At 66.2% G+C, this 225,535-nt stretch carries 209 protein-coding genes, 1 tRNA gene and 1 other RNA gene (2 of these 211 only partly in view); 104 read left to right on the top strand and 107 right to left on the bottom strand.

Annotated elements, in window-relative coordinates; genetic code table 11:
* Positions 1–208, top strand: partial view of a multidrug transporter subunit MdtD gene (gene mdtD / locus MJ122_RS16305; RefSeq protein WP_239744813.1) — the 3' portion only. Its footprint begins 1,229 nt before the window's first position; 208 of the gene's 1,437 nt are visible here — the last part of the coding sequence; its start codon lies off the left edge, out of view; the stop codon is at positions 206–208.
* Here the strand turns inward: mdtD and MJ122_RS16300 are convergent, their stop codons facing one another.
* A complete protein-coding gene (locus MJ122_RS16300; RefSeq protein ID WP_239744812.1) occupies positions 209–721 on the bottom strand; it encodes an ATP-dependent zinc protease in 513 nt (170 codons plus the stop codon).
* Between the two features lie 94 nt (positions 722–815).
* Positions 816–1,025: a cold-shock protein gene (locus MJ122_RS16295; protein WP_017520182.1), complete on the bottom strand. Its 210-nt coding sequence runs from the start codon at positions 1,023–1,025 to the stop codon at positions 816–818.
* Between the two features lie 322 nt (positions 1,026–1,347).
* On the opposite strand from MJ122_RS16295, the gene dbpA reads away from it, so the two are divergent.
* Both dbpA and yccS read left to right on the top strand, forming a co-directional pair.
* Positions 1,348–2,724: an ATP-dependent RNA helicase DbpA gene (gene dbpA, locus MJ122_RS16290; protein WP_088415995.1), complete on the top strand. Its 1,377-nt coding sequence runs from the start codon at positions 1,348–1,350 to the stop codon at positions 2,722–2,724.
* A 141-nt stretch (positions 2,725–2,865) separates the two neighbouring features.
* Complete coding sequence (gene yccS / locus MJ122_RS16285; RefSeq protein WP_239744811.1) at positions 2,866–5,061, top strand: YccS family putative transporter; 2,196 nt, start codon at positions 2,866–2,868, stop codon at positions 5,059–5,061.
* 39 nt (positions 5,062–5,100) lie between these two features.
* Here yccS and MJ122_RS16280 read toward each other — a convergent pair whose 3' ends face one another.
* The 6 genes from MJ122_RS16280 to rpmE form a co-directional block, all read right to left on the bottom strand.
* Positions 5,101–5,835, bottom strand: coding sequence for a transporter substrate-binding domain-containing protein (locus MJ122_RS16280; RefSeq protein WP_088415993.1), 735 nt, complete (start codon positions 5,833–5,835; stop codon positions 5,101–5,103).
* Between the two features lie 61 nt (positions 5,836–5,896).
* Positions 5,897–6,670, bottom strand: a complete 774-nt coding sequence (locus MJ122_RS16275) for a phosphatase PAP2 family protein (protein WP_239744810.1) — start codon at positions 6,668–6,670, stop codon at positions 5,897–5,899.
* A 179-nt stretch (positions 6,671–6,849) separates the two neighbouring features.
* The gene (locus MJ122_RS16270) at positions 6,850–8,118 is read right to left on the bottom strand and encodes a malic enzyme-like NAD(P)-binding protein (protein ID WP_088415991.1); all 1,269 of its coding nucleotides are present in this window, start codon (positions 8,116–8,118) and stop codon (positions 6,850–6,852) included.
* Between the two features lie 103 nt (positions 8,119–8,221).
* Entirely contained in the window at positions 8,222–9,667 is a 1,446-nt protein-coding gene (locus tag MJ122_RS16265; RefSeq protein ID WP_172419163.1) for a M48 family metalloprotease, read from the bottom strand.
* 2 nt (positions 9,668–9,669) lie between these two features.
* On the bottom strand, positions 9,670–10,422 hold the full coding sequence (locus tag MJ122_RS16260; RefSeq protein ID WP_239744809.1) for a thermonuclease family protein: 753 nt from the start codon (positions 10,420–10,422) through the stop codon (positions 9,670–9,672).
* A 76-nt stretch (positions 10,423–10,498) separates the two neighbouring features.
* Complete coding sequence (rpmE, locus tag MJ122_RS16255) at positions 10,499–10,714, bottom strand: 50S ribosomal protein L31 (RefSeq protein WP_017520174.1); 216 nt, start codon at positions 10,712–10,714, stop codon at positions 10,499–10,501.
* Between the two features lie 174 nt (positions 10,715–10,888).
* Between rpmE and MJ122_RS16250 the strand changes: the two genes are divergently transcribed.
* The 10 genes from MJ122_RS16250 (at position 10,889) to MJ122_RS16205 (ending at position 24,702) form a co-directional block, all read left to right on the top strand.
* On the top strand, positions 10,889–13,150 hold the full coding sequence (locus MJ122_RS16250) for a primosomal protein N' (protein WP_239744808.1): 2,262 nt from the start codon (positions 10,889–10,891) through the stop codon (positions 13,148–13,150).
* Between the two features lie 203 nt (positions 13,151–13,353).
* Complete coding sequence (argS, locus tag MJ122_RS16245; protein WP_088415987.1) at positions 13,354–15,117, top strand: arginine--tRNA ligase; 1,764 nt, start codon at positions 13,354–13,356, stop codon at positions 15,115–15,117.
* 6 nt (positions 15,118–15,123) lie between these two features.
* A complete protein-coding gene (locus tag MJ122_RS16240; protein WP_239744807.1) occupies positions 15,124–15,936 on the top strand; it encodes an SPOR domain-containing protein in 813 nt (270 codons plus the stop codon).
* Positions 15,937–16,080: 144 nt separating this feature from the next.
* Positions 16,081–16,617, top strand: coding sequence for an ATP-dependent protease subunit HslV (hslV, locus tag MJ122_RS16235; RefSeq protein ID WP_017520170.1), 537 nt, complete (start codon positions 16,081–16,083; stop codon positions 16,615–16,617).
* A 28-nt stretch (positions 16,618–16,645) separates the two neighbouring features.
* Complete coding sequence (gene hslU / locus MJ122_RS16230; protein WP_017520169.1) at positions 16,646–17,986, top strand: ATP-dependent protease ATPase subunit HslU; 1,341 nt, start codon at positions 16,646–16,648, stop codon at positions 17,984–17,986.
* A gap of 92 nt (positions 17,987–18,078) precedes the next feature.
* Positions 18,079–18,450, top strand: a complete 372-nt coding sequence (locus MJ122_RS16225; RefSeq protein WP_017520168.1) for a DUF971 domain-containing protein — start codon at positions 18,079–18,081, stop codon at positions 18,448–18,450.
* Between the two features lie 684 nt (positions 18,451–19,134).
* Positions 19,135–20,814 (top strand): class II poly(R)-hydroxyalkanoic acid synthase, encoded by a 1,680-nt coding sequence (gene phaC / locus MJ122_RS16220; RefSeq protein WP_017520167.1) that lies wholly within the window; start codon positions 19,135–19,137, stop codon positions 20,812–20,814.
* A complete protein-coding gene (gene phaZ / locus MJ122_RS16215) occupies positions 20,811–21,815 on the top strand; it encodes a poly(3-hydroxyalkanoate) depolymerase (protein ID WP_239744806.1) in 1,005 nt (334 codons plus the stop codon). Before phaC (MJ122_RS16220) ends, phaZ begins: the two co-directional genes overlap by 4 nt.
* Positions 21,816–22,146: 331 nt before the next feature.
* The gene (gene phaC, locus MJ122_RS16210; protein WP_239744805.1) at positions 22,147–23,829 is read left to right on the top strand and encodes a class II poly(R)-hydroxyalkanoic acid synthase; all 1,683 of its coding nucleotides are present in this window, start codon (positions 22,147–22,149) and stop codon (positions 23,827–23,829) included.
* A gap of 258 nt (positions 23,830–24,087) precedes the next feature.
* Positions 24,088–24,702, top strand: a complete 615-nt coding sequence (locus MJ122_RS16205; protein ID WP_239744804.1) for a TetR/AcrR family transcriptional regulator — start codon at positions 24,088–24,090, stop codon at positions 24,700–24,702.
* A 78-nt stretch (positions 24,703–24,780) separates the two neighbouring features.
* Here MJ122_RS16205 and MJ122_RS16200 read toward each other — a convergent pair whose 3' ends face one another.
* The 3 genes from MJ122_RS16200 to MJ122_RS16190 all read right to left on the bottom strand — a co-directional run bounded on the left by MJ122_RS16200 (position 24,781) and on the right by MJ122_RS16190 (position 26,566).
* On the bottom strand, positions 24,781–25,701 hold the full coding sequence (locus MJ122_RS16200; RefSeq protein ID WP_239744803.1) for a phasin family protein: 921 nt from the start codon (positions 25,699–25,701) through the stop codon (positions 24,781–24,783).
* A gap of 10 nt (positions 25,702–25,711) precedes the next feature.
* Positions 25,712–26,122, bottom strand: coding sequence for a phasin family protein (locus MJ122_RS16195; RefSeq protein WP_017520162.1), 411 nt, complete (start codon positions 26,120–26,122; stop codon positions 25,712–25,714).
* A gap of 168 nt (positions 26,123–26,290) precedes the next feature.
* The gene (locus tag MJ122_RS16190; protein WP_017520161.1) at positions 26,291–26,566 is read right to left on the bottom strand and encodes a polyhydroxyalkanoic acid system family protein; all 276 of its coding nucleotides are present in this window, start codon (positions 26,564–26,566) and stop codon (positions 26,291–26,293) included.
* A gap of 141 nt (positions 26,567–26,707) precedes the next feature.
* On the opposite strand from MJ122_RS16190, the gene ubiE reads away from it, so the two are divergent.
* The 12 genes from ubiE to MJ122_RS16130 all read left to right on the top strand — a co-directional run bounded on the left by ubiE (position 26,708) and on the right by MJ122_RS16130 (position 37,782).
* Positions 26,708–27,490: a bifunctional demethylmenaquinone methyltransferase/2-methoxy-6-polyprenyl-1,4-benzoquinol methylase UbiE gene (gene ubiE, locus MJ122_RS16185; RefSeq protein ID WP_017520160.1), complete on the top strand. Its 783-nt coding sequence runs from the start codon at positions 26,708–26,710 to the stop codon at positions 27,488–27,490.
* Positions 27,487–28,113: an SCP2 sterol-binding domain-containing protein gene (locus MJ122_RS16180; protein ID WP_239744867.1), complete on the top strand. Its 627-nt coding sequence runs from the start codon at positions 27,487–27,489 to the stop codon at positions 28,111–28,113. Before ubiE ends, MJ122_RS16180 begins: the two co-directional genes overlap by 4 nt.
* The gene (gene ubiB / locus MJ122_RS16175; RefSeq protein ID WP_239744802.1) at positions 28,110–29,720 is read left to right on the top strand and encodes a ubiquinone biosynthesis regulatory protein kinase UbiB; all 1,611 of its coding nucleotides are present in this window, start codon (positions 28,110–28,112) and stop codon (positions 29,718–29,720) included. Before MJ122_RS16180 ends, ubiB begins: the two co-directional genes overlap by 4 nt.
* A 95-nt stretch (positions 29,721–29,815) precedes the next feature.
* Positions 29,816–30,229: a phosphoribosyl-AMP cyclohydrolase gene (gene hisI, locus MJ122_RS16170; RefSeq protein ID WP_017520157.1), complete on the top strand. Its 414-nt coding sequence runs from the start codon at positions 29,816–29,818 to the stop codon at positions 30,227–30,229.
* The gene (locus MJ122_RS16165) at positions 30,219–30,557 is read left to right on the top strand and encodes a phosphoribosyl-ATP diphosphatase (RefSeq protein ID WP_065086256.1); all 339 of its coding nucleotides are present in this window, start codon (positions 30,219–30,221) and stop codon (positions 30,555–30,557) included. Before hisI ends, MJ122_RS16165 begins: the two co-directional genes overlap by 11 nt.
* Before the next feature lie 27 nt (positions 30,558–30,584).
* Positions 30,585–30,833, top strand: coding sequence for a twin-arginine translocase TatA/TatE family subunit (locus tag MJ122_RS16160; protein ID WP_017520155.1), 249 nt, complete (start codon positions 30,585–30,587; stop codon positions 30,831–30,833).
* Positions 30,834–30,836: 3 nt separating this feature from the next.
* Positions 30,837–31,349: a Sec-independent protein translocase protein TatB gene (tatB, locus tag MJ122_RS16155; protein ID WP_239744801.1), complete on the top strand. Its 513-nt coding sequence runs from the start codon at positions 30,837–30,839 to the stop codon at positions 31,347–31,349.
* Positions 31,346–32,140: a twin-arginine translocase subunit TatC gene (gene tatC / locus MJ122_RS16150; RefSeq protein ID WP_239744800.1), complete on the top strand. Its 795-nt coding sequence runs from the start codon at positions 31,346–31,348 to the stop codon at positions 32,138–32,140. The genes tatB and tatC overlap by 4 nt, the downstream gene beginning before the upstream one ends.
* Positions 32,137–32,844 carry a 16S rRNA (uracil(1498)-N(3))-methyltransferase gene (locus MJ122_RS16145; protein ID WP_239744799.1) on the top strand — a complete coding sequence of 236 codons (708 nt, stop codon included), beginning with the start codon at positions 32,137–32,139 and terminating at the stop codon, positions 32,842–32,844. Before tatC ends, MJ122_RS16145 begins: the two co-directional genes overlap by 4 nt.
* Before the next feature lie 181 nt (positions 32,845–33,025).
* The gene (locus tag MJ122_RS16140; RefSeq protein WP_239744798.1) at positions 33,026–34,939 is read left to right on the top strand and encodes a methyl-accepting chemotaxis protein; all 1,914 of its coding nucleotides are present in this window, start codon (positions 33,026–33,028) and stop codon (positions 34,937–34,939) included.
* Positions 34,940–35,306: 367 nt separating this feature from the next.
* Entirely contained in the window at positions 35,307–37,253 is a 1,947-nt protein-coding gene (locus tag MJ122_RS16135; RefSeq protein ID WP_239744797.1) for a methyl-accepting chemotaxis protein, read from the top strand.
* Between the two features lie 100 nt (positions 37,254–37,353).
* Positions 37,354–37,782, top strand: coding sequence for a UPF0158 family protein (locus tag MJ122_RS16130; protein WP_088415974.1), 429 nt, complete (start codon positions 37,354–37,356; stop codon positions 37,780–37,782).
* Positions 37,783–38,029: 247 nt separating this feature from the next.
* On the opposite strand, the gene MJ122_RS16125 is transcribed toward MJ122_RS16130, so the two are convergent.
* Genes MJ122_RS16125 through mexA form a run of 3 tightly spaced genes read right to left on the bottom strand, consistent with a single transcriptional unit; the run spans position 38,030 to position 43,814 of the window.
* The gene (locus tag MJ122_RS16125; protein WP_088415973.1) at positions 38,030–39,499 is read right to left on the bottom strand and encodes an AdeC/AdeK/OprM family multidrug efflux complex outer membrane factor; all 1,470 of its coding nucleotides are present in this window, start codon (positions 39,497–39,499) and stop codon (positions 38,030–38,032) included.
* A gap of 1 nt (position 39,500) precedes the next feature.
* Positions 39,501–42,641 (bottom strand): efflux RND transporter permease subunit, encoded by a 3,141-nt coding sequence (locus MJ122_RS16120; RefSeq protein ID WP_088415972.1) that lies wholly within the window; start codon positions 42,639–42,641, stop codon positions 39,501–39,503.
* A gap of 15 nt (positions 42,642–42,656) precedes the next feature.
* Complete coding sequence (gene mexA / locus MJ122_RS16115) at positions 42,657–43,814, bottom strand: multidrug efflux RND transporter periplasmic adaptor subunit MexA (RefSeq protein WP_239744796.1); 1,158 nt, start codon at positions 43,812–43,814, stop codon at positions 42,657–42,659.
* 270 nt (positions 43,815–44,084) lie between these two features.
* Here mexA and MJ122_RS16110 point away from each other — a divergent pair, with 270 nt between their 5' ends.
* Positions 44,085–44,519: a MarR family transcriptional regulator gene (locus MJ122_RS16110; RefSeq protein WP_141099311.1), complete on the top strand. Its 435-nt coding sequence runs from the start codon at positions 44,085–44,087 to the stop codon at positions 44,517–44,519.
* Between the two features lie 51 nt (positions 44,520–44,570).
* Here MJ122_RS16110 and MJ122_RS16105 read toward each other — a convergent pair whose 3' ends face one another.
* From MJ122_RS16105 to MJ122_RS16095, 3 genes are all read right to left on the bottom strand, one after another.
* A complete protein-coding gene (locus tag MJ122_RS16105; protein ID WP_017520144.1) occupies positions 44,571–45,146 on the bottom strand; it encodes a YceI family protein in 576 nt (191 codons plus the stop codon).
* Positions 45,147–45,174: 28 nt separating this feature from the next.
* On the bottom strand, positions 45,175–45,729 hold the full coding sequence (locus MJ122_RS16100) for a cytochrome b (RefSeq protein ID WP_088415970.1): 555 nt from the start codon (positions 45,727–45,729) through the stop codon (positions 45,175–45,177).
* 176 nt (positions 45,730–45,905) lie between these two features.
* Entirely contained in the window at positions 45,906–47,393 is a 1,488-nt protein-coding gene (locus MJ122_RS16095; protein ID WP_088415969.1) for a flavin monoamine oxidase family protein, read from the bottom strand.
* A gap of 180 nt (positions 47,394–47,573) precedes the next feature.
* Between MJ122_RS16095 and MJ122_RS16090 the strand changes: the two genes are divergently transcribed.
* Both MJ122_RS16090 and MJ122_RS16085 read left to right on the top strand, forming a co-directional pair.
* Positions 47,574–48,977 (top strand): adenosylmethionine--8-amino-7-oxononanoate transaminase, encoded by a 1,404-nt coding sequence (locus tag MJ122_RS16090; protein ID WP_239744795.1) that lies wholly within the window; start codon positions 47,574–47,576, stop codon positions 48,975–48,977.
* A gap of 65 nt (positions 48,978–49,042) precedes the next feature.
* Complete coding sequence (locus tag MJ122_RS16085) at positions 49,043–49,762, top strand: 16S rRNA (uracil(1498)-N(3))-methyltransferase (protein WP_239744794.1); 720 nt, start codon at positions 49,043–49,045, stop codon at positions 49,760–49,762.
* A 13-nt stretch (positions 49,763–49,775) separates the two neighbouring features.
* Here MJ122_RS16085 and MJ122_RS16080 read toward each other — a convergent pair whose 3' ends face one another.
* The 10 genes from MJ122_RS16080 to pilG form a co-directional block, all read right to left on the bottom strand.
* Positions 49,776–50,390 carry a LysE family translocator gene (locus MJ122_RS16080; RefSeq protein ID WP_239744793.1) on the bottom strand — a complete coding sequence of 205 codons (615 nt, stop codon included), beginning with the start codon at positions 50,388–50,390 and terminating at the stop codon, positions 49,776–49,778.
* A gap of 79 nt (positions 50,391–50,469) precedes the next feature.
* Complete coding sequence (locus MJ122_RS16075) at positions 50,470–51,270, bottom strand: AraC family transcriptional regulator (protein WP_239744792.1); 801 nt, start codon at positions 51,268–51,270, stop codon at positions 50,470–50,472.
* A 7-nt stretch (positions 51,271–51,277) separates the two neighbouring features.
* Complete coding sequence (locus MJ122_RS16070) at positions 51,278–51,778, bottom strand: chemotaxis protein CheW (RefSeq protein ID WP_239744791.1); 501 nt, start codon at positions 51,776–51,778, stop codon at positions 51,278–51,280.
* Between the two features lie 11 nt (positions 51,779–51,789).
* Positions 51,790–52,824 (bottom strand): chemotaxis protein CheB, encoded by a 1,035-nt coding sequence (locus MJ122_RS16065; RefSeq protein WP_239744790.1) that lies wholly within the window; start codon positions 52,822–52,824, stop codon positions 51,790–51,792.
* Positions 52,817–61,168 (bottom strand): Hpt domain-containing protein, encoded by an 8,352-nt coding sequence (locus MJ122_RS16060; protein WP_239744789.1) that lies wholly within the window; start codon positions 61,166–61,168, stop codon positions 52,817–52,819. Before MJ122_RS16060 ends, MJ122_RS16065 begins: the two co-directional genes overlap by 8 nt.
* A 24-nt stretch (positions 61,169–61,192) precedes the next feature.
* Positions 61,193–62,056, bottom strand: a complete 864-nt coding sequence (locus MJ122_RS16055; protein ID WP_239744788.1) for a protein-glutamate O-methyltransferase — start codon at positions 62,054–62,056, stop codon at positions 61,193–61,195.
* A 62-nt stretch (positions 62,057–62,118) separates the two neighbouring features.
* The gene (locus MJ122_RS16050) at positions 62,119–64,167 is read right to left on the bottom strand and encodes a methyl-accepting chemotaxis protein (protein WP_088415960.1); all 2,049 of its coding nucleotides are present in this window, start codon (positions 64,165–64,167) and stop codon (positions 62,119–62,121) included.
* A gap of 83 nt (positions 64,168–64,250) precedes the next feature.
* Complete coding sequence (locus tag MJ122_RS16045; RefSeq protein ID WP_017520132.1) at positions 64,251–64,787, bottom strand: chemotaxis protein CheW; 537 nt, start codon at positions 64,785–64,787, stop codon at positions 64,251–64,253.
* Positions 64,788–64,840: 53 nt separating this feature from the next.
* Entirely contained in the window at positions 64,841–65,206 is a 366-nt protein-coding gene (pilH, locus tag MJ122_RS16040) for a twitching motility response regulator PilH (protein ID WP_024766237.1), read from the bottom strand.
* Between the two features lie 46 nt (positions 65,207–65,252).
* Complete coding sequence (pilG, locus tag MJ122_RS16035; RefSeq protein ID WP_015475142.1) at positions 65,253–65,660, bottom strand: twitching motility response regulator PilG; 408 nt, start codon at positions 65,658–65,660, stop codon at positions 65,253–65,255.
* Between the two features lie 280 nt (positions 65,661–65,940).
* On the opposite strand from pilG, the gene gshB reads away from it, so the two are divergent.
* The 7 genes from gshB (at position 65,941) to MJ122_RS16000 (ending at position 71,928) form a co-directional block, all read left to right on the top strand.
* Positions 65,941–66,903, top strand: coding sequence for a glutathione synthase (gshB, locus tag MJ122_RS16030; protein ID WP_239744787.1), 963 nt, complete (start codon positions 65,941–65,943; stop codon positions 66,901–66,903).
* Positions 66,904–66,959: 56 nt separating this feature from the next.
* Positions 66,960–67,853 carry an energy transducer TonB gene (locus MJ122_RS16025; protein ID WP_239744786.1) on the top strand — a complete coding sequence of 298 codons (894 nt, stop codon included), beginning with the start codon at positions 66,960–66,962 and terminating at the stop codon, positions 67,851–67,853.
* An 84-nt stretch (positions 67,854–67,937) separates the two neighbouring features.
* Entirely contained in the window at positions 67,938–68,507 is a 570-nt protein-coding gene (locus MJ122_RS16020) for a YqgE/AlgH family protein (RefSeq protein WP_017520127.1), read from the top strand.
* Positions 68,504–68,941, top strand: a complete 438-nt coding sequence (gene ruvX / locus MJ122_RS16015; RefSeq protein WP_026079176.1) for a Holliday junction resolvase RuvX — start codon at positions 68,504–68,506, stop codon at positions 68,939–68,941. Before MJ122_RS16020 ends, ruvX begins: the two co-directional genes overlap by 4 nt.
* Positions 68,942–69,097: 156 nt before the next feature.
* Positions 69,098–69,610 carry a bifunctional pyr operon transcriptional regulator/uracil phosphoribosyltransferase PyrR gene (pyrR, locus tag MJ122_RS16010; RefSeq protein ID WP_088415958.1) on the top strand — a complete coding sequence of 171 codons (513 nt, stop codon included), beginning with the start codon at positions 69,098–69,100 and terminating at the stop codon, positions 69,608–69,610.
* A gap of 45 nt (positions 69,611–69,655) precedes the next feature.
* Positions 69,656–70,660: an aspartate carbamoyltransferase catalytic subunit gene (locus tag MJ122_RS16005; RefSeq protein ID WP_088415957.1), complete on the top strand. Its 1,005-nt coding sequence runs from the start codon at positions 69,656–69,658 to the stop codon at positions 70,658–70,660.
* Positions 70,657–71,928, top strand: a complete 1,272-nt coding sequence (locus MJ122_RS16000) for a dihydroorotase (protein ID WP_239744785.1) — start codon at positions 70,657–70,659, stop codon at positions 71,926–71,928. The genes MJ122_RS16005 and MJ122_RS16000 overlap by 4 nt, the downstream gene beginning before the upstream one ends.
* Before the next feature lie 165 nt (positions 71,929–72,093).
* On the opposite strand, the gene MJ122_RS15995 is transcribed toward MJ122_RS16000, so the two are convergent.
* The 5 genes from MJ122_RS15995 to pilT form a co-directional block, all read right to left on the bottom strand.
* Positions 72,094–73,263 carry a PLP-dependent aspartate aminotransferase family protein gene (locus tag MJ122_RS15995; protein ID WP_239744784.1) on the bottom strand — a complete coding sequence of 390 codons (1,170 nt, stop codon included), beginning with the start codon at positions 73,261–73,263 and terminating at the stop codon, positions 72,094–72,096.
* Positions 73,260–74,633: a cystathionine beta-synthase gene (locus MJ122_RS15990; RefSeq protein ID WP_239744783.1), complete on the bottom strand. Its 1,374-nt coding sequence runs from the start codon at positions 74,631–74,633 to the stop codon at positions 73,260–73,262. The genes MJ122_RS15995 and MJ122_RS15990 overlap by 4 nt, the downstream gene beginning before the upstream one ends.
* 209 nt (positions 74,634–74,842) lie before the next feature.
* A complete protein-coding gene (locus tag MJ122_RS15985) occupies positions 74,843–75,247 on the bottom strand; it encodes a TM2 domain-containing protein (RefSeq protein WP_017520120.1) in 405 nt (134 codons plus the stop codon).
* 92 nt (positions 75,248–75,339) lie between these two features.
* Positions 75,340–76,485 carry a type IV pilus ATPase PilU gene (gene pilU, locus MJ122_RS15980; RefSeq protein ID WP_017520119.1) on the bottom strand — a complete coding sequence of 382 codons (1,146 nt, stop codon included), beginning with the start codon at positions 76,483–76,485 and terminating at the stop codon, positions 75,340–75,342.
* Positions 76,486–76,588: 103 nt separating this feature from the next.
* The gene (gene pilT / locus MJ122_RS15975) at positions 76,589–77,623 is read right to left on the bottom strand and encodes a type IV pilus twitching motility protein PilT (RefSeq protein WP_017520118.1); all 1,035 of its coding nucleotides are present in this window, start codon (positions 77,621–77,623) and stop codon (positions 76,589–76,591) included.
* Between the two features lie 73 nt (positions 77,624–77,696).
* Here pilT and MJ122_RS15970 point away from each other — a divergent pair, with 73 nt between their 5' ends.
* The 13 genes from MJ122_RS15970 (at position 77,697) to MJ122_RS15910 (ending at position 88,367) form a co-directional block, all read left to right on the top strand.
* Positions 77,697–78,386 (top strand): YggS family pyridoxal phosphate-dependent enzyme, encoded by a 690-nt coding sequence (locus tag MJ122_RS15970; protein WP_239744782.1) that lies wholly within the window; start codon positions 77,697–77,699, stop codon positions 78,384–78,386.
* 16 nt (positions 78,387–78,402) lie between these two features.
* Positions 78,403–79,236 carry a pyrroline-5-carboxylate reductase gene (gene proC / locus MJ122_RS15965; protein WP_088415952.1) on the top strand — a complete coding sequence of 278 codons (834 nt, stop codon included), beginning with the start codon at positions 78,403–78,405 and terminating at the stop codon, positions 79,234–79,236.
* 5 nt (positions 79,237–79,241) lie between these two features.
* Positions 79,242–80,456, top strand: a complete 1,215-nt coding sequence (locus tag MJ122_RS15960) for a hypothetical protein (RefSeq protein ID WP_239744781.1) — start codon at positions 79,242–79,244, stop codon at positions 80,454–80,456.
* Between the two features lie 142 nt (positions 80,457–80,598).
* Entirely contained in the window at positions 80,599–81,192 is a 594-nt protein-coding gene (locus MJ122_RS15955; protein ID WP_088415950.1) for a YggT family protein, read from the top strand.
* 6 nt (positions 81,193–81,198) lie between these two features.
* The gene (locus MJ122_RS15950; protein WP_017520113.1) at positions 81,199–81,489 is read left to right on the top strand and encodes a DUF167 domain-containing protein; all 291 of its coding nucleotides are present in this window, start codon (positions 81,199–81,201) and stop codon (positions 81,487–81,489) included.
* Positions 81,490–81,607: 118 nt separating this feature from the next.
* Entirely contained in the window at positions 81,608–83,575 is a 1,968-nt protein-coding gene (locus tag MJ122_RS15945) for a dynamin-like GTPase family protein (RefSeq protein ID WP_088415949.1), read from the top strand.
* A 98-nt stretch (positions 83,576–83,673) separates the two neighbouring features.
* Positions 83,674–84,813, top strand: coding sequence for a homoserine O-acetyltransferase (locus MJ122_RS15940; protein ID WP_017520111.1), 1,140 nt, complete (start codon positions 83,674–83,676; stop codon positions 84,811–84,813).
* Positions 84,814–84,821: 8 nt separating this feature from the next.
* Entirely contained in the window at positions 84,822–85,442 is a 621-nt protein-coding gene (gene metW / locus MJ122_RS15935) for a methionine biosynthesis protein MetW (protein ID WP_017520110.1), read from the top strand.
* A 34-nt stretch (positions 85,443–85,476) separates the two neighbouring features.
* Entirely contained in the window at positions 85,477–85,899 is a 423-nt protein-coding gene (locus MJ122_RS15930) for a DUF4426 domain-containing protein (protein WP_017520109.1), read from the top strand.
* Positions 85,896–86,489, top strand: a complete 594-nt coding sequence (rdgB, locus tag MJ122_RS15925) for an RdgB/HAM1 family non-canonical purine NTP pyrophosphatase (protein ID WP_088415948.1) — start codon at positions 85,896–85,898, stop codon at positions 86,487–86,489. The genes MJ122_RS15930 and rdgB overlap by 4 nt, the downstream gene beginning before the upstream one ends.
* Entirely contained in the window at positions 86,486–87,673 is a 1,188-nt protein-coding gene (gene hemW, locus MJ122_RS15920; RefSeq protein WP_239744780.1) for a radical SAM family heme chaperone HemW, read from the top strand. Before rdgB ends, hemW begins: the two co-directional genes overlap by 4 nt.
* Before the next feature lie 71 nt (positions 87,674–87,744).
* A complete protein-coding gene (locus tag MJ122_RS15915; RefSeq protein WP_017520106.1) occupies positions 87,745–88,068 on the top strand; it encodes a DUF3392 domain-containing protein in 324 nt (107 codons plus the stop codon).
* Between the two features lie 44 nt (positions 88,069–88,112).
* A complete protein-coding gene (locus MJ122_RS15910) occupies positions 88,113–88,367 on the top strand; it encodes a hypothetical protein (RefSeq protein ID WP_088415946.1) in 255 nt (84 codons plus the stop codon).
* A gap of 258 nt (positions 88,368–88,625) precedes the next feature.
* On the opposite strand, the gene MJ122_RS15905 is transcribed toward MJ122_RS15910, so the two are convergent.
* The 5 genes from MJ122_RS15905 to MJ122_RS15885 form a co-directional block, all read right to left on the bottom strand.
* Positions 88,626–89,972, bottom strand: a complete 1,347-nt coding sequence (locus MJ122_RS15905) for a DUF1329 domain-containing protein (RefSeq protein WP_239744779.1) — start codon at positions 89,970–89,972, stop codon at positions 88,626–88,628.
* 170 nt (positions 89,973–90,142) lie between these two features.
* Positions 90,143–90,814 (bottom strand): tRNA (guanosine(46)-N7)-methyltransferase TrmB, encoded by a 672-nt coding sequence (gene trmB / locus MJ122_RS15900; protein WP_239744866.1) that lies wholly within the window; start codon positions 90,812–90,814, stop codon positions 90,143–90,145.
* Positions 90,815–90,949: 135 nt separating this feature from the next.
* Positions 90,950–91,756 (bottom strand): thiazole synthase, encoded by an 807-nt coding sequence (locus MJ122_RS15895; RefSeq protein ID WP_017520102.1) that lies wholly within the window; start codon positions 91,754–91,756, stop codon positions 90,950–90,952.
* 54 nt (positions 91,757–91,810) lie between these two features.
* Positions 91,811–92,011: a sulfur carrier protein ThiS gene (gene thiS, locus MJ122_RS15890; RefSeq protein ID WP_017520101.1), complete on the bottom strand. Its 201-nt coding sequence runs from the start codon at positions 92,009–92,011 to the stop codon at positions 91,811–91,813.
* Positions 92,012–92,111: 100 nt separating this feature from the next.
* Entirely contained in the window at positions 92,112–92,480 is a 369-nt protein-coding gene (locus MJ122_RS15885) for a DUF423 domain-containing protein (RefSeq protein ID WP_239744778.1), read from the bottom strand.
* A gap of 32 nt (positions 92,481–92,512) precedes the next feature.
* On the opposite strand from MJ122_RS15885, the gene mtgA reads away from it, so the two are divergent.
* Positions 92,513–93,232: a monofunctional biosynthetic peptidoglycan transglycosylase gene (gene mtgA, locus MJ122_RS15880; protein WP_088415942.1), complete on the top strand. Its 720-nt coding sequence runs from the start codon at positions 92,513–92,515 to the stop codon at positions 93,230–93,232.
* Between the two features lie 91 nt (positions 93,233–93,323).
* On the opposite strand, the gene MJ122_RS15875 is transcribed toward mtgA, so the two are convergent.
* From MJ122_RS15875 to ftsY, 5 genes are all read right to left on the bottom strand, one after another.
* Positions 93,324–93,938: a hypothetical protein gene (locus MJ122_RS15875; RefSeq protein ID WP_239744777.1), complete on the bottom strand. Its 615-nt coding sequence runs from the start codon at positions 93,936–93,938 to the stop codon at positions 93,324–93,326.
* Positions 93,939–94,020: 82 nt separating this feature from the next.
* The gene (gene rpoH, locus MJ122_RS15870) at positions 94,021–94,875 is read right to left on the bottom strand and encodes an RNA polymerase sigma factor RpoH (protein WP_017520097.1); all 855 of its coding nucleotides are present in this window, start codon (positions 94,873–94,875) and stop codon (positions 94,021–94,023) included.
* Positions 94,876–94,986: 111 nt separating this feature from the next.
* Positions 94,987–95,997 carry a permease-like cell division protein FtsX gene (gene ftsX, locus MJ122_RS15865; protein WP_017520096.1) on the bottom strand — a complete coding sequence of 337 codons (1,011 nt, stop codon included), beginning with the start codon at positions 95,995–95,997 and terminating at the stop codon, positions 94,987–94,989.
* Complete coding sequence (gene ftsE, locus MJ122_RS15860; protein WP_017520095.1) at positions 95,997–96,668, bottom strand: cell division ATP-binding protein FtsE; 672 nt, start codon at positions 96,666–96,668, stop codon at positions 95,997–95,999. The genes ftsX and ftsE overlap by 1 nt, the downstream gene beginning before the upstream one ends.
* The gene (gene ftsY, locus MJ122_RS15855; RefSeq protein WP_239744776.1) at positions 96,665–98,104 is read right to left on the bottom strand and encodes a signal recognition particle-docking protein FtsY; all 1,440 of its coding nucleotides are present in this window, start codon (positions 98,102–98,104) and stop codon (positions 96,665–96,667) included. Before ftsY ends, ftsE begins: the two co-directional genes overlap by 4 nt.
* A gap of 206 nt (positions 98,105–98,310) precedes the next feature.
* On the opposite strand from ftsY, the gene MJ122_RS15850 reads away from it, so the two are divergent.
* Genes MJ122_RS15850 through MJ122_RS15835 form a run of 4 tightly spaced genes read left to right on the top strand, consistent with a single transcriptional unit; the run spans position 98,311 to position 102,351 of the window.
* Entirely contained in the window at positions 98,311–99,681 is a 1,371-nt protein-coding gene (locus MJ122_RS15850) for a pitrilysin family protein (RefSeq protein ID WP_239744775.1), read from the top strand.
* Positions 99,674–101,185: a pitrilysin family protein gene (locus MJ122_RS15845; RefSeq protein WP_239744774.1), complete on the top strand. Its 1,512-nt coding sequence runs from the start codon at positions 99,674–99,676 to the stop codon at positions 101,183–101,185. Before MJ122_RS15850 ends, MJ122_RS15845 begins: the two co-directional genes overlap by 8 nt.
* Positions 101,185–101,793: a 16S rRNA (guanine(966)-N(2))-methyltransferase RsmD gene (gene rsmD, locus MJ122_RS15840; RefSeq protein ID WP_239744773.1), complete on the top strand. Its 609-nt coding sequence runs from the start codon at positions 101,185–101,187 to the stop codon at positions 101,791–101,793. The genes MJ122_RS15845 and rsmD overlap by 1 nt, the downstream gene beginning before the upstream one ends.
* 3 nt (positions 101,794–101,796) lie before the next feature.
* The gene (locus MJ122_RS15835) at positions 101,797–102,351 is read left to right on the top strand and encodes a hypothetical protein (RefSeq protein ID WP_239744772.1); all 555 of its coding nucleotides are present in this window, start codon (positions 101,797–101,799) and stop codon (positions 102,349–102,351) included.
* A gap of 6 nt (positions 102,352–102,357) precedes the next feature.
* Here MJ122_RS15835 and MJ122_RS15830 read toward each other — a convergent pair whose 3' ends face one another.
* Positions 102,358–103,341 carry a tetratricopeptide repeat protein gene (locus MJ122_RS15830; RefSeq protein ID WP_088415935.1) on the bottom strand — a complete coding sequence of 328 codons (984 nt, stop codon included), beginning with the start codon at positions 103,339–103,341 and terminating at the stop codon, positions 102,358–102,360.
* Positions 103,342–103,410: 69 nt separating this feature from the next.
* Entirely contained in the window at positions 103,411–103,764 is a 354-nt protein-coding gene (locus tag MJ122_RS15825; RefSeq protein ID WP_088415934.1) for a hypothetical protein, read from the bottom strand.
* Between the two features lie 107 nt (positions 103,765–103,871).
* On the opposite strand from MJ122_RS15825, the gene MJ122_RS15820 reads away from it, so the two are divergent.
* Together MJ122_RS15820 and MJ122_RS15815 are read left to right on the top strand one after the other, a co-directional pair.
* The gene (locus tag MJ122_RS15820; RefSeq protein WP_239744771.1) at positions 103,872–104,867 is read left to right on the top strand and encodes a hydrolase; all 996 of its coding nucleotides are present in this window, start codon (positions 103,872–103,874) and stop codon (positions 104,865–104,867) included.
* An 81-nt stretch (positions 104,868–104,948) separates the two neighbouring features.
* On the top strand, positions 104,949–105,365 hold the full coding sequence (locus MJ122_RS15815; protein WP_088415933.1) for a GNAT family N-acetyltransferase: 417 nt from the start codon (positions 104,949–104,951) through the stop codon (positions 105,363–105,365).
* Between the two features lie 92 nt (positions 105,366–105,457).
* Here the strand turns inward: MJ122_RS15815 and MJ122_RS15810 are convergent, their stop codons facing one another.
* Entirely contained in the window at positions 105,458–106,111 is a 654-nt protein-coding gene (locus tag MJ122_RS15810; RefSeq protein ID WP_017520085.1) for a TetR/AcrR family transcriptional regulator, read from the bottom strand.
* A gap of 245 nt (positions 106,112–106,356) precedes the next feature.
* On the opposite strand from MJ122_RS15810, the gene MJ122_RS15805 reads away from it, so the two are divergent.
* The 6 genes from MJ122_RS15805 (at position 106,357) to ggt (ending at position 112,893) form a co-directional block, all read left to right on the top strand.
* On the top strand, positions 106,357–107,787 hold the full coding sequence (locus MJ122_RS15805; RefSeq protein ID WP_239744770.1) for a coniferyl aldehyde dehydrogenase: 1,431 nt from the start codon (positions 106,357–106,359) through the stop codon (positions 107,785–107,787).
* A gap of 33 nt (positions 107,788–107,820) precedes the next feature.
* Entirely contained in the window at positions 107,821–108,366 is a 546-nt protein-coding gene (locus MJ122_RS15800) for a twin-arginine translocation pathway signal protein (protein WP_239744769.1), read from the top strand.
* A gap of 41 nt (positions 108,367–108,407) precedes the next feature.
* On the top strand, positions 108,408–110,003 hold the full coding sequence (locus MJ122_RS15795; protein WP_239744768.1) for a GMC family oxidoreductase: 1,596 nt from the start codon (positions 108,408–108,410) through the stop codon (positions 110,001–110,003).
* 199 nt (positions 110,004–110,202) lie between these two features.
* The gene (coaD, locus tag MJ122_RS15790; RefSeq protein WP_024767001.1) at positions 110,203–110,682 is read left to right on the top strand and encodes a pantetheine-phosphate adenylyltransferase; all 480 of its coding nucleotides are present in this window, start codon (positions 110,203–110,205) and stop codon (positions 110,680–110,682) included.
* 132 nt (positions 110,683–110,814) lie between these two features.
* The gene (locus tag MJ122_RS15785) at positions 110,815–111,066 is read left to right on the top strand and encodes a YfhL family 4Fe-4S dicluster ferredoxin (RefSeq protein ID WP_017521427.1); all 252 of its coding nucleotides are present in this window, start codon (positions 110,815–110,817) and stop codon (positions 111,064–111,066) included.
* Positions 111,067–111,189: 123 nt separating this feature from the next.
* Positions 111,190–112,893, top strand: a complete 1,704-nt coding sequence (gene ggt, locus MJ122_RS15780) for a gamma-glutamyltransferase (RefSeq protein ID WP_239744767.1) — start codon at positions 111,190–111,192, stop codon at positions 112,891–112,893.
* On the opposite strand, the gene MJ122_RS15775 is transcribed toward ggt, so the two are convergent.
* The 6 genes from MJ122_RS15775 to nudE all read right to left on the bottom strand — a co-directional run bounded on the left by MJ122_RS15775 (position 112,894) and on the right by nudE (position 118,209).
* Positions 112,894–114,741, bottom strand: coding sequence for a Na/Pi symporter (locus MJ122_RS15775; protein ID WP_239744766.1), 1,848 nt, complete (start codon positions 114,739–114,741; stop codon positions 112,894–112,896).
* A 73-nt stretch (positions 114,742–114,814) separates the two neighbouring features.
* Complete coding sequence (locus MJ122_RS15770; protein ID WP_017521424.1) at positions 114,815–115,153, bottom strand: hypothetical protein; 339 nt, start codon at positions 115,151–115,153, stop codon at positions 114,815–114,817.
* An 83-nt stretch (positions 115,154–115,236) separates the two neighbouring features.
* Positions 115,237–115,815 carry a lysophospholipid acyltransferase family protein gene (locus MJ122_RS15765; protein ID WP_017521423.1) on the bottom strand — a complete coding sequence of 193 codons (579 nt, stop codon included), beginning with the start codon at positions 115,813–115,815 and terminating at the stop codon, positions 115,237–115,239.
* A gap of 93 nt (positions 115,816–115,908) precedes the next feature.
* Entirely contained in the window at positions 115,909–116,721 is an 813-nt protein-coding gene (mutM, locus tag MJ122_RS15760; protein WP_088415926.1) for a bifunctional DNA-formamidopyrimidine glycosylase/DNA-(apurinic or apyrimidinic site) lyase, read from the bottom strand.
* 103 nt (positions 116,722–116,824) lie between these two features.
* Complete coding sequence (gene cysQ, locus MJ122_RS15755; protein WP_239744765.1) at positions 116,825–117,643, bottom strand: 3'(2'),5'-bisphosphate nucleotidase CysQ; 819 nt, start codon at positions 117,641–117,643, stop codon at positions 116,825–116,827.
* Positions 117,643–118,209, bottom strand: coding sequence for an ADP compounds hydrolase NudE (nudE, locus tag MJ122_RS15750; RefSeq protein ID WP_088415924.1), 567 nt, complete (start codon positions 118,207–118,209; stop codon positions 117,643–117,645). The genes cysQ and nudE overlap by 1 nt, the downstream gene beginning before the upstream one ends.
* 126 nt (positions 118,210–118,335) lie before the next feature.
* Between nudE and yrfG the strand changes: the two genes are divergently transcribed.
* Positions 118,336–118,998, top strand: coding sequence for a GMP/IMP nucleotidase (gene yrfG / locus MJ122_RS15745; RefSeq protein ID WP_239744764.1), 663 nt, complete (start codon positions 118,336–118,338; stop codon positions 118,996–118,998).
* 51 nt (positions 118,999–119,049) lie between these two features.
* Here yrfG and lysM read toward each other — a convergent pair whose 3' ends face one another.
* The gene (lysM, locus tag MJ122_RS15740) at positions 119,050–119,496 is read right to left on the bottom strand and encodes a peptidoglycan-binding protein LysM (protein ID WP_017521418.1); all 447 of its coding nucleotides are present in this window, start codon (positions 119,494–119,496) and stop codon (positions 119,050–119,052) included.
* Positions 119,497–119,644: 148 nt separating this feature from the next.
* On the opposite strand from lysM, the gene MJ122_RS15735 reads away from it, so the two are divergent.
* From MJ122_RS15735 to MJ122_RS15715, 5 genes are all read left to right on the top strand, one after another.
* The gene (locus MJ122_RS15735) at positions 119,645–120,541 is read left to right on the top strand and encodes a LysR family transcriptional regulator (protein ID WP_239744763.1); all 897 of its coding nucleotides are present in this window, start codon (positions 119,645–119,647) and stop codon (positions 120,539–120,541) included.
* Positions 120,542–120,637: 96 nt separating this feature from the next.
* Positions 120,638–121,474, top strand: a complete 837-nt coding sequence (gene fdhD, locus MJ122_RS15730) for a formate dehydrogenase accessory sulfurtransferase FdhD (protein WP_239744762.1) — start codon at positions 120,638–120,640, stop codon at positions 121,472–121,474.
* 27 nt (positions 121,475–121,501) lie between these two features.
* Positions 121,502–123,823 carry an FdhF/YdeP family oxidoreductase gene (locus MJ122_RS15725; RefSeq protein ID WP_088415920.1) on the top strand — a complete coding sequence of 774 codons (2,322 nt, stop codon included), beginning with the start codon at positions 121,502–121,504 and terminating at the stop codon, positions 123,821–123,823.
* 379 nt (positions 123,824–124,202) lie between these two features.
* Complete coding sequence (locus MJ122_RS15720) at positions 124,203–124,700, top strand: glycine zipper domain-containing protein (protein ID WP_088415919.1); 498 nt, start codon at positions 124,203–124,205, stop codon at positions 124,698–124,700.
* Between the two features lie 121 nt (positions 124,701–124,821).
* Positions 124,822–125,259 carry a glycine zipper domain-containing protein gene (locus MJ122_RS15715; protein ID WP_088415918.1) on the top strand — a complete coding sequence of 146 codons (438 nt, stop codon included), beginning with the start codon at positions 124,822–124,824 and terminating at the stop codon, positions 125,257–125,259.
* Between the two features lie 46 nt (positions 125,260–125,305).
* Here MJ122_RS15715 and MJ122_RS15710 read toward each other — a convergent pair whose 3' ends face one another.
* Entirely contained in the window at positions 125,306–125,857 is a 552-nt protein-coding gene (locus MJ122_RS15710; RefSeq protein WP_172419148.1) for a DUF2087 domain-containing protein, read from the bottom strand.
* 273 nt (positions 125,858–126,130) lie between these two features.
* Between MJ122_RS15710 and MJ122_RS15705 the strand changes: the two genes are divergently transcribed.
* The gene (locus MJ122_RS15705; RefSeq protein WP_239744761.1) at positions 126,131–126,496 is read left to right on the top strand and encodes a hypothetical protein; all 366 of its coding nucleotides are present in this window, start codon (positions 126,131–126,133) and stop codon (positions 126,494–126,496) included.
* A gap of 16 nt (positions 126,497–126,512) precedes the next feature.
* Here MJ122_RS15705 and MJ122_RS15700 read toward each other — a convergent pair whose 3' ends face one another.
* The 3 genes from MJ122_RS15700 to MJ122_RS15690 form a co-directional block, all read right to left on the bottom strand.
* Positions 126,513–126,947 (bottom strand): thioesterase family protein, encoded by a 435-nt coding sequence (locus MJ122_RS15700; RefSeq protein WP_088415916.1) that lies wholly within the window; start codon positions 126,945–126,947, stop codon positions 126,513–126,515.
* A gap of 7 nt (positions 126,948–126,954) precedes the next feature.
* Positions 126,955–128,112: an iron-containing alcohol dehydrogenase gene (locus MJ122_RS15695; protein WP_239744760.1), complete on the bottom strand. Its 1,158-nt coding sequence runs from the start codon at positions 128,110–128,112 to the stop codon at positions 126,955–126,957.
* Between the two features lie 272 nt (positions 128,113–128,384).
* The gene (locus MJ122_RS15690) at positions 128,385–129,179 is read right to left on the bottom strand and encodes a thymidylate synthase (RefSeq protein ID WP_239744759.1); all 795 of its coding nucleotides are present in this window, start codon (positions 129,177–129,179) and stop codon (positions 128,385–128,387) included.
* Between the two features lie 237 nt (positions 129,180–129,416).
* Between MJ122_RS15690 and MJ122_RS15685 the strand changes: the two genes are divergently transcribed.
* The 6 genes from MJ122_RS15685 to MJ122_RS15660 all read left to right on the top strand — a co-directional run bounded on the left by MJ122_RS15685 (position 129,417) and on the right by MJ122_RS15660 (position 136,118).
* Positions 129,417–129,923 (top strand): sugar dehydrogenase complex small subunit, encoded by a 507-nt coding sequence (locus tag MJ122_RS15685; protein WP_088415913.1) that lies wholly within the window; start codon positions 129,417–129,419, stop codon positions 129,921–129,923.
* Between the two features lie 2 nt (positions 129,924–129,925).
* Complete coding sequence (locus tag MJ122_RS15680) at positions 129,926–131,515, top strand: GMC family oxidoreductase (RefSeq protein WP_239744758.1); 1,590 nt, start codon at positions 129,926–129,928, stop codon at positions 131,513–131,515.
* Positions 131,512–132,792, top strand: a complete 1,281-nt coding sequence (locus tag MJ122_RS15675; protein ID WP_239744757.1) for a cytochrome c — start codon at positions 131,512–131,514, stop codon at positions 132,790–132,792. Before MJ122_RS15680 ends, MJ122_RS15675 begins: the two co-directional genes overlap by 4 nt.
* A 114-nt stretch (positions 132,793–132,906) precedes the next feature.
* Positions 132,907–135,288: a tetratricopeptide repeat protein gene (locus MJ122_RS15670; RefSeq protein ID WP_345772978.1), complete on the top strand. Its 2,382-nt coding sequence runs from the start codon at positions 132,907–132,909 to the stop codon at positions 135,286–135,288.
* A 74-nt stretch (positions 135,289–135,362) separates the two neighbouring features.
* Positions 135,363–135,680, top strand: a complete 318-nt coding sequence (locus MJ122_RS15665) for a DUF2388 domain-containing protein (RefSeq protein ID WP_088415910.1) — start codon at positions 135,363–135,365, stop codon at positions 135,678–135,680.
* Between the two features lie 111 nt (positions 135,681–135,791).
* Positions 135,792–136,118 carry a DUF2388 domain-containing protein gene (locus tag MJ122_RS15660; protein WP_017521402.1) on the top strand — a complete coding sequence of 109 codons (327 nt, stop codon included), beginning with the start codon at positions 135,792–135,794 and terminating at the stop codon, positions 136,116–136,118.
* Positions 136,119–136,584: 466 nt separating this feature from the next.
* Here MJ122_RS15660 and gcvP read toward each other — a convergent pair whose 3' ends face one another.
* From gcvP to MJ122_RS15640, 4 genes are all read right to left on the bottom strand, one after another.
* Complete coding sequence (gcvP, locus tag MJ122_RS15655; RefSeq protein ID WP_239744755.1) at positions 136,585–139,461, bottom strand: aminomethyl-transferring glycine dehydrogenase; 2,877 nt, start codon at positions 139,459–139,461, stop codon at positions 136,585–136,587.
* Between the two features lie 86 nt (positions 139,462–139,547).
* A complete protein-coding gene (gene gcvH, locus MJ122_RS15650) occupies positions 139,548–139,937 on the bottom strand; it encodes a glycine cleavage system protein GcvH (RefSeq protein ID WP_017521399.1) in 390 nt (129 codons plus the stop codon).
* A gap of 67 nt (positions 139,938–140,004) precedes the next feature.
* A complete protein-coding gene (gene gcvT / locus MJ122_RS15645; protein ID WP_017521398.1) occupies positions 140,005–141,087 on the bottom strand; it encodes a glycine cleavage system aminomethyltransferase GcvT in 1,083 nt (360 codons plus the stop codon).
* 112 nt (positions 141,088–141,199) lie between these two features.
* Entirely contained in the window at positions 141,200–142,819 is a 1,620-nt protein-coding gene (locus MJ122_RS15640; protein ID WP_239744754.1) for an iron ABC transporter permease, read from the bottom strand.
* Between the two features lie 174 nt (positions 142,820–142,993).
* Between MJ122_RS15640 and MJ122_RS15635 the strand changes: the two genes are divergently transcribed.
* Positions 142,994–143,332: a hypothetical protein gene (locus tag MJ122_RS15635; protein WP_088415906.1), complete on the top strand. Its 339-nt coding sequence runs from the start codon at positions 142,994–142,996 to the stop codon at positions 143,330–143,332.
* A gap of 16 nt (positions 143,333–143,348) precedes the next feature.
* Here the strand turns inward: MJ122_RS15635 and MJ122_RS15630 are convergent, their stop codons facing one another.
* The 5 genes from MJ122_RS15630 to MJ122_RS15610 form a co-directional block, all read right to left on the bottom strand.
* Positions 143,349–144,350: an extracellular solute-binding protein gene (locus MJ122_RS15630; RefSeq protein WP_239744753.1), complete on the bottom strand. Its 1,002-nt coding sequence runs from the start codon at positions 144,348–144,350 to the stop codon at positions 143,349–143,351.
* Positions 144,351–144,544: 194 nt separating this feature from the next.
* Positions 144,545–145,762, bottom strand: a complete 1,218-nt coding sequence (locus MJ122_RS15625; protein WP_239744752.1) for a 2-octaprenyl-3-methyl-6-methoxy-1,4-benzoquinol hydroxylase — start codon at positions 145,760–145,762, stop codon at positions 144,545–144,547.
* 25 nt (positions 145,763–145,787) lie between these two features.
* A complete protein-coding gene (gene ubiH, locus MJ122_RS15620; protein WP_239744751.1) occupies positions 145,788–146,972 on the bottom strand; it encodes a 2-octaprenyl-6-methoxyphenyl hydroxylase in 1,185 nt (394 codons plus the stop codon).
* 1 nt (position 146,973) lies between these two features.
* The gene (gene pepP / locus MJ122_RS15615) at positions 146,974–148,308 is read right to left on the bottom strand and encodes a Xaa-Pro aminopeptidase (protein WP_088415902.1); all 1,335 of its coding nucleotides are present in this window, start codon (positions 148,306–148,308) and stop codon (positions 146,974–146,976) included.
* 8 nt (positions 148,309–148,316) lie between these two features.
* Positions 148,317–148,871 carry a UPF0149 family protein gene (locus tag MJ122_RS15610; protein ID WP_088415901.1) on the bottom strand — a complete coding sequence of 185 codons (555 nt, stop codon included), beginning with the start codon at positions 148,869–148,871 and terminating at the stop codon, positions 148,317–148,319.
* Positions 148,872–149,053: 182 nt separating this feature from the next.
* Here MJ122_RS15610 and MJ122_RS15605 point away from each other — a divergent pair, with 182 nt between their 5' ends.
* The 4 genes from MJ122_RS15605 to MJ122_RS15590 all read left to right on the top strand — a co-directional run bounded on the left by MJ122_RS15605 (position 149,054) and on the right by MJ122_RS15590 (position 150,439).
* Positions 149,054–149,263, top strand: coding sequence for a TIGR02449 family protein (locus MJ122_RS15605; protein WP_017521390.1), 210 nt, complete (start codon positions 149,054–149,056; stop codon positions 149,261–149,263).
* A complete protein-coding gene (locus tag MJ122_RS15600) occupies positions 149,260–149,589 on the top strand; it encodes a cell division protein ZapA (RefSeq protein ID WP_017521389.1) in 330 nt (109 codons plus the stop codon). The genes MJ122_RS15605 and MJ122_RS15600 overlap by 4 nt, the downstream gene beginning before the upstream one ends.
* A 32-nt stretch (positions 149,590–149,621) precedes the next feature.
* Positions 149,622–149,800, top strand: a non-coding RNA gene (gene ssrS / locus MJ122_RS15595) — 6S RNA.
* A gap of 9 nt (positions 149,801–149,809) precedes the next feature.
* Positions 149,810–150,439: a 5-formyltetrahydrofolate cyclo-ligase gene (locus MJ122_RS15590; protein ID WP_088415900.1), complete on the top strand. Its 630-nt coding sequence runs from the start codon at positions 149,810–149,812 to the stop codon at positions 150,437–150,439.
* Positions 150,440–150,476: 37 nt separating this feature from the next.
* Here MJ122_RS15590 and MJ122_RS30050 read toward each other — a convergent pair whose 3' ends face one another.
* A complete protein-coding gene (locus tag MJ122_RS30050) occupies positions 150,477–150,611 on the bottom strand; it encodes a hypothetical protein (RefSeq protein ID WP_017521387.1) in 135 nt (44 codons plus the stop codon).
* Between the two features lie 311 nt (positions 150,612–150,922).
* On the opposite strand from MJ122_RS30050, the gene MJ122_RS15585 reads away from it, so the two are divergent.
* Both MJ122_RS15585 and MJ122_RS15580 read left to right on the top strand, forming a co-directional pair.
* A complete protein-coding gene (locus MJ122_RS15585) occupies positions 150,923–151,384 on the top strand; it encodes an EVE domain-containing protein (protein ID WP_088415899.1) in 462 nt (153 codons plus the stop codon).
* A 44-nt stretch (positions 151,385–151,428) separates the two neighbouring features.
* Complete coding sequence (locus MJ122_RS15580; protein ID WP_239744750.1) at positions 151,429–153,288, top strand: diguanylate cyclase; 1,860 nt, start codon at positions 151,429–151,431, stop codon at positions 153,286–153,288.
* A gap of 175 nt (positions 153,289–153,463) precedes the next feature.
* Here MJ122_RS15580 and MJ122_RS15575 read toward each other — a convergent pair whose 3' ends face one another.
* The 4 genes from MJ122_RS15575 to MJ122_RS15560 form a co-directional block, all read right to left on the bottom strand.
* Positions 153,464–154,588 carry an ABC transporter permease gene (locus MJ122_RS15575; protein ID WP_088415897.1) on the bottom strand — a complete coding sequence of 375 codons (1,125 nt, stop codon included), beginning with the start codon at positions 154,586–154,588 and terminating at the stop codon, positions 153,464–153,466.
* Position 154,589: 1 nt separating this feature from the next.
* The gene (gene rbbA, locus MJ122_RS15570; protein WP_239744749.1) at positions 154,590–157,325 is read right to left on the bottom strand and encodes a ribosome-associated ATPase/putative transporter RbbA; all 2,736 of its coding nucleotides are present in this window, start codon (positions 157,323–157,325) and stop codon (positions 154,590–154,592) included.
* Positions 157,322–158,395 carry an HlyD family efflux transporter periplasmic adaptor subunit gene (locus MJ122_RS15565; RefSeq protein WP_239744748.1) on the bottom strand — a complete coding sequence of 358 codons (1,074 nt, stop codon included), beginning with the start codon at positions 158,393–158,395 and terminating at the stop codon, positions 157,322–157,324. Before MJ122_RS15565 ends, rbbA begins: the two co-directional genes overlap by 4 nt.
* A 218-nt stretch (positions 158,396–158,613) precedes the next feature.
* A complete protein-coding gene (locus MJ122_RS15560) occupies positions 158,614–158,976 on the bottom strand; it encodes a flagellar basal body-associated protein FliL (protein WP_239744865.1) in 363 nt (120 codons plus the stop codon).
* 198 nt (positions 158,977–159,174) lie between these two features.
* Between MJ122_RS15560 and MJ122_RS15555 the strand changes: the two genes are divergently transcribed.
* Positions 159,175–160,152: an NADPH:quinone oxidoreductase family protein gene (locus tag MJ122_RS15555; RefSeq protein ID WP_239744747.1), complete on the top strand. Its 978-nt coding sequence runs from the start codon at positions 159,175–159,177 to the stop codon at positions 160,150–160,152.
* A 581-nt stretch (positions 160,153–160,733) separates the two neighbouring features.
* Here the strand turns inward: MJ122_RS15555 and MJ122_RS15550 are convergent.
* The 7 genes from MJ122_RS15550 to MJ122_RS15520 form a co-directional block, all read right to left on the bottom strand.
* Complete coding sequence (locus MJ122_RS15550; RefSeq protein WP_239744746.1) at positions 160,734–162,257, bottom strand: malonyl-CoA synthase; 1,524 nt, start codon at positions 162,255–162,257, stop codon at positions 160,734–160,736.
* Between the two features lie 9 nt (positions 162,258–162,266).
* On the bottom strand, positions 162,267–163,586 hold the full coding sequence (locus MJ122_RS15545) for a malonyl-CoA decarboxylase (protein ID WP_239744745.1): 1,320 nt from the start codon (positions 163,584–163,586) through the stop codon (positions 162,267–162,269).
* Between the two features lie 29 nt (positions 163,587–163,615).
* On the bottom strand, positions 163,616–165,073 hold the full coding sequence (locus MJ122_RS15540; RefSeq protein ID WP_088415890.1) for an amidase: 1,458 nt from the start codon (positions 165,071–165,073) through the stop codon (positions 163,616–163,618).
* Between the two features lie 169 nt (positions 165,074–165,242).
* The gene (locus tag MJ122_RS15535; protein WP_239744744.1) at positions 165,243–166,277 is read right to left on the bottom strand and encodes an extracellular solute-binding protein; all 1,035 of its coding nucleotides are present in this window, start codon (positions 166,275–166,277) and stop codon (positions 165,243–165,245) included.
* 21 nt (positions 166,278–166,298) lie between these two features.
* Positions 166,299–167,105 (bottom strand): ABC transporter permease, encoded by an 807-nt coding sequence (locus MJ122_RS15530; RefSeq protein WP_172419161.1) that lies wholly within the window; start codon positions 167,103–167,105, stop codon positions 166,299–166,301.
* Positions 167,105–168,031 carry an ABC transporter permease gene (locus MJ122_RS15525; RefSeq protein WP_239744743.1) on the bottom strand — a complete coding sequence of 309 codons (927 nt, stop codon included), beginning with the start codon at positions 168,029–168,031 and terminating at the stop codon, positions 167,105–167,107. The genes MJ122_RS15530 and MJ122_RS15525 overlap by 1 nt, the downstream gene beginning before the upstream one ends.
* Positions 168,032–168,043: 12 nt before the next feature.
* Positions 168,044–169,162, bottom strand: a complete 1,119-nt coding sequence (locus MJ122_RS15520) for an ABC transporter ATP-binding protein (protein ID WP_088415886.1) — start codon at positions 169,160–169,162, stop codon at positions 168,044–168,046.
* A gap of 250 nt (positions 169,163–169,412) precedes the next feature.
* On the opposite strand from MJ122_RS15520, the gene MJ122_RS15515 reads away from it, so the two are divergent.
* The gene (locus MJ122_RS15515; protein ID WP_239744742.1) at positions 169,413–170,315 is read left to right on the top strand and encodes a LysR substrate-binding domain-containing protein; all 903 of its coding nucleotides are present in this window, start codon (positions 169,413–169,415) and stop codon (positions 170,313–170,315) included.
* 128 nt (positions 170,316–170,443) lie between these two features.
* On the opposite strand, the gene MJ122_RS15510 is transcribed toward MJ122_RS15515, so the two are convergent.
* From MJ122_RS15510 to trxA, 4 genes are all read right to left on the bottom strand, one after another.
* Positions 170,444–171,412 (bottom strand): CDP-6-deoxy-delta-3,4-glucoseen reductase, encoded by a 969-nt coding sequence (locus tag MJ122_RS15510; protein ID WP_239744741.1) that lies wholly within the window; start codon positions 171,410–171,412, stop codon positions 170,444–170,446.
* 67 nt (positions 171,413–171,479) lie between these two features.
* Positions 171,480–172,946 carry a 4-hydroxy-3-polyprenylbenzoate decarboxylase gene (gene ubiD, locus MJ122_RS15505; protein WP_088415883.1) on the bottom strand — a complete coding sequence of 489 codons (1,467 nt, stop codon included), beginning with the start codon at positions 172,944–172,946 and terminating at the stop codon, positions 171,480–171,482.
* A gap of 105 nt (positions 172,947–173,051) precedes the next feature.
* Positions 173,052–174,314 (bottom strand): transcription termination factor Rho, encoded by a 1,263-nt coding sequence (rho, locus tag MJ122_RS15500; RefSeq protein ID WP_015475046.1) that lies wholly within the window; start codon positions 174,312–174,314, stop codon positions 173,052–173,054.
* A gap of 238 nt (positions 174,315–174,552) precedes the next feature.
* Positions 174,553–174,879 carry a thioredoxin TrxA gene (gene trxA / locus MJ122_RS15495; RefSeq protein ID WP_015475045.1) on the bottom strand — a complete coding sequence of 109 codons (327 nt, stop codon included), beginning with the start codon at positions 174,877–174,879 and terminating at the stop codon, positions 174,553–174,555.
* Between the two features lie 190 nt (positions 174,880–175,069).
* Here trxA and ppx point away from each other — a divergent pair, with 190 nt between their 5' ends.
* On the top strand, positions 175,070–176,572 hold the full coding sequence (gene ppx, locus MJ122_RS15490; protein ID WP_088415882.1) for an exopolyphosphatase: 1,503 nt from the start codon (positions 175,070–175,072) through the stop codon (positions 176,570–176,572).
* A gap of 231 nt (positions 176,573–176,803) precedes the next feature.
* Here the strand turns inward: ppx and ppk1 are convergent, their stop codons facing one another.
* Both ppk1 and hemB read right to left on the bottom strand, forming a co-directional pair.
* Positions 176,804–179,008, bottom strand: a complete 2,205-nt coding sequence (gene ppk1 / locus MJ122_RS15485; RefSeq protein WP_239744740.1) for a polyphosphate kinase 1 — start codon at positions 179,006–179,008, stop codon at positions 176,804–176,806.
* Positions 179,009–179,042: 34 nt separating this feature from the next.
* Entirely contained in the window at positions 179,043–180,053 is a 1,011-nt protein-coding gene (hemB, locus tag MJ122_RS15480; protein ID WP_088415880.1) for a porphobilinogen synthase, read from the bottom strand.
* Positions 180,054–180,286: 233 nt separating this feature from the next.
* Between hemB and MJ122_RS15475 the strand changes: the two genes are divergently transcribed.
* Complete coding sequence (locus MJ122_RS15475) at positions 180,287–180,847, top strand: DedA family protein (protein WP_239744864.1); 561 nt, start codon at positions 180,287–180,289, stop codon at positions 180,845–180,847.
* A gap of 13 nt (positions 180,848–180,860) precedes the next feature.
* Here MJ122_RS15475 and MJ122_RS15470 read toward each other — a convergent pair whose 3' ends face one another.
* Positions 180,861–182,096 carry a sterol desaturase family protein gene (locus MJ122_RS15470; RefSeq protein WP_239744739.1) on the bottom strand — a complete coding sequence of 412 codons (1,236 nt, stop codon included), beginning with the start codon at positions 182,094–182,096 and terminating at the stop codon, positions 180,861–180,863.
* Between the two features lie 128 nt (positions 182,097–182,224).
* On the opposite strand from MJ122_RS15470, the gene elbB reads away from it, so the two are divergent.
* Positions 182,225–182,875 carry an isoprenoid biosynthesis glyoxalase ElbB gene (elbB, locus tag MJ122_RS15465; protein WP_088415878.1) on the top strand — a complete coding sequence of 217 codons (651 nt, stop codon included), beginning with the start codon at positions 182,225–182,227 and terminating at the stop codon, positions 182,873–182,875.
* A gap of 131 nt (positions 182,876–183,006) precedes the next feature.
* Here elbB and MJ122_RS15460 read toward each other — a convergent pair whose 3' ends face one another.
* From MJ122_RS15460 to MJ122_RS15435, 6 genes are all read right to left on the bottom strand, one after another.
* Entirely contained in the window at positions 183,007–183,477 is a 471-nt protein-coding gene (locus MJ122_RS15460) for a YaiI/YqxD family protein (protein WP_239744738.1), read from the bottom strand.
* 62 nt (positions 183,478–183,539) lie between these two features.
* Positions 183,540–185,441, bottom strand: a complete 1,902-nt coding sequence (locus MJ122_RS15455) for a cytochrome c/FTR1 family iron permease (protein ID WP_239744737.1) — start codon at positions 185,439–185,441, stop codon at positions 183,540–183,542.
* Positions 185,442–185,570: 129 nt separating this feature from the next.
* Positions 185,571–186,200, bottom strand: a complete 630-nt coding sequence (locus MJ122_RS15450) for a LysE family transporter (protein ID WP_239744736.1) — start codon at positions 186,198–186,200, stop codon at positions 185,571–185,573.
* A gap of 216 nt (positions 186,201–186,416) precedes the next feature.
* A complete protein-coding gene (locus MJ122_RS15445) occupies positions 186,417–187,175 on the bottom strand; it encodes a TerC family protein (protein ID WP_088415875.1) in 759 nt (252 codons plus the stop codon).
* Between the two features lie 15 nt (positions 187,176–187,190).
* A complete protein-coding gene (locus MJ122_RS15440) occupies positions 187,191–187,754 on the bottom strand; it encodes a mechanosensitive ion channel family protein (RefSeq protein WP_088415874.1) in 564 nt (187 codons plus the stop codon).
* Entirely contained in the window at positions 187,754–189,664 is a 1,911-nt protein-coding gene (locus MJ122_RS15435; protein WP_239744735.1) for an ATP-binding cassette domain-containing protein, read from the bottom strand. Before MJ122_RS15435 ends, MJ122_RS15440 begins: the two co-directional genes overlap by 1 nt.
* 47 nt (positions 189,665–189,711) lie before the next feature.
* Here MJ122_RS15435 and MJ122_RS15430 point away from each other — a divergent pair, with 47 nt between their 5' ends.
* Positions 189,712–190,176: a TIGR02444 family protein gene (locus MJ122_RS15430; protein ID WP_239744734.1), complete on the top strand. Its 465-nt coding sequence runs from the start codon at positions 189,712–189,714 to the stop codon at positions 190,174–190,176.
* 3 nt (positions 190,177–190,179) lie between these two features.
* Here the strand turns inward: MJ122_RS15430 and MJ122_RS15425 are convergent, their stop codons facing one another.
* The 3 genes from MJ122_RS15425 to MJ122_RS15415 all read right to left on the bottom strand — a co-directional run bounded on the left by MJ122_RS15425 (position 190,180) and on the right by MJ122_RS15415 (position 193,245).
* Positions 190,180–191,367 (bottom strand): AlgP family protein, encoded by a 1,188-nt coding sequence (locus MJ122_RS15425; protein WP_239744733.1) that lies wholly within the window; start codon positions 191,365–191,367, stop codon positions 190,180–190,182.
* Positions 191,368–192,034: 667 nt separating this feature from the next.
* Positions 192,035–192,502, bottom strand: a complete 468-nt coding sequence (locus tag MJ122_RS15420; RefSeq protein ID WP_017521354.1) for an Rsd/AlgQ family anti-sigma factor — start codon at positions 192,500–192,502, stop codon at positions 192,035–192,037.
* Positions 192,503–192,759: 257 nt separating this feature from the next.
* Positions 192,760–193,245: a disulfide bond formation protein B gene (locus MJ122_RS15415; RefSeq protein ID WP_017521353.1), complete on the bottom strand. Its 486-nt coding sequence runs from the start codon at positions 193,243–193,245 to the stop codon at positions 192,760–192,762.
* Positions 193,246–193,361: 116 nt separating this feature from the next.
* On the opposite strand from MJ122_RS15415, the gene MJ122_RS15410 reads away from it, so the two are divergent.
* Positions 193,362–194,447 carry a PQQ-dependent sugar dehydrogenase gene (locus MJ122_RS15410; RefSeq protein ID WP_239744732.1) on the top strand — a complete coding sequence of 362 codons (1,086 nt, stop codon included), beginning with the start codon at positions 193,362–193,364 and terminating at the stop codon, positions 194,445–194,447.
* Positions 194,448–194,494: 47 nt separating this feature from the next.
* Here the strand turns inward: MJ122_RS15410 and MJ122_RS15405 are convergent, their stop codons facing one another.
* The 6 genes from MJ122_RS15405 to MJ122_RS15380 form a co-directional block, all read right to left on the bottom strand.
* Positions 194,495–195,727, bottom strand: coding sequence for a heme biosynthesis HemY N-terminal domain-containing protein (locus tag MJ122_RS15405; RefSeq protein WP_088415869.1), 1,233 nt, complete (start codon positions 195,725–195,727; stop codon positions 194,495–194,497).
* Positions 195,724–196,836, bottom strand: a complete 1,113-nt coding sequence (locus MJ122_RS15400; RefSeq protein ID WP_088415868.1) for a uroporphyrinogen-III C-methyltransferase — start codon at positions 196,834–196,836, stop codon at positions 195,724–195,726. The genes MJ122_RS15405 and MJ122_RS15400 overlap by 4 nt, the downstream gene beginning before the upstream one ends.
* 27 nt (positions 196,837–196,863) lie before the next feature.
* Complete coding sequence (locus MJ122_RS15395; protein WP_239744731.1) at positions 196,864–197,622, bottom strand: uroporphyrinogen-III synthase; 759 nt, start codon at positions 197,620–197,622, stop codon at positions 196,864–196,866.
* A complete protein-coding gene (gene hemC / locus MJ122_RS15390; RefSeq protein ID WP_088415866.1) occupies positions 197,619–198,557 on the bottom strand; it encodes a hydroxymethylbilane synthase in 939 nt (312 codons plus the stop codon). The genes MJ122_RS15395 and hemC overlap by 4 nt, the downstream gene beginning before the upstream one ends.
* A gap of 113 nt (positions 198,558–198,670) precedes the next feature.
* Positions 198,671–199,417, bottom strand: a complete 747-nt coding sequence (algR, locus tag MJ122_RS15385; protein WP_017521347.1) for an alginate biosynthesis regulator AlgR — start codon at positions 199,415–199,417, stop codon at positions 198,671–198,673.
* A gap of 4 nt (positions 199,418–199,421) precedes the next feature.
* Positions 199,422–200,492, bottom strand: coding sequence for a sensor histidine kinase (locus tag MJ122_RS15380; protein ID WP_088415865.1), 1,071 nt, complete (start codon positions 200,490–200,492; stop codon positions 199,422–199,424).
* 233 nt (positions 200,493–200,725) lie between these two features.
* Here MJ122_RS15380 and argH point away from each other — a divergent pair, with 233 nt between their 5' ends.
* Positions 200,726–202,120: an argininosuccinate lyase gene (gene argH, locus MJ122_RS15375; RefSeq protein ID WP_239744730.1), complete on the top strand. Its 1,395-nt coding sequence runs from the start codon at positions 200,726–200,728 to the stop codon at positions 202,118–202,120.
* A 12-nt stretch (positions 202,121–202,132) separates the two neighbouring features.
* On the top strand, positions 202,133–202,843 hold the full coding sequence (locus tag MJ122_RS15370) for a hypothetical protein (RefSeq protein WP_239744729.1): 711 nt from the start codon (positions 202,133–202,135) through the stop codon (positions 202,841–202,843).
* A 4-nt stretch (positions 202,844–202,847) separates the two neighbouring features.
* Here MJ122_RS15370 and MJ122_RS15365 read toward each other — a convergent pair whose 3' ends face one another.
* From MJ122_RS15365 to gabD, 3 genes are all read right to left on the bottom strand, one after another.
* Complete coding sequence (locus MJ122_RS15365; protein ID WP_239744728.1) at positions 202,848–204,044, bottom strand: HDOD domain-containing protein; 1,197 nt, start codon at positions 204,042–204,044, stop codon at positions 202,848–202,850.
* Positions 204,045–204,307: 263 nt separating this feature from the next.
* Positions 204,308–205,588: a 4-aminobutyrate--2-oxoglutarate transaminase gene (gene gabT / locus MJ122_RS15360; RefSeq protein WP_017521342.1), complete on the bottom strand. Its 1,281-nt coding sequence runs from the start codon at positions 205,586–205,588 to the stop codon at positions 204,308–204,310.
* Positions 205,589–205,789: 201 nt separating this feature from the next.
* A complete protein-coding gene (gabD, locus tag MJ122_RS15355) occupies positions 205,790–207,241 on the bottom strand; it encodes an NADP-dependent succinate-semialdehyde dehydrogenase (RefSeq protein WP_088415861.1) in 1,452 nt (483 codons plus the stop codon).
* A gap of 658 nt (positions 207,242–207,899) precedes the next feature.
* On the opposite strand from gabD, the gene MJ122_RS15350 reads away from it, so the two are divergent.
* Positions 207,900–207,976, top strand: a tRNA-Arg gene (locus MJ122_RS15350).
* A 213-nt stretch (positions 207,977–208,189) separates the two neighbouring features.
* Positions 208,190–208,783 carry a hypothetical protein gene (locus tag MJ122_RS15345; protein ID WP_239744727.1) on the top strand — a complete coding sequence of 198 codons (594 nt, stop codon included), beginning with the start codon at positions 208,190–208,192 and terminating at the stop codon, positions 208,781–208,783.
* Positions 208,784–208,818: 35 nt separating this feature from the next.
* Here MJ122_RS15345 and MJ122_RS15340 read toward each other — a convergent pair whose 3' ends face one another.
* Both MJ122_RS15340 and MJ122_RS15335 read right to left on the bottom strand, forming a co-directional pair.
* Positions 208,819–209,544 carry a hypothetical protein gene (locus MJ122_RS15340; RefSeq protein WP_239744726.1) on the bottom strand — a complete coding sequence of 242 codons (726 nt, stop codon included), beginning with the start codon at positions 209,542–209,544 and terminating at the stop codon, positions 208,819–208,821.
* 69 nt (positions 209,545–209,613) lie between these two features.
* Positions 209,614–209,796, bottom strand: a complete 183-nt coding sequence (locus MJ122_RS15335; protein ID WP_239744725.1) for a hypothetical protein — start codon at positions 209,794–209,796, stop codon at positions 209,614–209,616.
* Positions 209,797–209,971: 175 nt separating this feature from the next.
* Here MJ122_RS15335 and MJ122_RS15330 point away from each other — a divergent pair, with 175 nt between their 5' ends.
* Positions 209,972–210,406: a CBS domain-containing protein gene (locus MJ122_RS15330; protein WP_081518744.1), complete on the top strand. Its 435-nt coding sequence runs from the start codon at positions 209,972–209,974 to the stop codon at positions 210,404–210,406.
* Between the two features lie 16 nt (positions 210,407–210,422).
* On the opposite strand, the gene MJ122_RS15325 is transcribed toward MJ122_RS15330, so the two are convergent.
* Both MJ122_RS15325 and MJ122_RS15320 read right to left on the bottom strand, forming a co-directional pair.
* Complete coding sequence (locus MJ122_RS15325; protein WP_239744724.1) at positions 210,423–211,160, bottom strand: metallophosphoesterase; 738 nt, start codon at positions 211,158–211,160, stop codon at positions 210,423–210,425.
* A 59-nt stretch (positions 211,161–211,219) separates the two neighbouring features.
* Positions 211,220–212,125, bottom strand: a complete 906-nt coding sequence (locus MJ122_RS15320) for a LysR family transcriptional regulator (protein WP_239744723.1) — start codon at positions 212,123–212,125, stop codon at positions 211,220–211,222.
* 118 nt (positions 212,126–212,243) lie between these two features.
* Between MJ122_RS15320 and MJ122_RS15315 the strand changes: the two genes are divergently transcribed.
* From MJ122_RS15315 to MJ122_RS15300, 4 genes are all read left to right on the top strand, one after another.
* Positions 212,244–212,777, top strand: coding sequence for an ester cyclase (locus tag MJ122_RS15315; protein ID WP_088415856.1), 534 nt, complete (start codon positions 212,244–212,246; stop codon positions 212,775–212,777).
* 11 nt (positions 212,778–212,788) lie between these two features.
* On the top strand, positions 212,789–213,790 hold the full coding sequence (locus tag MJ122_RS15310) for a polysaccharide deacetylase family protein (protein ID WP_239744722.1): 1,002 nt from the start codon (positions 212,789–212,791) through the stop codon (positions 213,788–213,790).
* A 307-nt stretch (positions 213,791–214,097) separates the two neighbouring features.
* On the top strand, positions 214,098–216,323 hold the full coding sequence (locus tag MJ122_RS15305; RefSeq protein WP_239744721.1) for a TonB-dependent receptor: 2,226 nt from the start codon (positions 214,098–214,100) through the stop codon (positions 216,321–216,323).
* A gap of 14 nt (positions 216,324–216,337) precedes the next feature.
* Positions 216,338–217,414, top strand: coding sequence for an ABC transporter substrate-binding protein (locus tag MJ122_RS15300; RefSeq protein ID WP_239744720.1), 1,077 nt, complete (start codon positions 216,338–216,340; stop codon positions 217,412–217,414).
* Between the two features lie 490 nt (positions 217,415–217,904).
* Here MJ122_RS15300 and MJ122_RS15295 read toward each other — a convergent pair whose 3' ends face one another.
* Positions 217,905–218,636 carry a class II aldolase/adducin family protein gene (locus MJ122_RS15295; protein ID WP_239744719.1) on the bottom strand — a complete coding sequence of 244 codons (732 nt, stop codon included), beginning with the start codon at positions 218,634–218,636 and terminating at the stop codon, positions 217,905–217,907.
* Between the two features lie 339 nt (positions 218,637–218,975).
* Here MJ122_RS15295 and MJ122_RS15290 point away from each other — a divergent pair, with 339 nt between their 5' ends.
* The 7 genes from MJ122_RS15290 to MJ122_RS15260 form a co-directional block, all read left to right on the top strand.
* On the top strand, positions 218,976–220,130 hold the full coding sequence (locus tag MJ122_RS15290; RefSeq protein WP_045213251.1) for an LLM class flavin-dependent oxidoreductase: 1,155 nt from the start codon (positions 218,976–218,978) through the stop codon (positions 220,128–220,130).
* A gap of 17 nt (positions 220,131–220,147) precedes the next feature.
* Positions 220,148–221,203 (top strand): ABC transporter substrate-binding protein, encoded by a 1,056-nt coding sequence (locus MJ122_RS15285; protein ID WP_239744718.1) that lies wholly within the window; start codon positions 220,148–220,150, stop codon positions 221,201–221,203.
* Positions 221,204–221,294: 91 nt separating this feature from the next.
* A complete protein-coding gene (locus MJ122_RS15280; RefSeq protein WP_239744717.1) occupies positions 221,295–222,350 on the top strand; it encodes an ABC transporter substrate-binding protein in 1,056 nt (351 codons plus the stop codon).
* Positions 222,337–223,548 carry an MFS transporter gene (locus MJ122_RS15275; RefSeq protein WP_239744716.1) on the top strand — a complete coding sequence of 404 codons (1,212 nt, stop codon included), beginning with the start codon at positions 222,337–222,339 and terminating at the stop codon, positions 223,546–223,548. Before MJ122_RS15280 ends, MJ122_RS15275 begins: the two co-directional genes overlap by 14 nt.
* Positions 223,549–224,310 carry an ABC transporter permease gene (locus MJ122_RS15270; protein ID WP_239744715.1) on the top strand — a complete coding sequence of 254 codons (762 nt, stop codon included), beginning with the start codon at positions 223,549–223,551 and terminating at the stop codon, positions 224,308–224,310.
* Positions 224,307–225,068: an ABC transporter permease gene (locus MJ122_RS15265; RefSeq protein ID WP_239744714.1), complete on the top strand. Its 762-nt coding sequence runs from the start codon at positions 224,307–224,309 to the stop codon at positions 225,066–225,068. The genes MJ122_RS15270 and MJ122_RS15265 overlap by 4 nt, the downstream gene beginning before the upstream one ends.
* Before the next feature lie 40 nt (positions 225,069–225,108).
* On the top strand, positions 225,109–225,535 hold the 5' portion of the coding sequence (locus tag MJ122_RS15260) for an ABC transporter ATP-binding protein (RefSeq protein WP_239744863.1). Its footprint extends 368 nt past the window's final position; the window shows 427 of its 795 coding nt (coding positions 1–427); the start codon lies at positions 225,109–225,111; its stop codon lies off the right edge, out of view.

The raw sequence follows: 225,535 nt of genomic DNA, 5'->3' as shown, positions 1-225,535 counted from the left end.
TATCGCCTGCGCGGCGGCGCTGCTGGGCGGTTTCAACGGCGATCAGGAAAGCGCCCAGGGCGACGTGCTGTCGGCCTTCCACGCGACCTACTTCAGTGTCGGCATCCTCTCCATGCTGGCGGCGGCGATCTTCTTCCAGCTCAACTCCGACGATGGCCGCACCACGCCACGCCGGGTCGATCCGGAGCATGGTGTGGACGAGCACTGATCAGGGCTTGCAGGTGGGCACGACGGTCTGGGTCTTCGACGCGTCCACCGCGCCCAGGTGTTCCAGGGTGCGGCGGCCGAGCAGCACCGGGTAGTCCAGGGTCTGGCGGTCACGCAGGGTGAACTGTTCCCGGTAGACCTTTCCGCCCAGGCACACGTCCATCAGCACTACCGGGCTGCGCTCGACGCCGCCGTCAGTCTTGAACTTGAGCACACGCTCGACGCGCCGCTCGAAGGGCAGGCGCTCTTCCTTGCCGGTGGCCGGGTCGGTGAGCATCACGTCGTACTGCACCCAGCGCTCGCCGTTCTTCTTGATCCGGACGATGTTGCGCGCGTCCATCACCGAAGTCTGCGCACCGGTATCCAGCTTCGCCTTGAGCGGCGCCTGTTCGGGCATCAGCGTGAGCGTTTCCACCCAGCCCCAGGTGGTGGGCTGCGCAGGCGCGTCGGCGGCGAGGGCGCTGCCCGAGGCGAGCAGGCCGGCGAACAGCAGGCGGATGGCGGGCGATGGCATGGATGGCGGCTCCGGTTGTCATAGGCGGCACTGTAGGCAATAAAAAACCCCGGATGTTTCCACCCGGGGCTCTTTTGGCTGACGCCAGGGGATCTTAGATCACCTGTACGCGCTCGGCCTGCATGCCTTTCTGGCCCTGCACGACTTCGAAGCTGACTTTCTGGCCTTCGGCCAGGGTCTTGAAGCCGTTACCTTCGATGGCGCGGAAGTGTACGAACACGTCCGGGCCGCTTTCCGGGGTAATGAAGCCGTAGCCTTTGGTCTCGTTGAACCACTTGACGGTGCCGTTCTGACGATTCGACATGGTGTTCTCCTTGGAACGTACTTTTTGAAATTAGCCACGAATGGCCAGGAACTGAGTTGCAAGGAGTTACAAGGAGTCGAGCAGGACGGGGTGGAATAACCGACCGCATCAGGTCACGATCGACGGCGACCCATGCAAACACAGTCCGGAAACTCTACGACAAAAATCTGCGGAAAGCGAATCTCTTGGAAAAACCGTTTATCGCGGCCTCGGCAAATTCGGACGAGTGGCCTCAAACCCTTGCCATATCGGCTTCTCAGCCCTGCTGAGGGTGCTCTCCTGCTACACTGCGCGGCCATATGGATTCACCCGGGCTCCCTTCGTGACCACCTCCGCATTTTCCAGCCTCGCGCTGTCGGCCGACCTGCTGGCCAACCTCGACTCTCTCGGCTATCGCGAGATGACGCCGATCCAGGCCGCCGCCCTGCCGGCGATCCTCAAGGGCCGCGATCTGATCGCCCAGGCCAAGACCGGCAGCGGCAAGACCGCCGCCTTCGGCATCGGCCTGCTGAGCCCGCTGAATCCGCGCTACTTCGGCTGCCAGGCACTGGTGTTGTGCCCGACCCGCGAGCTGGCCGACCAGGTGGCCAAGGAGATCCGCCGCCTGGCCCGCGCGGCCGATAACATCAAGGTGCTGACCCTGTGCGGCGGCACGCCCTTCGGCCCGCAGATCGGCTCGCTGGAGCATGGCGCCCACGTCGTGGTCGGCACGCCGGGACGTATCCAGGAACACCTGCGCCGCGGCACCCTCAAGCTCGACGGCCTCAACACCCTGGTGCTCGACGAGGCCGATCGCATGCTCGACATGGGCTTCTACGACAGCATCGCCGACATCATCGGCCAGGCACCGGCGCGCCGTCAGACCCTGCTGTTCTCCGCCACCTATCCCGACGGCATCGGCCAACTGGCGGCGAAATTCCTGAAGAACCCCGAGCGCGTGGAAGTGGAAGCGCTGCACGACGACAGCCAGATCGAACAGCACTTCTACGAGATCGATCCGAAGCAGCGCCTCGATGCCGTCGTGCGTCTGCTGCAGCATTTCCGCCCGCAGTCCTGCGTCGCCTTCTGCCATACCCGCCAGCAGTGCATGGAAGTGGTGGAGCAGCTCAACGCCCGCAAGATTTCCGCGCTGGCCCTGCATGGCGACCTGGAACAGCGCGAGCGCGACCAGGTGCTGACCCTGTTCGCCAACCGCAGCTGCAGCGTGCTGGTAGCTACCGACGTGGCCGCGCGCGGGTTGGATATCGCCGCGCTGGAAGCGGTGATCAACGTCGAGCTGTCGCGCGATGCGCAGGTCCACGTGCACCGCATCGGCCGCAGCGGCCGCGCCGGCGAGAAGGGCCTGGCGTTGTCGCTGGTGACTCCCGCCGAGGCCAGCCGTGCCCAGGCCATCGAAGACCTGCAGGGCGCGCCGCTGAACTGGGAGCGCATCGATTTCCTCAAGGCCAACGACACCCCGCTGCTCCCGCCCATGACCACCCTGGCGATTGCCGGCGGGCGCAAGGACAAGCTGCGTCCCGGCGACATCCTCGGCGCGCTGACCGGCGACGCCGGTCTCAAGGGCACCCAGGTCGGCAAGATCGCGATCTTCGACTTCCAGGCCTTCGTCGCGGTAGAGCGCGATGCGGCCAAGCAGGCGCTGAAGCATTTCAACGAAGGCAAGATCAAGGGCCGCTCCTTCAAGGCGCGGATTCTCTGATCGCTGCGTTCCACGCGATGCGCGCAGGAGCGGACTCCGTCCGCCCTGCGCTGGCGACATCCAACCTGTCGCGCTCGCGATAGCAGCGCGGCAGACGTTCCGCTAGTCTGAGCGGCAGACATCCGGAAGTCCCGCACGCGCATGCTCTCCTCCCCACTGCTCCAGTCTCTGCGGCGCCTCTGGGCGCTGGACAAGTTCGCCTACAGCCTGCGGGTGTTCGTCGCCCTCAGCGGGGTCATGCTCGCGTGCTGGTTGCAGGGCCGCCCGGAGCTGGTGATCCCATTGTTCCTCGGCGTCATCGCCAGCGCCCTGGCGGAAACCGACGACCACTGGCTGGGTCGCCTGCAGGCGCTGCTGGTGACCCTGGCCTGCTTCACCATTGCCTCGCTGGCGGTGGAGTTGCTGTTCCCCTATCCGCTCATCTTCGTCACCGGCCTTGCGCTCTCGACCTTCGCCATGACCCTGCTCGGCGCCCTGGGCGAACGCTATGCGGCGATTGCCTCGGCCACACTGATCCTGTCGATCTACACCATGATCGGTGTCGACCAGCGCGGCGGCACGCCCACCGACTTCTGGCGCGAACCGCTGCTCCTGGTGGCCGGCGCGGCTTGGTACGGATTGCTCTCGGTGCTGTGGAACGCGCTGTTCGCCAACCAGCCGGTGCAGCAGAGCCTGGCGAAGCTGTTCCTCGAACTGGGCGAGTACCTGAAGATCAAGTCGACGCTGCTGGAGCCGCTGCGCCAGCTCGACGTCGAGGCCCAGCGCCTGGCGCTGGCGCGGCAGAACGGGCGGGTCGTGGTGGCGCTCAACCAGGCCAAGGAAACCATCCTCGCGCGCTTGTCCCAAGGCAGGGCGAGTCCGAAGATCAGCCGCTACCTGAAGCTCTATTTCATCGCCCAGGACGTCCATGAACGCGCCAGCTCCTCGCACTATCCTTACAACCAGCTGGCCGAAGCCTTCTTCCACAGCGACGTGCTGTTCCGCTGCCAGCGCCTGCTGAACCAGCAAGGCAAGGCGTGCAAGGCTTTGGCGAAAGCGATCCAGCTGCGCCATTCGTTCGACTACAACGATAGCGAGCTGGCCCTGGCCGACCTCAACGCCTCGCTGGACTACCTGCGCCAGCAGGGCAACCCGGCCTGGCGCGGCCTGCTGCGCTCACTCGGCGCGCTGGCGGCCAACCTCACCACCCTGGATCGCAAGCTCAGCGGCGCGAGCAACCCCGACGCACTGGACGACGAGCAGGACAGCACCCTGCTGGACCGTTCCCCGCGCTCGTTCAAGGACGCCCTGGAGCGCATCCGCCAGCAGGTCTCGCCGAATTCGCTGCTGTTCCGCCACGCCCTGCGCCTGTCGCTGGCGCTGGCCGCCGGCTACGGCATGCTCCACCTGATCCACCCGACCCAGGGCTACTGGATCATGCTCACCACGGTGTTCGTCTGCCAGCCGAACTACGGCGCCACGCGCATCCGCATGGTGCAGCGGATCCTCGGCACACTGGTCGGCCTGGTGGCCGGCTGGGCGCTGATCGACCTGTTCCCCAATCCGCTGATCCAGTCGCTGCTGGCGGTGGTCGCCGGGGTCGCCTTCTTCGCCACGCGGAGCACGCGCTACACCCTGGCGACGGCGGCCATCACCCTGCTGGTGCTGTTCTGCTTCAACCAGGTGGGCGACGGCTACGGGCTGATCCTGCCGCGGCTGTTCGATACCCTGCTCGGCGCGCTGATTGCCGGCATCGCGGTGTTCCTGATACTGCCCGACTGGCACGGGCGCAGCCTGCACCGCCTGGTCGGCGGCACCCTGGCGTGCAACAGTCGCTACCTGCGGGAAATCATGCAGCAGTACGCCAACGGCAAGCGCGACGACCTCGCCTACCGCACCGCCCGGCGCAACGCACACAACGCTGATGCGACGCTCTCGACCACCCTGTCGAACATGCTGCTGGAGCCCGGCCACTTCCGTAAGGACGCGGAGATCGGCTTCCGCTTCCTGGTGCTGTCGCACACCTTGCTCAGCTACCTTTCCGCCCTCGGCGCGCACCGTAACCAGCTGCCGCCGGACGTCAACGACGACCTTATCGCCGAGGCTGCCGAGCAACTGACCAGCAGCCTCGACGACATCGCCACGCGCCTCAACGAACGACGCCCGGTGGCTATCTACAGCGACGAGGAGGACGCACTGGCCAAGCGCCTGGAAGAGCTCCCGGAGGAACAGGACGATGCCCACCGTCTGGTGCAGACCCAGCTGGCACTCATTTGCCGGCAGCTCACCCCGCTGCGCACCCTGGCGGCGCACCTGCTGAAGAAGGACATCGGCGCGGAGCAGGCCGACACCGCCTGATGCCGAAACGTCCAACTGCGTGGGAGAGACAGAAAAGCCCTACAGCCCATGCTCGCGCATCAGCTCGTCGTAACTGCCGTCCTCGCGCATCTCGCGAATGGCCTTGTTGAACGCCGCGACTATTTCAGCGTGGTTGCGCACATGCCGGCCGACCAGGATGTGCAGGCCATTCTCGGTCAGCGGCAGCGGCAGGAATTCCAGCTGACCCTTGAGTTCGGCCAGATCGCCATTGAAGTGCATGCGCGCGGTGATCTCGTCTTCCAGCGTCAGGTCCACGCGGCCGGCCTGCAGCATGAGCGCCGCGTTGACGAAGCTGAACACCGGCACCCGCTGCAGCTTCGGGTCGTTGTTGAAGGCCTCGGAATAGGCGTAGCCACGCACCATGGCGATGCGGTACGGGTAGAGATCGGCCAGCTTGCCGAAGGTGATGGGTGAGCCCTGGCGCTTGATCAGGCGCACGCGGTTGACCAGGTAGGGCTCGGAATACACAGCGAAGGCTTCCCGCTCCGGCGAATACCAGGCGTCCGCCACCAGGTCATATTCGCCGTTTGCCACGCCATGCAGCACGCGAGGCCAGGGCACTTCGATGTATTCGCTGGCATAGCCGGCGCGCTTGAGCGCTGTCTGCACCAGGTGCACCGCCACGCCGTTGCCGGGCAACTGGCGGTCCGCATAGGGCGGCCAGCGGTCAGCTGCAATGCGCAGCACTTCCCCGGCCCGCGCCGCGCTGGCAGCGCACAGGAACAAGAGGATCAGCAGCAGGCGCAGCGGCATCGGGGATGTCGTCCAGGGAGAAGCTTTCAAGACTAGACGCTCCCCTCGGCGCCGCGCCAACTCAGAACAGCATCGCCGCGCGCAAACTCATGCCACCGCCGGTTTCCGGCACCACGGCGACGTTGTAGCGCTGGCTCGGCGGACCTTCGAGGAACAGGTTGTAGGTGAAGTTGGCGAAGAAGTTGCCCACCGCCATCCCCACCAGTACGTCGGTGGGGTAGTGCTTGTCCCCTTCCACGCGCGACAGTGCGGTCAGCCCGTCGAGGGTATAGAGCCCGGCCTTGGCCGTGTAGCGCCAGGTCGGGTCCATGTCGATGTAGTCCAGGTTGCGGCGGGTGAAGCTGGTGTGCACGGCCGTTACGGCGGTGTGCTTGGACGGGAAGGAGTCATCGGGAATCCCGTCCGGCCGTTCGCGCCCGGACCATTCCTTGGCTTCTTCGACGAAGCCGGTCACCGCGTAGCGGTCCGCCGCCAGCAGCGTCAGGTTGCGCCCGCGCCAGCTCCACTTCTCCTCGCTGCTCACGTCCTTGGGCGAGGCCACCAGCGCGGTGACGACGCTCAAGCCGGTGGCGAGGTTGAGCATGCGGTCGGCGGCCTGGTTGGCGTCGCCGCCGAAGAACCAGTCATGGTTGCTCGCCGACTTCTGCCACTTGTGGTCCCAGTTGCCCGCCGCGATCACCGCAGCGCCGGCCACCGGCCCCCAGACGTCGGCGCTGGTGACGGCGCGCTGCGCCGAATCCCCCACCCGGTCCCAACTCATTTGCGGTGCTCCTGCGCAACCGCCGAGCGTGGCGCCGGCCGCCAGGGTGGCGGCTGCCAGCAAAGTCCGATTCATGATGTTCCCCCATGCGCCCGGCCCGCTCCAGGGCAGCGGACGCGTCAATGCATGAGCGGGGAAGGATAGTCCGGTGCGCTCTGAAGGCTCGTGCCTTCAGTCATTAATCGGTAACTCTTCGTTTCGTACATCGAAAAAAGAAAAACCCCGCCGAGGCGGGGTTTTCAGGTCAGACGGAATCAGCCCTTGAAGACGTCTTCGACCGACTGCAGCGGATAGTGCTTCGGATACGGCAGGGTCGCCACGCCGGTCTCGATGGCGGCCTTGGCCACGGCGTCGGAAACGACGGTGATCAGGCGCTTGTCCATCGGCTTCGGAATGATGTATTCGCGGCCGAACTCGATGGCGCTCACGCCGTAGGCGTCGCACACGTCCTTGGGTACCGGCAGCTTGGCCAGGTCGCGCAGGGCCAGCGCGGCGGCGATCTTCATCTCTTCGTTGATGCGGGTGGCGCGCACGTCCAGGGCACCGCGGAAGATGAAGGGGAAGCCCAGCACGTTGTTGACCTGGTTCGGGTAGTCCGAACGGCCGGTGGCCATGATCACGTCATCGCGGGTGGCGTGGGCCAGTTCCGGTTTGATTTCCGGGTCCGGGTTGGAGCAGGCGAAGACGATCGGGTTCGGCGCCATGCGCTTGAGGTCGTCGGCGCTCAGCAGGTTGGCGCCGGACAGGCCGACGAATACGTCGGCGCCTTCCAGGGCGTCAGCCAGGGTGCGCTTGTCGGTCTCGGTGGCGAACACGGCCTTGTACTGGTTCAGGTCGTTGCGGCCGGCGTGAATCACGCCCTGGCGGTCGATCATGTAGATGTTCTCGACCTTGGCACCCATGCTCACCAGCAGCTTCATGCAGGAGATGGCGGCGGCTCCAGCGCCCAGGCAGACGATCTTCGCGGTCTCCAGCTTCTTGCCGGCGATTTCCAGCGCGTTGAGCATGCCGGCAGCGGTCACGATGGCGGTGCCGTGCTGGTCATCGTGGAAGACCGGGATGTCGCACTGCTCGATCAGCGCGCGCTCGATCTCGAAGCACTCGGGTGCCTTGATGTCTTCCAGGTTGATGCCGCCGAAGGTGATGGAGATGCGCTTGACGGTGTCGATGAAGGCCTGCGGGCTCTCGGCGTCGACTTCGATGTCGAACACGTCGACACCGGCGAAGCGCTTGAACAGCACGCCCTTGCCTTCCATGACCGGCTTGGAGGCCAGCGGGCCGAGGTTGCCCAGGCCGAGGATGGCGGTGCCGTCGGAAATGACCGCGACCAGGTTGCCCTTGCCGGTGTACTTGAAGGCCAGTTCCGGATCACGCGCGATTTCGCGTACCGGCTCGGCGACGCCGGGGCTGTACGCCAGCGACAGGTCGCGGGCGGTGGCGGTCGGCTTGGTCAGCTCGACGCTCAGTTTACCGGGGCGGGGTTGGGCGTGATATTCGAGGGCAGCGGTCTTGAGATCAGACATTTGGGCACTTCCGCTTTTGTTGCTTGTTGGACAGACGGGGGTCCGAGCATACGCACAAACCCCGCACCTGCCAAGGTAGCCCAAGCCCCTGCTGTCAAGACCTCTAGCGTACGACTTTCAGCCAGCCGCCAGGTTTTGGCTGACCAGTTGGATACAAGTCATTCAATAAACGTATACGATTTATCGAGTCAGATTCCGGACCGGATTCGGCCTTCGCGAACTGCTCGACAGTCTGCCCGGATTGAACCTGAACAACGGCGATCCGGCGCGGTTGTGCGTATTTCTGTTCGTCAGCACGCATGGGTCGGAAGCTGCGGATGACCTGCATGAATTCGTCGTCCACGCTCTCCAGGGAGGCGCGGCCTTTGACCGCACCCACGAAGAGATAGGCGCGGTCCTTCTGGTAGACCACCGCCACTCGCCGCGCGGGCGAGCCGGGCACCACGCCGGTGGCCACCTGCAGACCGGCCTGCTGGAAGCTTTCTTCGTTCGATAGCCGGCCACCGGTGCCCTTGCGCAGGTATTCCGCCGGGGTCAGCTGGCCTTCGCGCTGCACCAGCTTCATGCCGATATAGGCCTGCTGGTCGGCGGTGAAGCCCACCAGCGCACTTGGCTGGTTGAGGATGCCCCAGCCCGACGGGTAGGTCAGGGTGAAGTCCAGTTCGGAATGGTAGAAGCTCTGCCCGCGGCGCACGCCGCTGGAGGCGGAGTCGCCGAAGGGCATGCCATCGATGGCCTTGAGGTAGCGCTCGGCGCCGATCTCGTGCTGGCTGTTGGCGGCCAGGGTCTGGGCGGGGCCGATCACCTGCTTGAGGCGCTGGTCGTTGTCCGGGTGGGTATCGAACAGCCCGTGGTAGCCCACCGGCTGGGCGGCCTGCCCCTTGCGCGCGGCTTCGTCGCGGGCGAAGTCTTCCTGATTCTTCAGCACCCGCACCACCTGGATCATGGCGGTCGGGTCGTAGCCGGCGCGGGCCAGGTACTTGGCGCCCAGGCCGTCGGCCTCCAGCTCCATGTCGCGGCCATAGCCGCGCACGAAGGCGGTGCCGAGCACGTTGGTGAGGTCGGCGGCAGCGCCAACGCCGGTGCCGATGGCCACGGCCTGGCCGAGGATGTTCCAGGCGCTGGACTGGCTCTGCTGGCGCACGCTGTGGCGCGCGGTGACATGGCCGACCTCGTGGCCGAGCACGGCGGCGAGTTCCGCTTCGGAGCCCAGGTACGCCATCAGCCCGCGGTGGATATAGATGTAGCCGCCGGGCAGGGCGAAGGCGTTGATGTCAGGCGTGTCGATGACCGTGAAGTGATATTGCAGGCTGGGCCGGTCGCTGGCTCGGGCAACCCGCTCGCCGACCTGCTGGACGTAGGCCTGCAGCTTGCCGTCTTCATAGCGCGGATACTGCTGGGCGATCTGCTGGCTGTACTTCTGCCCCATTTCCAGCTCGCTCTGCTCGCTCATCATCACGAAGTCAGTCTTGCCGGTGGCCGGGTTGGTAGCGCAGCCGCCAAGGACACTCAGCAGCGCCAGCAGGGTCAGGATTCCGAACGAGCGCATGCTCATGGCAATACCTCCATCATCGCCGGATCGGTCACAGGCAGCATCCAGCGCGCCTGTCCGGGTTTCACGCCACCACGCTCGGCGCGGTCGATGACCCAGCCGCGCGCCTCCACCTGTCGACCCTTGAGATCGCGCAGGGTTGCATCGTCGAAGCGCTTCACGAGTTTCGCCTCGATCCGCAGCACCAGCGGGCCGTCGAGATCGATCCACAGGCCACCGCGATTGCGTTGTACCTGCTTGACCCGCCCGTGCACCACTGCGAACCCGCTTTCGTGAAGTTGTTCCGCCGTCTGTACCGGCGCGCGCTTCCACAGACCGAGTCCAGCACTGCGCGCTTGCCGCTCGGCAACCTGCTGGCAGGCGGTGAGGTCGGTATTCGGTGCGATAGCTACAAGGTAGCCCAGGCCTTCGGCGAGCAGGCGGGATTCGAGGTTGTTGCCGTGGGCGTCATAGGCATGGGCCAGGGTACGGCCGTACTTGTCCTTGCCCTGCTGGCCGGCAACCAGGCCGACCTCGCCGTCATTGGCCGCCACCAGCTCCTGCAGGCGACGCTGGGCGGCCACCGCGAAGGCTTCTTCGGAACGGCCGTGATGGGCCAGCTCCGGGGCGTTGACGCCGATCAGGCGGACGCTGCGGCCATCGGCCAGCCTGAGCGTGTCGCCATCCACCACCCGTGCCACGCGCACCGTTTCGGGCGACGAAGGTTTCGGGCAGGCAGCCGCGCCGGCTTCCAGGGAAAAAAGGACGGCCATAAAAAAGGCGCCCACAAGGGACGCCTTTTTCGAATTACCGTGAAAAACCATCGTCGGCCTTTCCCGGAAATCGATCTTACTTCTTGCCGCCGAACATGGCGAAGCGCTGGTTGAAGCGATCGATACGGCCGCCGGTGTCCAGGACTTTCTGCTTGCCGGTGTAGAACGGGTGGCATTCGGAGCAGACGTCCAGGTGGATAGCCTTGCACAGGGTCGAACGGGTCTTGATCACGTTGCCGCAGCTGCAGGTGGCTTCGATTTCTTCGTACGCGGGATGGATTTCCGGTTTCATGCTCTTTTCCTCTCGGTGGTGTGCCGCCACCCAGTCTCTGGCAGAAGCCGAGCCACGGCCATCAAGGACCGCGGGCGGGATCTTTTACCGGGCACCGCACGAAATTAAGGGCGTGGATCATACCAGAGATCGCTTTCAACGCAAGATCGGGCATGACCGACCGTCGCGTCGCCCATGCTACCATCCGACGCTCCTCGCCGCCCCGGAATCCGTCGCGTGCCGTCACCTGCCATCCTGCGTCTCGCCCTGCCCTCGCCGCTGCGCCGTCTGTTCGATTACCTGCCTCCGCGCGGGGTCGACGTGGCACGCCTGCAGCCGGGCGTACGCCTGCGCGTGCCGTTCGGCCGCCGCGAAATGGTCGGCGTGCTGGTGGACAAGGTGGAGACCTCCGACGTGCCGGCGGACAAGCTGCGCCCGGCGCTGGCCGTGCTCGACCGCGAACCGCCGATGCCGGCGCACCTGCTGGAGCTGTGCCGCTGGACGGCGCAGTACTACCAGCACAGCCTGGGCGACACCTTTTCCTGGGCGCTGCCCAACCTGCTGCGCCAGGGCGACCCGGCCGAGGCGCGCCAGCAGCGCTTCTGGCACGCCGAACCCGGCGCCCGCGAGGAGGACCCACGCCTGGCCCGAGCACCGCGCCAGCGCGAGACGCTGAGAATACTCAAGCAACACCCGCACGGCGTCGCTCACGACCTGCTGAGCCAGTTGCAGATCAACAAGGACAGCCTCGACCTGCTGCAGGAAAAGGGACTGGTCACCCTGGAGGTGCGCGAACACCGTGTGCCGCCGCACCATGGCCCGTGGCTGGCCCAGGCGGAACTGCCGCTCAATGCCGAGCAACGGGCCGCCTTCGAGGCCGTGCGCGCCGGCTTTGGCAGTTTCCACAGCTTCCTCCTGGCTGGCGTCACCGGCAGCGGCAAGACCGAGGTCTACCTGCAACTGATCCGCGAGACCCTGGAAGCCGGCAAGCAGGCGCTGGTGCTGATCCCCGAGATCAACCTGGGCCCGCAAACCCTTTCCCGCTTCGAGCGCCGTTTCAACGCACGTATCGCCCTGCTGCACTCCGCGCTGACCGACCGCGAGCGCCTCGACGCCTGGTTGGCTGCCCGCGATGGCGAGGCGGATATCGTCATCGGCACCCGCTCGGCGCTGTTCACCCCATTGAAGAATCCGGGGCTGATCATCATCGACGAGGAACACGACGCTTCCTATAAACAGCAGGAAGGCCTGCGCTACCACGCCCGCGACCTGGCCATGGTGCGCGCGCGCCTGGAAAACGTGCCGATCCTGCTGGGATCGGCCACCCCCGCGCTGGAAAGCCTGCACAACGCCCAGAGCGGCCGCTATGGCCTGCTGCGCCTCACCCAGCGCGCTGGCGGCGCGCACCAGCCGAAGTTCCAGCGCCTGGACGTGAAGAGCCTGCCGCTGGATTCGGGCATCTCCATGCCATTGCAGCGCTCGATCAAGGAAACCCTGGCCGCCGGCCAGCAGGTGCTGGTCTACCTGAACCGCCGCGGCTTCGCGCCGACCCTGCTGTGCCACGACTGCGGCTGGATCAGCCAGTGCCCGCGCTGCGACGCGCGGATGACGGTGCACCAGGGCAGCGGCGAGCTGCGCTGCCACCACTGCGACCACCGCGAGCGGCCACCGCGCAACTGCCCGAAATGCGGCACGGTGGACCTGCGCCCGGTGGGCGCCGGCACCGAGCGCGCCGAGGAGCGCCTGCGCATCCTCTTCCCGGATTACCCGGTGCTGCGCATCGACCGCGACAGCACCTCGCGCAAGCACGCCATGCGCGACCTGTTCGCCACCATCAATAAAGGCGAGCCGTGCATCCTGGTGGGCACCCAGATGCTCGCCAAGGGACATCACTTCCCGCGCGTCACCCTGGTGGCCATCCTCGATGCCGACGGCGGGCTGTTCTCCGCAGACTTCCGCGCCAGCGAGCGCATGGCCCAGCAGATCGTCCAGGTCGCCGGCCGCGCCGGACGCGCCGAAGAGCCGGGCCGCGTGTTGATCCAGACCCACCTGGCCGACCACCCGCTGCTGGTACAACTCACCGAACAAGGCTACTTCGCCTTCGCCGACCAGGCCCTCACCGAGCGCCGCTCCGCCGGCCTGCCGCCCTTCTCGCACCTCGCCCTGCTGCGTGCCGAAGCGCACAACCCGGGGCAGGCCGAAGGTTTCCTCGACGAAGCCTGCGCCGAGGCCGAGCGCTTGCAGGCCACGCTCGGCCACGAAGTGGAACTCCTCGGCCCGGTACCGGCCCCCATGGAGCGCCGCGCCGGCCGCTACCGCGCCCAGCTGCTATTGATGAGTGCCGCCCGCGCGCCGTTGCACCGCCTGCTGACGCCCTGGCTGCAGACGCTTGAAGGCATGCCCGGCGGGCGCCAGGTGCGCTGGTCGCTGGACGTGGACCCGATCGACCTCTTCTGACAGAGCCCCCGTACAGATAAAACCGTCCGTGCTTGCGCATCCGTCCTACATTGACTTCCATCAGCCGCGACGGATGGCACAGCGGCGAGACTGAACTTGGAGCGCTCCGCGGTTGGCAAGCCATGCCCGGCCACGGATAATGCGCGGTTCTGAGCCCGATAACCGGTCGCGCGCGCCGGATGCACGCGAGCACGGAGAAAACCATGAAAGACACCATTCGCCACCTGATCCAGCAAGCCCTTGTCCGCCTCACCGAAGACGGCACCCTGCCGGCCGGCCTGACGCCCGACATCCAGGTGGAGAACACCAAGGACCGAACCCACGGTGACTTCGCCAGCAACATCGCCATGATGCTGGCCAAGCCGGCCGGGATGAAGCCGCGCGACCTGGCGACCCAGCTGGTCGCGGCGCTGCCGCAGAGCCCGGAAGTGGCCAAGGTCGAGATCGCCGGTCCCGGCTTCCTGAACTTCTTCCAGGACCAGACCTGGCTCGCCGCCAGCCTCGACAAGGCCCTGGCCGACAGCCACATCGGCGTGCGCAAGGCCGGCCCCGCGCAGCGCGTGGTGGTGGACCTGTCCTCGCCGAACCTGGCGAAAGAGATGCACGTCGGCCACCTGCGCTCGACCATCATCGGCGACGGCGTCAGCCGCGTGCTGGAATTCCTCGGCGACACGGTGATTCGCCAGAACCACGTGGGCGACTGGGGCACCCAGTTCGGCATGCTGCTGGCCTACCTGGAAGAACAACCGGTGGACGCCCAGGCCGAGCTGCACGACCTGGAAGTCTTCTACCGCGCCGCCAAGAAGCGCTTCGACGAATCCCCCGAGTTCGCCGACCGCGCCCGTGAGCTGGTGGTCAAGCTGCAGGCCAACGATCCCAAGTGCATCGCCCTGTGGACCCGCTTCAACGACATCTCCCTGTCGCACTGCCAGAAGGTCTACGACCTGCTGGGCGTGAAGCTGACCATGGCCGACGTGAAGGGCGAGAGCGCCTACAACGACGACCTCGCACAGGTGGTGGCCGACCTCACCGCCAAGGGCCTGCTGGTCGAGAGCGACGGCGCCCTGTGCGTGTTCCTCGACGAATTCAAGAACGCCGAGGGCGAACCGCTGCCGGTGATCGTGCAGAAGGCCGGCGGCGGCTACCTCTACGCCACCACCGACCTGGCCGCCATGCGCTACCGCCACAAGGTGCTGCACGCCGACCGCGTGCTGTACTTCGTCGACCAGCGCCAGGCCCTGCACTTCCAGCAGGTGTTCGAAGTCGCCCGCCGCGCCGGTTTCGTCCCGGCCAGCATGGACCTGGAGCACATGGGCTTCGGCACCATGAACGGCGCCGACGGCAAGCCGTTCAAGACCCGCGACGGCGGCACCGTGAAGCTGATCGACCTGCTGATCGAAGCCGAGGAGCGCGCCTACACCCTGGTCAAAGGCCTCAACGAGAAGCGCATCGAGAAAGGCGAAACGCCCTTCGACGAGGAAGAACTGCGCCGCATCGGCCACGTGGTGGGCATCGACTCGGTCAAGTACGCCGACCTGTCCAAGCACCGCACCAGTGACTACAGCTTCAACTTCGAGCTGATGCTGAGCTTCGAGGGCAACACCGCCCCCTACCTGCTCTATGCCTACACCCGTGTGGCCGGCGTATTCCGCAAGCTGGGCAAGGGTTACGACGAGGTGGGCGGCAAGATCGTCCTGCAGCAGCCCCAGGAAATGGCCCTGGCCGCGCAGTTGGCGCAGTTCGCCGATGTGCTCAACAACGTCGCCGTGAAGGGTGTCCCGCACATCCTCTGCGCCTACCTGTACGAGCTGGCCGGCCTGTTCTCCAGCTTCTACGAGCACTGCCCGATCCTCACCGCCGAAGACCCGGCGCAACAGGAAAGCCGCCTGCGCCTCGCCGCGCTGACCGGCCGCACCCTCAAGCAGGGCCTGGAGCTGCTGGGCCTGGAAACCCTGGAGCGCATGTAAGCACCCATGGCGAAGAAGAAACCCGCTCCCAAGCGCGGCGCCAGCCGCTACCAGGCCCCGGCCAAGAAGAGTTCGGTCCCCGGCTGGGTCTGGCTGGTCGCCGGCCTGGCCATCGGCGGCTTCATCATGTTCCTGATGAAGCTGGAGCCGGGTCGCAACGACGTCAAACGCGAGAAGCCGGACGCGCCCAAGACCGTGGTCGGCTCCAACAAGCCCTCCGGCACCGTGCAGCCGCAACAACCGGCCGCGCCGACCGGGGTGAAGCCCAAGTACGACTTCTACACCCTGCTGCCCGGCTCGGAAGTCGCCGTGCCGCCGGAAGCCGTGCCGCCGCCGGCCAAGCCGCAGCAGCCGGCGACCGTGGTCGCGACCAAGGAAGAAGCCGAGAAGATCGACACCCAGCGCGCCCTGGCCGCGTTGAGCGGGCAGAATCCGCCGCCGCCCGCGGTGGTCAAGCCGGCGACGCCCGCCACGCCGCCCGCGACCCAGGTTGCCAGCGCGCAGAAGCAGGCGCTGCCGCAGGCTCCGACCAGCGACACCGCACCGGCCAAGCCGACGCCGCCACCAGCCGTGGCCGCCACGCAGTACTACCTGCAGGCCGGCTCGTTCCGCAAGCAGACCGACGCCGACCACCTGCGCGCGCAGATCATCATGATGGGCCAGAACGCCCGCGTGGAATCCGGCACCGTGCGTGACGAAACCTGGTACCGCGTCATGGTCGGCCCCTACGGCGACCGCGCCAAGGCCTCAGCCGCGCAGAAACAACTGGCCGGCAACGGTTTCAGCAACCTGCTGTTACAGCAGCGCCAGACCCGCTGAAACCCGGCCACGCCAGGGCCTGCGCCGACGGGCGGCGCGCGAAATGCGCGCTACTCGTCCGGCGCAGGACTTGAACCCCGCCTTCCTAGTCCCCATCTGACTCTGCATTCGGGCACATCGCCCCGCTAGTGTGGAGTAAGACCCTTGACCACCATCGTATCTGTCCGCCGCAATGGCAAAGTCGTCATGGGCGGCGACGGCCAGGTTTCCCTGGGCAACACCGTGATGAAAGGCAACGCGAAGAAAGTCCGTCGCCTGTACCACGGTGAAGTGCTGGCCGGCTTCGCCGGCGCCACCGCCGATGCCTTCACCCTCTTCGAACGCTTCGAACAGCAGCTGGAAAAACACCAGGGCCACCTGGTGCGCGCCGCTGTCGAGCTGGCCAAGGACTGGCGTACCGACCGTTCCCTGAGCCGCCTGGAAGCCATGCTGGCCGTGGCCAACAAGGACGCCTCGCTGATCATCACCGGCAACGGTGACGTGGTCGAACCCGAGCACGGCCTCATCGCCATGGGCTCGGGCGGCGGCTTCGCCCAGGCAGCAGCCCTGGCCCTGCTGCAGAAAGGCAGCGACGACATGAGCGCCCGCGAGATCGCCGAGACCGCGCTGAACATCGCCGGCTCCATCTGCGTGTTCACCAACCAGAACCTGACCCTTGAGGAGCTCGACAGCGCCGTCTGAGCGCTGTCGTTCCGGAGTAGCCCGTCCAATGTCCATGACTCCCCGCGAGATCGTCCACGAACTCAACCGCCACATCATCGGCCAGGACGACGCCAAGCGCGCCGTCGCCATCGCCCTGCGCAACCGCTGGCGGCGCATGCAGCTGCCGGCCGAGCTGCGCGCCGAGGTAACGCCGAAGAACATCCTGATGATCGGCCCGACCGGCGTCGGCAAGACCGAGATTGCCCGGCGCCTGGCCAAGCTGGCCAACGCCCCCTTCATCAAGGTGGAAGCGACCAAGTTCACCGAAGTCGGCTACGTCGGCCGTGACGTCGAGTCGATCATCCGCGACCTCGCCGACGCCGCGATCAAGATGCTCCGCGAGCAGGAAGTGCAGAAGGTGAAGTACCGCGCCGAAGACGCCGCCGAAGAGCGCATTCTCGATGCACTGCTGCCGCCGGCGCGCACCACCGGCTTCGGTGACGAGCCGCCGCGCGAGGATTCCAACACCCGCCAGCTGTTCCGCAAGCGCCTTCGCGAAGGCCAGCTGGACGACAAGGAAATCGACATCGAGGTCGCCGACATCCCCTCGGGCGTGGAAATCATGGCCCCGCCCGGCATGGAAGAGATGACCAACCAGTTGCAGAACCTGTTCTCCAACATGGGCAAGGGCAAGCGCAAGAGCCGCAAGCTGAAGGTCGCCGAGGCCATGAAGCTGATCCGCGACGAGGAAGCGCAGCGCCTGGTCAACGAAGAGGATCTCAAGGCCCGCGCCCTGGAAGCGGTCGAGCAGAACGGCATCGTCTTCATCGACGAGATCGACAAGATCGCCAAGCGTGGCAACGTCGGCGGCGCCGATGTCTCCCGCGAGGGTGTGCAGCGTGACCTGCTGCCGCTGATCGAGGGTTGCACGGTGAACACCAAGCTCGGCATGGTGAAGACCGACCACATCCTGTTCATCGCCTCGGGCGCGTTCCACCTGTCCAAGCCCAGCGATCTGGTACCCGAACTGCAGGGTCGCCTGCCGATCCGCGTCGAGCTCAAGGCCCTGAGCCCGAGCGATTTCGAGCGCATCCTGAGCGAACCGCACGCCTCGCTGACCGAGCAGTACACCGCGCTGCTGAAGACCGAAGGCCTGGACATCGAGTTCGCCGCCGACGGCATCAAGCGCCTCGCGGAGATCGCCTTCCAGGTCAACGAAAAGACCGAGAACATCGGTGCCCGTCGCCTGCACACCCTGCTCGAGCGCCTGCTCGAAGAAGTGTCCTTCGACGCCGCCGACCTCGCCAGCGAGCACAGCGACAAGGCCATCGTGATCGACGCGGCCTACGTCAACGGTCACCTGGGCGAACTGGCCCAGGACGAAGACCTGTCGCGCTACATCCTCTGAGCGATCCACATCGCTGCGACGGGGCGCCTCAGGGCGCCCCGCTGTTTTTCTGCCGGCGCTACAATGCCGGAATCGCCGTTCAGGAGCCGTCCATGCGCATTCCTTCCGCCATCAAGCTGCACAAGGCCTCGAAGAAGCTTTCGCTGACTTATGGAGAGCAATCCTACGAGCTGTCCGCTGAGTTCCTGCGTGTGCATTCGCCATCGGCGGAAGTCCAGGGCCACGGTAACCCGGTGCTGCAGGTGGGCAAGCTGAACGTCGGCCTGAACAACCTGGAGCCGGCCGGGCAGTATGCGCTCAAGCTGACCTTCGACGACGGCCACGACAGCGGCCTGTTCACCTGGGATTACCTGTACGAACTCTGCGTGCGCCACGACGAAATGTGGGCCGACTACCTGGCGCAGCTGGAGAAGGCCGGCAAGTCGCGCGACCCGTCGGAATCCGTGGTCAAGCTGATGCTCTAGCGGTACACCACACTTCCCGACTGCGTAGGAGCGGACTCCGACCGCGATCGGCCCCAGGGCACGCTCAACCATCGAGGAGGAATCCGCTCCTACCTGAAATATCGCGCCGGGGCGACCTCTCCTCGCCCTCTCCCTGAAGGGAGAGGGAGTCAACGGCACGGACTTTCAGAGAAAGACTGTTGCTCCTATCGGCGCTCCAAAACCCCAATTCTGCATTCCCGGACAGGAACGCCCCAGGGACGCGATTGCGGCATGGCCCGCGCCTCCAACTCGTTCGATCTTTCCTCCCCGCCTCCGCCTCCGCACCAACCTTCGTCGGGCACTCGCTCCAGGGCACGCCATTTGCAACATTCCCGATGCAGACTGCTGCCTGCGTGTTCGCCGTCAGGGAATTGGCGAGATGCCCCCGCTCTAGGGCGCGTTTTCTAACTTTTCCCGACATACTCCTAGGAGAAGGCCCACGCTGCACCAGCTTGCGCGGCGAAGGAAACTCGGGTAACCAAGGCAGTGCAATGTACGGAGTTACAGTGCACCGAGCGTGGTCACCTGAAGTTCCAGTGATGCCGCCAAGTAGATGAATCGCGTGGAGCTGTCTCCACGTTCCGCAACCCCGAGCAGTACTTGGCCTTACGTCACCCAGGTGAGCCCCGCCAGTATGCGTCTCAGGACAATGGAGCGTCGCCGATGACCCAGAAGAACAACAGCGATCTACCCCAGCAAGCCGCGGAAAATACCCTCGCCCTGAACCCGGTGATCGGAATTCGCGGCAAGGACCTGCTCACCTCTGCCCGGATGGTGCTGCTGCAAGCGATCAAGCAGCCCTTCCACAGCGCCAAGCACGTGACCCACTTCGGCCTGGAGCTGAAGAATGTCCTGCTCGGCAAATCCGAATTGAAGCCCTCGGACGACGACCGCCGCTTCAACGATCCGGCCTGGAGCCAGAACCCGCTCTACCGCCGCTACCTGCAGACGTACCTGGCCTGGCGCAAGGAGTTGCACGCGTGGATCGGCGACAGCGACCTGTCCGCCCAGGACATCAGCCGCGGACAGTTCGTCATCAACCTGATGACCGAGGCCATGGCGCCGACCAACACGCTGTCCAACCCGGCGGCGGTCAAACGCTTCTTCGAGACCGGCGGCAAGAGCCTGCTCGACGGCCTCACCCATCTGGCCAAGGACCTGGTGAACAACGGCGGCATGCCCAGCCAGGTCAACATGGATGCCTTCGAGGTCGGCAAGAACCTCGCCCTGACCGAAGGAGCGGTGGTGTTCCGCAACGATGTGCTGGAACTGATCCAGTACAAGCCGATCACCGAGAGCGTGCATGAGCGCCCCCTGCTGGTGGTGCCGCCGCAGATCAACAAGTTCTATGTCTTCGACCTGTCGCCGGAAAAGAGCCTGGCGCGCTTCTGCCTGCGCAATCAGGTGCAGACCTTCATCGTCAGCTGGCGCAACCCGACCAAGGCGCAGCGCGAGTGGGGCCTGACCACTTACATCGAGGCGCTCAAGGAAGCCATCGATGTGGTCCTGGCCATCACCGGCGCCAAGGACCTGAACATGCTCGGCGCATGCTCCGGCGGCATCACGACCGTCACCCTGCTGGGCCACTACGCGGCCCTGGGCGAGCACAAGGTCAATGCTTTCACCCAGATGGTCAGCGTGCTGGACTTCGAACTGGATACCCAGATCGCCCTGTTCGCCGACGAGAAGACCCTGGAAGCCGCCAAGCGCCGCTCGTACCAGTCCGGCGTGCTCGAAGGCAAGGACATGGCCAAGGTGTTCGCCTGGATGCGGCCCAACGACCTGATCTGGAACTACTGGGTCAACAACTACCTGCTGGGCAACGAGCCGCCGGCCTTCGACATCCTGTTCTGGAACAACGACACCACGCGCCTGCCGGCCGCCCTGCACGGCGAGCTGGTGGAGATGTTCAAGACCAACCCGCTGGGTCGCCCCGGCGCGCTGGAAGTCGGCGGCACGCCGATCGACCTCAAGCAGGTCACCTGCGATTTCTACTGCGTGGCCGGCCTCTCCGACCACATCACGCCCTGGGAGGCCTGCTACCGCTCCGCGCGCCTGCTGGGCGGCAAGTGTGAGTTCATCCTGTCCAACAGCGGTCACATCCAGAGCATCCTCAACCCGCCAGGCAACCCCAAGGCACGCTTCATGACCGGCCCGGAACTCTCGGCCGATCCGAAGACCTGGCAGGAAAACGCCAGCAAGCACGCCGACTCCTGGTGGCTGCACTGGCAGAACTGGCTGGCCGAGCGCTCGGGCAAGACGCGCAAGGCGCCGACCGTGCTGGGCAGCAAGGCCCATCCGGCTGGTGAAGCCGCTCCCGGAACCTACGTGCACGAACGATGAAAACAGAACTCCTCCCGCAAGCCGGCGCCGTGGACGACGCCAACCCTCCTGAATCGTCGCAGGCCTTGGAAGTGGCCGCGCCGCCGAGCCGGCGCGCGCGCAGCAAACGCAGCGCAGAGGAGATCCTGCCGAGCAAGGCGCCGGCGGCGCAGCCCTTCGAGTTCCGCACCATCGAACTCGACGGGCAGACCATCCGCACCGCCGTGCGTCCGGGCAAGAAGCACATGACGCCGCTGCTGATCTTCAACGGCATCGGCGCCAACCTGGAACTGGTTTTCCCCTTCGTCGCCGCGCTGGACCCGGATCTGGAGGTGATCGCCTTCGACGTTCCCGGCGTCGGCGGCTCGTCCACGCCCAGCACGCCGTACCGTTTCCCCGGCCTGGCCAAGCTGGCCGCGCGGATGCTCGACTACCTGGACTACGGCCAGGTGACGGCCATCGGCGTGTCCTGGGGCGGCGCGCTGGCGCAGCAGTTCGCCCATGACTACCCCGAGCGCTGCAAGAAGCTGATCCTCGCCGCCACCGCCGCCGGCGCGGTGATGGTGCCGGGCAAGCCCAGGGTGCTCTGGCGCATGGCCAGTCCACGGCGCTACATCCAGCCGTCCTATGGCGTGCACATCGCCCCGGACATCTACGGCGGCGCCTTCCGCCGCGACCCGAAGCTGGCCATGGCCTTCGCCAGCAAGGTTCGCTCGTCCGGCAAGATGGGCTACTACTGGCAGCTGTTCGCCGGACTTGGCTGGACCAGCATCCACTGGCTGCACAAGATCCGTCAGCCGACGCTGATCCTGGCCGGCGACGACGACCCGATCATCCCGCTGATCAACATGCGCATGATCGCCTGGCGCATCCCCAACTCCGAGCTGCACGTGATCGACGACGGCCACCTGTTCCTGGTGACCCGCGCGGAAACCGTGGCACCGATCATCATGAAGTTCCTCCAGGAAGAACGGCAGCGCGCGGTCATTCACCCACGGCCTTTCGCCCCGAAGGCCAGCTGAAGCATCACAGCTTCGTCACAGTCGGCGGGCATCCTGCCTTGACCGATCGCTGCGCAGGCACTTTTTTATACAGAGCCGAACAACAAACAGGCGTGTCCACGGGTATCGATACGTAGCGCCTGATTCGGGACCGCCGCGGCCACCTTTGCAGGTGACCGCAGGGCAACCCGGCTGCTGATCCACTGCCCTGTTTTCGTGCAGTAGCCCTCTCGCGTCGATACCCGTGCACACCCTCGAACCGGCGACAAGCGTCTGGACCGGGCTCCTCCCCACTCCGGTACAGCCCTTGCTTCCGCCTTTGGCAGGTCGGACCCTTTACGGAGTGCTGTTCATGCGAGAGAAAGCTGAACCGGGTAGCGTCCCCGTCCCCACCCAATACATGAATGCGCAGAGCGCGATGGTCGGCCTGCGCGGCAAGGACATGCTGTCCACCCTGCGCATGCTGGCGCTGCAGGGCGTACGCCATCCGGTCCATTCGGCCAGGCACCTGGCAGCCTTCGGCAAGCAGGTGGGCAAGGTGCTGATCGGCGATTCACCGCTGCAGCCCAACCCGCAGGATGCGCGCTTCCAGGACCCGTCCTGGCACCTGAATCCCTTTTACCGGCGCACCGTGCAGGCCTACCTGGCCTGGCAGAAGCAGTTGCTGGCCTGGGTCGACGAGAGCGACCTGAACAGCGACGACCGCGCCCGCGCGCGCTTCCTGCTGTCGATCCTCTCCGACGCCGCCTCGCCATCGAACACCCTGCTCAACCCGCTGGCGGTGAAGGAGCTGTTCAACACCGGCGGACAGAGCCTGCTCAAAGGCGCGCAGCACCTGCTCGACGACCTCATGCACAACGGCGGCATGCCCAGCCAGGTCAACCGCAGCGCCTTCGAGATCGGCCAGAACCTGGCCACCACGCCCGGCGCGGTAGTGTTCCGCAACGAGGTACTGGAACTGATCCAGTACAAGCCGATGGGCGAGCACCTGCATGCCAGGCCGCTGCTGATCGTGCCGCCGCAGATCAACAAGTTCTACATCTTCGACCTGACGGCCGAAAAGAGCTTCGTCCAGTACGCCCTGAAAAATAACCTGCAGTTGTTCATGGTGAGCTGGCGCAACCCCGACGCGCGCCATCGGGAGTGGGGCCTGTCGACTTATGTCACCGCGCTGGACGAGGCCATCGACGTGTGCCGCTCCATCAGCGGCAGCCGCAGCGTCAACCTGCTGGGCGCCTGCTCCGGCGGCCTGACCATTGCCGCGCTGCAAGGCCACCTGCAAGCGCGCCGGCAGTTGCGCAAGATTGCCAGCGCCACCTACCTGGTAAGCCTGCTGGACAGCCAGGTGGAAACTCCCGCCGCGCTGTTCGCCGACGAGCAGACCCTGGAAACCAGCAAGCGCCGCTCCTACCAGCACGGCGTGCTGGATGGACGCGACATGGCGAAGATATTCGCCTGGATGCGCCCCAACGACCTGATCTGGAACTACTGGGTCAACAACTACCTGCTGGGCAAGCAACCCCCGGCCTTCGACATCCTCTACTGGAACAACGACAACACGCGCCTGCCTGCCGCGCTGCATGGCGACTTCCTCGACTTCTTCAAGCACAACCCACTGGCCCGCCCCGGCGCCATGGAAATCAACGGCACGGCCATCGACCTGAAGAAGGTGGCAGTGGACAACTTCCACGTGGCCGGCATCACCGACCACATCACGCCATGGGACGCGGTGTACCGCTCGGCCCAACTGCTGGGCGGCGATACCCGCTTCGTGCTGTCCAACAGCGGCCACATCCAGAGCATCCTCAACCCGCCAGGCAACCCCAAGGCATGCTACTTCGAGAACGGCAAGATCAGCTCCGACCCGCGCGCCTGGTACTACGACACCAAGCGCCAGGAGGGCAGCTGGTGGCCGCTGTGGCTGGAATGGATCCAGGAACGATCGGGCGAACGCCGCCCGGTGCACTTCGAGCTGGGCAACGCCGAATACCCGGTCAAGGAAGCCGCGCCGGGTACCTACGTGCACGTACGCTGAGTGTGCCACCCCATCGCGGGTTGTTCAGGCACCGTGGAAGGCTCTTGTAGGATGGGTGGAGCGCAGCGATACCCCTGCCATCGGCGCGTCGAATTGATGGGTATCGCTGCGCTCCACGCCATCCTGCGAAAAGTTCTCCCGGCGTCCGTTGGAGCGGAGCGCAAAGAGCGCTCCATGCAGAAGTTTGCCGCGAGACCATTGGCATCCACCCTTGCCCGCGGCTATCGTCGGCCCACTGCGGCTGGAACCTGAACACGGATGAAAACGCGCGACCGGATTCTCGAATGCGCCCTGCAGCTGTTCAACGAACAGGGCGAGCCCAACGTTTCAACCCTGGAGATCGCCACCGAACTGGGCATCAGCCCCGGCAATCTCTACTACCACTTCCACGGCAAGGAGCCTCTGGTACTCGCGCTGTTCGAGCGCTTCCAGGACGAGCTGGCGCCGCTGCTCGACCCGCCGGAAGACGTTCGCCTGGACGCCGAGGATTATTGGCTGTTCCTGCACCTGATCGTCGAGCGCCTGGCGCACTACCGCTTCCTCTTCCAGGACCTCTCCAACCTCGCCGGGCGCCTGCCCAGGCTGGCCCGCGGCGTGCGCGCCTGGCTCAACCAGCTCAAGCGCACACTGGCCACCCTGCTGGCGCAGCTCAAGGCGCAGGGCGAATTGCTCAGCGACACCGAAGCCCTCGGTCAACTGGTGGAACAGATCACCCTGACCCTGCTGTTCTCCCTCGACTACCAGCGCATCCTCGGCCACGCCGGCGACGTCCGCCAGGTGGTGTTCCAGGTGATGATGCTGGTGGCGCCGCACCTGCGACCGGACTCGCAGCTGATCGCCGAGCGGCTCGCCAAGCGCTACCTCACGCCCTGACGCCCCCGCGAAAGCTTTTTCCCAGGGAGAATGAAAACGCCCGGCGCAAGGCCGGGCGCGGGTATTGCAGCAGACCGATCAGGCCTGGGACGGCGGCGGCGTTGCCGGAGCAGCGGCGGACGGCGTCACGGCCGGCGCGGCGGCGGGAGCCGACGGTACCGGGGTGGCGGCCGGAGCGGCTGCCGGTTTCGCAGCAGCCGGCTTGGCAGCGGCCTTGGGTGCAGCGGGTTTCTTCACGGCAGGCTTCTTCGCCGCGGCCGGCTTGGCTGCAGGTTTCGCAGCGGCAGGCTTGGCGGCAGCAGCCGGTTTTGCAGCGGGCTTGGCGGCAGGCTTCGCAGCAGCTTTCGCAGCAGCGGGCTTGGCCGCCGGTTTCGCGGCAGGCTTGGTCGCAGCCTTGGCAACCGGCTTCGCGGCAGCCTTGGCAGCCGGTTTGGCGGCGGCTTTAGCGGCAGGCTTGGCGGCCGGTTTGGCAGCGGGCTTGGCGGCGGCTTTGGCAGCCGGTTTGGACGCCGCAGTCTTCACAGCGGGTTTCGCAGCCGGTTTGGCGGCGGCTTTCGCTGCGGGCTTGGCGGCCGGTTTGGCAGCGGTCTTGACGCTGACGCCGGTGAGTTTCTCGATCTGCTTGGTGAGGCTGTCGACCTTGCTGTGCAGGTCTTTCACTTCACGGCTGCTCGGTACCCCCAGGCGCGAGATCGCGCTGTTCAGGCGCTTGTCGAAAGCTTCCTCCAGCTCGCCCCACTTGCCGATCGCGGCGCCCTTGACGGCATCGACGCGCGCCTTCGCGGAACGGGTGGAGGTTTTCACCGCACCCTCGACTTCGGTCTTGGCCAGTTTCTCGGCCTTCTCGCCGTCCTTGACCAGGGTCTCGAACACCTTGCTGCCGTCCTTGCTGACCTTCGAGTAGGCCCCCAAGCCAGCCAGCCAGATCTGCCGCGAGTATTTCTCGATCTCGCCGATCCAACTGGACTCTTTTTTATCGGTAGTTTTTTTGCCAGCCATCCTGCTCTCCTTATTGGGTTCTCGCGACACGCTCGAGCACTGCGCTCAGCTCATCCAGCTTAGCAGAGAGCGCCTCCACATCACGCCTGGAGGGAATTCCGATTCGGTTGAGGGCAGAGGCGACACGCGCATCGAACACCGCTTCGATCTTCTCGAAGTTCAGCTTGGCCTTCACGCTGTGCAGGCGACCCTTGACGCTGTCGTTGGCGGCGTCGATCTGGGTGCTCACCAGGTCGCGTCCCTTCTTCTCCACGGACTCGCCGGACTTGACCAGTTCCTTGAAGTATTCGCTGCCTTCGGCGCCCACGCGGGCATAGGTTCCCAGGCCTGCCAGCCAGATCTGCCGCGCATAGTGCTTGGCATCGGAATAGAGAGAGGATTCGAGTTCTACGACTTTCTTCTTGCTGACGGCCTTGGCCATGGTGGCACCTCACAGGGTTCAGATTCGATGATGTCGAACGCTGCCCGCATCAGGCGGGACTGTGAGCCAAGGTATCGGGGAAAATTAGAAAACACATACCAGGCTTTGTAGGAAAGCCGGCGCCGCTTGAAAACGGCATGGCCCCGCGGGGAGCGGGGCCGCAGGGAATCAGGCGAGGGCCTTGTCCAGCGCGCGTTCGATCTCGCCCTTGAGCAGGCCGCCCATGGCCGAGAGCATCAGGCCCAGCTTCACGTCCACCGCGACCTTGTCCGCGCCCACCTCGATGCGCCCGTCGACGCCACTGCGCTTGAACAGCAGGGTGTCGCCCTGCCACTCGCTGTTCACACCGTGCTCGCGGGTGAGCTTGTCGGCGAGTTTCTGCGCCTTGGCGCGGGCGGCTTCCAGGCCCAGCGAGTGATGACGTTCGACGTGGATACGGGACATTCTTGAACTCCGCGAGTGACTGACTTGCCAAATGATACGCGCCGCGCCGTATCGCCGCACCCCGGCGGCGCCCTGACCAAGGCGGCGTTTTCTCTGCTTCCTGTTAGAATGCCCGCCACTGACTTCCAGGGTAGAAATGCCATGAGCGAACCGCGCAAGCCCCAAGCCGGCCAGGACAGCGCCGATCCCACCACGCACTTCGGCTACAAGACCGTGCGTGAGAGCGAGAAGGCCGAGAAGGTCGCCGAGGTATTCCACTCGGTCGCCGCCAAGTACGACCTGATGAACGACCTGATGTCCGGCGGCATCCACCGTCTGTGGAAGCGCTTCACCATCGAGCTGTCCGGCGTGCGCGCCGGCAACCGGGTGCTGGACATCGCCGGCGGCACCGGCGACCTGACCCGCCAGTTCTCCCGCCTGGTCGGCCCGACCGGCGAAGTGGTGCTGGCCGACATCAACGCCTCGATGCTCAAGGTCGGTCGCGACAAGCTGCTCGACAGCGGCGTCGCCGGCAACGTCAGTTTCGTCCAGGCCGACGCCGAGAAGCTGCCGTTCCCCGACAACCACTTCGACGCGGTGACCATCGCCTTCGGCCTGCGCAACGTCACCCACAAGGACGAAGCCATCCGCTCCATGCTGCGGGTGCTCAAGCCCGGCGGCCGCCTGCTCGTGCTGGAATTCTCCAAGCCCACCAGCAGCCTGCTGTCCAAGGCCTACGACGCCTACTCCTTCACCCTGCTGCCGCTGATGGGCAAGCTGGTGACCAACGATTCCGAAAGCTATCGCTACCTCGCCGAATCGATCCGCATGCACCCCGACCAGGAAACGCTGAAGTCGATGATGGTGGAGGCCGGCTTCGACCGCGTCACCTACCACAACATGACCGGCGGCGTGGTCGCCCTGCACCGCGGCATCAAGCCCTGATGACCCTGCTCCTGCAGGCCGCCCTGGCCGGCGCCGAGGCAACCGTCAATCGCGTACTGCGGCTCGACGGCGTGGCGCTGAAACGCCTGGGCCGGCTTGCCGGCAAGGTGCTGGAGGTGGACTGCCAGGCGCCCGCGCTCAGGCTGTTCATCCTGCCCGACGCCGACGGCCTGCACCTGGCCGCGCACCACGAGGCGCAAGTCGACTGCACCCTCGTCGCGCCCGCCGGCAACCTGCTGCAACTGGCGCTGGCCAAGGACAAGACCCGCGTCCTTCACAGCCCCGAAGTGACCATGGGCGGCGACAGCGCGATGCTGCTGGAGCTGGCTGACATCCTCCAGGGCCTGGAGCTGGACTGGGAGTACGAAGTCTCCCGCTGGCTCGGCCCGGTGCCTGCGCACCTGCTCGGCGCGCGCCTGCGCGGCGGCATGGCCTGGGCCGGCGACAGCCTGGAAAGCCTGCGCCTGAGCCTCGCCGACTACCTCGCCGAGGAAAGCCGCAGCCTGGTCGGCCAGCAAGAAGCCGAAGCCCGCTTCGCCGAGCTGGACCAGTTGAAAATTTCCCTCGACCGCCTCGACGCGCGGATCAACCGCCTGACCCAGAAGATCAAGCCCGACGCATGAAGCTGCTCGCCATCCGCCGCCTGCTGCGCATCCAGCGCATAGCCATCCGCTACCGACTGGACGACATGGTCCTCGACCTGCCCTTCCTGCCCTGGTGGCTGCGCCTGGCCGGTGGCCTGCTGCCGTGGCGCTGGTTGCCGCGCAAGCCGCTGGCGCTCAGCCGTGGCGCACGCCTGCGCCTGGCGCTGGAGGACCTGGGACCGATCTTCATCAAGTTCGGCCAGATCCTTTCCACCCGCCGCGACCTGCTGCCCGACGACATCGCCCTGGAGCTGGCCTTCCTGCAGGACAAGGTGCCACCCTTCCCGCCGGAGCTGGCCGTCGCGCTCATCGAGCAGCAGCTGGGGGCGAAGATCGAGCAGGTGTTCGCCCGCTTCGAGCGCGAGCCGCTGGCCTCTGCCTCCGTGGCGCAGGTGCACACCGCGCAGCTCAAGACCGGCGAGGAAGTGGTGGTGAAAGTCATCCGCCCGAACCTGGAACCGGTGATCCGCTCCGACATCGCCTGGCTGCACATCCTTGCGCGCACCGCCGAGCGAATTTCCGCCGATGCCCGCCGCCTGCATCCGGCCGAAGTCGTCAGCGACTACGAGAAGACCATCTACGACGAGCTGGACCTGCTGCGCGAAGCCGCCAACTCCTCGCAGCTGCGGCGCAACTTCGAAGGCTCGCCGCTGCTCTACGTGCCCCAGGTCTACTGGGACTGGTGCCGCCCCAAGGTACTGGTGATGGAGCGCATCTACGGCATCCCGGTCACCGACCTGGAGACCCTGCGCGACCAACGCACCGACTTCAAGGCGCTGGCCGAGCGCGGCGTGGAGATCTTCTTCACCCAGGTGTTCCGCGACAGCTTCTTCCACGCCGACATGCACCCCGGCAACATCTTCGTCAGCACCCGCACGCCCTGGAGCCCGCAGTACATCGCGGTGGACTGCGGCATTGTCGGCAGCCTCACCGACGAGGACCAGGACTACCTGGCGCGCAACCTGATCGCCTTCTTCAAGCGCGACTACCGCAAGGTCGCCCAACTGCACATCGACTCGGGCTGGGTGCCGGCGGAAACCAAGGTCAACGACTTCGAAGCGGCGATCCGCACCGTTTGCGAACCGATCTTCGAGAAGCCGCTCAAGGACATCTCCTTCGGCCAGGTGCTGCTGCGCCTGTTCCAGACCGCGCGGCGCTTCAACATGGAAGTGCAGCCGCAACTGGTGTTGCTGCAGAAGACCCTGCTGAACATCGAAGGCCTGGGCCGCCAGCTCTATCCCGAACTGGATCTGTGGACCACGGCGCAGCCCTACCTCGAGCGCTGGATGCGCGAGCGCGTCAGCCCGGGCACCCTGCTGCGCAATGCCCAGCAGCACCTGGAGCAGATTCCCCACCTGGCGCAGATGACCCGCGAGACGCTGGAACGCCTGTCGCGCGATCCGGACCCGGACAAGCGCCTGATCATCGAGAGCCACGACTCCGGCGCAAGCGCCTGGCCGGCGCGACTGATCGGCGCAGTGCTGGTGGCCGGCGCCGCCGAAACCGGCCTCGCCACCCACAGCCTCGCCGCCTGGCCGGCGTGGGCAATGCTGGCCGGTGGTCTGTATCTGATTCTGCGCCGATAGCCAGTCGCCGCACTGGCTGGCACACTTAACCGCTGGACCAAGTGGCTTGCAAAGTGGCTCTGGGCGCTGTGTGCGCCCGCTGTACGGAACCCGAGATGAAAGACTGGCTGGACGAAATCAACTGGAATGCCGATGGACTGGTGCCGGCGATCGCCCAGGACCATCGCACCGGCCGCGTGCTGATGATGGCCTGGATGAACCGCGAGGCCCTGACCCTCACCGCCGCCGAAAACCGCGCCATCTACTGGTCGCGCTCGCGCGGCAAGCTCTGGCGCAAGGGCGAGGAGTCCGGCCACGTGCAGAAGCTGCACGAGCTGCGCCTGGACTGCGACGCCGACGTGGTGATCCTGATGGTCGAGCAACTGGGCGGTATCGCCTGCCACACCGGCCGCGAAAGCTGCTTCTACCGGGTGTTCGAGAACGGCGCCTGGCAGACCGTCGACCCGGTGCTGAAGGACCCGGATGCCATCTACTCCCACGTAGGTACAGGAAAACCCCATGAGCACTGATACCCTCGCCCGTCTGGCGGAAGTCCTCGAAGCGCGCAAGAATGCCGCACCGGACAGTTCCTACGTGGCCAGCCTGTATCACAAGGGCCTGAACAAGATTCTGGAGAAAGTCGGCGAGGAATCGGTGGAAACCATCCTGGCCGCGAAAGACGCCGCCACCAGCGGTGACTGCACGGACCTGATCTACGAAACGGCTGACCTCTGGTTCCATTCCCTGGTGATGCTCGCCGCTCTCGGCCAGCACCCGCAGGCGGTACTGGACGAGCTGGACCGCCGCTTCGGCCTTTCCGGGCATGACGAGAAAGCCGCGCGCCAGCCGTCAGCCTGAACCCGACAACTTTGCGAGGAATACAAGATGGGCATCTTTGACTGGAAACACTGGGTCGTCATCCTGATCGTCGTGGTACTGGTCTTCGGCACCAAGCGCCTGAAGAACCTCGGCTCGGACGTCGGCGAAGCCATCAAGGGCTTCAAGAAGGCGATGAACACGGAGGAAGACGAGAAGAAAGACCCGAATGCCGCTGCCGGCAACCCGCCGCTGAACCAGCCGCACACCATCGACGCCCAGGCGCAGAAGGTCGAAGAGCCGGCGCGCAAGGACTGATTCATGTTCGGTATCAGCTTCAGCGAACTGCTGCTGGTGGGTCTCGTCGCCCTGCTGGTGCTCGGCCCCGACCGCCTGCCGGGTGCCGCGCGCACCGCCGGGCTGTGGATCGGCCGGCTCAAGCGCAGCTTCAACGCCATCAAGACGGAAGTGGAGCGTGAGCTCGGCGCGGATGAAATCCGTCGCCAGCTGCACAACGAACACATCCTGCAGATGGAACAGGAAGCCAAGAAGCTGATGGCGCCGCTGACCGACCTGCAAGACCAGGCTCGGGAAGCCTTCAATCCGCTGCAGCCTTCGGCCCAGCCGGAAGGCCAGGCCACTTCTACCGAGTCGCCCGCAGCGCCGGTCATCGCACCCAATAGCCGGCTGAACAGCCTGCCGGGGGCGGGCCTCGCGCCTGCCACTGTGGAGGCTCCTGCCGCTGCACCGCAGGCGCCGGAAGCCGGCCAGCCAAGCCAAACGACCGCCGCGAGCCAGCCGCCCGCTTCGTCCGAGACGCCGCGTACCCCATGAGCGCCGAAAAGCCTGACCAGCCCGAACATGACCAGGAAATGCCCCTGGTCTCGCACCTGACCGAACTGCGCAACCGCCTGCTGCGCTGCGTGATCGCGATCTTCGTGATCTTCATCGGCCTGCTGTACTTCTCGCAGAAGATCTACGCGCTGGCTTCCGAGCCGCTGCGCCGCTTCCTGCCCGAAGGCGCGACCATGATCGCCATCGACCCGGCTTCGGCCTTCCTCGCACCGCTGAAGCTGACCATGATCGTCGCCGTGCTGTTCGCCATGCCGGTGATCCTCAGCCAGGTCTGGGGCTTCATCGCGCCGGGGCTGTACAAGCACGAGAAACGCGTCGCCCTGCCGCTGCTGGCCTCCAGCATCGTACTGTTCTACGCCGGCATGGCCTTCGCCTACTTCATGGTGTTTCCGTTGATGTTCCACTTCTTCCTCGGCTCGGCCCCGGAAGGCGTGACACCGATGACCGACATCAACAGCTACCTGGACTTCCTTACCCTGCTGTTCGCCTTCGGCGTGGCCTTCGAGATTCCCGTCGCCACCGTGCTGCTGGTGTGGATCGGGGTGGTCGACGTGGCTTACCTGAAGAAGATCCGTCCCTATGTGATCATCGGCTGCTTCGTGGTCGGCATGATCCTCACACCGCCGGACCCGCTGTCGCAGACCCTGCTCGCCGTGCCGATGTGGTTGCTGTTCGAGGCCGGCGTGCTGTTCAGCCACCTGATCCGCAAGCGCGGCCCGGAAGAGGAAGAAGCGTCCAAGGGCGACCAGCCGCCGGCCACCCGCCCGTGAACCTGTTGCTGCTCGACGACGCCGACTTCGTGGCGGCGGACCGCGTGATCCTGCGTGACCGCCGCCTGACCCACCTGCAGGAAGTCCACCGCGCCGAAAGCGGCGACCGGATGCGCGTCGGCCGCCTCGGCGGACAGATGGGCGAAGGCCGCCTGCTGCGCCTGGACGCCAGCGAAGCCGAGCTGCAGGTCAGCTTCGACCAGGCCCCGCCGGCCAAGCTGCCGCTCACCCTGCTGCTCGCCCTGCCCCGCCCGAAGATGCTCCGCCGCGTACTGCAGACCGTCGCCGCCATGGGCGTGCCGCGCCTGGTGCTGCTCAACAGCTACCGGGTGGAGAAGAGCTTCTGGCAGACCCCCTTCCTCGAACCCGAAGCTGTGCGCGAGCAACTGATCCTGGGCCTGGAACAGGCCCGAGATACCGTGCTGCCCGAGGTGATCATCGAGAAGCGCTTCAAGCCCTTCGTCGAGGATCGCCTGCCCGCGCTGGCCGCCGGCAGTCTCGGCCTGATCGGCCATCCCGGCCCCTGGCCCGAGTGCCCGCGTGCACTGAGCGAGCCGGTGACCCTGGCCATCGGCCCAGAGGGCGGCTGGATTCCCTATGAGGTCGACAAGCTGTGCGAGGCCGGCCTGAACCCTGTTCAGCTGGGCGAGCGCATCCTGCGCGTCGAGACCGCCGTGACCGCGCTTTTGGCACGCCTGTACTAACGAAAAATGGCTAGAGGCCAGTAACCACGGGGCCTCCAGCGTGAACCACCAGTCAGAAAAATAACCCGAAACGCTTCAGTTCCCGCCAGCGAAGCCGATATCTGGGCTACCGGTCGTCCCCACTCTGCGCACTTCCTGCTCAGCCCTGCGTACCGGCCCTGTTCAACGCTGGAGCGCCCTCATGTTTCGCTGGTTCAACAACCTGACTGTCAAACTCAAACTCGCCTCGGGCTTCGGCCTGGTGCTGCTGCTTACCCTGCTGATCGCCCTCACCGGCTGGATCAACCTGAGCAACGTCATCAGCCGTGGCGACAAGCTCGGCGAGATTTCCGAGCTGATCGCGATTGCCAAGGACCTGCGCATCGCCCGCCTGAAGTTCCAGTCCACGCGCGCACCGGAAGACGCCAAGCTGGTGCTCGATACCCTGGACAAGCTGGACCAGCGTCACCGTGTACTGAATGAACAGTTCACCGAAGCCGAGGACCGCCGCGTCATCGATCAACAGCATGAGCTGAGCATCGAGTACCGCAAGCTGTACACCCAGCTGCTGAAGTCCTTCGAAGAACGCGACGCCGCCAAGCAGCTATTGATCCAGGCTGCCAGCGCTGTCAGCGAAGGCATGCAGAAGGCCGAACAGAAGCTGGTGGACAGCGCCAGCACGGAAAGCCTGCAGCACCTGCAGGACCTCGCCGGCCTCGGCCGCTCCGTCATGCAGGCGCGCCTGCAGGTCATGGCCTACACCAGTACCGACGCGCAGAACCTCGAACAGCCCGCCTTCGCCGGCCTGCAGAAGCTGATCGACGGCGTGAAGAGCGACATGAGCACCTCGCCGGCCGAGCTCGCCGGCGAATTCCGCGCCACCCTCGATGCGCTGGAGACCTACCGCAACGCGCTGACCAACTACCGCAACGAGGTCAACGACAGCCAGGCCGCCCGCGACCGCATGCGCGACGCCGGCCAGCAGATCGAGAAGCTCAGCGCCGAGCTGACCACCACCCAGACCGCCAAGCGTGACGCCGGTGTCGCCCAGGCCAAGACCCTGCTGGGCCTGGCCGCGGCGATCGCCCTGGTGCTGGGCAGCATCGCCGCCTGGATCATCACCGGGCAGATCGTCAATCCGCTGCGCGAGGTGCTGGGCCATGCCGAGCGCATCGCCGACGGTGACCTCAGCCGTGACATCCCCACCAACCGGCACGACGAACTGGGCCAACTGCAGAAGAGCATGCAACGCATGAACCTGTCCCTGCGCGAACTGATCGGCCGTATCCACGACGGCGTGACGCAGATTGCCAGTGCCGCCGAGGAACTGTCCGCGGTGACAGAGCAGACCAGCGCCGGGGTGAACAACCAGAAGACCGAGACCGACCAGGTCGCCACCGCCATGAACGAAATGGCGGCCACCGTACAGGAAGTCGCACGCAACGCCGAGGAAGCCTCCGAGGCCGCCTCCGCCGCCGACCGTCAGGCCCGCGATGGTGAAGGTGCGGTGAATGAGGCCGTGACCCAAATGGACCGCCTGGCCGGCGAAGTCGGCCGCACCAACGAGTCGGTGCTCAAGCTCAAGCGCGAAAGCGAGAAGATCGGCAGCGTGCTGGACGTGATCAAGGCCGTGGCCGAGCAGACCAACCTGTTGGCGCTCAACGCCGCCATCGAGGCCGCCCGCGCCGGCGATGCGGGCCGGGGCTTCGCCGTGGTGGCCGACGAGGTGCGCGGCCTGGCGCAGCGCACCCAGTCCTCCACCGAGGAAATCGAAGAGCTGATCGCAGGCCTGCAGAGCGGCACCCAGCAGGCCGTGCAGATGATGGAAACCAGCCGCGACCTGACCGTCAGCACCGTCGACCTGACCCGCCGTGCCGGCGAGCGCCTGGGCGCGATCACCCGCACCGTATCGACCATCCAGTCGATGAACCAGCAGATCGCCGCCGCTTCCGAGCAACAGAGCGCCGTGGCCGAGGAGATCAACCGCAGCGTGATGAACGTGCGCGACATCTCCGAGCAGACTGCCGCCGCCAGCGAGGAAACCGCTGCCTCCAGTGTCGAACTGGCGCGCCTGGGCAACGAGCTGCAGGTACTGGTCAGCCGCTTCCGCGTCTGATTCCTCCGCAACGAAAAAGGCCCGCGCAATGCGGGCCTTTTCCATGGACAGCCCTTACAGCTGCGTCTGCCAGCCCCTTGCGCAGGACCCAACTGTCGGATGGGTGGAGCTTGCGATACCCATCATCCCATCGGCGCGGCCTGCGACAGGTATCGCTGCGCTCCACGCCGTCCTACGAAAGCTCGCCCGCGGCGCCTACGCGTCCGATATGCCGCGACGAATTCCCGCCTTCAGTTTCTCAATCTGCCGCCGATAGCCTCTGACGCACGAAGATGCGTCCCGACAATTCCACCTCGCCTCTGCACCTTTCGCTCTTGCCAGCCACGGGCCGTCGATCCCGCGGCGACGCCTGCCTGGAGTTTGCGACATGTACGATTGGCTAGTAGTACAGCTGGGACGCCTGAACGTCAGCCTGAAGCTGGTAGTGGGCTTCGGCATCCTTCTCTTCCTCACCCTGCTGGTGCTGCTAGGCGGCCTGCACAGCCTGGACAACCAGGCCGAACGCGGCAAGCAGATGGCGACCATCACCGAGCTCAACGACCTCAGCCAGCAGGCCAATCTCGCGCGCCTGCAATTCGAGCTGGGCGGTGATCGCAGCCAGGCCGAGCGCGTCGAACAGCACAGCACGAAGATGCTGGAGCTGATCGAACAACGCCTGAAGGGAAGCGACATCGACGCCCGCCAGCTGGAAGCCGCGCGCCAGGCAGTCAGTCAATACCGCGAAGCTTTCAGCGCCCTCACCCGTGCGGTGGACCAACGCACTCAGGCCCGCAGCACTCTGGTCGGCAGCGCGCAGAGCGCCCTGCAGGCTTTCGAAGCGCTGGACAAGCAGCTCTTCGAGCTGCTCGCCGAGCAGCCCGGCGATGCACAACTCCTGCAAGGCGCCCAGGCTGCCGGCCAGCTGCACCAGCAGTTGCTGGTGGTGCGCTACCAGGTACGCGGCTATGTATTCGAACAATCGGCCAGCGCCGAACAGGCTGCCTTCGCCGCCTTCGACAAGCTACGCGATACTGGCACCGCCTTGCAGAGCCAGTTGCCGGCCATCGCCGCCGACGGCCTGGGCGCTGCGCTCAAGGACCTGCAGAACTACCGCAGCGGCATCGAGCACTTCCGCGATGGCGTGAACGCCACCCTGCAAGCGCGCAAGGGCCTGAACGGCGCCAGCGAAGCGCTGCTCACCGCCGCCACCCGCCTGTACGACGACACCCTGGCGCGCAACGACGCCGAAACCGCCGCCGCCAAGACCCGGCAGATTATCCTCGCCATCCTGGCGCTGGCTTTCGGCATGCTGTCAGGCTGGGCGATCAACCGCCAGATCGTCCGTCCCCTGCACGAAGCCCTGGAACTGGCCGAGCGCATCGCCCAGTGCGATCTGTCCCAGGGACTGTCCCGCGATCTCAACCTCCAACGCAGCGACGAGCTGGGCCAGCTGCAGCGGGTAATGCTGCGCATGCGCGAGAGCCTGTCGCAGCTGCTCGGCCACATCGGCGGCAGCGTCAGCCAGCTGGCCACCGCTGCCGACGAACTCTCCGCCGTCACCGAGCAGACCCGCGCCGGAGTGAACAGCCAGCGCGTGGAAACCGAGCAGGTCGCCAGCGCCATCCATGAAATGGCTGCCACCGTGCAGGAGGTCGCGCGCAACGCCGAGCAGGCTTCCGCCGCCGCCCAGCAGGCCGACCGGCAGGCCCGCCAGGGCGATCAGGTGGTGCAGGACGCAGTGAACCAGATCGACCGCCTGGCCATCGAGGTGGATCGCTCCGCCGAGGCCATGGAACTGCTGCGCAAGGAAAGCGAGAAGATCGGCAGCGTGCTGGACGTGATCAAGTCGGTGGCCGAGCAGACCAACCTGCTGGCGCTCAACGCCGCCATCGAAGCCGCCCGTGCCGGCGAGGCCGGGCGCGGTTTCGCCGTGGTCGCCGATGAGGTGCGCGGCCTGGCCCAGCGTACGCAGTCTTCTACCGCCGAAATCGAGGGCCTGATCGCCGGCCTGCAGCGCGGCGCCCAGGATGCAGTGACGCGCATGGACGACAGCCGCCGCCTGACCGGCAGTTCGGTGGAGCTGACCCGCCGCGCTGGCGAGGCGCTGGGCGAGATCGCCCGCACCGTGGCCGACATCCAGGGCATGAACCTGCAGATCGCCTCGGCCGCCGAGGAGCAGAGCAGCGTTGCCGAGGAGATCAACCGCAGCGTGGTGCAGGTCCGCGAGATCGCCGACCAGTCCGCCGCCGCCAGCGAGCAGACCGCCAGCTCCAGCACCGAACTGGCGCGCCTGGGCAACGAGCTGCAACTGCAGGTGGGACGTTTCCGCCTGTGACGCGCCTGTCGGTCGGTACGCCCGCTCCGGCCGATAACGGCAGGACAGTTGTCATGCGCATGGCGTAGGATCGGACACTCGCCATGAAGGGAGAGTGACCATGCGCCCGCTGACCATCGATATCGACGAACTGGCCTTCGCGCTTGATACCCAGGGTATCGATCACTACCTCGACCTGTTCAGTGGCCAGGTGCTGCTGATACCGGAGGACGACCCCGACCCGGAGCTCGCCGAACTGCTGCACCGCGAGCCGGAGCGCCTGCTGCCCATCGAGCCGCTGAGCAGCGGTCAGTCGCTGGAGCTGATGCGCGACTTCCTGCGCGAAGTACCCGAACCCCACGCCTATTCCGCGCTGGCCAACGCCATCGAGGGACGCAAGCCGTTCAAGGCGTTCCGCCACGTGCTGATGGGTTATCCGGAGCTGCTGCAGGCCTGGTACGTCTACCAGGGCGAGCGCCTGCGCGAATGTGCGCTGGACTGGCTGGCCGACAACCAGATCCAGCCGGCCACGCGCAGCGCGATGTGGTAGTCCGGATGCTCGCGCGCCGAGCGCCACCGTAGGGCGGATAACGCCTGTGGCGTTATCCGCCATCGGGGCGGGCAACCCACTCAGGGTATTCGCCCTACGTACCAATCGATGGGTATCGCTTCGCTCCACGCCATCCTACGAGAGCAGTAGCGGCGGATTACCCGTCCCGGGTTATCCGACCGACGTGTTGCCATCGCCTGTCCCCAAACAAAAACGCCGCCCCGAAGGGCGGCGTTGCTGTTTGCGATCAGAACAATCGGCCTTCCGGCGCCTCGTTGGAGATCGGCTTGGCTTGAGCGGCCGTGGCCTGCCATCCGCCGCCGAGGGCCTTGTACAGGTTGACCTCGCTGGTCAGCTGGTTGAGGCGGTCGGTGATCAGCTGCTGCTGGGCACTGAACAGCGAGCGCTGCGCGTCGAGCACGGTGAGGTAGTTATCCACACCGGTACGGTAGCGCTTGTCGGCCAGGCGGTAGTACTCGCTGCTGGCGTCCACCAGCGAGCGCTGCGCCTGCAGTTGCTCGTTGAAGGTGCCGCGCGCGGCGAGGCCGTCGGCGACCTCGGAGAAGGCCGTCTGGATGGCTTTCTCGTACTGCGCGACGTTGATGTCCTTCTGCACCCGGGCCAGGTCCAGGCTCGCCCGCAGGCTGCCGGCGTTGAAGATCGGCAAGGTGATCGAAGGCTGGAACAGCCAGGTGCCGGAGCCGCCGTCGAACAGGCCGGACAGGTCCGGGCTGAGGCTGCCGGCGTTGGCGGTCAGGCTGATGTTCGGGAAGAACGCCGCACGCGCCGCGCCGATGTTGGCGTTGGCCGCCTTGAGCTGGTGCTCCGCCTGGAGGATGTCCGGGCGGCGCTGCAGCAGGTCGGAGGGCAGGCCCGCCGGCACGGTGGCCAGCAGCTCGTCGGACAGCTGGCGGCCCTGGGGCAGGTCCGCTGGCAGACCGGAGCCAAGCAGCAAGACCAGAGCGTTCTGGTCCTGCGCCACCAGGCGGGTGTATTGCGCCAGGGTGGCCCGCGCGCTTTCCACCTGGGTCTGCGACTGACGCAGGTCCAGCGCCGAGGCGACACCGACCTCGTAGCTGCGCTTGGTCAGGTCGTAGCTCTTCTGGTAGGTGCCCAGGGTATTGCGGGTCAGCTCCAGCTGGGCCTGGTCGGCGCGCAGCGTCAGGTAAGCGTTGGCGACGTTGGCCACCAGGCTGGTCTGGGTGCTGCGACGGGCCTCTTCGCTGGCGAAGTAGGTTTCCAGCGCCTGGTCACGCAGGGCGCGCAGACGGCCGAACAGGTCGAGCTCCCAGGCGGTCACGCCCAGGGTCGCGCCGTACTGGCTGCTAATCATCGAGCTGCCGGTCTGCGACAGGTCGGCTGGCAGGCGCTGGCGCGAGCCGGAGACGCTGGCATCCACCGCCGGGAACAGGTCGGCCCGCTGGATGCGGTACTGCGCCCGGTAGGCTTCGATGTTCAGCGCGGCAACGCGCAGGTCGCGGTTGTTCTCCAGCGACACTTCGATCAGCCGCTGCAGTTGCGGGTCCTTGAAGAACTCGCGCCAGCCGATATCGGCAGAGGCGTTGGCCGGCTGCGCCGCACCGTAGGCATCGCCCTGGGGATAGGCCGCGGCCACGGGCGCCTCGGGGCGCTCGTAGTCGGGGATCAGGGAGCAGCCGGACAATACGACGGCGGCAACGGCCCACGACAAGGAGGGCAACAAAAAGGACTTTCTCATATCAATGCCCCTTCTCGGCGGCTTGCTGTTCCTTGGACGCCGGGTCCTTGAACAGCGTACTGACCACCACATAGAACAACGGCACCCAGAAGATCGCGAGGATGGTCGCAGTGACCATGCCGCCGATCACGCCGGTACCGATCGCATGCTGGCTGCCCGAGCCCGCGCCGGTGGAGATCGCCAGCGGCAGCACACCGAGGACGAAGGCCAGGGAGGTCATGACGATCGGGCGCAGACGCATCCGGCACGCCTCGATGGCCGCTTCGACTATGCCCTTGCCCTGCTCGTGCAGTTCCTTGGCGAACTCGACGATGAGGATCGCGTTCTTCGCCGACAGGCCGATGGTCGTCAACAGGCCCACCTGGAAGAACACGTCGTTGGACAACCCGCGCATGGACGTCGCCAGCAGCGCACCAATGACGCCCAGCGGCACCACCAGCATCACCGAGAACGGGATCGACCAGCTCTCGTACAGCGCCGCCAGGCAGAGGAACACCACGATCAGCGACAGGGCGTAGAGCGCGGGGGCCTGCGAACCGGACAGGCGTTCCTCGTAGGAAAGGCCGGTCCAGGCATAGCCGACACCCTTGGGCAACTGCTTGACGATGTCTTCCACTGCCGCCATTGCCTCACCGGTAGAACGGCCCGGGGCCGGTTCACCGAGGACTTCCATGGCCGGTACGCCGTTGTAGCGCGCCAGCTTCGGCGAGCCATAGCTCCACTCGCCGGTGGCGAAGGCACTGAATGGCACCATCTCGCCGGCGCTGTTGCGCACGTACCACTTGTCCAGGTCTTCCGGGCTCATCCGTGCGTTCGGGCGGCCTTGCAGGTAGACCTTCTTCACCCGACCACGGTCGATGAAGTCGTTGACGTAGTTCGAGCCCCAGGCGATGGACAGGGTGCTGTTGATATCCGCCAGCGAGATGCCCAGGGCACTGGCCTTCTCGTCGTCGATCAGCAGTTTGTACTGCGGTTCGTCGTTCAGGCCGTTGGGACGCACGCGTTGCAGCATCGGGTTCTGCGCGGCGAGGCCGAGGAACTGGTTGCGCGCCTGCATCAGCACTTCGTGGCCGACGCCCGCCTGGTCCTGGAGGAAGATGTCGAAGCCCACGGCGTTACCCAGTTCGAGTACCGCCGGCGGGGCGAAGGCGAACACCATCGCATCCTTGAAGCTGAAGAAGTGCTGCTGCGCACGCTGGGCCAGGGCGAACACGCTGTTCTCCGCGCCCGGACGCTCTTCCCAGGGCTTGAGCATGATGAACGCCATGCCCGAACTCTGGCCGCGGCCGGCGAAGTTGAAGCCGGTCACGGTGAACACCGAGGCCACCGAGCTGCTTTCCTTCTCCAGCAGGTACTCGCGCATGGAGTCCACCACCACCTGGGTGCGCTCGGCGGAGGAACCGGCCGGGGTCTGCACCTGGGCGAACAGCACGCCCTGGTCCTCGTCGGGGAGGAACGCTGTGGGGATGCGGGTGAACAGGTAGACCATGCCGGCCAGGATGATCACATACATCAGCAGGTACGGCGTGCGGTGCTTGAGGATGGAGGTGACGCCGCGCTCGTAGCCATGGGTGGTGGCGAGGAACTTGCGGTTGAACCAGCCGAAGAAGCCGCGCTTGTGCTCGCCATGGTCGCCCTTCTCGATGGGCTTGAGCATGGTGGCGCAGAGCGCCGGGGTCAGCACCAGGGCCACCAGCACCGACAGGGCCATGGCCGAGACGATGGTGATGGAGAACTGGCGGTAGATCACCCCGGTCGAGCCGCCGAAGAACGCCATCGGCAGGAACACCGCCGAGAGCACCAGGGCAATACCCACCAGCGCGCCCTGGATTTGGTCCATCGACTTGCGCGCCGCCTCGCGGGGTGACAAGCCATCCTCGGCCATCACCCGCTCGACGTTCTCCACCACCACGATGGCGTCGTCCACCAACAGGCCGATCGCCAGCACCATGCCGAACATGGTCAGGGTGTTGATCGAGAAGCCGAAGGCGGCGAGTACGCCGAAGGTGCCCAGCAGGACCACCGGCACGGCGATCGTCGGGATCAGCGTGGCGCGGAAGTTCTGCAGGAACAGGTACATCACCAGGAACACCAGCAGGATCGCCTCGCCCAGGGTCTTCACCACCTCATGGATGGAGGCGGAGACCACCGGGGTGGTGTCGTACGGGTAGACGATCTTCATGCCCTGCGGGAAGAACGGCTCCAGGGTGCTCAGGGTTGCGCGGATCGACTTGGCGGTGTCCAGCGCGTTGGCGCCGGTAGCCAGCTTGATCGCGATACCCGAGGCCGGTTTGCCGTTGAACTGGGCGTTGATGCTGTAGTCCTGGCCACCCAGGGCGACGTCGGCGACGTCTTTGAGGCGAACCTGGGAACCGTCGGCGTTGACCCTGAGCAGGATGTTCTTGAACTGCTCGGCGCTCTGCAGGCGGGTCTTGCCGATGATGGTGGCGTTGAGCTGCTGGCCCTTGACCGCGGGCAGGCCGCCCAGCTGGCCGGAGGAGATCTGCACGTTCTGCGCCTGGATCGCCGTCTTCACGTCGCCCGGAGTCATCTGGAAGCTGTTGAGCTTGGCCGGGTCGAGCCAGATGCGCATGGCGTACTGCGAACCGAACACCTGGAAGTCACCCACACCGGCGGTCCGCGACAGCGGGTCCTGGATGTTGGAGACGATGTAGTTCGACAGGTCTTCCTTGGTCATGCTGCCGTCGGTGGAGACGACGCCGACCACCATCAGGAAGTTCTTCACCGCCTTGGTCACGCGGATGCCCTGCTGTTGCACTTCCTGCGGCAGGAGCGGCGTGGCCAGCTGCAGCTTGTTCTGCACCTGTACCTGGGCGATGTCAGGGCTGGTGCCCTGGTCGAAGGTCACGGTGATGGTCATGCTGCCGTCGGAGTTGGACTCCGAGGAGATGTAGCGCAGATGGTCCAGACCGTTCATCTGCTGCTCGATGACCTGCACCACGGTGTCCTGCACCGTCTCGGCGGAGGCACCCGGGTAGCTCACCTGGATGGCGATGGCCGGCGGTGCAATGGCCGGGTACTGGTTCACCGGCAACTTGAGGATCGACAGACCGCCCGCCAGCATGATCACCAGGGCGATCACCCAGGCAAAAATGGGCCGGTCAATGAAAAACTTCGACATGACGAATCCCCTTGATTAACCCTGCTTGGCCGGCTCGGCGGCGGCGGGCTTGTCGGCGGCACCAGCGGTGGGCGCCACGTTCTTCGCGGGTACGGCCCTGGCCTGGGCGCCCGGCTGGACGTACTGCAGGCCTTCGGTGATCAGGCGGTCGCCCGGCTTCAGGCCATCGCTGACCAGCCAGTAGGCGCCGACGGTACGGTCGGCCTTGATGGTGCGCAGCTCGACCTTGTCCTCGGCGTTGAGCACCAGCGCGGTCGCCATGCCACGGAAGTCACGGGTCACGCCCTGTTGCGGCGCCAGGATGGCCTGCTTCTTGATGCCTTCCTGCAGCTGCGCATGGACGAACATGCCCGGCAGCAATTCCTTGTTCGGGTTGGGGAAGATGGCGCGCACGGTCACCGAGCCGGTGCCCTGGTCAACCGAGACCTCGGAGAACTCCAGCTTGCCCTCGACCGGGTATTCGGAGCCGTCTTCCAGGTACAGCTTGACCTTGGCAGCGTTGTCGCCGGCCTTCTCCAGCTGCCCGGCGGCCAGCTCGCGGCGCAGGCGGATCAGCGACGTGGAGGACTGGGTGACGTCGACATAGATCGGGTCCAGCTGCTGCACGGTGGCCAGCGCGGTGCTCTGGCCGTTCTGCACCAGGGCGCCCTCGGTCACGCTGGAGCGGCCGATGCGGCCGGAGATGGGCGAATAGACCTTGGTGTAGCGCACGTTGATCCTGGCGTTGTCCACCGTGGCCTTGGCCTGCAGGTAGGCCGCCTGGGCGTCGGCGTATTGCTGCTTGCTCACCGCCTCGTCCTTGACCAGTTCCTTGTAGCGCTCCGCCTGCTGCTGGGTGGAGACCAGGTTGGCCTGGGCGCTCTGCAGCGTCGCTTCATAGGTGGCCGGGTCGATCTGGTACAGCTGCTGGCCTTCCTTGACGTCGCTGCCTTCCTTGAACAGGCGCTTGAGGATGATGCCGTTCACCTGCGGGCGAACCTCGGCGATGCGATACGCGGTGGTGCGACCCGGCAGCTCGGTGCTCAGGGTCACTTCCTGCGGTTGCAGGGTCACCACACCGACCTCGGGGATCTGCTTCTGCTGCGGGGCCTCGGTCTTGTCGCAGCCGGCAAGAGTGGCCATGGCGACGAGCAGGGCCGGAACCAGGGCGCGCATGGCTGGCTTTCGTTGCATATCGTTGTCCTCGTGAGCAAAGCATCCGGTTTGGCTGTGGGCTTGCCGGTCCGGAAAAGCTGGCAAAAATACTTACATTCAGCTGTGTTTGTAAACGTCCGAAAGCCCTGAGGGAAAACTACTGAAACGTTTTAGCCAATGGCCGTTATCACAGTAGGTTTCCCACAAGGCAGTCGCAGCGGCGAACAAAGTTGATAACATCAACTAAAATACGAAAAAATGGTTGAGCCGATCAACCTGATTTACACAAGGTTTACCGTGACCGAGCCGATGACCCACAGCGTGAATCCCGACCTGCCACAGACCTTGATGAAGGTTCTCGACCATTTGCGCGAGCGCCTTCAGGACCAACTGTGCGCGGAGGGAATCGACCTCACTCCGCCGGACATCCGCCTCCTCGAGCTGATCGGCGCCGATGCCGGCCAGAGCCTGCAGAGCCTGGGTCGCAAGATGTGCCGCGACAAGGCGCTGGTGACCCGCAAGATCCGCGAGATGGAAACCCTCGGCCTGGTTCGCCGTGAACGCAACCCGATCGATCAGCGCAGCTTCCAGCTGTTCCTCACCGAGGCCGGGTGCCGCATCGACGAGCGCACCCAGGCCATCCTCGCACGGACCCATGACAGTCTGTTCGCGCCGCTGAACGACGAGGAGCAACGCACCCTCACCCAGCTCCTGCGGCAGTGCCTGCAAGGCCGCGCGGACTGACCGCACAAACGAAAACGCCGGCATTCGCCGGCGTTTTCGCTTCGCTGCGTCTTACTGACGCACCCCTTCTACCGACAGGGTCAGCTCGACTTCCTGGGAAGCCGGGCCGAGGTCGCGCTGGATGTTGAAGTCCTTCAGCTTGAGGGTGGTGGTGCCGAGGAAGCCGGCACGGTAGCCGCCCCACGGGTCATCGCCCTGGCCGATCAGTTCGGCCTTGATGGTGACCGGCTTGGTCACGCCGTTCAGGGTCAGGTTGCCGGTGATCTCGGCATTCTTGCCGTCGGCCTTCACGGCGGTCGACTCGAAGGTCGCGGTCGGATTCTTCGAGACGTTCAGGAAGTCCGGGCTGCGCAGGTGCTTGTCACGCTCGGCGTGGTTGGAGTTCACGCTGTTGGTGTTGATGGTCACCTTGACCTTGTCGGCGGACGGGTTCTTCTCGTCGAAGGTGAAGGCACCGTCGAAATCGTCGAAGCGGCCGTACAGCCAGCTGTAACCCAGGTGCTTGATGCGGAACTCGATGAAGGCGTGCTGGCCTTCCTTGTCGATCTTGTAGTCGGCGGCCATGGCCTGGCCAGCGGAGAACAGGGCGGTACCCAGCGCCAGAGCGGCGAACGTCTTCTTCAGCATTGAAGCAATCTCCCTTTGAGGTGAGGTGTTATTTCGCGGCACGACCGAGCATGCGCACGAGCGTCGCGTCTCGATCGAGGAAATGGTGTTTGAACGCCGCCAGGGCATGCAGCACGGCCAGCACCACCAGGGTCCAGGCCAGGTACAGGTGGATGGCGCCGGCAATGTCGGCCTGGTCGGTGAGGCCGCTCAGGGTGGCGGGCACGTCGAACCAGCCGAACACGCTGATGGGTTTGCCTTCGGCGGTGGAAATCAGGTAACCGGCGATGATCACGGCGAACAGCAACGCGTAGAGCGCCAGGTGGCCGAGTTTGGAGGCCAGGCGGGTCATCTGGCCGTGGTTGGCCGGTGCCGGCGGCGCCGGGCTGAGGAAGCGCCAGAGCACGCGCACCATCAGCGCGATAGCCAGGAGAATGCCGATGCTTTTGTGGATTTCCGGGGCGCGGTGGTACCAGGTGTCGTAGTAGTCCAGCTCGCGCATCCACAGGCCCAGGCCGAACAGGCCGAACACCACCAGCGCACTGCCCCAGTGCAGGAACAGGCTGACCAGTCCGTAGCGAGCGGGGGAATTACGCCATTGCATCGATCGACATCCTTGAAAACGGGGAATTCAAGCCTAGCGGCAAATCCATCGAATAAAAGCAGAAAATCCTGCTTTGAAACATCGACTGACAAGATAAGTCCGCTCCGAAACGCCCGTCCCAGAGCCAGAAACGACAATGCCGGCTTTCGCCGGCATTGTGGATAGAACGGGTTCGATCAGAACGGCAGCCAGGACATGATGCCCTTCTTCTCGCCCTTCTCGGCCGGCTTGTCGCTGGCAGCCGGCTTGTTGTCAGCGATCATCGCCTTGCCTTCGAGCACCGGCGTCTTGCCGGCCTGCAGGTCGCGGACCTGGCTGGCAGCGCGCTTGCCGCTGCGCAGGGCGCCCTCGATGGTGCCCGGATACAGCGCGTCGGTGTGCTCGCCGGCGAAGGCCACGCGGGACACCGGAGTCTCCCACACGCGCCAGAAGCGGCTGATCTGCCCCGGACCGTAGGCCAGGTAGGAACCGCCGGTGCCGACATCGGTGCTGTAGCGACGCATTTCATAGCCGTCATAGGCGCCGCGCATCTTCGGGTAGTACTTGTTCATGCGGATCAGCACCTGCTCGGAGAGCTGGCGGTCACCAAAGGCCTGCATCACGCGGGCATTGTCGCCGGACAGGTTGATCAGCACGTTGGCGCCGCCCTTGGTCGCGGGCTCGACCCAGATCATGCCCAGGCCCTGGTCGCTGTAGATCTCGCCGGACAGGCGCGACTTGTCGTCCCATACCGGGCGCTTGAACTTCATCAGGATCTGGTCGCGCCAGCCGTAGTTGGTACCCTTGAGGGCTGCCAGCTGCTTCTCGTTCAGGCCCGGAGTCAGGGTGATGTTGCCCAGGGCGCGCAGCGGTACGGCCAGTACCAGGTAATCGGCGGTGTAGCCGGTGGGGCCGACCTTGACGGTCACGCCGTCCTTGTCCTGGCTGATCGAGGTGACCTTGGCGTTGGTCTTGATGGTCTTGATCTGCTTGACGAAGGCCTGGGCCAGCACCTGGCTGCCACCGGGCAGACGCGCCGCGCGCAGGTCACGGTCGTCGACGCCCCGGTACACCCGGCCCTGCTGGGCGAGGTAGAGCAGCGACAGGCGCGACGGCTCGTCGTAGTGCGAGCGGATGCGCTGGTTGACCAGCAGGCGCGCGGTCGGCGACAGGTTCAGCTTGTCCAGCCAGCGCGCGGCGGTGAGCTGGTCCAGGGCGAACAGGGTCTTGTTCGCCAGCGGGTTGAGCGGGTCGTCGATGGAGGCGGACAGCTCGTTCAGCGACTTCTCGAAGCGCTCCAGGTCCGCGGCGACGGCGGGCATTTTCGCCTTCAGGTCGGCGCTGGTGTAGTAGACGCCGTCGATCAGGTAGCTCGGGGTGCGGACGAAATCCGGCGCCGGCACCGAATTCACCTTCAGGGTGCTCAGGTAGCCGTTGAGGGTCGGCTGGACCTTGTTGTTGCCGATCCACTCGCTGGTGGCCAGGCCCGAACGGCCGCCCACCTGCGGCTTGGCTTCGAGCACGGTGACCTGCCAGCCCGCCTGCTGCAGCTCGTAGGCTGCGGAAAGACCGGCGAGGCCGCCGCCGACCACGATGGCGGTCGGTTGTTTGTCCTTGCCCAGCGCCACCGCGCTGAACACCCCCAGAGCAAGCAGCGCGGCAGCGCGCAGCCATCCCATTTTCATCGCCGGAATTCCCCGAATTGGTGCAAAGGCGCGAAGCATACGTGAGCGCCTGAAAGCCGAATAGCCATGTTGGTCGGCTACCTGCGGCATGTGTCGTAGGACGTGTCCTTGTTCATCTCAGGTGCATTGAATAGGCTTGCCGACCAGAGCGAGCCGACAGTGACGAAGAGGAGTACCGCCATGGGCCTGAACGCCGAGTGGATGCAGCGCGATCTCGAGGTGCTGTGGCACCCCTGCACCCAGATGAAAGACCACGAGCGCCTGCCGGTGATCCCGATCCGCCGCGGCGAAGGCATCTGGCTGGAGGACTTCGAAGGCAAGCGCTACATGGACGCAGTCAGCTCCTGGTGGGTCAACGTCTTCGGCCACGCCAACCCGCGTATCAACCAGCGCATCAAGGACCAGGTGGACCAGCTTGAGCACGTGATCCTCGCCGGTTTCAGCCACCAGCCGGTGATCGAGCTCTCCGAACGCCTGCTGCGCCTGGCGCCGGCGGGTTTCTCCCGGGTGTTCTACGCCGACAGCGGCTCGGCCGGCATCGAAGTGGCGCTGAAGATGAGCTACCACTACTGGCACAACCTCGGCCAGCGGGAGAAGAAGCGCTTCATCACCCTGACCAACAGCTACCACGGCGAGACCGTCGCCGCGATGTCGGTGGGTGACGTGGCGCTGTTCACCGAGACCTACAAGTCGTTGCTGATGGCCACCATCAAGGTGCCGACCCCGGACTGCTACCTGCGCCCCGAAGGCGTGAGCTGGGAAGAACATTCGCGGACGATGTTCGCCGCCATGGAACAGGCGCTGGAGCAGCACCATCAAGAGGTCGCGGCGGTGATCGTCGAACCGCTGGTGCAAGGCGCCGGCGGCATGCGCATGTACCACCCGGTCTACCTCAAGCTGCTGCGCGAGGCCTGCGACCGCTACGGCGTGCACCTGATCCACGACGAGATCGCCGTCGGCTTCGGCCGCACCGGCACGATGTTCGCCTGCGAACAGGCCGGCATCACCCCGGACTTCCTGGTGCTGTCCAAGGCGCTGACCGGCGGCTATCTGGCGATGAGCGCGGTGCTCACCACCGACAAGGTCTACCAGGCCTTCTATGACGACTACGCCACCCTGCGCGCCTTCCTCCATTCGCACACCTACACCGGCAACCCGCTGGCCTGCGCCGCCGCCCTGGCGACCCTGGACATCTTCGAGCAGGACAACGTGATCGAGGCCAACAAGGCCCTGGCGGCGAAGATGGCCAGCGCCACCGCGCACCTGGCCGACCACCCGCACGTCTCGGAAATCCGCCAGACCGGCATGATCCTCGCCATCGAGATGGTTCAGGACAAGGCCAGCAAAACCGCCTACCCCTGGCAGGAACGCCGCGGCCTGAAGGTCTTCCAGCACGGTCTGGAACGCGGTGCGCTGCTGCGCCCGCTGGGCAGCGTGGTGTACTTCCTGCCGCCGTACATCATCACCCCCGAGCAGATCGACTTCCTCGCCGAGGTCGCCAGCGAAGGTATCGACATCGCCACCCGCGACAGCGTGAGCGTAGCGGTCAGCGAACGCTTCCCCGAGCATCGCGATCCGGGCTGATCGGCTACAAGCGGCAGGCCGAAAGCTTTAAGCTTGCCGCTTTCCCCCATCAGTTCGACATCGCCATGCGCCTCTCCCGCTTCTTCATCGACGCCCCGCTCTCCCTCGGCCAGCACGAGCTGCCCGAAGCCCAGGCCCACTACATCGGCCGCGTACTGCGCCACAGCGCCGGTGACGCGGTGCAGTTGTTCGACGGCTCGGGCCGCGAATTCCTGGGCGAACTGATCGAGGTGGGCAAGAAGAACGTCCGCGTGGACCTGCGCGAAGCCTTCGACGGCCAGGCCGAATCACCGCTGCGCGTGCACCTGGGCCAGGGCCTGTCCCGTGGCGAACGCATGGACTGGGCGATCCAGAAGGCCACCGAACTGGGCGCCAGCGAAATCACCCCGATCGTCAGCGAGCGCTGCGAAGTACGCCTGAAGGACGAACGCGCCGACAAGCGCATGGCCCACTGGCGCCAGGTGGCGATCAGCGCCTGCGAACAATGCGGCCGCTCGGTACTGCCGCTGCTCAACGCCCCCATCACCCTCGCCGAATGGCTGCAAAGCTGCGAGGCACAACTCAAGCTGGTGCTGCACCCGGTGGCCGAGCCGTTGACCAGCCATGACAAGCCGGCAAGCCTGGCCTTCCTGATCGGCCCGGAAGGCGGTTTGAGTGATGCGGAAGTGGCGCAGGCCCAGTCGGCCGGATTCCATGCCGCGCGACTGGGCCCGCGCGTGTTGCGCACCGAGACCGCGCCGGTGGTGGCGTTGAGTGTGGCGCAGCAGCTGTGGGGGGATTTCTGAGCGCTTCGGCGATTCAGATTCCCCGCAGCGCCAACCCCGCCAGCACCAGTAGTACCAACCCGCACAGCGCATGGCTGACCCGGTGCCAGCGCGGCGAGGCGTTGCGCCGCAGCCAGTCCACCAGTGCCGCGCAGAGGAAGCAGCAGAGCACCGAGGCGGTCATGAAGCCGGCGAAGAACACCAGTGAATCCGCCAGCGACGGCACGCCGTCCACCAGCCCGGCCATGGCGCCGCCCAGCGCGCCCCAGTAGACGATGTTCTTCGGGTTCGACAGCGACAGCATCGCCCCGGAAGCAAACGCCCCGGCGTTGTGCTTACCGGGCTCGCCCTCCTCGACCACGCCGACCTCACGCGCATCGCGCAGGCTCTGCACGCCCAGCCAGGCCAGGTAGGCGGCGCTGGCCAGGGTCAGCGGCAGGCGAAAGGTTTCATGGCCGAACAACAGCGCCAGGCCGGTCAGGCCGATCAGCGCCCAGACGGCATCGCCGATCAGCGAGCCGAATTGCACCAGCAACGCCGGGCGGAAACCGCCCTTGAGGCCTCGGCGCAAGGTTTCGGCGAGCACGGCGCCGGGGGACAGGCAGAAGACGGCGCCGAACAGCAGCGCGGCGAAGAACAGGGTCAGCATGGATCGACTCTCGAGCGGGATGGCGATGGAGGCAGTCTGCCTGACCGCTCCCCCGGCGACTTGAACCGGATTGCGCCCTTCAGCGCAGGGCGCGCTGGAAACTGCCCGGCGATACGCCATAGGCGGCGCGGAAGTGCCGGTTCAGGTGGCTCTGGTCGGCAAAGCCGAGCTCATGAGCCACTTCCGTGGCTGGCAGGCCCGCGCGCAGCATGGCCTGGGCGCGGCGGGTGCGCAGTTGCATGGCCCACTGTCGCGGGCTGAGGCCCACCCGCTTCTGGAAGCTGCGCAGCAGGTGAAAGCGCGACAGGCCGAGGTAGGCCGCCATCTCGTCGAGGCTGGGTTGCCGCGCGAGGTCGGCGGCCAGCCAGTCCTGTAAATCGGAAATCCGGCCACCGGTCTCCAGACGTTCCTGTGGCAGCCGCACGCCCATGGCTCGGGCGATCTCGGCCAGCAGCAGGGTCAGGCGCTCCTCGCCGCGCTGGCGAACGAAGGCGTCATCGCCCAGCACGCGCTCGACAGCGTCGGCCATGGCAGCTGCCAGGGCGGGCAGGCAGTGGGTGGGGCGCTCGAACTCCAGGCGCAGCAGGCCGAGCATCCGGGCCAACTGTTCGGGCGCGACGTAGAGGCTGACGAACTGCCAGGGCTGGCCTTCGGCAACGCCGCCGCCCTGGATCTGCCCCGGGTTGTATGCGGTGATCGCGCCGGGGCCGGCATCGAAGGTTCGGCCGTCCAGCCAGACGCTTTCCTCGCCGCACAGGTTGGCGCTGATGACGAATTCATCGTGGCTGTGGCGTTCGAAACGGTGGCCGCCGAGGGTGGCGCCGGCGACCTCGAAGCCGGGCTGGTCCCCCAGCTGGGCAAGGCGCAGGCCAGCGCTCATGGCTGGCTCAGATCAGGCCGGAGTCGGCCAGTTTCTGCTCCAGCGCGGCCAGGTCGGGGATGCGTGCGTGGGCGTCACCCAGGTCCACCGCGTCCAGCTCCAGGGGCGCCAGCGGCACGTCCAGGCGCTTGAGGTCGTCGCCGACCTTCAGCGAGCGTGGGATACCCTGCACCAGCAGGGCGAAGAACTTCACGTTGGGCCTTCCGCCCAGGGCGTTGACCACGATCACCCGCGCGCCGGGGCTGACTTCGGCCCGGCCGTCGGAAGCCGCCTCGAAGGACAGCAGCGGCAGGCGCAGGTCGCGCCAGGCCACCTGGCCCAGGTACCAGGACGGCAGGCCGTCCACCGGGTGCGGGGCACGGTAGGTGATCAGCTCGGCCACCGCCACGTTGGGCAGCAGCAGGTTGCGGTCGGCCAGCGGCACCAGCAGGCCGGTCAGGCTGCCGGGGGCGGCGTTGGCCACGGCGGCATTGGCGGCGCTGGCATTGGCGACGGGGAGATCACTCATCGGGCCTTATCTCACTGCGTGACGACGCCGATGCATTGCTCGGCGAGGTGATTGACCAGCGCCGCCGCGAGTTCTCGCGGGTCGCCGGAAAGGGTGCTGTAGCCGCCTTCGCGCAGGCTGTCGGGCATGCTGGAGCAGGCGCAGCTGTCGGCGCGCTGGGTCCAGATCGGCGCGCCCTGGCGGCGCACGTAGGCCGCGGCGGCGCTGCCGTCGCTGCACATGCCGCTGAACACGATCACGCCGCAGCGATCGCCGTACTGCTGGGCGAGGTTGAGCATCATCTGGTCGATGGACGGGCTGTAGGGCTCCGGCCAGCTGCGTTCTTCCACGCGCATGCGCGCCGAGCCGTCGAAACCCAGTTCGCGGGCGATCGGCACCACCACGACTTCGCCGCAGCGCACCGGGTCGCCGTCGCGCACGGTGTTGACGTGCCACTGGCTATGCCGGCCCACCGCTTGCGGCAGATTGGCCTCGAAGGAAGCGTCGATGTGCTGGGCATACAGGAAGCCCACCGGCAGGCCGCCGGGCAGCGCATCGAGGAAAGTCTTCACCGCCGCCGGGCCACCCAGCGAGGCGGCCAGCAGCCAGACCTGCGCCGCCGGTTCGCCGGCCTTGAGCGGGGATGCCGCAAGGTCATCGGGCAGCGCCACGCGTGTCGGGCGCTGGGCTTCGTCGAGCAGCGCCGCCAGGCTGCGGCCGACGCCGGCGCTGGGGTCGCCCACCAGCTTGCGCAGCTTGGACACCAGCCGCCGCTCCCAGCGCGGGTAATGTTCGGAATGCCGCTCCGGCGCATGGCCTTCGCCGAACAGCACGGGCACCCGCGATTGTTCCAGCAGGTTGTCGACCAGCGGCGAATCCTCCTGCTGCGCCAGGTCCACCAGCCACAGGTCGGTCTCGCAGGCGTCCAGTTGCTCGCTCTCAAGGCGCGCCGGGTCGGCGTTGAGCACCACCTGGTAGCCATGGCCGGCCAGGGCCTGCGCCAGCACGTGGCGCTGCAGCGAGGTGTCGGCGATCACCGCAATGCGCGGCGTGCTCTGTTCAGACATGGGTCTTCACCAGCTTGTGGATGTTCTCCAGCAGCTCGGATTCCTGGTACGGCTTGCCCAGGTACTGGTTGACGCCGATGGCCAGGGCACGGTCGCGGTGCTTCTCGCCGGTACGGGAGGTAATCATGATGATCGGCAGGTCCTTCAGCTGTTCATCGTGGCGCACCAGGGTGGCCACCTCGAAGCCGTCCATGCGCGGCATCTCGATGTCCAGCAGCATGATATCGGGCTTGTGTTCCTGCAGCTGGGCGATGGCGTCCACCCCGTCCTTGGCGGTGAGTACGTTCATGCCGTTGCGTTCGAGCAGGCGGCTGGTGACCTTGCGCACGGTGACCGAGTCGTCCACCACCATGACCAGGGTCGGGCGCTGGTGCTCGATTTCCGCGGCAGCCGGGCCGGCCAACTGGCGGCGCGGCGCGTGCTGGACGTGCTGCGCATGGAGCACGCGGATGGTCGCCAGCAAATCGAGAATCACCACCACGCGGCCGTCACCGAGGATGGTCGCGCCGGAAATGCCGCTGACGCCGGCGAACTGCGCACCGAGGCTCTTCACCACGATCTCGCGCGAGCCTGCCAGAGCATCCACCTGCACCGCCACGGCGTGGTCCGCCGAGCGCACGAGGATCACCGGCAACGGCAGCGACTGCCCGACCAGCTTGGGATGCTGGCCGTTGTTGAGCAGGTCGCCCAGGTATTTCAGTTCATAGCTCTGGCCGGCGTATTCGAAGCTCGGCGCGGCGCCGGCCTCGTCGGCGGCAGCCTGCTCGTAGAGGGCTTCCAGTTCATACGGGGAGACCCGCACGATGCCTTCGATGGTGTTCAGCGGCAGGGCGTAGAGGTCTTCGCCGGAGAGCACCATGAGCGCGCGGTTCACCGACACGGTGAACGGCAGGCGGATGTCGAAGCGGGTGCCTTCGCCAACACTGGAATGGATGCTCATGGAGCCGCCGAGCTGTTTCACCTCGGAGTTCACCACGTCCATGCCCACGCCACGGCCGGAAATCTGCGTGACCTTCTCGGCGGTACTGAAGCCGGCCTCGAGGATGAACTGCAGCACCTCGTGATCGTTCAGCTCGCTGTCGTCGGTCATCAGGCCGCGTTCGATGGCCTTGCGGCGCACCGCTTCCAGGCGAATGCCGGCGCCATCGTCGGCCAGGGTCAGGAGGATGTCGCCGCCCTCGCGGCCCAGGGTCAGGCGGATGGTGCCCTGCTCCGGCTTGCCGGCGATGCGGCGCGCCTCGCCGGACTCGATGCCGTGGTCGACCGCGTTGCGCAGCATGTGCTCCAGCGGCGCGACGATGCGTTCGAGCACGGTGCGGTCCATCTCGCCTTCGGCGTTGCTGACCACGAACTCGACCTGCTTGCCCAGCTCGCTCGCCACCTGGCGAACGATCCGGCGCAGGCGCGGCACCAGGCGGTCGAAAGGCACCATGCGCGTGCGCATCAGGCCTTCCTGCAGCTCGGTGTTGACCCGCGCCTGTTGCAGCAGCAGGGTCTCGGCGTCGCGGTTCTTGGCGGCCAGGGTTTCCTTGAGGTCGAACAGGTCGGACGCGGACTCGAACAGCGCACGCGATAGCTGCTGCAGCTGGGAGTAACGGTCCATTTCCAGCGGGTCGAAGTCCTCGTAGCCGGCGCGCTCGGCGTCGGCCTGGTGGCGCGAGAGGATCTGCGCCTGGGTCTCGGTATCGAGGCGGCGCAGCTGATCGCGAACCCGCTCGATGGTGGCGTCCATCTCGCCCAGGGTCGAACCGACGTCGCTCACCTGCTGCTCGACGCGGCCACGGAAGATCGAGGTCTCACCGGCAAGGTTGACCAGGCCTTCGAGCAGTTGCGCGGGCACCTTCACCAGTTCCTGCGGCGCGCGGCGCGCAGCGGCTTCCTGGGCGGCTTCCTGGGCACGACGGACGAAGGGCAGCACCACGGGCGCGTCGACGCGTTGCGGCACGGCCGCGGCCATGATGGCTTCGGGCAATGCCGGCAGGCTCACCGGGGCCGGCTGTTCGGCGATCGGCGCCTCGGCGAGGTCTTCGTGCAGGCTATCGGCAGTCTCGACTTCACCCAGGTGCAGGCGCAGCTGGTCGACTTCGGCCTGCAGGCCTTCGAAGCCGGACTGCGCGTCCATCAGCAGGCTTTCCGGCCAGGGCGCGCCCTGCTGCTGGGCTTCGCTCAGGTGCTGTTCGAGGTCATGGGCCAGGTCGCCCAGGCTGGTCTGGCCAGCCAGGCGCGCACCGCCCTTGAGGGTATGGAGAATGCGCAGCAGCTCGTCGAGCGCACCGTTCTCACGCTCGGCGTCCCAGCGGCCCAGGGCCTGTTCCATGCTTTCAAGCAGGTCGTCCGCCTCTTCCAGGAAGATATCCAGGATGTCGGCTTCCGGGCCTTCCGGCGCGGCAGGGGTGGAGCTGATCGCGTGCAGGCTGACGCTGCTGGGGATGCTCAGTTGTTCTTCGGGGTTGGCACGAAATCGGTGAATCGCGTCAATCAGCGATTCACCTCCCGGAATCCGGCGATGCTGCTGGACCGCTTCGAGCATCTCGGCGAGACGGTCATGGCAGCGCTGCAGCAACTCGAAGAGTGTCGGGCTGGCGCGCAGGCGCCCGCCGCTGAGGCCCTCGTAGAGGAATTCCAGTTCGTGGGCAAAATCGCCGATGGGGCGGATCTCGGCCATCCGCGCGCCGCCCTTGAGGGTGTGCAGGTCGCGTTGCAGCGCTTCCAGCTCCACGCTGTTGTCGGGGTTTTCCATCCAGCGATGCAGGGCACCGGAGGAGCTTTCCAGAATGTCGAAACCTTCCTCGAGGAAGATTTCCACCAGTTCCTGATCGCGGTCTTCGTCCAGCTCGTACTCGCTGTCCTGCACGCCCACGACTTCCGCGCCAGCGACCGGTGCAGCGGGCTCGATGACCTCCGGCCGAGCCTGCGACGACTCGCCGATTTCAGCTTCGGCCTGGTCGAGGACGGCCTGCAGGTCGAGGTCATCCGAGGCGGCTTGCTGCTGCGGCTCGACCGCGGCATCGGGAACGACGCTCTCCAGGTCAACGCTGTCGGGTTCGAGAGCTTCCGGGATGAAAGCTTCGGCAGCTCGCGGCGTTGCCTCGGCGGGCAGCTCCAGCTCGATCTCGGTTTCGCTGACTGGCGGCAGCTCGAAGGTTTCTTCCTGCTCAGCCACGGCTTCCTGCTGCGCAGCCAGGGCCTGCGGCAGGTTCAGGCCGGCAGCTGGATTCTGGCGGAAGGTACGGATGGTCTGCACCAGATCAGCCGGGTCGGTCAGCGCCTGGCCGGCCTGCAACTGGTCGAGCTGGGTCGCCAGGCGGTCGTGACAGGTGCGCAGCAGGTCGCCCAGCGGCGGGCTGTGCTGGAAACGATGGTCCAGCAGGCCTTCGTAGAGCGATTCGAGTTCGTGGGACAGGTCGCCGATCTCGCGGATTTCCGCCATGCGCGCGCCACCCTTGAGGGTGTGCAGGTCGCGTTGCAGGGTCGAAAGTGCGGCAAGACCTTCGGGCGAGCCCAGCCACTGGTCCAGCGCCTGGCCGGCGTTGTCCAGGATGTCGACCGCCTCTTCGAGGAAAATCGCCACCATTTCCTCATCCAGCGCCCGCGGCTGCTGCGGGGCGGGGTGGGCATGCGGCGTCTCCGCGGTGATGACGTCATCGTCGTCATCGTCGGCGGCGCCGCGCGGGGCGCCATCGTTGTCATTGCGCGGCGACCAGCTCAGGCCGTCGGGCAGGTTGTCGTCGTCCACCGGACGGCTGTCGAGCAGGAACTCCTCGTCTTCGGCCGGGAAGTCGTCGGCCGTCAGGCTTTCCAGGTCGACGAACTCGGTGTCCGAGGCGTCCTGCAGATCGGCCCCAGGTTCATCCGGTGCGGCGACCGGAGCGTCCAGCAGGCGGTGCAGCGCCTCAACCTGTTCGGGGCGGGCGCTGACCTGCAGGGCGGCAGCCACCTGGTCCATCATGCCGATCAGCGCCTCGTGGGCCGTCTCGGCAGCGGAGAAGAAGGCATCGCCGGTTTCCAGGCGCCCCTGGCGCACGGCGCCGTAGACGGCCAGCAGGGCGTCGGCGAGCTCTGCCATCTGCGGCAGCTCGGCCATCTGCGCGCCACGGCTCAAGGTTTCCAGCTCGTCGTACAGGGCACCCAGCTCCTGGCGCTCCTGCGGGTGCTCGCGCCAGCGGCGCAGCAGGTCCTCGGCGTCGAGCAGGATGTCCATGCCCTCGGCGAGGAACATGCCGATCAGGTGCGGATCATTGCCGCTGCCCTCGCCACTTTCACCACGACGCTTGGCCTCGGCGGCCTCCAGGCGCTCCTGGTGGATCTGCGCGATGCGCGCCAGCAATTCCTCGCTGCCCTCGATGGGCGCCAGTGGGCGGCCTTCGACGAGCTGGTCGAGACCGATGCGGAACAGGCCTTCGGCGGCGTGCAGCAGCTCGGCCTCGCGCAGGTCGACCTGCAACAGGTTGGTCTTGAACTCCTTCACCAGCCGCTCCAGCGGCGTGGCGATCTCGGCGATCGGCAGGATGCCGGCCATGTGCGCGCTGCCCTTGAGCGTGTGCAGGGCGCGCTGCAGGTCGTCGGTCACCGGCTGCGGCAGCTGCTGCGCGCAATCGGCGAGGAAGCCGACCAGGGTTTCCAGATGGGCTTCGGCCTCGTTGCGGAAGATCTCCAGCAACTGCGGATCGAGGCTCTCGTCGAGACCCTCCTTGGCGGCCTGCGCGGCGATTTCCTCGACATCGGCCAGCTCGGGAGTGATGTCCTCGACCGGCGGCGCCGACTCAGGCAGACCACCATCGGGCGGAGGCACCGGCTGCCCCTTGGCCAGCGCGTGGGCGGTGGCGGCCAGGCGGTCGACATCGTCACGCTGGCGCTGGGCGCTGGCAGCATACTCGTCGACCAGCTCGGGCATCAGCCCGACCACGTCCCGGACCACCTGCAACACGGCAGGCGAGGCGGCGATGCTGCGGTCGAGTACGCGGTTGAGCAGGTTCTCGATGGACCAGGCCAGCTCGCCGATTACCAGCGCGCGAACCATCCGGCCACTGCCCTTGAGGGTGTGGAAGGCGCGGCGGATCTCGGTCAGCGAATCGCGGTCATCGGTGTTGGCCAGCCAGGTCGGCAGGTGCTCGCCGATGGTTTCCAGCACTTCGCCGGCTTCTTCGATGAAGACTTCGCGCAGCTCGTCGTCGATCGGTTCTTCGTCGGCGGGCGGTGGCAGCAGGCTGGGCGGCACATCCTGGGCAGGCGGGTTGATCGCCTGGACCGGGGCAGCCATGACTTCGGCCAGGGACAGCGGCTTGGCCGGTGCCTCGGCGACCGGCTCGGGCTCGGCCGGCGGGCTGGGCAGCTCGACTTCCGGCAGGTCCAGGTCGGCGATGTTCTCGTCGCTCCAGGCTTCGGCCTGGAAAGCGGGGGGTTCGGCTTCGGCCAGCGGCTCCAGCGGCTCCAGTGGCTCCAGCTGCAGCGGCGCGTCGAGGCTGAAGTCGACGCCTGCATCCAGCGCGTGCGGTTCGCTCAGTTCGCCCAGGGTCCAGTTGTCGTCGCTGACCAGCGAGGCTTCCGGCTCGCGCTGCTCGACGGTCACTGCCGGGGCGTCGAAAGTCAGGTCGTCCAGAGACTCCAGCGTCACCAGCGGGGCGGGTTCGAGGGCTTCCAGGCTGGCGAAGTTTTCGTCCAGCTCCAGGGACGGCGCGGGCGATTCGGCGGCCGGCTGGCTCAGGTCGACGCTGAACCAGTCTTCCTCGGCAGGCGTCTCGCCGGCCGGGGTGAGCGATTCCATGTCCCAGCTCAGCTCGTCCACCGAAGCCGGGGCGGCCTCCAGCGACGGCAGGCTGGCGAAGTCTTCGGGCAGTTCCGCGGTTGCCGGGGCTTCGCTCGGCGCGACGGTCAGGTCCAGGGCTTCCCAGGACTGCCCGGCAACGGCGGGCTGCGCCTGAGCCGGCTCCTCGAAGCGCGGTGCCTCGGCCAGCGGAGCAGCGTCGTCCAGGCTCCAGCTCAGTCCATCGGCCAGTGGTTGCGCGGGGGTTTCTTCCAGCGTTTCGAGGCTGAACTCGATGCTGTCGGCCTTGTGGCTGTCGTCCAGCGACCAGCCCTCGTCGGCCAGGGTGGTATCGGTGATCGGTGCAGCCGGTTCCAGTTCGATATCCCAGCTGAGGCTGTCCGGTTCCAGGGTGGCAGTCGGCGCACTCGATTCGGTAGTGGCGGCCAGCGGCTCGACCTCATCCAGGGTCCAGGCCCCCAGTTCGGCGGTGGGCTCGGCGGCAGGCAGGCCGGAGTCCAGCTCCAGCGGCTCGAAGGTAAAGCTCGCTCCGGCTTCGCCGGCGGGCTGGGCCTCGGATTCGGCGGAAAGCTCGAAGTCGGCCAGGTCCAGGAGCGGTTCTTCGACCAGTTGCGCCTCTTCGACGGGAGCCAGTTCTTCCAGAGGAGCCCGTTGGGAAGGCTGCTCGACCGACGGCTCTTCGAGCGCGGCGACCTCGAAGCCGGACGGCCCGAAGCTGTCGGCGATTTCCACCGGCGCGCCCCGTTCCGGGACTTCGTCCACCGGTGCCGCTTCGGTCGGCTCGGCCAGCGGCTGGGCGGCCAGCACGTCGATTTCGTCGAGCGGATTATCCAGAGGTGCAGGCAGAGGCGCCGGCGCACGGGTTTCCGGCGCGGCGTCGAGGATCGACGGACGCGGCTTGAGCGAGTAGCCCAGGCTGTCCAGGCTCTCCTCGGCCACGTCGAGGATCAGGTCGCCCTGGGTGTTGTGGTCTTCCGACAGGCGCTCGAGGTAATACTCAACGCTGGTGATGGCGTCGGCGAGCGTGTCCAGGCTGTGCCAGTCCGGCACGGCCTGGCGCACCAGCAGTTGTTCCTGAATGTAGCGATTGCAGTTTTCCAGCAGTTTCGCCGCACGTTCCTGGGAGATCATCGCCAGGCCGCCGCGAACCTGCGTCAGCAGTTCCGGCACGCGGGCCAGGTGCTCGTGGTTCCACTGCGAGGCGATGAACTCGATGATCGCGTCCTTGGCCAGTTCCAGGCCGTTGCGCGCTTCCTTGATCACCACCTGGTGGATCTGCTCGACGTCGGTGGTCGGCAGCACATTCTCTTCGCGGCCCGGCTCCTCGCTCGGACCGACCATGCCGGCCAAAGTGGCTTCGACATACAGCAGCGCACCGGCGACATCCATCAGGGTCGCGTCGTTGGGCTGGCGCTGGCCGTGGGCGAGCCCGCTGACCACCTCGATCTGGTCGAGGATGACCTTGCGCGGCTGGCCGAAACCCAGCACGGCGAGGGTGTCGGCGATCTGCTTGAGCGGCGCCAGCAGGCTGCCCAGCTCGTTGACGCCGCTGCGGTCGCTGCGCACGAAGAGGTCGAGGCTGTCCTTGACCCGCACCAGCTCCTCGCACAGCGCGCCGACGACCGAGCGCATGGCGTCGCGGTCGGGGCCGGCAAGGCGGGCGCGTTCCTCGTCCACCAGGGCCGCGCCCGGCAGGGCGTCGTCCAGCCGGTACTCGTCCTTCACCGCGCGCACGCGTGGCGACTGGTCGGAGGCCTTGGCCACGTAGAACAGCAGGTTCTTGATCAGCTCGTCGGGCGCCGGCTGGTTCATGGCGTCGGCGCCCTGGTCGACCAGGCGCTTGAACTCGCGGTCGACCTGGCGCAGCAGGTTACGCACCGAGGTGCCGTTGGCGATGCTGCCGTTGGCCAGGCCTTCGATCATCGCCGAGGCGATCACCCAAAGGCGCCCCAGCGGGGCATCCTTGCACAGGGATTCGAGACGGGCGAAGACGCGCGCCAGATAGCCCAGGTTGGTCGGCAGGTCCTGGTTGCGGATGACGCCGACCAGGGCGACCTGCAGCATCTGCCGCAGCTTGCGCAGCAGTGCCGGCAGTTCGGCGGTACGCAGGCGCGCCAGGGCGTCCACCGGCAGCACCGGCGATTCCTGGGACAGGTCGGGGGCGAACAGGCTGGTTTCCGACAGCAGCTTCTCGCCACGGGCGGTGCGCAGGTCGTTGAGCAGCGGCAGCACCACCAGCGGCAGGTCGCGCCGGGCGCTCTGGATGCGTTCGAGGTACGCCGGCAGTTGCAGGATGGCCTGCATCAGCACTTCCAGCGCTTCGCTCTGGCTGGAGGCCTTGCCGTCGATCAGGGCCTGGGTCAGGTACTCCATTTCCTCGGCGAGCAGGGCCGCGCCGTAGAACTCCACCATCTGCAGCGTGCCGCGCACCTGGTGGATATAGGCCAGGCAAAAGCCCATCCGCGTCGGGTCCTGGGGATTTTCGACGTAGGATTCGAGGGCTTGCCGCGCCTGCTTGAGCGTTTCGGCAATCTCGCCTTTTACCCATTCCAGGGCGACATAATCGTGCCGATCACCCATAGCCACTCCACTCATGTGTCTGTGTCATCCCTTCCGGGTAAAGGCCAGAACGCGCTCATCGGCGACCGGTTCGAGCAGCGGGTGGTGCCAATCGGCGACCTCGCCCACTCCGATCACCAGCAATCCTCCGGGCGCCAGGCGCTCGGCCAGGCGATTGAGGATTTCCCGCCGCCGCCAGCGGCGGAAATAGATCAGCAGGTTCTGGCAAAAAATCACGTCCATGCCGGACATTGGCGCCTTGGCCAGTTCCAGCACATTCAGCCGCGCACAACAGACGCGCCCGGCGAGATCGGGTATCACACGGTATCGACCGTCATCCTGCACGCTGAAATAACGCGTGGCCAGTTCCGGGTCGATATCCTCCAGCTTGCGTGCCGCATAGATCGCCTCGCGCGCCCGGTTCAGGGCATTGAGGCTGATGTCGGTGCCGGTCACGCCGAACAGCGGCGCCAGACCTGCGTCCTCGAGAACCTTGGCGGCCACCATGGCGAGGGAGTAAGGCTCCTCGCCGCTGGAACAGCCGACGCTCCACAGCGCCAGCGGCCGGCTCGGGCCGACCTGTTCGAGGCGCTGGAGCAGGTAGCGCTCGAGCACTTCGAAGGAAGCCTTGTGGCGAAAGAAACGGGTTTCCTGAACGGTGAGGCGATCCAGCAGGTTCGACCACTCGACGGCGCCACGCGGGCCATCGGTGACCTGCCGGTAGTAGGTGCCGTAGTCGGCAATGCCCAGCTCGCGCATCCGCGCGCCCAGGCTGGTCTGCAGGAAGGCGCGGCGCTGTTCGTTGACGACGACGCCGGTACGGTCTTCCAACAGTGCCTGCCAGTCGCGGAAGTCCGCGGCCGACATGTCGGCCAACGGCTGCAACGACCAGACGCCACTTGCCTGCATGTCGCGCCCCTCGCTCAAGATTGTCGTGCGCTACCCGGCCAGGAGCAGCGCACCTCCTCTGCTCAGGCCTGTTCGGCGGTGTCCGGCAGTTTGAAGCCGGATACGGAGTGGCGCATCTCGCCGGCCATCTTGGCCAGGTTACCAATGCTGCGCGCGGTGGCGGTGGTACCGGCGGAGGTCTGCGAGGTGATCTCCTGGATCACGTTCATGGTGTTGGAAATATGGCCGGCGGAAGAGGCCTGCTGACGGGCGGCGTTGGAAATGTTCTGGATCAACGCGGCCAGGGTCTTGGATACCTTCTCGATCTCTTCCAGCGACACACCGGCGTCCTGCGCCAGACGGGCACCGCGTACCACCTCGGAGGTGGTCTGTTCCATCGAGATCACCGCTTCGTTGGTGTCGGTCTGAATGGTCTTAACCAGCGCCTCGATCTGTTTGGTCGCCGCGGAGGAACGTTCCGCCAGGCGCTGTACTTCGTCCGCTACCACGGCGAAGCCGCGGCCCGCGTCGCCCGCCATGGACGCCTGGATCGCGGCGTTCAGGGCGAGGATGTTGGTCTGGTCGGCAATGTCGTTAATGAGGCTGACGATGTCACCGATCTCCTGGGACGATTCACCCAGGCGCTTGATCCGCTTCGAGGTGTCCTGGATCTGCTCACGGATGTTGTCCATGCCGGTGATGGTGTTGTGCACCACTTCGTTGCCCTTGTTGGCGATGGCTACGGAACGTTCCGCTACCGCCGAGGACTCGGAGGCGTTCGCCGATACCTGGTCAATGGACACGGCCATTTCGTTGATCGCGGCGGAGGCGCCGGCGATTTCCTGGGCCTGGTGCTCGGAAGCCTCGGCCAGGTGCATGGCGGTGGCCTGGGTTTCCTGGGCGGCGGCGGCCACCTGCACGGCGGTCAGGTTGATGGTTTCCACCAGCTCTCGGAGCTGGTCGATGGAGTAGTTGATGGAGTCCGCGATCGCACCGGTGAAGTCCTCGGTTACCGTCGCGGCCACCGTCAGGTCACCGTCGGCGAGGTCGGCGATTTCGTCGAGCAGTCGCAGAATCGCCGCCTGGTTGCGTTCGTTCTTCTCGGCGGTCTCGGCCAGCCGGCGGTTGGTCTCACGCACCATCACCAGGCCGATGAGGATGATCGCGCCCAGGGCGATGATACCCAGCGCGGCGCTGGCGACCTGGTTGAACACACGGCCTTCGGCCAGGTTCTCGAAGCCGGCGGCGAGGCTGGAAGCCTTGTCCAGCAGGGTCTGCGAGCCACCGAAGATGGTGTTGGCGGCTTCACGGACCTGGAACAGTTCCGGGGAGGTCTCGAGGATCTCGTCCACCGAGCCGGACACGAATTCGAAGAGCTCGGCGATCTCGTTGAGGCGATCCACCGCTTCGGCGTTGGTCACCTTGGAGATGCTCATCGCCGCGTTGCCTTCCTTCATGCCCTTGAGTACGCGGCCGAAGAGGCTGGCGTCACGGCCGAAGCTGTCGGCGGCCTGCACCGAGTTCTCGTCACCGGCCAGCACCTTGTTCACCGAGCCGAGGATACGTTCGGCCAGCAGCGACTGGCGCTGGGCTACCGCGACCTGGTCGGCCGGGGCGCCGTTTTCCAGCAGGATATCGACGACCTCTTCGTACTCCACCTGCAGCTGCGGGATGGTTTCGGCGAGGGTCGCGGCCACCTGGTGCAGGGACAGTACGGTCTGTTCGCTGGCGAGGATGGAGTCGGCGTTCTTGCGCAGGGTGTCCCAGTCCTTCTGCACATCCGCCATCTGCGGTTGTACCGAATCCGGGCTCGGCGGCAGGCCGGTGCTCTCGTCACCCTTGGTCAGGATGTTCCAGCGCTTCTCGAAGTCGTTGCGCGCTTCTTTCAGCAGCTTGAACGCCTCCGCCTTGCCCGCCGCGGCTTCCGTGGCGTTCTTGGCGATACGCTGGGACAGCACGCGCAGCTCGCCGGCATGGCCGATGTACTGCTTGTCGTGGTTCGCCTGGGTGTTGAGGTAAGCGAAGTTGGCGAACAGCAAGACGATCGCCACGATCAGGACCACGAAGAGTCCGAGGATCAGCGAACTGCTGCGCGCACCCGAAAAAAGACTGCCTGCCTTTATATTTTTCATATTCGGCCCCCGCCTGGACCCACCACGATTACGAATTCCATGTCACAACAAGGGCCGGCAACGCCGGCCCAACCGGTCAAACGCTAGCTGGCGACATCCAGGAACCCCGGGTGCTGAGCCAGCGCATGCGGGCTGAACACGAGCCAGGGTTGCTCCCGATGGAAGACGCCATGGATAAAGGGCTGCAGGACCGCTTCCAGCGGTGGCAACTGCTCGGAGAAGGTGTCCACCGGGAAGTGCTGCATGCCGAACACCTCATCGACGATGAGGCCGGCGAAGACTTCCTGGTGCTCCACGACGAGCACGCGCCGCTGTTTGCGCAGAGGCGAAAGCTCCGCGCCGAGGAAGCCGCACAGGTCCATGATCGGCAACAGGCGGCCGCGCACGTTGGCGACCCCCTTCACCCAGTCACGGACACCGGGCAGCAGTGTGTAGCGCGGTTCGTGAAGAACCTCGCCGACCTCCCCCATGGGCGCCACGAACAGGCGCCCAGCCATGCGAAAGCCGATGCCGTTCCAGCTCTGCACCACTTCGCGCTGGGCGGGCAGCCCCGCGGCCAGCTGACGACAGCGCTGATCGATCTGGACGAGAACCTCGAAAGGACTCTGGACTTCCGCCATGCCGGCCCTGGCCTTCTCTAATAATTATGTTCGGGTGTGCAGCAACGGCTGGATCAGCCGGCCAGCACCGAATTGATGGTCTTGAGCAGTGTTTCTTCGTCAACCGGCTTGGTCAGGTAGTCGCGAGCGCCCTGGCGCTTGCCCCAGACCTTGTCGGTCTCCTGGTCCTTGGTGGTGACGATGATCACCGGAATCGCGCTGGTTTCCGGGTCCTTGGACAGCTGACGGGTCGCCTGGAAGCCGTTCAGGCCGGGCATGACGATGTCCATCAGGACGACGTCGGGCTTTTCCTGGCGAGCCAGGGCCACGCCATCGGCGCCATTTTCGGCCTTGAGTACCTGGTGCGAGTGCTTTTCCAGCATCGCGGTCAGCTTGTACATCTCGGTCGGCGAGTCATCAACAATCAGAATTCGAGCCATTGTGGTCCCCATACGGAATAGGCGTCACCGGCGCTCGCGCCGGACTTCAGGAAGCGTGCTCCACCGGGGTGAAGTCGGGCACATGGGTCTTGATCGCGCCGAGCAGTTCTTCCTTGCTGAAGGGCTTGGTGAGGTACTGATCGGAACCGACGATGCGACCCTTGGCCTTGTCGAACAGGCCGTCCTTGGAGGACAGCATGATCACCGGCGTGGATTTGAATGCACTGTTGTTCTTGATCAGGGCGCAGGTCTGATAGCCATCCAGGCGCGGCATCATGATGTCGACGAAGATGATGCTGGGATGGGTATCGGCGATCTTGGCCAGCGCGTCGAAGCCGTCGATGGCCGTAATGACATCGCAGCCGACTTTCTTCAGCAGGGTTTCAGCCGTGCGACGAATCGTCTTGGAATCGTCGATCACCATTACTTTCAAACCGTCGGAATGCTGTTCCATGTTCGCCCTTACCATCTCGGTGAGTCGTTTTTCCGCTTTTTATTTCAGTGCGCACGCGCCCTGCCACCGTCGGGCTGCGACCCAATCGTGGGAACCTTTTACCACAATCGTCAGAATCTTTACCACGCCCAGCAAATTCAGGCCATAAGACCCGGAACACGCAGGCTTTTTCCTTGACCGAGCGCACATCCAGCGCCACCCTGAGCGTCCATTTTCAGCCTTTGCGGCGCGGCCTGATGCCGCAGCCCCACGCCGACGATTTCCCCCAGGAGGACATCCCATGAGCGTACGCCTCGGGATCGTGATGGACCCCATCGCGCAGATCAGCTTCAAGAAGGACAGCTCGCTGGCCATGTTGCTCGCCGCCCAGGCCCGCGGCTGGCAGCTCTTCTATATGGAACAGCAGGACCTTTACCAGAAAGAGAACGTCGCCCGCGGTCGCATGCGCCCGCTCAAGGTGTTCTACGACCCGGCCCACTGGTTCGAGCTGGAAGAGGAAGTCGACCAGCCGCTGTCGGACCTGGACGTGATCCTGATGCGCAAGGACCCGCCCTTCGACAACGAATTCGTCTACTCCACCTACCTGCTGGAACAGGCTGAAACCGCCGGCACGCTCATCGTCAACAAGCCGCAGAGCCTGCGCGACTGCAACGAGAAGTACTTCGCCACGCTGTTCCCGCAATGCGCGCCGCCGACTGTGGTGAGCCGCCGGTCCGACATTCTCCGCGATTTCGCCGCGGAGCATCGTGACATCATTCTCAAACCCCTGGATGGCATGGGCGGCTCGATGATCTTCCGCCACCGCGAAGGCGACCCGAACCTCTCGGTGATCCTCGAGACCCTGACCCGCCACGGCCAGGAACAGGTCATGGCGCAACGCTACCTGCCGGCCATCAAGGACGGCGACAAGCGCATCCTGATGATCGACGGCGAACCGGTGGAGTACTGCCTGGCGCGCATCCCCGCCCAGGGCGAGACCCGCGGCAACCTCGCCGCCGGCGGCCGGGGCGTGGCCCAGCCGCTGACCGAGCGCGACCGCTGGATCGCCGCGCAGGTCGGCCCGGAACTGCGCAAGCGCGGCCTGCTGTTCGTCGGCCTGGACGTGATCGGCGAGAACCTCACCGAGATCAACGTCACCAGCCCGACCTGCATCCGCGAGATCGATGCGGCCTACGACACGCGCATCGGTGAGAGACTGATGGCAGTCATCGACGAAAAGCTCAAGGCGCGTAGTGCGTCATAGACTTTTATAAGCCTCGTCGGCAGACTTCCGCCCCACCCTGGCCCGTGCGATCCGCAATGAACGCTGCAACCCACCAAGACTTCCCCGCGTCCTCCGGCGTACGTCCGGCGGACCGTCTGGGTTTCACCCTGTTCGTTGCGGCCATCCTGCACGTGGCCATGCTGCTGGGGGTGGGCTTCACCATGCCCAGCCCCAGCCAGCTGAGCAAGACGCTGGAAATCACCCTCGCCAGCTTCAAGAGCGACAAGGCGCCGGAGAAGGCGGACTACCTCGCGCAGATGAACCAGCAGGGCAGCGGCACCCTGGAACACAAGGCGATCCCCAAGACCACCGAGCAGGCGCCGTTCCAGGACACCGAGGTCAAGAAAGTCTCCCCGCCGGCCACGCCGCGCCAGGCCAAGAGCCCGGAAGCGCCCAAGGCCGCCGTCGCCACCCGCACCCCGCGCCCGGACAAGGTGCAGACCAAGCAGCAGACGCCCAAGGCCGAGACCGTCGCCAAGCCAGCGCCGCAGTTCGATTCAAGCCAGCTTTCGGCGGAGATCTCCAGCCTGGAGGCCGACCTCGCCCGCGAACAGCAGGCCTACGCCAAGCGCCCGCGCATCCACCGCCTGAGCGCCGCCTCGACCATGCGCGACAAGGGCGCCTGGTATAAAGAGGAATGGCGCAAGAAGATCGAGCGCATCGGCAACCTCAACTACCCCGACGAAGCCCGCCGCCAGCGCATCTACGGCAGCCTGCGACTGCTGGTGTCGATCAACCGCGACGGTTCGCTCTACGAAGTGCAGGTACTGGAATCCTCCGGCCAACCCCTGCTCGACCAGGCCGCCCAACGCATCGTGCGACTGGCCGCCCCCTTCGCGCCCTTCTCGGGCGACCTGAACGACATCGACCGTCTGGAAATCATCCGCACCTGGCGCTTCGAGCGCGGCGACCGACTGTCCAGCAACTGACCCGACTCGCCCGACAGCGCCCGTGGTGCGCCGTTGCGCTTTCAAGTCTTGTCCCTTTGACCCGCAGGCCTGAAACTAGGCGGCATGAAAAGCACAGCCGCCAGCTACCTCAAGCACCATTTCCTCATCGCCATGCCGCACATGGCGGACGCCAACTTTGCCCAGACCGTCACCTACATCGTCGAACACAACGAGCAGGGTGCCATGGGCCTGATCATCAACCGCCCCAGCGGCCTGAGCCTGGCCGACGTGCTCGAACAGTTGCGCCCGGACGAACTTCCGCCGGTGCGCTGCCAGGGCATGACCATCTACAGCGGCGGCCCGGTGCAGACCGACCGCGGCTTCGTCCTGCACCCTGCCGGGCGCAGCTACCAGGCCACCCTGGAAATGGGCGAGCTGTCTCTGTCCACCTCCCAGGACGTGCTGTTCGCCATCGCCGACGGCAGCGGCCCGGCACAGCACCTGATCACCCTCGGCTACGCGGGCTGGGAAGCCGGCCAGCTGGAAGCGGAACTGACCGACAACGCCTGGCTGACCTGCCCCGCCGACCCGGCGGTGCTCTTCGAGGTACCGGCCGAGCAGCGCCTGTCGGCGGCCGCCGAGCGTCTGGGAGTCAACCTCAGCCTGCTCACCGCCCAGGCCGGGCACGCCTGATGAGCAGCAAACCCCTGCGCCTGCTCCTGGGGTTCGACTACGGCACCAAGCAGATCGGCGTCGCCGTCGGCCAGGCCATCACCGGCCAGGCCCGAGAGCTCTGCGTGCTCAAGGCGCAGAACGGCGTGCCGGACTGGAGCCGCGTCGAAGCCCTGATCAAGGAATGGCAGCCCGACGCCATCGTCGTCGGCCTGCCGCTGAACATGGACGGCACCCCCAGCGACATGAGCGAGCGCGCCGAGAAATTCGCCCGCCGCCTGCATGGCCGCTACAACCTGCCGGTACACACCCACGACGAACGCCTGACCACCTACGCTGCCAAGGGCGAGCGCCTGGCCCAGGGCCAGCGCGACGGCTACCGCGAGCGCCCGGTGGACGCCCTGGCCGCCGCCCTGCTGCTGGAGGGCTGGCTGGCGGAAAACGCCCCTGCCTGATCCCAGGCCCCTGTCTGCCATGGCCGCGGTGTCCTTGACCTGAGGCAGCGCCAGCGCAGCGAAAGCCACTAAGCTTGCCGGACCACTCCTTCCCGGAACGGTCCGCCCCGATGGCCGCCCGCGCCGGGTGGCCTCGCCAACCGAACCGGAGACGTCATGACCCTGCCCAGCCCCGCCGAACTCATCCCCCGCATGGCCACCGACCTGCGCAACTACCTGGCGCAGCGCGGCATCGACTCGCCGCGCTTCGTCGGCATCCACACCGGCGGCATCTGGGTCGCCCAGGAACTGCTCAAGGAACTGGGCAGCGACGAGATCCTCGGCATCCTCGACGTCTCCTTCTACCGCGACGATTTCAGCCGCAGCGGCCTGCACCCGCAGGTCCGTCCGTCGGAACTGCCCTTCGAGATCGACGGCCAGCACCTGGTGCTGGTAGACGACGTGCTGATGAGCGGCCGGACCATTCGCGCCGCGCTCAACGAGCTGTTCGACTACGGTCGGCCGGCCAGCGTGACCCTGGTCAGCCTGGTAGACCTGAACAAGCGGGAGCTGCCGATTCGCCCGGATATCGTCGGCGAAACCCTGTCCCTGGCACCCAACGAGCGGGTAAAATTGCGCGGTCCCGCACCACTTGTCCTCGAGCGCACGCTTCTCAGCACCGCGCTGTGACCCCGCGCGCCCGGACCTCCACTCCCAACTTTCAGGGCCTGCCACATGCCGACCGACGCCAAGCGCCCGCTGCAGCTCAACGACCTGGGCCAGCTGCGCCACTTCCTCTCGCTCGACGGGTTGTCCCGCGAACTGCTGACTGAAATCCTCGATACCGCCGACTCCTTCCTCGAAGTCGGCGCCCGCGCGGTGAAGAAAGTCCCGCTGCTGCGCGGCAAGACCGTTTGCAACGTGTTCTTCGAGAACTCCACGCGCACCCGCACCACCTTCGAACTGGCGGCCCAGCGCCTGTCCGCCGACGTCATCTCGCTGAACGTGTCGACCTCCTCGACCAGCAAGGGCGAGACGCTCACCGACACCCTGCGCAACCTGGAGGCCATGGCCGCCGACATGTTCGTCGTGCGCCACAGCGACTCGGGCGCCGCGCACTTCATCGCCGAGCACGTCAGCCCCAATGTCGCCGTGATCAACGGCGGCGACGGCCGCCACGGCCACCCGACCCAGGGCATGCTCGACATGCTCACCATCCGCCGCCACAAGGGCAGCTTCGAGAACCTCTCGGTGGCCATCGTCGGCGACATCCTGCACTCGCGCGTAGCCCGCTCGGACATGCTGGCGCTCAAGACCCTGGGCTGCCCGGACATCCGCGTCATCGCCCCGCGCACCCTGCTGCCGGTGGGCCTGGAAGAGCAGTACGGCGTGAAGGTCTTCACCGACGCCAACGAAGGCCTGAAGGACGTCGACGTGGTGATCATGCTGCGCCTGCAGCGCGAGCGCATGGCCGGCGGCCTGCTGCCCAGCGAGGGCGAGTTCTTCAAGCTCTATGGCCTGACCGGCAAGCGTCTGCAGCTGGCCAAGCCCGACGCCATTGTCATGCACCCCGGCCCGATCAACCGCGGCGTGGAGATCGATTCCGCCGTGGCCGACGGTGAACAGTCGGTGATCCTCAACCAGGTCACCTACGGCATCGCCATCCGCATGGCCGTGCTGTCCATGGCCATGAGCGGCCAGAACGCCCAACGCCAGCTGGAACAGGAGGACGCGCAATGACCGTCAGTATTCGTGGCGCCCACCTGATCGACCCGGCCAGCGGCCTGGACAAGGTCTGCGACCTGCACATCGAGGCCGGCCGCATTGTCGCCATCGGCGACGCCCCCGCAGACTTCCACGCCGCCCAGGAAATCGACGCCGCCGGCCTGATCGCCGCGCCCGGCCTGGTGGACCTGAGCGTCGCCCTGCGCGAGCCGGGCTACAGCCGCAAGGGCAGCATCGAAAGCGAAACCCGCGCCGCCGCAGCCGGCGGCGTCACCAGCCTGTGCTTCCCGCCGCAGACCAAGCCGGTGCTGGACACCTCGGCGGTCGCCGAGCTGATCCTCGACCGCGCCCGCGAGGCCGGCAACGCCAAGGTCTTCCCCATCGGCGCGCTGACCAGGGGCCTGGCCGGCGAGCAGCTGTCCGAGCTGGTCGCCCTGCGCGACGCAGGCTGCGTGGCCTTCACCAACGGCCTGGCGCCGATGGCGAGCAACCGCGTGCTGCTGCGCTCGCTGGAATACGCGGCGACCTTCGACCTCACCGTGATCTTCACTTCCCAGGACCATGACCTGGCCGAAGGCGGCCTCGCCCACGAAGGCCCGACCGCCAGCTTCCGCGGCCTCGCCGGCATCCCGGAAACCGCCGAGACCGTTGCCCTGGCGCGCAACCTGCTGCTGGTGGAGCAGTCCGGCGTGCGCGCGCACTTCAGCCAGCTGACCAGCGCCCGTGGCGTCGAGCTGATCGCCCAGGCCCAGGCCCGTGGCCTGCCGGTCACCGCCGACGTGGCGCTGTACCAGCTGATCCTCACCGACGAGGCGCTGGCGGACTTCTCCAGCCTGTACCACGTGCAGCCGCCGCTGCGCTCGCGCAAGGACCGCGACGCCCTGCGCGAAGCGGTGAAGAGCGGCGTGATCCAGGCCATCGCCAGCCACCACCAGCCCCACGAGCAGGACGCGAAGAACGCCCCGTTCGCCGCGACCGACCCGGGCATCAGCAGCGTCGAGCTGCTGCTGCCGCTGGCCATGACCCTGGTGCAGGACGGCCTGCTCGACCTGCCGACCCTGCTCGCACGCCTCTCCAGCGGCCCGGCCGCCGCCCTGCGCCTGCCGGCCGGCAAGCTGGCCGTGGGTGCCGCGGCGGACGTGGTGCTGTTCGAAGCCGACGGCCAGACCCTGGCGGGCGAGACCTGGCACTCCCGTGGCCAGAACTGCCCGTTCCTCGGCCACTGCCTGCCGGGCGTAGTGCGCTGCACCCTGGTGGACGGGCATATCGTCCACGCGGTGTAACGCCTCATCGCTCCATGAAAAAAGCCCGCCGATTGGCGGGCTTTTTTATTGGCGCATCTGCAGGAAGCCCGGGCGCAGGATGGGTGGAGCGCAGCGATACCCATGCTGCCGGTGCCGCGAGCGACGCGTATCGCTTCGCTCCATCCTACAAATGCGTCTCGTGCTTCAGATCATCGCCAGCGCCTTGGCCAGATCGGTACGCAGGTCCTCCACGTCTTCCACCCCCACCGACAGGCGAATCAGCGAATCGCCGATCCCCAGCGCCGCGCGGTTTTCCGGCGGGATGCTGGCGTGGGTCATGATCGCCGGGTGTTCGATCAGGCTTTCCACGCCGCCCAGGCTCTCCGCCAGGGCGAACAGCTGGACGTTCTCCAGGAAGCGCCGCGAGCCGGCGAGATCGGTGCCCAGGTCCAGCGAGATCATCCCGCCGAAGCCCTTCATCTGCGTGCGCGCCAGCTCGTGCTGCGGGTGTGACGGCAGGCCGGGGTAGTAGACGCGCTTGACCTGCGGCTGCTGCTCCAGCCATTTCGCCAGGTCGAGGGCATTGGCGCAGTGCCGCTCCATGCGCAGCGCCAGGGTCTTCACCCCGCGCAGGGTGAGGAAGGCATCGAACGGGCCGGCGATGGCGCCCACCGAGTTCTGCAGGAAGCCCAGGCGCTCGGCGAGGTCGGGGTTGTCGCCGACGATGGCGATGCCGCCGATGACGTCGGAGTGACCATTCAGGTACTTGGTGGTGGAGTGCACGACGATGTCGAAGCCCAGGTCCAGCGGGCGCTGCACATAAGGGCTGGCGAAGGTGTTGTCGGCCACGCAGAGGATGCCGCGCTCGCGGCAGGTGCGGGCGATGGCGGCAAGGTCGGTCAGGCGCAGCAGCGGGTTGCTCGGGGTTTCCACCCAGACCATGCGGGTCTTGTCGGTAAGCGCTGCTTCCAGCGCGCCGGGCTGGGCCAGGTCGGCGAAGTGGAAGTCATGCCCGGCGCTGCGCCGACGCACTCGCTCGAACAGGCGGAAGGTGCCGCCGTAGAGGTCGTTGCCGGAAACGATGTGCGAGCCGGCGTCGAGCAACTCCAGCACCGCCGAAATCGCCGCCAGCCCCGAGGCGAAGGCGAACGCCTTGCTGCCGCCCTCCAGGTCCGCCACGCAGCGCTCCAGCGCCCAGCGCGTGGGGTTGTGCGAGCGGCCGTAGTCCAGGCCCTTGTGCACGCCGGGGCTGTCCTGGCGGTAGGTGGAGTTGGCGTAGATCGGCGGCATGATCGCCCCGGTGGAGGGGTCCGGCTGCTGCCCGGCGTGGATCACGCGGGTGGCGAAACCGAGGCGGTCGTCGTGCTGGCTCATGCGAGGGTCCTCCGTAGATGGTTGAGCAGGTCGAAGCGGGTGATCAGGCCGTGGAAGCCCGAGGCGTCGGCGATGATCGCCACCAGGCCGCGCGCCAGCACGGCTTCCAGTTCGCCCAGGCTGGCGCCGGGGGCGAGGGTTTCCGGGGTGTCGCTCATGGCGCTGGCGACCTCGCGACGGTAGTGCGCCGGGTCGTCATGCACGCCCATGAGGATGTCGGATTCGTCGATCACGCCGACCAGCCGAGGGCCATCCAGCACGGGCAGTTGCGAGACATCCGCCAGGCGCATGCGCTGGAAGGCGGTCAGCAGGGTGTCGCCGGGGCCGACGCTGACCACGCGCCCTTCCTCGAAACGCCGCGCGATGATGTCGCGCAGGTCGCCGTAGCGCTTGCGTTGCAGCAGGCCCTGGTCGGTCATCCACTGGTCGTTGTAGATCTTCGACAGGTAGCGCGTGCCGGTGTCGCAGACCAGGCTGACCACGCGCTTGGGTGCTTTCTGCTCGCGGCAGAAGCGCAGCGCGGCAGCCAGCAGCGTGCCGGTGGACGAACCGGCAGCGATGCCTTCGTTGCGCAGCAGTTCGCGGGCCGTGGCGAAGCTCTCCTCGTCACTGATCGAGTAGGCATGGCGCACGCTGGAGAGGTCGGCAATCGACGGCACGAAGTCTTCGCCGATGCCCTCCACCGCCCAGGAACCGGGCGTGCCGATGGCGCCGGAGCGCGAGTATTCGGCCATGATCGAGCCCACCGGGTCGGCCAGGACCATTTCCAGCCCGGGCTGGACCTTCTGGAAGAAGCGCGTGAGGCCGGTGAGCGTGCCGGCGGAACCGACGCCGACCACCACGGCATCGAGGTCATGGCCGGTCTGTGCCCAGATTTCCGGGCCGGTGCCGGTCTCGTGGGCCAGCGGGTTGGCGGGGTTGTTGAACTGGTCGGCGAAGAAGGCGTTCGGCAGGTCTTTCGCCAGCCGCGCAGCGACGTCCTGGTAGTACTCCGGGTGCCCCTTGCCGACATCGGAGCGAGTGATGTGCACCTCGGCGCCCATGGCGCGCAGGTGCAGGACCTTCTCGGTGGACATCTTGTCCGGCACCACCAGCACCACCCGGTAGCCCTTGGCGCGCCCCACCAGCGCCAGGCCCAGGCCGGTATTGCCGGCAGTGGCTTCGACGATGACGCCGCCGGGCTTGAGTCGGCCGTCCCGCTCGGCCGCCTCGATCATGGCGACGCCGATGCGGTCCTTGATGGAGCCGCCGGGGTTCTGCGATTCGAGCTTGAGGAACAGGGTGCAGGGTCCGGTATCGAAGCGCGTGACGCGGACCATGGGGGTATTGCCGATCAGGTCGAGCACGGCAGGGCGGGATTCGTTGCTCATGGCAGCCACTCCTTCTGGGCGAGCCGGGGATCGCCCGGCGGCACCTGCTTCTGTCCTCCTGACCTTAGGCGCGGGGCACAGCTCGCGCCAGGCGGCGCGACGAAAGACGGCGGGTTTTGCATTTCGCAGGAACGGACGGCGTCCGCGATGATTTCCGTCTCGCCGTGGACCAATCGCGGACGCAGGCCGCTCCTACGGGGTACGAAGGCTCAGATCCGCTGCGGCCCGTTGCGCTCGGATATCTGGCTGTTCAGCGTCCAGAAGTCATACAGCACGCCGATGAAGAACAGCCCGCCGGTGAACAGGTAGAGGATGCCGGTGAGCCACTTGCCCATGTACATGCGGTGCACGCCGAACACGCCCAGGAAGGTCAGCAGGATCCAGGCGACGTTGTAGTCCACGCCGCCGGAGCGGTAGCGCTGGTCCGCCGCGTCGTCCATGGAGGGGATGAGGAACAGGTCGATGATCCAGCCGATGAAGAACAGGCCGAGGGTGAAGAACCAGATGGTGCCGGTGATCGGCCGGCCGTAGTAGAAGCGGTGCGAGCCGGTGAAGCCGAAGATCCACAGCAGGTAGCCGATGACCTTGCTGTGGGTATCAGGGTTGGCGGACATGCCTTTCTCCCGTTGCGTGACAAGGCCCTGAGCATAAACGAAAAGCCCGCACGGAGCGGGCTTCTCGGGCGCTATCTGTTCGCAGGACGGGCTTAGCGGAAACGCCGATTGGGATCGTCGTCGCTCATCTCCAGGGTCAGGCCCTGGGTCATGGTGCTCAGGTGATCGGCATCGGTCTCCGAGCCCAGCTTGATCATCAGGCGCAGGTCGTTCGCCGAGTCGGCGTAGGCCAGTGCATCCTCGTAGGTGATTTCGCCCTGGGTGTAGAGCTGGTACAGCGCCTGGTCGAAGGTCTGCATGCCCTGCTCGGTGGAGCGCTTCATCAATGGCTTGAGCTCGTGGACCTCGCCCTTGCGGATCAGGTCGGCGGCCAGCGGGGTGTTCAGCAGCACCTCGATCACCGCGCGGCGGCCCTTGCCGTCCGGGGTCGGCACCAGTTGTTGGGCAACGATGGCCTTGAGGTTCAGCGAAAGGTCCATCCACACCTGCCCATGCCGGTCGGCCGGGAAGAAGTGGATGATCCGCTCCAGCGCCTGGTTGGCGTTGTTGGCGTGGAGGGTCGCCAGGCACAGGTGGCCGGTTTCGGCGAAGGCCACGGCGTGGTCCATGGTCTCGCGCGAGCGCACCTCGCCGATCATGATCACGTCCGGCGCCTGGCGCAGGGTGTTCTTCAGGGCCACCTCGAAGGTGTCGGTGTCCAGGCCCACCTCGCGCTGGGTGACGATGCAGCCCTGGTGCTGGTGGATGTACTCGATGGGGTCTTCGATGGAGATGATGTGGCCGGTGGAGTTCTTGTTGCGGTAGCCGATCATCGCCGCCAGGGAGGTGGACTTACCGGTACCGGTGGCACCGACGAAGATCACCAGGCCGCGCTTGGTCATCGCCAGCTTCTTGAGGATTTCCGGCAGCTTCAGGTCATCGATGGTCGGGATGTTGGTCTCGATGCGGCGCAGCACCATGCCCACCAGGTTGCGCTGATAGAAGGCGCTGACACGGAAGCGACCGACGCCACGGGCGCTGATGGCGAAGTTGCACTCGTGGTTCTCGGCGAAGTCGCGGCGCTGCTGCTCGTTCATCACCGAGAGCACGGTCTCGCGGGTCTGCTCCGGCGACAGCGCGGTCTTGGTCACCGGCAGTACCTTGCCGTTGACCTTCATCGAAGGCGGCACGCCTGCCGTGATGAACAGGTCGGAGGCACCCTTTTCCACCATCAGGCGCAACAGCTTCTCGAATTCCATGATCTTTCTCGCCAGGTTCACGCTGACTACGACGGGGCTGTCGGATCACGAAGCGAGTGCGTGTGGCGCGCTCCGTGCGCCGGGCCACGAGGGCCCGGTGGGGTTAGAAGTTTTCCGGGATCTTGGCTTTTTCTTTCGCCGCGTCGCGGGTGACCAGTCCCTTGGCGACCAGGCCCTTGAGGCACATGTCGAGGGTCTGCATGCCGATCGCGCCGCCGGTCTGGATCGCGGAGTACATCTGCGCAACCTTGTCCTCGCGGATCAGGTTACGGATTGCAGGGGTGCCGATCATGATCTCGTGGGCCGCGACCCGGCCGCCGCCGATCTTCTTCAGCAGGGTCTGGGATATCACCGCCTGCAGGGATTCGGAGAGCATGGAACGAACCATGGATTTCTCTTCGGCGGGGAACACGTCGACGATACGGTCGATGGTCTTGGCTGCGGAGGTGGTGTGCAGGGTGCCGAAGACCAGGTGGCCGGTTTCCGCGGCGGTCAGCGCCAGGCGGATGGTTTCCAGGTCGCGCATCTCACCCACCAGGATGATGTCCGGGTCTTCACGCAGGGCCGAGCGCAGGGCCTCATTGAAGCCGAGGGTGTCACGGTGCACCTCGCGCTGGTTGACCAGGCACTTCTTCGACTCGTGGACGAATTCGATCGGGTCTTCGACGGTGAGGATGTGGCTGTACTTGGTGTTGTTCAGGTAGTCGAGCATCGCCGCCAGCGAGGTGGACTTGCCCGAACCGGTCGGGCCGGTCACCAGCACCAGGCCGCGCGGCACGTCGGAGACGCGCTTGAACACCTCGCCCATCCCCAGGTCCTCCATGGTCAGGACCTTGGAGGGAATGGTCCGGAACACGGCGCCGGCGCCGCGGTTCTGGTTGAAGGCGTTGACCCGGAAGCGGGCGACGCCCGGCACTTCGAAGGAGAAGTCGGTTTCCAGGAACTCTTCGTAATCCTTGCGCTGCTTGTCGTTCATGATGTCGTAGATCAGCGCGTGAACCTGCTTGTGCTCCAGCGGCGGCAGGTTGATGCGGCGAACGTCGCCGTCAACGCGGATCATAGGCGGCAGGCCGGCCGAGAGGTGCAGGTCCGAAGCGCCCTGCTTGGCGCTGAAGGCGAGCAGCTCGGTAATATCCATGGGACTCCCCAATCAAGAGCAAGCAGGTAGAATGCCGCAGAACACGCAGCAGCCGGGCGGAAAAGCGACGGTAATGTCCACGATAGCAGAGAATATTGCAAAGGTTCGCGTACGAATCCGTGAGGCGGAACAAGCGAAAAATCGCACGCCTGGCTCGGTGCAGTTGCTGGCCGTGAGCAAGACCAAACCCGCCGCCGCCATCCGCGAGGCGTATGCCGAAGGCCTGGCCGATTTCGGCGAGAACTACCTGCAGGAAGCCCTGGCCAAGCAGGCCGAGCTGGCCGATCTGCCGCTGACCTGGCATTTCATCGGCCCCATCCAGTCGAACAAGACCCGGCCCATCGCCGAGCACTTCGACTGGGTCCACTCGGTGGACCGCCTGAAGGTCGCCCAGCGCCTCTCCGAACAGCGCCCGGCGAACCTGCCGCCGCTGAACGTGCTGCTGCAGGTGAACGTCAGCGGCGAGGACAGCAAGTCCGGCTGCTCCCCGGCCGAACTGCCCACCCTTGCCCAGGCGGTGGCGCAACTGCCGCAGCTGAAACTGCGCGGCCTGATGGCCATCCCCGAGCCCACCGAAGACGTTGCGGCGCAGCACGCTGCATTCGCCCGCCTGCGCGAACTGATGCAAGCCCTCAATCTCGGCCTGGACACCCTGTCCATGGGCATGAGCCACGACCTCGAAGCCGCCATCGGCGAAGGCGCCACCTGGGTGCGGATCGGTACCGCCCTGTTCGGCGCCCGCGACTACGGCGCCTCGCATTAATAAAGGAAGAGACTCCATGAGCAGCACCCGCATTGCCTTCATCGGCGCCGGCAATATGGCCGCCAGTCTCATCGGTGGCCTGCGCGCCAAGGGCGTTGCCGCCGGCGACATCCGCGCCAGCGATCCGGGCGCCGAGCAGCGCGCGAAGATCGCCGCCGAGCACGGCATCGAAGTGGTCGGCGACAACGCCAGCGCCGTGGCCGATGCCGACGTGGTGGTGCTGGCCGTCAAGCCGCAGGTCATGAAGGACGTCTGCCTGGCGCTGGCGCCGGCGCTGACCGAGAACGCGCTGATCGTCTCCATCGCCGCCGGCATCCCTTGCGCCAGCCTCGAGCGCTGGCTGGGCACGGTGAACGGCCAGCCGCGCGCCATCGTCCGCTGCATGCCCAACACCCCGGCGCTGGTCGGCCTGGGCGCCAGCGGCCTGTACCCCAACGCCAGCGTCAGCGCTGCCCAGCGCGGGCAGGCGCAGCAACTGCTGAGCGCCGTGGGCATTGCGCTGTGGCTCGACGACGAGCGCCAGATCGACGCGGTTACCGCCGTCTCCGGCAGCGGCCCGGCCTACTTCTTCCTGCTGATGGAAGCCATGACCGCCGCTGGCGAGAAGCTCGGCCTGTCCCGCGAAGTCGCCGGCCAACTGGCCCGCCAGACCGCCCTGGGCGCCGCGCAGATGGCGACCACCAGCGATGTCGACCCGGCCGAGCTGCGCCGCCGCGTGACCTCGCCCAAGGGCACCACCGAAGCGGCTATCACCACCTTCCAGGCCAACGGCTTCGAGGCGCTGGTGGAGAAGGCGGTCAACGCCGCCGATCATCGTTCCGCCGAACTGGCCGAGCAGCTGGGCCGCTGATTGCGATGACCCACGCCACCCGGCGACCACGGAAGGTCGCACCGCCCCTCGCCGCCTGCCTCCTGCTGGCCAGCGCCGTCGCCCAGGCGGCGCAATGCCCGGTTGCCCCGTCCATCGACGAGGCGGCGCTGACGGCCTATCAGCTCATGCAGCAGGCGATGGCCAGCGGTTTCAACGACGATGCGGACAACACCGTCACACCCGCGCTCAGCCAAGCCATCGAGCACTATAAAAAGACGCTGGCCGACGCCTTCGACGCCCATCTCGCCTGCGCCCAGGCCACGCCGGACCTCGATGCCCTGCAGGCCGAGCTGCGCCAGCGCCTGCTGCCCGCGCCAAAGCCTGTCAGCGACAGCGCAGTTTCCTTGCCCGACCAGAACGAAATCCTCGTCAGCCTGAGCGACAGCCCCACCGCGCTGCTGCTGGTCAGCGGCGGCTTCGCCATTCCCTGCGGCACCGACAACGTCTTGCGCGGTTACCGTCGCGAAGGTGACGCCTGGGTGCGCGCGCTGGACTGGCAGAGCGGCCCTTACACGGACATCTCCGGCGCCTACGGCGACCTGTTCATGCTCAGCCGCCTCGCCAGCGGTGACGTGGCGCTGATGCACGGCACGCCCTGGTGCACCTCGCGCTGGAGCCACCTGGCACTGGAAGTGGTACGCCCGGCGACGGCGGACCAGGCCCAGCGAACCCTGCTGCATACCGAGCACGATTACGTTCGCGATGAACAGGAAGTCCAGCTCAAGGCCCGCCCCGACGGCTTCGAGTGGCGCGCCGAGGTCGGCAGCCTGGACGGTGACCTGCTGACCCGCCCGGGTATCTTTCGCTACCGCCAGGACGGTGAAGCCTTCCAGCGCATCCAGCCGGCCGCGTCCAATGGCCGCGGCTTCGTCGATGAATGGTTGCGGATAGACGCCGGCCTCGCCCGCGCCTGGGCGGAACCGGCCGGCGCCGACGCGGCTCTGATGGCACGCGATGAACTCATCGGTCTGAACAAGCGCGCCGGCGTCACTTTGACCTACACCGCCGTGCGCGCCTGCAAGCAAGACCCCACGCGCTTCCAGGTGGACATCGAGTTGGACAGCCCGCAGCCCCTGGCCGAGGGCAACCAGCGCTATGTCAGCATCCGCCAGGAATCCAACGGCTTCACCCTGCTGGGCCTGGACCGGAGCGCCGACCCGGCCTGCAACAGCCCGGATCTGATGGCCAAGCGGGGTTGAATTTGCACGTGACGAAACACACTTACACGCGACCGGCGACGATGAATTCCCTACAGTATGGCGTTACAGCGCCGTCGTTGACCGACCGCCCGATTCGCCCGGCCCTATGCGCCGGCGCCCAACGTTCACCAAGGACCGCCCCATGACCGGACTTTCCACAGCCGCCATCTATGTGATCCAGACACTTGGCAGCCTGTACCTGCTGATCGTGCTGCTGCGCTTCATCCTGCAACTGGTCCGCGCCGACTTCTACAACCCGCTCAGCCAGTTCATCGTGCGCGCCACCAAGCCGCTGCTGAACCCGCTGCGCCGCGTCATCCCCGGCTTCGGCGGCATCGACTTCGCCTCGCTGGTGCTGGCCATCCTGATCCAGCTGGTGCTGATGGTCATCACCCTGACCCTGATGGGCTACGGCGTCGGCGGCTACATCCTGCAGCTGCTGGTGTGGTCGATCATCGCGGTGACCTCGCTGTTCCTGAAGATCTTCTTCTTCGCCCTGATCATCAGCGTGATCCTCTCCTGGGTGGCTCCGGGCAGCTACAACCCCGGCGCCCAGTTGGTGAACCAGATCTGCGAGCCTTTCCTGGCGCCTTTCCGCAAGCTGCTGCCGAACCTGGGCGGGCTGGACATCTCGCCGATCTTCGCGTTCATCGCGCTGAAGCTGATCGACATGCTGGTGATCGGCAATCTGGCGGCGATGACCGGAATGCCGCAGATCCTCTCGCCCTTCATGTAATCCGGCATGCCGTTCTATCACTGGGACGGCGAGGACCTGATCCTCGACTGCCACCTGCAGCCCAAGGCGAGCCGCGACGAGTTCGCCGGGCTGCACGGTGAGCGCCTGAAGATCCGCCTCACCGCGCCACCGGTGGAAGGCAAGGCCAACGCCCACCTGCTGGCCTTTCTCGGCAAGGCCTTCGGCGTGCCGAAAAGCGCGGTGAAGCTGGAAAGCGGCGAGCTCAATCGCCAGAAGCGCGTGCGCATTCCCCGGCCGGCGAAACTTCCGGCAGAACTTGGGATAGCCGCTCGGTAGCCTTGGCCGACCTTACGTGTAGGAATGTGCTGTAGGCCAATTGCTATTCCTACACTCGGCCGCATAATCCACGCCATCCATTTCCCGCGCAGGACGCGCCAGCCCAAGGACCGCCCGGATGAGCATGGAACGTCTCAGTCAGCAGATCGATGCCTACGTCACCTGGAAGCGCGAGCTGGTCCGTGAGATCACCCGCTATCGCAGTTGGCTGGAGCGCGCGCGGCTGAATACCCCGGAAATCGAGAACCGTCTTGAGCGCACCCTGCGCCTGTTGCGCGTCGACCACATCACCCTGGCCTTCGTCGGCGAGTACTCGCGCGGCAAGACCGAGCTGATCAACAGCCTGTTCTTTTCCGGCTACGGCCGGCGCATGCTGCCGTCCCAGGCCGGGCGCACCACCATGTGTCCCACCGAGCTGTTCTTCGACCCGCGCTCCGAGCGCCCCTATATCCGCCTGCTGCCCATCGAGACCCGCGTCGCCGATGCCAGCGTGGCGCAGTTCAAGCGCATCCCGCGGCACTGGGTGAACATCCCCCTGGATACCTCTGACCCGGCGAACATGGCCGAGGCCTTCGCCCAGGTTGCCAAGACCAAGCCGCTGCCGGTGGAACAGGCGATCCAGCTGGGCTTCCACCCGGACATGCTCGAAGCCACCGACAAGCCCGGCCTCGTGCTGGTGCCGGCGTGGCGTCACGCACTGGTCAACTTCGACCATCCGCTGCTGCGCCAGGGCCTGCGCATCCTCGACACCCCCGGCCTGAATGCCCTGGGCAGCGAGCCGGAACTGACCCTGTCGATGCTGCCCAGCGCGCAGTCGATCCTCTTCCTGCTGGCCGCCGACACCGGCGTCACCGCCTCCGACATGGCGATCTGGCAGGACCACGTGCGCCAGCTCGGCGAAGACGGCCACACCACCCTCTACGCGGTGCTGAACAAGATCGATGTGCTCTGGGACGACCTGGCCGGCGAAGCCTTCGTGCAGAACGCCATCCGCCACATCCAGGACACCACCGCGCGCCAATTGGGCATTGCCCGCGAGGACGTGCTGCCGCTGTCGGCCAAGCAGGCACTGCTGGCCAAGGTGCGCGGCGATCGCGAACTGCTCGCGCGCAGCCAGATGGAGTCCCTCGAAGAGCTGCTCTGCGAGCGCATCGTCGCGCAGAAGGAACGTCTGCTGGAGACTGCGGTGGTCGGCCAGGTGCTGGCGCTGGTCAACAACAGCCAGCACAGTCTGCGCGTGCGCCTGGACAAGGTGAAGGAGCAGCAGGCGCTGCTCAACGACCAGCAACAGGACAGCGGCCAGTTGCTGTTCGAGCTGACCGCGCGGACCAAGGATGACCACACCCTGCACCACAAGCGCCTGCTCAGCCTGAAGACCAACCAGCGCCTGCTGCGCCACCAGGGCGAGCAGTTGCGCGAGGCGGTGCGCGCCGAGCGCCTGGAACAGCACCTGAAGAAGGTCCACGACAAGCTGCGCGGCAGTTGGACCACGGTTGGCATCAACCAGGCCATCCTGCAATTCTTCCGCACCGTGGAAGGCGACCTGGTCGCCATGGAGCATGAAGCGGAAACCGCCAACCGCATGGTCGCGGCCATCTACCAGCGGCACAACGAGGAGAACCCGCTCAACGCCCTGGATGCTCCGCAGTTCCGCGTGCAGCGCTACCTGCGCGACCTGGCCAAGCTGCAGGAGAAGGCCGATCGCTTCCGCCTGCACCTGAAGACCCTGCTCACCGAGCAACGCCTGCTGACCCGGCGCTTCTTCGCCACCGTCGCCCAGGAAGTCATCGGCCTGCACCAGCGCCTGCGCGAGGAAGCCGAGCAGTGGGCAGCCGACGCCCTGATGCCGCTGATGCAGTACAGCCTGGAGCACAAGCAGATGCTGGAAACCCACATGCTGCGCCTCAAGGCCCTGGCCCAGGAAACCCAGCAGGCACGGCAGCGCTCGCTGCTGCTGGGACGCTATACCGCGGAGCTGGAACAGCAGCTCACCGAGGCCACCGACATCCTCCGCCAGCTACGCCGCCCGGCGCCGCTGCAGCGCCAGGCCAAGGTCGTCACCCTGCCCACCTCCCAGCGCGCCTGAAAGCCGCGCCACGCCCGCCCCGCCGCTTCCAAGTACGCTTGCCGCAGGGGGCGGCGCTCTTTAGACTGGCCGTCCTTTTTTATTCATGAGCTGGGTCGATGCCAACAGTCTTCCCCGAAGATTCCGTCGGTCTGGTCACCCCCCAGACGCTGCAGTTCAACGAACCGCTGCCCCTGGCCTGCGGCAAGACGCTGCCCGAATACCAGCTGGTGATCGAGACCTACGGCGAGCTGAACGCCACGGCGAGCAATGCCGTGCTGATCTGCCATGCCCTCTCCGGCCATCACCATGCCGCCGGTTACCACAGCGAAGATGAACGCAAGCCGGGCTGGTGGGACAGCTGCATCGGTCCGGGCAAGCCCATCGACACCCGCAAGTTCTTCGTCGTTGCGCTGAACAACCTGGGCGGCTGCAACGGCTCGACCGGGCCGACCAGCCCCAACCCCGCCACCGGCAAGGCCTACGGCGCGGATTTCCCCGTCGTCACCGTGGAAGACTGGGTGCACAGCCAGGCGCGCCTGGCCGACCGCCTCGGTATCCAGAGCTGGGCCGCCATCGTCGGCGGCAGCCTGGGCGGCATGCAGGCGCTGCAGTGGACGATCAGCTACCCGGAGCGCGTGCGCCACTGCCTATGCATTGCCAGCGCACCCAAGCTGTCGGCGCAGAACATCGCCTTCAACGAAGTGGCGCGCCAGGCGATCCTCTCGGACCCGGAGTTCTGCGGCGGCCATTTCCAGGAACACGACGTGATCCCTCGACGCGGCCTGCGCCTGGCGCGGATGGTCGGGCACATCACCTACCTCTCCGATGACGCCATGGGCGCCAAGTTCGGCCGCGACATGAAGTCGGAGAAGCTCAACTACGACCTGCACAGCGTCGAGTTCCAGGTGGAAAGCTACCTGCGCTACCAGGGCGAAGAGTTCTCGACCCGTTTCGACGCCAACACCTACCTGCTGATGACCAAGGCGCTGGACTACTTCGACCCGGCCGCCGCCCACGGCGACGACCTGGCGCGCACCCTGTCCGGGGTGAAGGCGGACTTCTGCGTGATGTCCTTCACCACCGACTGGCGCTTCTCCCCGGCGCGCTCGCGGGAGATCGTCGACGCGCTGCTGGCGGCGAAGAAGAACGTCAGCTACCTCGAAATCGACGCACCACAGGGCCACGACGCCTTCCTGATGCCGATTCCGCGCTACCTGCAAGCCTTTGGCGGTTACATGAACCGCATCATCGTATAAGGATCACCATGCGCGCCGACCTGGAAATCATCCAAGACTGGATCCCCGCCGGCAGCCGCGTGCTCGACCTGGGCTGCGGCGACGGCGAACTGCTCGCCTGGCTGCGCGACCACAAGCAGGTTGGCGGCTACGGCCTGGAGATCGATGCCGACAAGATCGCCAAATGCATCGAACGTGGCGTCAACGTCATTGAACAGGACCTGGACAAGGGCCTGGGCAACTTCGCCGGCAACAGCTTCGACGTGGTGGTGATGACCCAGTCGCTGCAGGCCCTGCGCTACCCGGACAAGGTGCTGGCGGAGATGCTGCGCGTCGGCAAGACCTGCATCATCACCTTCCCCAACTTCGGCCACTGGCGCTGCCGCTGGTACCTCGCGCGCAATGGCCGCATGCCGGTCTCGGATTTCCTTCCGTACACTTGGTACAACACGCCGAACATCCACTTCTGCACCTTCCGCGACTTCGAGGCGCTCTGCCACGAGCAGCACGCGAAGGTGCTGGACCGCCTGGCGGTAGACCACGAGCACCAGCATGGCTGGGCCTCGCGAATCTGGCCTAATCTGTTGGGTGAGATCGGCATCTACCGGATCAGCGGCGCTGGCGTGCAAGACCACCGCATCGCCGTCTGATCGCGGCTATCTGATAGAGCCCGGGAGAAACATCATGCGCCGCCTGCTTACCTTCTTCGCCTGCCTGGTCCTCGCCCTGCCCGCCTTCGCCGAACAGGTGAAGCGCCTGGGTGACCTGCAGGTTCACTACAGCGTGTTCAACTCCAGCTTCCTCCAGCCCAATGTCGCGCAAGCGGTGGGCGTGGTGCGCAGCAAGGCCCAGGGCGTGGTCAACATCGTGCCGCTGGACGCCAGCGGCAAGCCGGCCAACGCCACCGTCGCCGGCTCCGCCAAGAACCTGATGGGCCAGACCATTCCTTTGACTTTCAAGCGCGTGGTCGAGGAAGGCGCCGTCTACAACCTGGCGCAATTCCCCATCGAAGGCCGCGAAACCCTGACCTTCTCCATCCAGGTCCAGTCCGGAAGCGAAGCCCCGCAAAGCTTCGACTTCATGCAGGAAATCTTCCCAGACGAATGATCAAGCTCGAACAACTGGTGCTGGCCAGTCACAACGCCGGCAAGCTCAAGGAACTCCAGGCCATGCTCGGAGCCCACGTGAAGGTGCGCTCCATCGGCGAGTTCAGCGATGTGGAACCGGAAGAGACCGGCCTGTCCTTCGTCGAGAACGCCATCCTCAAGGCCCGCAACGCCGCGCGCATCTCCGGCCTGCCGGCGCTGGCCGACGACTCCGGCCTGGCAGTGGACTTCCTCGGCGGCGCGCCGGGCATCTATTCCGCGCGCTACGCTGACGGCAAGGGCGACGCGGCGAACAACGCCAAGCTGCTGGACGCCCTCAAGGACGTGCCGGACGAGGCGCGCGGCGCCCAGTTCGTCAGCGTGCTGGCCCTGGTCCGCCACGCCGACGACCCGCTGCCGATCCTCTGCGAAGGCCTCTGGCACGGCAGCATCCTGCGCGAAGCCCGCGGCGAACACGGCTTCGGTTACGACCCGCTGTTCTGGGTGCCGGAAGCCGAGTGCTCCAGCGCCGAACTGCCGCCCGAGCGCAAGAACCAGATCAGCCACCGCGCCCGCGCGATGGCCCTGCTGAAGCAGCGGCTGGGTCTATGAGCCAGGCAGGAAGCCACGGGCTCGACGCCGGGCCGGTGGTTTCCGGCTTCCGCCTGCCACCGCTGTCGGCCTACGTGCACATCCCCTGGTGCGTACGCAAATGCCCCTATTGTGACTTCAACTCCCACGCGGCCGGCCCGGAGCTGCCCGAGGACGCCTATGTCGAGGCGCTGCTGGCGGACCTGGCGGCAGATCGCGGCTACGTGCACGGCCGCAAGCTGACCTCGATCTTCTTCGGCGGCGGCACGCCCAGCCTGTTCTCGGCCAACGCCCTGGCCCGCATCCTGGATGGCCTGGAGCGGCAGGTCGGGTTCCAGAGCGATATCGAGATCACCCTGGAAGCCAACCCGGGCACCTTCGAGCAGGCCAAGTTCGCCGACTACCGAAAGCTCGGCATCAACCGGCTGTCCATCGGCATCCAGAGCTTCCAGGCCGAGAAGCTCAAGGCGCTGGGTCGCATCCACGATGGCGACGAAGCGGTACGCGCCGCCGAAATGGCCCGCCGCGCCGGCTTCGACAACTTCAACCTGGACCTGATGCACGGCCTGCCGGAGCAGAGCGTCGCCGACGCCCTGGCTGACCTGCGGCAGGCCATCGCCCTGGCGCCGACGCACCTGTCCTGGTACCAGCTGACCATGGAGCCGAACACGGTATTCTGGAGCCAGCCGCCGGAGCTGCCCGAGGACGACCAGCTGTGGGAAATCCAGGAAGCCGGCCAGGCGCTGCTCGCCGAGGCAGGCTACGTCCAGTACGAAACCTCCGCCTATGCCCGCGACGGCAAGCGCGCACGGCACAACCTGAACTACTGGACCTTCGGCGACTTCCTCGGCATCGGCGCCGGCGCCCACGCCAAGCTGAGCACGCCGCAAGGCCGCATCCTGCGCTCCTGGAAGACCCGCCTGCCGAAGGACTACCTGAACCCGGAGAAGCCCTTCCAGGCCGGTGAACGTGACCTTGAGCCGGACGACCTGCCCTTCGAGTTCATGATGAACGCCCTGCGCCTCACGGATGGCGTGCCGGCGGCGACCTTCGCCGAGCGCACCGGCCTGCCGCTGGTCGCCATCGACGAAGCCTGTCGCCAGGCCTGCAAGGACGGCCTGCTGGTCAACGACCCGCAGCGCCTGGCCCCGACCGAGCGCGGCCAGCTGTTCCTCAACGACCTGCTGCAGCGCTTCCTGCCCTGAGAACCGGCGGGCGACTCTGCCGGCGTCGCCCGTGTACACTCCCCGGCGACTCTCGATCCCAAGGAGCCCCAATGGACTTCGCGCTCGACCTGATTGCCAACGTCTCCCGCTGGTGCCGCGGCCACCTGTCCGACATCGCCCTGGCGATCATGGCCACCGTGCTGGTGCTGTTCGGCCCGGCGATCAACGCCTGGGTACAGCAGCGCATCGGCAGCCTGAACTTCGTCTTCCGCACCCTGCTGTTCGTGCTGATCTGTGCCGTGGGCTACGGCCTGGCCATGGTCTTCGTCACCCCCTGGCTGGCCAAAGGCCTGGGTTACTTCAACAACTACACCCTGGCGCCCGTCCTGCTGCTAGTGTTCTTCGTGATTGGCATGATCGCCGACCGCAGTTGACCTGCGTTCCTCCGGCGGTTGGCCACCCACCCGCCGGAGGACACATGAAGCCGATCAAGCATCTCTACCTGCACTTCTCCGATGGCCAGCGCCTGGCGCTGCGCTTCCCGCAACAGAGCGACGACCCCGCCGAAGTGGCCCGCGGCATCCGCAAGCAGATGGAATCGCCAGTCATCAGCATCGAGGTGGACGGCGACCTGCTGATCATCCCGCGCTCCAGCATCAAGTACCTGCAGATCAGCCCGGCGCCGATGCGCATGCCGGAGACTACGGTGCTGGGGGCAGAACTGATCGAGTGATGTCCCATTGCGCTTCGTAGGAGCAACTGTCTTCTTCTGGAAGTACTGCGCCAGGCATTGCCCTCTCCCCAGCTCTCTCCCTGAAGGGAGAGGAAGCCGTCCGTGCCGGCTGACGCGTCGGTTTCAGCCGGCACCGATCCAGTCCCCTCTCCCGCTTGCGGGAGAGGGGCTCTTGATCTTGCAGGAACGGGCCAGCTCGCTCCCCCGCCTGTATCACGAAGATGCACAAAGGCCGCCAATAGGCGGCCTCTGCGGGACTCAGTTACCTTCGCGGCGCAACGCCTGCGGGGTGAAGTCGCGCGGTCCCAGCGGGACCTTGAAGTCGTACATCGGCTCGTTGTTGTCCAGGCCGTCGACGAAGTAGCGCTTGCCCTCGAAGTCGTACAGCGCTTCCAGGGTGCTGAGCACCATGGGCACGTCGTAGTAGTTGATCGGGTGCACTTCCTGGGCGCGGATCAGCTTGCCGTCGGCGTTGTAGATGTCCGAGGCAAGGATCTGCCAGCTGTCTTCATCCAGGTAGAAGCGGCGCTTGGCGAACGGATGGCCCATGCCCTTGCGCAGTGTCGCCTCGACCACCCAGACCCGGTGCGGCTCATAGCGCAGCAGCTCGGGATTGAGGGTCTTGGTCTTGAGGATGTCCGCGTAGGGAATACCCTTCTGGTGCACGGCATAGCTGTTGTACGGCACCAGCATCTCGCGCTTGCCCAGCAGTTGCCACTCGTAGTGGTCCGGCGCGCCGTTGTAGACGTCCACGGTGTCGGCGGTGGCCAGGCCGTTGGTGTCCGGCTGCAGCGTGTCGTAGGCCAGGCTCGGCAGGCGGCGCACACGGCGCTCACCGCTGTTGAAGCGCCAGGCCTTGCGGATCGACAGCACCTGGTCGATGGTCTCCTGCACCACCAGCGCGGAGCCGGCGAGCTTGGCCGGGGCGACGATGTTGTACTTGTAGTAGAACAGCGTGTTGTTCAGGTCCTGCGGGGTCATGCCCTCGCGGCCGTAGTTGAAGTACACGTAGCGGTCGAGCTTGAGCAGGTTGTAGCTGCCGCTGGTGAGCACGGCGGCCTGATTGGTCACCATGTGAATCTGCTCGCCACGGTAGCGCATGATGTGGTTCCAGATGGCTTCCAGACCGGTCTTCGGCATCGGGAACGGCACGCCGGCGGCGGCGCCCTGCACGCCGTTACCATCGGCGATCAGCTCGGCATTCTCGGCGTTGAAACGGGTGGCGTCATAGATGCGCTGGGGCAGGGATGCGCTGCGGCGGCTGGGGAAGACGCGCAGGTAGTAGTCGGGGTTTTCCTGCAGCAGCGCCTGGGTGCCGGGAGTGAGCAGCGCCTGGTATTGCGCCAGGTTCTTGCTGTCGATCCTGTACTGCACGGCATCGGCGGCGTACGGATCGAGGTGGTGGGTGCCGGGCTGGTAGCCCGCCGGGGCGCTGGTGATACCGCCGGTCCACGCGGGGATGGTGCCACTGGCGTTGCCGGCCATTTCCGCCCCCATCGGCGTCAGGTCGCGGCCCAGTCGAGCGGCCTCGGCGGCATCGACCTTCGCCTGCGCCGGCAGGGTCCATACGCCCGCCATCAGCAGTACAGCAAGTTTCTTCAACACAGCAGACTCCTTTGCGACGGACTCCTGTCCATCACTCTTATTTTCGTCCGCGGCGGATGCCGCTTTTTATTCAGGAGGTGAGGGTGGCCTTGGCGGCCTGCCGGGTGGTCCCGGTCTGTAGGATGTTCCTGCGTGAAAAAGGCCCGCATGGCAGGCCTTTTTCCGGTGAATCAGTCGACGCGTTCGAACTTCAGGTCCCAGACGCCATGCCCGAGCCGCTCCCCGCGACGCTCGAACTTGGTGACTGGGCGCTCTTGCGGGCGTGGCACATAGGTATTGTCCGCCGAAAGGTTGCGATAGCCGGGTGCGGCATTCATCACTTCCAGCATGTGCTCGGCGTATTGCTCCCAGTCGGTGGCCATGTGCAGCACGCCGCCGACCTTCAGCTTCTGCCGCACCAGCTCGGCCCAGGCCGGCTGCACGATGCGACGTTTGTGGTGACGCGACTTGTGCCAGGGGTCCGGGAAGAACAGCAGCAGGCGGTCGAGGCTGGCATCGGCGACGCAGTCGCGCAGCACCTCGATGGCGTCGCAGCTGTAGACACGGATGTTGGTGAGGTTCTGCGTCAGCATGCCGTTGAGCAGTGCGCCGACGCCGGGCCGGTGCACTTCCACGCCGATGAAGTCCTGTTCCGGCGCAGCGGCGGCCATCTCCAGGGTGGCGTGGCCCATGCCGAAGCCGATCTCGAAGGTACGCGGCGCCTGGCGCCCGAATACCTGGTCGAAGTCCCGCGCGCCGTCCGCCAGTTCCAGGCCGTACTTCGGCCAGCCCTGATCGAGGCCGCGCTGCTGGCCTTCGGTCATGCGCCCGGCGCGCATCACGAAACTCTTGATGGCGCGCATCGGCCGGTTGTCGGCATCGGGCTGGTTCTCGGGCTGATTCTCGGGAATGTCACTCATGACTCGGACCTTGCGGGTAAATGCACACGCGGGCCGGCTGCCTTCGGCAAACCGGCCCGCGCGTCGGGATGGAAATACTTAGTTGATCAGACCGGTCATCGGCGACGACGCGCTGGCGTACAGCTTGCGCGGCATGCGACCAGCCAGGTAAGCCAGGCGGCCGGCGACGATTGCGTGCTTCATGGCCTCGGCCATCATCACCGGGTTCTGCGCGTGGGCGATGGCGGTATTCATCAGCACGGCCTCGCAGCCCAGCTCCATGGCGATGGTGGCGTCGGAGGCGGTGCCCACGCCAGCGTCCACCAGCACCGGAACGGTGGCTTCTTCGAGGATGATGCGCAGGTTGTACGGGTTGCAGATACCCAGGCCCGAGCCGATCAGGCCGGCCAGCGGCATCACCGCGATGCAGCCGATCTCGGCCAGCTGGCGCGCGATGATCGGGTCGTCACTGGTGTACACCATGACGTCGAAGCCATCCTTGACCAGCACTTCGGCGGCCTTGAGGGTTTCGACGACGTTGGGGAAAAGGGTCTTCTGGTCGGCCAGGACTTCCAGCTTGACCAGGTTGTGGCCATCCAGCAGCTCGCGGGCCAGGCGGCAGGTGCGTACTGCCTCGACGGCGTCGTAGCAGCCAGCGGTGTTCGGCAGGATGGTGTAGCGATCCGGCGGGATCACATCCAGCAGGTTCGGCTCGCCCGGGTTCTGGCCGATGTTGGTGCGGCGCACGGCAACAGTGACGATCTCGGCGCCCGAGGCCTCGATGGCGACGCGGGTCTCCTCGAGGTCCTTGTACTTGCCGGTGCCGACCAGCAGCCGCGAATTGTAGGTACGGCCAGCCAGGGTGAAGGGCTTGTCGACCGGCAGGTTGGAGTTGGGTTGGCTCATCGGATCACTCCTGAAAGGAAGGCGGGCGGGGCCTGAAAGTCTGGGAGGCGGCTGCTAGCCGCCGCCGATGGCATGCACCACTTCCACCTGGTCGCCTTCGCTCAAGGCGGTGGCGGCGTGCTGGCTGCGCGGCACGATGTCCTGGTTGAGCTCGACCGCGACACGCTTGCCGGTGAGGTCGAGACGCTCGAGCAGATTGGCGACGCTGTGGCCGTCGGGCAGCTCGAAGGGTTCGCCGTTCAACTGAATACGCATGGGCGGGACGGTCGTTGCTGGAGGGGGTCGCATTCTAGCCCGATCGCGCCGGATGACCAAGTTACCGGAGCGTCGCACTCGGGCTTTTCTGACGTCCGGGTCAACCCAGGCGGAAGGCCGCCACCAGCAGCAGCGCCCAGCCGATCAGGAAGAACAGACCGCCGATCGGGGTGATGATGCCCACGCCCAGGCCGGCCAGGGTCAGCAGGTAGAGGCTGCCGGAGAACAGCAGGATGCCGACGGTGAAGGCCCAGCCGGCCAGGCTGACCAGGGTGCCGCCGATATGCGGCGAGAGCAGCGCCACGCCGAACAGCGCCAGGGCGTGCAGCATCTGGTAGTGCACGCCAGTCTGGAACACCGCCAGGTACTCGGGCGTGAGCTTGCTCTTCAGGCCATGGGCGGCAAAGGCGCCGAGGGCGACCCCGGTGAAACCGAAGACGGCGGCGAGCATCAGGAAAGTGCGCAGCATCGGGAAACTCCAGACAGGTGAGTGCCGCTATAATGGCCCGCTCATCCGCCCAGTCAAAGCCTCGCATGCGCAACGTCCTCCGCCGCCTGTTCAAGATCGCGCTCTGGTTCGTCGCCATCAGCGTGGCGCTGGTCGTCATCCTGCGCTGGGTGCCGCCGCCGGGCACCATGGTCATGGTCGAGCGCAAGGTCGAGTCCTGGTTCAACGGCAAGCCCATCGACCTGCAGCGCAGCTGGCGCTCCTGGGACGAACTGCCGGACAGCCTCAAGCTCGCCGTGATCGCCAGCGAGGACCAGAAGTTCGCCGAACACCACGGCTTCGATGTGCCGGCGATCCAGAAGGCCCTGGCGCACAACGAGCAGGGCGGCAAGGTTCGCGGCGGCAGCACCATCAGCCAGCAGGTGGCGAAGAACGTCTTCCTCTGGACCGGGCGCAGCTGGGTGCGCAAGGGCTTCGAGGCCTGGTTCACCCTGCTGATCGAGACCTTCTGGTCCAAGCAGCGGATTCTAGAGGTCTACCTCAACAGCGTGGAATGGGACGCCGGCGTATTCGGCGCCCAGGCCGCCGCGCAGCATCACTTCGGCGTCGACGCCAAGCGCCTGTCGCAGCAGCAGGCCAGCCTGCTGGCCGCCGTGCTGCCCAACCCGCGCAAGTGGAGCGCCGGCAAACCCGGCCCGTATGTGCGCCAGCGCGCCTCGTGGATTCGCCAGCAGATGTGGCAGTTGGGCAATGAATATTTGCAGCGGCTGTGAGGGAGCGGCTGTGGCGGGGAGAGATTGGCGCTGGGCGCTTCCCTCTCCCTGAAGGGAGAGGGGATCTTCCTGGCCTGGCCAGCAGAAGGAGTCAGGGCGCCTCGCCAGCCTTGAACGTACTGCGCGGCACCACCCGCACCCATTGCAGCGTGCCGTCGCGGTGCAGCACGGTCATGCCCTTCTCCGGGTAGACCCAGGCCTCGCCGCCATCCACCTGCAGGCGCAGGCGCGGGTCGCCCAGGCTCACCGCCAGACGCCCGACCGCCAGGTCCTCCTGCGGCGCAAGCGCCAGCTCCGAGACCGGCTTGTTGCCCAATTGGCCCATCAGCTCGGCGCTCAGCGGCTGGTCCTTGCTGCTCGGCTGCATGCCGGTGGCCTTGGCCAGGCTGGCATGCTCGGCCTCGCTCAGGGCCAACTCCGCCTCGACGTGCCACGGCCCCTCTTCCGTCACCAGTCTGCCGCGGTAATGCAGTTGCGGACCGTCCTGGCTGGCGGTCAGCCACAGCTCGCCGGGTTGCTGGTCCTGCAGGTCATTCAGCGTGAGCCTGTCGTCGGCCAGCGGCTCGAAGACCTTTTCCTTCCAGTCGCTGAACCATTGCGGTGGCTTGGGCGGTGCCGAAGTGCGGGCGACCCAGGAGCCGAGCCCGAAGGCCAGCAGGGCGATGACCAGGAAGAACATCCCGTGGACGGGACGCAGGCGCGGCATGGGACTCTCCAGACGCTGAGTGCGGGCAGAAAAAAACCGCACCAGGGTGCGGTTCGCGACTCGCAGGGCGCGTCGAAGCCGGTCAGGCTTCGATGCGACCCTTGAGCTTGTTCATCGCGTTCTTTTCCAGCTGACGGATCCGCTCGGCGGACACGTTGTACTTGGCCGCCAGGTCGTGCAGCGTCGCCTTCTCCTCGGCCAGCCAACGCTGGTAAAGGATGTCGCGGCTGCGCTCGTCCAGGCCTTCCAGCGCCTCGTGCAGGCTGGCGGTGGAGCTGTCGCTCCAGTCCGCTTCCTCCAGCTGGCGCGCCGGGTCGTAGCGATGGTCTTCCAGATAATGCGCCGGGGACTGGTAGGCGCTCTCGTCGTCGGCATCCGCCGCCGGGTCGAAGGCCATGTCCTGTCCGGTGAGACGGCTTTCCATCTCGCGGACTTCGCGGGCCTCGACGCCGAGGGTTTCCGCGACGCGGTGCACTTCGTCGTTGCTCAGCCAGGCCAGTTTCTTCTTCTGGCTGCGCAGGTTGAAGAACAGCTTGCGCTGCGCCTTGGTGGTCGCGACTTTCACGATCCGCCAGTTGCGCAGGATGAACTCATGGATCTCGGCCTTGATCCAGTGGACGGCGAACGACACCAGGCGCACACCCATTTCCGGGTTGAAGCGCTTCACAGCCTTCATCAGGCCGACGTTGCCTTCCTGGATCAGATCGCCTTGGGACAGGCCATACCCGGAATAACTCCGGGCGATATGCACGACGAAGCGCAGGTGCGCCAGAACCATTTGCCGTGCCGCTTCCAGATCTTGCTGGTAGAAGAGGCGTTCGGCCAGTTCGCGCTCCTGCTCCGGCGTCAGCAGCGGAATGCTGTTCACCGAGTGCACGTAGGCTTCCAGGTTCGCACCAGGAGCCAGGGCATAGACAGGTTGCAGAGAAGTGGTCATGCGAATCCTCCGATTCACGAAACTCGCGCAGTGTAGCACTGCGAAATCTGACTGCAAGCGGGTGTAAAAGTTCCTTTACACCCGCCTAACCCCTAGGAAAATCAGGGGGTTTCAGCGCGGCGCCAGCTCACGCAGGTGACGCGCCACGGCCAGCCAGGCGCCGATCCAGCCCAGCAGCACAGCGCCTACGGTGAGCGACAGGCCGTCGTCGACCGGTACGCCCGCCAGGCCGAAATCACTGCCGTACAGCCCGGCCAGGTTGACCACCGAGCTGTTCAGCCAATCCAGGCCGAAGGCCAGCAGGGCCCAGGAGAGGATGCCCGCGCCCAGGCCGTAGAGTGCGCCCATGTAGAGGAAGGGGCGACGCACGTAACCGTCCGTCCCGCCGACCAGCTTGATGACTTCGATTTCGTTACGGCGGTTTTCGATGTGCAGGCGGATGGTGTTGCCGATCACCAGCAGGAGGGTCAGCACCAGCAGGAGGGTCAGGCCGAAGACGAAGCGGTCGCCCAGCTTGAGGATCGCCGACAGCCGCTCGACCCAGACCAGGTCCAGCTGCGCCTGTTGTACACCCGGCAGCTCCGACAGCCTTTGACGCAAGGCATCCAGCTGGGCCTTGTCGATCTGCTTGGGCGTCACCGAGATGACCGCCGGCAGCGGGTTATCCGGCAATTCCTTCAATGCTTCACCAAGTCCGGACTGCTCCTGCAGCTCTTTCAGCGCATCGTCGCGACTGATCAGCTGCGCCTCGATCACATCGGGCATTTTCTCGATCTGTTCGCGCAGGTCCTGGCCCTGGGCCTCGCTGGCCTTCAGATCGAGGAACAGGGAAATCTGTGCGGCGCGCTGCCAGGAGCCACCGAGGCGCTCGACGTTGTTCAACAACAGCGACAGCCCCATGGGCAGGCTCAGGGTGATGCCCATCACCAGGCAGGTGAAGAAGCTGCCGAAGGGATGGCTGACCAGGCGGTGCAGGCTGTCCATCAGGCTCGCGCGGTGGTTCTCCACGTAAGCCGAGAGGGAGGCGCTGTGGTCCTGGTGTTCGTTGTCGTCCGGGCGCTCCCGCGTGTTACGCGTCGGGGTACCCTCTTCCTGGCCGCGGGGCAGGTCATTGGCACTCATCAGGCGTTCTCCTCGCGGTCGGCGATGATGCGGCCGCGCTGCAGGGTGATCATCCGGTGGCGCATGCGCGCGATCAGCGCCAGGTCGTGGCTGGCGATCAGTACGGTGGTGCCCAGGCGGTTGATGTCTTCGAACACGGACATGATTTCCGAGGCCAGGCGCGGATCGAGGTTGCCGGTCGGTTCGTCGGCGAGCAGCAGGGCGGGACGGTGCACCACCGCGCGGGCGATACCGACGCGCTGCTGCTGGCCGGTGGAGAGGTCGGAGGGCCGGTCTTCGGCTTTCTCCTTCAGGTTCACCCGGTCCAGCGCCGCTTCCACGCGGTAGGCGATGTCCGCCTTGGGCAGGCCGAGTATCTGCATCGGCAGGGCAACGTTCTCGAACACGCTGCGATCATCGAGCAACTGGTGGTTCTGGAACACCACGCCGATCTGCCGGCGCAGGAAGGGAATCTGCGCGGTGGAGATGCGCGAGACGTCCTGACCGCCCAGCAACAACTTGCCGGAGGTCGGCCGCTCCATCGCCAGGATCAGGCGCAGCAGGGTGCTCTTGCCCGCGCCGGAGTGGCCAGTGACGAACATGATCTCGCCGCGCGGCACGCGGAACGAGATCTCGTGCAGGCCGACGTGGCCGTTGGGGTAGCGCTTACCAACCTGCTCGAAACGGATCATGCGATTTCCCGGGTCTCGAAGAGTGCACGGACGAAGGCATCGGCCTCGAAGGTTCGAAGATCGTCGATCCCTTCGCCGACACCGATGTAGCGGATCGGCAGCCCGAACTGCTTGGCCAGGGCGAAGATCACCCCGCCCTTGGCAGTGCCGTCCAGTTTGGTCAGGGCCAGGCCGGTGAGTTCCACGGCATTGTTGAACTGCTTGGCCTGGTTGATGGCGTTCTGCCCGGTGCCGGCATCCAGCACCAGCAGGACTTCGTGGGGAGCCGTCTCGTCCAGCTTGCCGATCACGCGGCGCACCTTCTTCAGCTCTTCCATCAGGTTGTCCTTGGTGTGCAGGCGACCGGCGGTGTCGGCGATCAGCACATCCACGCCACGGGCCTTGGCGGCCTGCACGGCGTCGAAGATCACCGAGGCGGAGTCCGCGCCGGTGTGCTGGGCGATCACGGCGATGTTGTTGCGCTCGCCCCAGACCTGCAGCTGCTCGACGGCGGCGGCGCGGAAGGTGTCGCCGGCGGCCAGCATGACTTTCTTGCCATCGAGCTGCAGCTTCTTCGCCAGCTTGCCGATGGTGGTGGTCTTGCCGACGCCGTTCACGCCGACCACGAGGATCACGTAGGGCTGCTTGTCGCGGGTGATGGCCAGCGGTTGCTCGACAGGGCGCAGCAGGCTGGCGAGTTCTTCCTGCAGGGCCTTGTACAGCGCTTCGCTGTCGGCCAGTTCCTTGCGGGCAACACGCTTGGTCAGGTTCTGCACGATGGTGGTGGTCGCCTCGACGCCGACGTCGGCGGTCAGCAGGCGAGTCTCGATCTCGTCGAGCAGGTCGTCGTCGATGGCCTTCTTGCCCAGGAACAGGCTGGCCATGCCTTCGCCGAGACTGGCGCTGGTCTTCGACAGGCCCTGTTTCAGGCGGGCAAAGAAGCCGAGCTTGCCCGGCTCGCTGGCGGCGGGCCTGGCTTGCGGCTCGGGCTCGGGCAGCGGAGCAGCCTCGGGCTCTGGCTGGGCGACCACGTCGCGCGCTTGGGCAACAGGTCCTGGCTGAACGGGCGCCGCCACAGACGCCTGCTCGACCGGTCGGACCGCCTGCGGCGCCTCGGCAACGACTGGCTGCGCAGCGGGTGGCAGCTCAGGTTGCGGAGCGGGCTGCGCCTGAGGTGGCGGCACCGGTTGCGCCAACGGCTCGACCGGCACGCTGGCCGGCACTACATCGATCACCGGCTCGGGGGTCGGCTCGGCGCGCGGCGCCACCGGCTCGGCCTGGGCGGCGGGAGCCTGCTCGGAGACCGGAGCCGCTTCGGCGGCGGCAGGCTGTTCATCCTGCGGCTCGGTTTCGGCTACGGGTTGCTCCTCGGCCTGGGGCTTCTTGCGCCACCAGCCGAACAGACCCTTCTTCTCCCCCGCTGGCGGGGCCTTCTTGTCGTCGTTGGAACCAAACATGTAGGGATCGAATCTCTAGGGGGCGCCACACAGGCAGGCAACAAAGAGCCAGGCGGCAAAAAAGCCTCGAAACAGCTTTGCGAAGCCCTGAACGTGGCCGCCCGGAAAACGGATGGGTATCCTAGCATCTCCTCGCCCGCCGGGGTTAAGAGGCTGGCCGCCAGCCTGCATAGACCCCGCGGACAGCCCGAAAGGTTCAGTCCACGATGAAAACCCTTGCACGCCGCCATGCCGGCCTGCTGCTTGGCTCCCTGTTGCTGCCGCTGATGGCGAGCGCCGCGGAACCACAGCCCACCCACGAATACACCCTGGACAACGGCCTGAAGGTCGTCGTCCGCGAGGACCACCGCGCCCCCGTGGTGGTCTCCCAGCTCTGGTACAAGGTGGGCTCCAGCTACGAGACACCCGGCCTCACCGGGCTCTCCCACGCCCTGGAGCACATGATGTTCAAGGGCAGCCGCAAGCTCGGTCCCGGCCAGGCGTCGCTGGTACTGCGCGACCTCGGCGCGGAAGAGAACGCCTTCACCACCGACGACTACACCGCCTATTACCAGGTGCTGGCCCGCGACCGCCTGCCGGTGGCTCTGGAGCTGGAAGCCGACCGCATGGCGCACCTCGCCCTGCCGGCCGACCAGTTCAAGAGCGAAATCGAGGTGATCAAGGAAGAACGCCGCCTGCGCACCGAGGACAAGCCCAGCGCGCTGGCCTTCGAGCGCTTCAAGGCCGCCGCCTACCCCGCCAGCGGCTACCGCACGCCGACCATCGGCTGGATGGCCGACCTGCAGCGCATGACCATCGATGACCTGCGCCACTGGTACCAGGCCTGGTATGCGCCCAACAACGCCACCCTGGTGGTGGTCGGCGACGTGACTGGCGACGAGGTGAAGGCGCTGGCGCAGAAGTACTTCGGCGAGATTCCCAGACACGACCTGCCCGCCGCGCGCAAGCCGCTGGAGCTGGCCGAGCCGGGTGAGCGCCGCCTGAAGCTGCATGTGCGCACCCAGCTACCCAGCCTGATCATGGGCTTCAACGTGCCGACTCTGGGCAGCAGCAACGACGCCAGGTCGATCAACGCCCTGCGCCTGATCTCGGCGATCCTCGACGGCGGCTACAGCGCCCGCCTGTCCGCGCGCCTGGAACGCGGCGAGGAAATCGTCGCCGGGGCCTCGGCCTCCTACGATGCGTTCTCCCGCGGCGACGGCCTGTTCTTCCTCTCGGCCACGCCCAACGTGCAGACCGGCAAGACCCTCGACCAGGTCGAGGCCGCCCTGTGGAAGCAACTGGAGGACCTCAAGCAGAACCCACCGAGCCAGGAAGAGCTGGAGCGCGTGCGCGCCCAGGTCATCGCCGGGCTGGTCTACGAGCGAGATTCCATCGCCGGACAGGCCAGCACCATTGGCGAACTGGAAAGCGTCGGCCTCGGCTGGCGCCTGGCGGACAAGGACCTGGAAGCCATACAGGCGGTCACCGCCGAGGATATCCAGCAAGCCGCCCGTACCTATTTCACCCGCTCCCGCCTGACCCTCGCCCAGGTCCTGCCGGAAGTCGCCACCGACAAGGAGCCCAGCCATGAGTGAACGCAATGGCCTGCGCTACGGCCTGGTCGGGCTGATCGTCATCGCGCTGATCGCCGGACTGGTGTTGTTCGTTTCCCGTCCAGCCGCCGAGACAGCGGCAGCCGCGCCCGCACCTGCGCAACCGGCCGCCACCGGGGCCGCCGCGCCCACCGGCCTGCAATCGCTGGCCGAGGCCGCCGGCAAGGCGCCCAGCCACCGCAAGCTGAACATCCAGCAATGGCAGACCGCCGAAGGCGCCCGCGTGCTCTTCGTCGAAGCCCATGAACTGCCGATGTTCGACCTGCGCCTGACCTTCGCCGCCGGCAGCAGCCAGGACGGCGACAGCTACGGCCTGGCCATGCTGACCAACGCCATGCTCAACGAAGGCGTGCCGGGCAAGGACACCAGCGCCATCGCCGCCGGCTTCGACGACCTGGGCGCCAACTTCGGCAACGGCTCCTACCGCGACATGGCGGTGGCCAGCCTGCGCAGCCTGAGCGAGCCGAGCAAGCGCGAGGCCGCGCTGGCGCTGTTCGACCAGGTGATAGGCCAGCCGACCTTCCCCGAGGACGCCCTGGCGCGCATCAAGAACCAGGTCATGGCCGGCTTCGAGTACCAGAAGCAGAACCCCGGCAAGCTGGCGGGCCTGGAGTTGTTCAAGCGGCTCTACGGTGACCACCCCTACGCACACTCCAGCGACGGCAACGAAAAGTCGGTGCCGAAGATCAGCGTCGCCCAGCTGCGCGCCTTCCACCAGAAGGCCTACGCCGCCGGCAACGTGGTCATCGCACTGGTCGGCGACCTGACCCGCGAGCAGGCCGAAGCCATCGCCGGCAGCGTCTCCAAGTCCCTGCCCAAGGGCCCTGCCTTGCCCGCTCCGGGCGAACCGCAGACGCCCAAGGCCGGCGTCACCCACATCGAGTTCCCCTCCAAGCAGACCCAGCTGATGCTGGCGCAACTGGGCATCACCCGTAACGACCCGGACTACGCCGCGCTCTACCTGGGCAACCAGATCCTCGGCGGCGGCGGCTTCGGCACCCGCCTGATGGACCAGGTGCGCGAGAAGCGCGGCCTTACCTACGGCGTCTACTCCGGCTTTACCGGCATGCAGTCGCGCGGACCGTTCACCATCGGCCTGCAGACCCGTGCCGAAATGAGCGAAGGCACCCTCAAGCTGGTCCAGGACATCGTCCGCGACTACCTCGACAAGGGCCCGACGCAGAAGGAACTGGACGACGCCAAGCGCGAGCTCGCCGGCAGCTTCCCGCTGTCCACCGCGAGCAACGCCGATATCGTCGGCCAGCTGGGCGCCATCGGCTTCTACAACCTGCCGCTGGACTATCTGGAGACCTTCCTCAACCAGGTCCAGGGCCTGAGCGTGGAACAGGTGAAGGCCGCGATGCGCCGCCACCTCGACCCGGACGCCTTCGTCATCGTCACCGCCGGCCCCACCGTGCCGCAGCAACCGCTGCCGCCGCCCACCGACAAGCCCGCCGCGCAACCCGCCGGCGTACCGGAGCACTGATGAGCAAACGACCCGCCGGCGCCGCGCGCGCCGCACAGAAGCCCCACGGCGGCCAGGGCCAGCTGCGCATCATCGGCGGCGAATGGCGCAGCCGGCGCTTCGCCTTCCCCGATGGCCCCGGTCTGCGCCCGACACCGGACCGGGTGCGCGAGACCCTGTTCAACTGGCTCGCCGCCTACGTCCCTGGTGCGCGCGTGCTCGACCCCTTCGCCGGCAGCGGCGCGCTGTTCCTCGAGGCACTGTCCCGTGGCGCCAGCGCCGGTCTTGCGCTGGACACCAACGGCGAAGCCGTGGCCGCCCTGCGCGGCACCCTCGATACGCTCAAGTGCGGCAACGGCCAGTTGTTGATGACCGACTCACTGCGCTATCTCGACGCTCCGGCCTCCCAGGCCTTCGACCTGGTCTTCCTCGACCCGCCCTTCCACCAGGACCTGCTGCAGAACATCTGTCGCCTGCTGGAAGAACGCGGCTGGCTGGCCAAGGACGCGTGGATCTACACCGAAAGCGAAACCGTACCCTCCAGCCTCGGCCTGCCGGGCAACTGGCGGCTGCACCGGGAGAAAACGGCGGGCTCGGTGCATTACGCGCTGTGGCAGCGGGAAAGCTGACGGATGTCGGACGCCCTGCGCGAACAACTGCTGGCGCTGGACGAACACTGTTTCGAACAGCCCGCCAGCGACTGGGCCGGCGACATCGCCCTGCCGGCAGAACTGGCGCGCTTCTACCGCGAAGTCGGTCCGTGCGACTGCACCCTGGACACCGCTGGCAATCCGTTCTTCATTCCCTCGCTGGCGAAGCTGTGGAAGCAGCAGGCCGGCTACCGCTGGCACGGGCTGACCGGCGAGCGGCTGGCGGGTTGGAGTGATGATTGGATAGTCGTGGCGGACCAGGGCGCCGATCCCTTCATCTTCGAGTGCTCTAGCGGCCGCATCCTCTTCGACCAGCATGGGGGCCCCTGGGACCCCGCACCGATGTTCGATGATCTCTGGCAGATGACCGCCTGCCTCGCCACCTTCGCGCGGGTGTGGCGCAGCGCAGGCGAGGACATCTTCGCGGAGGACTACAGCGTCAACCCGGTCTACCGCCGCCAGCTGATCGACGAGCTGGCAAAGCTGCTGGGCGACACCCGCCGTGCGGAAGATCTGGCCGACGAGTTCGGCTGGTAGCGAGCCTTACTGGCTCGCTGGCTCAGCCGCATCCACTGCCTCTGCAGCGTCAACCGCGCTGGCCTCCACGGCCTCCGGTTCAGGCGAAGTATTCTCCGCACTGCGATCGGCGTGCCGGCGATCCGGTGCACCGGAGCAATCGGCGGTGCCGGACAGCTCACCGTCCAGGGCGGCGTAGGTCCAGTTCTCCAGTCGGGTGTACCAGGCCGATTCCTCGGTGCTCTTCAGCCAGGCGATGGCCTCCGCGTCCTGTTGCTGCGCGGCCTTCTCCAGCCACAAGCGCGCCTGCAACTTGTTCATGCCCGCGCCGGAGCCGTTCCAGTAGGCTTCGCCGACCTTGAACTGGGCGCGAGCACTGCCCTGACTCGCGGCCTTGCAGAACCACTGGAAGGCCTTTTCGCGGCTGGCGGCGTAGCGGTCCAGCAGGGCGGCTTCTTCGTCACTGGCGGCGTCGTACACACCCTGCGAATCGTCCAGGTAGAACCATCCCAGGTTGGTCTGGGCGTCTTCGCTGCCGGCCTCGGCCGCGCGTTCGAACCAGGTGCCGGCCTTGACCCGGTCCTTGTCGACGCCTTCGCCGCTCCAGTAGAGGACACCCATCTCGTTCTGCGCACCGGCATCGCCCTGCTCTGCGGCCTTGCGGAACCACCGAGCCGCTGCGGCCTTGTCCTCGGGGCCGCCGTCACCGTCGCGATAGAGCATGGCCAGCTGGATCTGTGCACGCGCCATCCCCGCTTCGGCCGCCTTGCCCCACCATTTGCGCGCGCTCGCGTAGTTCTGCTGCTGGTAGAAGTACACGCCGAAATCGAACAGGGCCTGCGGTGCGCCCGTCTCGGCGGCCTGCTGAAGGCGGGTGAATTCGGCGAACAGTTGCTCGCCCTGCTCGGTGCCGGACGGCGCATCACTGAGGTCGGACGAAGCACCCTCGGCCCAGGCCAATGCGGGCAGTGCAAGAGAAAGTGCGGACAGGAAAAACCAGCGGCTGAACATTCGTGACAATCCTCATGTCGGTTGAAGCGGTCGGCGATCCCGGCTCGACCTTGTGGCGGTGATGGCAGCTCAGATCGACTTGCCGACAGCGACGGTACTGGTGCGCACCAGTTCCACGTCGTCGACCACCATTTTCCATTGGTTGCCGTCCTGGTAGGGCGGCCTGGAGACCTTGAAGTGCGTGTCGAACGGGCCGAAGCCCACGGTGAAGCCGTCGGCCTGGTAGCTCTTGATGGGTGCCTCGATGGACTTCGACGTGCTGCCCGACACCCGCTTATAGGCGACACGACCGTCCGCTGTGACCAGCAGGCTCATCTGCGGCGCGGTCCATAGGCCAACATAGGACTTGTGCTCCTGCGGCACCGGTTCGCCGCACGCGGCGAGCCACAGCAGCAGGCTCAACGCCGCGATGTTCTTCCACATTCCATCCCCTCCTTTGCGTGGGTTTTCCTGACAGCGGATGCATGGGCATCCATCGTACGGCCGACTTGGCGTTACTATCACAACTCGTCGGCCCCATTCGATCCATGATGACTATACCCTCCCCATTCAAACCCGCCTGGTGGCTACCCGGCCCGCACCTGCAGACACTGTATGGCTCGCTCGCACGCAAGGCGCCCAGCCTCGAGCGCACCCGCGAGCGCCTGTGGCTGGAAGATGGCGACTTCATCGACCTCGACTGGCACGGCCCGCATGAAGCGGACGCACCGCTGGTGCTGGCGCTGCACGGGCTGACCGGCTCGTCCTCCTCGCACTACATCCTGGGCCTTCAGCAACAGCTGGCGGCGCAGGGCTGGGCCAGCGTCGCGTTGAACTGGCGCGGCTGCTCGGGCGAATCGAACCTGCTGCCGCGCGGCTATCATTCGGGCGTCAGCGAGGACCTCGCCTCGGTGGTCGCCCATGTCCGCGCCAAGCGGCCGATGGCGCCGCTGCATGCGGTGGGTTACTCGCTGGGTGGCAACGTGCTGCTCAAGTACCTGGGCGAAGCCTCGGACAGCTGCCCGCTGCAGGGCGCGGTGGCAGTGTCGGTACCCTTCCGCCTGGACCAGTGCGCCGATCGCATCGGCATTGGTTTCTCCAGGGTCTACCAGGCGCATTTCATGCGCGAGCTTACGGCCTATGTGCAGACCAAGCGCCAGGCATTCGCCGCTGGCGGCCACGCGGAAAACCTCGCCGCGCTGGAGCGCCTCGGGCCGCTGGACGGCATGCGCACCTTCTGGGACTTCGACGACCGGGTGACCGCGCCGCTGCACGGTTTCGCCGATGTGCACGATTACTACCGGCGCGCCTCCAGCCGCTATTACCTGGGCGGTATCCGCGTGCCGACGTTGATCATCCAGTCCAGCGACGATCCATTCATCCATGCCCACAGCGTGCCGCAGCTGGACGAGCTGTCCGCATCGACGCAGATGGAGCTGCTGCCCCATGGCGGCCATGTCGGCTTCATCGGCGGCTCGCTCGGCCGCCCGGATTACTACCTGGAGCGCCGCATCCCGCAGTGGCTGCGCGAGCGGCGGGAGTCCTGACTGCGCTGGGTCAGCCGGCGGGCGTGGGAATGAGGCAGACTGGAGCTGCGCCGGAAGCAAACGCCAGGAAGGAGCGCCGCCATGCACGACACGCCGCTGACGATTCTGCACAACCCACCCCTGAGCGATGCCCATTGCGCGGGCATTGCCGCGCTGTATCGCGCCGTGGGCTGGGGCTCGCCCGGTACCCGGGCGGAACTGCGCGATCTCTACGAGTTTTCCAGCTACTTCCTGCTGGCCGTGGACGGCGAGCAGGTGCGCGGCCTGCTGCGCGCGGAAAGCGAGACGGCGCAGACCACATGGCTGGCCGAAATTGCCGTGTTGCCGGGCTTCCAGTCACGCGGGATCGGCCTTGCGCTGATGGCACGCTTTCTCGCCGATCACCCGAACCGCACGCTCTACACCGATGCCACCGAGGGCGTGGAGGACTTCTTCCTGCGACATGGCATCGCCCTGCGCCGGCCGCGGGTACCGGGGCCGCGCCAGGTGGATGCTTAACCTCGCCGGGCAGAGCAGTCGGCGGACAGCGCTGGCGCGTTATGCGCCCTGCGTAACGGCATGGCGGATACCGTTCGCGGCCCGCCTGAAGGTCAACCTTCCAGCGGCACGTACAACCGATCGAACACCGCCGCCACCGCCTCGCGAAAGGCCGGGGCGATGTGCCCGCTTTCCAGCGCCAGTACCTGGTAGATGCCACGCCGCATCAGCGCTTCGCTGAGGTCGCCGGCCACTTCGCGGGTGGTGCACAGGTAACGCACCCAGGAAGTGAGGATGATCCAGGCGTTGAGGGTCAGGGCTTCGAGCTGGGGCTCGTCCATCTGCAGGATGCCGGCGTCGACGAAGCCCCGGTAGATCGCCTTGGCGTTGTCCATCGCGCGGCGGGCGAAGGCTCGGTAGGCCGCGGCCAGCTCCGCGTCCGAATCCAGCAGGTGTTCCAGGTCGCGGTGCAGGAAGCGGTAGTGCCACATCGCGGCGAGCAGGGCTTCGAGGTAGAAGGTCTTGTCCTCCACCGTCAGCGTGCGGCCCTCGGGCAGATGCAGGAACTGGTCGACGTGGCTTTCATACTCGGCGAACAGCTGGGCGATGATCACCTGCTTGTTGCGGTAGTGGTAGTACAGGTTGCCCGGCGAGATGCCCAGGTGCGCGGCGATGTGGTTGGTGGTGACGCTGCGTTCCCCCTGGGCGTTGAACAACTCCAGGCTGGCCTGGGCGATACGGTCACGGGTGTTGATGCGTGGTGCCATTGCCAAAACTCATCGAAGCGGATTGCGCGGACGCAAAGGTACACCGATTGCTACCGCCTGACACAACTGTCGGGCTCGCCCAACTTTTCGTTGGCTGGGCCCGGCGGCGCGGACACGGCATGCTGATTGACACTCTAGAGCATTTGCTCTAAAAAACCAGCGACAGCATAAAAACGCGAAGCATCCGGGCTCCTTGCGTGAATCACCGGAGAGCTTCCTCATCCGCTTCCGCCCAGGAGCCCGTCATGGTTGCCGATATCGCCTACCTGCAGCAGACCCAGCAGCAGATCAGCCAGCTGGAAACCCTTCTCGAACGCCAGCGCCAGGCGTATCGCGCCAATCCGCTGCCCGACGCCGGCCAGCGCATCCAGTGGCTGAAAAGCCTCGCCAACCTGCTGGTCACCGAGCAGAAGGCAATCATCGACGCGATCAACGCCGACTTCAGCAACCGCTCCGCCGACGAGACCCTGCTGGCAGAAGTACTGCCCAGCCTGCACGGCGTGCACTACGCCACCAGGCGCGTGAAGAAGTGGATGAAGCCGTCGCGCCGCTCGGTGGGCATGCAGTTCATGCCGGCTTCGGCCAAGGTCATCTACCAGCCGCTGGGCGTGGTCGGCGTGATCGTGCCGTGGAACTACCCGCTGTTCCTCGCCATCGGCCCGCTGACCGGTGCGCTGGCTGCCGGCAACCGGGTGATGATCAAGATGAGCGAATCCACCCCGGAAACCGCCCGCGTGCTGAAAGAGCTGCTGGGCAAGGTGTTCCCTGAGGATCTGGTCGCCGTGGTGCAGGGTGAGGTCGACGTTGGCGTGGCCTTCTCCAAGCTGCCCTTCGACCACCTGCTGTTCACCGGCGCCACCAGCGTCGGCAAGCATGTGATGCGCGCCGCCGCCGAGAACCTCACCCCGGTCACCCTGGAGCTGGGCGGCAAGTCGCCGGCCATCATCTCCGCCAGCGTGCCGATGAAGGACGCCGCCGAGCGCATCGCCTTCGGCAAGTCGCTCAACGCCGGCCAGACCTGCGTCGCGCCGGACTACGTGCTGGTGCCGCAGAACCGTGTCGACGAGTTCGTCGAGAGCTATCGCCAGGTGGTCCAGGGCTTCTTCCCGAAACTGGAGAACAATCCCGATTACACCGCGATCATCAACGAGCGCCAGCTCGCGCGCCTGAACAGCTACCTCGCCGACGCCCAGGCACGCGGCGCCACTGTCGTGCCGTTGTTCCCGCAGGCCCAGGGCCGCCGCCTGCCGCAGGCACTGGTGCTGAACGTGAGCGACGAGATGAAGATCATGCAGGAGGAGATCTTCGGCCCGCTGCTGCCGGTAATCCCCTACCAGAGCCTCGACCAGGCGCTCAGCTACATCAACGAGCGCGACCGCCCGCTGGCGCTGTACTACTTCGGCTACGACAAGCGCGAGCAGGACCATGTACTGGCCCAGACCCATTCGGGCGGGGTGTGCCTGAACGACACCCTGCTGCACGTTGCCCAGGACGACATGCCCTTCGGTGGCGTAGGCCCGTCCGGCATGGGCCACTACCACGGCCACGAGGGCTTCCTGACCTTCTCCAAGGCCAAGGGCGTGTTCAGCAAGCCGCGCTTCAACGCCGCGCGGGTGATCTATCCGCCCTACGGCAAGTCGCTGCAGAAACTCGTCTACAAGCTGTTCATCCGCTGACCGCCCCCATCAATAACAGGTGACAGAACAAGAATGACAGACACCACCCTCACCGCGCCGGGCCTCTCCCGGCGCGGCGTGCTCAAGATCGGCCTGCTGGGCGGGGCCTTCCTCGCCACCGCGGGCGTCACCGCCAGCCTGAGCGGCTGTTCGGCCAGTACTCCGGCCAACGGTTTCGCCGTGCTGCGCGACTCCGACATGCCCTTCCTGCGCGCGCTGATCCCGGTAATGCTGGCCGGCGCCGTGCCCGCAGAGCGCATGGCCGACGCCGTCAAGGGCACCATCGAGAGCCTGGACAACAGCCTCAACCATCTCTCCCCGGAGATGCTCAAGCTCACCGTGCAGCTGTTCGACGTGCTCGCGCTGCCGATCACCCGCGGCCCGCTCACCGGCGTCTGGGGCAGCTGGGATAACGCCAGCGCCGAAGACGTGAAGCACTTCCTCAACCGCTGGCAGAACAGCTCCCTTTCGCTGCTGAAGATGGGCCACAGCTCGCTGCTGCAACTGGTGCTGATGGCCTGGTACGGCCGCACGGAATCCTGGGGCCGCTGCGGCTACCCCGGCCCGCCGAAAATCTGATTTCGCCAGAACAACAAGAACTCGCCGAAAGAGACATCCCGATGCCTGTACCCGATCTGTTCGCCGAGGGCCTGGCCCGCGGCTGGAAAGTCCACAACGGCTCGCGCCTGGACAAGGACCTGACCCTGGAGGCCGACGTGGTCATCGTCGGCACCGGCGCCGGTGGCGGCACCACCGCCGAAGCCCTGAGCGCTGCCGGCTACAAGGTGCTGCTGGTGGAAGAAGGCCCGCTCAAGACCAGCACCGACTTCAAGATGCAGGAGTCCGACGCCTACCCAAGCCTTTACCAGGAAGGCATCGGCCGCATGAGCAAGGATGGCGCCATCACCATCCTCCAGGGCCGCGCCGTGGGCGGCACCACCCTGGTCAACTGGACCTCGAGCTTCCGCACCCCCGAGCCGACCCTGGAACACTGGGCCAAGGAACACGGCGTGAAGGGCCACAGCGTCGCCGAGATGGCGCCCTGGTTCGAGAAGATGGAGCAACGCCTGGGCGTCACGCCCTGGATCATGCCGCCCAACGCCAACAACGACGTGATCCGCAACGGCTGCGAGAAGCTCGGCCTGCACTGGAAGGTCATTCCGCGCAATGTCCGCGGCTGCTGGAACCTCGGTTACTGCGGCATGGGCTGCCCGACCAACGCCAAGCAGTCGATGCTGGTGACCACCCTCCCGGCGACCCTGGAAAAGGGCGGCGAGCTGCTGTACCTCGCTCGCGCCGACCGCCTGCTGCATGACGGCAGCAAGGTCAGCGGCCTGGAATGCTCGGCCATGGACGAGCGCTGCGTCGCTCCCACCGGCCGCAAGATCACCATCAAGGCCCGCCATTACGTGCTCTCCGGCGGCGGCATCAACACCCCGGCGATCCTCCTGCGTTCCAAGGCGCCGGACCCGAACGGCCGCGTCGGCCAGCGAACCTTCCTGCATGTGGTGAACTTCAGCGCGGCAACCTTCGACGAGGTGATCAACCCCTTCTACGGCGCGCCGCAGTCGATCTATTCCGACCACTTCCAGTGGGACGACGGCGCCACCGGGCGCATGTCCTACAAGCTCGAAGTTCCGCCGCTGCAGCCGGCGCTCAGCGCCACCCTGCTCGGCCGCTTCGGCGAGGACAACGCGCTGCGCATGGAGCAGCTGCCGCACACCAACGTGATCCTGGCGCTGATGCGTGACGGCTTCCATCCGGACAGCGCGTCGGGTTCGGTCAGCCTGCGCGGCGACGACACCCCGGTGCTCGACTACCAGATGACCGACTACACCTGGGATGGCATCCGCCGCGCCTTCCACACCATGGCCGACATCCAGTTCGCCGCCGGCGCCAAGGCTGTGCTGCCGCTGCATGCCGATGCCGGCTACGTGAAAAGCGCCAAGGAGGCACACGAACTCATCGATGGCCTGAGCCTGGAGCTTTATCGCACCCGCCTGGGCAGCGCCCACGTGATGGGCGGCTGCGCCATGGGCGAAGACGCGAAGCAGTCGGTGTGCGACAGCCTCGGCCGCCACCACCAGCTGGAGAACCTGTCGATCCACGACGGCTCGCTGTTCCCCACCAGCATCGGCGCCAACCCGCAGCTCTCGGTCTACGGCCTCACCGCGCAACTGGCTGATGCCCTGGCCAGGCGCCTGGGCAAGGCCTGATTCGCCGCAGAATCGGGCAAAACCACACGCGCAGGCTCTGGCACGGGGCCTGCGCGTGACTCACCGGTCTCTCGCCGGCTATCTCAGGTAGTCCGTTCACAGAAGCACTACCAAGGTCGCTTGGCCCCACGGACATGCTGCGTTACCATCCGCCCGCTATTGCACCAGCCTGCCAACAAGAGCCGACCAGGACGCCGCGATGAATCGAGTGTTGTACCCGGGTACCTTCGACCCCATCACCAAAGGCCATGCCGATCTGGTGGAACGCGCCTCGCGACTGTTCGACCAGGTGATCATTGCCGTCGCCGCCAGCCCCAAGAAGAACCCCCTGTTCCCGCTGGAACAGCGCGTAGAGCTGGCCCGCCAGGTCACCTCGCACCTGCCCAACGTGGAGGTCGTCGGCTTCTCGACGCTGCTCGCCCATTTCGCCAAGGAACAGAACGCCAACATCCTGCTGCGCGGCCTGCGCGCGGTGTCGGACTTCGAATACGAGTTCCAGCTGGCCAACATGAACCGCCAGCTCGCACCTGATCTGGAAAGCATGTTCCTCACGCCGTCGGAGAAGTACTCCTTCATCTCCTCGACCCTGGTGCGCGAGATCGCGGCGCTGGGCGGCGACATCACCAAGTTCGTCCATCCCGCGGTGGCCAGCGCCCTGGCCGAGCGCTTCAAGCGCTGATCGCCGAGCCGCCAGGGAAGGCGGTTTCCGTCCACTGACTCCCCCTTCGCGTGCACTAAACGCGCCGATGCGGCACAATTTCACCATTGTGCTACCGATCGCCATGGCTGCCGCCCTGGTTGGAGTTGTTCGATGTCCCTGAAAATCACTGACGATTGCATCAACTGCGACGTCTGCGAACCCGAGTGCCCCAACGCCGCGATCTCCCAGGGCGAGGAGATCTACGTCATCGACCCGAACCTGTGCACCGAGTGCGTCGGTCATTACGACGAACCGCAGTGCCAGCAGGTCTGCCCGGTCGACTGCATCCCCCTCGACGAAAGCAACGTCGAGAGCAAGGATCAGCTGATGGAAAAGTACAAGAAACTCACCGGCAAAGCCTGACTTCGCGCGTTTCGACACTTTTTCATTGAGTTCTCACAAACCCCGGGCGTTGTGGATTGTCTATCCTCCACCTTCGCCCCATTCGGTTTTCCAGCCGGCCCAGCCGGCGGTTCGTGAGATGCCATGTCCCTGTTGAACTCCCGCTCCCGCGCTTCCCTGCTCGGCTTCTGCAGCTTCCTCCTGCTGAGCTTCGCCCTGCACGCCGCGGAACATCCGGCCCAGGCCAGCGTCGCCACGGCGCATCCATCGGCCACCGTGGCCGGCCTGGAGACCCTCGCCGACGGCGGCAATGCCTTTGACGCGGCGGTGGCCATCGCCGCCGCGCTCGCGGTAGCCGAACCCTATGGCTCGGGCCTGGGCGGGGGTGGCTTCTTCCTGCTGCGCAAGGCCGGCAGCCCACCGACCTACCACTTCATCGACGCCCGCGAGCGTGCCCCGCTGGCGGCGCACGCGCGGATGTACGAGCGCAACGGCAAGGTTGACCCGCAGCTCTCGCTCAACGGCCCGCTGGCCGCCGGCATTCCCGGCCTGCCCGCTGCCCTGGCGGACATCACCAGCCGCTACGGCCGCAAGACCCTGGCGAGCAACCTCGTGCCGGCGATCCGCCTGGCCACCGATGGCGTGTCCATCGACCGCGTCTATATCGACCGCGCCTCCTGGCGTCTCGACGCAATGCGCAAGGACAACGAGACCGCCCGCATCTTCCTCGACCAGGGCAACCTGCCCGAGGAATACAGCCTGATGCGCCAGCCGCAACTGGCCAATACCCTGGAGAAGCTGGCGCGCTACGGCCGCATCGGCTTCTACGAAGGCGAGACCGCGCAGAAACTGGTGGAAGGCGTGCGCGCCGCCGGCGGCGTGTGGAGCCTGGAAGACCTCGCCAGCTACCGCACCGTTGAACGCCAGGCGCTGCGCTACCCGCTGGCAGACGGCCGCGAACTGATCTCTGCCCCACCGCCCTCCGCCGGCGGCGTGGCACTGGCGCAAAGCCTGGGGATCTTGCAGCAACTGCCTTGGCAGAAGGCCGAGCCGGTGCAGCGCGCGCATTACGTGGTGGAAGCCCTGCGCCGCGCCTACCGCGACCGCGGTCTGCTGGGCGACCCGGACCGCGTCGCCAATCCGGTCAACCAGTTGCTCGCGCCGGACTACCTGAAGCGTCTGGCCACCGGCATCGACCCGCAGCGCGCCACGCCCAGCTCCGCCCTGCCGCCGGCCCCCGCCTGGCGCGAGGGCGACCACACCACCCACTTCGTGGTGATGGACGCCGACGGCAACGCCGTGGCGGCCACCCTGTCGGTCAACCTGCCGTTCGGTGCGGCTTTCACCGTGCCCGGCACCGGCGTGCTGCTCAATGACGAAATGGACGACTTCGCCACCGATGTCAGTGGCGCCAACGCCTACCAGTTGGCCGGCAGCCAGGCCAACGCAGTGGCCGCTGGCAAGCGCCCGCTGTCGAGCATGAGCCCGAGCTTCATCGAAAGCCCCACCGAACTGGCCGCCTTCGGCACGCCGGGCGGCAGCCGGATTCCCAGCATGGTGCTGCTGGCGATGCTGGACTACCTGGACGGCAAGCCGGTGCAGCGCTGGGTTTCCTCGCCGCGCTACCATCATCAGTTCCTGCCCGACGTGATCGAGCACGAACCGCGCGCCTTCAGCGCCGCCGAAATGGCCGACCTGCAGCGCCGTGGCTACACGCTCAAGGACGTGGGCCGCGCCTATGGCAACCAGCAGGTGCTGCTGTGGAACAAGAAGTCCGGCGAAGTGCAGTCTGCCAGCGACCCGCGCGGCATCGGCCTGGCCACCGAACTGGCCGCGCCGCTGCGCTGATCAGGGCAGGATAAGCGCCGGCTCGTCTGCTTCGCGGGTATCGAACAGGCCGTGTTCGGTGCCCAGTTGTAGCACGTTGCGCAGGCTCTGGATGATCCGGCTGACATAGCCCAGGTCATTCATCAGCGAACTCATCTGCAGGCCGTCCAGCTCCTGCCGGCGCACCGCGGCGAACAGGCGCTGGCGGAACGCCGTGTCGAACTCGGCAGCGCTCTCGTCGAGCAATTGCAGGCGCGCCACCAAAGCCTCTTCCGGCAGCTCGCCACCGAGCAGCGAGCCCAGCGCACGAACTTCGCGCAGCATGCCGATCAGGTGCCGACGCAGTTCGACATAGGTGTCGCGTAGCGCCGAAGGCTCGCCGTGCAGGGCGTGGCCGAGATTCTTCTGCAGGTGCTTGGCGTCCTTCACCGCGTCCACCAGTTGCAACGCCACCACCTGGCAGGACAGCCAGAAGCGCTGGTGCTCCTCGTCCAGCGGCACCTCCAGGCGGCTCATGAAGCTCAGCAAATCGCCGTACACACCCTTGATATGGCGCTGGTAAAGCACTTCCGCGGCCAGTGCATGGCGATCCGGCGCAGCCTGCAACTGGCTTTCGTCCACCCGCGGCTGGTTGAGCATCTCCACCGGCAGGTAAAGCGCGTGGCAGATCACCTCGATGCTCAGGCGGCCCAGGTGCCGCAGCTCCTGCAGCACCGCGCTGGCGGCGGCGTCGGCGGAATCCAGCGCGCGTTCGTTCAGGTAGCGCGCATGGGTGCGCTCGATGGTCGGCATGGCGGGCGCCATGTCGGTGATCAGCACCGCCGGCTCCTCGACTTCCGGCAGCCAGCGCACCAGAGCATTGGCCAGTGCGCCCTGGATCGGCCAGAACAGCACTACGCCCATGCCGTTGAACAGGGTGTGGAACAGCGCCAGCTGTATCATCGGGTTGTCCGCCAGCCCCAGCGGCGTCACCAGCCAGTGCACCAGCCAGGTCAGCGGCGCGAGCAGGAGGAATGCCAGCACCCCGGTCACCACGTTGAACAGCACATGCGCCAGCGCCAGTCGCTGCCCGCTGCGGTTGCCGCCCAGGGAGCCGACGAAAGCCGTGGTGACGCTGCTGCCGACGTTGGAGCCGATGGCAATCGCCAGACTCTGGCCCAGCTCCAGCTGACCGCCGGCCAGGGCGGCGAGCGTCAGCATCAGGGTTGCGTGGCTGGACTGCAGCACCACGGTGACAAGGATGCCGAAGGTGATGAACAGCAGCGCGCCGAGCATGCCTTCCGAGCGCAGCTCGCTCATGTCCATGGCGTCGCCGAAACTGCCGAAGCCGTCCTTGATCTGGTCGATGCCCAGGAAGATGAAGGCGATGCCCAGCAGGATGCGCCCGGCGGCCTTGCTCTTGGCGCCGTTGAAGCCCATCAGCACGCCGAACACCAGCAAGGGCAGCGCCAGGGGGCTCAGGCTGAGGTTCTGCCCGGCCAGCGCCAGCAGCCAGATGCCGCTGGTGGCGCCCAGGTTGGCGCCGAAGAGGATCGCGATGCCGCCAGCGAGCTGGATCAGCCCAGTGCTGATGAAGGCGATGGTGAGCAGGGAAACCAGGGTCGAGGATTGCAGCAGGAAGGTGCCGAACAGGCCGAACAGCAGGCTCTTGCCGCGGGTCGCGGTGCTTTTTTCCAGCCAGCGCTCCAGCTGGCTGCCGGCGAGGTCGCGCAGGCCTTCTTCCAGGCACTGCATGCCGAACAGGAACAGCGCCAGGCCCGCCCCCAACTGCAGCAGACCGGCGCTGGACCAGAAGGTGTAGCCCAGGGTGACCGCGACCAGCAGCAGAAGCAGCGGACGCAGGTGCTTCTTCAGGCCGCTCAGGTTCATGGGCTACCCACAGGACTTACCCGGCAAGCCGGGCTGGCGGGGCGACCACGCCGCCCCGGAAAGGGACGATGGATCAGTCCTTCTTGTAGCCGCTGGTGGTGCAGCCCAGGCAGCGCACGAAGGCAGCCTTGCCCGGCTCGACGACCAGGGCCTTGCCCGCTTCGCCGATGTTGCCGCCGGCGGCGCTGAACGGCAGGGTCACCACGAAGGCCGCGGCGCCCACCACGGTGGCAGCGATCAGCAACGGGCGGGCGAAGATCAGGTCGCCCATCATCGCGTAGGCCGGCGGGGCCTCGACGGTGTAGGTCGGGTCACCGCTGACGTTGCTCACCGCGTCCTGGGCAACAGCCGGCAGCACCGAGAATGCACAGACCAGTGCCATTGCAGTGGCGGTGGTGCGGAACAGGGTCATGGAAGGAAGTCCTTTTTTGTTTAGTTGGGCAGGCAGACTGCCATAACTATAACAGCGCTCCATGACTTGTCGCGTGACAGCCTTCAATCGCCGAAGAAAGCGTACTGAGGCTTTTTCGGTACAAAAGGCCGGTAGAAATCCAGCATGCGTCGCAGGTCGGCAGCCTCGTCGCCAGTGGGCCAGAATGGCTCGCCGATGACGATGCGCCGGCCCGGGTAGTCCAGCGCCGCCAGGACGATGGGCACGCCCGCGCCACGGGCGATGTGGTAGAAGCCCATTTTCCAGCGCTCGACCTTCCTGCGCGTGCCCTCCGGGGAGAGGATCAGCATCATCTCGCGGTTATCGCGGAAGGCCTGTATCGCCTGGTCCACGGTGTTGAGCTTGAGATGGCGCTGGATCGGGATGCCGCCCCAGCGGCGCAGCAGGCCGCCGAAAGGTGCGCGGAAAATGGTGTGTTTGCCGAACCAGCGGGCATTCAGGCGCAGCACGAACTTGGCCGCCAGAAAGAGGACGAAATCCCAGTTGGACGTGTGGTGCGCGCCGATCACCACGAACTTGTCGAGCTTGGGCAGGGCGCCCTCGATACGCCAGCCGGCGATGCGCAGCATGCTGTGACCGAGCGCCTCGGCGAACGGGTTGCGGGGCAGATAGTTGCCGGACATGAATCACCTGGAGGCCCCTCTTCGGGGGCCGTTGTTGTTATGGCAGAAGGTGGAACAGGCAGATCGCGGCAGCTTAGCGGCCGCCGCGCGCCTTCAGCGTTGGCAGCGCGGACAGTAGACGCTGGCGCGCTGGCCGAGGCGCACGTCGCGCAGGGTCGTGCCACAGACCTTGCACGGCTCGCCGCCGCGTCCGTAGGCGAAGAGTTCCTGCTGGAAGTAGCCGGGTTGGCCATCGCCACCGACGAAGTCGCGTAGCGTGGTGCCGCCACGTTCGATGGCGGTGGCGAGGATACGCTTGATCTCCTGGGCGAGTTTCACGTAGCGCGCCCGAGAGAGGGTCCCGGCCTCGCGGCGGGGGTCGATGCCGGCCGCGAACAACGCCTCGGTGGCGTAGATGTTGCCCACCCCGACCACCACCGCGTTGTCCATGATGAACGGCTTCACCGCCATGCTGCGGTTACGCGACAGCTGGAACAGGCGCTCACCTTCGAAGGCGTCGGTCAGCGGCTCCGGGCCGAGGTGGCGCAGCAGTTCGTGCTCCAGCGGTGTCAGGCTCCAGAGCAGCGCGCCGAAGCGTCGCGGATCGGTATAGCGCAGCGCCATGCCCGACTCCAGCTCGATATCCACATGCTCGTGGCGCGCGGCCGGCGTGCCGCTTTCCACCAGGCGCAGGCTGCCGGACATGCCCAGGTGGCTGATCAGCGTGCCCACCTCGGCATTGAGCAGCAGGTACTTGGCGCGCCGCTCCACCTGCACGATGCGCTGCCCGGACAGACGCACATCCAGATCCTCGGGGATCGGCCAGCGCAACCGGCGCTCACGGACAACCACGCGGCTGACGCGCTGGCCCTCGAGGTGGGGCGCAATGCCCCGGCGGGTGGTTTCGACTTCAGGTAATTCAGGCATGGATCACAACTGCATGGGAGCTTTCTGTAGGAGCGAGCTTGCTCGCGAACGAATTGACCGGCAACCCCTGCATCAAGCGCGCTCCGACAATGGGAAGAAGCCCTCAGTCCAGGGCACGGGCCAGCTGGATCAGGTCCTCACGCCAGGGCGCCGCCTTGGGCAGCGCAAGGAAAGACGTGTTGAGGAAGCCTTCGCGCGCTTCGTAGGTGAAGGGCTCGCCGCGCACGTTCAGCACTTCGCCACCAGCGCCTTCCAGCACGCCCTGGGCGGCCGCCGTGTCCCACTGGCTGGTCGGTGCCAGGCGCGGATAGCAGTCCGCCGAGCCTTCGGCGAGCAGGCAGAACTTCAGCGAGCTGCCGATGTTGGCCAGGTCCAGGTTGCCAAAGCGCTGGGCGAGGCCGGACAGCAGGCTTTCCTGCTGAGCGCTGGAGTGGCGCTTGCTGGCCACCACGGTGAAGACGTCGTCCGGCTCGGTGCGCACCTCGATGGCCTCGGGCTCGCCGCCGCGCTCCTCGCGCCAGGCACCCAGGCCGGTGCCGCCGTAGTAGCAGCGACCGCTGGCAGGAATGCCGACCACGCCGAAGACCACGCGGCCATGCTCGATGAGCGCCACGTTGACCGTGAATTCGTCACTGCCGGAAATGAATTCCTTGGTGCCGTCCAGCGGGTCCACCAGCCACCAGCGGCTCCACTGCGCACGCTGCTCCAGCGGGATGTCGCAATCCTCCTCGGACAGCACCGGAACCTCCGGCGCCAGCGTGCGCAGGCCGTCGGCCAGGACGCGATGGGCGGCAAGGTCAGCCGCGGTCAGCGGCGACTCGTCGGATTTGCTCTGGACATCCAGGTCGGCCTGCCAGAACGGCAGGATCACATCGCCCGCCTTGTGCACCAGGTCGATCACGGCCGGCAGAAAAGCATTCATCACGGTTGGAATTCCCCTCGTTGGGTCAGCAGGTCGCGCACCAGGTAGAGCGCCGCCAGGGCCCTTCCTTCACTGAACTGGGCATTCTGCGCAAGGCTGGAAAGCTCGCGCAGGCTGATCTTGTCCACGCCCATCGGCTCCGGCTCGTCACCGGGCAACGACTCCTCGTAGAGGTCGCGGGCGAGCACCACCTGGATTCGCTGGCTCATGTAGCCGGGCGACAGCGACAGCTCGGTGATGTACTCGAGCTGACGGGCGCCATAGCCGGCCTCCTCCTTGAGCTCGCGGTTGGCGGCGTCGAGGATGTCCTCGCCCGGCTCCACCAGGCCCTTGGGCAGCGACAGCTGGTACTCGTCGACCCCGGCGCAGTATTCCTCGACCAGCACGGCGTGTTCGGCATCGAGCATGGCGATCACCATCACCGCGCCGTAGCCCTGCCCCTTGCCCACCAGGCGTTCGTAGGTACGCTCGACGCCATTGGAGAAGCGCAGCTGCAGCTCCTCGACGGCAAAAAGCCGGCTTCTGGCAACGATCTCTCGGGCGAGGACCGTGGGTTTCTGACGCATGGGGCGACTCCTGGGGGTGGCCGGGTCGGCTATGATAACCCGCCTTTTCCGATTCTCCGTGTCAGATATCGCGCCGATTCCGTCCGCCGGCGGCGCAATTGCGACACTCTTTTGCGAAAGCCCAGCATGCCAAGCCTGCCCTGGAACCAGATCGACACCGTCCTGCTGGACATGGACGGCACCCTGCTCGATCTGCATTTCGACAACCATTTCTGGCTCGAACACCTGCCGCAACGCTATGCCGAGCACCACGGAATCAGCCGTGCCCAGGCGGACGCCGAGCTGCTGCCGCTGTTCCGCGACAACGCAGGCCTGCTCAACTGGTACTGCCTGGACTTCTGGAGTCGCGAGCTGAAGCTGTCGATGCTGGACCTCAAGCACGAAGTCGCCGACCTCATCGCCCTGCGCCAGGACGCCGACCTGTTCCTCGCCGAACTGCGCCGCCACGGCAAGCGCGCTGTGCTGATCACCAATGCGCACCGCGATTCGCTGTCGCTGAAGATGCAGCGGGTGGAGCTGTCGCCCTGGTTCGACCGCCTGATCAGCTCCCACGACTACGGCTTCCCCAAGGAAGACCAGCAGTTCTGGCAGGCGCTGCATGCGGACGTCGGCTTCGACCCGGCGCGCAGCCTGTTCATTGACGACAGCCTGCCGATCCTGCGTGCTGCGCGGACCTTCGGCGTCGCGCACCTGCTGGCGGTACGCCAGCCGGATAGCCGCCAGGGGCCGAAGGACACCGAGGAATTCGACGCCCAGGAAGACTATCGGGCGCTACTCGAGGGGTTGTGAAACGCGAGCTGCAGAAACAACGAGCCCGGCGCTGGGCCGGGCTCGTCGACGTCATTCCGGAATCCGCAGCACCTGGCCGGGATAGATCTTGTCCGGATGGCTGAGCATCGGCTTGTTCGCCTCGAAAATCTTGTTGTAGAGGTTGGCGTTGCCGTATTCCGCCTTGGCGATGGCGCTCAGGGTGTCGCCCTTCTTCACGGTGACGAAGCGTGCTTCGGGCGCCGGAGCGGCGGCGGCAGCGACGGTGATGTGGTCCTCCACACCCGATACGCCGGCGACGTTGCCCAACGCGAGCAGAATCTTCTCCTTCTCCTCCTGGCTGGCCACTTCACCGGTGGCAATCACCTTGTCGCCCTCGACGCTGACCTGGATATTCGGATTACCCAGGCCAACCTTGGCGATGTGGTCCTTGAGCGACTCGGCGGCCTGCGCCTCCTGGCCCACAATGCTTTCCCACAGCTTTTCGCCGGCCTCCTTCACGAACGCAAAAATGCCCATTTCCAACCTCCCTACGGTTACAGTGATAGGCGGCCGGCATTGGGCAGACCGCGCGCCCCTGGAGTCTAGACGGCGACTTCCATGACGCCTGACGGAAAACTCCTAATCGCCTCCCGACCCGACAGAACGCCCCGGAGCCTTCCCGCCGATGGACATCAAGCAGCTGAAATTCCTCTGCGCCCTGGACGAGACGCGGCATTTCGGCCAGGCAGCGGCGCGCTGCCATGTCACCCAGCCGACGCTATCCATGCGCCTGCGCAACCTGGAGGAAGAACTCGGCCTGGAACTGGTGCGCCGTGGGCAGCGCTTCGAGGGCTTCACCGAAGCCGGCGAGCGGGTGTTGGCCTGGGCCCGCAGCCTGCTGGCGGCCCATGACGGGCTGTACGCCGAAGCGGCCGCCTGCCGCGGCCAGTTGGTCGGTACCCTGCGCCTGGGCCTGGTGCCACTGGCGGGGTTCGATCCCATGCGGCTGATCGAGCTGTTCGCCCAGCGCCATCCGGAGCTGCGCTTCCAGCTGTTCGCCCTGAGCTCGGAAAACATCCTCGAAGGCTTGGGCCGCAACCAGCTGGACCTTGGCCTGTCCTACCTCGACCGCCTCGACCGCGAGCACTTCGACAGCCTCGAACTGGCCGCCACGCGCATGGGCCTGCTGCACGACCGCCGCCACTTCCAGATCGACAACCCGACCCTGAGCTGGGACGCCCTCGCGGAACTGCCGCTGGGCCTGCTTTCCTCCGGCATGCACTTCCGCCAGTCCATCGACCACGGCTTCCGCAGCCGCGGCCTGACACCCCAGGCACGCCTCGAGACCGACGCCGTGCACCAACTGGTGCAGGCCGTGGAGCGCGGGCTTTGCTGCGCAATCATGCCGCTGGGCAGCGGGCTGGACACCCAGGGCGAGCATTTCGCTCTGACCCCGATAGACGACGCGCACACCCTGTCACCACTGGGCCTGATCCTGCGCCGCAGCGAACCGCGCTCGGCGTTGGCCGAAGCCTGCTTTCGCGAAGCGGCGGCCCTGCTGGACGATTCCGGGAGCGACTGATAGAGCGCGTCGATCATTACATCGACAGCAGCCATTAGACGCTATCCCGGCATCGGCATAGGCTGTTCGCATTACTAGAACCACAGGGCTCAGCCCATGCCTTGCCTGATCACCCGCCCGGCCAGCGCCGCGGTCCGGGACGTCGCCGCGCCTGCCGACGGCTACAGCTACGCCGAACTCACCCCGGAGCACGCCACCGGTCACGCCGTGCTGGCCGGAGAAATCGCCCTGGCGATTGCCTACAACGGGCTGAACCAGGCGGTCATGATGGTCTCGCCGAACGACCTGGAAGACTTCGTCTACGGTTTCAGCCTCGGCGCCGGCCTCATCGAATCCATCGACGACATCTATGACGTGAGCCTGACGCCCCACGACGATGCCATCGCCGCCGAGGTACAAGTCAGCAACCGCGCCTTCTGGGCCCTCAAGGACCAGCGCCGGCAACTGGCCGGCAGTACCGGTTGCGGCCTGTGCGGCGTCGAGGCATTGGACCAGGCGCTGCCCGACCTGCCCGTGCTGCCGGGAGCGCCGTTGCCGCCTGCCGCGCACCTGGAACATCTGCGCGAGCGGGTCAACGCAGTCCAGGAGATCGGCCGCCGCAGCGGCGCCCTGCATGCTGCGCTGTTCGTCGATGCCGCCGGGGAAATCCGCCTTTGCCGCGAGGACATTGGCCGCCACAACGCCCTCGACAAGCTGGTCGGCGCACTCAAGCGCCAGCGCCTGGAACTGGCTGGCGGCTTCGCCGTGGTCACCAGCCGCTGCAGCCTGGAACTTATCCACAAGGCCGTGCGCGGCGGGCTCTCGACCCTGGTCAGCCTCTCCGCGCCCACCGCGCTCACCGTGCAGTGGGCCCGCGAGCACAACCTGAACCTGATCCACCTGCCCCACCGCAGCGCGCCGCGCATCTACAGCCCGCCCCCGCCAGCCGCCTGAACGCCCGCTTTCGAATAAAGAGACCCCATGAGCCTGCAGCAAGAGAATCCCCGCTACCAACCCTACAAGGGCGCCGCCGCCGGCTGGGGCGCGCTGATCAGCGTCACGCGCTTCTGGCTGGACAGCAAACAGCCGTTCAAGAACCTGCGCGCGCTGCTCAAGACCAACCAGAACGGCGGCTTCGACTGCCCCGGTTGCGCCTGGGGCGATTCGCCGGAAGACGGCCGGGTGAAGTTCTGCGAGAACGGCGCCAAGGCAGTGAACTGGGAAGCCACCAAGCGCCGAGTGGACCCGGCCTTCTTCGCCCGCCATAGCGTGAGTTCGCTGCGCGAGCAGAGCGACTACTGGCTCGAGTACCAGGGCCGCCTGACCGAACCGATGCGCTACGACCCGGCCACCGACCGCTACCAGCCGATCGCCTGGGATGACGCCTTCGCCTTGATCGCGCGGCACCTGAATGCGCTGGAAAGCCCGAATCAGGCCGAGTTCTACACCTCGGGGCGGGCCAGCAACGAAGCGGCCTTCCTTTACCAGCTGTTCGTCCGCGCCTTTGGCACCAACAACTTCCCCGACTGCTCGAACATGTGCCACGAGGCCAGCGGCGTCGCCCTGGGCCAGAGCGTCGGCATCGGCAAGGGAACGGTCACCTTCGACGACTTCGAGCACGCCGACGCGATCTTCGTCTTCGGCCAGAACCCGGGCACCAACCACCCGCGCATGCTCGAACCGCTGCGCGAGGCGGTGAAGCGCGGCGCCCAGGTGGTCGCCTTCAACCCACTGAAGGAGCGCGGCCTGGAACGCTTCCAGCATCCGCAGCACGCCCTGGAAATGCTCACCAACGGCTCCGAGCCGCTGAACACCGCGTTCTTCCGCCCGGCGCTGGGCGGCGACATGGCCGCCGTGCGCGGCATCGCCAAGTTCCTCCTGCTATGGGAGCGCCAAGCCCAGGCCAAGGGTGAGCCGGCGGTGTTCGATCATGAGTTCATTGCCGAGCACACCCAGGGCGTCGACGCCTACCTCGCTGCCGTCGACGACACCCGCTGGGAGCACATCGTCCAGCAGTCGGGCCTGAGCCTGGAGGAGATCGAGCAGGCCGCGCTCATGTACCGCCGCGCCGAGCGGGTGATCGTCTGCTGGGCCATGGGCATCACCCAGCACCACCATTCGGTGCCGACCATCCAGGAGCTGGTCAGCCTGCAGCTGCTGCGCGGCAACGTCGGCCGCCCCGGCGCCGGCCTGTGCCCGGTGCGCGGCCACAGCAACGTACAGGGCGACCGCACCATGGGCATCAACGACCGCCCGCCGGCCGCGTTGCTGGACGCCATCGAACGGCGCTTCCAGTTCAAGGTGCCGCGCGAGAACGGCCACAACACCGTCGAGGCGATCAACGCCATGCTCGATGGCAAGTCCAAGGTGTTCATCGGCCTGGGCGGCAACTTCGCCCAGGCGACCCCGGACAGCCCGCGCACCCACCAATCCCTGCGCAATTGCGCGCTGACCGTGCAGATCAGCACCAAGCTCAACCGCAGCCACCTCACCGTCGGCGGCGATGCGCTGATCCTGCCGTGCCTGGGCCGCACCGACATCGACCGCCAGGCCGAAGGCCCGCAGGCGGTGACCGTGGAAGATTCCTTCAGCATGATCCACGCCTCCTTCGGCCAACTGGAGCCATCGTCGAAGCAGATGCGCTCAGAGCCCGCCATCATCGCCGGCATCGCCAAGGCCACCCTGGGCAACCACCCGGTGGACTGGGACGCGCTCATCGCCAACTACGACCGCATCCGCGACCTGATCGCCGACACCATCCCCGGCTTCACCGACTTCAACCGGCGGGTGGCCAACCCGGGCGGCTTCCACCTGGGCAACTCGGCCGGTTCGCGGCGCTGGAATACAGCCAGCGGCAAGGCCAATTTCCATCCTCATCCGCTGCCGGCGGACCTGGTCCACGCGAAGATCCGCGAGACCGGCCAGGAACCGCACCTGATCCTGCAGACGCTGCGCTCCCACGACCAGTACAACACCACCATCTACGGCCTGGACGATCGCTACCGCGGCGTGCGCGGGCATCGCGAGGTGGTGTTCGCCAACGAGGCCGACATCCGCCGCCTGGGCTTCGAGCCCGGCGAGAAGGTCGACATGGTCTCGCTCTGGTCCGACGGCGTGGACCGCCGCGTCAGCGGCTTTACCCTGCTGGCCTATGACGTTCCTGCCGGGCAGGCCGCAGCCTACTACCCCGAAACCAATCCGCTGGTGCCGCTGGACAGCCACGGCGTGGGCAGCCACACGCCGACCTCGAAGTTCGTCGCCATCCGCCTCGAGAAGGCGCGGCCGAGTTTGCGGATCGTCTAGCGCACCCCTCGGCGCTTCGCTCGGAGCGCCGCCTGCCTCCCGCTTGCTTGCTCGCGAAGTTTTTCGGGCGCACCGTCGCCATGCCCTGGGAAAAATCCGCTAGACACACACAGAGGAGGAAGAGGCTGAAGGAAAAACTCGGAAGGAACAGGGCGTATTTCGTGAAAAGCCATCATTTCAATGGCATTTTGTGAGAATAACACCTCACAAATGGAACCCTGGAATAACGCTCAGACCGCCCGAAATCGAAAAAGTTCTGACCACAAATCAAATACTTGCAATATTTGATGAAAGTCGTGTTACTCGTCGGAAGCCCCTTGTCAGAGCCTTCGCACGAACCGAGGATCGCTCCCAACATCCCCACAGAGAGATCCTCTCTATGAAGTACTCCTCGATGCTCCTGTTGTCCTTTGCGCTGGTCGGTGGCACCGCCTACGCGGACGGCGACACCCGTGCCGGCGTCGGTGGCGCCCTGGGCGGGGTATTGGGTTCGGTCATCGGCCAATCGGTCGGTGGCAGCACCGGCGCCGCTATCGGTAGTGGTATTGGCGGTGCGGCCGGTGGTGCGGTCGGTGCCCGCCGCGGCAACAAGACTGAAGCTGCCATCGGCGGCGGCCTGGGCGCAGCCGGCGGCCAGGTAATCGGCAACAAGGTCGGCGGCACTACGGGCGGCCTGATCGGTGCGGCCCTGGGTGGCGGTGCCGGCGGCGCGCTGGGCAACCACTATGCCGACAACGACCGCGACGACGATGATGACGATTACCGCCACGGCTACCGTCGCGCGCGCTACGACGATCGCTATGACCGCCACTGGCACGACAACGGTCGTCACCGCGGCTGGTACAAGCACAAGCACCACCGTCGCGACTGGGATTGATCTGCGGCATTGCTGACCGCGATCAGTCCACGGAAACGACGACTGACAGCCGGGCCTGATTGCCCGGCTGTTTTGTGTGCGGGACAATTCTCCCGATAATTCCTAAATTCAGGTTCGCAACATGCGTAAGACTCTTTCGGTTCTGGCATTGGCCCTGCTGGCCAGCCACGCAGTGGCCGACGACACCAAGACCGCCATTGGCGGCGGTGTCGGTGGCGCGCTCGGCAACGTGGTCGGCGGCGCCCTGGGCGGCTCCACCGGTGCGGCCATTGGTGCTGGCGTAGGTGGTGCGGCAGGCGGCGCGATGGGCGCGAAGAACGGCAACAAGACCGAGGCGGCCATCGGCGGCGGCCTGGGTGCGGCCGGCGGTTCGGTCATCGGCAACAAGGTCGGCGGCTCGACCGGCAGCGCCATCGGCGCGGGCCTGGGCGGCGCAGCCGGGGGCGCGCTGGGCAACCACATGGCCGACGACAACGACGATGACCACCACAGCAGCGGCCACAGCCACAATAAGGGCAAAGGCCACTACAAGCACAAACACAAGCATCACGACGACTGACGGATGCCCGTGTGAAAAAGCCCGCCTATTGGCGGGCTTTTTTCGTTCAGGCCTGCAGCCTGGCTGCCGACGGCAATACCGAGAGCAGCGCACTCAGCTCGGCGGGTGGACGCCGCTCGATGCGCCAGTACTCCCCGCCGTCATCGGTGCGTGCGAGCCAGCCGCCATCCACCAGCGCTCTTCGCAGCAGCAGGTGGTCGCCCAGGCATTCCTGGGGGCGCAGCCGTTCGTTGAGCTCGCGCTCGCTCCAGCGCTGTCGGGCCGGCAATCGCGACCACAGCACCCAGAGGCAGGCCTCGCGGTGGCTGTGTTTCTTCGGCCAGCGCTGCAGGCAACCGTCGTCATCGAAATAGCGCCGCCATTGCTCGACGCGACGAAAATCCACCACCGTCTCGGGTTCGACCCCACGCGCCAGGCGCGTTTCGGCCTGATGGCTGGCGCGCAGCGCCTGGTAGTTGCGAAAGCCCACCGCGCGGGCGAGCAGGTTGAGCAGTTCGACATGACCGGGACGCTCGGGCGAGTCGTCCAGCTGGCGCGCCAGCGATCTGGCGAGGGCGGAGATATCGGGGGCGTGATAGGGCAAGCGTTGCCTGGACACAGTGCAATCCTCGTTGCGTGCCAAGACCTCGCGCGGGAGGTTATCGGGGGTCGCCATTCCGATGCGGCACGGGGAAGTGTGTCGGATCGTCAAAAGTGCGGGGAACCGCGCGGCAGGTTTAGCGCTCTCCATACGGAGGCGGCGACGCCTGGGTGAACTGCCGACCGGCGGCCAGCATAGGCCGGACGCGCCATCCGGGACAAGCCCCCGTGTCATCCCGTCGGCCTGGTATAGGCTTGTGCGGAAGGGATCACTGGCTACAAGGAGTTACTCGTGAAAGCGCTTGCTGCCGCCGGACTGCTGCTGACGCTCTGCGCCGCACAGACCGCGCACGCCGGGGACTGGCAGGTCTGCCAGCTGGAAGTGGAAATCACCGGCGCGCTCAAGCCGCCCGTGCGCGGCCTGGAAGGCCGGGTCGAATCGGCCAGGCCGCGCTCGGCGGGCACCGAGTGTCCGAAATCGGGGGCGCTGATCGCCTTCGAACCGGAAAGCGCCGACTGGCAGAGCCGCATCCCGAGCAAGCATTGGCCGCAGCCAGGGCAAAGGGTCTGGATGCGCTACCAGTACCTGGACGGCATCTGCAAGGGCGACGGCAACAGCCGGCCGTGCCGCATCGAGCATTACCCGATGGGCTGGTGACCGGCACCCAGGCGAATCAGCCCCGCACCAGGACTTCCATCGCCTCGCGCAGCGGCGGCGGAATCGACACCGGCCGGTTGCTCGCCCGATCCACGAACACGTGCACGAACTTGCCCGCCGCGCAGGCCAGTTCCTCACCCTCGCGGAAGATCGCCAGCTCGTACTGCACCGAGCTGTTGCCCAGCTTGCCGACCCGCAGGCCGACCTCGATGCGCTCGGGGAAGGCCACCGGCGCGAAATAGTCGCAGCTGGAGCTGACCACGAAGCCCACCACGTCGCCATCGTGGATATCCAGGCCGCCGCGCTCGATCAGGTAGGTGTTCACCGCCGTGTCGAAGAAGCCGTAGTAGGTCACGTTGTTCACGTGGCCGTAGATGTCGTTGTCGTGCCAGCGGGTGGTGATCGGCTGGAAGTGCGCGTAGTCGGCGCGGCTGGGGTGCTGTTCGCTCATCGGGGTCTCAGAAGGCGGCTCGGTAGATGGCCAGCGCGTCGCTCTCGCTGACATCGCGGGGATTATTCACCAGCAGGCGCTGCTGCAACATGGCATCAGCGGCCAGGCGCGGCAGGCTGTCTTCCGGTACGCCGGCGTCGCGCAGGCGCGAGGGCAGGCCGCTGCGCGGGCTGAGGTCGGCCAGTTCGGCGATGAACTGCTCGGTGCGGTCGGCATCGCTGCGCAGGCGCTGGCCCAGCAGCAGCGGCGCCAGTTCGGCGTAGAGCGGGCCGGCATTGGGCGCATTGAAGCGGATCACCTCGGGCAGCACCAGCGCATTGCTCAGGCCATGGGGAATGTGGAAGTGCCCGCCCAGCGGGTAGGCCAGCGCATGCACGGCGGCCACCGGGGCGTTGGCGAAGGCCTGCCCGGCCAGGCAGGCACCCAGCAGCATGGCCTGGCGCGCCTCGCGGTTGCGGCCGTTGTGCACCGCTTCGTCGAGGTTCAATGCCAGCAGGCGCAGCGCTTCGCGGGCCAGCAGGTCGGACAGCGGGTTCTTCTTCAGCTTGCTGGTGTAAGCCTCGATGGCGTGGACCATGGCGTCGATGCCGGTGGCGGCGGTGACCGCCGGCGGCAGACCGAGGGTGAGTTCGGCGTCGAGCACGGCCAGGTCTGGCAGCAAGTGCGGGCTGACCACGCCCATCTTGGTGGTCTCGCCGGTGGTGACGATGGCGATGGGTGTGACTTCCGAGCCGGTACCGGCGGTGGTCGGCACCTGGATCAGCGGCAGGCGCGGGCCACGGGCGTTGCCGACGCCGAAGACATCCTTCAGCCCTTGTGTCGCCTGCGGATGGGCCAGCAGCGCGACCAGCTTGGCGACGTCCATCGAGCTGCCGCCGCCGAAGCCTATCACCAGTTGCGCGGCCATCCGCCGCGCCTGGTCGGCGGCATCCAGCACGATGCTTTCCGGCGGGTCCGCCAGCACCTGGTCGAAGACTTCCACCGACACGCCGGCCATGCTGAAGCCCGGCAGCACACCGTCGAGCATGTTCAGGCGGGTAATGCCCGGGTCGGTGACGATGAGCACGCGCTGGGCGCCGCGCTCGCGGCAAAGTTCGCCCAGGCGGGCGGCGGAACCACTTTCGCAGAGGATCTGCGCGGTGGTGGCGAAGCTGAAAGGCTGCATGACGGTCCCCTTCTTGTTGTGCTCGCTGGCCCGTCGGAAAGCGGGCCGTCCAGGACACAGAGATTAATCCGTCGCCACTGGCCCTCCGCCCCCTTCTTGGAGGGGGGCAGGACGGCCAGCATAGCAAAACCACCCGACAATCACGGAATCATGTATCGCAGTGCGAAACGATAATTCACAAGGTGAATGCGCCACTGGAAGTGTCTACGTAAGCTCCATGCAGAAACGAAAAAGGCCGACATTGCGTCGGCCTTTTCTTCATCGGGGACAGGTCAGACAGCGACCGGCGCCTTGATGTGCGGGTGGGCTTCATAGCCGACCAGTTCGAAGTCCTCGAAGCGGAAGTCGAACAGGTCCTTCACCGCGGGGTTGATCTTCATGGTAGGCAACGGCAGCGGCTGTCGGGTCAGTTGCAGGTCGGCCTGTTCCAGGTGGTTGGCGTACAGGTGGCAGTCACCGCCGGTCCAGATGAACTCGCCCGGTAGCAGCCCCGCGACCTGCGCGACCATCAGGGTCAGCAGCGCGTAGCTGGCGATATTGAAGGGCACGCCGAGGAAGATATCGGCCGAGCGCTGGTACAACTGGCAGCTGAGCTTGCCATCGGCCACATAGAACTGGAACAGCGCGTGGCACGGCGGCAGGGCCATCTCGTCGATCAGCGCAGGGTTCCACGCGGAGACGATCAGCCGGCGCGAGTCCGGGTTCTTCTTCAGCATCTCCATCAGGTTGGCGATCTGGTCGATGTGGCGGCCGTCCGGCGCCGGCCAGGAGCGCCACTGGTAGCCATAGACCGGGCCCAGGTCGCCGTTCTCGTCGGCCCATTCGTCCCAGATCGAGACGCCGTTTTCCTTCAGGTAAGCGATGTTGGTCGAACCTTTGAGGAACCACAGCAGCTCATGGACGATCGACTTGAGGTGGCACTTCTTGGTGGTCACCAGCGGGAAGCCTTCGGCGAGGTCGAAACGCATCTGGTGGCCGAACACACTGTAGGTGCCGGTGCCGGTGCGGTCGCTCTTGAAGGTGCCGTGTTCGCGCACGTGGCGCATGAGGTCGAGGTACTGTTTCATCGCTGCGGTTCCACCCGAAAGCCGGTCGGTGGGCTCTGCGGTGCGGCTCCCAGGTGGGCCGCCGGCAGGACCAATCGCCCGGCAGAATCTGAACAAGCGGCAATACTAAGGGCCTGGGCACGCTATCGCCAGTCCGACCGACGGACCGGCTGCGTGGCCGATGGAAGCACCCAGCGTCACGATTCAAGCGGCGACAGACCGCCCCCCAACCGTTCGCCTGTTGCAAGAGAGGTCGTCATGTCCGAGGCACAGCTGCCCGCCTTTCCCCTTTCCCGCCGCCGCCTGCTGGCGGTGGCCTGCGCCAGCGCTGCCCTCGGCGGTGTGCTGCTCAGCCCCGCCGCGCGTACCTGGGCCGCGCTGACGCCCCAGGCCGAGAAGGAGCTGGAAGGCTTCATGACGCTCTCCCAGCGCCTCACAGGGCGCAGCAACCTCGACCCGCGAATCGGCCAGCGCCTGTTCCAGGCTCTGGCGCAGCGCGACACCGCGCTCCAGCAAAGCCTGGCCGAGCTGCTCGGGCACCTGGGCGACGCCCCGGACAGCTGGAACGAACGCCAGCAATGGCTGGCCCGGCAGATCCTCGGCGGCTGGTACCTGGGGCAGATCGGCGATGACACCAGCGCCACGGTCGTCACCTACGAACAGGCACTGATGTTCCGCGCGGTGGACGACGTGCTGGTGATCCGCAGCTATTGCCCGAACAAGCCGGGCTTCTGGGCGGCGCAGCCCAGCGAACGGGGGGCGTGAAGATGGCGCAGACTCAACGTGCGGATTTCGTGGTGGTCGGCTCCGGCGTGGCCGGCGCACTGGTCGCTCACCAACTGGCCCTGGCCGGCAAGGACGTGCTCATTCTCGAAGCTGGCCCGCGCATGGGCCGCTGGGAAATCGTCGAGCGCTTCCGCAACCAGGCGGACAAGTCCGACAACCAGGCGCCCTATCCGTCCAGCCCGCATGCGCCGCACCCGCAGTTCAAGCCGGACAACCACTACCTGATCCAGAAGGGCGAACACCCCTACGACGTGCAGTACATCCGCGCCGTGGGCGGCACCACCTGGCACTGGGCGGCGTCCGCCTGGCGCTTCTTGCCCAACGACTTCAAGCTGCGCAGCCTCTACGGTGTGGGGCGTGACTGGCCCATCGAATATGGCGAGCTGGAGCCCTGGTACCAGCGCGCCGAGGAGGAACTGGGCGTCTGGGGGCCGGGCGACGAGGAACTCGACTCGCCGCGCAGCCAGCCCTACCCGATGCCTCCGCTGCCGCTGTCGTGGAACGAGCAGCGCATCAAGACGCTGCTGAACGCCAACGGCTACCGCGTGGTCACCGAACCCGTGGCGCGCAACAGCCGCCCCTACGATGGCCGCCCGACCTGCTGCGGCAACAACAACTGCATGCCGATCTGCCCCATCGGCGCCATGTACAACGGCATTGTCCACGTCGAGAAGGCCGAAGCCGCCGGCGCGCGGCTGATCGACAACGCCGTGGTGTTCAAGCTGGAGAAAGGCGACGGCGGCAGGATAGTCACGGCGCTGTACAAGGACCCGCAGGGTAATGAAGTAAGGGTCGAGGGCGACACCTTCATCCTCGCCGCCAACGGCATCGAAACACCCAAGCTGATGCTGATGTCCGAGGTCGGCAACAGCTCCGACATGGTCGGCCGCAACCTCATGGACCACCCCGGCACCGCCGTGCAGTTCTACGCCGACGAGAAGCTCTGGCCAGGACGCGGCCCGCAGGAGATGACCTCCATGGTGGGTTTCCGCGATGGCGCTTTCCGCAGCGAGTACGCGTCGAAGAAGATCCACCTGTCCAACCTCTCGCGCACCGACCAGGTCGCCGCCGAGCTGATCCGCCACGGACCGCTGCTGCTGGGACACGACCTGGAGGCGAAGATCCGCGACCGCGCGGCGCGTTTCGTGCGCTTCGACAGTTTTCACGAAATCCTCCCGCACCCGGAGAACCGTATCGTCCCCAGCGCCACCGAGCGCGACGCGGTGGGCATTCCCAAGCCCGAATTCACCTATGCGATGGACGACTACGTGCGCAAGAGTGCCGTGCATACCCGCGAGGTCTACGCCCATGCGGCCGAGTTGCTGGGTGGCGAAGACATCCAGTTCGTCGACAACTTCGCCAACAACAACCACATCACCGGCACCGTACTGATGGGCGCCGACCCGAAGGACTCGGTGGTGGACACGCAGTGCCGCAGCCACGATCACCCCAACCTGTTCATCGCCAGCAGTGGCGTGATGCCCACCGTCGGTTCGGTGAATTGCACCCTGACCATCGCCGCCCTGGCCCTGCGCCTGGCCGAGCACCTGAAGCGGGAGGCCCAGGCATGAAACGATTCCTGCTGCTCGCCCTGCTGGCCGCGCCGCTGGCCTCCCACGCCGCCAAGGCGTTGGACCCGGCGCCGGCGGAGCTGCTGCAACGCGGCGAATACCTGGCCCGCGCTGGCGACTGCGCGGCCTGCCACACTGCGCCGGGCGGCAAGCCCTTCGCCGGCGGCCTGCCACTGGCCACGCCACTGGGCGCGGTGTACTCCACCAACATCACCCCCGACCCGAAGACCGGCATCGGCAGCTACAGCTACGACGACTTCGCCCGCGCCGTGCGCGAAGGCGTAGCCAAGGGCGGCAGCCGGCTATACCCGGCCATGCCCTACACCGCCTACGCGAAAATCAACGACGAGGACATGAAGGCGCTCTACGCCTGGTTCCTCGAAGGCGGCGTGCAAGCCGTGGCACAACCCAACCAGGATTCCGACATTGCCTGGCCGCTGGACATGCGCTGGCCGCTGGCGATCTGGAACCTGCTGTTCCACGACGACTCGGTGTACCAGCCGAACCCGAAGCAGAGTCCGGCCTGGAACCGTGGCGCCTACCTCGTCCAGGGCCTGGCCCACTGCGGCACCTGCCACACCCCACGCGGCATGGCGTTCCAGGAAAAGGCCACGGACGAGCGAGGCACCGGCTTCCTCGCCGGCGCCGCGCTGGGCGGCTGGTACGCCTTCAACATCACACCCGATACCCACAGCGGCATCGGCGGCTGGAGCGACGCGGAGATCGTCCAGTACCTCAAGACCGGCCGCGTACCGGGCAAGGCACAGGCCGCCGGGCCCATGGCGGAAGCGGTGGAACACAGCTTCCAGTACATGACCGACGCCGACCTGCAGGCCATCGCCAGCTACCTGCGCAGTGTCCCGGAGGTCAGCGATGGCGAACGCAAGGCGCGCTTTGCCTGGGGCCAGCCGGCGGACGACGTGGTCACCCTGCGCGGCCAGGACTTCGCGGCGCAAAACAAAGACGACGGCGCGCGTCTCTACCTGGGCAATTGCGCCAGCTGCCATTCATGGAGCGGCGAAGGGGTGAAGGATGGCTACTATCCGATGCTGCTGAAGAACAGCGCCGTCGGCGCCCTGCAGCCGGACAACCTGGTACAGGTGGTACTCGGCGGCGTGCACCGCAAGGTGGGCAACGAAGACGTGTTCATGCCCGGCTTCGCCGGCACACTCAACGACGAACAGATCGCCACCCTGGTGAACTACCTCACCGCGCAGTTCGGCAATCCCGAAGTGAAGATCGACAGCGCGAGGGTCGCGGAGATTCGCCAACCCTAGCCCTGGCCCGGCAGCGGGCCCTCCGTCTACGAGGAGACGGAAGGCCCGCGTTGACAGCCTTCGCCTGCTCGCGGAAGCTCCGTTACCCACGGAGTCGCCGCACAACGGATGTCCATGCCCGCCAAGCCCCGGAAGCCTCGCCCCTCTACCGCCGCCGCTCGACCGACCGGCCTGCGTCGCGCGTGGCTTGCGGCCGTCGCCGGGCTATTGCTCCTGGCAACCATCGCGGTGTGGATCTGGGTCGAACAGGACGGCGGCGTGCAACTGCCCAGCGGCCATCCACCGATCCCGGTCACCGCCCCCAAGCCTTCGGCGCCGGCAGCGCAACCTGCGCAGCTGGTCGATGAATCCACCTGCAGCGGCTGCCACCAGACGCAGCTCAAGGATTGGCAAGGTTCCCATCACCAGCAGGCGATGAAGACAGCCACCGAGGGCAACGTGCTGGGCGACTTCGAAAACGTCACCTTCAAGGGTGAAACCGAGACCAGCCGCTTCTTCCGCAAGGACGGCGAGTACTGGGTCAACACCCCCGGCGCCGACGGCAGACCGGCGGACTTCAAGGTGGCCTACACCTTCGGTTTCGAACCGCTGCAGCAATACCTGCTCGAGTATCCCGGCGGCCGCCTGCAGGCCCTCGGCGTCGCCTGGGATAGCCGCAAGCACCAGTGGTTCCAGTTGATGCCCGGCCAGCGCATCGACTTCAAGGACGAACTGCACTGGACCCGGCCCGCACAGAACGCCAACTTCATGTGCATCGAGTGTCACACCACGGGCTTCAAGCGCAATTACGACGCGAAGACCGACAGCTTCGCCAGCCACTGGAACAGCCTCGGCGTCGGCTGCCAGGCCTGTCACGGGCCGGCGTCGAAGCATCTGGAGTGGGCGCAGAAGCCCGACCGCAACGCCGCCAAGGGTTTCGATGTGCCGCTGCAGAACGCCAGCCAGAGCACCGTCGTCGAGACCTGCGCACGCTGCCACGCCCGCCGCGCGCCGCTGGCCGACGGCTACCAGAACCAGCACCGCTTCATGGACGACTACCTGCCCAGCACCCTGACCCGCGAGCTCTACGAGATCGACGGCAAGATCAAGGACGAGGTCTTCGAGTGGGGCTCCTTCACCCAGAGCAGGATGTTCGCCAAGGGCGTGCAGTGCACCGACTGCCACAACCCCCACAGCGGCGAGCTGAAAGCGCCGGGCAACGGCGTCTGCCTGCAATGCCACAACACCTCCGGCAAGCCGGTGCGCCCGCAGATCGACGGCAAGGGCCTGCAGGCGAAGAACTACGACTCGCCCGAGCACACCCATCACCAACCCGGCACGCCCGGTGCGCAGTGCACCTCCTGCCACATGCCGGGGCGTTACTACATGGTCAACGACTACCGTCACGACCACGGTTTCACCCTACCCGACCCTGTCCATGCCCGCCGCATTGGCGCCCCGGATGCCTGCCAGGCCTGCCACCGCGACATGCCGGCCAAGCAGCTGGGCGCAACGTTCCGCGAGTGGTTCGCCAGCGAGTTGCCGGCCAAGCCCAACGCCTCCAGCAACCCGGCGCCGCGCTACGACGACACCCTGTGGAAAGCGCTCAACGGCAAGCCAGGCGCTTCCCGCGCGCTGCACCTGCTGCTGGCCTCGCCCGAGCTGCCGGCGATCCGTCGCGCGACCCTGCTGGCCGAACTGCCCAGCTACCCCAGCCAGCGCTCGCTGGAGCTGGTGGCCCTGAGCCTGAAAGACGTCGATCCGCTGGTACGCAACGCCGCCGTCGAAGCCCTGCCAGCGCTGGCGGGTGCCCCGCAGCAGGCCATGCTGCTGGCGCCCCTGCTCAACGACCCGATCCGCGCCGTGCGCATCGCCGCCGCCTGGCAACTGGCGCAGCTCCCGCCGCCAGTGCGCGCCAGCGTCGGAGCCGGCCTGGGCAAGGGGCTCGAAGAATATGAGCAGGTCCAGCAAAGCCTTGCAGAGCGTGCCGAGGCTAATCTCAACCTCGCCATGCTCTATCAGCAAACCGACCGCCCCGACCAGGTGGAGCCCGCACTGCGCGCAGCGCTCCAGCGCAACCCGGACTTCATCCCGGCCAGGGTGACCCTGATCCAGTGGCTGAGCGCCTCCGGCCGCGACGTCGATTCGCGTCGGCTGCTGGACGACAGCCTGCGCCAATACCCGACATCGGGCCTGCTGCACCACATCAAGGGGCTCGCCCTGATCCGCCAGGGTGATCGTCCCCAGGCCCTCAAGGAACTGCGTGAGGCCGTGCGCCTGGCTCCGGACGACGATCAATTGCGCTACGTACTGGCTATCGCCCTGCACGACACCGGTGACAGCGACGGCGCCTGCCATGAGCTGGAGGCCCTGCTGCAGAAGCACCCGGCCAACCGCGCGGCGCGCCTGGTACTGATCGATTACCTGCGCGAATCCGGGCAGTTCCAGAAGGTGCAGCAGTTCACGGCGGAGCTGGAGCAGCAGAATCCGGACGATCCGTCACTAAAGCGCGAGTGACATTTCCGACGACAGGAGGGAACCGCGGAATTTTCCGACGCTCTGAGAGGCGCAAAATCACTCAAGGATCCATCATGCGTCGCCGTTCTGCTTCCGTTGTCGTAGCCCTCACCCTGCTCCCCCTCGCCTCTGCCATGGCCGAAGACCGTGACTTCTGGCGCGGCGTCCTGACCTCCGGCGCCACCACCGCCTCGAGCTACCTGACCAGCCGGGACGATCACAAGCTGATCGGCCCGGCGCAGGACGATGCCGCCAGCTTCATCGCCACCGACGGCGCCATTCGCGGTCCCTACCTGGAAGCCACACTGCAACGGATGCGCAGCGCCGACCCGAGCCTTGCGCAAGCCAGCGACGCCGAGCTGGCCTCGGCCATCCTCGCCGCCCAGCATTGATCCCAAGCGGTGCGCGGGCGACCGCTCGCGCACCGCGTCTGTAAAATTGCGGAACTCCAGCCAGCCGCAGCGCCTCTCACCTGTACACGGACCTTCAGAAAGGTGTACCCGATGCGTACCGCGAAACTGGCCACGGCCTTTGCCCTGATTGCCCTGCCCGCCGCCTCGGCCATGGCCGACGGCGACTTCTGGCGTGACGTGATCTCGTCCGGCGCCACCACCGCGTCGACCTACCTGACGTTCAAGCACGACAAGCTGATCGTCGCCGCCCAGGACGACGCGAGCGCCTTCGTCGCCAGTGACGGCGCGATCCGCGGCCCCTACCTGGAAGCCGCACTCACCCGCCTGCGCAGCGATGATGCTGCCCTGCAGGACCGCAGCGACATGGAGCTGGCCAACGCCATCCTGACCCGCCCCGATGACGCACCCGCCCAGTGATACCCACCGGCGTGGCCCGTGGCGCTCGCCGCGGGCTCGCGAGCCAGCCCTGCTGCGGCGAGCCATGAAACCCATCGAAGACGCATGCCGCTCCTGCCTGCGCGTCGAAATGGGCGTTAACCCGTAGGGGGACTCCGTCCGCGATGTCCCATCGTCCGCTCCGTCGACGAGTCTGGCGCGGCAGCGAGCCGATCGCGGACGGAGTCCGCTCCTACGCATCCATCGAGATCGACAGCAACCCGCAGCCTGTAGGGCTGCATAACGCGCCAGCGTTATCTGCCGCAAGATCTGCCGCAAGTTGTTCGGCGGTTACCCCTTTCGAGTTATGCACCCTACGCCATAACCCAGCCTTCGCACTGTCGGGAATAACCGTTCACAAGCAGGCTCGCTCTTACGAAAGCCCCATGAAAAAGCCGCCCGAAGGCGGCTTTTTCAGTTCGGCGCTGCACTTACTTCAGCGCAGCATTCACTCGCGGTAATCATCCACCGGAACGCAGGCGCAGAACAGGTTGCGGTCGCCGTAGACGTTGTCCACGCGGTTCACCGCCGGCCAGTACTTGAAGGCACGGGTGTGCTCGGTCGGAGTGACCGCTTCGGCGATCTGATACGGACGGTCCCACAGCCCGGTGACGTCCGCCAGGGTATGCGGCGCACGCTTGAGCGGGTTGTCCTCGGCCGGCCACTCGCCGGTCTCGACCTTGGCGATCTCCGCGCGGATCGACAGCATCGCCTCGATGAAGCGGTCCAGCTCATGCTTGGACTCGCTCTCGGTGGGCTCCACCATCAGCGTGCCGGGCACCGGGAAGGACATGGTCGGCGCGTGGAAGCCGTAGTCCATCAGGCGCTTGGCCACGTCTTCCTCGCTGATCCCGGTCTGCGCCTTGAGCGGACGCAGGTCGAGGATGCATTCGTGGGCGACGCGCTCGTTGCGGCCGCGGTAGAGCACCGGGAAGGCACCGTCGAGCTGCTGGGCCAGGTAGTTGGCATTGAGGATCGCCACCTCGGTGGCGTCCGCCAGTTGCGGGCCCATCATGGCGATGTACATCCAGCTGATCGGCAGGATGCTGGCGCTGCCCCAGGGCGCGGCGCTCACTGCGCCGTTGAGCGGGTTCGGGCCTTCGATGCGGATCACCGGGTGGTTGGCGACGAAGGGCGCGAGGTGCTTCTTCACGCCAATCGGGCCCATGCCCGGGCCGCCACCGCCGTGGGGAATGCAGAAGGTCTTGTGCAGGTTCATGTGCGACACGTCGGCGCCGATGTCCGCCGGACGCGCGAGGCCGACCTGGGCGTTGAGGTTGGCGCCGTCCATGTAGACCTGGCCGCCGTGGCTGTGGATAACCTCGCAGATCTCGCGAATGCCTTCCTCGTATACGCCGTGGGTCGACGGGTAGGTAATCATCAGGCAGGACAGCTGCTCGCCGGCTTCAGCCGCCTTGCGCTTCAGGTCCTCCAGATCGACGTTGCCACCCTTGTCGCACTCGACGATGACCACGCGCATGCTCGCCATGATCGCCGAAGCCGGGTTGGTGCCGTGAGCCGAGGACGGGATCAGGCAGATGTTGCGGTGCGCATCGCCCCGGCTCTCGTGGTACTTGCGGATCGCCAGCAGGCCGGCGTATTCGCCCTGGGCGCCGGAGTTGGGCTGCATGCAGATGGCGTCGAAGCCGGTGATCGCGCAGAGCCAGCTTTCCAGCTCTTCGATCATCAGGCGATAGCCTTCGGCCTGCTCGCGCGGCACGAAGGGGTGCAGGCTGGCGAATTCCGGCCAGGTGATCGGGATCATCTCGCTGGTGGCGTTGAGCTTCATGGTGCAGGAGCCCAGCGGGATCATCGACTGGTTGAGCGCCAGGTCCTTGCCTTCGAGCTGGCGCAGGTAGCGCAGCATCTCGGTTTCGCTGTGGTGGCGGTTGAACACCGGGTGGGTCAGGTAGTCGCTGCTGCGTTGCAGGGCGGCGGGAATGCCGTCGGCGACCTGGCCGGCGTCGAGCTGCGCCACCTCCAGGCCGTGGCCGGCACCCAGCAGGATGTCGAACAGGCTGGCGAGGGTCCCGGCACTGGTGGTTTCGTCCAGGCTCACGCCCAGGCGGTCCTCGCCGACGATGCGCAGGTTCACGCGGGCGGCGCGGGCGCGCTCGACGATGGCCTGCTGCTGTGCGCCGACGTCCAGAGTCAGGGTGTCGAAGAAGTGTTGGTTGACGACCTTAACGCCCTTGGCAGTCAGGCCGGCGGCGAGCACGGCAGTCAGGCGGTGCACGCGCTGGGCAATGCGCTTGAGGCCCTGCGGGCCGTGGTAGACGGCGTACAGGCTGGCGATGTTGGCCAGCAGCACCTGCGAGGTGCAGACGTTGGAGTTGGCCTTCTCGCGACGGATGTGCTGCTCGCGGGTCTGCAGCGCCATGCGCAGCGCGGTGTTGCCACGGGCGTCCTTGGACACGCCGATGATGCGGCCCGGCATGGCGCGCTTGTAGTCGTCACGGCAGGCGAAGAAGGCCGCGTGCGGGCCGCCGTAGCCCATCGGCACGCCGAAGCGCTGCGCGCTGCCCAGCACCACGTCGGCACCCAGCTCGCCCGGCGGGGTGAGCAGCAGCAGCGCGAGCAGGTCGCTGGCCACGCAGGCGATGGCCTGCTGGGCGTGCAGCGCGTCGATCACCGAGCGCAGGTCGCGGATTTCACCACGGGTGTCCGGATATTGCAGCAGCGCGCCGAACACTGCGTGCTGGCCGAGGTTGTCCACCTCGTCGACTACCACGTCGAAACCGAAGGCTTCGGCGCGGGTCTGCACCACGGAAATGGTCTGCGGGTGGCAATGGGCGTCGACGAAGAACAGGTTGCTCTTCGCCTTGGCGACACGCTTGGCCAGGGCCATGGCCTCGGCGGCGGCGGTGGCTTCGTCCAGCAGCGAGGCGCTGGCGAGATCAAGGCCGGTGAGGTCGATGGTCATCTGCTGGAAGTTCAGCAGGGATTCGAGACGGCCCTGGGCGATCTCCGGCTGGTACGGGGTGTAGGCGGTGTACCAGCCGGGGTTCTCCAGCACGTTGCGCAGGATCACGGTCGGGGTCAGGGTGCCGTAGTAGCCGGTGCCGATCAGGCTGGTCCACAGCTCGTTCTTCTGCGCATAGCCCTTCAGTTTCGCCAGCGCGCCCTGCTCGTCGAGGGCGGTCGGCAGGTCCAGCGGCCGGTTCAGGCGGATCGCCGGCGGCACCGTCTGCACGATCAGGTCGTCGCGGTTGCCGAGCCCGAGGGTGTCGAGCATGGCTTGCTGCTCGGCGGAATCGGGGCCCAGGTGACGGGCGAGGAAGGCATCAGGCTGGTGCAGCTGGGAAAGCGAAGGGGTGTTCGACATGGCCACGGTCTCGAAAAGTCGGTCCGTTATCGGTCCGTAAAAAGAACAGGCCCCGACGAGTCGAGGCCTGTGTTTACAGCAGTGTCTTACGCGTCGGCGTCGCTGGCAGCGCGGTAGCCGGCGGCGTCGAGGAGCTTGTCCAGCTCGGCCGGGTTGCTCGGCTTGAGCTTGAAGAACCAGGAACCGTACGGGTCGTTGTTCACTTCTTCGGGGGTATCGGCCAGCACGTCGTTGACGGCGATGACTTCGCCGCCCACCGGCGCGTAGATGTCCGAGGCGGCTTTCACCGACTCGACCACACCGGCTTCCTGGCCGGCGGCGAGGGTCTTGCCCACCTCCGGCAGTTCGACGAAGACCACGTCGCCCAGGGCTTCCTGGGCATGGTCGGAGATGCCCACGGTCACGCTACCGTCGGCTTCCAGGCGCGCCCACTCGTGGCTGGCGGCGTAACGCAGGTCGGCGGGGATATTGCTCATCTTGTTGTTCCTCGGGGACTGGGCGAGGGGCGGCGGTACCGCCCTCTTCTAAGTTAGATCATGCAATTTAGATCAGGGCTTTGCCATGACGCACGAAATTCGGCTGAACGACGCGCACCGGGTACCACTTGCCGCGGATTTCCACTTCGGCGCGGTCGCCGGTGGCCGCCGGCACGCGGGCCAGGGCGATGGACTTGCCGAGCGTCGGGGAGAAGCTGCCGCTGGTGATCTCGCCTTCGCCGACACCGGCGACGCGGACCACCTGGTGGGCGCGCAGCACGCCGCGCTCTTCCAGCACCAGGCCGACCAGCTTGGGCGCATCGCCGGCGGCTTTCTGCGCTTGCAGCGCCGCGCGGCCGATGAAGTCGCGGCCTTCGGGCTCCCAGGCGATGGTCCAGCCCATGTTGGCGGCCAGCGGGGTGACGTCCTCGTCCATGTCCTGGCCGTAGAGGTTCATCCCGGCTTCCAGGCGCAGGGTATCGCGCGCACCCAGGCCTGCGGGGGCGATGCCGGCGCCGACCAGGTCGTTGAGGAAACCTTGTGCCTCGACGGCCGGCAGCATGATCTCCAGGCCGTCCTCGCCGGTATAGCCGGTGCGGGCAATGAACCAGTCACCGTCGGCCTTGCCCTGGAAGGGCTTGAGTTCACGGATCAGTGCGGCGCGCGAGGGCGTGACCAGTTCGGCGGTCTTCTCGCGGGCGTTCGGCCCCTGCACGGCCAGCATCGCGAGGTCCGCGCGCTCGGTCAGGGTAACGTCGAAGCCTTCGGTGTGGGCCTGCATCCAGGCCATGTCCTTGTCGCGGGTGGAGGCGTTGACCACCACGCGGTAGCCGTACACGCCAAGGTAGACGATCAGGTCGTCGACCACCCCGCCGCGTTCGTTGAGCATGCCGCTGTACAGCGCCTTGCCCGGAACCTGCAGTCGTTCGACATCGTTGGCCAGGAGTCGCTGCAGGTATTCCTTGGCCTGCGGACCGGTGACGTCGACCACGGTCATGTGGGAAACGTCGAACACGCCGCAATCGCGGCGTACCTGGTGGTGCTCTTCGACTTGCGAACCGTAGTGCAACGGCATGTCCCAACCGCCGAAGTCGACGATCTTGGCGCCGAGGGCGACGTGCAAATCATAGAGCGGCGTGCGCTGTCCCATGGGTGTTCTCCTTCCGGGCGAGGCGGGTGCGGAGCGCGAGTACGGCCCGCACGAAACGCGCGCATTGTAGTCGCATGACAGGACTCTGGACAGCTTGTCCGACGGCCGATTCTCAGGGCCGCGAAGAACCGCTCTGGCGCGCGGATCGACGGATCAGGCCGATCACCGGGAACAGCCCCACCAGCACCAGCGTCAGCGCCGGCAACGCGGCGCGGGCCCATTCGCCTTCGCTGGTCATCTCGAAGACGCGCACAGCCAGGGTGTCCCAGCCGAACGGGCGCATCAGCAAGGTCGCCGGCATCTCCTTGAGTACATCGACGAAAACCAGCAGCGCAGCGCTCAGCGCACCCGGCAGCAGCAACGGCAGGTAGACACGGAAGAACAGGCCGGCACCGCCGACACCCAGGCTGCGGGAAGCTTCCGGCAGCGACGGACGAATCCTCGCCAGCGCGCCTTCCAGCGGGTTGTAGGCCACCGCCATGAAACGGATCAGGTAGGCCACCAGCAGCGCCCCGAGGCTGCCCAGCAGCAGCGGCTTGCCGGCGCCGCCCAGGGCGCTGGAAACTGGGATCACCGCGTGATTGTCCAGCCAACTGAAGGCCAGCATGATCGCCACCGCCAGCACCGAGCCGGGTAGCGCATAGCCGAGGTTGGAGATACCCACGGCCGAGCGTACCGCCGGCGTCGGCGACAGGCGCCGTGCGAAGGCCAGCAGCAGCGCTACCGCCACCGTCAGCACAGCCGCCAAGCCGCCAAGGTAGAGGCTGTGCAGGATCAGGCCCCAGTAGCGCTCGTCGAGGTCGAAGCGGCCCTTCTGCCAGACCCAGACCAGCAGCTGCAGCACAGGGATGACGAAGGCGCAGGCGAACACCAGCAGGCACCAGGCGCTGGCGGCGAATGCCTTCCAGCCGCGCAGCCGGTATAGCGCAGCGCCGCGCGGGCGCTCGTTGGGCACCCCGCTGCGGCCGCGGCTGTAGCGCTCGCCCAGCAGCACCAGCATGACGAACAACAGCAGCAGGCTGGCCAGTTGAGTGGCGCTGGAGAGGCTGTAGAAGCCGTACCAGGTCTTGTAGACGGCGGTGGTGAAGGTATCGAAATTGAACACCGAGACGGTGCCGAAATCCGCCAGTGTCTCCATGATTGCCAGCGCCAGCCCGGCGCCGATGGCCGGCCGAGCCATGGGCAGGGCAACGCGCCAGAAGGCGGCCAGCGGCGACAGCCCGAGCACCCGCGCCGCTTCCATGAGGCCGCGTCCCTGCGCCAGGAAGGCGGTGCGCGCGAGCAGGTAGACGTACGGATAGAAGACCAGGACCAGCACCGTGACCACGCCGCCGGTGGAGCGCACGCGTGGCAGCCGCAGGCCGCTGCCGAACCCTTCGCGCAGCAGCGTCTGCACGGGGCCGGAGAAGTCCAGCAGACCGACGAAGACGAACGCCAGCACATAGGCCGGCACCGCGAAGGGCAGCATCAGCGCCCAGTCCAGCCAGCGTCGACCGGGGAACTCGCAGAGGCTGGTAAGCCAGGCGAGGCTGACGCCCAGTACGGTCACGCCGACGCCGACGCCAGCCACCAGCACCAGGGTATTTCCCAATAGCCGGGCCATCTGGGTTTCCCACAGGTGCGACCAGATCTCGCGGTCGATCTCCGCCCAGCTCAGCAGCAGGACACTGATGGGCAGCAGGACCAGCGCGGCGACAGCGAAAGTGATGGGGTACCAGCGGTTGGTGCGCATGCGTTGCGTGTTTCCAGGGCATCAAGGTGGTCGTGGGAAGTGCCGCCGAGTTGTCGTCGGAAACATCCCTAATTCAAATCAAATTCGCCTGATCCCCAATCGGCAGGGATAAAGCGCAACCTGCAGCGGTCGAATCGGCCACTCTGCCACCGCCGTCCCCAAGGAAAAAGTCCCATGTCGTCACTCCGCCGCCTGTCCGGCCTGCTGCTATTGCCGCTCTGCAGCCTGGCCCTGGCCGACGAAACCACCCCCTTCGAATCCTGCCTGGCCATGGCCGTCGGCAAGGTTGCCGCGGACCCGAAGCTGCAAGAGCGCTGGCAACAGACCTGGATCGAGCCGGGCTCGATCCGCGAGGAAGCCTACGAAGGGCAGGTGGACGGCAAGCCGGCGAGCAAGCGACTGGTGGCGCAATTGCGCCGGGGCGAGCAGTCTGACGGCGAATTCGTCTGTCTGCTCGGCGGCGACGGCAAGGCACTTTCCGTCAGCCACGCGGACGATACCGGCGTCCGTTAAGGGCGCCGGGATCAGCTCAGTTCCAGCCGGCGCGATCCATCAGCTTGATCGCTTCGGCCTGGCGCTTGCCGGCGATTTCCACCGGAATACTGTCGGCCTTGAATTCGCCCCAGGCCGCCACTTCCTGCGACGGCGCCACCTTCGGGTTGGCCGGGAACTCCTGGTTGATGCCGGCGAACAGCGACTGGGCGTCCGGCCCGGTCATCCACTCCACCAGCTTCTTCGCGGCTTCCGGGTGCGGTGCGTACCGGGTCAGGCCGATGCCCGACAGGTTGACGTGCACGCCGCGGTCGCCCTGGTTCGGCCAGAACAGCTTCACCGGCAGCTGCGGATTGTCCTTGTGCATGCGGCCGTAGTAGTAGGTGTTGACGATGCCGACGTCGCACTGGCCGGCGGCAATGGCCTGTAGCAGCGCGTTGTCGTCGGAGAACACGTCGGTCGCCAGGTTGTTCACCCAGCCCTTGAGGATTTCCTCGGTCTTCTCGGCACCATGGGTCTCGATCAGGGTGGCGGTCAGCGACTGGTTATAGACCTTCTTCGCGGTGCGCAGGCACAGGCGGCCTTCCCACTTCGCGTCGGCCAGCTCTTCGTAGGTCGACAGTTCCTCGGGCTTCACCCGCTGGGTCGAATAGGCGATGGTGCGCGCGCGCAGTGACAGGCCGGTCCAGCTGTCGGTGCCGGAGCGGTACTGCGGCGGGATGTTGGCATCCAGGGTCGGAGAATCGAAGGGCTGCAGGATGCCCATCTTCTCGGCCTGCCAGAGGTTGCCCGCATCGACGGTGAGCAGCAGGTCGGCCGGGGTGTTGGCGCCTTCGGCCTTGATCCGCGCCATCAGCGGCGCTTCCTTGTCGGTAATGAACTTGATCTTCACCCCGGTCTTCTCGGTGTAGGCATCGAATACCGGCTTGATCAGCTCGTCGATGCGCGAGGAGTAGACCACCACCTCGTCGGCGGCCTGGGCAGTGCTACCGAGGGCGGCCAGCAGGAGGGTGGCGAGAAGACCTTTGCGCACGAGCATGAGCGTGTCCTTTGCGGGGAAGAAATCCTGCAAATGATAAGGAACCTCATTTGCTATCGAGCTGCGCGTTTGTGTCGGGGTATTTCGGGAGGGTGTGGTTTGGGGTCGCAGGATAGCGTGGGGGCGGAGCAAGAGCCCCTCTCCCCCGCCCTCTCCCTTCAGGGAGAGGGCAATCCGCCGCGCGAACTACCCAGTCAAACCCGCGCCAACTCCGGCAAATCCCCGGATAGCCCCAATGCCTGGCGCACGAATATGCCCTTGGCCTCATGGTGCTTGTCCACCAGCCGCAGCCCGGCGTTACGCAGCCAGCGCAGCGAAAGCGGGTCGGCCTGGAACAGGCGCTGGAAGCCTTCCATCGCTGCCATCATCGCCAGGTTGTGGGGCATACGCCGACGTTCGTAGCGGCTCAGCACACGTTCCTCGGCGATATTCTCGCCACGGGCGTGGGCGTGCTCGATCACTTCGGCAAGCACCGCCGCATCCAGGAAGCCCAGGTTCACGCCCTGCCCGGCCAGCGGGTGGATGGTGTGCGCGGCATCGCCGATCAGCACAAGCCCCGGCTCCACGTACCGCTTGGCATGGCGCTGGCGCAGCGGGATGCACAGGCGGCGGTCGGCGTGCTCGATGGCGCCCAGACGGTGCTCGAAGGCGAGGCCCAGGGCCTTGCAGAAACCTTCGTCGTCCAGCGCCATGAGCTTCTCGGCCTGCTCGGGAGTGGTCGACCAGACGATCGAGCACCAGTGCGCATCGCCTTCCTTTGCCAGCGGCAGGAAGGCCAGCGGGCCGTCGTCGGTGAAACGCTGCCAGGCGGTGGCCTGGTGCGGCTTCTCGCAGCGCACGCTGGTGACGATGGCATGGTGCAGGTAATCCCACTCGCGGGTGGCACAGCCAGCCAGGCGGCGCACCGCGGAGTTGGCGCCGTCGGCGGCGACCACCAGCGGCGTGCGGACCTCGCGGCCGTCGGAGAGGGTCAGCAGCCAGTCGTCGCCAGAGTGGCGCAGCTGCTCCAGGCGAGCGTTGGGCAGCAGGCCCAGGGCGGAGTCGTGCAGGCGCTCCAGCAGGGCATCCTGTACCACGCGGTTCTCGACGATATGCCCGAGCATCTCGGCATGCACGCTGGCGGCGCTGAAGTGGATCTGCCCGGTACCGGAGCCGTCCCACACCCGCATCTCGCGGTAGGGCTCGGCACGACGCGCGGCGATGCCGTCCCACGCATGCAGGCGCTGGAGGATGCGCCGGCTGGCCTCGGACAGCGCACTGACGCGCGGCTCGAACGGTGCTTCGCGGTCGAACGGCGTGACGCTCAGCGGCGAGCCGTCCAGCAGCAGGATGTCCAGCCCGCTGCCTTCCAGGGCCAGGGCCAGCGCGCTGCCGACCATTCCCGCCCCGACGATAACCAGATCCGCGTGCATCGAATTTCCTTTTGGCTGAGGCGTGTTAAACCGGGCGGGCGCCCAGGCCCATGGCCTGGCGGGCGAACCAGCGCTTGGCCGGCGGCAACAGGTCGAGGCCGAGCAGGCCGATGTTGCGGCCAGTGGCGAGCAGCGGCTGGGCGCTGGAGAACAGGCGGGTGACGCGGTCGGAGAAACCGACGGTCATCTGCTGATCCAGGCGCTGGCCGTCCAGGTAGCGCTGCAATACGGCGAAATCGCCCGGTGCGGCCTCTTCCTGCAACAGGCGGTCGCCCAGGGCCTTGGCATCGCGCAGCGAGAGATTGAAGCCCTGCCCGGCAATCGGATGCAGGCTGTGCGCGGCATTGCCCAGCACGACCAGGTGCGGGCGAATCTGCTCGTCAGCCTCGGTCAGGCTCAGCGGGTAGCCGTAGCGCACGCCCACCTGGCGAAGGGTGCCCAGGCGGTAGCCGAAGGCGTCCTGCAGCTGGGCGAGGAAGGCCGCGTCGGGCAGCTCGCGCAGGCGCTCGGCGTCCGGGCCGTTGCGGGTCCAGACCAGCGCGCAGCGGTTTTCCGGCAGCGGCAGCAGGGCCAGCGGGCCGTTCTCGGTGAAGCGTTCGAAGGCCTGTCCGCGATGGGCCTCGGACGGGCTGATGTTGGCGATCAGCGCGGTCTGCCCGTAGGACGAGGAGCGCACGTTGATGCCCAGCTGCTCACGCAGGCCGGAACGGCCGCCGTCGGCCAGCACGGCGAGGTCGCAGTCCAGCTGCGAGTCGTCGTCCAGGGTCAGGCGGTAGCCGTCGCCCAGCGCGTCCATCCGCCGTACTTCGGCCGGGCAGCGCCAGCTCACCACGTCCGGGTCGAGCGCATGCCACAGGCACTGGCCGAGCCAGGCGTTCTCCACCACATAGCCCAGGGCGGGAACGCCCTCTTCCACTGCCGTCAGGCGTGCTGCGCCAAAACGGCCGCGGTCGGAGACGTGGATCTGGGTAATGGGTTCGGCGCGCTGGGAAATCTGCTGCCAGAGCCCCAGGCGCTCGTAGATCTGCCGGCTGCCGAAGGACAGCGCCGAGGAACGCGCGTCATAGCTGGGCTGGTAGGCATCGCCGGGGGCGAAGGGCTCGATCAGCACGATCTGCCAGCCGCGCTCGCGGGCGCCGGCCTGGAGAATCAGCGCAAGGCTCGCGCCGACGAGTCCGCCACCGATGATGGCCAGTTGCGTACGTTGCATGTCAGGCGGCCTGGGCCTTGGCCTGCGCCATCAGCGCTTCGATCTCGGCGACGGTTTTCGGCACGCCGTTGGTCAACACCTCGCAACCGGTCCTGGTCACCACCACGTCGTCCTCGATGCGCACGCCGATGCCGCGCCACTTCTTCGGCACGTCGGTGTTGTCCGGGGCGATGTAGATGCCGGGTTCGACGGTCATCGCCATGCCCGGTTCGAGCACGCGCCATTCGCCGCCGACGCGGTATTCACCGACGTCGTGGACGTCCATGCCCAGCCAGTGGCCGGCACGGTGCATGTAGAAGGCCTTGTAGGCTTCGCGCTCGATCAGCTCGTCGACGTCGCCCTTGAGCAGGCCCAGCTCCACCAGGCCGGCGGTGATGACCCGCACGGTGGCCTCGTGGGCTTCGTTCCAGTGGCGGCCCGGCGCGATGTAGTCGAAGGCCGCCATGTTCGCATCCAGAACAAGCTGGTAGATGGCCTTCTGCTCGGGGCTGAAGGTGCCGCTGGCGGGGAAGGTGCGAGTGATGTCGCTGGCGTAGCAGTCGATCTCGCAGCCGGCGTCGATCAGGATCAGGTCGCCGTCCTTGATCTGCGCGTCGTTCTCGCGGTAGTGCAGGATGCAGGCGTTGCGGCCGGTGGCAACGATCGAGCCGTAGGCCGGCATCTTCGCGCCGCCCTGACGGAAAGCGTATTCCAGCTCGGCTTCCAGATGGTACTCGTAGAGCCCCGGACGGCACGCCTGCATGGCGCGGATGTGCGCGCCGGCGGAAACTTCCGCGGCATAGCGCATCACCTTCACCTCGCCGGCGCTCTTGTACAGGCGCTGGTCGTGCAGCAGGTGGTCGAGGGCGACGAATTCGTTCGGCGGCTGCGCACCCTGGCGCGCCTTGGAGCGGATCACGTTGATCCAGTCCATCAGCCGGCGGTCGAACTCCTGGTTGGCACCCAGCGCGTAGTACACGCGGTCGCGACCCTCGATCAGCCCGGGGAGGATGTCGTCGATATCGCCGATGGGGAAGGCGTCATCGGCGCCGAAGGTACCGATGGCGCCGTCCTGGCCGGCGCGCAGGCCGTCCCAGAGTTCACGCTCCGGATCGCGTTCGCGGCAGAACAGCACGTATTCGCCATGCTCGCGGCCGGGGATCAGCGCCATCACCGCTTCCGGCTCGGGGAAGCCGGTGAGGTACTGGAAGTCGCTGTCCTGGCGGTAGACGTGCTCGACGTCGCGGTTGCGGATGTACATCGGCGCCGCCGGGAGAATGGCGATGCTGTTGGGTTCCATCTGCGCCATCAGCGCCTTGCGACGACGGGCGTATTCCGACTTGGCGATACGGATCATGCGCGACCTCAATGCAGGGAGGGTTTCTCGGCCGGTGCCGGCACCTTGCCGAATTCGGAAAACAGCAGCAGCGGGGCGACGCGCAGGTATTCCTGCACTTCCATATAGTCGGCCTCGCCGTCTTCGGATTCTTCGAGCTGGCCGCCGACCTGGGCGATGGCGGCGATGTCCTGCAGCACTTCGTCGGCTTCGTCCGACAGGCTGGGGGAACGCAGCGCCAGGCCGAAGCCGGCGAGGAAGCCCTGGCACCACTGCCCCAGGGCAGTGGCGCGCTCGGCCAGCGGCGCGTCGTCGTTGGGCAGCATCAGCACCACGGCCATCTCGCCCTGGCTGAAGTCCTGCTGGACCATGCCCAGCAGGCCGCCCAGGGCCGCACCCAGGCGCTCGCCCGGCTCGCCGCCGAGCAGTTCACCAGCGGCCTGCAGCCATTCGCCCTGGTCGAAGCCTGAGCCGGCGCAGACGCGGCCGAGCAGGTGGCCGTGCAGTTCGGCGGGGGAAATGGGCAGTGCGGCCTCGGCGAGCAGGGCGGCGAAGGCGGTGTAGGCGGAGCTGGAAGTGGACATGATCGAACCCGGGTGACGGCTAGGCGCCATCAGGCGCCGCGCATAGAATATGGTCCGTTATCCTAGCACCGGCGCACACCGCAAGACCATGTGACGACGCGCCGGGCAGCCGTGCGTTGACCCACCCCCACGGCAGTCCTATATAGTTCTCGATTACTTAAGCAACTCCCAAGCGAGAGCCCATGGAAGACGCCGACCTGCACGCGCTGATCGCCAAGTTCGACCTGCTGCTCCAGCGCCTGGAACAGCTCAAGGCCGAGAACCGGCTGCTGCGGGCGAACGAGAAAAGCTGGCGGGAAGAACGCGCCCATCTGATCGAGAAGAACGATTTGGCTCGGCAGAAGGTCGAAGCGATGATTTTGCGTCTTAAAGCCCTGGAGCAGGACTCATGAGCCAGTCGAATACCCTGAACGTCCAAATCCTCGACAAGGAGTACTGCATCGCATGCCCTGCGGACGAGCGCGTCAACCTGGAGAGCGCCGCGCGCTATCTGGACAGCAAGATGCGCGAGATCCGCTCCAGCGGCAAAGTGATCGGTGCCGACCGCGTCGCGGTGATGGCCGCCCTGAACATCACCCACGACCTGCTGCACAAGCAGGAGCGCGTGGAGCAGGACAGCGGCTCCACCCGTGAGCGCGTGCGCGAACTGCTCGAGCGCGTGGATCGCGCCCTGGCGACCGATACCCTTACCACTGATAAGGACCAGGGTGAAGTCTGACCAGGGAAATTTCCTTGGGGTATAATCAGCCTCGCTCCCTGGTGTGTTGGCCAGTCGGTGATGTCCCTGAGCCGATAATTGCAACAACGGGGGTTGCCAGTTGGGCTGGTGTGCATGTCCGCACGACGGAAAGCCTTAAAGCCTACTGCAACCACCACCTTGAACTCTCGGGTTCAAGGGCTAACCCGACAGCGGCATGTCCGGGGAGCTTTACCCTTCCATGATCCATTCCGACGGTCTATCCCGCCCTGCCCTGCGCCGCCAGTTGCGCCAGGCCAGACGCGCGCTCACGCCCCTCCAGCAACGTCTCGCCGCCCAGGCCCTGTATCGCCAGCTCGCGCAGCATCCGCTGTTCCGCCGGGCGAAACACATTGCCCTGTACCTGCCGGCTGACGGCGAGATCGACCCGCGCCCGCTGATGAAGGCTGCGCAGAAACGCGGCAAGGCAACCTACCTGCCTGTGCTCTCGGATTGGCCGCGCACGCACATGACCTTCCAGCAGGTCGGCATTGGCGAGCGCTGGGTGCGCAACCGTTACGACATCGCCGAGCCGCAAGCCGACCGACGGCGCCAGCGCCCGGCCTGGGCCCTGGACCTGCTGTTGCTGCCGCTGGTGGGCTTCGACCCCCAGGGCGGCCGCCTGGGAATGGGCAAGGGCTTCTACGACCGGACCCTGGCCTATCTGGGCATGCGCAAAAATTGGCAGAAACCGACGTTGCTGGGCCTGGCGCACGAATGCCAGAAGGTCGATCAGCTGGAGCTGGCGAGCTGGGATGTGCCGCTGATGGGCATCGTGACGGACGGCGGCTGGTATGGCCGTCTCGCGACGGAATCGCGTTCCTTGCGATAACCGTTGCGATGGCAGCGCTGGATTCGAGGTGACTGAATCAGGGCTGCTGGGTGACCTGCACCGGGGCGTTGCCCTGGCGTTGCTCCCAAAGGCTCTGGGTGTAACCGGTCGTGACGACACCCAGACCGAAAAGTATTACCAACACCCACAAAATATCTGGCTTGCGTTTCATCGATTGCCTCCCCCTTCCAGGCAAACTGTCAACGATGACCGGCGGTGGTTTTTTATCCGTCCGGCGGGCCAAGCTGAAAACGGCGGCATTCTCCGACAATGAAAAGCTTCTCGCAATTCTGACGCCAACCGATCGTCGGAGGAGCTACCGCCCCCAAAACTTCCGGCACTTTCAGGCAATGTTCATGCCGGTATTCCTACATCCTCTTCCTACAATTGATTTCCGGCGAGCCGGCAACTTGTCGCAGGGAAACCTCTGCCCGCCTACCCTTGGTACAAACCATTACGACCCGCACAAGGAGACCTTCGCGGATGGCACGCGCTTACTGGCTGATGAAATCCGAGCCCGACGAACTCTCGATCCACGACCTGCAGCGCCTGAAGACGGCGCGCTGGGACGGCGTGCGCAATTACCAGGCGCGTAACTTCATGCGCAGCATGCAGCCGGGCGACCTGTTCTTCTTCTACCACTCCAGCTGTCCCGAGCCCGGCATTGCCGGCATTGCGCGGATCGACGGCGCCCCCTACCCGGACCCGACCGCGCTCGACCCGCAGAGCCACTACCACGACCCCAAGGCCAGCGACGAGAAGAATCCCTGGACAGCCCGCGACGTGAGCTTCGTCGAAGCCTTCCGCTCGGTGCTCCCGCTGGGCACTCTCAAGGCACAGGCCGGACTGGAAGAGATGCCCCTGGTACAGAAAGGCAGCCGGCTGTCGGTGATGCCGGTGACCGCCGAACAGTGGGCGATCGTCGTCGGCCTGGCGCACAAGTAGAGGCATTGTGCTATTAGGTTACTGAAGCCCCCGGAATTCGCCGTATGCACCGCCTTCAGTCCTCATTAGCTACTTACCTCGGGCTCGGCGGCCTGCTCTGCGTGCTCCTGCTCGCCAGCACCTGGCTGAGCGAGGAGCTGGCGCGCAGCGAACGGCAGCGCGTGGAGGAGCGCCTGACCTACCAGGGGCGCAGCCTGGCGCACCAGCTGGAAGCCAATCTCCATGAGCAGGTCCAGGGCCTGGACCTGCTCGCCCAGCTGTGGACCCACCACGGCCGCATGCCCCGTGCCGAATGGGAGCTGGACGCGCGCTTCTACGTCCGCAGCTTTCCCGGCTACCAATCGATCCAATGGGCCGATCCGGACCTGCGCATCCGCTGGCTGGAACCGCTGCAGGGCAATGAGGCGGCGCTGAACTTCCGACTCTCTGCGCAGCACCCCAACTACGCCACGGCGATGGCCGCCCGCGAAAGCGGCACGGCACACCTGAGCGACAGTGTCGAACTGCTCCAGGGCGGACGCGGTTTCGTGCTCTATACGCCGGTGTACATCCGCGACATCGACAACCAGCTGCGCTTCGATGGCTTCATGCAGGGCGTCTTCCGCGTCGGCCCGCTGATGGACAACCTGCTCAAGCAGGCCGACAACCACCTGTTCAGCGTGAGCCTGCTCGAACATGGCAGGCCGATCTACGTGCGCGACCAGCCCGGCAGCGATGCCGGGAAACAGCTGCGGGTGCCGCTGCGCCTGCTCGACAACCGCAGCTTCGAGCTGGAGCTGCGCCCCACGGCCACGCTGGTGCAATCGCTGTCCACCCCCCTGCCGACGGTGGTGTTCAGCGGCGGCATGGCCATCAGCCTGCTGCTGGTAGCAGCGCTGTTCCTCGCCCGCGAGAACGCCCGCCGCGCCACCGCGCTGAGCGCAAGCAACCAGTTGCTCAACCAGGAAGCCGAGCAGCGCCAATCGGTGGAGGCAAACCTGCGTGACAGCCGCGAACGCCTGCAACTGGCGCTGGACCTTACTGACTCCAGCCGCGACGCGCTGTTCATCTTCGACCTGCAACAGCGCGAACTGCTGCACATGAACCGCGCGACCTACAACGGCCTGGGATACAGCGCCGAGGAGTTCCGCCACCTGCTGCGCGACGATCCCGAGCGACTCATCCCCGGCTTCCACGCCTGGATCCAGCTGGTGCAGCAGGCGCACCGGCTGAACCTGTCGATGATCTTCCAGCGCGAGATGCTTCGCCGCGACGGCAGCCTGCAACCGGCGGAGATCAATACCCAGCTGATCCACCAGGGCGACCACGACTACCTGATCGCCGTGGCCCGTGACAACAGCGAGCGCCTGCAACTGGAGGCGCAGCTGCACAAGCTGTCGCAGCAGGACGGCCTGACCGGCCTGTTCAATCGCCGCTACTTCGACCGCCAGTTTCAGAGCGAGTGGCGCCGCCTGCGCCGGGCCGATGCGCCGCTGGCGGTGCTGATGCTCGACGTCGACCACTTCAAGCGCTTCAACGACTGCCTCGGCCACCTGGCCGGCGACGACGCGCTGCGGCGCCTCGCCAGCTGCCTGCAGGAAAGCCTGCAACGCGAAGGCGATGTGGCGTGCCGTTATGGCGGCGAGGAGTTCGTCATCATCCTCACCGACACCGGCATGGGAGGCGCCAGCCATGTGGCCGCGCGCATCCACCAGCGCGTGGCCGAGATGGGCATCGCGCATCCCGCCGGGGAACTGGGGCGACTGACGGTGAGCATCGGCCTGGCCATCGCCATGCCAGGGCAGGACGCCGCGCCGGACCAGCTGATCGCCCAGGCCGACCAGGCGCTGTATGCGGCCAAGCACAAGGGGCGCAACCAGACCTGCGTGTGGCCGCTGGATAGGGCCGAGCACACACTGTCCTGAAGGCCCTGCGGTGCCTGCCCTCTCCCCAGCCCCCTCCCTGATGGGAGAGGGAGCCACCCGAGCGGGCCGAGGCAATGGTTTCCACCTGCTCCGATCAGTCCCCCTTCGGAGCGAGGCGTGCGGTTAGGGGCTCTGCAGGAGCGAGCTTGCTCGCTCCTGAGAAGAGCAGCAGGCGTCAGGCCATCTGCCCGATGGTCCGACGGAAGCGCCACAGGGCGCCGGCGAAGAACGCCGCACCGATTCCGACAATCGCCAGCAATTGCGGCCAGACGATGGACAGGTCCGCGCCGCGATAGAGGATCGCCTGGGCCAGGCTGACGAAGTGCGTGGTCGGCGCCGCCAGCATGATGTTCTGCACCAGCTCCGGCATGCTCTCGCGCGGCGTGGTGCCGCCGGAGAGAATCTGCAGCGGCATCAGGGTAAGGATCACCAGCAGCCCCAGTTGCGGCATCGAGCGCGCCACGGTGCCGAGGAAGATGCCCATCGACGTGGTGGCGAACAGGTGAAGCGCCGCGCCCAGCAGGAACAGCCCCACCGAGCCGCTGATCGGCACGTCCAGCCAGCCGCGCACCACCAGTTGCAGAGAAATCGCCGCCGCCACCAGTACCACGGTGCCCATGGACCAGACCTTGGCCATCATGATCTCGAAGGCGGTCAGCGGCATCACCAGCAGGTGCTCCACAGTGCCGTGCTCGCGCTCGCGAATCAGCGCGGCGCCGGTGAGGATGATCGACAGCATGGTGATCTGGTTGATCACCTCCATCACCGCGCCGAACCAGGCCTGGGTCAGGTTCGGGTTGAATTCCATGCGCACCGCCAGCTCCGCCGGCATCGCCGCTTCGGCGCGGTAGCGGCTGACGAACTCGCGCACCTCGGTGCCGACGATGTTCTGAATGTAGCCGGCCCCGGAGAAGGCCTGGCCGGTCTGCGTCGCATCGACGTTGACCTGGATCGCCGGTTGCCGCCCGGCCAGCACATCGCGCTGGAAGTCCGGTGGGATGTCCAGGGTGAAGGTGTACAGGCCGACATCCATGCCGCGGTCCATCTGCGCGTGGCCGATCATTTCCGGCACCCGGAAATACGGCGGCTGGAAGGCGTTGACGATGCGCGTGGAGAGCTGCGACTGGTCCTCGTCGACTATGGCAATCGGCGCATGGTGCAGGGTTTCCGGCACGCCGGTGGCTGAGCTGTAGACGCCCAGTGTAAAGGCCCAGGCGATCAGGATCAGCATCGCGTAGTCGCGGCCCAGGCTGCGGAATTCCTTGATGCCGAGGTTGAAGATGTTCACCAGCGGGTTCATCTCAGGCCTCCTGCTTCTTCAGGCACGCCACGCTGAGCAGTGTCAGCACCACCACCATGGCCGCCAGCGGCAGGTAGTAGACCCACAGGTCGGCGAAGCCCAGCGCCTTGGAAAAGGCGCCACGGCTGACGATGAGGAAATGCGAGGTCGGGTAGAGCTGGCCGATCACCGCCGCCGCGCCCTCCAGCGACGACACCGGGTGGATCAGCCCGGAGAACTGGATGGCCGGGATCATGGTCGCGATGGCGGTGCCGAACACCGCGGCGATCTGGCTCTTCATGAAGGTGGAGAGCAGCAGCCCCAGCCCGGTGCTGGTCACCACGTAGAGGAAGGCGCCGACCAGCAGCGCGAGGAAGCTGCCCTTGAGCGGCACCTGGAACAGCAGCACGGCCATGGCCAGCATCAGCACGAAGTTGATCATGCCCATGCCGATGTAGGGCATCTGCTTGCCAAGCAGGAACTCCAGGCGCGTGACCGGGGTGACGTAGAGGTTGGTGATCGAGCCCAGCTCCTTCTCGCGCACCACGCCCAGGGCGGTGAGCATCGCCGGGATCATGATCAGCAGCAGCGGGATCACCGCCGGCACCATGGCCTTGAGGCTCTCCACGTCCGGGTTGTAGCGGAAGCGCACTTCGGTGCTGGCCGCCGCGCTGGCGGCGGCGTTGCCGCTCTGCCGGGCGAGGTCGGCAAGGTAGCTGGCGTGCAGCCCCTGGACGTAGCCGAGTACGGTGTTGGCGCGGGTCGGCATGGCGCCGTCGATCCACACGCCGATGGCGGGATTGGCGCCGCGCTTGAGGTCGCGGCCGAAGTCCGGCGGGATTTCCACCGCCAGGCTCAGCTCGCCACTGCGCATCCGCCGCTCCAGTTCCTCGGGGTTCTGGATCGGCGCGTGCTCGATGAAGTAGCGCGAGCCGGAAATATTCAGCGCATAGGCCTGGCTGGTGGTGGTCTGGTCGCGGTCGAGCACCGCGTAGCTGAGGTCCTCGACATCCATGTTGATGCCATAGCCGATGATGAACATCAGCAGCGCGGTGCCCAGCAGCGCCAGGGTCAGGCGGATCGGGTCGCGGCGCAGTTCCATGGCCTCGCGGCGCGCGTAGCTGAACAGGCGCAGCCAGCTGAAGCGGTCGCTGCCCTGGTAGCGGGCCGGCCCGGCCGTCTGCTCGGGAGCGGGGGTGGCATCGGGCACCGGCGCACTGCCGGCGGCCTCTTCCAGGTAGGCGATGAAGGTAGCTTCCAGGGTCGGCAGGCCGCGCTTGTCGATCAGCCCCTGCGGGGTGTCGCTGTCGAGCACCTTGCCGGCATGCATCAGCGAGATGCGGTCGCAACGCTCGGCCTCGTTCATGAAGTGGGTGGAGATGAAGATGGTCACGCCGTCATTGCGCGACAGCTCCACCATCAGCTCCCAGAAGCCGTCACGGGCCACCGGATCGACGCCCGAGGTCGGCTCGTCGAGGATCAGGATTTCCGGCTTGTGGATCACCGCCACGGCCAGCGACAGGCGCTGGCGAATGCCCAGCGGCAGGCTGTCGGGAAGCTCGTCCTTGACCCTGCCCAGGTCGAAACGCTGGAGCATTTCCTCGACGCGCGGGCCGATCTGCTCGTGCGGAATGTGGAACAGCTTCGCGTGCAGCTCGAGGTTCTGCAGCACCGTCAGCTCGGCATACAGCGAGAAGGCCTGCGACATGTAGCCTACGCGCCGGCGCGTGGCCATGTCGTTGGCGTCCACCGGCTGGCCGAAAAGTGCGCAGGTGCCTTCGCTGGCAGGCAGCAGGCCGGTGAGCATCTTCATGGTGGTGGACTTGCCACAGCCGTTGGAGCCGAGGAAGCCGAAGATTTCCCCGCGCTCGATGCGGAAGCTGACACGGTCCACCGCGACGAAATCGCCGAAGCGGCAGGTCAGCCCCTCGGCTTCGATGGCGATCTGCGGCATGCCTTCATTCTGCGCGCGCGGCGGAATCACCAGTTTGTGATGGCCGGCGCGCTTGTTCTCGGGCAGCAGCGCGATGAAGGCCTCTTCGAGATTCTGCGTGCCGGTGTGTGCGCGCAACTCGGCGGGCGTACCGGTGGCGAGCACCTGGCCGTCGTCCATCGCCACCAGGTGATCGAAGCGCTCGGCCTCCTCCATGTAGGCGGTGGCCACCAGCACGCTCATGCCCTCGCGGCCTGCGCGGATGCGCGCGATCAGCTCCCAGAACTGGTTGCGCGACAGCGGATCGACGCCGGTGGTGGGCTCGTCGAGGATCAGCAGATCCGGGTCGTGGATCAGCGCGCAGCACAGCCCGAGCTTCTGCTTCATGCCACCGGACAGCTTGCCCGCCGGGCGCTCGGCGAAGGGTGCCAATCCCGTGCTGTGCAGCAGATCGGCGATGCGCCGCTCGCGCTCGGCCTTGTCGTGGCCGAACAGGCGGCCGAAGAAGTCGACGTTCTCGAATACCGAGAGCGTCGGATAGAGGTTCTTGCCCAGGCCCTGTGGCATGTAGGCGATGCGCGGGCACACGGCGCGGCGGTGGCGAGCGTCGCGCATGTCGCCGCCGAGCACCTGGATTTCGCCGTCCTGCATCTTCCGCGCACCGGCCAGCAGTGCCAGCAGGCTGGACTTGCCGACACCGTCCGGGCCGATCAGGCCGACCATACGGTTGGCCGGGATCTCCAGGGTGACGTCGTCCACTGCGCGGGTCTGCCCATAGCGCAGCGAGACGCCGGCCAGACGAGCCACGCAGTCGGCGGCGTTCATCGCGGGACCTTGATTTGCAGTTCGGCCGGCCATTGCACCTGCGGGTCAAGGCGCAGGTAGGCCATGCCCGGCACGCCGGTCTTCACGTAGGTGACGTATTTCTCCAGCAGCCCCGGATCGAGGCGCGCCTTGACGCGGAACATCAGCTTCTCGCGCTCGTTGGCGGTCTCCACGGTCTTGGGCGTGAACTGCGCGACACTGGCGACATAGGACACTTTCGCCGGAATCACGTACTCGGGCACGGCGTCGATCACCAGGTGCACTTCCTGGCCCAGCTCAACCTTGCCGGCCTGGCCGGAGGGCAGGAAAAAGGTCATGTAAACGTCGGCCAGGTCGACCATGTTGAGCAGCTTGCCGCCGGCTGCCAGCACTTCGCCCGGCTGCGCCACGCGGTACTGCACGCGGCCGTTGCGTGGTGCCTTGAGCAGGCTGTCGTCGATGTCCGCCTGCAGCCGCACGGTGCTCGCGGTGGCGGCCTCGATGGCCGATTGCGCCTCGATCACCTGGGAGCGCGCGGCGGAGATGCCGGCGTCCGCCGAGACCACTTGCGAACGTGCTGCAGCCAGCGCCGCCTGGGCGCTCTGCATCGTGGCGCGGTCGTCATCCAGTTGCTGCTGCGGCAGGGCGTTGCGTTTGACCAGTTGCTCGGTGCGGGTGAAGCGCTTCTGCGCGGCGGTGAGTTCCGCCTGGCGTTGCGCGACCACGGCTTGGGCGGTGGACTTCTCGCTGGTGCGCTGGGCCACCAGGGATTCGGCCGTGAGCCGGGCGTTCTGCGCCCGCCGTACTTCCGCCTGGGCCTGGGCGAGCTGGGCCTGGAGCACCTGGGTGTCCATCTTCGCCACCACATCGCCGGCCTTCACGAAGTCGCCTTCGTCCACCAGGATTTCCGCCACGCGGCCGGGCAGCTTGGTGGCCACGTCGACTTCGGTGGCTTCGATGCGCCCATTGCCGCTGGCGAAACCTTCGGGCAGGCCCGTCGGCTTGAACGTCTGCCAGGCCAGCGCGGCGAGCACGGCCACCACCAGCACCGCGAGCCCGCGGCTGCGCCAGCTTTTTGCCTTTCCTGTCATCCGATTTCCCCTTTGTCCAGACGCTCGAATTCGAGCGGATCATGAGGGGATGTTCGGCGACCCGCGGCAAACGGGGCTTGATTCAGGTCAGGCGTGCGCAGGAAACTTCCTACACGCCTTGTCGGGCGGAGCTTTCAGCGCGGCATTGCGACGCGCAGCCGCAGCCGGTCGCCGGATCACCTGCATGAATCGTGTTCATGCAGGTGGCCCGAGGAACGTCAGGGCTGGACGATCAGGTTGTTGAACAGCAGGTCGTCCACCAGTGGCTTGCCCTCTTCCTGCTGGAGCGCAGCCTGCACCTGCTTGAGGGCTTCCTGGCGCAGCTTTTCCTTGCCATCGACGCTGCCGAGGGAGTCGTCGGTCTGTTGGGAGAACAGCATCACCAGCTGGTTGCGGATCAGCGGCTCGTGGTGCTCGACCTTCTCGGAAGCCTCCTTGCCGGTGACCTTCAGCGCGATGTCGGCCTTGAAGTACTTCAGGCGGGGCCCGCTGCCGTAGTTGCCCACCAGTGCGGGAGTGAGGTCGACGAATACAGGCTTGTTGGCATCTTCCGGCTTGGCTTCTTCGGATTCGGAAGCCATGACGAACGTACTGAAGGAAAAAGCCAGCAACAGGGCGAGGAAAGCTCTCAAGGCGATGTCTCCGAATTCGATGGGGAAAGGATAGCCACACTCGCGCCGCCGCCCAAGCTATATCGGGGCATAAGCCCAGGCCATGGTGATTTGCCCTCCCGCCTCACGCTCCTACACTGCGCCGATACCCAGAGTGGAGTACTCCTCATGAAAGCCGTGCTGTGCAAAGCCTTCGGCCCCGCCGAAACCCTGGTGCTGGAAGACATCGCCAGCCCCGAGCCGAAGAAGAACGAAGTCCTGCTGCAGGTGCATGCCGCCGGGGTGAACTTCCCCGACACCCTGATCATCGAGGGCAAGTACCAGTTCAAGCCGCCCTTCCCGTTCTCCCCGGGTGGCGAGGCCGCCGGTGTGGTGGGCGCGGTGGGTGAGAAGGTCAGCCACGTGAAGCCCGGCGACCGGGTGATGGCGCTGACCGGCTGGGGCAGCTTCGCCGAGGAAGTGGCGGTACCCGGCTATAACGTGATGCCGATCCCCGACGGCATGGACTTCCCCAGCGCCGCCGCCTTCGGCATGACCTACGGCACCTCGATGCACGCGCTCAAGCAGCGCGCCAACCTGCAGCCGGGCGAGACCCTGCTGGTGCTCGGCGCCTCCGGCGGCGTGGGCCTGGCAGCCGTTGAGATCGGCAAGGCCATGGGCGCCAAGGTCATCGCGGCCGCCAGCAGCGACGCCAAGCTGGAGGTGGCCAAGGCCGCCGGCGCCGACGTGCTGATCAACTACAGCGAAGGCAGCCTGAAGGACAAGCTCAAGGAAATCACCGGCGGCCAGGGCGTGGACGTGATCTACGATCCGGTCGGCGGCGATCTGTTCGAGGAAGCCTTCCGCTCCATCGCCTGGAACGGCCGCATGCTGGTGGTCGGCTTCGCCAGCGGCACCATCCCGTCGCTGCCGGCCAACCTCACCCTGCTCAAGGGCGCCTCCCTGGTCGGCGTGTTCTGGGGCTCCTTCGCCCAGCGCCAGCCGCAGGACAACGCAGCGAACTTCCAACAGCTGTTCGCCTGGTTCGCCGAGGGCAAGATCAAGCCGCTGGTGTCGCAGACCTACCCGCTGGAGCAGGCCGCCGACGCGATCAATCACCTGGGCCAGCGCAAGGCGGTGGGCAAGGTGGTGGTGACGGTTCGCTGATAGCCTTCCGGCGACACAAAAAGCCCCGCTCAAGCGGGGCTTTTTTCATTCTGGCTCTCCTACAGAGGATCCGGCGTTGAGCGATTCGCGAGCAAGCTCGCTCCTACGAAAAGCGAATGCGCCGCTCTGGCTTTTGGAGATTTCCAGAGAAACACCCGCGCACGCCGAACGCCCCTTTCAGGAGGCCTCGTTGAATTGGAATTTCAGGGGTTGAGCGGCATGGATGCCGCGAGAGCGCTGTCGGGCCAGGGATGGCCCGTCAGCGCGTGCCCCTGAAATTTCGATTCAACGAGGGAATTTTTCGCCTGAGCGAAAAACCGGATGTCCGGGGCAAGCCTTCTTGGTTACTTCTTCGGCGTTTGGAAGAAGTGACTCGCCCGAGGGGGCGAAACAAGAAGCCTGCGCGCACGCCGGCGCGACGCGAGAAAGCCCGGCGCAAGGCAGACACATCGCGGACGGAGTCCGCTCCTACGCGAGCCCGATGCACCTGATATCTCCAGTAGGAGCTGATTTCGCTGAGAAGCTCCGCGCCTACAAAAGCAAAAAGCCCCGCGTGAGCGGGGCTTTTTTACTCCGGAGGATCAGGAATACAGCGCCTTGAACTGCTCGCGCAGCACGTTCTTCTGCACCTTGCCCATTACGTTGCGCGGCAGCGCGTCGACCACCATCACGCGCTTGGGCTGCTTGAAACGCGCCAGCTTGCCATCCAGTGCGGCAAGCACCTGCGCCTCGGTCGGCGCCTGATCCTTGCCGGCCACCAGCACGGCAGTGACGCCCTCGCCGAAGTCCGGATGCGGCACGCCGATCACCGCCGACTCGACCACGCCCGGCAGGGTGTCGAGGATCTCCTCCAGCTCCTTGGGGTACACGTTGAAGCCGCCACTGATGATCATGTCCTTGTTGCGGCCGACGATCTGCACATAGCCACGGTCGTCGACGAAGCCGATGTCGCCGGTCATGAAGTAGCCGTCCGCGCGCAGTTCCTCGGCGGTCTTTTCCGGCATCCGCCAGTAACCTTGGAACACGTTCGGCCCACGTACTTCGATCATCCCCGGCTCGCCCTGGGGCAGCAGCGTCGGCTCGGCCTGGGCCGGGTCGGTGATGCGCAGCTCGACGCCGGGCAGCGGGAAGCCGACGGTGCCGGCGATGCGTTCGCCGTCCAGCGGGTTGGAGGTGTTCATGCCGGTCTCGGTCATGCCGTAGCGCTCGAGGATGGCCATGCCGGTGCGCTCGGAGAACGCCTTGTGGGTCTCGGCGGTCAGCGGCGCGGAACCGGAAATGAACAGGCGCATGTGCGCCACCGCCTCGCGAGTCAGGCCAGGTTGGTCGAGCAGGCGCGTGTAGAAGGTCGGCACGCCCATCAGCAGGTTCACCTGGGGCAGCAGGCGGAGCATCTGTGCGGCGTCGAACTTGCTCAGGAAGAGCATCGAGCCGCCCGCCATCAGCAGGCTGTTGCAGGCCACGAACAGGCCATGGATGTGGAAGATCGGCAGCGCGTGGAGCAGCCAGTCCTCGCTGGTGATCTTCCAGGCGTCCACCAGCGCGCGGGCGTTGGACACCAGGTTGCCGTGGCTGATCATCGCACCCTTGGAGCGCCCGGTGGTGCCGGAGGTGTAGAGGATCGCGGCGAGGTCGGAAGCGGCGCGCTCGACATCGGCGAAGTGCCCCGGCTTGCCGTGCACCCGCTCCATCAGCGAACCGTCACCGGCGTCGCCCAGGGTCTCGACCTGGGCCACGCCGCTGACTTTCGCCAACTCGCGGGCCTGGGCCTCGAAAGCCGGGGCGCAGACGAACAGCGAAGGCTCGGCGTCGTCGAGGAAGTAGCGCAGCTCCTCGCCGGTGTAGCCACTGTTGAGCGGCAGATAGACCGCGCCGGCGCGCAGCACGGCGAGGTAGAGCATCACCGTCTCGGGGCTCTTGTCGACCTGCACGGCAACCCGGTCGCCCGGCTGCACACCGAGTTCCACCAGGGCATGGGCGAACTGCGAGGTACTGCGCAGCATGTCGGCGTAGCTGTAGCCACCCCCCACGGGCGTGCGGATGAAGGGCTTGGACAGGTCGCTGGGCAGGTGTTTGCCGACTTCGGCGAAAAGGCTCTGGTTCATGGTGAGGTCCTAGCGTTTTGTTTTCGCCGTCAGGGTGGCCAACTTGCGCACCTCGGGTGAGGCCGCGACCGCGCCCTGGTTGGCGTAGGCTTCGTGGTTCTTTTCGATCTGGCGCAGTTCGTAGCGGTAATTGACCATCAGCCCGGCAGCCTGGCGCAGGCCGCTGGCAGACAGGTCGCCGCGCCAGTTCAGGCGCTCCAGGCGGGCGCCGTTGCCGAGGTGGAAGCGCGCCACCGGGTCAAGCGGCAGGCCGGCGCCGTTCTTGGCGTGCAGGAAGTACTCGGCGGCCAGCGCCAGCATGGGTTCTTCAGTGCGCGGCGGTGGCGACGCATCGGGCTTGAGCGCCTTGAGCAGCTCGGCGGCAGGCGCAGCCAGTTGCGGGTCTTCGCCCAGGCTGTCGAGCCAGCGGCGGAAGCCAGGCACCGGCGACAGGGTGACGAACTGGCGCAGGCCGGGTATCTCCCGCGCCAGCTCCTCCACCACCTGCTTGATCAGGAAGTTGCCGAAGGAGATGCCGCGCAGGCCGTCCTGGCAGTTGCTGATGGAATAGAACACCGCGGTGTCCGGCTCCTCCGCCGGTTGCGCTTCCGGCTTGGCCTCAAGGATGTCGGCGATTGCGCCGGGCATCGCACGGGTCAGCGCCACCTCGACGAAGATCAGCGGCTCGTCGGCCAGTGCCGGGTGGAAGAAGGCGAAGCAGCGGCGGTCGGCCGGCTGCAGCCGGCTGCGCAGGTCGTCCCAGTCCTTGATGGCGTGGACGGCCTCGTACTGGATGATCTTTTCCAGGATCGACGCCGGGGTCGACCAGTCGATGCGCCGCAGCACCAGGAAGCCGCGGTTGAACCAGGAGGCCAGCAGGTGCTGCAGGTCGTGGTCCACGGCGGCAAGCTCCGGCCTGGCTTTCAATTCCTGCAGCAGCAGGCGGCGCATGGCGATCAGCTCGGCGGTGCCGCCGGGCGCCTGGTTGAGGCGGCGGAACAACTCCTGGCGCGGTGGTTCGCTGGCCTGGAAGAGTGCCGTGGTATTGGCCGAAGACGGCTCGTCGAGGTAGCGCTGGCAGGCTTGCGCCAGCGCGTCGCGGGGCGGTGCGAAGTCCTTCAGCAGGGTATCGAAGAAGGCCTTCTGCTGTTCCGGCGGACAGTCGCGGTAAGCGCACAGGACCTGCTGCGCCAGGGCCACGCCCGACGCTTCGCCGTGGCTGGAGATCAGCTTGTGGCAAGCCTGCGCCAGCGCCTGGGCATTACCCGGCGCCGGCTCGCGCGACTCCAGCAGTTGCCGGCCGCGCTCGGTGATGCTCTGCAGCAGTTCCTGGAAGAAGCTGATGTTCATGCGTCCCCCTCAGTTTGTGGATAAGTAACTCAATCTCCCGCCAGCATCGGCGGCGGGCAGCGCTGGTACCAGCGCGAGGCCTGCTCGTAGGCGTGGGCCAGTTGCAGCACGGCCATGTCGGCCTGGTGCCTGCCGATGATCTGCAGGCCCATGGGCAGGCCCTGCTCATTGAAGCCCACCGGCACGTTGGCCGCCGGGCAACCGGACAGGGTGGCCGGGATCACCACCTCCATCCAGCGGTGGTAGGTGTCCATGGCCTTGCCGGCGATCTCTTTCGGCCAGTCCCAGGTCTTGTCGAACGGGAACACCTGGGCGCTGGGCAACAGCAGGTAGTCGTAGCGTTCGAACAGCTTGCTGATTGCACGGTACCAGTCGCTGCGCGCGGCGGAGGCGCGGAACACATCCATGGCGGAGAGTTTCAGGCCGTTCTCCACTTCCCAGATGGCCTCGGGCTTGAGCAGCTCGCGCTTGCCAGGGTCGGTGTAGGCTGCGCCCAGGGAGCCGGCGACCATCCAGTGGCGCAGGGTGCGCCAGGTGTCCCATAGGCGCTCGGGCGAGAAACCCATGGCGGTCTCTTCGACCTGGCAGCCGATGGCTTCGAAGTCGGCGAAGGATTTGCGGCACAGCTCCAGCACGCCGCGCTCCATCGGCAGATGGCCGCCGAGGTCGCCCAGCCAGCCCAGCCGTGCCCCCTTGAAATCACGCTCCAGCTTGCCGGTGAACTGCTCGCCGCTCTCGGCGATCGACAGCGGTGCGCGGGCATCGCCGCCGGCCTGTACGGACAGCAAAAGCGCCACGTCGCGCACACTGCGGCCCATCGGGCCTTCGTAGCCGAGCTGGTCGATGAACAGGTCGGCGCTGTCGTCGAAGGGCACGCGGCCCTGGGACGGGCGGAAGCCGATGATGTTGTTGAAGGCCGCCGGGTTGCGCAGCGAGCCCATCATGTCGCTGCCGTCGGCAACCGGGACCATCTGCAGCGCCAGGGCCGCCGCCGCGCCACCGCTGCTGCCGCCGGCAGTGCGTTCGGGCGCATAGGCGCAGCCGGTGGCACCGAAGATCGGGTTGTAGCTGTGGGAGCCGAGGCCGAATTCGGGAGTGTTGGTCTTGCCGATGATGATCGCGCCAGCCGCCTTGATGCGCTCGACCATGATGCCGTCGCGCTCGGGCAGGTAGTCGCGGAACAGCGGCGAGCCGAGGGTGGTGCGGATGCCCTGGGTCAGCGACAGGTCCTTCACCGCATGGGGCAGGCCATGCATCCAGCCACGGTATTCGCCACGGGCCAGTTCGGCATCGCGCTGGTCGGCTTCGGCCAGCAGAAGGTCGTCGGGTTGCTGGCTGACGATGGCATTGACCGCCGGGTTGAAGCGCTCGATCTGCTCGAGGTGCGCCTGCATCACCTCGCGGCAGGACACCTGGCGCAGGCGGATGCGTTGGGCCAGTTCGTGGGCCTGGAGCTGGACGAGTTCGTTGTGCTTATTCTGGCTCATGGAGCGCGGCCTTCTTTCATCAGTCGCTTCCGGCAGGCGGGAAGCATAAGTCGGGTTCAGCGACCCCGCCGCCGGGCGGGGCTTGTTGCGTTCTTCAGGCCGAACGCTGCCGCCACGCCCATGAAGGTGGACGCGAGCAGCGTCGGTCTGTGACTTTCCCGGTCGGGGATCAGCGCATCAGGTTGGTCCAGATACGGTCGGCCAGGCGGATCGCGCCTTCGCCACAGGTCTTGCTGAACACCACCTTGGTGCCCTCGGGGATGTGCAGTTCCGGCGCATCCTTCAGGCTGGCATCGAGGAAGGGTTCCACACCCTTGATCGGGCTCTGGTGCTTGAGGAAGTTCTGGGTCATCGCCGAGTTCTCCGGCTGGCTGAGGAAGGCGATGAACTTCTTCGCGCTCTCCGGGTGCTTGGCGCCGGCCGGGATCACCAGGTTGTCCACCCAGGCCATCACGCCCTCTTTCGGGTAGAGGTACTTCAGGCTGGATTTCATCTCACGCGCACGCATCGACGAGCCGCCCCAGAACATCGACATGTCGATTTCGCCCGAGGCCAGGTTCTCGCGGATCGAGCCGGCCTTGGAGCTGTAGGTCTTCACGAAGGGCTTCTGGTTCTTCAGCAGGGTCAGCACCTGTTGCATCTGCTTGGGATCCTCGCTGCACAGCGGGATGCCCAGGTAGAGGCTGGCGGTGTCGATCACCTCGCTGGCCGAGTCGAACATGTTGATCCTGCCCTGTAGCTCCTTGGGCGGGGTGAACAGCACCGAGTAGCTGTCGGCCGGGCCGCTGTACTTGGCGCTGTCCAGCACCACGCTGGTGGTGCCCCAGATGAAGGGCACGGCGTAGGCGCCCTCCGGGTCCCAGGCGGGCTTCTTCAGGTTGTCCTCGACGTTGGCGTAGTACGGCTGGCTGACCGGGTCGAAGCGCTCCAGCAGCTTTTCCTGGATCAGGATCGGCACGAAGGCGTGGGAAGGAATCGCCACGTCGTAGCCGGCGCCGCCCTGCTTGAGCTTGGCCAGCAGGGTTTCGTTGGAATCGTAGGAATCCACGGTCACCTTGATGCCGCTTTCCTTCTCGAACTTCTCCAGGATCTGCGGGGTGAAGTAACCACTCCAGCTCACCACGTTCAGTTGTTCGGCGGCTTGCGCGTGGATGGCCATGGCCAGCGTCAGCGAGGCCCCTACAGCAGCGATCAGTTTGCTCATCTTCTACTCCGGTATGTGGGCTCAGGCCTTCTTCTTGCCGAGCAGGAACGACAGGGTTACGAACAGCACGGAAACGCCGAGGATCAGGGTCGACACCGCGTTCACATCGGGCGTCACGCCCATGCGCAGCAGGCCGAAGATGAAGATCGGCAAGGTGGTGGTGCCAGCCTGGGAGACCATCATCGAGATCACGAAGTTATCCAGCGAGACGATGAAGGCCAGCATCAGCCCGGAGAAGATCCCCGGCATCAGCAGCGGCAGGGTGACCTTGCGGAAAGTCCGCCAGGGGCCGGCGTAGAGATCGGCGGCGGCCTGCTCCAGGGACAGGTCCATGTCGTTGAGGCGGGCGCGGATCGGCAGGTAGGCGAACGGGATACAGAACACCGTGTGGGCGATGATCAGGTTGCCGTAGCCCAGCGACAGGCCGAGGGTGGAGAACAGCGCCAGGGTGGCGACGCCGACCACGATCTCCGGCAGCACCAGCGGCAGCATAATCGTCCCCATGGACAGGCGCAGGCCCTTGAACTTGGCTCCGCGAGAGGTGCCCAGCGCGGCCAGGGTGGCGATTGCGGTGGCAATCACACTGGCGCACACGGCGATCAGCAGGCTGTTGCCGGCGGCCTGGCGCAGTGCCTGGTTGGCAAAGGCGGCGCGGTACCAGTCGAGGCTGAAGCCGGTCCACACGGTGGCGGACTGGTTGGCGTTGAACGAGAGCACCACCAGCACCACGATGGGCGCGTAGAGGTACAGGTAGAACAGGAAGCTCAGGACGCCGAAGCCACGGAAATCCTGTACGCCAAGGCGGCGCTTGGTCAGCAGCGAGAGCATCATTCACCTCCCCGGGCAATGCGCAGGCGTTCGGCGCGCATCGCGTAGAACATCAGCACCAGCATCACCGCGCCCATCAGCACCAGCGACAGCGCCGCGCCGAAGGGCCAGTTCCGCGAGTCGCTGAACTGCCGGAAGATCAGGTTGCCGAGCATCATCTTGGTGCCGCCGCCGAGCAGCTCGGGGGCGATCATCGCGCCCAGGCACGGAACGAAGGTGAGGATGGCGCCAGCCAGGATGCCCGGACGGGCGATCGGCAGGACGACCTTGCGCAGGGTGCGCACGCGCCCGGCGTAGAGGTCCTGGGCCGCTTCGAGCAGACGCATGTCCATTTTCTCGAGGGTGGCGTAGATCGGCAGCACGACGAAGGGCGCATAGGTGTAGACCAGGCCCAGCAGCACCGCGCCGTCGGTATAGAGCAGGTTCAGCGGCTGGTTGATCACGCCCAGGCTCATCAGCGTGCCGTTGACCACGCCGGTGCCGCGCAGCAGCAGGATCCAGGCATAGGTGCGGATCAGCAGGTTGGCCCAGAACGGCACGGTGATCAGGAAGATCAGCAGGCCGCGGCGGTGCGCCGGCTGCATCGCCAGCCACACCGCCACCGGGAAGCCCACCAGCAGGGTGATGACGGTGGTCGCCGCGGCGATGCCGATGGAGCGCAGCGCGATCACCATGTACGAGTCGGCGAAGGCCAGGCTGTCGTCGAGCTGGCGCTCGAACAGCAGCGAGACGTAGGCGTCGACGCTGAAGTGCGGGTTCACCCCGCCGTAGGGGTTGGCCTGCATCAGCGAGTAACCGACCACGATGAAGATCGGCACGATCAGGAACAGCCCGATGGAGACCAGTGCGGGCGATACGCCGAGGAAGCTGCGCAGCGCCTGGCGCCGCTCCAGCGCATTGCCGGAGGTTGTGGATAACCGGTTCATGCTCACCTCCGCTCAGTCCACCAGGACGCTGGCGCTGCCTTTTTCGAACAGCAGCCCGGCGCGTTGCCCGGCTACCAGGCGGCCACGCTGGCCGGCGCTGTTGGGCGCGCGCACGGTCAACTTGCTGCCGTCCTGGAGCTCGACCTGGTACTGCAGGTCGGTGCCCAGGTAGATCTGCTGGACGACAGTGCAGGGCGTGGCGGACAAGGCGTCTTCGGCCACCAGCTGCAGGCGCTCCGGACGGATCGACAGGGTGACCTCGGCGCCGACCTTCAGGCCTTCGCGGCTGCCGGCCTCGATCAGCTGGTCGCCGGCAATCCGGTAGTACGCGCGCTCACCGTCGAAGTTCTCGACGCGGGCCGGGAGGAAGTTGGTCTCGCCGATGAAATCGGCGACGAAGCGGTTGCGCGGGTGTTCGTAGATGTCGTCGGGACGGCCGACCTGCTGCACCTCGCCCTCGGAGAGCACGGCGATGCGATCGGACATGGTCAGGGCTTCTTCCTGGTCATGGGTGACGAAGATGAAGGTGATGCCGGTCTTGGACTGGATCGCCTTGAGCTCTTCGCGCATGGCCTGGCGCAGCTTGAGATCGAGGGCGGAAAGTGGCTCGTCGAGCAGCAGCACCTTGGGATGCGGCGCCAACGCGCGAGCCAGGGCGACGCGCTGCTGCTGACCGCCGGAAAGCTGGGTCGGCTTGCGCTGGGCGAAGCGTTCCATCTGCACCAGGGCGAGCATCTCGCGGACGCGCTCGGCGACCTGCGCCTTGCTCATGCGCTGGCCCATCGGGTGGGATTCCAGGCCGAAGGCGAGGTTCTCGGCGATGGTCATGTGCGGGAACAACGCGTAGTGCTGGAACACCGTGTTGACCGGGCGCTCGAACGGCGGCCGGTCGGCGATGTTCTCGCCGTAGAGCTGGATTTCCCCGGAGGTGGGGAATTCGAAGCCGGCGATCATCCGCAGCAGGGTGGTCTTGCCGCAGCCCGAAGGACCGAGCAGGGTGAAGAACTCGTTGTCGCGGATGTCCAGGTCGACGCATTTGAGCGCGACGGGACCGCTGGCCGGGTCGCCGTAGACCTTGCGCACGGAGCGGATAGAGACCGCCGCCGTCTGCAGGCTGTGCAGGGCATTCATGGTGAAACCTCCGCATCCTTCCCGTTTGCCGCATGGCTTGCGGCCGGGGGATCTTGTAGTTGTTCTGGCAGGGCTGGAGTAGACGCTGGATGCAGCGCTGGCCGTGGGTTCGGCTCGATATTGTGGTGATGCTGCTGGAGCCGATATTCAAAGAAAGGTGGTTGAGCGAAAAGCTCAATTTTCTTACATTCGCTGTTAAATAAATTAATAGCTGAGCTGATACCCGGGCTCGCCACCGAGACTTGCGTCCATGTCCATCCAGCGTCTTCCGCCGCTCAATGCCGTCCGCGCCTTCGAGGCCGCCGCGCGGCTGGGCAGCTACGTCGCCGCCTCCAAAGACCTGCATGTGACGCAGCCAGCGATTGGCCGTCACGTGAAGCTGCTGGAGGACTGGCTGGGCGTGCAGCTGTTCGAGCGCACTCCGCGAGGGGTGACCCTGACGCCGGCCGGGCAGCGTTACTACGCGAAGATATCCACAGCCCTGCAGCAGATCGCCGATGCCGGCCATGAGCTGGCTCCCGGCGGCACCGCGCGCTGGCTGAAGATCCTGGTGGTGCCGGCCTTCGCCAAGCGCTGGCTGATGCCGCGCCTGGAGACCCTGCGCCAGCAGCGCCCGGGTCTGAAGGTGGCGGTGGAACCCAACCCGACTTTCACCGAAGTGGACGGCAAAAGCGCCGATCTGGGGATTGTCTATGGGCTTCCCGGCGTCTATCCGCAGTGCCACAGCACGCTGGTGCGGCCGGCGGTTTTCCCGGTGTGCTCACCCTCCTACCTCGAACAGCATGGCCCGCTGACCAGCGTGCACGAGCTGGCGCAGCACAAGCTCATCCACGTCGATGACGGCGAATGGTGGAACCTCTGGCTGTCCACCATCGGGCTGGACCTGCGGGTGAACTCCGACGTGCTCTATGTCAGCAACGACCACGCGCTGTCCATGGCCGAGGCCGGCCACGGCATCGCCCTGGCCAACCTGGTGCTGGTCAAGCACCAGCTCGCCGCCGGCACGCTGGTGCGGCCACTGCCCGAGGAAGTACCGCTGGAGAGCTACCAGCTGCTGCTGCCCACCGGCGCGGTGAGCGCCGACGTGGCCTGGTTCGAGGAGTGGATTCGCGCCGCGCTGCAGGAAGAATTCTCCACCGGCACATCCGCATGAGGTTCGTCGCGCAGCGAGACGTGTAGGAGCGAGCTTGCTCGCGAAAGATGTTCCCGGCGGCGTCGGTGCTGGGCGGGTTCGCGAGCAAGCTCGCTCCTACAAAAAGCAGCCCCCGAACTCTCGTGGAGTCAGCCGCGCGGCGCGTAGGCGAAGACGTCGGCGCGCATCTGGTGCGGGTCCATGCCAGCGGCGACCAACGCATCCAGCGTGCCGTAGACCATCGCCGGCGAGCCGCTGGCGTAGACGCGCAGGCCGGACAGCTCGGCGAAGTCCTCGCACACCGCTTCATGCAGCAAACCGCAGCGCCCCTGCCAGCCGCACAGGTCGCTGACGATCCTGTGCAGATGCAGGTTGGGCACGCTTTCCCACTGCTCCCAGTGCGGCAGCTCGTAGAAGTCTTCCGGGCGACGCACGCCCCAGTACAGGTGGACCGGGTGGGCAAAGCCGGTGGCACGGCAGAACTCGATCAGGCTGTGCATCTGCGCCATCCCGGTGCCGGCGGCGATCAGCACCAGCGGGCCGTCCGGCAGGTCGGCCAGGTGCGCGTCGCCGAAGGGCATCTGCACGCGGGCGAAGCGGTCGCGCTGCAGCTGCGCCAGCAGGTCGATGGCGCTGTTCTCGCGGGCCAGGATGTGCAGTTCCAGGTCTCGCCCTTCCTGCGGTGCGGAGGCCAGCGAGAAGGCCGCCGGATCGCTTTTGTCGCGCTCGATCAGCAGGTACTGCCCGGCGTGGTAACGCGGGGGCTTGCCGGCCGGCGCACGCAGGCGCACGCGCCAGACATCGCCACCCACCGGCTCGCAGAGAGTCAGCTGGCAGGACAGCTTGCGCACCGGCAACTCGCCGGGTGCCAGCACGCCGTCCCAGTGCAGCACACAATCTTCCAGCGGCTCGGCCAGGCAGGTGAAGAGCTCGCCATGGTCGCGCACCTCGCCGTCCTGGCGCACGCGGCCTTCCACCAGCAGCGCCGCGCAGATGTGGCAGTTGCCGTTGCGGCAGCTCTGCGGGCACTCGTAGCCCAGGCGCCGCGCACCGTCGAGGATACGTTCTCCGGGCTTCAGCTCAAGCTGGGCGCCAGAGGGTTGCAAGGTCACTTTCAAGCGCTGTTCTCATTCTTCTCTGAGGGCGGCCCCTGGCGCATCGCCGCCCTTGGTGTTCGACGGCCCGTCAGTCGATGCCCAGGCTCGCCCAGATTTCGTCGACGCGGCGGGTCACCGCCGGGTCCTTCTCGATCACCCGGCCCCATTCGCGGCTGGTCTCGCCCGGCCACTTGTGGGTGGCGTCCAGGCCCATCTTCGAACCCAGGCCGGAGATCGGCGAGGCGAAGTCCAGGTAGTCGATCGGGGTGTTGTCGATCATCACCGTGTCGCGCTTGGGGTCCATGCGCGTGGTAATGGCCCAGATCACGTCGTTCCAGTCGCGGGCGTTGATGTCGTCGTCGGTGACGATAACGAACTTGGTGTACATGAACTGTCGCAGGAACGACCAGACACCGAGCATCACGCGCTTGGCGTGGCCGGGGTACTGCTTCTTCATGGTCACCACCGCCATGCGGTAGGAGCAGCCTTCGGGCGGCAGGTAGAAGTCGGTGATCTCGGGGAACTGCTTCTGCAGGATCGGCACGAAGACTTCGTTCAGCGCCACGCCGAGGATTGCCGGCTCGTCCGGCGGGCGGCCGGTGTAGGTGCTGTGGTAGATCGGTTTCTGCCGGCGGGTGATGCGCTCGACGGTGAACACCGGGAAGCGGTCCACCTCGTTGTAGTAACCGGTGTGGTCGCCGTACGGGCCTTCATCGGCCATCTCGCCGGGATGAATCACCCCTTCGAGGACGATCTCGGCGCTGGCCGGCACCTGCAGGTCATTGCCGATGCACTTGACCAGCTCGGTCTTGTGCCCGCGCAGCAGGCCGGCAAAGGCGTATTCGGAGAGGTTGTCCGGCACCGGGGTAACGGCGCCGAGGATGGTCGCCGGGTCCGCGCCCAGGGCCACGGCCACCGGATAAGGCTGGCCGGGATGCTTCTGGCACCACTCGCGGAAGTCCAGCGCGCCGCCACGATGACTGAGCCAGCGCATGATCACCTTGTTGCGGCCGATCACCTGCTGGCGGTAGATGCCCAGGTTCTGCCGTTCCTTGTTCGGCCCGCGGGTGACGGTCAGACCCCAGGTAATCAGCGGCGCGACGTCGCCGGGCCAGCAGGTCTGCACCGGCAGCTTCGACAGGTCGACAGCATCGCCCTCCTCGATCACTTCCTGGCACGGCGCGTCCTTCAGGACCTTGGGCGCCATGTTGATGACCTTCTTGAAGATCGGCAGCTTGGACCAGGCGTCCTTCAGCCCCTTGGGCGGCTCGGGTTCCTTGAGGAAGGCCAGCAGCTTGCCGATCTCGCGCAGCTCGGAGACATCCTCGGCGCCCATCCCTAAGGCGACGCGCTCGGGCGTACCGAACAGGTTGCCGAGCACGGGCATGTCGAAGCCGGTGGGCTTTTCGAACAGCAGGGCCGGGCCCTTGGCGCGCAGGGTGCGGTCGCACACCTCGGTCATTTCCAGCACCGGGGATACCGGCGCCTGGATGCGCTTGAGCTGTCCGCGCTGCTCCAGGGCAGCGATGAACTCGCGCAGGTCGCGATACTGCATGAGGATCTCGATGGCGGCAGGATGATGCGACAGTCTACCGCGCAACGCTGCCGCGCAGAAACACGAAGGCCGGGTTTCCCCGGCCTTGTGTGGTTCGAGAGGCGCTTACTTGCTGCGCTTCATCGAGTCGAAGAACTCGTCGTTCGTCTTGGTCTGGCGCAGCTTGTCCAGCAGGAATTCGACCGCGGCGATCTCGTCCATCGGGTGCAGGATCTTGCGCAGGATCCACATGCGCTGCAGCTCTTCCTCACCGGTGAGCAGCTCTTCGCGACGGGTGCCCGAGCGGTTGATGTTGATCGCCGGGAACACGCGTTTTTCCGAGATGCGACGGTCGAGGATCAGTTCCGAGTTACCGGTACCCTTGAATTCCTCGTAGATCACTTCGTCCATCTTCGAGCCGGTTTCGATCAGCGCGGTGGCGAGGATGGTCAGCGAACCGCCTTCCTCGATGTTGCGCGCCGCGCCGAAGAAGCGCTTGGGCTTTTCCAGGGCGTGGGCGTCGACACCACCGGTGAGCACCTTGCCGGAGCTGGGGATCACGGTGTTGTAGGCACGGGCCAGACGGGTGATGGAGTCGAGCAGGATGATCACGTCCTTCTTGTGCTCGACCAGGCGCTTGGCCTTCTCGATCACCATCTCGGCGACCTGCACGTGGCGGGTCGGCGGCTCGTCGAAGGTGGAGGCAACCACTTCGCCGCGCACGGTGCGCTGCATCTCGGTCACTTCTTCCGGGCGCTCGTCGATCAGCAGGACGATCAGGTGGCACTCGGGGTTGTTGCGGGTGATGTTCGAGGCAATGTTCTGCAGCATGATGGTCTTGCCCGCTTTCGGCGGGGCGACGATCAGGCCGCGCTGGCCCTTGCCGATCGGCGAGCAGAGGTCGATCACACGGCCGGTGAGGTCCTCGGTGGAGCCGTTGCCGGCTTCCATGGTCAGGCGCTTGGTCGGGAACAGCGGCGTCAGGTTCTCGAAGAGAATCTTGTTCTTCGCGTTCTCCGGACGATCGAAGTTGATCGAGTCGACTTTCAGCAGGGCGAAATAACGCTCGCCTTCCTTGGGCGGCCGAATCTTGCCGATGATGGTATCGCCCGTGCGCAGGTTGAAGCGACGGATCTGGCTGGGCGAGACGTAGATGTCGTCCGGGCCGGCCAGGTACGAGGAATCGGCGGAGCGCAGGAAGCCGAAGCCATCCTGGAGAATCTCCAGCACGCCGTCACCGGAGATTTCCTCGCCGCTTTTCGCGTGCTTCTTGAGCAGTGCGAAGATGATGTCCTGTTTGCGCGAACGAGCCATGTTTTCCAGGCCCATGGCATCGGACATTTCCAGCAATTCGGCAATCGGCTTTTGCTTGAGTTCGGTCAGATTCATAGAAGGGACGTAAATACGCTGAAAGGGGAAAAGGGAACAAGCGTGATGCTTGAAGAGCCGCGCCGTAGATGACGGACAGGATCGCTTGGAATTCGAATGGGAAGTGCGTCGGCGACGGCTTGCAGGGAACAACGAAATAATCGTTGTGCGCCCGAATTTAACACCCGAGTTTCGGAGCGTCTAGGGGCAATAACGAAAAAACCCCGCGCATTGGCGGGGCTTTTCGGGCTTCTTCGACTTAGATGTTGCTGTCGAGGAAGGCAGCCAGCTGCGACTTGGACAGTGCGCCGACCTTGGTCGCTTCGACGTTGCCGCCCTTGAACAGCATCAGGGTCGGAATGCCACGCACGCCGTATTTCGGCGGGGTATCCTGGTTCTCGTCGATGTTCAGCTTGCAGACTTTCAGCTTGCCCTGATAGTCCTTGGCGATCTCGTCGAGTACCGGGGCGATCATCTTGCACGGGCCGCACCATTCGGCCCAGTAGTCGACCAGCACGGGACCGTCGGACTTCAGTACGTCCTGCTCGAAGCTGGCATCGGTAACATTGACGATATGTTCGCTCATGTATTCTCTCCGTCAATCGGATGCGAAAAAGTGTCCGTCATCATATCCCGCCTCGGCCCACACCGAAAGGCGCAGCCGATTGAGTCTATCTATCGCTGCCGCGGTGACTTCTGATCGGTGACAACCCCTTGATTGGCACTACCTGCCTAAAATGGCAGGATGTCTCCCGTATTTATCCGGACCCGCCCCTATGCCCCATACCCCTGCCAAGACCTTTCCGATGATCGCGGCCATTGACCTTGGCTCGAACAGTTTCCACATGGTTTTGGCGAAGGCCGATCACGGCGAGATCCGTATCCTTGAGCGGCTTGGCGAGAAGGTTCAGCTGGCTGCCGGCATCGGCGAAGACCGCATGCTCACCGAAGAGGCGATGCAGCGCGGCTACGACTGCCTGAAGCAGTTCGCCCAGTTCATCAACGGCATGCCGCCGGGTTCGGTACGTGTCGTGGGCACCAACGCCCTGCGCGAAGCACGCAACCGCGCCGAGTTCATCCGCGTCGCCGACCAGATCCTCGGTCACCCGGTTGAAGTCATATCCGGCCGTGAAGAGGCGCGCCTGATCTACCTGGGCGTATCCCACACCCTGCAGGACAACCCCGGCAAGCGCCTGGTGGTCGACATCGGCGGCGGCAGCACCGAGTTCATCATCGGCCAGCAGTTCGAATCGCAGCTGCGCGAGAGCCTGCAGATGGGCTGCGTGAGCTTCACCCAGCGCTACTTCAAGGACGGCAAGATCACCCCGGCACGCTACGCTCAGGCCTACACCTCGGCCCGCCTGGAGCTGATGAGCATCGAGAACAGCCTGCGCCGCCTGGGCTGGGACGAGGCCGTTGGCGCCTCCGGCACCATCCGCGCGATCTGCCTGGCGATCCAGGCCGGCGGCCACGGCAACGGCGAGATCAACCCCGAAGGCCTGGCCTGGCTCAAGCGCAAGATGTTCAAGCTGGGCGAGGTCGAGAAGCTCGACATCGACGGCATCAAGCCGGACCGCCGGCCGATCTTCCCGGCCGGCATGGCGATCCTCGAGGCGCTGTTCGACGCCCTCGAACTGACGCGCATGACCCACTCCGAAGGCGCCCTGCGCGAGGGCGTGCTCTACGACCTGCTGGGCCGCCACCACCACGAGGACGTCCGCGAGCGCACCATCGGCGCCCTCATGGAGCGCTACCACGTCGATCCGGAACAGGCCGCGCGCGTCGAGGCCAAGGCGCTGGAATCGCTGGACCAGGTCGCCAAGGCCTGGGACCTCAACGACGAAGGGCACCGCGAACTGCTGATGTGGGCCGCCCGCGTGCACGAGCTGGGCCTGGACATCGCCCACTACCACTACCACAAGCACGGCGCCTACCTGCTGGAGCACTCGGACCTGGCCGGCTTCTCACGCCTGGACCAGCTGACCCTGGCGCTGCTGGTGCGCGGCCACCGCCGCAACATCCCGGTGGACAAGTTCAACGAGCTGGGCGACGAAGGCGACAAGCTGATCCGCCTGTGCATCGTGCTGCGCTTCGCCATCCTCTTCCACCACATCCGCGGCACCCAGGAAATGCCGGCGGTGGCCCTGAAGGCCTCCGGCAAGTCGCTCAGCGTCAGCTTCCCCAAAGGCTGGCTGGAAGCCAACCCGCTGACCCAGGCCGACTTCGAACAGGAAGCCGAGTGGCTCAAGCGCGTAGGGTATTCGCTCAGCGTGAGCTGATCGCGACCGCGAACGACAACGGCCCCGGCGCGCAAACGCCGGGGCCTTTTCGTTTCGCCCACCCAATCGCGGACAGAGTCCGCTCATACGGCGCAAATGCCCACTCCGAGCCATCACGCCGCGTAGGAGCGGACTTCGTCCGCGATCGCCCACCGCCCGCACAACGATTTCCGGACGCGCACAAAAAAGCCCCGCCGCAAGCGACAGGGCTTTCGATACCACCCGGAGGGATCAGCGACCGCTGATCACCGGCGTGCACAGGCGCTCCAGCAGGGTCGCCTGGGCGTTGCGGGCGTTCTGGTTGCCGCTGGGGCTCTGGCGCACGTAGCTGCCGTCGGACTGCAGTACCCAGGCCTGGGTGTTGTCGGTCAGGTAGGACTCCAGCTCCTTCTTCACCCGCAGCACGAGCTTCTTGCCTTCCACCGGGAAGCAGGTCTCCACACGCATGTCGAGGTTGCGTTCCATCCAGTCGGCGCTGGAAAGATAGAGCTTCTCCTCGCCACCGTTGAGGAAGTAGTAGATCCGGCTGTGCTCCAGGAAGCGGCCGATGATCGAGCGCACCTGGATGTTGTGCGACACGCCCGGCACGCCCGGACGCAGGCAGCACATGCCACGCACCACCAGGTCGATCTTCACGCCGGCCTGGCTGGCCTTGTACAGCGCGCGGATGACCTTGGCGTCGGTCAGCGAGTTGACCTTGGCCATGATGTGCGCCGGCTTGCCCTCGGCCGCCTGGGCGGCCTCGCGGTTGATCATCTCCAGCAGGTTCTTCTTCAGGGTGAAGGGCGCGTGCAGGAGCTTTTTCATGCGCAGGGTCTTGCCCATGCCGATCAGCTGGTTGAACAGCTTGTGCAGGTCCTCGCAGAGCGCCACGTCGGCAGTCAGCAGGCTGTAGTCGGTGTACAGGCGGGCATTGCCGGCGTGGTAGTTGCCGGTCCCCAGGTGCGCATAGCGGCGCAGTTCGCCGTCCTCGCGACGCAGGATCAACATCATCTTGGCGTGGGTCTTGAAGCCGACCACGCCATAGATCACCACCGCGCCCGCCTGCTGCAGACGGCTGGCCAGCTGCAGGTTGGACTCTTCGTCGAAGCGCGCCCGCAGCTCGATCACCACGGTGACTTCCTTGCCGTTGCGCGCCGCTTCCACCAGCGCGTCGACGATCTCGGAGTTGGCCCCGGAACGATACAGCGTCTGCTTGATCGCCAGCACGCTGGGGTCCTTGGCGGCCTGGCGCAGCAGGTCGACCACCGGGGTGAAGGACTCGAACGGGTGCATCAGCAGCACGTCGAGCTTGCCCAGGACGTTGAACAGGTTTTCCTTCTTCTGCAGCAGCTTGGGGATCGCCGGGGTGAACGGCGGTGACTGCAGCTCTGGGTGGCTGGCCAGACTGGTGACGCTGAACAGGCGGGTCAGGTTGACCGGGCCGCTGACGCGGTACAGCTCGGTCTCGGACAGGCCGAACTGCTTGAGCAGGTAGTTGGACAGCGGCACCGGGCAGGTATCCACCACTTCCAGGCGCACCGCGTCACCGTAGCGGCGCGAGAACAGCTCGCCGCGCAGGGCGCGGGCCAGGTCCTCGACGTCCTCGGCGTCTACCGAGAGGTCGGCGTTACGGGTCAGGCGGAACTGGTAGCAGCCCTTCACCTTCATGCCGTGGAACAGGTCGTCGGCGTGGGCGTGGATCATCGACGAGAGGAACACGTAGTTGTCCCCGGGACCGGCGACATCTTCGGGCAGGCGGATGATCCGCGGCAGCGAGCGCGGCGCCGGGATGATCGCCAGGCCCGAGTCGCGGCCGAAGGCGTCCAGGCCCTCGAGCTCGACCATGAAGTTCAGGCTCTTGTTCACCAGCAGCGGGAACGGGTGGGTCGGATCGAGGCCGATCGGGGTGACGATGGGTGCGATCTCGTCGCGGAAGAAGCGGCGGACCCAGGCCTTGATCTTCGGCGTCCAGTAACGGCGGCGGATGAAGCGAATGTCGTGCTTGGCCAGCTCCGGCAACAGGATGTCGTTGAGGATGCTGTACTGGCGGGCGACCTGCTCGTGCACCTGCTCGCTGATGCGCGCCAGCGCCTGATGCGGCAGGAGGCCGTCGGCGCCGGCCTGCTCGCGGGCAAAGGTGATCTGCTTCTTCAGGCCGGCGACGCGGATTTCGAAAAATTCGTCGAGGTTGCTGGAGAAGATCAGCAGGAACTTCAGGCGTTCCAGCAGGGGATAGGACTCATCCAGCGCCTGCTCCAGCACGCGGATGTTGAACTGCAGCTGCGAGAGCTCGCGATGAATGTAGAGGGCACTGTCGTCCACGTTGATCGCCGGCACCGCCGGCTCGACGGGCGGCGGCGTCGACTCGACGACCTCTTCCACGACGACTTCGGTGATTTCAGCGGTGGTGTCAGCTTCGATAACTTCGGTTTCGCTAATGCCTTCGGTATTCATCGCAGGTCTCATCGACGGGACTCAGCCCGCACTTTTAATTTTTTTTCAATTGTTGCGCCGCGCGCTTGGCGAAGTAGGTCAGGATGCCATCTGCGCCGGCGCGTTTGAAGGCCAGCAGCGATTCCAGGATCACCGCCTCGCTGAGCCAGCCGTTGTTGATCGCGGCCATGTGCATCGCGTACTCGCCACTGACCTGGTAGACAAAGGTCGGCGCGCGGAATTCGTCCTTGGCCCGGCGAACGATGTCGAGATAGGGCATGCCCGGCTTGACCATGATCATGTCGGCGCCTTCGGCGAGGTCGGCGTAGATCTCGTGCAGCGCTTCGTCGCTGTTGGCCGGGTCCATCTGGTAGGTGGCCTTGTTGCCCTTGCCCAGGTTGGCGGCGGAGCCGACGGCATCGCGGAACGGGCCGTAGTAGGCGCTGGCGTACTTGGCCGAGTAGGCCATGATGCGGGTGTTGATGTGGCCGGTGGATTCCAGGGCCTCGCGGATCGCGCCGATGCGACCGTCCATCATGTCCGAGGGAGCCACCACCTGGGCGCCGGCTTCGGCGTGGGAAAGCGCCTGTTTGACCAGCACATCGACGGAAATATCGTTCAGGACGTAGCCGTCTTCGTCGAGGATGCCGTCCTGGCCGTGACTGGTGAACGGGTCCAGCGCCACGTCGGTGATGATGCCCAGTTCCGGGAAGCGCTCGCGCAGGGCGCGGGTGGCGCGCTGGGCGATGCCGTCGGGATTGAAGGCTTCGGCGCCATCGAGGGATTTCTTTTCCAGCGGCGTCACCGGGAACAGCGCCAGGGCCGGGATGCCCAGTTCCACCAGTTCTTCGGCTTCCTTGAGCAGCAGGTCGATGGACATGCGCTCCACACCCGGCATCGAGGGTACCGCTTCACGCTGGTTCTTGCCGTCGAGGACGAACACCGGAAGGATCAGGTCGTTGGTGGTCAGGACGTTTTCCCGCACCAGACGGCGGGAAAATTCGTCACGGCGGTTGCGACGCAGACGAGTGAAGGGGAAGGCACGATCGGCGGGAATGAAGCTCACGGCGTACTCCAGGGCCTGATACAGCAGGCACAGTCTGACAGTTATAGCCTTGAATTATGACCGATTGGTAACAACCGGTAACAGTGACCCTTGGTCGCGGCATCCTGCCGCAGCGGCATCCCACCGCTCTGCACCGGCACGGACTTGTTCCAGGTCAGTTGTGCAGACTGGAGTGCCTTCCCTGCGGGCCACAACCGAGTTAGGCTTCGCGTTCATTTCGCTGCGTTGCCTCGATAATGCTCCAACAATTCCTGCAGGATTTCGGCTACTTCGCGCTGTTTCTCGGCACGTTCTTCGAGGGTGAGACCATTCTGGTCCTGGCCGGCTTCCTGGCATTCCGCGGCTACATGCAGCTGGAGTACGTCATCGCGGTGGCTTTCTTCGGCAGTTACGCGGGTGACCAGCTCTGGTATTTCCTCGGCCGTCGCCACGGTCGCAAGCTGCTCGCGCGCAAACCGAGCTGGCAGAAGATGGGCGACAGGGCACTGGAGCACGTGCGCAAGCACCCCGACCTGTGGGTGCTGAGCTTCCGTTTCGTCTATGGCTTGCGAACGGTGATGCCGGTGGCGATCGGCCTGTCCGGCTACCCGCCGGCGCGCTACCTCCTGCTCAACGGCATCGGCGCCATTGTCTGGGCGACTGTGCTGGGCAGCGCTGCCTTCTACTTCGGCAGCGTGCTCGAGGGCGTGCTGGGCAACATCAAGAAGTACGAACTCATGGTCCTCGGTGGCCTGGTGGTCATCGGCCTGCTGTTCTGGCTGCGCCGCCGCTTCAAGGCCAGCAAGACCGACTGACCACGCCGGGCAATCAGTCCGCCTGCGGCAGCCGTTCGGCGCGCTGCAGGCCCAGCAGACCGATCAGGCTGAGCAACGAGTAGACCGCCAACGCCCACGGCGCCCACTGCGGCAGCTCGATCCCACCCCATGCCAGTGCCGCCACTGCCGGCATGTTCAGCACCAAGCGCAGCAGCTCCAGGCGCAGCGCCCAGCTACGGCTCTCCAGCCAGCAACCGATGGTGTAAAGCCCGAAAGCCATCCAGCTCCAACCGATCACCAGCGGCAGTGTCTGCCAGTGCTCCCCGACGCCCAGCAACCAGGTGCCGACCACCACGTAGGTGGCGAACTGAAGCCCGGCGTACCACTGCCGGCCGCGCGTCAGCGGCACGTCGAATTTGCGGAAGGCTGCCAGGTCCGGCTTGACCATGGGGTAGCGCTGGGCAACATCCTCGGGGCGCCAGCCGGTGCGCATGAACCAGATGCGCAGCTTGTCCCCGATACTGCCGGTGCGGCGCGCATCGTTCCACAGGTGCGCATAGACCTGCAGGTTCGCCCACAGAGGGTTCCAGCTGGCCAGCGGCACGGTCACCCCGAAAATCACCGGCTCCTCGTCCAGCTCCTCCTGGAAGGTGCCGAACAGCCGGTCCCAGATAATGAACACGCCGCCGTAGTTGCGATCCATGTAGACAGGGTTCTGGGCGTGGTGCACTCGGTGGTTGGACGGGGTGATGAAGACCCACTCGAACCAGCCCAGCTTGGGGATGTGCCGGGTGTGCACCCAGAACTGGTAGAGCAGGTTCAGCGCACCGACAGTCAGAAATACCAGCGGCGGCACGCCGACAATGGCCATCGGCAGGTAGAAGATCCAGCCGAAGATGAAGCCGGTGCTGGTTTGCCGCAGCGCGGTGGAGAGGTTGTAATCCTCACTCTGGTGGTGCACGGAGTGCGCAGCCCAGAGCACGTTGCGCTCATGGCCCAGGCGGTGGTTCCAGTAGTAGCAGAAGTCATAGAAGACAAAGGCGAACACCCAGACCCACAGACTCTTGGCCGACAACTCGACCAGCGCGAGCTGCTGCCAGGCCAGGGTGTAGGTTACCAGTGCCAGGCCCTTGGTCAGCAGGCCGCTGGTAGTGGACAGCACCCCGGCGCTGAGGCTGTTCAGCGCATCGCTCAGGCGGTAGGTGCGCAGGCCGCGCCAGCGATCGGCGAGAAGCTCAATGGCGATCAGAAGGAAAAAGAAGGGCACGGCGAAGAGGATGTAGTTCATGGCGCGACCGAATCGTTATGCTTATGAACAAGGATCCTAGTCCCTTGCCCGCCGCCGGCCACGGCCGTCGGCGACAGCCCGGGCGGCATATCGCGACAGCCCCCGGCCCCCTCGTACAGGAGCAGTTCATGAAGAAAGTTGCCGTTATCCTCTCCGGCTGCGGCGTCTACGACGGCGCGGAAATCCACGAAAGCGTGATCACCCTGCTGCGCCTTTCCCAGCGCGGCGCACAGGTGCAATGCTTTGCGCCGGACATCGCGCAGCACCATGTGCTCAATCACCTGACCGGTGAGGAAATGACCGAACAGCGCAACGTGCTGGTGGAGTCCGCGCGCATCGCCCGCGGCGAGATCAAGGACATCCGCGAGGCGAAGGTGGACGACTTCGATGCGCTGGTCGTGCCCGGCGGCTTCGGCGCCGCGAAGAACCTGAGCGACTTCGCCTTCAAGGGCGACCAGTGCCAGGTGCAGCCCGACGTACTGGCCCTGGCCAAGGCCTTCGCCGCAGCGAAGAAGCCGGTCGGCCTGTTCTGCATCGCTCCTGCCATGGCCGCGCGCATCTACGGCGAAGGCGTGGAATGCACCATCGGCACCGACGAAGGCACCGCCCAGGCGCTGACCAGCATGGGCGCCAAGCATATCGACTGCGCGGTGGAAGACATCGTCGAGGACAAGGACCACAAGCTGGTCACCACTCCGGCCTACATGCTCGCGCAGTCCATCGCCGAAGCCGCCAGCGGCATCAACAAGGCGGTCGACCGGGTGCTGGAGCTGGCCTGAAACCGTAGGAGCGTACTCCGTCCGCGATAGGTCCGCATCGCGCCGGAAGCCGTCGCGGACAACGTCCGCTCCTGCGCACGGCCCACCTTGCATGAATATGAAAACGCCCGGCATTGCCGGGCGTTTTCATTTCAAGCCTTGCGATTCTCCGCCTCGCGCATCAGCCGCGTCAGCAAGCGGTCCAGGCTATTGGCAAACGCCTGCCTGTCCTTGTCCCCGTAGGGCGCTTGCCCTCCCCCCACCTGGCCCTGCTCGCGCAGGTCGGTGAACAGGTTGCGCACAGCCAGGCGCTCGCCCATGTTCTTCTCGTCGAACTCGCGACCGCGCGGGTCCAGGGCATCGACGCCCTTCTTCACCAGCCGGTCTGCCAGCGGCACATCGCTGCAGATCACCAGGTCGCCAGGCTCGGCCTTTTCCACCAGGTAATCGTCGGCGGCGTCCATCCCGCTGGGCACCACCACCAGGCTGACACAGGCGAACGGCGGCTTGGCCACGGGCTGGCCGGCGACCATCACCACCGCCAGCTTGCGCTTCAGGGCGAACTTTGCCACCAGCTCCTTGGCCGCGCGCGGGCAGGCGTCGGCGTCGATCCAGATACGCATCAGGGAAAACCATCCTTCGAAAAGCACGACGGCCAGTATCGCACTGGCCGTCGTGTGTCGACTCAAGACGAGGCGATCTCGGCGGCCTTGCGGCGCTCGGAGAAGTAGCTGCGCCCGTAGAGCACGAGCACAGCCAGCAGCGCCAGCGCCTGCGCCGACAGCGAGTAGGCGTCGGCCTTGATGCCGAGCCAGTCGAAGTCGAAGAACGGCACGGGGCGGGTGCCGATCACCCCGGCCTCCTGCAGGGCGACCACGCCGTGGCCGGCGAAGACCACCGAAAGGGCGCAGAGCAGCGCGGCGTTGACGGTGAAGAACAGCTTCAGCGGCAGCTTAGCCGAGCCACGCAGGATCACGAAAGCGATGGCGATCAGGATCACCACGGCAGTGCCCGCGCCGGCGATCACGGCGTTGTGACCGGTTGGGCCAGCCTGCAGCCAGAGGGTCTCGTAGAACAGGATGACTTCGAACAGCTCGCGGTACACCGAGAAGAACGCCAGCACCGCGAAGCCGAAGCGGCCACCGCCACCGACCAGACTGCTGCGGATATAGTCCTGCCAGGCCGCCGCGTGGCGACGGTCGTGCATCCACACGCCAAGCCAGAGCACCATCACGCAGGCGAACAGCGAGGTGAAGCCTTCCATCAGCTCGCGCTGGGCACCGCCGATGTCGATGACATAAGCCGCGACCGCCCAGGTGGCGAAGCCGGCAACGAAGGCCAGGCCCCAGCCGATGTGGACGCCGCGCACGGCCTTCTCCTGCCCGGTGTTGCGCAGGAAGGCGAGAATGGCGGCGAGCACCAGGATTGCCTCCACGCCTTCGCGCAGGAGGATCAGCAGGGCCGAGACAAAGCTGATGGAGGTGCTCAGCGAGTCACCGCTCAAGGCCTTGGCGGCATCCGCCAGCTTGGCCTTGGCCAGGTCCAACTGTTGGGCCACCTCGGCTTCCGGCCGGCCGTCACGCAGCGCCTGGCGGTAGGCCATCAATTGCTTTTCGGTGGCCTTGCGCAGGTCGGCGTCGACGTTGTCCAGCGAGCTTTCCACCAGCTCGAAGCCTTCCAAGTAGGCCGCCACGGACAGGTCATAGGCCTGGTCGTGGTCGCCGGAGCGGTACACGGCGAAGCTCTTGTCCAGGGTCGCGGTGGTGTAGTCGATCTGCTGCGCGGGCCCGCGATGCTCCAGCGGCGGGTGGGCGCGCAGGGCACGGAAGCTCTCGGCCGCAGCCTCGCCATCGCGCTCGGCGACCTCTTCCGGGGTCAGCGTCGCGAGGGTGCCCAACGGGTAGGCGTGGGCCGGATCGGGCTTGGCCTGAGCGGCGCTCAGGCCCGCGATATACGCGGCCAGGTCCCAGCGCTGACGCTCGTCGAGCTGGTCGGCAAAGGCCGGCATGTCGGTGCCGGAAACGCCCAGACCAATGACGTTGCGCAGGTCGTACAGGCTCAGATGGTCGAGGCGCGCGCGGTCGGTCAGGTTGGCTGGCGGCGGCTCCAGACCGATCCCCGCCGGGCCGTCGCCCTTGCCGGCGTCACCATGGCAGATGGAGCACTGCTGGGTGTAGATCTCGGCGGCACGGGTCGGGTCCGGGGTGATCGAGGGAGTCTGCACCACCTGGTAGATATCGGCGATGCGCACCTCCAGGTGGCGGGCCTGCTGGGCGACCTGCTTGCCTGGCTGGCGCTGCTCGATAGCCTGCTTGAGGCTGGCGGCGTCCTGTTCCAGGTCGGTGCGCTGGGGCACGGCCGGCAGGGTGGCGATCAGCGTCTGCAGATTGCCGACGAACTCCACCTGCTCCTTGTATTCGCTCTCATCGACGACCTTGCCATCGGTGACGGTGGCCGGGTAATCGGCAGCGAGATAGCTGAGCAGGTGAAGGGCTTGGGAAGGGTCGACAGCCGTGTCGGCGTGAGCTCCAAGGCTGAAAAGACCGACCAGCGGCAACAGCCAGACGCAAAGTTTGGAGGGGCGCATACGGGAAGGCAAATGAGAATGAAAGAGGTTAAATTGTCACCTCAGGTTTCCGTCTATGCAAGGAGAATGTCCCGCAAGGTTGTGTCCGAAGCATCCGCAGGGATACTCCGGAGCTCCGGAAAAAGACCCTCAGGCCGGCGCGCGGCGCACTGTGGCAAGCAGCGCGGCGGCGCCTACGAACAGAGTGGCGAAGGTCCGGTTCATCACCCGTTGCTGGCGCTGCGAGCGCAAGGCGCGCAGCACGCGCGCGGCCAGGCCGGTGTAGCCGGCCATGACGATCAGGTCGACGGTGATCATGGTCGCGCCCATGATGATGTACTGGATCGCCATCGGACGGTGCGGGTCGACGAACTGCGGTAGCACCGCGAGCATGAAAATCACCGCCTTGGGGTTGCTGGCATTGACCAGGAAACCACGCAGCACCAGGGTCAGCGGCCGGCCTGAGGGGCGCTCGCCGCTCGCCGTCATCACCTGCGGCGCCGCCGTCCACTGGCGGTACGCGAGGTAGACCAGGTAGATCACGCCGAACCACTTGATCGCGCTGAACGCCAGGGCCGAAGCCGAGAGAAGCGCGCCGACGCCGGCGGCGACGATGGCGATCTGCAGCGCGAGGCCGACCTGCAGGCCCAGGGCATTCCAGTAACCGCGCCAGAAACCGTATTGCAGTCCACAGGACATTGAGGCGATGGCCCCGGCGCCGGGCGACAGGCTGATCACCCAGCAGGCGATGAAGAAGGCGAACCAGGTACTGGCGAGCATTGGCGGACCTCATGGCGCCCAGGCAGGCGCAATAATTTGTTACGGGCAGCCAGTGTGCCTCAGTCGCACCGGCTCGCCCAGTATTGCCGACGAGCATCTGCGAATACCCCTAGGAGCGCGCCCTGCGCGCGGTCGCGGGCATGGCCCGCTCCTGCAATCGGGAGCCAAACAGAAAGCCCGGCACTGGGCCGGGCTTTGTCTTTCACGACAGACCGATCAGCTCGGAATGTCCTTGCGCAGCTTCACCGGCTCCTCGCCGCGCTTGCGTGCCAGGGCGCCGCGCAGGCGGATGTTGATTGCCTCCACCGCCAGCGAGAAGGCCATGGCGAAGTACACGTAGCCCTTGGGCACGTGGATCTCGAAGGCTTCGGCGATCAGCACGGTGCCGACCACGATGAGGAACGACAGCGCCAGCATCTTCAGCGACGGATGTTTCTCGATGAAGGCGCTGATGGTGCCGGCCGAGAGCATCATCACGCCGACCGAGATGACGATGGCCGCGACCATCACCGGCACGTGCTGTACCAGGCCGACGGCGGTGATCACCGAGTCCAGGGAGAAGACGATGTCAATGATCGCGATCTGGATGATGATGCCCATGAAGCCGCGGGACTTGCCGCCCTGCTGGCCACCCTCTTCCGCGCCTTCGAGGCTGTGGTAGATCTCCATGGTGCTCTTGAACAGCAGGAACAGGCCGCCGAAGAACAGGATCAGGTCGCGTCCGGAAATACCATGGTCGAACACGGTGAACAGGTCGGCGGTCAGGCGCATCACCCAGGTGATCGAGAGCAGCAGCAGGATCCGCGTGCCCATCGCCAGCGCCAGGCCGAAGAAGCGCGCCTTGGGTTGCTGGGCGGCCGGCAGGCGGCTGACCAGGATCGAGATGAAGATGATGTTGTCGATGCCCAGTACGATTTCCAGGGCAGTCAGGGTCAGAAAGGCAACCCAGATCTCAGGGCTAGTAAGCCATTCCATAGTGGCAGGCGTCCGTCAGGGGGTGGTGGGGAAATTCGGCCCGCGCCAACGGCGAATGGCCTTCTGGAAGAACAGGTTGTTCGGTACCTGCAGCAGAGCGCCGGGCGTACCGTCCTCGGCTATTTCTTCCAGTGTGGTGTAGAGCAGGTTGATGGCAATCACCCGCCCTTTCACGCCGGGCTTGTCGGCGGATTCGATGACTTCCACCCGGTCGCCCAGGCGGAACGGTCCCATGGTGAAGATCATCAGGGCGCAGAACAGGTTGGACAGCACACTCCAGATCGCGAAGAACGCCACCGCCGCGACCGCGGCGAAGCCGGTCAGCGCCGCCCACAGCACATCGGCGGAGACGCCCAGGCGCTCCAGCACCAGCATCACCGCCGAGCCCATGATCAACCAGCGCAGGCCGCCGCGCAGCGGCAACAGCAACTCCGGCGGCATCGGATAACGCTCGCCAAGACGGCTGATGGCGCGCGTCACGACGCGTTGCACCAGCCAGGCCAGCAGCAGGATGAGAATGATCTGCCCGCCACGCAGCAGCGGTTCGCTCCACGCCACCAGCAGGTTCACGTCATCCATCACTCACTGGCCTCGAGCTGGCGCTGCAGCTCTTCGAGGGTTTCCAGGGCCATCAGCCAGGACTCTTCCAGCTCGCTTTCGCGGGTCTTCAGGGTCGCCTGGCGGGCCAGCAGCTCACGCAGTTCATCCTTGCGCGAGGACTCGTAGAGCGCGCTGTCGCCCAGGCGCTGTTCGAGCTCGGCCAGCTGCTCATGGACCTTGCCCAAATCCTTTTCCAGCTTGTCCGCCTCGCGCTTGTGCGGGGCGAGCTGCTGACGCAGGGCAGCGGCAGCCTGGCGCTGGGCGCGCTTGTCGGTCTTGTCGCCAGCGGGAACGGCGGGCGACGACGGCGCCTGCCGCGCACGGAAATCCACCAGCCAGCGGGCATAGTCCTCGAGATCGCCGTCGAACTCCTGGATACGCCCGTCGGCCACCAGCAGGAATTCGTCGGTGGTGCTCTTGAGCAGGTGACGATCGTGCGATACCACCACCACGGCGCCGGAGAACTCCTGCAGCGCCAGGGTCAGCGCCAGGCGCATCTCCAGGTCGAGGTGGTTGGTCGGTTCGTCGAGCAGCAGCAGGTTGGGCTTCTGCCAGGCGATCAGCGCCAGGGCCAGGCGTGCCTTCTCGCCACCGGAGAAATTCAGCACCGGTTCGTCGCAGCGCTCGCCGCGGAAATCGAAGCCGCCGAGGAAGTCGCGCAGGGTCTGCTCGCGCTCGGCCGGTGCGATGCGCGCCAGGTGCAGCAACGGGCTGGCCTTGGGGTCCAGCGAGTCGAGCTGATGCTGGGCGAAGTAGCCGATGGCGAGGTTCTCGCCACGGGCAAGCTCGCCGGACAACAGCGACAGGTCGCCGGACAGGGTCTTGATCAGGGTGGACTTGCCCGCACCGTTGGGGCCGAGCAGGCCGATGCGCGCACCGGGCACCAGCTGCAGCTTGACCTTTTCCAGCACGGTCTTGTCGCCGTAGCCCAGGCGGGCTTCGGAGAGGTTCAAGAGCGGGCTGGAGATCTTGTCGGACTCGCGGAAGGCGAAGTCGAACGGCGAGTCGACGTGGGCCGGCGCCAGCTCTTCCAGGCGCTCCAGCGCCTTGATCCGGCTCTGTGCCTGGCGGGCCTTGGTAGCCTGGGCGCGGAAGCGGGCGATGTACTTTTCCATGTGGGCGCGTTGCGCCTGCTGCTTCTCGTACGCCTGTTGCTGCTGGGCCAGGCGTTCGGCGCGGGTACGCTCGAAGGCCGAGTAGCCGCCGCGGTACAGCGTCAGCTTGCGCTGTTCGAGGTGCGCGATGTTGTCCACCACCGCGTCGAGGAAATCGCGGTCGTGGGAGATCAGCAGCAACGTGCCCGGGTAGCCCTTGAGCCACTCTTCCAGCCAGAGGATGGCGTCGAGGTCGAGGTGGTTGGTGGGTTCGTCGAGCAGCAGCAGTTCGGACGGGCACATCAGCGCCTGCGCCAGGTTCAGGCGCATCCGCCAGCCGCCGGAGAAGTCGCCGACGCGGCGATCCATCTGCTCGGACGTGAAGCCGAGGCCCGCCAGCAGCTTGCGCGCGCGGGCGTCGGCGGTGTATCCGTCGGCACTGTCCAGCTCGCTGTGCAGGCGCGCCAGGGCGGTGCCGTCGTGGGCGTCTTCGGCCGCGGCGAGGTCCGCCTGGATCCTGCGCAGGTGCACGTCACCATCGAGCACGTAGTCGACGGCGAGGCGGTCGAGGGTATCGACTTCCTGGCGCATGTGCGCGATGCGCCAGTCCGCGGGCAGGTAGCAGTCGCCGGCGTCCTGGCCGAGCTGGCCGCGCAGCAGGGCGAACAGGCTCGACTTGCCGGCGCCGTTGGCGCCGATCAGGCCGACTTTCTGTCCGGCGTGCAGGGTGAGTTCGGCACCTTCCAGCAAACGCTGGGGGCCACGCTGTAGCGTAAGATCTTGTAGTCGAATCATGGCGGCGGAGTTTATCAGCTTCGCCTGGCAATCGCTGTGGGTGGTCTATGTCTGATGATGTCTGGTCGTATGCGCTGAAACTCTACGCCCGGCCTGGGGTTGAGGCGGCCTGCCTGGCCCTGCAGGAAGGCGGTGCGGATGTCTGCCTGCTGCTCGCGTCGGCGTGGCTGGGCAACACCGGCGTGGCCTTCGCGGCGTCGCGAATGAGCGAGCTGGAAAGCACGGCGCGGGGATGGCGCGAAGAGGTGGTCGTGCCGTTGCGTTCTCTGCGTCAACGCTGGCGAGAATCGGCGAAGCAGGATGCGGAGCTGGCGTCACTGCGCGAACGGATCAAGCAGCTCGAACTGGAAGCGGAAAAGGTGTTGCTGGGGAGGCTGGAGACAGTGGCGAAGGACTGGCCACGGGATGAAGCGAAGGATCTGGCGCGCTGGCTGGAGGCCGTGCCTGGCGAGGCATGCGGCTTGCGCCGCGATGCGCGGGAAACCCTGCGCACCGCGGCGAGCCTCTCCTGAGCCTTAGGAAGCGCTGGAGGAGGTGCTGCTGGCCGGAGCAGCCGGTGCCGGAGTGGCACTGGCAACCGGGGTAGCAGCTGGAGTGCTCGGCTGGGCAGCCGGTGCGCTCGGGGCAGCCGGAGCAGCCGGTTTGGCAGCGGCGGCAGGCTTGGCAGTAGCAGGCTTGGCGGCAGGTTTCGCGGCCGGCTTGGCGGCGGCTTTCACCGCCGGTTTGGCAGCCGGTTTCGCGGCAGGCTTGGCAGCCGGTTTGGCAGCAGCAGCGGGCTTCGCAGCAGACTTGGCAGCCGGTTTGGCGGCAGCGGTGGCAGGCTTCGCTGCGGGTTTTGCGGCCGGTTTAGCAGCGGCTTTCGCAGCGGGCTTAGCCGCCGCTTTAGCGGCCGGCTTGGCCGTCGCGGGTTTGGCGGCAGCGGTCTTCGCGGCCGGTTTGGCAGCAGGCTTGGCGGCCGGTTTGGCAGCGGCTTTCGCAGCAGGCTTGGCAGCCGGTTTGGCAGCGGCTTTCACAGCAGGCTTGGCAGCCGGTTTGGCAGCGGCTTTCACAGCAGGCTTGGCAGCCGGTTTGGCAGCGGCTTTCACAGCAGGCTTGGCAGCCGGTTTGGCGGCGGGCTTGGCAGCGGCAGTCTTGGCAGCCGGTTTGGCAGCGGCCTTGGCAGCAGGCTTGGCGGCCGGTTTAGCGGCAGCGGGCTTGGCAGCGGCAACCTTGGCGGCCGGCTTCGCAGCAGGCTTGGCAGCGGCTTTAGCGGCGGGCTTGGTGGCAACCTTGGCAACCGGTTTGGCAGCGGCAGCAGCCGGCTTGCGGGTAGCGAGCGATTTGCCAGCGGCTTCCTTCACCTTGGTCACGCCCTGGGCGAGCTTCAGGCTCTCCTGCACATCGCGCTTGAGGTTGGCAATGTAGGCACGGGTTTCAGTCTGGCGGGTCTTCAAAACATCCAGCACGCTGTCGAGCTCAGCGATGCTCGACTTGGCCTTGGCCTGCGCCTTTGCCTTGCCGGCCTTGGTCGCGTCCTGCAGCTTGGTGCGTGCGGTGTGCAGCTTCTCCTGAGCCTTGCCACGTTGTTTCTCGAGCTTGGCGAGCAGCTTTTCGGAATCGACGAGCGCCTGCTTGCAGGCACCTTCGAGGTGTTCGATCAGACTGTTGGACAACTGGTGCAGCAGGTGCAGAGGGGTAGTGACAGGTTTCTTGTTGGCCGACATGACGTGCCTCCTGGCGGACGTGGTTGCGCCCATACTAGCCCCGCTGATGGCCTCTCGCCAATGTCCCAATTGTGCTGCAGGCCGCAGCAGGCACTGGCTTCAGAGGTTTTCAGCAGTGCGCGAAGGCGCGTTCTTTCACTCACTCAGTGACGCTGCCTCACGCACTTGGTTCCGTTGGCACCATCGGCCTGACCGCGCAAACGCCCGTGGCGCGTGCGTTTGCCGGCGAAAAATAAATTTTCAGGACAAGCCGGAAATGCCCGTCGCAGAGCGTTTCGTGCAACACACAGCGGCAGCGACGAAGGAGGACTGGCAGGCTTTCGAGGCGCGTCAGCACGTCGCAAAAATCGCGATCACGACACGGTGAAAATGCTCTGGCGGGCACGCGTTCGCCGTCGCCGTTACGGCCGGCTTTCTGCCGTGATTCATCACCGGAAAAGACGGCGAGAACACAGGAGCAAGCTGCCGAACGGCGCGAATTTTTTAGCTTTGCGCGCATGGAATACGCGGCTCGAACAGCGCACACAGAATCCGCTCCCATGCGGAGTCGAACCTTGGGTAGGAGCGGACTCCGTCCGCGATAGGCATCAACGGCACGGACTCAATACGAAAACGAAAACGGCGCGAGTGCTTCAAGCGCTCGCGCCGCCATCGGGCAACTCGACGATCAGGCCGTGACGGCTTTCTGCTCGTGCGAGTTGTGCAGCACTTCGATCAGGCAATCTTCCAGCTCGAAACGTTCGTGCAGTTGCTGACGCAGGGTCTTCAGCTCACTGGTCAGGCAAGTGCCTTCGCGGCAGTCACCGTTGTCGCAGCGATCATTGAAGTTAAGCGCGTTGGCAGTGATGGTCTCCAGCCGCGGGTAGATCTGCTTGGCCAGTTCCAGGCCGCGCGTATCGCCGAAGGCCTGAGCCTCGTTCATCAGCTGTTCGTAGACTTCGAAGTGGCCCGCCGACACGTAGTCGAGCAGGAGCTGGCAGAAGTTCTGGAGATTTTCGGCGTTGGTCTTCGGCGCCTGGACACCGTCCAGGGAATCGAATGCCCGGACCAATTCATGTCGATCCCGCAACCAGCGGTCGATCAGCTGGTGTACGCCTCCCCAACGTTCCTGGGCATTACGGCAGCTCTCGAGCATGTTGTCCTCACTTCCCTTTTCGCCGTCCCGGCAAAGTCCGCCCCGGGACAATATTCTGTCGAATCTCGACGTCCGCGATGTATGAACCTTGTTCGGCGGCGGCTTTCCGACGGAGTGGAAAACCAGAGTATGCCCGCCCGTTAACGCCTTCAAGACACAGGCATCGGGAAAATTCATACGAGCGTTTAATCGATAGGCCGCGACGCCTCTGGCCTGCGCCGATGAGGCGCAGGCCATGGCGAATTGAGATGCGACGCTCAGCCGCGGCGGCGGAAGAACTGCACGATGGCGAACAGGGCGAAGCCGATGAAGGCCAGCAGACTCCACTCCGGAATGCTCAGGCCGAGCAGGGTCCAGGACACCTCGGCGCAATCGGCCGAACCGTGGAACATGGTCCAGATGATGTCGGCATAGGGCATGCTTTCCATCATGTATTCCAGCGGCGGCAGGCAGGACGGCAACTGGTCCGGCGGCAGGGTCTGCAGCCATACCTGGCGGCCCGCGGTGCCGGCGCCAGCCAGGGCGCTGAGCAGGATCAGCACCGAGTACACGCGCGGCGCACGACCGTGCAGCGCAGCGATCAGGGAGAACAGACCGCAGCCGGCGAAGAAGATGCGCTGCAGGATGCACAGCGGGCACGGTTCCAGGCCGACCATGTACTGCAGGTAGAAGCCCGTGCCGAGCATGGCGACGCAAGCGAGGAAGGCAAGGAAGAACAGGGAACGAGGGCTGGCCAGGTTCATGGCGGCTCCGCTGAAAAGCGCTGTTGCAGGAAAGGCCGCTACGGTAGAGGAAACAGGCCGATCAGTTCAAGGCGACTGTCTAGACTGGCCATGGCACTCATCCGGGAATCCATGCCATGCGTCGTCATTTCCTGCTTTGCTCGCTGCTTTCCCTGACAGCAGTACCAGCTATTGCTGCCGTAGATCTCAGCCAGATCCGACTGCCAGAAGGCTTCGGCATCAGCCTGCTCACCGACCAGGTGCCCGGCGCCCGCGCCATGGCCTGGGGCGAAAACGGCACGCTTTTCGTCGGCAGTCGCTCCTCCGACAAGGTCTACGCGGTGAAGCCCGATGGCCAGGTAAAGGCGCTCGCCGATGGCCTGCAGATGCCCGTTGGCGTGACCTTTCACAAGGGCGACCTGTACGTGTCGTCGATCAACCGCATCGTCGTGTTGCGCGACATCGAGGCGCACCTTGACGCGCCTCCCAAGGCCGAGGAACTGCCGGCGCAGTTTCCGAAGGAAACCGCGCACGGTTGGAAATTCATCGCCTTCGGCCCGGACGACAAGCTCTACGTACCGGTCGGCGCACCGTGCAACATCTGTCGCCCGGACCGCGAGCAATACGCCAACCTGCAGCGCATGAACGCCGATGGCAGCGCGCGGGAAGTGGTCGCCTACGGCATCCGCAATACCGTCGGCTTCACCTGGCACCCGCAGACCAAGCAGCTGTGGTTCACCGACAACGGACGCGACATGCTCGGCGACGACAAGCCCGATGACGAGCTGAACAAGGTCAGCAGGATGGGCGAGGACTTCGGCTATCCGGACTGCCACCAGGGCGACATCGCCGACCCTGAGGAAGGCAAGAAACCTTGCTCCGCCTTCACTCCGCCAGTCGCCAAGCTGGGCCCGCACGTAGCCGCGCTGGGGCTGCGCTTCTACACCGGCGAGCAGTTCCCCGCCGAATACCGCAACAGCCTGTTCATCGCCGAACATGGATCGTGGAACAGGACGCAGAAGATCGGCTATCGGGTGAAGCGCGTCGAGCTCAACGACGATGGGACGCTGAAACGCCAGAGCGTGTTCGCCGAAGGCTGGCTCGACAAGAGCGGCGAGGTGCTGGGGCGGCCGGCGGATGTACTGGTGGCGCCAGACGGCTCGCTATTGGTCAGTGATGACCAGAACGGCGCGATCTACCGCATTCGCTACGGCAACCCCTGAAAACGAGAACGGCGCCCTCGGGCGCCGTTTCACTTCCGTCGACCGGGTCAGGCCCGCACGGCGACCGGCAGCGATACCGGCGGCGCAAGCAGTCCAAGGCCTTCCTGGAACAACTGGTTGCTGCGTTCCACTTCGCCCAGCTGCGCCAGCAGGCGTGCCAGTTCGGCACAGGTTTCAGCACTGCGCTGGCGGGCCAGGCTGGCCTCCAGATACTCGCGCGCCTTGCCCCACAGCTTGTTCTGCAGGCTCAGGCGACCGAGGGTGAGCAGCAGTTCGGGATCTTCGCCGTGCTGCTTCAGCCAACCTTCGGCAGTCTTCAGCTGGTGCGCGGCATCGCGGCCTCGGGCACGGCCATAGAGATGCACCAGGCGGCTGTCGTAGCCTTCCTTGAGTGCCTTGCGCAGCACCTCCTCGGCTTCTTCCGGCGCACCCAGGCGCAGCAGCTGCTCGGCATAGGCGGCCACCAGCGGCGGCTGTGCGCGAAGATTGGAAGGCACGTTCTGCCAACGCTGGGTCAGCGGTTGCAGGCTGCTTTCGCCCTGGCCGATACCCTGCTCGCCCGCCTCGCCCAGCGCGGCCATCCAGGTGCGGCGCTCCAGGTCCGCCAGTTCGGCGTTCTGCAGCACGCGCTCCTTGCGCAGCTCGGGCAGCAGCACGCATAGCGCCTGCCATTCGTGGAGGCTGACATAGAGCTGCTGGAGCAGGCGCAGCACGGTCGGATGCCGCGGGTGGTCCTGGTGCAACTTGTCCAGCACCACGCGGGCGTGGCTGAAGTCGCCACGGTTGATCAACAACTGGGCGCGGGTCAGGCCCACCGCGAGTTCGGCGCCGGGCTCGCGCTCCTGGGCGCGGTCCAGCAGCTCGTCACACTCCTCGGTCTTGCCCAGTTCGTTGGCCGCGCGGGCGGCGCCCAGGTAATGCGGCAGCGGACGGTCGCTCAACTCGGCAGCGCGGCGCAGGTGACGCAGCGCCTGTGCCCAATGGCCCTCGGCGAGGTCGCGCTGGCCGTGTTCCTCAGCCAGTTGCGAGCGGCGACGACGGTTGAAGCGCGACCAGGGGTTGACGACACGGCCGGAGACACCCAGCAGGCGCAGGACCAGGCGCACGGCGAGGTAGATCACCCAGAGCAGCGCCAGCAGCGCGAGGAAGGTCCACAGGCTGGATTCGTAGCGGAAGCTCTTGTAGGCGATCAGCACGTAGCCGGATTGCTCGGCCACAGCCAGGCCGACCAGCGTGGCCGCCAGGATCACGGCGAGGATCAGGACATAGACGCGGCTCATGGCTGGGTCCCCGCGTCCGGCGCCACCGCCTCCTGCTGCTGCACCGCGTTCTCGCGGCGCGACAGGTAGGCCTGCAGCGAGCTCAGGGCCGGGCCGAGGTCCGGCGTCTGCACGCTGACCGCCTGGCCACTGAGTTCATCCAGGCGCGCAACCAGAGCGCGGCTGTCGGCGAGGTCGGCGTTGAAGAAATCGCCGACAATCTGCTTGGCCTGCTTCAAGGCCTGCTGGTAGACATCCTGCTTGCCATTCAGCGCGGCCCATTGCGCCTGTTCCAGGGCGAGGCTCAGGGCGAGACGGACGCGATCCAGCTGCTGGCCGGAAAGCAGCGGACGAATATCCTGGCCTGCGTTGAAGTCGATGCGCACGTATTGCGAGACACGATCCCACCACTCGCTCCAGCGATCGTTGCCGTCGCTCCAGGCGGTGTTCGGCCCAGTGGTCGTGTCAGAGGGCTTGAAGGCGGGATTCAGCGGTTGCAGCTGGGCCGCCTGGTCACGCAGCGCGCCCAGTTGCAGGAACAATCCGGTGCGGTCCGGACGCGGCAGCGCACGCAGCGCTTCGAGGCTCTTGGCCAGTTGCGCGCGCGCGGCAAAGGCGCCCGGATCATTGGTCACGCGCAGGATGTCGTCCGCGCCTTGGACCAACTCGGTGGCGCTGTCGATATCCTGCAATGCGGAGAGACGCAGCGCTGCCAGGCGCAGCAGGTGCTCGGACTCGGCCAGCCGCCACTGCTGGCGGCCCTGCCCCAGCACCTGCTTGACCTGTTTGGCCAGCTGCTGCTGGTCACCCTGCAGTTCAACCACCAGGCGACGACGGGCTTCGAGCTCATCGGGGTTGGGCAGGCTATCCAGACGCTTGTCCAGCGCCGCATTGGCGCTCTGGACGGCCTGCGCCTGCGCGCGGGCGTCTTCCAGCTGCGCGGCGCGTTGCTGCTCGGCGCCCTTGAGTTGCTGGACCTGCCAGACACCCCAGCCACCTGCGGCGAGGCCGGCGGCGCCGACCAGCAGGGCCAGCAGGGCGATGCCCGTGCCGCCCTTGCGCGGGGCCGGCGCTGCGGCCGGACTGGACGATGTTGGTGAAGTCTCTTGGGGAGTGACGGCTTCGCTCACAGATCCATCCTTCGCTCGAAAATTGTTCTAGTCGGCGCTTCTCAACGCTTCCATTAATGCCGCTGGGCTGGCGCCCCGGCAATCGATTACTTGCAGCGCGCCCATCCCCCGCGCCTGCTCTGCCACTCGCGGGCTGGGCACGAACAACGGCATGGCGCTCACTTGCGGCCAATCCTCCGCGGCCAGCTGACGCAGGTGCTCCAGCCCCTGCCCACTACTGACCGCGATGGCGTTCAAACGCTCCCCCTGGATTCGCCGCAGCAATTCGCCCCGGGGATAAGCCGGCATTTCGCGCCGGTAGAGTTCCAGATAGTCGACCGCCACGCCTTGGCCGCGCAGGCGCTCGGCGAGGAATTCTCGGCCACTCTCGCCGCGCATGATCAGCACCTTCGGATCATGCACCTGCAGGGCCTGCGCGAACTCGGGCAGGGCCAGCAGGGCCTCGCTGTCGTCGCCGTCCTGCGGGCAGACCACATCCAGACCGTAGTCTTCGAGGATAGCCGCCGTGGCGGCGCCGACAGTGAACCAGCGCTGGGTCAGCGGTGCTTGCGGCCAGTAGCGGTCGACCCGCTCCAGACCCAGGCGCGCCGCGGGCTTGCTGACCACGATAACCGCGCAGTAGCGGTCCAGGTCAAGAATCAGGCTGCGCTCGACGGGTGTCTCTTCGCGCGGCGTGATCGCCAGCAAAGGCAGGCAGTCGCCGTGGATACCGTGTTCGGCGAGGGTGACGGCGAGCGCCGCGCAATCCTCTTCGGGACGGGTCAGCAGCAGCCGCCAACGGCTCACGGGTGACCGGCCTCACCGTAGACCGCATTGAGAATTTCCTGGGCGCCCTGGCCTAGCAGGTCTTCCGCGACCTTCACGCCGAGGGTCTCGGCTTCGGCGAACGGCGCACGGGCTTCGGCGCGCAGCAGTTCGGTGCCGTCGGGCTGGCCGACCAGGCCGCGCAACCACAGCTCATCGCCTTCGAGGATGGCGTAGCAGGCGATGGGCACCTGACAGCCGCCATTCAGGCGCTTGTTCAGCGCGCGTTCGGCGGTCACCCGCAGGGCGGTCTCACGGTGATGCAGCGGCTGCAGCAGGGCGTGGATTTCCGCATCGGCGGTACGACACTCGATGCCCACCGCGCCCTGGCCGCCTGCCGGCAGGCTGGCTTCGACGCTGATGGAGGAGCGGATGCGGTCTTCGAAGCCAAGGCGGATCAGGCCGGCGGCGGCGAGGATGATCGCGTCGTACTCGCCGGCATCGAGCTTGGCCAGACGGGTGTTGACGTTGCCGCGCAGGAAGCGGATCTGCAGGTCCGGGCGGCTGGCCAGCAGCTGGGCCTGGCGGCGCAGGCTCGAGGTACCGACCACGCTGCCGGCGGGCAGGTCGTCGAGGCTCGCGTAGGTGTTGGAGACGAAGGCGTCGCGCGGGTCTTCACGTTCGCAGATGCAGTACAGGCCCAGTCCTTCGGGGAAGTCCATCGGCACGTCCTTCATGGAGTGCACGGCGATGTCCGCTTCGTTCTCCAGCAGGGCGGTTTCCAGCTCCTTGACGAACAGGCCCTTGCCGCCGATTTTCGCCAGCGGCGCGTCCAGCAGCTTGTCGCCGCGGCTGGTCATCGGCAGGAGGGTCACGGTCAGGCCGGGGTGGGCCTCTTCCAGGCGGGCCTTGACGTATTCGGCCTGCCAGAGTGCCAGGGCGCTCTGGCGCGTGGCGATACGGATTTCGCGAGACATGGGCATTTCCAGGCAAAGGAAGCGTGCAAGAAAGTGCCCGCATGATAACAGCTCACGCAAACGAAAAGCCCAGGGGCCGCCCCCCGGGCTTCATGCGCTGCGGCACTGTGTCGCTACAGGTTATGCATGAGTCGCCGCACGCCCGCGACATGGCGGCGGCTGACGGTCAGCGCATCGCCATTGAGGCCTTTCAGGTAGAGCTGGAAGTGCCCCAGCGGCGTGCGCTGCAGGCGCTCGATGCGCTCGCGGGAGACCAGCGCGTTGCGGTGGATACGCACGAAGCGATCACCGAACTCGTCTTCCAGCGCCTTCAGCGGCTCGTCCAGCAGCACTTCACCGCCCGCGTGGCGCAGGGTCACGTACTTGTGGTCGGCTATGAAGAAGATCACGTCTTCCAGGGGAATCAGCTCGATCCCCTTGCGGGTCCGCGCGCTGATATGGCTGCGAGGGCCGGGGCCGCCAGCGGCTGGAGGCTTGGTCAGCGCCGCGAGCTGCACGCGGTTGGGCCGCGAGGCTTTCTTCAGGGCGTCGGCCAGGTCCTCGCTGCGGACCGGTTTGACCAGGTAGCCGACCGCACTGACCTGGAACGCCTCCAGGGCGAATTCATCATGGGCGGTGCAGAAGATCACCGCGGGCGGGGCTTCGCGCTCGCACAGCTTGGCGGCCACCTGAAGCCCGTCCAGGCCGGGCATGCGGATATCCAGCAGGACGATATCCGGCTTCAGGCTGTCGATCAGCGTCAGCGCTTCTTCGCCGTTGCTGGCGGATGGCTCGAGGACGCGATAGCCGTCCAGTTGCCCCACCAGCCGGGCCAGGCGCTCTCGCGCCAGGGGTTCGTCATCGACGATCAGGACATTCATAAGCTCAGGCTTCCTGCATGAGACGCGCACATGGATAGCGTAGACAGGTGAAGTGCCGTCCGTCACGGCGTTCGACGGTGAGACTAGCTTTTGGCCCGAAAAGTGCCGCAAGTCGCGCTGCAATATTTTGCAGGGCCTGCCGGGTCCCCTTCTTGGGCAGCGCCTCGGTCGATTCGTCGTAAGGGTTGCTCACGCAGAGCTGGAACACACCGTCACGGTAGTCCGCCTCAACTTTCACCAGACCGCCTTCGATGCGCGGCTGGATGCCATAAATCAGTGAGTTTTCGAGCAGCGGCTGCAGCGTCAGCTGTGGAATCGGCACGCCATCGGGTACGCCGTTCACTTGCCAGTCCATCTGCAACCGGTCGCCAAGACGGAACTGCTCAATGGAAAGATAGCGTCTGGCCAGCTCAAGTTCCTCCCCCCAGGAAATTAATGTTCCAGGTTTGGCCAGGCTGGCGCGGAAAAGGTCCGAAAGATTCAACACCGCCAGCTCGGCCTTGCCCGGATCGATCTCGATCAGGCTGGCGATGCTGTTCAGGCTGTTGAACAGGAAGTGCGGACGGATACGCGCCTGCAGCGATTCGATCCGTGCCCGCAGCTCAGCCTGTTCCTGCCGTCGCCATTGGCTCTGGAGATAAAAGTAGCGTAGCAACAGCGTGGACATGATGAGCGCAATCAACGCATGCCGCAGGTACAGGTTGACCTCGCCGGTTCGCGACATCGGCCCGCCCAGGGAGAAATAATCCGCCACCCAGGTGCAGGCCAGGGTCAGCAGGATCACCAGCGCACAACTGAGCACGCCCGAAAACCACGCAGGCCAGCGCGCCATCAGCGGGCGCAGCTGACAGAGCAAACCGGCCGAGAGCAGCACGATCCACTGCACGAACAGCGACGAGAGCGCCAGGCGTACCCAGTTGAAGCTGGGCGTCATCGGCTCGGCAAGCACCAGCACGAGCACCAGCAGCTCGGCCAGCAGCACCAGGCTGAACAGCGCCTCGGGCTGGCAGAGTTCGGGAATGAAGAAGTCTTCGTTGGTCGCCGGCTGGTCGCCGGTCTTCGTCAGTCTGGACATCGACGCAGTTTCCGTAAGCGCCTGCCTGGCGGCAAGCGCCGCGTGATGGCAAAAGGCTGGAATTGTCGGCCAGCGCAAGGATCGGCCGGGCAGCCGCGACAATCGACCCGCCGCTCCCCGGTCCCAACCCGCCAACGCGCCGCCGGTTTTGCCCTGCAGCCTGCTATTATCGTCGCACTTTGCCCTTCCTGCAGGCCGCGCGCCGCGCCTGCCCGTTTCAGCGAGAGAGAGTCATGAGCGTAGAGAAGACCAACCAGTCCTGGGGCGGCCGCTTCAGCGAGCCCGTCGATGCCTTTGTCGCCCGTTTCACCGCTTCCGTCGACTTCGACAAGCGCCTCTACCGCCACGACATCATGGGCTCCATGGCCCACGCCACCATGCTGGCCAGGGTCGGCGTGCTGACGGACAGCGAGCGCGACACCATCATCGACGGCCTCAAGCAGATCCAGAGCGAGATCGAGGCCGGCACCTTCGACTGGCGCGTCGACCTGGAAGACGTGCACATGAACATCGAGGCGCGCCTGACCGACCGCATCGGCGTCACCGGCAAGAAGCTGCACACCGGCCGCTCGCGCAACGACCAGGTGGCCACCGACATCCGCCTGTGGCTGCGCGACGAGATCGACCTAATCCTGGCCGAAATCACCCGCCTTCAGCAGGGCCTGCTGGGCCTGGCGGAGGCCGAAGCCGACACCATCATGCCCGGTTTCACGCACCTGCAGACGGCTCAACCGGTGACCTTCGGCCACCACCTGCTGGCCTGGTTCGAAATGCTCAGCCGCGACTACGAGCGCCTGGTGGACTGCCGCAAGCGCGCCAACCGCATGCCCCTGGGCAGCGCCGCGCTGGCCGGCACCACCTACCCGATCGACCGGACCATCACCTGCGAACTGCTGGGATTCGAAGCGATCTCCGGCAACTCGCTGGATGGCGTCTCCGACCGTGACTTCGCCATCGAATTCTGCGCAGCCGCCGCGGTGGCGATGATGCACCTGTCGCGCTTCTCCGAAGAGCTGGTGCTCTGGACCAGTGCCCAGTTCCAGTTCATCGACCTGCCCGACCGTTTCTGCACCGGCTCCTCGATCATGCCGCAGAAGAAGAACCCGGACGTCCCGGAGCTGGTGCGCGGCAAGTCCGGCCGCGTCTTTGGCCACCTCGCCGGCCTGCTGACCCTGATGAAGGGCCAGCCGCTGGCGTACAACAAGGACAACCAGGAAGACAAGGAGCCGCTGTTCGACGCTGCCGACACCCTGCGCGACAGCCTGCGTGCCTTCGCCGACATGGTGCCGGCAATCAAGCCCAAGCGCGAGATCATGCGCGAAGCGGCCCGTCGGGGCTTCTCCACCGCCACCGACCTCGCCGACTACCTGGTACGCCGTGGCCTGCCGTTCCGCGACTGCCACGAAATCGTCGGCCACGCCGTGAAGTATGGTGTCGACAGCGGCAAGGACCTGGCCGAGATGAGCCTGGACGAACTCCGCCAGTTCAGCGACCAGATCGATGACGACGTGTTCGCCGTGCTGACCCTGGAAGGCTCGGTGAACGCCCGCGACCACATCGGCGGCACCGCACCGAATCAGGTCCGCGCCGCCGTCTTGCGTGGCAAGGAACTGCTGGCCACGCGCTAAGCGCATCGATTCATGGACTACTGGAACCAGGACAACTTCGAAGGACTGGAACGGCTCGCCGATGAACTGGCGAGCCTGCCCGGCCTGCAAGCGCTGGCGGACTACGCCCGCGCCCGCAGCCGAGGTGTGCGTCGCGAGGCGTTTGCCGCCCTCGAAGGATTCCTGCGCAACGCCCCTGCCCCCGCATCCCGGCCAGCCCGCGAACTGAGCCTGCAGATACTCACGCTGCACAGCCAGACCCGCGAAGCCCACCAGTTCCTCGCCCAGCCGCTGCTCGTGCGCTTCCTGTTCCCGACTCTGCAAGCCTGGATCGACGACGAACCGGCGGCGCACGCGCCGCTGCGCTGGCTGGGGCTGCTGCAGAATGATGGCGACCTCCTGCGCCGGGCGCTGGTAACCGGCCCGGACGATGTCGCTGTTCGCTACCGATTGATCGATTTCGCCCTGGGCGCCGCGGACTACGCGACGCACCATCTGGACGAGGGAGTTTTCATCGGCGAACCGGCCGACACGCGCGAAGCGTTGGCGCTCGCGACCGGACTCATCACCGAGGCACCGGACGCCGGTCCGTTCACTCGCCAGTCCGACGAAGTCGCGCAGCTCACGGCTCTGCTGGATGACTGGCAGGCCTATTCGGCACACCCCGAAGGCAGCTTCGTGGACTGGTGCGCCGAAAGGCAACGCCCCTACGCCTGGGCGAAGAAGTACTACTACACGTCCTGAAAACTCAGGTGCGCCCGAGGTAGCCCAGCTGCGCCGGCGTCAGTTGCAGCATGCGCGCGGCCTTGTGGTCCTTGAGCCTGGGCAGCTCCTCTTCGGGCAGACGCGCCGCAGTTGCGGCGAGATTGACGATCAGCGCCTCGCGGCTGAACACGCCGTTTTCAATGGCGTAGGCGGCGGCGATCAGATTGCGCAGCTCCAGCGGCAGCCGCCAGCGGGTGCGCAGCGCAGAGCCGAAAGCGGCGCCGTAGTCCTTCAGCGTCTTGTCCACTTCCGCCTCGCTCAGCGCGCCACCGGCGCTGTGCCAGTCCTGCAGGCTGCGCAGCAGCGCGAGGTCGCCCAGGCAATGCAGCAGGCCGGCAGTGAAGCAGCGATCAGCGTCGTCCCCCAGGGATTCGGCAAGGGCGAAGGCAGCGTCGGCAGTGTGGCGAGACATCTCCCAGAAATGTTCGGCGCGCAACTTGAGCAGCGGGTCTTCCAGGGTCGCGGCGCGCTGCAGCGCCACCGCCAGCATCAGGTTCAGCGCCTGCGCCACGCCCAGGCGCGAGAGCGCCTGCATCAGCGTCTGGCAGGGCATGCCGACATGCCGCGCGGCGCTGTTGGCAGCGGAGATCAGACAAGCGGTGATCTGCGGGTCGTGGCCGAAATCCCGCTCGAGCATCTCCAGGTTGATCTCGCTGGCCTCCATGCAACGGTTCACCGCCGCACCGACCTCGCCCATCAGCGGCGCGCCCTCGGTGGCGTCGCGCTCGGTCTGGAGGAAACGCTCCAGCGACAGGCTTTCCTCCAGGGTTGGCAGCTCGCAGATGACATTCTCGCCCGGCGCCAGTAGCAGGGAGCGCAGGCGCTCGCGCAAATTCTCAGCGTTGAAGGGTTTGACCAGGTACGCCGTGGGTGCCAGCGGCACGACGGCGCGCACGCTGGCCGCATCGGCCTTGGAACTGATCAGAATGAAGGGCTGTGCCACCGGCCCGCGGCGGCGCATGCGCACGTGGCGCAGCAATTCCAGGCCGTCGCTGCCAGGCAGCTCGCGCTCGGCCAGGATCAGGGCGAAAGGAAACCGACGGCAGGCCGCAATGGCCGTGTCACCGTCTTCGCAGTATTCGACGTTTGCGTCGCAGCGCACGCTCAGCACCAGTTGGCCGAGCAGCTCGCGGCTCCAGGGGTCGCTGGCCGCGACCAGCACGCCGGGAGAAACGCTCATGAATCACACCTCGCTCGGGACGTATGCCGTCGCGGGCGGAAGCAACCGATCCAGAGCCTTCCTTGCCGAGTGCCCGGTCCTTCGGATGCCGCCGGCCAACGGCCTTCGGATACTGCGCAGCGTAGTCCAAAGCCCACAAGCTTTCCCATGCGCGCCGTCAACTTCGGCGGACATTTCGCACAAAACGAGAGCGCACAAAAAATGCCCACAAAAAAAGGCCCGCTTGCGCGGGCCTTTCTCTTGAACCGTCAGCGCGGTGAGGCTCAGGCCAGCTCGTCGAAGCACTCGGCCAGGATGGCCAGGCCTTTTTCCAGTTGCGCGTCAGGGATGGTGACGGGCATCAGGAAGCGGATCACGTTGTAGTAGGTACCGCAGGAGAGCAGGATCAGACCTTTCTCACGGGCACGAACCACGATCTTGCTGACCAGTTCGGCTGCCGGCTTGTTGTGGTCGCCGCCTTCGAACAGCTCGATGGCAACCATCGAACCCAGGCCACGAACGTCGCCGATCACCTTGTGCTTGGCCTGGATGTCGCGCAGACCAGCCTTCAGACGCTCGCCAACAGCCTGCGAACGCTCCAGCAGCTTCTCTTCCTCGAACACTTTCAGCACGGCCAGGGCCGCGGCGCAGGCGATCGGGCTGCCGGCGTAGGTGCCGCCCAGGCCGCCGGGAGCGATGGCGTCCATGATTTCGGCTTTACCGGAAACACCGGAGATCGGGAAACCACCGCCAACGGACTTGGCGAAGGTGGTCAGGTCCGGAACGATGCCCAGTTGCTCGGTGGCGAAGAAGGTGCCGGTACGGCCAGCGCCGGTCTGTACTTCATCGGCGATCAGCAGGATGCCGTGCTCGTCGCACAGGGCGCGCAGGCGCTGCATGAAGGCCTTGGAGTTGACGTAGAAGCCACCCTCGCCCTGAACCGGCTCGATGATAATGGCTGCGATGTCGCGCGGCTGGGCATCGTTCTTGAAGATGCGCTCGATGCTGGCGATCGACTCGTCCTCGCTCACGCCGTGCAGTTCGCACGGAGCCAGGGCGCGGAAGATGCCGCCCGGCATCAGGCCCATGCCAGCGGAGTACGGAACGACCTTGCCGGTCAGGCCCAGGGTCATCATGGTACGGCCGTGATAGGCGCCGGTGAAGGCAATCACGCCAGCACGGCCGGTGGCGGCACGGGCGATCTTGACGGCGTTTTCAACGGCTTCGGAGCCGGAGGTGACCAGCAGGGTCTTCTTCGGGAAGTTGCCCGGAACGCGCTTGGCGATCTCTTCGGCCAGCTCGATGTAGGGCTCGTAGGCCAGCACCTGGAAGCAGGTGTGGGACAGCTTGGTCAGTTGCTCCTGAACGGCGGCGATCACTTTCGGGTGCAGGTGACCGGTGTTCAGTACGGCAATGCCGCCGGCGAAGTCGATGTACTCGCGACCTTCGACGTCCCACACGGTGGAGTTCTCGGCGCGCTCGGCGACGACCGGGTGGATCTGGCCTACACCGCGCGGTACGGCGGCCTGACGACGTTGCAGCAGGGATTCGTTGGTTTTGCTCATAGCTTCCTCAGTGGCCGCTCATCGGGCGACCGGATCAAAGGATGAAAGCGGGGAGAAGCCACACACGACAGCATACGATGATCGACTGTCGCGGCACTTGCGGCCCGCCGGACGGGTTGTCCGGTGCTACCACCGGAAAACGCCGACGCGAAGGTGGCTGTCAGCTCTTGCCTGCCACCTTGCGCCCACGGAAAAAACGGATCAGATACCGCCGAGGCAGAGGTATTTGACTTCGAGGTAATCCTCGATGCCGTACTTCGAACCTTCACGGCCAAGGCCCGAGGCCTTGATGCCGCCGAACGGCGCCACTTCGTTGGAGATCAGGCCGGTGTTGATACCCACCATGCCGTATTCCAGCTGCTCGGCAACGCGGAACACGCGGGCCAGGTCGCGGGCGTAGAAGTAGGAAGCCAGGCCGAATTCGGTGTCGTTGGACATGGCGATGACTTCGGCCTCGTCCTTGAAGCGGAACACCGGCGCCAGCGGGCCGAAGGTCTCGTCCTTGGACACCAGGGCGCTCTTCGGTACGTCGACCAGGATGGTCGGCTCGAAGAAGGTGCCACCCAGGGCGTGCGGCTTGCCGCCGGTGAGGACCTTGGCGCCCTTGGAAACGGCGTCGGCGATATGCTCTTCGACCTTGGCGACAGCCTTGGAATCGATCAGCGGGCCGGTGGTGACGCCCTGCTCCAGGCCGTTGCCGATGTTCAGCTTGGCCACGGCAGCCTTCAGCTTCTCGACGAAGGCGTCGTACACGCCGTCCTGAACGTACAGGCGGTTGGCGCAGACACAGGTCTGGCCATTGTTGCGGTACTTGGAAATCAGCGCGCCTTCGACGGCGGCGTCCAGGTCGGCATCGTCGAACACGATGAACGGAGCGTTGCCGCCCAGTTCCAGGGACACTTTCTTGATGTCCTTGGCGCATTCGGCCATCAGCTGGCGACCGATCTCGGTGGAGCCGGTGAAGGTCAGCTTGCGCACGATCGGGTTGCTGGTCAGCTCACCGCCGACTTCGCCGGCGCTGCCGGTGACGACGCTGAACACGCCTTTCGGAATGCCGGCGCGCTCGGCCAGCTCGGCCAGGGCCAGGGCGGAGTACGGGGTCTGCGATGCGGGCTTGAGCACCATGGTGCAGCCAGCGGCCAGGGCCGGGCCGGCTTTACGGGTGATCATCGCGGACGGGAAGTTCCACGGGGTGATGGCCGCGGTCACGCCGATCGGCTGCTTGATCACGATGATGCGCTTGTCGGGCTGGTGGCCCGGAATGGTGTCGCCGTAGATGCGCTTGGCTTCTTCGCCGAACCACTCGAGGAAGGAGGCGGCGTAGGCGATCTCGCCCTTGGCTTCGGCCAGCGGCTTGCCCTGCTCGATGGTCATCAGGCGCGCCAGGTCGTCCTGGTTGGCGATCATCAGGTCGAACCACTTGCGCAGCTTGTTGGCGCGTTCCTTGGCGGTCAGCGCACGCCAGGCCGGCAGGGCCTTGTCGGCAGCTTCGATGGCACGACGGGTTTCGTCGGCGCCCATCTTCGGCACGGTGCCGATGATCTCGTTGGTGGCCGGGTTGTTCACGTTGATGGTCTTGCCGTTGTCGGCATCGACCCAGGAACCGTCAATGTAAGCCTGTTGGCGGAACAGCTTGGCATCATTGAGTTGCATGACCTGTCTCCTTTCGAGGAAAGCCTGTGGACGGCGGGTCGACCTCGAGTCCCCGCCTGCCTTGTTGTCTGGATGGGAGAGACCGCGGTCTCTGCCGTTCATTCGTCCCGGCCGAGCAGTATCGACGCTGCAGACGAATGTCGCCCTGCTATGGAGGCGACGCCCGGCGAACGGCTCTTAGTTCGCTCGGCATGCGGACACGAAAAAACGCAGACCGGGGTCATTGCCCGGTCTGGTTGAACTCGTTCACGCACAGGTTCCCAGGCTCTGCCCAGGAGTACGACTGCCCTACAACCTTCCGGTACGCTGATCGACGGAAGCCGCACGGAGACCTGCCACAAGGGGCATGCGGTGGGTGCAACGGAAGACTGTCATCCCGCAGGCTGATGGCCGGCTGGTGTGATGCCAATGCTCCGGTCTCCTGTTGTTGTGATGGGGAGGCGTTTGAAATCTCAAACGAATCCTAGGGCCCTCGACTGCAAAGGGCAATAGCTCGATCGACAAAACCCACCAGGGCATCCGCTTGCAACGGGTTTTCGGCGGACTTCTACCGACAGGCGGCTGTTTTCGTTCGATATCATGAACGAGCGTACCTGCATTGGACGCCCGCACGGGAGATGCGTATGATTGCCGCCTGCCGCGCCAGCCGCGGCGTTACGCACCAGTAGCTCAGCTGGATAGAGTACTGCCCTCCGAAGGCAGGGGTCGTGGGTTCGAATCCCGCCTGGTGCGCCACCTACCGGTTTCGAGACTGCCTCAGGCATCTGCGGAACCGCCTGAAAAGCCCGCCCCGAGCGGGCTTTTCTATTTCTGCCGGCCAGCACCGCGCCGGCCAGCCCTGGCGACTGCCGCCAGGGCCGGGAAAACCCTCGACACTCGACGATTCCTCTTCGCCACCCAAGGTTGTATAAGCCTTGCGCCATCGCGCGAGAAAAGGACAAACCGCCCATGCTCCGGCTTCTGCTGCCCGCCCTGCTCCTGGCTCTTGCCGGGTGCGCCACCAAGCCACCGGCGCACCCCGAGAACCTCTGCGAGATATTCCGCGAGAAGCCGAAATGGCACGAGGCGGCGCTGCAGGTGCAAAAGCGCTGGGGCGGGACGATTCAGGTCCCGATGGCGATGATGTACCAGGAGTCTTCCTTCAAGCACGACGCCCTGCCGCCGCGCTATTACTTCCTTGGCTTCATTCCCTGGGGCCGGGTCAGCTCCGCCTACGGCTACGCCCAGGCCAAGGACGAGACCTGGGCGGACTACAAGAAGGAGGCGGGAGGCTGGGGCGCCGACCGTGACGACTTCGCCGACGCGCTGGACTTCATGGGCTGGTACATGAACAAGACCTACAGTGTGAACCGTGTCTCCAAGTGGGACGCCTACGGCCAGTACCTGAATTATCACGAGGGCTGGGGCGGCTACCGCCAGCGCAGCTATGACGCCAAGCCGTGGCTGAAGACGACGTCACAGAAGGTCCAGGCGCGCGCCTCGCAGTACGGCGCCCAGTACAAGAGCTGCGAGCAGGAGCTGTCGAGCGGCGGCTGGTTCTAGCAGCCAGCGATTATCGCTTTAGAGCGCGCGGGCGTTCAGCGCCCCATGATCCGCCGATACTCGTCGCGGTATTCCTCGTACGGCAGGTTGCGCTGCTGCAGCTCCATCAGTTGCTGCTCCTGGCTCAGCGGCCGGGAGACATGGGCAACGGTTTCCGCCGCTGTGGGCGAGACCGGCTGCGGCACGGCCTCGGGCGGCTGCACCGGCGTGGTGGCGGGGCGCGGCGCCGACAGGCTGCGGGACGGGCGCGCCACCAGCAGGGCGCTGGTGATCTCTTCGACTATCTGCTCGGACACCGCGCTGACTTCCGACGAGCCCATCGAAGCAAACAGATCGCCGTCGGCCTCGCTTTCGTAGCGACGCGAGGCCAGCAGCTGGCCGGTCAGGCCGTCGTGGTAGCGCACGGTGGAACTGATCCATTCCTGGCCATCGTTGCCGGAGCGATTATTGGCGCCATGGCCGGCGCCGACCTCGATCACCACCAGAGTGGAGAGGGTGTCGGTGGCGCGCGGTTCGCCGTCCTGCTCGGTGAGCTGGTAGTCCGCCGAGCCCGCTTCGTCGCGCAGCGCCTCGCGCCAGCTGGCCTTCAGCGCGCCCCAGCGCGGATTGGCCGCCACCGTGGCGTCGGGCTGGAAGTTCACCACCATCACGTGGCGCGTGTCGCGGTACAACGAGATGGGCGCGGTGCGGTCATCCCGGCGGATGTCCGAAGAGCATCCACAGAGCAGGGAAACGGCCAGGGCGAGCGTGACATTGCGCATGGTGCTTTCTCTTTATTGTCTGGCCAGCATTCTGCCAGCCCATCATGACACCCGGATATCGTCCGAAGGTCAGTCCAGATCGTCGTCCAGTCCGGGCTGGTACTCCTCCAGGTCCTCGTCCTCCTCCTCGCGATCGCCGGACGGGTCCTCGAAGAACGCCGCATCCTCCTCCAGCAGGCCGTCGAGGTCGTCGTCGAGGTCCAGCAGGTGGTCGTGTTCGGGCTCGTGGAGGTCGAGGTCTTCGTCAGTCATGGCCGGTCTTTCGTGGGGGGAAACAGGGAAGGGAATCACAGTATAAGTCGCGCGGCAGAGGGATGACGCTTCCGTGATGGCGGACGGCGCTTTCCGACCTTGCCGGATCGCATTTCGTCCACGATTCTCTATGAACCACGGGCATCGCGCCGTGAACAACGAACAGGGGGTACGAATGAAGACTGTGGCTCAGCTGTTGAACGCCAAGGCGGACCAGCAGGTTTACACCATCGCCCCGGATGCGCTGGTGATCGATGCACTGCGCCTGATGGCGGAGAAGAACCTCGGCGGCCTGCCGGTGGTCGAGGCCAACCAGCTGGTCGGCTTCTTCAGCGAGCGCGATTATGCCCGGCGCCTGGCGCTCAAGGGGCGCAACTCGGAAGACACGCCGATCAGCGCAGTGATGACCGCGCCGGTGATCACCGTGGATACCCACCTGAACGTCGACAAGTGCATGGGCATCATGACCGAGCGCCACCTGCGCCACCTGCCGGTGGTGGAGAACGGCGAGCTGCTCGGGCTGCTTTCCATCGGCGACCTGGTGAAGGCTGCCATCGCCGAACAGGCCGAACTGATCCAGCAACTGGAGCAGTACATCCGCGGCGAGTGACCGCGCCGGCGGCCGTTCAGCGTACGGCCGCCGTTTCCACCTTGCCGCTATGCATGTCGACGAGGCTCAGGCAGCCGTCGGCGTAGCCGCTGCCCGTGTCGATGTAGTGGGTGTTGCCCAGCGGGCGCACGGTGCTCTGCGCGGTATGGCCGACGTACAGGCGTTCCAGCCCGGCAATGACGGTGGCGTCTTCCTTCTCGATCCGCGTGCGTGCCCACATGGCCAGGCCAACGGCATTGCGCCGGGCGCTATCGCCCAACTCGCCGGCCAGTGCGGCAACGCCGCTGTCCCAGTCTGGAAAGGCCGGTGAGACCGGCGCCTCGGCATGCACGATGCCGGCGCGCCGCCCCTCCCCCAGTTCGACTTCGATCACCAGCGGCAACTGCTGCAACCGCCGGGCGATGCGCTCGCGGGTTACCGGCGTGAGCTTGTACAACCAGGCGCCGCCATTGCGGAAGTGCAGGTCGCGGTCATCGCCGGCCAGAACCACGTCGATCACCAGTTGCTCGTGGTTGCCGCGCACCGAGGCGAACCAGGGCTTGGCCAGCCAGTCGAGCACCTGCGGAGAATAGGGCCCACGGTCCACCAGGTCGCCGGCGGCGAACAGGCGGTCGGCGGCGGTATCGAATGTCACCCGTTCCAGCAGGCGTTCGAGCAGTTCGAAATGGCCGTGCACATCCCCCACCACGAAATCGCGGCCGCGCAGGTTGCGCGCGAAGCGTTGCAGGGGGCGTTCCGGCAGGAGGGTATTCATTGCCAACTCCAGGTCGTACGTGACCTCACTTTACCAGCAGCGAGCCGGTCCCAGAGCCGTTACGACGAAAGTTCCGGCCTCTCGCCCAACTGCTCGCGGAGAAATTCGATGAAGGCACGGACCCTGGGCGGTACATGCCGGGCATAGGGGTAGAGTGCATGCAGCGGCGCACTGGGCACGCGGTAATCCGGCAACACCCGTCGCAAGCGGCCGGCGGCGATGTCCTCGCCCACGTCCCAGATCGATTTCAAGGCGATGCCGCCAGCGGCGAGCAGCCACGCATGCACGGCACCGCCATCATTGCTCAACAGGCTGGCCTGCACCCGCACGGCGATGCGCTCACCATCGGCGGCAACGAATCGCCACTCGCTGCGGGGCTGTTCGCCATTGACGATACAGCGATGACGCAGCAGCTCGGCCGGATGTGCCGGTTCGCCCCGTGCCTCCAGGTACGCAGGCGCCGCGCACAGTACACGGTAGTTGTCCGCCAGTGGCCGCGCGATGAGCGACGAATCCTCCAGCGCACCGACCCGCACGGCCATGTCCAGCCCGCCTTCGAGCAGGTCGATCAGGCTGTCGCTCAGTTCCAGCTGCACCGACAGTTGTGGATGAAGCTGCTGGAATCGCGCCAGCAGCGGGGCGATCCAACGGCGACCGAAGTCGATCGGCGCGGTCAGGCGCAACAGGCCATCGATACTCTCGCGCCGGCGCGAGATCAGTGCGTTCGCCGCATCCACCTCCGCCAGGATACGCAGCACCTGGGCATGGAACAGCACCCCCTCTTCGGTCAACACCTGTCTGCGAGTCGTGCGCTGCAACAGGCGCACACCCAGGCTGCCTTCCAGTTGGGCCAGGCGCTTGCTGATCACCGCCAGGGACACATCCAGCTCGCGCGCCGCAGCGGACAAGCTGCCAGCGCTGACGATCCGGTCGAAGGCCACGAGATTGACGAGGTTATCGATCATTCGACCAACTCTTCACGAAACAGAAAGAATGCATCGACGTATCTAGCGTATTTCCATCGATACCAGCAACAGAGAATGACGGCCACCGCGCCTCGAAGCGCCCTGACCGGAGTTCGCCATGCCTCACCTTCGTCCCCTGCTTGCCACCCTTGCCCTGCTCGCCGCCGGCTCGGCCATCGCCGCCAGCCCGCCCCTGCTGGAGCCCGGGCAGCTGATTGCCGACGCATCGCTGCCCAAGCCCCGGCTCGATGCGCAGATTCTCGCCGCACGCCGCTACGCCACGTTCTGGGACAGCGGCGACCCTGCACTCGCTCACCAGGCGTTGGCCGAGAGCTTCACCGACCGCACCCTGCCCGCCGGTCGACCACAAGGGATCGAGGGACCGCTGAAGGCCTCGGCCATGATGAAGGCCGCGATCCCCGACCTGCATTGCCGTATCGAGCAGATGCTGGTGACGGGCGATCGCGTGGTCCTGCACCTGCGCTTCAGCGGCCGCTTCACCGGCCCCTTCCTTGGCCACCAGGGCGCCGGACAGGCCGTGGACTTCATCGCCACCGACATCTATCGCATCGCCGACGGCCGCATCACCGACAACTGGCACATCGAAGACAACCTCAGCCTGCTACGCCAACTCGGCGTGGTATCGAACTGACGGAGGCCACCATGACTACCGAGCACAATGGCCTCGGCCGCCGAAGCTTCATCACCCAGGTCGGCACCGGCGTCGGCGTCATCGCCGCCGGCATGGCACTGGGCGCAGGCTCGGCCGGCGCGGCGACGCCACCCCTAAGCAGCAAAGCCACCGCCAACGGACGCTTCTGGCCCGGCGGCATCCGCCTGGTCATCTCCATCTCCATGCAGTTCGAAGCAGGTGGCCAGCCGCTCAAGGGCACCGACAGCCCCTTCCCCCGCGTGGACTTCCCTGACAGCGTCCCCGCCGACGCCGCCGCCAACAGCTGGTTCGCCTACGGCTACCGCGAGGGCATCCCGCGCATGCTCGACCTCTGGGATCGCCACGGGATCAAGGTGACCTCGCACATGATCGGCGAAGCCGTCCGACACAGCCCCGACCTGGCGCGGGAAATCGTCCGGCGCGGGCACGAGGCCGCCGCCCATGGTCCGCGCTGGAGTTCCCAGTACGCCATGAGCCGCGACGAGGAGCGCGCCTTCCTCGTCGCCGCCCGCGACATGGTGGAGGAAGTCACCGGCCAGCGCCCCCAGGGCTACAACTGCAACTGGCTGAGGCGCGGGCCCAATACCCTGTCGCTGCTGCAGGAGCTGGGCTACCGCTATCACATCGACGACCTCAGCCGCGACGAGCCATTCATCGAGCCCGTGAACGGCCGGGACTTCGTGGTGGTGCCCTACACCCTGCGCAACAACGACATCCTGCTGGTGGAGGGGCGCAACTACTCGCCCAGCCAGTTCCTCGAACAGATCAAGCTGGAATTCGATCAGCTCTACCAGGAAGCCGCCGGGCGGCGACGGATGATGTCCCTCAGCGCCCATGACCGCATCAGCGGTACGCCACAGATGGTTCGCGCCTGGGACGCCTTCCTGGAGTACGCGAAGCGCCATCCGGGCGTCGCCTTCCTGCGCAAGGACGAAATCGCCCGGATCACGCTGGAGAGCCCGCAAAGCCTGCGCGAAAGCGAGGTCATCTGAGCCACCGCCCTGCGCGTTCCGCGCAGGGCCTTTCCCTTGCTGCCGCGCTGCTGCCCAGGCAGCGATACGCCAGCACGGGCTGCTTCCCCAGCAGCACAGAAGCCACACGAAACAAGAAATTCCCTTATAGATCAATACATTGAGATCAACCCCAAAAGCGGTACGGATGTTGCGATAGCCCCTGCAAGCCAACCGGCCTTATCACGCGTGAGCCAGCACAAGAGCAGCGCAATAACAGCTAGATGCCTTGCGGCGACGACCGAGCACCACAGAGCCGGCCGTCCTTTCGCCGCCCCCTGGGGACACCATGTTCAAACGCAGCACCCTTTCCCTCGCCATCGTCCTGAGTCTGGGGGGACTGGCCAGCCAGAACGCCGTGGCGGACGACAGCGACACCCGGCCGAACAACGACAGCAGTGCCGCGCCCACCCTGGGCAAGGTGGTGGTCACCGCGCAGAAGCGCGAGGAGTCGGTGCAGGAAGTGCCGGCGCCGATCACCGTGCTCAGCGGCGAGAAGATCCGCGACGCCTCGCTGCAATCGGCCAACGAAGTGACCCGCTACACGCCCAACGCCTCGGCGGGCACCACCGACGGCCACGGCCGCCCGCGCTGGTGGATTCGCGGCCTGGGCACGGGCGATCAGGGCGCCAACACCGTCAGCCCGATCGGCATCTACGTCGACGACGTGTACATCGCCAACATCAGCGCCACCGGCTTCCCGCTGTTCGACCAGGAGCGCGTGGAAGTGCTGCGCGGCCCGCAGGGCACGCTGTGGGGCAAGAACACCACGGGCGGTGCGATCAACTTCATCTCGCGCAAGCCGACCTTCAGCCCCGAGGGCTATTTCAAGGTCGACATCGGCAACTACGCCAACCGCATCGTCGAGGGCGCGGTGAGCGACGCGCTGGTGGACGACAAGCTGGCCGGGCGGCTGTCCTTCCACCACCAGGGCCGCGACGGCTACACCGAGAACATCAATGACGGCGACGACCAGGGCGCGCTGGAAGACGACGCCGTGCGCCTGCAACTGGCCGCGCGGGTGAACGACAACCTCGACGCCAACCTCAACGTCCACGCCCGCCACTACCACGACACCGCCAGCTACAACACCGTGAGCTACGGCACCCGCCCGAACGGCACCAACCAGTTCGGCTATTCCATCGACCCGAAGCTGGGCAAGGCCAACTTCAACGCCAAGTACCAGGCCGAGATCGACCAGGCCGGCAGCAACCTCAACCTGGTCTGGCAGTTGGGCGAGCTGGAACTGACCTCCATCACCGCCTTCGAGCACTTCACCCGCGACGGCTGGACCGACAGCGACAATACCCCGCAGGAACTGCAGCGCAGCTACAGCTATGCCGACAGCCAGCAGTGGTCGCAGGAACTGCGCCTGGCTTCGCCGCGCACCGACCGGCTGAACTGGGTGCTGGGCTTCCACTACTTCAACGAGGACCTGCAATCGAAGAACGCCAACGCGGCCCTGCCCAACGTCTACATCCCCAGCTACTACAACAACGTCAGCTACGACCAGCAGACCGAGAGCTACGCCATCTTCGGCAGCACCACCTACAACTTCACCGACGACTTCAGCCTGACCGCCGGCCTGCGCTGGACCCGCGAGACCAAGGACATCGACCTGGAGCGCCTGGTCAACCGTGGCACGGCGCGCTTCGGCGACGGCCACTGGTGGCAGCCGGGCAACATCGAGTCGCCGCTGATCGTCAACGCCACCCAGGACGAGAGCAACACCTGGAGCGACTACAGCTGGGACCTGACCCCGGAGTACCGCATCTCCGACAACGCCCGCGCCTACTTCCGCTATGCCCGCGGCTTCCGTTCCGGCGGCTACAACGCCGGCGTCACCAGCCAGGCCACGGTGGCCAAGGTCGACCCGGAATACCTCACCTCCTATGAGCTGGGCCTGAAGTCGGAGTGGTTCGACGGTCGCCTGAATGCCAACGCCAGCGTCTTCTACTACGACTACAAGGACATCCAGCTCAACATCGTCACCGCGGTGAACAACCAGACCGTCTCGCGCCTGGCCAACGGCGCCCAGGGCGAGGCCTACGGCGCCGAGTTCGAGCTCGAAGCCATCCCGGTGCAGAACCTCCACCTCAACTTCGGCCTGGGCCTGCTGCACACCGAGTTCACCGATTACACCTCCGGCCCGAACGACTACTCCGGCAACCACTTCGTCCGCGCGCCGAACGTCTCGGCAGTGATCGGCGCCGACTACCGCATCCCGCTCAACGTCGGCGGCGCGGTGGTGCTGGGCACCGACTGGAATACCCGCAGCCGCCAGTACTTCTTCACCAACGACCAGAGCCAGAACATGCGCACCGGCGGCTACACCCTGGGCAACGCGCGGGTGACCTACGAGCTGCCGGGCGAAACCACGCGCATCACCGCCTACGTGAACAACCTCACCGACAAGGAATACCGCAACCACACCCTGCCCACTGGCTACCAGACGGCGGCCGTCATGTACGGCGACCCGCGCACCTTTGGCGTCTCGGTCACTACCGACTTCTGAGCGAGGTAATTCCCATGAACCTTCTGCATCGCGCGCTGCGCCGGCTGCTGCCGGTCGCCGCCGCGCTGCTCGCAGGCCACGCCCTGGCCGCCGAGCAACCGACCACCCTGCGCATCGCCACGGTGGCCTACGCCAACGCGGGCCAGATCACCTTCAACGGCCCCGCCTCGGTGATCGACCGCGACAAGTGGCTGGAACAGCAACTGGCCCAGCGCAACATCAAGCTCGAGTGGGTGCCCGCCACCACCGGCTCGGTGGGCACCTTCGTCAATGAAGAATTCGCCAACCGGCGCATCGACTTCGCCTTCTACGGCGACCTGCCGTCGATCATCGCCAACGCCTCGGGCGTGCAGACCCAGCTGATCGTCCCCGGCGGCATCGGCAACAACGTCTACCTGGTGGTGCCGCCGGGCTCCACGGCGAAATCCATCGCCGACCTCAAGGGCAAGCGCATCGCCCTGCACCGTGGCCGGCCGTGGGAGCTGTCGTTCGCCAAGCTGCTGGAAGCCAATCACCTTCGCTTCGAAGACTTCCGCATCTTCAACCTCAACCCGCAGGCCGGCGCCGCCGCGCTGAGCGCCGGACGGGTGGATGCCTTCTTCACCCTGAGCGATGCCTTCCTGCTGGAAGACAAGCAGGTCGGCCGCATCATCTGGTCGAGCAAGGAGGCGCCGGCGGACTGGAAGATGCGCGCCGAAGTGTGGGGTGCGCGGGACTTCGTCAAGGACCACCCCGACCTCACCCAACTGGTGGTGGACGCCTACCTGAAGGCGGCGTGGTGGGTCTCCCAGGACACCAACCAGGCGGCGTACCAGGAAGCGCAATCGCGCTCGGGCGTGCCGGTGAGCGTGCTGCAGCGCGAGGTCTCCGGCGAGCCGTGGCCCGCGCACTTTTCCCCTCTCTACGACGACGCCCTGCGCCAGCACTACACCGACGGCATCGCCTACAGCCTGAAGGCGAAACTGATCCGCAATGCGGTGAAGGTGGAGGATCTGCTGGAACCGAAGTTCGTCAAGCAGGGCTTGAAAAACCTGCAGCTGGAGAGCTTCTGGCAGCGCAATGCCGGGCCTTCCGTCGCTGCCAAACCATGACCTGTGCGTAGGAGCGGACTCCGTCCGCGATAGATTGCCGGCTGCTCGGAGCTGGCCTGTTGTCCATCGCGGACGAAGTCCGCTCCTACGCCAACCGGTACGACAGCGCCGGCCTGTCGGCGCAAGATCGCGGGCATGGCCCGCTCCTACAGGGAGCCTCCGCATGAACCTGTAGGAGCGAGCCACGCTCGCGAACCGCCGGCAGGGCCGGCGACGGTGAGCACCGCATCGGCGTACACCTGCCCGCCGAGATACGACCTTCGGGGATTTCGCGGACAAGGTCCGCTCCTACGCCGGCGGGCACGATGGCGCTGGCCCGGCGGCGCGCGGTCGCGGGCATGGCCCGCTCCTACAGGGAGCCTCCGCATGTAACTGTAGGAGCGAGCCATGCTCGCGAACCAAAACCCGGCGCTCCCCCGGTGCCACGAAAAACACAGCTCCGCCCACAAAAAAGCCCTCGCAAGAGGGCTTTTTCATGCCGGGACGAAACTCAGGCCGCCGCTTCCAGCAGCTTCTGCCCCTGCTCCCAGAGGCCGGTCATCCTCCACTGCTGCTCCAGCACGCCGGGGCCGAATTCCTGGGAGCCGCCGAGGCCTTCGGCGAGACCCTGGAAGTAGGCGCCTTCCTCGATCAGCAGGATCAGCTTGGACGCCTTGATCAGGTCCTCGCCCCAGAAGGTCGCGCCGCCGTTGGCTTCGAGGATGGCCGGGGTGTGCGGGTTCTCGGCGATCCTGTCGAGGATGAACAGCGGCTCGGGCTGGCGACGGTCGATGTAAATCGGCAGCTCGCGGGCCAGGGTCACGCGCTGGGAGGCGGCGTAGCGGATCGGCAGCACGCGGTGGGCGCTGGCCCAGCCGCCGAGGTAGGGCGTGTGGACGTGGATCACCACGTTGATTTCCGGGCGCGCCTGGAAGATCGCCGCGTAGCGCTTGCCGTTGCCGCCCGCGCCACGGCCACTGAGCGGGGTCGCGCCGGGGATGCTTTCGTCGAGGATCACCTCGCCGTCCCAGGTGGCGATCACCGCGCGGATTTCCTGGTCGTCGGCCCAGGGGTTAGGCGCATGGACGGCGATCACCTGGTCGCTGTCGGGCACCCGCACGTAGGCCTGGTAGGTGTTGGTGGCGGTGAGGGTGCGGCTTTCCTTGAGCACGCGGAAGGCCTTGGCGAAATCGCGGCGGACCTGTTCGAGCTGGCGGGCGAGTTGCGGATCGAGGGTGGACATGGAATGCCTCCTGGCAGTCGGGGATGGGCGAACCGCGTGGCGGTGTTCCAGTGACTGAGCAGGACTTGTGCCATTCGAAAATATTCAACTAAATCAGCAAATTACGAACAGCAAGGACAACCAGGAAGGCTCAAACAACCCGAATTCTGGCGAAATTGCTGCCCGCCCAGCATCCCCTGCTGCCGCACTGCTGCTGTACAGACAAACGCCCTGCTGCCAGAGCAGCACGCCAGCCTGAAAGCCTCGCCCCGCGCGGCCTGCAGCCTTTGGGCACAGCCCTTGCTCAAGACCCTGCACGAGCAGCACGACGCTGCCCCCGCCAAGCAAAGGAGCAAGCCCATGAGCACCGAATTCTTCTGGCGACTGCCGCTGGGCAGCGACGGTCCCTATCTCGCCTCGGACAAGAACAACCGCGGCAGCCACATCGAGCGCCCCGGCAACATCGCCCCGGGCCGCCTGCCCAATGGCGAGCCGGACGGCTTCACCTACATCGACTACATCGCCCAGGTGGCCAAGGCCGCCGAGATCGCCGGTTTCGAGGGCGCGCTGCTGCCCACCGGCCCGGAGCCGTGGATCGCCGCCGCCGCCCTGGCCCGCGAGACCCGCCGGATCAAGTTCCTGATCGCCTTCCAGGCCGCCTGGACCCTGCCGGCCTACGCCGCGCAGCAGGCAGCGATCCTCCAGCACCTGTCCCGCGACCGCCTGGAGTGGAACATCATCACCGGCGGCAATCCCGCCAGCCAGCGCGCAAACGGCGACTTCCTCGAGCACGACAAGCGCTACCAGCGCACCGGCGAGTTCCTCGACATCATCGACGGGCTATGGAAGAACGAGCAGTTCTCCTACCAGGGCGATATCTACCAGCTGGAGAACGGCTCGCTGCCCATCGCGCTGCGCAACGTGCGCAAGCCGGGCGTGTACTTCTCCGGCTTCTCCGACCCCGCGCTGGACGTCGCGGCGAAACACGCCGACGTTTACCTGAACTGGGCCGAACCCATCGACAAGCTCAAGCCGCACCTGGAACGCGTGCGCGAGCTGGCCGACAAGCAGGGCCGCGAGATCCGCTTCGGCATCCGCATCGACCTGTTCGCCCGCGAGACCGAAGAGGCCGCCTGGAGCGAACTGCGCCGCCAGTACGAGCGCATCGACGCGCGCACCAGCGCCTTCATCAAGAACTTCGCCACCGGTTCGGATTCCGTCGGTGCCGCGCGGCAGACCGCCTACCACCAGAACGTCGAGCGCTTCGACGACCTGATCCTCGGCCCCAACCTCTGGGCCGGCTTCGGCAAGGCCAAGCCGGGACCGACCATAGGTCTCGTCGGCAGCCACGAGAACGTCGCCGAACGCCTCGCCGAATACCGCGACGCCGGTTTCTCCACCTTCATCCTCGCCGGCAATCCGCACCTGGAAGAAGCCCTGCGCATCGGCCAGGAAGTCCTGCCGCTGGTGCAGGGCAAACGCGCCGACGTCCACGAACTCAAGGCCCGCGCCTGAGCCACAAGGAGCTGAACATGTCCCGACCCCTCGACACCCTCTGGTACACCCGTTGCCCGGTTCCCACGGGCCTTGGCATCGCCGTGCAGAAAGGCTGGCTGGAAGAAGCCCTGGCCGAGCAGGGCACGCAGATCAAGTCGCTGCGCGAGTCTTCCGACCAGGCAGTGCGCGAGTCGCACTTCGACCACACCCTGCAGAACTCGGTGCGCCACGGCGGCAATATCCCGGCCATCTGGGCCCGCGCCAGCGGCCGCGAGACCCGCGTGATCGGCCTGTCCTGGGCCGATGAAGCGCAGCTGATCCTGACCACCGCCGAGAGCGGCATCCGCACCGTGCGCGACCTCAAGGGCCGGCGCTTCGGCCTGCCGGACTGGAGCGGCGCGCAGATCGACTTCACCCGCGCCCAGGCCATCCGCGGCCTGGAAAACGCCCTGCGCCTGGAAGGCCTGGAAGTGCGAGACGTCGAGCTGGTGGACTTCGGCCTGAAGGGTACTTTCAGCGATGAGGCGCCGAGCAACATCGTCGGCATCACCGGCCACGGCGGCCGCCGTCGCGGCGGGCAGAACCCGGAACTGGTCGGCCTGCTGCGCGGCGAAGTGGATGCGATCTTCCTCAAGGGCGCCCACGCCGTGCAGCTGGCGCAGCAGTTCGGCCTGCACACGGTGATCGACACCGGCGCCCATCCGGAGCCGCTGATCCGCGCCAACAACGGCACGCCGCGCACCCTGAGCGTCGACCTCAACCTGCTGGAGCAGCACCCCGACGCCGCCACCGCGATCCTCGCCTCGGTGCTGCGCGCCGAAGACTGGGCGCACCAGCACCCGGACGACACCCGCCGCTACCTGGCGCGGGAAACCAACAGCAGCGAATTCTGGGTCGCCAGCGCCTATGGCGAGGATGCCCACCTGCGCCTGCGCACCAACCTGGACGAAGGCTCGATCCTCGCCCTGCAGGACTTCACCGACTTCCTGCAGCGCTGGAACTTCATACCGGCGCGCTTCGACGTGCGCGAATGGATCGACCCGCGCCCGCTGGAAGCCCTGCGCAGCCGCCTGGCACAGAAGACCGGCTGATCAACGTCACGAGGGCGAGCCCTCTCCCCCAGCCCCTCTCCGCCCTCTCAACAAGCTGGGGGAGAGGGGAGCCATTGAACTCCGAGTCCCCATGAGCACACCGCTGGAAACCCTCTGGTACACCCACAGTCCCGTTCCCACGGGCCTCGGCATTGCCGTCGAGTCCGGGCGCCTGGCCCAGGCCTTCCGCCCGTTCGGTACGCGCATCCAGTCGCTGCGCGAGTCGTCCGAGCGCGAGGTACGCGAAGCGCATTTCGACCATCACCTGCCCTGCTCCGTCCGCCACGGCGGCAACATCCCGGCCCTCTGGGCCCGAGCCAGCGGCGCGCGCACACGGGTGATCGGGCTGTCGTGGAGCGACGAGGTGCAGTTGATCGTCAGCGCGCCGGACAGCGGCGTGCGCAGCATCCGCGACCTGCGCCATCGGCGCTTCGGCCTGCCGAAGTGGGCCAACGTGCAGATCGACTTCACCCGCGCCCAGAGCCTGCGCGGCCTGGAAAACGCCCTGCGCCTGGAAGGCCTGGAGGTACGCGACGTCGAACTGGTGGACTACCCCTACGGCGGTACCTTCAGCGACGACCCGGTGCGCCACGTGTTCGGTGCCCAGGTAGCGCTCAAGGGCAACCGCGTGGTGCAGCGCAACAACGAACTGATCGGCCTGCTGCGCGGGGACATCGACGCGATCTTCCTCAAGGGCGCCCACGGCCTGCAGCTGGCCCACGAATTCGGCCTGCACGTGGTGATGGACGTCGGCTCGCACCCCGAGCCATTGGTGCGCTCCAACATCGGCACGCCACGCACCCTGACCGTCGACCAGCAACTGCTGGACGAGCACTTCGACGCCGCCGTGCGGGTGCTCGATACCGTGCTGCGCGCCGAGCAATGGGCCTGGGCACACCCGGAAGAAACTCGTCGTTTCCTCGCCCGCGAGCTGAACACCAGCGAGTTCTGGGTCGCCAGCGCCTACGGCGAAGACGCGCACCTGCGCCTGCAGACCAACCTCGCCGAGCGCTCGATCAACGCGCTACGCGATCTCACCGCGTTCCTCCAGCGCTGGGACTTCATCGGCGACAACTTCAGCGTCGACGACTGGATCGACCCGCGTCCGCTGGAAGCCCTGCTGGGGAAGATCGATGTCGCCATCTAGCCCGGCGCGGCCCGCCGCCTTCCTGCTCAACTTCATGCTGCTGGCGGCCTTCAGCGGCGCCACCATCGGCATGGCGAAGATCGTCACCACGCTCTACGCCATCAGCATCGGTGCCAACGCCATGCAGATCGGCATCATCTCGGCCATGGAGGCCCTGGGCATGGTGATCCTCACCCTGCCCGCCGGCTTCGTCATCGCCCGCTTCGGCGCGCGCCGGGTGTACTTCCTCGCCAGCCTCGGGCCGATGCTGCTGAACCTGGCCATCCCGCTGTTCGGCGGCTGGTTGTGGCTGGCCGCTGCGCGCCTGCTGATCGGCCTGTGCATCCCGTTCCGCATCGTCGCCATGAACAGCGCCTTCCTGCGCCAGCTCAAGCGCATCGGCAACGACAAGGCCGGCTGGTACCGCGGCTCGCTGACCCTGGGCATGGGCCTGCTCGGGCCGCTGCTGGGCAACTGGCTGAGCGGCGCGGCGAGCTTCACCTGGGGCTTTGCCGCCATCGGCCTGTGCTTCGGCCTGATGGCCTTCTACAGCCTCGGCTTCTGGGAAGGCGAAGCGCCCAGCGACGATGTGCCCGTGGCCGCCGCCACCGGCGGCCTGCTGCAGCAGGTCGGCGTCATGCTGGCCAACGTCGAGATCGCCGAGAGCTGCCTGGTCGAGCTGCTCAGCGCCGCTACCAGCGCGCTGTTCGGCACCTTCATCCTGCTGCTGGCGATGGAAGTCGCCGGCCTCTCGCAAGGCCAGGCGGTGAGCCTGGTGATGATCCAGGGGCTGGCCTCGGTGCTCGGCCTGTTCGGTTTCGGCTACCTGATCGAGCGCAACGGCCGCAAGCTGGCCTATGTCGGCAGTCTCGGCGCAGCGCTGGCCGCCCTGCTGCTGCTCGGCATCGCCCGCGATTACTGGCTGCTGGCCCTGGGCGGCGTGCTGCTCAGCGCGGCGGCGGCGCTGATCCACCTGGTGAACATGGCCCAACTGGGCGAGCACGCCATGGACAAGAGCAAGATATCCGGACTGTTCAACCTCGCGTCCATGTCCGGCAGTTTTTCCGGAGCGCTGCTCGGCGGGGCGATCAGCCACGTCGTCGGGCTGGGCAACCTGTTCCTCTGCTGGATTCCCCTGGTGCTGCTGGCCGCGCTGTTCTGCTGGCAACGCAAGCTGCGCCGCCAAGCCACCGGGCCATTGCTTGGACAGGAGGGCTGAATGCTAAACCGTACCTTTGATCGCCTGAGCTGGTTCGCCTCGCCGCTGCTCCTCCTGCTGGCTTGGTTCCTTGCCGCGCGCGCCGGCTGGTTCCCGCCGCAACTGCTGGTGCCACCAGCGGAAGTCTGGGCCAGCTTCCGCGACCTGCTGGCCAGCGGCGAGCTGCGCGAGCACGTGGTGAACAGCCTGTCGCGCCTGGCCATCGGTTTCTCCATCGGTGCCGTCGGCGGGCTGCTGTTCGGCACCGCCATGGCGCTGTCGAAGACCGTGGAAGCCTACTGCGCGCCGCTGTTCCACACCCTGCGCCAGGTGCCGTCGATCGCGCTGATCCCGATGTTCATCCTGTTCTTCGGTGTGGAAGAAACCTTCAAGGTGCTGATCGTCACCAAGGCCGCCTTCTTCCCCGTAGCGCTGGCCGCCAGCGAGGGCGTGAAGGGCATTCCGCGCGGCTACTTCGAGGTCGCCAGCGTGTACCGCCTGCCGCTGTGGAGCCTGCTGCGCGACGTCGCCTTCCCCGCCGCCGCGCCGCCCATCGTCACCGGTCTGCGCATCAGCCTGAGCCGCGCCTGGATGGTGCTGGTGGCCGCCGAACTGCTCGCCGCCGACAGCGGCCTGGGGCAGATGATCGAGCTGAGCCGGCAGATGCTGCGCATCGACATCGTGATGGTCGGCGTGGTGGTCACCGGCGCCATCGGCTTCATCCTCGACTTCGCCTTCCGCCTGCTGGAGAAGCGCCTGCTGCGCTGGAGACCGACGCCATGATCCGAGTTCTCAAGAGCCTTCGCGGGCTGCTGTTGCCGGCCCTGCTGATTGCCGCCTGGCACTGGCAGTCGCAACAGGGCGCCAGCGCCGCCTATGCCTTCGTGCCGCTGGAGCGCATCGGCGCCGGCTTCGTCGAGCTGATCCAAACCGGCGAACTGCGGCTGAGCGTGTCCGCCAGCCTGCAGCGCACCTGCCTGGGCCTGATGCTGGGCGTGCTCGCGGGTTTCGCGCTGGGCGCCGGCATGGCCTTGTCGAAGCCCCTGGAGCGGCTGTTCGCGCCGCTGTACCACACCATCCGCCAGGTACCGATCCTTGGCCTGATCCCGCTGATCGCCCTGTGGTTCGGCAGCGGCGAGCCGTCCAAGGTGCTGATCGTCAGCCTCGCCGCCTTCTACCCGATGACGCTGAACGCCTTCGAGGGCTTCCGCGACGTGGAGAAGCGCTACCGCGAAGTCGGCCGCCTGTATGCCTTCGGCCCCTGGCAGCAGTTCCGCGAAGTGCTGCTGCCCGGCGCCCTGCCCAGCCTGAGCAATGGCGTGCTGCACGCGCTGGCCTTCGCCTGGGTCAGCTCGGTGGGCTGCGAGCTGTTCCTCTCCACCGGCATGGGCCTGGGCAACCTGATGATGAACGCCGAGACCGGCTCGCGCATGGAGATCGTGGTGATCGGCGTGCTCAGCATCGGCCTGCTCGGCTACGCCATGAACCAGCTGTTCGCCCGCGCCGCGCGCCACTTGCTGCGCTGGCGCAACCTGCGCTAGCTCTTCTCGAATTCGGCCTTTTGCCATGAGTGCCCAGACCATGAACGCGATCCTCGACCCCGCTCTCCTTCCGGCCCAGCAGGCGCAGCGCGGCGCGCTCGCCATCCAGGGCCTGAGCAAGGCCTATTCCATCGACGGGCGCAGCCTGCCGGTATTGGAGAACATCGACCTGGCGGTGCGCCCCGGCGAGTTCGTCAGCATCGTCGGCGCCAGCGGCTGCGGCAAATCCTCGCTGCTGCGGCTGATCGTCGGCCTGGAGAACGACTATAGCGGGCGCATCCTGCTCGACGGCCAGCCGGTGACCGGCACCAGCCTGGAGCGCGGCATCGTGTTCCAGGACCACCGCCTGTTCCCCTGGAAGACCGTGGAAGACAACGTCGCCCTGGCGCTGAAGAACCAGAAGCTCAGCCGCGCCGAGAAGCGCGAGCGGGTCGCCGAGCACCTGGAACTGGTGGGCCTGACCGGTT

Source organism: Pseudomonas sp. DP-17, assembly GCF_022380625.1.
GTDB lineage: Bacteria > Pseudomonadota > Gammaproteobacteria > Pseudomonadales > Pseudomonadaceae > Pseudomonas > Pseudomonas nitroreducens_A.
The sequence above is the reverse complement of the archived record's forward strand: the minus strand, read 5'-3'. Positions and strand labels throughout refer to the sequence as shown.

Coding starts and splice junctions, on each gene's coding strand:
- MJ122_RS15630 (WP_239744753.1), bottom strand. CDS start 144,350: ATGCTCGTGCGCAAAGGTCTTCTCGCCACCCTCCTGCTGGCCGCCCTC.
- hemC (WP_088415866.1), bottom strand. CDS start 198,557: ATGTCTCGCGAAATCCGTATCGCCACGCGCCAGAGCGCCCTGGCACTC.
- pilG (WP_015475142.1), bottom strand. CDS start 65,660: ATGGAACAGCATTCCGACGGTTTGAAAGTAATGGTGATCGACGATTCC.
- ubiB (WP_239744802.1), top strand. CDS start 28,110: ATGAAGCTGCTCGCCATCCGCCGCCTGCTGCGCATCCAGCGCATAGCC.
- MJ122_RS15405 (WP_088415869.1), bottom strand. CDS start 195,727: ATGAGCCGCGTCTATGTCCTGATCCTCGCCGTGATCCTGGCGGCCACG.
- gabD (WP_088415861.1), bottom strand. CDS start 207,241: ATGCAACTCAATGATGCCAAGCTGTTCCGCCAACAGGCTTACATTGAC.
- MJ122_RS15340 (WP_239744726.1), bottom strand. CDS start 209,544: ATGCGCAATGTCACGCTCGCCCTGGCCGTTTCCCTGCTCTGTGGATGC.
- MJ122_RS16000 (WP_239744785.1), top strand. CDS start 70,657: ATGACCGTCAGTATTCGTGGCGCCCACCTGATCGACCCGGCCAGCGGC.
- MJ122_RS16190 (WP_017520161.1), bottom strand. CDS start 26,566: ATGTCCCGTATCCACGTCGAACGTCATCACTCGCTGGGCCTGGAAGCC.
- lysM (WP_017521418.1), bottom strand. CDS start 119,496: ATGGGCATTTTTGCGTTCGTGAAGGAGGCCGGCGAAAAGCTGTGGGAA.
- MJ122_RS16105 (WP_017520144.1), bottom strand. CDS start 45,146: ATGCTGAAGAAGACGTTCGCCGCTCTGGCGCTGGGTACCGCCCTGTTC.
- MJ122_RS15955 (WP_088415950.1), top strand. CDS start 80,599: ATGACCGGACTTTCCACAGCCGCCATCTATGTGATCCAGACACTTGGC.
- ftsX (WP_017520096.1), bottom strand. CDS start 95,997: ATGAGTGCCAATGACCTGCCCCGCGGCCAGGAAGAGGGTACCCCGACG.
- MJ122_RS15625 (WP_239744752.1), bottom strand. CDS start 145,762: ATGCACGCGGATCTGGTTATCGTCGGGGCGGGAATGGTCGGCAGCGCG.
- MJ122_RS15950 (WP_017520113.1), top strand. CDS start 81,199: ATGCCGTTCTATCACTGGGACGGCGAGGACCTGATCCTCGACTGCCAC.
- pilT (WP_017520118.1), bottom strand. CDS start 77,623: ATGGATATTACCGAGCTGCTCGCCTTCAGCGCCAAGCAGGGCGCTTCG.
- MJ122_RS15700 (WP_088415916.1), bottom strand. CDS start 126,947: ATGAGCGAACAGCACCCCAGCCGCGCCGACTACGCGCACTTCCAGCCG.
- MJ122_RS15365 (WP_239744728.1), bottom strand. CDS start 204,044: ATGAGCGTTTCTCCCGGCGTGCTGGTCGCGGCCAGCGACCCCTGGAGC.
- MJ122_RS30050 (WP_017521387.1), bottom strand. CDS start 150,611: ATGAAACGCAAGCCAGATATTTTGTGGGTGTTGGTAATACTTTTCGGT.
- MJ122_RS16160 (WP_017520155.1), top strand. CDS start 30,585: ATGGGCATCTTTGACTGGAAACACTGGGTCGTCATCCTGATCGTCGTG.
- algR (WP_017521347.1), bottom strand. CDS start 199,417: ATGAATGTCCTGATCGTCGATGACGAACCCCTGGCGCGAGAGCGCCTG.
- MJ122_RS15875 (WP_239744777.1), bottom strand. CDS start 93,938: ATGCCGCGCCTGCGTCCCGTCCACGGGATGTTCTTCCTGGTCATCGCC.
- MJ122_RS16075 (WP_239744792.1), bottom strand. CDS start 51,270: ATGAGCGCTGGCCTGCGCCTTGCCCAGCTGGGGGACCAGCCCGGCTTC.
- MJ122_RS15850 (WP_239744775.1), top strand. CDS start 98,311: ATGAAAACCCTTGCACGCCGCCATGCCGGCCTGCTGCTTGGCTCCCTG.
- MJ122_RS15990 (WP_239744783.1), bottom strand. CDS start 74,633: ATGAGCAACGAATCCCGCCCTGCCGTGCTCGACCTGATCGGCAATACC.
- yccS (WP_239744811.1), top strand. CDS start 2,866: ATGCTCTCCTCCCCACTGCTCCAGTCTCTGCGGCGCCTCTGGGCGCTG.
- MJ122_RS16120 (WP_088415972.1), bottom strand. CDS start 42,641: ATGTCGAAGTTTTTCATTGACCGGCCCATTTTTGCCTGGGTGATCGCC.
- MJ122_RS15670 (WP_345772978.1), top strand. CDS start 132,907: ATGCCCGCCAAGCCCCGGAAGCCTCGCCCCTCTACCGCCGCCGCTCGA.
- MJ122_RS15795 (WP_239744768.1), top strand. CDS start 108,408: ATGCCTGTACCCGATCTGTTCGCCGAGGGCCTGGCCCGCGGCTGGAAA.
- MJ122_RS16130 (WP_088415974.1), top strand. CDS start 37,354: ATGCGCCCGCTGACCATCGATATCGACGAACTGGCCTTCGCGCTTGAT.
- MJ122_RS15415 (WP_017521353.1), bottom strand. CDS start 193,245: ATGAACCTGGCCAGCCCTCGTTCCCTGTTCTTCCTTGCCTTCCTCGCT.
- pepP (WP_088415902.1), bottom strand. CDS start 148,308: ATGATCCGTATCGCCAAGTCGGAATACGCCCGTCGTCGCAAGGCGCTG.
- MJ122_RS15845 (WP_239744774.1), top strand. CDS start 99,674: ATGAGTGAACGCAATGGCCTGCGCTACGGCCTGGTCGGGCTGATCGTC.
- phaZ (WP_239744806.1), top strand. CDS start 20,811: ATGAAAACAGAACTCCTCCCGCAAGCCGGCGCCGTGGACGACGCCAAC.
- MJ122_RS16080 (WP_239744793.1), bottom strand. CDS start 50,390: ATGCTGACCCTGTTCTTCGCCGCGCTGCTGTTCGGCGCCGTCTTCTGC.
- hslU (WP_017520169.1), top strand. CDS start 16,646: ATGTCCATGACTCCCCGCGAGATCGTCCACGAACTCAACCGCCACATC.
- MJ122_RS16085 (WP_239744794.1), top strand. CDS start 49,043: ATGCGCCTCTCCCGCTTCTTCATCGACGCCCCGCTCTCCCTCGGCCAG.
- MJ122_RS15380 (WP_088415865.1), bottom strand. CDS start 200,492: ATGTCCAGACTGACGAAGACCGGCGACCAGCCGGCGACCAACGAAGAC.
- MJ122_RS16125 (WP_088415973.1), bottom strand. CDS start 39,499: ATGAGAAAGTCCTTTTTGTTGCCCTCCTTGTCGTGGGCCGTTGCCGCC.
- MJ122_RS15725 (WP_088415920.1), top strand. CDS start 121,502: ATGAGCCTGCAGCAAGAGAATCCCCGCTACCAACCCTACAAGGGCGCC.
- MJ122_RS16205 (WP_239744804.1), top strand. CDS start 24,088: ATGAAAACGCGCGACCGGATTCTCGAATGCGCCCTGCAGCTGTTCAAC.
- MJ122_RS15535 (WP_239744744.1), bottom strand. CDS start 166,277: ATGAGCAAACTGATCGCTGCTGTAGGGGCCTCGCTGACGCTGGCCATG.
- MJ122_RS15580 (WP_239744750.1), top strand. CDS start 151,429: ATGCACCGCCTTCAGTCCTCATTAGCTACTTACCTCGGGCTCGGCGGC.
- MJ122_RS16135 (WP_239744797.1), top strand. CDS start 35,307: ATGTACGATTGGCTAGTAGTACAGCTGGGACGCCTGAACGTCAGCCTG.
- ppx (WP_088415882.1), top strand. CDS start 175,070: ATGCCCCATACCCCTGCCAAGACCTTTCCGATGATCGCGGCCATTGAC.
- MJ122_RS15545 (WP_239744745.1), bottom strand. CDS start 163,586: ATGAACATCAGCTTCTTCCAGGAACTGCTGCAGAGCATCACCGAGCGC.
- MJ122_RS15640 (WP_239744754.1), bottom strand. CDS start 142,819: ATGCGCACCAACCGCTGGTACCCCATCACTTTCGCTGTCGCCGCGCTG.
- MJ122_RS15680 (WP_239744758.1), top strand. CDS start 129,926: ATGGCGCAGACTCAACGTGCGGATTTCGTGGTGGTCGGCTCCGGCGTG.
- MJ122_RS15540 (WP_088415890.1), bottom strand. CDS start 165,073: ATGAGCCAGAATAAGCACAACGAACTCGTCCAGCTCCAGGCCCACGAA.
- MJ122_RS16110 (WP_141099311.1), top strand. CDS start 44,085: ATGACCCACAGCGTGAATCCCGACCTGCCACAGACCTTGATGAAGGTT.
- rho (WP_015475046.1), bottom strand. CDS start 174,314: ATGAATCTGACCGAACTCAAGCAAAAGCCGATTGCCGAATTGCTGGAA.
- nudE (WP_088415924.1), bottom strand. CDS start 118,209: ATGCGTCAGAAACCCACGGTCCTCGCCCGAGAGATCGTTGCCAGAAGC.
- MJ122_RS15695 (WP_239744760.1), bottom strand. CDS start 128,112: ATGCAGCCTTTCAGCTTCGCCACCACCGCGCAGATCCTCTGCGAAAGT.
- MJ122_RS15300 (WP_239744720.1), top strand. CDS start 216,338: ATGAACCTTCTGCATCGCGCGCTGCGCCGGCTGCTGCCGGTCGCCGCC.
- MJ122_RS15820 (WP_239744771.1), top strand. CDS start 103,872: ATGACTATACCCTCCCCATTCAAACCCGCCTGGTGGCTACCCGGCCCG.
- MJ122_RS15635 (WP_088415906.1), top strand. CDS start 142,994: ATGTCGTCACTCCGCCGCCTGTCCGGCCTGCTGCTATTGCCGCTCTGC.
- MJ122_RS15555 (WP_239744747.1), top strand. CDS start 159,175: ATGAAAGCCGTGCTGTGCAAAGCCTTCGGCCCCGCCGAAACCCTGGTG.
- MJ122_RS15785 (WP_017521427.1), top strand. CDS start 110,815: ATGTCCCTGAAAATCACTGACGATTGCATCAACTGCGACGTCTGCGAA.
- phaC (WP_017520167.1), top strand. CDS start 19,135: ATGACCCAGAAGAACAACAGCGATCTACCCCAGCAAGCCGCGGAAAAT.
- MJ122_RS15765 (WP_017521423.1), bottom strand. CDS start 115,815: ATGTCCGGCAACTATCTGCCCCGCAACCCGTTCGCCGAGGCGCTCGGT.
- MJ122_RS15525 (WP_239744743.1), bottom strand. CDS start 168,031: ATGAACCGGTTATCCACAACCTCCGGCAATGCGCTGGAGCGGCGCCAG.
- MJ122_RS15810 (WP_017520085.1), bottom strand. CDS start 106,111: ATGGCACCACGCATCAACACCCGTGACCGTATCGCCCAGGCCAGCCTG.
- proC (WP_088415952.1), top strand. CDS start 78,403: ATGAGCAGCACCCGCATTGCCTTCATCGGCGCCGGCAATATGGCCGCC.
- MJ122_RS15960 (WP_239744781.1), top strand. CDS start 79,242: ATGACCCACGCCACCCGGCGACCACGGAAGGTCGCACCGCCCCTCGCC.
- gcvH (WP_017521399.1), bottom strand. CDS start 139,937: ATGAGCAATATCCCCGCCGACCTGCGTTACGCCGCCAGCCACGAGTGG.
- mtgA (WP_088415942.1), top strand. CDS start 92,513: ATGGCCCGCTCATCCGCCCAGTCAAAGCCTCGCATGCGCAACGTCCTC.
- MJ122_RS15885 (WP_239744778.1), bottom strand. CDS start 92,480: ATGCTGCGCACTTTCCTGATGCTCGCCGCCGTCTTCGGTTTCACCGGG.
- MJ122_RS16050 (WP_088415960.1), bottom strand. CDS start 64,167: ATGAAAAATATAAAGGCAGGCAGTCTTTTTTCGGGTGCGCGCAGCAGT.
- MJ122_RS15690 (WP_239744759.1), bottom strand. CDS start 129,179: ATGAAACAGTACCTCGACCTCATGCGCCACGTGCGCGAACACGGCACC.
- MJ122_RS15685 (WP_088415913.1), top strand. CDS start 129,417: ATGTCCGAGGCACAGCTGCCCGCCTTTCCCCTTTCCCGCCGCCGCCTG.
- MJ122_RS16070 (WP_239744791.1), bottom strand. CDS start 51,778: ATGAGTGATCTCCCCGTCGCCAATGCCAGCGCCGCCAATGCCGCCGTG.
- MJ122_RS15775 (WP_239744766.1), bottom strand. CDS start 114,741: ATGAACCTGAGCGGCCTGAAGAAGCACCTGCGTCCGCTGCTTCTGCTG.
- metW (WP_017520110.1), top strand. CDS start 84,822: ATGCGCGCCGACCTGGAAATCATCCAAGACTGGATCCCCGCCGGCAGC.
- MJ122_RS15940 (WP_017520111.1), top strand. CDS start 83,674: ATGCCAACAGTCTTCCCCGAAGATTCCGTCGGTCTGGTCACCCCCCAG.
- MJ122_RS15310 (WP_239744722.1), top strand. CDS start 212,789: ATGACTACCGAGCACAATGGCCTCGGCCGCCGAAGCTTCATCACCCAG.
- MJ122_RS16140 (WP_239744798.1), top strand. CDS start 33,026: ATGTTTCGCTGGTTCAACAACCTGACTGTCAAACTCAAACTCGCCTCG.
- MJ122_RS16005 (WP_088415957.1), top strand. CDS start 69,656: ATGCCGACCGACGCCAAGCGCCCGCTGCAGCTCAACGACCTGGGCCAG.
- MJ122_RS15420 (WP_017521354.1), bottom strand. CDS start 192,502: ATGCTCGAGAGCTGCCGTAATGCCCAGGAACGTTGGGGAGGCGTACAC.
- MJ122_RS15945 (WP_088415949.1), top strand. CDS start 81,608: ATGAGCATGGAACGTCTCAGTCAGCAGATCGATGCCTACGTCACCTGG.
- MJ122_RS16265 (WP_172419163.1), bottom strand. CDS start 9,667: ATGCGCTCGTTCGGAATCCTGACCCTGCTGGCGCTGCTGAGTGTCCTT.
- tatB (WP_239744801.1), top strand. CDS start 30,837: ATGTTCGGTATCAGCTTCAGCGAACTGCTGCTGGTGGGTCTCGTCGCC.
- MJ122_RS16225 (WP_017520168.1), top strand. CDS start 18,079: ATGCGCATTCCTTCCGCCATCAAGCTGCACAAGGCCTCGAAGAAGCTT.
- MJ122_RS15440 (WP_088415874.1), bottom strand. CDS start 187,754: ATGGATGACGTGAACCTGCTGGTGGCGTGGAGCGAACCGCTGCTGCGT.
- MJ122_RS15970 (WP_239744782.1), top strand. CDS start 77,697: ATGTCCACGATAGCAGAGAATATTGCAAAGGTTCGCGTACGAATCCGT.
- MJ122_RS15550 (WP_239744746.1), bottom strand. CDS start 162,257: ATGAACCAGAGCCTTTTCGCCGAAGTCGGCAAACACCTGCCCAGCGAC.
- MJ122_RS15805 (WP_239744770.1), top strand. CDS start 106,357: ATGGTTGCCGATATCGCCTACCTGCAGCAGACCCAGCAGCAGATCAGC.
- rbbA (WP_239744749.1), bottom strand. CDS start 157,325: ATGAACGCCGCCGACTGCGTGGCTCGTCTGGCCGGCGTCTCGCTGCGC.
- ggt (WP_239744767.1), top strand. CDS start 111,190: ATGTCCCTGTTGAACTCCCGCTCCCGCGCTTCCCTGCTCGGCTTCTGC.
- pilH (WP_024766237.1), bottom strand. CDS start 65,206: ATGGCTCGAATTCTGATTGTTGATGACTCGCCGACCGAGATGTACAAG.
- MJ122_RS15290 (WP_045213251.1), top strand. CDS start 218,976: ATGAGCACCGAATTCTTCTGGCGACTGCCGCTGGGCAGCGACGGTCCC.
- elbB (WP_088415878.1), top strand. CDS start 182,225: ATGAAGAAAGTTGCCGTTATCCTCTCCGGCTGCGGCGTCTACGACGGC.
- MJ122_RS15915 (WP_017520106.1), top strand. CDS start 87,745: ATGGACTTCGCGCTCGACCTGATTGCCAACGTCTCCCGCTGGTGCCGC.
- ubiE (WP_017520160.1), top strand. CDS start 26,708: ATGAGCGAACCGCGCAAGCCCCAAGCCGGCCAGGACAGCGCCGATCCC.
- hisI (WP_017520157.1), top strand. CDS start 29,816: ATGAAAGACTGGCTGGACGAAATCAACTGGAATGCCGATGGACTGGTG.
- MJ122_RS15445 (WP_088415875.1), bottom strand. CDS start 187,175: ATGGAATGGCTTACTAGCCCTGAGATCTGGGTTGCCTTTCTGACCCTG.
- MJ122_RS15675 (WP_239744757.1), top strand. CDS start 131,512: ATGAAACGATTCCTGCTGCTCGCCCTGCTGGCCGCGCCGCTGGCCTCC.
- MJ122_RS16095 (WP_088415969.1), bottom strand. CDS start 47,393: ATGAAAATGGGATGGCTGCGCGCTGCCGCGCTGCTTGCTCTGGGGGTG.
- ppk1 (WP_239744740.1), bottom strand. CDS start 179,008: ATGAATACCGAAGGCATTAGCGAAACCGAAGTTATCGAAGCTGACACC.
- MJ122_RS15815 (WP_088415933.1), top strand. CDS start 104,949: ATGCACGACACGCCGCTGACGATTCTGCACAACCCACCCCTGAGCGAT.
- MJ122_RS16165 (WP_065086256.1), top strand. CDS start 30,219: ATGAGCACTGATACCCTCGCCCGTCTGGCGGAAGTCCTCGAAGCGCGC.
- MJ122_RS15435 (WP_239744735.1), bottom strand. CDS start 189,664: ATGATTCGACTACAAGATCTTACGCTACAGCGTGGCCCCCAGCGTTTG.
- MJ122_RS15520 (WP_088415886.1), bottom strand. CDS start 169,162: ATGAATGCCCTGCACAGCCTGCAGACGGCGGCGGTCTCTATCCGCTCC.
- coaD (WP_024767001.1), top strand. CDS start 110,203: ATGAATCGAGTGTTGTACCCGGGTACCTTCGACCCCATCACCAAAGGC.
- argS (WP_088415987.1), top strand. CDS start 13,354: ATGAAAGACACCATTCGCCACCTGATCCAGCAAGCCCTTGTCCGCCTC.
- MJ122_RS15295 (WP_239744719.1), bottom strand. CDS start 218,636: ATGTCCACCCTCGATCCGCAACTCGCCCGCCAGCTCGAACAGGTCCGC.
- MJ122_RS15460 (WP_239744738.1), bottom strand. CDS start 183,477: ATGCGTATCTGGATCGACGCCGACGCCTGCCCGCGCGCGGCCAAGGAG.
- MJ122_RS15450 (WP_239744736.1), bottom strand. CDS start 186,200: ATGCTCGCCAGTACCTGGTTCGCCTTCTTCATCGCCTGCTGGGTGATC.
- MJ122_RS16065 (WP_239744790.1), bottom strand. CDS start 52,824: ATGTCTGAACAGAGCACGCCGCGCATTGCGGTGATCGCCGACACCTCG.
- MJ122_RS15275 (WP_239744716.1), top strand. CDS start 222,337: ATGTCGCCATCTAGCCCGGCGCGGCCCGCCGCCTTCCTGCTCAACTTC.
- gcvT (WP_017521398.1), bottom strand. CDS start 141,087: ATGGGACAGCGCACGCCGCTCTATGATTTGCACGTCGCCCTCGGCGCC.
- MJ122_RS16060 (WP_239744789.1), bottom strand. CDS start 61,168: ATGGGTGATCGGCACGATTATGTCGCCCTGGAATGGGTAAAAGGCGAG.
- MJ122_RS16295 (WP_017520182.1), bottom strand. CDS start 1,025: ATGTCGAATCGTCAGAACGGCACCGTCAAGTGGTTCAACGAGACCAAA.
- MJ122_RS15565 (WP_239744748.1), bottom strand. CDS start 158,395: ATGACAGGAAAGGCAAAAAGCTGGCGCAGCCGCGGGCTCGCGGTGCTG.
- MJ122_RS15735 (WP_239744763.1), top strand. CDS start 119,645: ATGGACATCAAGCAGCTGAAATTCCTCTGCGCCCTGGACGAGACGCGG.
- MJ122_RS16275 (WP_239744810.1), bottom strand. CDS start 6,670: ATGAATCGGACTTTGCTGGCAGCCGCCACCCTGGCGGCCGGCGCCACG.
- ftsE (WP_017520095.1), bottom strand. CDS start 96,668: ATGATCCGTTTCGAGCAGGTTGGTAAGCGCTACCCCAACGGCCACGTC.
- MJ122_RS16090 (WP_239744795.1), top strand. CDS start 47,574: ATGGGCCTGAACGCCGAGTGGATGCAGCGCGATCTCGAGGTGCTGTGG.
- MJ122_RS15660 (WP_017521402.1), top strand. CDS start 135,792: ATGCGTACCGCGAAACTGGCCACGGCCTTTGCCCTGATTGCCCTGCCC.
- MJ122_RS15320 (WP_239744723.1), bottom strand. CDS start 212,125: ATGATCGATAACCTCGTCAATCTCGTGGCCTTCGACCGGATCGTCAGC.
- MJ122_RS16300 (WP_239744812.1), bottom strand. CDS start 721: ATGCCATCGCCCGCCATCCGCCTGCTGTTCGCCGGCCTGCTCGCCTCG.
- gcvP (WP_239744755.1), bottom strand. CDS start 139,461: ATGTCGAACACCCCTTCGCTTTCCCAGCTGCACCAGCCTGATGCCTTC.
- ubiH (WP_239744751.1), bottom strand. CDS start 146,972: ATGCAACGTACGCAACTGGCCATCATCGGTGGCGGACTCGTCGGCGCG.
- MJ122_RS15610 (WP_088415901.1), bottom strand. CDS start 148,871: ATGTCCACTTCCAGCTCCGCCTACACCGCCTTCGCCGCCCTGCTCGCC.
- MJ122_RS15825 (WP_088415934.1), bottom strand. CDS start 103,764: ATGTGGAAGAACATCGCGGCGTTGAGCCTGCTGCTGTGGCTCGCCGCG.
- pilU (WP_017520119.1), bottom strand. CDS start 76,485: ATGGAATTCGAGAAGCTGTTGCGCCTGATGGTGGAAAAGGGTGCCTCC.
- rsmD (WP_239744773.1), top strand. CDS start 101,185: ATGAGCAAACGACCCGCCGGCGCCGCGCGCGCCGCACAGAAGCCCCAC.
- trmB (WP_239744866.1), bottom strand. CDS start 90,814: ATGCGCGCCATCAAGAGTTTCGTGATGCGCGCCGGGCGCATGACCGAA.
- MJ122_RS15270 (WP_239744715.1), top strand. CDS start 223,549: ATGCTAAACCGTACCTTTGATCGCCTGAGCTGGTTCGCCTCGCCGCTG.
- MJ122_RS16240 (WP_239744807.1), top strand. CDS start 15,124: ATGGCGAAGAAGAAACCCGCTCCCAAGCGCGGCGCCAGCCGCTACCAG.
- yrfG (WP_239744764.1), top strand. CDS start 118,336: ATGCCAAGCCTGCCCTGGAACCAGATCGACACCGTCCTGCTGGACATG.
- MJ122_RS15410 (WP_239744732.1), top strand. CDS start 193,362: ATGCGTCGTCATTTCCTGCTTTGCTCGCTGCTTTCCCTGACAGCAGTA.
- MJ122_RS15280 (WP_239744717.1), top strand. CDS start 221,295: ATGAGCACACCGCTGGAAACCCTCTGGTACACCCACAGTCCCGTTCCC.
- MJ122_RS15605 (WP_017521390.1), top strand. CDS start 149,054: ATGGAAGACGCCGACCTGCACGCGCTGATCGCCAAGTTCGACCTGCTG.
- MJ122_RS16250 (WP_239744808.1), top strand. CDS start 10,889: ATGCTACCATCCGACGCTCCTCGCCGCCCCGGAATCCGTCGCGTGCCG.
- mutM (WP_088415926.1), bottom strand. CDS start 116,721: ATGCCTGAATTACCTGAAGTCGAAACCACCCGCCGGGGCATTGCGCCC.
- MJ122_RS15330 (WP_081518744.1), top strand. CDS start 209,972: ATGAAGACTGTGGCTCAGCTGTTGAACGCCAAGGCGGACCAGCAGGTT.
- MJ122_RS15895 (WP_017520102.1), bottom strand. CDS start 91,756: ATGAGCCAACCCAACTCCAACCTGCCGGTCGACAAGCCCTTCACCCTG.
- trxA (WP_015475045.1), bottom strand. CDS start 174,879: ATGAGCGAACATATCGTCAATGTTACCGATGCCAGCTTCGAGCAGGAC.
- rdgB (WP_088415948.1), top strand. CDS start 85,896: ATGATCAAGCTCGAACAACTGGTGCTGGCCAGTCACAACGCCGGCAAG.
- MJ122_RS15430 (WP_239744734.1), top strand. CDS start 189,712: ATGTCTGATGATGTCTGGTCGTATGCGCTGAAACTCTACGCCCGGCCT.
- MJ122_RS15335 (WP_239744725.1), bottom strand. CDS start 209,796: ATGACTGACGAAGACCTCGACCTCCACGAGCCCGAACACGACCACCTG.
- thiS (WP_017520101.1), bottom strand. CDS start 92,011: ATGCGTATTCAGTTGAACGGCGAACCCTTCGAGCTGCCCGACGGCCAC.
- MJ122_RS15600 (WP_017521389.1), top strand. CDS start 149,260: ATGAGCCAGTCGAATACCCTGAACGTCCAAATCCTCGACAAGGAGTAC.
- MJ122_RS15560 (WP_239744865.1), bottom strand. CDS start 158,976: ATGGCTTCCGAATCCGAAGAAGCCAAGCCGGAAGATGCCAACAAGCCT.
- MJ122_RS15715 (WP_088415918.1), top strand. CDS start 124,822: ATGCGTAAGACTCTTTCGGTTCTGGCATTGGCCCTGCTGGCCAGCCAC.
- MJ122_RS15590 (WP_088415900.1), top strand. CDS start 149,810: ATGATCCATTCCGACGGTCTATCCCGCCCTGCCCTGCGCCGCCAGTTG.
- MJ122_RS15830 (WP_088415935.1), bottom strand. CDS start 103,341: ATGTTCAGCCGCTGGTTTTTCCTGTCCGCACTTTCTCTTGCACTGCCC.
- MJ122_RS15455 (WP_239744737.1), bottom strand. CDS start 185,441: ATGCGCCCCTCCAAACTTTGCGTCTGGCTGTTGCCGCTGGTCGGTCTT.
- MJ122_RS16200 (WP_239744803.1), bottom strand. CDS start 25,701: ATGGCTGGCAAAAAAACTACCGATAAAAAAGAGTCCAGTTGGATCGGC.
- rpmE (WP_017520174.1), bottom strand. CDS start 10,714: ATGAAACCGGAAATCCATCCCGCGTACGAAGAAATCGAAGCCACCTGC.
- rpoH (WP_017520097.1), bottom strand. CDS start 94,875: ATGACCACTTCTCTGCAACCTGTCTATGCCCTGGCTCCTGGTGCGAAC.
- MJ122_RS15265 (WP_239744714.1), top strand. CDS start 224,307: ATGATCCGAGTTCTCAAGAGCCTTCGCGGGCTGCTGTTGCCGGCCCTG.
- MJ122_RS15325 (WP_239744724.1), bottom strand. CDS start 211,160: ATGAATACCCTCCTGCCGGAACGCCCCCTGCAACGCTTCGCGCGCAAC.
- pyrR (WP_088415958.1), top strand. CDS start 69,098: ATGACCCTGCCCAGCCCCGCCGAACTCATCCCCCGCATGGCCACCGAC.
- MJ122_RS15720 (WP_088415919.1), top strand. CDS start 124,203: ATGAAGTACTCCTCGATGCTCCTGTTGTCCTTTGCGCTGGTCGGTGGC.
- MJ122_RS15835 (WP_239744772.1), top strand. CDS start 101,797: ATGTCGGACGCCCTGCGCGAACAACTGCTGGCGCTGGACGAACACTGT.
- MJ122_RS15315 (WP_088415856.1), top strand. CDS start 212,244: ATGCCTCACCTTCGTCCCCTGCTTGCCACCCTTGCCCTGCTCGCCGCC.
- gabT (WP_017521342.1), bottom strand. CDS start 205,588: ATGAGCAAAACCAACGAATCCCTGCTGCAACGTCGTCAGGCCGCCGTA.
- MJ122_RS15585 (WP_088415899.1), top strand. CDS start 150,923: ATGGCACGCGCTTACTGGCTGATGAAATCCGAGCCCGACGAACTCTCG.
- MJ122_RS15995 (WP_239744784.1), bottom strand. CDS start 73,263: ATGAGCCAGCACGACGACCGCCTCGGTTTCGCCACCCGCGTGATCCAC.
- gshB (WP_239744787.1), top strand. CDS start 65,941: ATGAGCGTACGCCTCGGGATCGTGATGGACCCCATCGCGCAGATCAGC.
- MJ122_RS15575 (WP_088415897.1), bottom strand. CDS start 154,588: ATGAACCCGCTGGTGAACATCTTCAACCTCGGCATCAAGGAATTCCGC.
- MJ122_RS15665 (WP_088415910.1), top strand. CDS start 135,363: ATGCGTCGCCGTTCTGCTTCCGTTGTCGTAGCCCTCACCCTGCTCCCC.
- MJ122_RS15930 (WP_017520109.1), top strand. CDS start 85,477: ATGCGCCGCCTGCTTACCTTCTTCGCCTGCCTGGTCCTCGCCCTGCCC.
- argH (WP_239744730.1), top strand. CDS start 200,726: ATGAGCGTAGAGAAGACCAACCAGTCCTGGGGCGGCCGCTTCAGCGAG.
- MJ122_RS15910 (WP_088415946.1), top strand. CDS start 88,113: ATGAAGCCGATCAAGCATCTCTACCTGCACTTCTCCGATGGCCAGCGC.
- MJ122_RS15305 (WP_239744721.1), top strand. CDS start 214,098: ATGTTCAAACGCAGCACCCTTTCCCTCGCCATCGTCCTGAGTCTGGGG.
- MJ122_RS15285 (WP_239744718.1), top strand. CDS start 220,148: ATGTCCCGACCCCTCGACACCCTCTGGTACACCCGTTGCCCGGTTCCC.
- MJ122_RS15370 (WP_239744729.1), top strand. CDS start 202,133: ATGGACTACTGGAACCAGGACAACTTCGAAGGACTGGAACGGCTCGCC.
- cysQ (WP_239744765.1), bottom strand. CDS start 117,643: ATGAATGCTTTTCTGCCGGCCGTGATCGACCTGGTGCACAAGGCGGGC.
- ftsY (WP_239744776.1), bottom strand. CDS start 98,104: ATGTTTGGTTCCAACGACGACAAGAAGGCCCCGCCAGCGGGGGAGAAG.
- MJ122_RS15470 (WP_239744739.1), bottom strand. CDS start 182,096: ATGAACTACATCCTCTTCGCCGTGCCCTTCTTTTTCCTTCTGATCGCC.
- fdhD (WP_239744762.1), top strand. CDS start 120,638: ATGCCTTGCCTGATCACCCGCCCGGCCAGCGCCGCGGTCCGGGACGTC.
- tatC (WP_239744800.1), top strand. CDS start 31,346: ATGAGCGCCGAAAAGCCTGACCAGCCCGAACATGACCAGGAAATGCCC.
- MJ122_RS15985 (WP_017520120.1), bottom strand. CDS start 75,247: ATGTCCGCCAACCCTGATACCCACAGCAAGGTCATCGGCTACCTGCTG.
- MJ122_RS15800 (WP_239744769.1), top strand. CDS start 107,821: ATGACAGACACCACCCTCACCGCGCCGGGCCTCTCCCGGCGCGGCGTG.
- mexA (WP_239744796.1), bottom strand. CDS start 43,814: ATGCAACGAAAGCCAGCCATGCGCGCCCTGGTTCCGGCCCTGCTCGTC.
- MJ122_RS15770 (WP_017521424.1), bottom strand. CDS start 115,153: ATGACCCTGTTCCGCACCACCGCCACTGCAATGGCACTGGTCTGTGCA.
- MJ122_RS16100 (WP_088415970.1), bottom strand. CDS start 45,729: ATGCAATGGCGTAATTCCCCCGCTCGCTACGGACTGGTCAGCCTGTTC.
- hemW (WP_239744780.1), top strand. CDS start 86,486: ATGAGCCAGGCAGGAAGCCACGGGCTCGACGCCGGGCCGGTGGTTTCC.
- MJ122_RS16270 (WP_088415991.1), bottom strand. CDS start 8,118: ATGTCTGATCTCAAGACCGCTGCCCTCGAATATCACGCCCAACCCCGC.
- MJ122_RS15425 (WP_239744733.1), bottom strand. CDS start 191,367: ATGTCGGCCAACAAGAAACCTGTCACTACCCCTCTGCACCTGCTGCAC.
- ubiD (WP_088415883.1), bottom strand. CDS start 172,946: ATGCAGTATCGCGACCTGCGCGAGTTCATCGCTGCCCTGGAGCAGCGC.
- phaC (WP_239744805.1), top strand. CDS start 22,147: ATGCGAGAGAAAGCTGAACCGGGTAGCGTCCCCGTCCCCACCCAATAC.
- MJ122_RS16280 (WP_088415993.1), bottom strand. CDS start 5,835: ATGCCGCTGCGCCTGCTGCTGATCCTCTTGTTCCTGTGCGCTGCCAGC.
- MJ122_RS16045 (WP_017520132.1), bottom strand. CDS start 64,787: ATGGCGGAAGTCCAGAGTCCTTTCGAGGTTCTCGTCCAGATCGATCAG.
- MJ122_RS15345 (WP_239744727.1), top strand. CDS start 208,190: ATGCTCCGGCTTCTGCTGCCCGCCCTGCTCCTGGCTCTTGCCGGGTGC.
- MJ122_RS16260 (WP_239744809.1), bottom strand. CDS start 10,422: ATGGCCGTCCTTTTTTCCCTGGAAGCCGGCGCGGCTGCCTGCCCGAAA.
- MJ122_RS15530 (WP_172419161.1), bottom strand. CDS start 167,105: ATGCTCTCGCTGCTGACCAAGCGCCGCCTTGGCGTACAGGATTTCCGT.
- MJ122_RS15515 (WP_239744742.1), top strand. CDS start 169,413: ATGTCCATCCAGCGTCTTCCGCCGCTCAATGCCGTCCGCGCCTTCGAG.
- MJ122_RS16195 (WP_017520162.1), bottom strand. CDS start 26,122: ATGGCCAAGGCCGTCAGCAAGAAGAAAGTCGTAGAACTCGAATCCTCT.
- MJ122_RS16020 (WP_017520127.1), top strand. CDS start 67,938: ATGAAAAGCACAGCCGCCAGCTACCTCAAGCACCATTTCCTCATCGCC.
- MJ122_RS16055 (WP_239744788.1), bottom strand. CDS start 62,056: ATGCAGGCAAGTGGCGTCTGGTCGTTGCAGCCGTTGGCCGACATGTCG.
- MJ122_RS16025 (WP_239744786.1), top strand. CDS start 66,960: ATGAACGCTGCAACCCACCAAGACTTCCCCGCGTCCTCCGGCGTACGT.